The 222,428-nt window shown below is 71.1% G+C and carries 214 protein-coding genes and 11 pseudogenes (1 of these 225 only partly in view); 118 read left to right on the forward strand and 107 right to left on the reverse strand.

The features are described 5' to 3' along the window. Window positions 1-9 precede the first annotated feature (9 nt). On the forward strand, window positions 10-642 hold the full coding sequence (locus ACZ4E1_RS14045; protein WP_467539096.1) for an AMP-binding protein: 633 nt from the start codon (window positions 10-12) through the stop codon (window positions 640-642). 6 nt (window positions 643-648) lie between these two features. On the opposite strand, the gene ACZ4E1_RS14050 is transcribed toward ACZ4E1_RS14045, so the two are convergent. Together ACZ4E1_RS14050 and ACZ4E1_RS14055 are read right to left on the reverse strand one after the other, a co-directional pair. Beyond that, window positions 649-1,491 carry a lysozyme gene (locus ACZ4E1_RS14050; protein WP_467539100.1) on the reverse strand — a complete coding sequence of 281 codons (843 nt, stop codon included), beginning with the start codon at window positions 1,489-1,491 and terminating at the stop codon, window positions 649-651. 146 nt (window positions 1,492-1,637) lie between these two features. After that, window positions 1,638-2,393 carry a hypothetical protein gene (locus tag ACZ4E1_RS14055; RefSeq protein ID WP_467539102.1) on the reverse strand — a complete coding sequence of 252 codons (756 nt, stop codon included), beginning with the start codon at window positions 2,391-2,393 and terminating at the stop codon, window positions 1,638-1,640. Window positions 2,394-2,517: 124 nt separating this feature from the next. Here ACZ4E1_RS14055 and ACZ4E1_RS14060 point away from each other — a divergent pair. Further along, a pseudogene (locus ACZ4E1_RS14060) lies at window positions 2,518-2,655 on the forward strand (XRE family transcriptional regulator); the annotation flags it as partial. Between the two features lie 2 nt (window positions 2,656-2,657). Here ACZ4E1_RS14060 and ACZ4E1_RS14065 read toward each other — a convergent pair. Further along, window positions 2,658-3,587 (reverse strand): 4-hydroxy-tetrahydrodipicolinate synthase family protein, encoded by a 930-nt coding sequence (locus ACZ4E1_RS14065; RefSeq protein ID WP_467539104.1) that lies wholly within the window; start codon window positions 3,585-3,587, stop codon window positions 2,658-2,660. Between the two features lie 71 nt (window positions 3,588-3,658). On the opposite strand from ACZ4E1_RS14065, the gene ACZ4E1_RS14070 reads away from it, so the two are divergent. After that, window positions 3,659-4,573 carry a LysR family transcriptional regulator gene (locus ACZ4E1_RS14070; RefSeq protein ID WP_467539106.1) on the forward strand — a complete coding sequence of 305 codons (915 nt, stop codon included), beginning with the start codon at window positions 3,659-3,661 and terminating at the stop codon, window positions 4,571-4,573. 98 nt (window positions 4,574-4,671) lie between these two features. Beyond that, window positions 4,672-5,601, forward strand: a complete 930-nt coding sequence (locus ACZ4E1_RS14075; protein ID WP_467539109.1) for an SCO6745 family protein — start codon at window positions 4,672-4,674, stop codon at window positions 5,599-5,601. Here the strand turns inward: ACZ4E1_RS14075 and ACZ4E1_RS14080 are convergent. Then, window positions 5,567-6,352, reverse strand: coding sequence for a GNAT family N-acetyltransferase (locus ACZ4E1_RS14080; RefSeq protein ID WP_467539111.1), 786 nt, complete (start codon window positions 6,350-6,352; stop codon window positions 5,567-5,569). The genes ACZ4E1_RS14075 and ACZ4E1_RS14080 overlap by 35 nt on opposite strands. 258 nt (window positions 6,353-6,610) lie before the next feature. On the opposite strand from ACZ4E1_RS14080, the gene ACZ4E1_RS14085 reads away from it, so the two are divergent. Next, a complete protein-coding gene (locus ACZ4E1_RS14085; RefSeq protein WP_467539114.1) occupies window positions 6,611-7,054 on the forward strand; it encodes a hypothetical protein in 444 nt (147 codons plus the stop codon). 95 nt (window positions 7,055-7,149) lie between these two features. Here the strand turns inward: ACZ4E1_RS14085 and ACZ4E1_RS14090 are convergent, their stop codons facing one another. Next, window positions 7,150-7,356, reverse strand: coding sequence for a hypothetical protein (locus tag ACZ4E1_RS14090; RefSeq protein WP_467539116.1), 207 nt, complete (start codon window positions 7,354-7,356; stop codon window positions 7,150-7,152). Between the two features lie 75 nt (window positions 7,357-7,431). Next, the gene (locus ACZ4E1_RS14095; protein ID WP_467539118.1) at window positions 7,432-8,082 is read right to left on the reverse strand and encodes a TetR/AcrR family transcriptional regulator; all 651 of its coding nucleotides are present in this window, start codon (window positions 8,080-8,082) and stop codon (window positions 7,432-7,434) included. Window positions 8,083-8,185: 103 nt separating this feature from the next. Between ACZ4E1_RS14095 and ACZ4E1_RS14100 the strand changes: the two genes are divergently transcribed. The 4 genes from ACZ4E1_RS14100 to ACZ4E1_RS14115 all read left to right on the forward strand — a co-directional run bounded on the left by ACZ4E1_RS14100 (window position 8,186) and on the right by ACZ4E1_RS14115 (window position 12,706). Then, on the forward strand, window positions 8,186-9,391 hold the full coding sequence (locus ACZ4E1_RS14100; protein ID WP_467539120.1) for a cytochrome P450 family protein: 1,206 nt from the start codon (window positions 8,186-8,188) through the stop codon (window positions 9,389-9,391). Window positions 9,392-9,536: 145 nt separating this feature from the next. Continuing rightward, complete coding sequence (locus ACZ4E1_RS14105) at window positions 9,537-10,769, forward strand: PP2C family protein-serine/threonine phosphatase (RefSeq protein WP_467539123.1); 1,233 nt, start codon at window positions 9,537-9,539, stop codon at window positions 10,767-10,769. A gap of 106 nt (window positions 10,770-10,875) precedes the next feature. Next, window positions 10,876-11,133 carry a hypothetical protein gene (locus tag ACZ4E1_RS14110; RefSeq protein WP_467539126.1) on the forward strand — a complete coding sequence of 86 codons (258 nt, stop codon included), beginning with the start codon at window positions 10,876-10,878 and terminating at the stop codon, window positions 11,131-11,133. After that, entirely contained in the window at window positions 11,126-12,706 is a 1,581-nt protein-coding gene (locus ACZ4E1_RS14115; RefSeq protein WP_467539128.1) for a helix-turn-helix domain-containing protein, read from the forward strand. The genes ACZ4E1_RS14110 and ACZ4E1_RS14115 overlap by 8 nt, the downstream gene beginning before the upstream one ends. Here ACZ4E1_RS14115 and ACZ4E1_RS14120 read toward each other — a convergent pair. Then, the gene (locus ACZ4E1_RS14120; RefSeq protein WP_467539130.1) at window positions 12,703-13,062 is read right to left on the reverse strand and encodes a hypothetical protein; all 360 of its coding nucleotides are present in this window, start codon (window positions 13,060-13,062) and stop codon (window positions 12,703-12,705) included. The two genes, ACZ4E1_RS14115 and ACZ4E1_RS14120, sit on opposite strands and share 4 nt — an antisense overlap. 115 nt (window positions 13,063-13,177) lie before the next feature. Between ACZ4E1_RS14120 and ACZ4E1_RS14125 the strand changes: the two genes are divergently transcribed. Further along, window positions 13,178-13,687, forward strand: coding sequence for a MarR family winged helix-turn-helix transcriptional regulator (locus ACZ4E1_RS14125; RefSeq protein ID WP_467539133.1), 510 nt, complete (start codon window positions 13,178-13,180; stop codon window positions 13,685-13,687). 376 nt (window positions 13,688-14,063) lie between these two features. Here ACZ4E1_RS14125 and ACZ4E1_RS14130 read toward each other — a convergent pair whose 3' ends face one another. From ACZ4E1_RS14130 to ACZ4E1_RS14170, 9 genes are all read right to left on the reverse strand, one after another. After that, window positions 14,064-14,315: a hypothetical protein gene (locus tag ACZ4E1_RS14130; protein ID WP_467539135.1), complete on the reverse strand. Its 252-nt coding sequence runs from the start codon at window positions 14,313-14,315 to the stop codon at window positions 14,064-14,066. A 60-nt stretch (window positions 14,316-14,375) separates the two neighbouring features. After that, window positions 14,376-15,038 (reverse strand): GDSL-type esterase/lipase family protein, encoded by a 663-nt coding sequence (locus ACZ4E1_RS14135; protein ID WP_467539138.1) that lies wholly within the window; start codon window positions 15,036-15,038, stop codon window positions 14,376-14,378. A 34-nt stretch (window positions 15,039-15,072) separates the two neighbouring features. Next, window positions 15,073-15,915: a sugar phosphate isomerase/epimerase family protein gene (locus ACZ4E1_RS14140; protein WP_467539140.1), complete on the reverse strand. Its 843-nt coding sequence runs from the start codon at window positions 15,913-15,915 to the stop codon at window positions 15,073-15,075. A 112-nt stretch (window positions 15,916-16,027) separates the two neighbouring features. After that, window positions 16,028-17,458: a chondroitinase-B domain-containing protein gene (locus ACZ4E1_RS14145; protein WP_467539142.1), complete on the reverse strand. Its 1,431-nt coding sequence runs from the start codon at window positions 17,456-17,458 to the stop codon at window positions 16,028-16,030. 90 nt (window positions 17,459-17,548) lie between these two features. Then, window positions 17,549-18,976: a polysaccharide lyase 6 family protein gene (locus tag ACZ4E1_RS14150; RefSeq protein WP_467539144.1), complete on the reverse strand. Its 1,428-nt coding sequence runs from the start codon at window positions 18,974-18,976 to the stop codon at window positions 17,549-17,551. Window positions 18,977-19,022: 46 nt separating this feature from the next. Beyond that, window positions 19,023-20,351 carry an alpha-L-fucosidase gene (locus ACZ4E1_RS14155; RefSeq protein WP_467539147.1) on the reverse strand — a complete coding sequence of 443 codons (1,329 nt, stop codon included), beginning with the start codon at window positions 20,349-20,351 and terminating at the stop codon, window positions 19,023-19,025. Between the two features lie 52 nt (window positions 20,352-20,403). After that, window positions 20,404-21,270 carry a carbohydrate ABC transporter permease gene (locus tag ACZ4E1_RS14160; RefSeq protein WP_467539149.1) on the reverse strand — a complete coding sequence of 289 codons (867 nt, stop codon included), beginning with the start codon at window positions 21,268-21,270 and terminating at the stop codon, window positions 20,404-20,406. Next, the gene (locus ACZ4E1_RS14165) at window positions 21,267-22,247 is read right to left on the reverse strand and encodes a carbohydrate ABC transporter permease (RefSeq protein ID WP_467539152.1); all 981 of its coding nucleotides are present in this window, start codon (window positions 22,245-22,247) and stop codon (window positions 21,267-21,269) included. Before ACZ4E1_RS14165 ends, ACZ4E1_RS14160 begins: the two co-directional genes overlap by 4 nt. Next, on the reverse strand, window positions 22,244-23,572 hold the full coding sequence (locus ACZ4E1_RS14170) for a sugar ABC transporter substrate-binding protein (RefSeq protein ID WP_467539155.1): 1,329 nt from the start codon (window positions 23,570-23,572) through the stop codon (window positions 22,244-22,246). The genes ACZ4E1_RS14165 and ACZ4E1_RS14170 overlap by 4 nt, the downstream gene beginning before the upstream one ends. A 488-nt stretch (window positions 23,573-24,060) precedes the next feature. On the opposite strand from ACZ4E1_RS14170, the gene ACZ4E1_RS14175 reads away from it, so the two are divergent. After that, window positions 24,061-25,071 carry a hydroxyacid dehydrogenase gene (locus ACZ4E1_RS14175; protein ID WP_467539157.1) on the forward strand — a complete coding sequence of 337 codons (1,011 nt, stop codon included), beginning with the start codon at window positions 24,061-24,063 and terminating at the stop codon, window positions 25,069-25,071. Window positions 25,072-25,342: 271 nt separating this feature from the next. Here ACZ4E1_RS14175 and ACZ4E1_RS14180 read toward each other — a convergent pair whose 3' ends face one another. From ACZ4E1_RS14180 to ACZ4E1_RS14200, 5 genes and pseudogenes are all read right to left on the reverse strand, one after another. Continuing rightward, window positions 25,343-26,326, reverse strand: coding sequence for a TolB-like translocation protein (locus ACZ4E1_RS14180; RefSeq protein ID WP_467539160.1), 984 nt, complete (start codon window positions 26,324-26,326; stop codon window positions 25,343-25,345). Continuing rightward, window positions 26,323-27,585 carry an MFS transporter gene (locus ACZ4E1_RS14185; protein ID WP_467539162.1) on the reverse strand — a complete coding sequence of 421 codons (1,263 nt, stop codon included), beginning with the start codon at window positions 27,583-27,585 and terminating at the stop codon, window positions 26,323-26,325. The genes ACZ4E1_RS14180 and ACZ4E1_RS14185 overlap by 4 nt, the downstream gene beginning before the upstream one ends. Window positions 27,586-27,655: 70 nt before the next feature. Further along, window positions 27,656-28,897 carry a discoidin domain-containing protein gene (locus ACZ4E1_RS14190; RefSeq protein ID WP_467539596.1) on the reverse strand — a complete coding sequence of 414 codons (1,242 nt, stop codon included), beginning with the start codon at window positions 28,895-28,897 and terminating at the stop codon, window positions 27,656-27,658. An 81-nt stretch (window positions 28,898-28,978) separates the two neighbouring features. Further along, a pseudogene (locus ACZ4E1_RS14195) lies at window positions 28,979-29,833 on the reverse strand (chitosanase); the annotation flags it as partial. Between the two features lie 332 nt (window positions 29,834-30,165). Continuing rightward, entirely contained in the window at window positions 30,166-31,275 is a 1,110-nt protein-coding gene (locus ACZ4E1_RS14200) for an MFS transporter (protein ID WP_467539165.1), read from the reverse strand. A gap of 127 nt (window positions 31,276-31,402) precedes the next feature. Between ACZ4E1_RS14200 and pdxR the strand changes: the two genes are divergently transcribed. After that, window positions 31,403-32,809, forward strand: a complete 1,407-nt coding sequence (gene pdxR / locus ACZ4E1_RS14205; protein WP_467539166.1) for a MocR-like pyridoxine biosynthesis transcription factor PdxR — start codon at window positions 31,403-31,405, stop codon at window positions 32,807-32,809. A gap of 32 nt (window positions 32,810-32,841) precedes the next feature. On the opposite strand, the gene ACZ4E1_RS14210 is transcribed toward pdxR, so the two are convergent. The 3 genes from ACZ4E1_RS14210 to ACZ4E1_RS14220 all read right to left on the reverse strand — a co-directional run bounded on the left by ACZ4E1_RS14210 (window position 32,842) and on the right by ACZ4E1_RS14220 (window position 35,225). Beyond that, window positions 32,842-33,690, reverse strand: a complete 849-nt coding sequence (locus ACZ4E1_RS14210) for a hypothetical protein (RefSeq protein WP_467539168.1) — start codon at window positions 33,688-33,690, stop codon at window positions 32,842-32,844. Window positions 33,691-33,814: 124 nt separating this feature from the next. Beyond that, window positions 33,815-34,147 carry a lysine transporter LysE gene (locus ACZ4E1_RS14215; protein ID WP_467539170.1) on the reverse strand — a complete coding sequence of 111 codons (333 nt, stop codon included), beginning with the start codon at window positions 34,145-34,147 and terminating at the stop codon, window positions 33,815-33,817. A gap of 115 nt (window positions 34,148-34,262) precedes the next feature. Next, entirely contained in the window at window positions 34,263-35,225 is a 963-nt protein-coding gene (locus tag ACZ4E1_RS14220; RefSeq protein WP_467539172.1) for an ArsR family transcriptional regulator, read from the reverse strand. Between the two features lie 84 nt (window positions 35,226-35,309). Between ACZ4E1_RS14220 and ACZ4E1_RS14225 the strand changes: the two genes are divergently transcribed. After that, complete coding sequence (locus tag ACZ4E1_RS14225; protein WP_467539173.1) at window positions 35,310-36,386, forward strand: alpha/beta hydrolase family protein; 1,077 nt, start codon at window positions 35,310-35,312, stop codon at window positions 36,384-36,386. A gap of 163 nt (window positions 36,387-36,549) precedes the next feature. Beyond that, entirely contained in the window at window positions 36,550-37,209 is a 660-nt protein-coding gene (locus ACZ4E1_RS14230; RefSeq protein WP_467539174.1) for an MSMEG_1061 family FMN-dependent PPOX-type flavoprotein, read from the forward strand. 32 nt (window positions 37,210-37,241) lie between these two features. Here ACZ4E1_RS14230 and ACZ4E1_RS14235 read toward each other — a convergent pair whose 3' ends face one another. Next, a complete protein-coding gene (locus ACZ4E1_RS14235; protein ID WP_467539175.1) occupies window positions 37,242-38,843 on the reverse strand; it encodes a sulfite oxidase in 1,602 nt (533 codons plus the stop codon). A 194-nt stretch (window positions 38,844-39,037) separates the two neighbouring features. Between ACZ4E1_RS14235 and ACZ4E1_RS14240 the strand changes: the two genes are divergently transcribed. From ACZ4E1_RS14240 to ACZ4E1_RS14255, 4 genes and pseudogenes are all read left to right on the forward strand, one after another. Then, window positions 39,038-39,706: a dienelactone hydrolase family protein gene (locus ACZ4E1_RS14240; RefSeq protein ID WP_467539177.1), complete on the forward strand. Its 669-nt coding sequence runs from the start codon at window positions 39,038-39,040 to the stop codon at window positions 39,704-39,706. Window positions 39,707-39,732: 26 nt separating this feature from the next. Further along, a pseudogene (locus ACZ4E1_RS14245) lies at window positions 39,733-39,870 on the forward strand (MMPL family transporter); the annotation flags it as partial. A gap of 146 nt (window positions 39,871-40,016) precedes the next feature. Beyond that, window positions 40,017-41,633, forward strand: a complete 1,617-nt coding sequence (locus ACZ4E1_RS14250) for an SDR family oxidoreductase (protein ID WP_467539179.1) — start codon at window positions 40,017-40,019, stop codon at window positions 41,631-41,633. Between the two features lie 53 nt (window positions 41,634-41,686). Continuing rightward, window positions 41,687-43,069: a cryptochrome/photolyase family protein gene (locus ACZ4E1_RS14255; RefSeq protein WP_467539181.1), complete on the forward strand. Its 1,383-nt coding sequence runs from the start codon at window positions 41,687-41,689 to the stop codon at window positions 43,067-43,069. 21 nt (window positions 43,070-43,090) lie between these two features. Here ACZ4E1_RS14255 and ACZ4E1_RS14260 read toward each other — a convergent pair whose 3' ends face one another. Continuing rightward, complete coding sequence (locus ACZ4E1_RS14260; protein ID WP_467539183.1) at window positions 43,091-43,726, reverse strand: RNA polymerase sigma factor; 636 nt, start codon at window positions 43,724-43,726, stop codon at window positions 43,091-43,093. A gap of 168 nt (window positions 43,727-43,894) precedes the next feature. Between ACZ4E1_RS14260 and ACZ4E1_RS14265 the strand changes: the two genes are divergently transcribed. Continuing rightward, entirely contained in the window at window positions 43,895-44,881 is a 987-nt protein-coding gene (locus ACZ4E1_RS14265) for a MerR family transcriptional regulator (protein ID WP_467539185.1), read from the forward strand. A 24-nt stretch (window positions 44,882-44,905) separates the two neighbouring features. Here ACZ4E1_RS14265 and ACZ4E1_RS14270 read toward each other — a convergent pair whose 3' ends face one another. Continuing rightward, window positions 44,906-45,892, reverse strand: a complete 987-nt coding sequence (locus ACZ4E1_RS14270) for an alpha/beta fold hydrolase (RefSeq protein WP_467539187.1) — start codon at window positions 45,890-45,892, stop codon at window positions 44,906-44,908. Window positions 45,893-46,083: 191 nt separating this feature from the next. Between ACZ4E1_RS14270 and ACZ4E1_RS14275 the strand changes: the two genes are divergently transcribed. After that, window positions 46,084-46,503: a VOC family protein gene (locus tag ACZ4E1_RS14275; RefSeq protein ID WP_467539189.1), complete on the forward strand. Its 420-nt coding sequence runs from the start codon at window positions 46,084-46,086 to the stop codon at window positions 46,501-46,503. Window positions 46,504-46,535: 32 nt separating this feature from the next. Here ACZ4E1_RS14275 and ACZ4E1_RS14280 read toward each other — a convergent pair whose 3' ends face one another. Further along, window positions 46,536-48,020: a sensor histidine kinase gene (locus ACZ4E1_RS14280; protein ID WP_467539191.1), complete on the reverse strand. Its 1,485-nt coding sequence runs from the start codon at window positions 48,018-48,020 to the stop codon at window positions 46,536-46,538. Continuing rightward, window positions 48,017-48,748, reverse strand: coding sequence for a response regulator transcription factor (locus ACZ4E1_RS14285; RefSeq protein WP_467539193.1), 732 nt, complete (start codon window positions 48,746-48,748; stop codon window positions 48,017-48,019). Before ACZ4E1_RS14285 ends, ACZ4E1_RS14280 begins: the two co-directional genes overlap by 4 nt. Before the next feature lie 191 nt (window positions 48,749-48,939). On the opposite strand from ACZ4E1_RS14285, the gene ACZ4E1_RS14290 reads away from it, so the two are divergent. From ACZ4E1_RS14290 to ACZ4E1_RS14310, 5 genes are all read left to right on the forward strand, one after another. Then, on the forward strand, window positions 48,940-50,310 hold the full coding sequence (locus tag ACZ4E1_RS14290; RefSeq protein ID WP_467539195.1) for a ferredoxin reductase family protein: 1,371 nt from the start codon (window positions 48,940-48,942) through the stop codon (window positions 50,308-50,310). An 8-nt stretch (window positions 50,311-50,318) separates the two neighbouring features. Next, window positions 50,319-50,762 (forward strand): FMN-binding protein, encoded by a 444-nt coding sequence (locus ACZ4E1_RS14295; RefSeq protein ID WP_467539197.1) that lies wholly within the window; start codon window positions 50,319-50,321, stop codon window positions 50,760-50,762. A 40-nt stretch (window positions 50,763-50,802) separates the two neighbouring features. Continuing rightward, on the forward strand, window positions 50,803-51,525 hold the full coding sequence (locus ACZ4E1_RS14300; protein WP_467539597.1) for an FAD:protein FMN transferase: 723 nt from the start codon (window positions 50,803-50,805) through the stop codon (window positions 51,523-51,525). A gap of 71 nt (window positions 51,526-51,596) precedes the next feature. Next, complete coding sequence (locus ACZ4E1_RS14305) at window positions 51,597-52,427, forward strand: COG4705 family protein (protein WP_467539199.1); 831 nt, start codon at window positions 51,597-51,599, stop codon at window positions 52,425-52,427. After that, window positions 52,424-53,248 carry a COG4705 family protein gene (locus ACZ4E1_RS14310; protein WP_467539201.1) on the forward strand — a complete coding sequence of 275 codons (825 nt, stop codon included), beginning with the start codon at window positions 52,424-52,426 and terminating at the stop codon, window positions 53,246-53,248. Before ACZ4E1_RS14305 ends, ACZ4E1_RS14310 begins: the two co-directional genes overlap by 4 nt. On the opposite strand, the gene ACZ4E1_RS14315 is transcribed toward ACZ4E1_RS14310, so the two are convergent. From ACZ4E1_RS14315 to ACZ4E1_RS14335, 5 genes are read right to left on the reverse strand one after another with little or no spacing between them, the layout of a single operon-like run. Next, window positions 53,223-54,593: a sensor histidine kinase gene (locus tag ACZ4E1_RS14315; RefSeq protein ID WP_467539204.1), complete on the reverse strand. Its 1,371-nt coding sequence runs from the start codon at window positions 54,591-54,593 to the stop codon at window positions 53,223-53,225. The genes ACZ4E1_RS14310 and ACZ4E1_RS14315 overlap by 26 nt on opposite strands. Continuing rightward, window positions 54,590-55,252 carry a response regulator transcription factor gene (locus tag ACZ4E1_RS14320; protein WP_467539208.1) on the reverse strand — a complete coding sequence of 221 codons (663 nt, stop codon included), beginning with the start codon at window positions 55,250-55,252 and terminating at the stop codon, window positions 54,590-54,592. The genes ACZ4E1_RS14315 and ACZ4E1_RS14320 overlap by 4 nt, the downstream gene beginning before the upstream one ends. After that, window positions 55,206-55,961, reverse strand: a complete 756-nt coding sequence (locus ACZ4E1_RS14325; protein ID WP_467539210.1) for a phosphatase PAP2 family protein — start codon at window positions 55,959-55,961, stop codon at window positions 55,206-55,208. The genes ACZ4E1_RS14320 and ACZ4E1_RS14325 overlap by 47 nt, the downstream gene beginning before the upstream one ends. Then, on the reverse strand, window positions 55,958-56,566 hold the full coding sequence (locus ACZ4E1_RS14330) for a phosphatase PAP2 family protein (RefSeq protein WP_467539212.1): 609 nt from the start codon (window positions 56,564-56,566) through the stop codon (window positions 55,958-55,960). Before ACZ4E1_RS14330 ends, ACZ4E1_RS14325 begins: the two co-directional genes overlap by 4 nt. Then, complete coding sequence (locus ACZ4E1_RS14335) at window positions 56,563-57,231, reverse strand: DedA family protein (protein WP_467539214.1); 669 nt, start codon at window positions 57,229-57,231, stop codon at window positions 56,563-56,565. Before ACZ4E1_RS14335 ends, ACZ4E1_RS14330 begins: the two co-directional genes overlap by 4 nt. A gap of 174 nt (window positions 57,232-57,405) precedes the next feature. On the opposite strand from ACZ4E1_RS14335, the gene ACZ4E1_RS14340 reads away from it, so the two are divergent. Continuing rightward, entirely contained in the window at window positions 57,406-57,774 is a 369-nt protein-coding gene (locus tag ACZ4E1_RS14340; RefSeq protein ID WP_467539215.1) for a BlaI/MecI/CopY family transcriptional regulator, read from the forward strand. 166 nt (window positions 57,775-57,940) lie between these two features. Here ACZ4E1_RS14340 and ACZ4E1_RS14345 read toward each other — a convergent pair whose 3' ends face one another. Genes ACZ4E1_RS14345 through ACZ4E1_RS14355 form a run of 3 tightly spaced genes read right to left on the reverse strand, consistent with a single transcriptional unit; the run spans window position 57,941 to window position 59,960 of the window. Then, window positions 57,941-58,858: a haloalkane dehalogenase gene (locus tag ACZ4E1_RS14345; RefSeq protein ID WP_467539598.1), complete on the reverse strand. Its 918-nt coding sequence runs from the start codon at window positions 58,856-58,858 to the stop codon at window positions 57,941-57,943. Continuing rightward, on the reverse strand, window positions 58,855-59,268 hold the full coding sequence (locus tag ACZ4E1_RS14350; RefSeq protein ID WP_467539217.1) for a pyridoxamine 5'-phosphate oxidase family protein: 414 nt from the start codon (window positions 59,266-59,268) through the stop codon (window positions 58,855-58,857). The genes ACZ4E1_RS14345 and ACZ4E1_RS14350 overlap by 4 nt, the downstream gene beginning before the upstream one ends. Further along, window positions 59,265-59,960, reverse strand: a complete 696-nt coding sequence (locus ACZ4E1_RS14355) for an NAD(P)-dependent oxidoreductase (protein WP_467539219.1) — start codon at window positions 59,958-59,960, stop codon at window positions 59,265-59,267. The genes ACZ4E1_RS14350 and ACZ4E1_RS14355 overlap by 4 nt, the downstream gene beginning before the upstream one ends. A 76-nt stretch (window positions 59,961-60,036) precedes the next feature. On the opposite strand from ACZ4E1_RS14355, the gene ACZ4E1_RS14360 reads away from it, so the two are divergent. Then, window positions 60,037-60,681: a TetR/AcrR family transcriptional regulator gene (locus ACZ4E1_RS14360; protein ID WP_467539221.1), complete on the forward strand. Its 645-nt coding sequence runs from the start codon at window positions 60,037-60,039 to the stop codon at window positions 60,679-60,681. Here the strand turns inward: ACZ4E1_RS14360 and ACZ4E1_RS14365 are convergent. Further along, window positions 60,652-60,990: a thioredoxin family protein gene (locus tag ACZ4E1_RS14365; protein ID WP_467539223.1), complete on the reverse strand. Its 339-nt coding sequence runs from the start codon at window positions 60,988-60,990 to the stop codon at window positions 60,652-60,654. The genes ACZ4E1_RS14360 and ACZ4E1_RS14365 overlap by 30 nt on opposite strands. Before the next feature lie 38 nt (window positions 60,991-61,028). Next, a complete protein-coding gene (locus tag ACZ4E1_RS14370; RefSeq protein WP_467539224.1) occupies window positions 61,029-62,180 on the reverse strand; it encodes a PucR family transcriptional regulator in 1,152 nt (383 codons plus the stop codon). A gap of 86 nt (window positions 62,181-62,266) precedes the next feature. Between ACZ4E1_RS14370 and ACZ4E1_RS14375 the strand changes: the two genes are divergently transcribed. From ACZ4E1_RS14375 to ACZ4E1_RS14385, 3 genes are all read left to right on the forward strand, one after another. Continuing rightward, window positions 62,267-63,322: a ferredoxin reductase gene (locus ACZ4E1_RS14375; protein ID WP_467539227.1), complete on the forward strand. Its 1,056-nt coding sequence runs from the start codon at window positions 62,267-62,269 to the stop codon at window positions 63,320-63,322. A gap of 7 nt (window positions 63,323-63,329) precedes the next feature. Further along, window positions 63,330-64,448, forward strand: coding sequence for a fatty acid desaturase family protein (locus ACZ4E1_RS14380; protein ID WP_467539228.1), 1,119 nt, complete (start codon window positions 63,330-63,332; stop codon window positions 64,446-64,448). Window positions 64,449-64,544: 96 nt separating this feature from the next. Then, window positions 64,545-67,901 carry a hypothetical protein gene (locus ACZ4E1_RS14385; protein WP_467539232.1) on the forward strand — a complete coding sequence of 1,119 codons (3,357 nt, stop codon included), beginning with the start codon at window positions 64,545-64,547 and terminating at the stop codon, window positions 67,899-67,901. Window positions 67,902-67,908: 7 nt separating this feature from the next. On the opposite strand, the gene ACZ4E1_RS14390 is transcribed toward ACZ4E1_RS14385, so the two are convergent. Beyond that, window positions 67,909-68,289 (reverse strand): PPOX class F420-dependent oxidoreductase, encoded by a 381-nt coding sequence (locus ACZ4E1_RS14390; RefSeq protein ID WP_467539235.1) that lies wholly within the window; start codon window positions 68,287-68,289, stop codon window positions 67,909-67,911. 107 nt (window positions 68,290-68,396) lie between these two features. Between ACZ4E1_RS14390 and ACZ4E1_RS14395 the strand changes: the two genes are divergently transcribed. Then, window positions 68,397-69,950, forward strand: coding sequence for an isocitrate lyase/phosphoenolpyruvate mutase family protein (locus tag ACZ4E1_RS14395; protein ID WP_467539237.1), 1,554 nt, complete (start codon window positions 68,397-68,399; stop codon window positions 69,948-69,950). Window positions 69,951-69,966: 16 nt separating this feature from the next. Here ACZ4E1_RS14395 and ACZ4E1_RS14400 read toward each other — a convergent pair whose 3' ends face one another. After that, window positions 69,967-71,097 (reverse strand): ROK family transcriptional regulator, encoded by a 1,131-nt coding sequence (locus ACZ4E1_RS14400; RefSeq protein ID WP_467539239.1) that lies wholly within the window; start codon window positions 71,095-71,097, stop codon window positions 69,967-69,969. Window positions 71,098-71,220: 123 nt separating this feature from the next. Here ACZ4E1_RS14400 and ACZ4E1_RS14405 point away from each other — a divergent pair, with 123 nt between their 5' ends. The 5 genes from ACZ4E1_RS14405 to ACZ4E1_RS14425 all read left to right on the forward strand — a co-directional run bounded on the left by ACZ4E1_RS14405 (window position 71,221) and on the right by ACZ4E1_RS14425 (window position 77,828). Continuing rightward, a complete protein-coding gene (locus ACZ4E1_RS14405) occupies window positions 71,221-72,510 on the forward strand; it encodes a Gfo/Idh/MocA family protein (protein WP_467539241.1) in 1,290 nt (429 codons plus the stop codon). Further along, entirely contained in the window at window positions 72,510-73,805 is a 1,296-nt protein-coding gene (locus ACZ4E1_RS14410; protein ID WP_467539243.1) for an ABC transporter substrate-binding protein, read from the forward strand. Before ACZ4E1_RS14405 ends, ACZ4E1_RS14410 begins: the two co-directional genes overlap by 1 nt. Window positions 73,806-73,880: 75 nt before the next feature. After that, window positions 73,881-74,852 (forward strand): carbohydrate ABC transporter permease, encoded by a 972-nt coding sequence (locus tag ACZ4E1_RS14415; protein ID WP_467539246.1) that lies wholly within the window; start codon window positions 73,881-73,883, stop codon window positions 74,850-74,852. Beyond that, on the forward strand, window positions 74,849-75,742 hold the full coding sequence (locus tag ACZ4E1_RS14420) for a carbohydrate ABC transporter permease (protein ID WP_467539247.1): 894 nt from the start codon (window positions 74,849-74,851) through the stop codon (window positions 75,740-75,742). Before ACZ4E1_RS14415 ends, ACZ4E1_RS14420 begins: the two co-directional genes overlap by 4 nt. A 133-nt stretch (window positions 75,743-75,875) precedes the next feature. After that, on the forward strand, window positions 75,876-77,828 hold the full coding sequence (locus ACZ4E1_RS14425; RefSeq protein WP_467539249.1) for a discoidin domain-containing protein: 1,953 nt from the start codon (window positions 75,876-75,878) through the stop codon (window positions 77,826-77,828). A gap of 40 nt (window positions 77,829-77,868) precedes the next feature. On the opposite strand, the gene ACZ4E1_RS14430 is transcribed toward ACZ4E1_RS14425, so the two are convergent. Then, on the reverse strand, window positions 77,869-78,207 hold the full coding sequence (locus ACZ4E1_RS14430) for a YciI family protein (protein ID WP_467539252.1): 339 nt from the start codon (window positions 78,205-78,207) through the stop codon (window positions 77,869-77,871). A 168-nt stretch (window positions 78,208-78,375) separates the two neighbouring features. Between ACZ4E1_RS14430 and ACZ4E1_RS14435 the strand changes: the two genes are divergently transcribed. After that, entirely contained in the window at window positions 78,376-79,344 is a 969-nt protein-coding gene (locus ACZ4E1_RS14435; protein ID WP_467539254.1) for an esterase/lipase family protein, read from the forward strand. 30 nt (window positions 79,345-79,374) lie between these two features. On the opposite strand, the gene ACZ4E1_RS14440 is transcribed toward ACZ4E1_RS14435, so the two are convergent. Next, on the reverse strand, window positions 79,375-80,286 hold the full coding sequence (locus ACZ4E1_RS14440) for a LysR substrate-binding domain-containing protein (RefSeq protein WP_467539257.1): 912 nt from the start codon (window positions 80,284-80,286) through the stop codon (window positions 79,375-79,377). Window positions 80,287-80,398: 112 nt separating this feature from the next. Between ACZ4E1_RS14440 and ACZ4E1_RS14445 the strand changes: the two genes are divergently transcribed. From ACZ4E1_RS14445 to ACZ4E1_RS14455, 3 genes are read left to right on the forward strand one after another with little or no spacing between them, the layout of a single operon-like run. Further along, window positions 80,399-81,592 carry a four-carbon acid sugar kinase family protein gene (locus ACZ4E1_RS14445; RefSeq protein WP_467539260.1) on the forward strand — a complete coding sequence of 398 codons (1,194 nt, stop codon included), beginning with the start codon at window positions 80,399-80,401 and terminating at the stop codon, window positions 81,590-81,592. After that, window positions 81,589-82,578, forward strand: a complete 990-nt coding sequence (gene pdxA, locus ACZ4E1_RS14450) for a 4-hydroxythreonine-4-phosphate dehydrogenase PdxA (protein WP_467539264.1) — start codon at window positions 81,589-81,591, stop codon at window positions 82,576-82,578. The genes ACZ4E1_RS14445 and pdxA overlap by 4 nt, the downstream gene beginning before the upstream one ends. 44 nt (window positions 82,579-82,622) lie before the next feature. After that, window positions 82,623-83,282 (forward strand): hypothetical protein, encoded by a 660-nt coding sequence (locus tag ACZ4E1_RS14455; protein WP_467539266.1) that lies wholly within the window; start codon window positions 82,623-82,625, stop codon window positions 83,280-83,282. Between the two features lie 12 nt (window positions 83,283-83,294). Here ACZ4E1_RS14455 and ACZ4E1_RS14460 read toward each other — a convergent pair whose 3' ends face one another. Beyond that, on the reverse strand, window positions 83,295-84,797 hold the full coding sequence (locus ACZ4E1_RS14460) for a hypothetical protein (protein WP_467539269.1): 1,503 nt from the start codon (window positions 84,795-84,797) through the stop codon (window positions 83,295-83,297). A gap of 284 nt (window positions 84,798-85,081) precedes the next feature. On the opposite strand from ACZ4E1_RS14460, the gene ACZ4E1_RS14465 reads away from it, so the two are divergent. Together ACZ4E1_RS14465 and ACZ4E1_RS14470 are read left to right on the forward strand one after the other, a co-directional pair. Beyond that, window positions 85,082-85,747, forward strand: a complete 666-nt coding sequence (locus tag ACZ4E1_RS14465; RefSeq protein ID WP_467539272.1) for a nitroreductase — start codon at window positions 85,082-85,084, stop codon at window positions 85,745-85,747. 197 nt (window positions 85,748-85,944) lie between these two features. Next, window positions 85,945-86,817, forward strand: a pseudogene (locus ACZ4E1_RS14470) (MFS transporter); the annotation flags it as partial. 131 nt (window positions 86,818-86,948) lie between these two features. Here the strand turns inward: ACZ4E1_RS14470 and ACZ4E1_RS14475 are convergent. Continuing rightward, window positions 86,949-88,019 (reverse strand): helix-turn-helix transcriptional regulator, encoded by a 1,071-nt coding sequence (locus ACZ4E1_RS14475; RefSeq protein WP_467539274.1) that lies wholly within the window; start codon window positions 88,017-88,019, stop codon window positions 86,949-86,951. A gap of 144 nt (window positions 88,020-88,163) precedes the next feature. On the opposite strand from ACZ4E1_RS14475, the gene ACZ4E1_RS14480 reads away from it, so the two are divergent. Beyond that, the gene (locus ACZ4E1_RS14480; protein WP_467539276.1) at window positions 88,164-88,769 is read left to right on the forward strand and encodes a dihydrofolate reductase family protein; all 606 of its coding nucleotides are present in this window, start codon (window positions 88,164-88,166) and stop codon (window positions 88,767-88,769) included. A 48-nt stretch (window positions 88,770-88,817) separates the two neighbouring features. Here ACZ4E1_RS14480 and ACZ4E1_RS14485 read toward each other — a convergent pair whose 3' ends face one another. The 4 genes from ACZ4E1_RS14485 to ACZ4E1_RS14500 form a co-directional block, all read right to left on the reverse strand. Then, window positions 88,818-89,534, reverse strand: coding sequence for a flavodoxin family protein (locus ACZ4E1_RS14485; protein WP_467539279.1), 717 nt, complete (start codon window positions 89,532-89,534; stop codon window positions 88,818-88,820). A gap of 300 nt (window positions 89,535-89,834) precedes the next feature. Next, a complete protein-coding gene (locus ACZ4E1_RS14490; protein WP_467539281.1) occupies window positions 89,835-91,313 on the reverse strand; it encodes an FG-GAP-like repeat-containing protein in 1,479 nt (492 codons plus the stop codon). Window positions 91,314-91,382: 69 nt separating this feature from the next. Beyond that, window positions 91,383-92,819 carry an FG-GAP and VCBS repeat-containing protein gene (locus ACZ4E1_RS14495; RefSeq protein WP_467539284.1) on the reverse strand — a complete coding sequence of 479 codons (1,437 nt, stop codon included), beginning with the start codon at window positions 92,817-92,819 and terminating at the stop codon, window positions 91,383-91,385. A 266-nt stretch (window positions 92,820-93,085) separates the two neighbouring features. Beyond that, entirely contained in the window at window positions 93,086-93,349 is a 264-nt protein-coding gene (locus tag ACZ4E1_RS14500) for a hypothetical protein (RefSeq protein ID WP_467539287.1), read from the reverse strand. Window positions 93,350-93,439: 90 nt separating this feature from the next. On the opposite strand from ACZ4E1_RS14500, the gene ACZ4E1_RS14505 reads away from it, so the two are divergent. Further along, window positions 93,440-93,796 (forward strand): hypothetical protein, encoded by a 357-nt coding sequence (locus ACZ4E1_RS14505; protein WP_467539289.1) that lies wholly within the window; start codon window positions 93,440-93,442, stop codon window positions 93,794-93,796. Window positions 93,797-94,081: 285 nt separating this feature from the next. On the opposite strand, the gene ACZ4E1_RS14510 is transcribed toward ACZ4E1_RS14505, so the two are convergent. Both ACZ4E1_RS14510 and ACZ4E1_RS14515 read right to left on the reverse strand, forming a co-directional pair. Then, window positions 94,082-94,828 (reverse strand): hypothetical protein, encoded by a 747-nt coding sequence (locus ACZ4E1_RS14510; protein WP_467539292.1) that lies wholly within the window; start codon window positions 94,826-94,828, stop codon window positions 94,082-94,084. A 32-nt stretch (window positions 94,829-94,860) separates the two neighbouring features. After that, window positions 94,861-95,127: a hypothetical protein gene (locus ACZ4E1_RS14515; RefSeq protein WP_467539295.1), complete on the reverse strand. Its 267-nt coding sequence runs from the start codon at window positions 95,125-95,127 to the stop codon at window positions 94,861-94,863. Window positions 95,128-95,338: 211 nt separating this feature from the next. Here ACZ4E1_RS14515 and ACZ4E1_RS14520 point away from each other — a divergent pair, with 211 nt between their 5' ends. Then, window positions 95,339-95,872: a TerD family protein gene (locus tag ACZ4E1_RS14520; protein ID WP_467539297.1), complete on the forward strand. Its 534-nt coding sequence runs from the start codon at window positions 95,339-95,341 to the stop codon at window positions 95,870-95,872. 73 nt (window positions 95,873-95,945) lie between these two features. Here ACZ4E1_RS14520 and ACZ4E1_RS14525 read toward each other — a convergent pair whose 3' ends face one another. Beyond that, window positions 95,946-96,716: a hypothetical protein gene (locus ACZ4E1_RS14525; protein ID WP_467539298.1), complete on the reverse strand. Its 771-nt coding sequence runs from the start codon at window positions 96,714-96,716 to the stop codon at window positions 95,946-95,948. A gap of 216 nt (window positions 96,717-96,932) precedes the next feature. Here ACZ4E1_RS14525 and ACZ4E1_RS14530 point away from each other — a divergent pair, with 216 nt between their 5' ends. Then, window positions 96,933-97,568 carry a TetR/AcrR family transcriptional regulator gene (locus ACZ4E1_RS14530; protein ID WP_467539300.1) on the forward strand — a complete coding sequence of 212 codons (636 nt, stop codon included), beginning with the start codon at window positions 96,933-96,935 and terminating at the stop codon, window positions 97,566-97,568. 143 nt (window positions 97,569-97,711) lie between these two features. After that, entirely contained in the window at window positions 97,712-98,101 is a 390-nt protein-coding gene (locus ACZ4E1_RS14535) for a YrdB family protein (RefSeq protein WP_467539302.1), read from the forward strand. On the opposite strand, the pseudogene ACZ4E1_RS14540 reads toward ACZ4E1_RS14535, so the two are convergent. Continuing rightward, a pseudogene (locus tag ACZ4E1_RS14540) lies at window positions 98,091-98,644 on the reverse strand (MarR family winged helix-turn-helix transcriptional regulator). The gene ACZ4E1_RS14535 and the pseudogene ACZ4E1_RS14540 overlap by 11 nt on opposite strands. 103 nt (window positions 98,645-98,747) lie before the next feature. Between ACZ4E1_RS14540 and ACZ4E1_RS14545 the strand changes: the two are divergent. The 5 genes from ACZ4E1_RS14545 (at window position 98,748) to ACZ4E1_RS14565 (ending at window position 104,259) form a co-directional block, all read left to right on the forward strand. Continuing rightward, on the forward strand, window positions 98,748-99,629 hold the full coding sequence (locus ACZ4E1_RS14545; RefSeq protein ID WP_467539304.1) for an NmrA/HSCARG family protein: 882 nt from the start codon (window positions 98,748-98,750) through the stop codon (window positions 99,627-99,629). A gap of 68 nt (window positions 99,630-99,697) precedes the next feature. After that, complete coding sequence (locus ACZ4E1_RS14550; protein ID WP_467539306.1) at window positions 99,698-100,138, forward strand: MarR family winged helix-turn-helix transcriptional regulator; 441 nt, start codon at window positions 99,698-99,700, stop codon at window positions 100,136-100,138. A 170-nt stretch (window positions 100,139-100,308) separates the two neighbouring features. Continuing rightward, on the forward strand, window positions 100,309-102,411 hold the full coding sequence (locus ACZ4E1_RS14555; RefSeq protein WP_467539309.1) for a hypothetical protein: 2,103 nt from the start codon (window positions 100,309-100,311) through the stop codon (window positions 102,409-102,411). Continuing rightward, on the forward strand, window positions 102,401-103,714 hold the full coding sequence (locus ACZ4E1_RS14560; RefSeq protein WP_467539310.1) for a hypothetical protein: 1,314 nt from the start codon (window positions 102,401-102,403) through the stop codon (window positions 103,712-103,714). Before ACZ4E1_RS14555 ends, ACZ4E1_RS14560 begins: the two co-directional genes overlap by 11 nt. A gap of 131 nt (window positions 103,715-103,845) precedes the next feature. After that, window positions 103,846-104,259: a hypothetical protein gene (locus ACZ4E1_RS14565; protein ID WP_467539311.1), complete on the forward strand. Its 414-nt coding sequence runs from the start codon at window positions 103,846-103,848 to the stop codon at window positions 104,257-104,259. A 21-nt stretch (window positions 104,260-104,280) separates the two neighbouring features. On the opposite strand, the gene ACZ4E1_RS14570 is transcribed toward ACZ4E1_RS14565, so the two are convergent. Beyond that, window positions 104,281-104,847, reverse strand: a complete 567-nt coding sequence (locus tag ACZ4E1_RS14570) for a CGNR zinc finger domain-containing protein (RefSeq protein ID WP_467539313.1) — start codon at window positions 104,845-104,847, stop codon at window positions 104,281-104,283. Between the two features lie 101 nt (window positions 104,848-104,948). On the opposite strand from ACZ4E1_RS14570, the gene ACZ4E1_RS14575 reads away from it, so the two are divergent. The 9 genes from ACZ4E1_RS14575 (at window position 104,949) to ACZ4E1_RS14615 (ending at window position 114,412) form a co-directional block, all read left to right on the forward strand. Next, window positions 104,949-106,169 carry an epoxide hydrolase family protein gene (locus ACZ4E1_RS14575; protein WP_467539315.1) on the forward strand — a complete coding sequence of 407 codons (1,221 nt, stop codon included), beginning with the start codon at window positions 104,949-104,951 and terminating at the stop codon, window positions 106,167-106,169. A 52-nt stretch (window positions 106,170-106,221) separates the two neighbouring features. Beyond that, a complete protein-coding gene (locus ACZ4E1_RS14580) occupies window positions 106,222-106,866 on the forward strand; it encodes a dihydrofolate reductase family protein (protein ID WP_467539317.1) in 645 nt (214 codons plus the stop codon). A gap of 195 nt (window positions 106,867-107,061) precedes the next feature. Beyond that, window positions 107,062-108,354 carry a serine--tRNA ligase gene (gene serS / locus ACZ4E1_RS14585; RefSeq protein WP_467539319.1) on the forward strand — a complete coding sequence of 431 codons (1,293 nt, stop codon included), beginning with the start codon at window positions 107,062-107,064 and terminating at the stop codon, window positions 108,352-108,354. A gap of 74 nt (window positions 108,355-108,428) precedes the next feature. Further along, window positions 108,429-108,767 carry a hypothetical protein gene (locus ACZ4E1_RS14590; protein ID WP_467539321.1) on the forward strand — a complete coding sequence of 113 codons (339 nt, stop codon included), beginning with the start codon at window positions 108,429-108,431 and terminating at the stop codon, window positions 108,765-108,767. 77 nt (window positions 108,768-108,844) lie between these two features. Further along, window positions 108,845-109,183 carry a hypothetical protein gene (locus ACZ4E1_RS14595; RefSeq protein WP_467539323.1) on the forward strand — a complete coding sequence of 113 codons (339 nt, stop codon included), beginning with the start codon at window positions 108,845-108,847 and terminating at the stop codon, window positions 109,181-109,183. 217 nt (window positions 109,184-109,400) lie between these two features. Continuing rightward, on the forward strand, window positions 109,401-110,480 hold the full coding sequence (locus tag ACZ4E1_RS14600; protein ID WP_467539325.1) for a metallophosphoesterase: 1,080 nt from the start codon (window positions 109,401-109,403) through the stop codon (window positions 110,478-110,480). Between the two features lie 154 nt (window positions 110,481-110,634). Beyond that, on the forward strand, window positions 110,635-111,981 hold the full coding sequence (locus ACZ4E1_RS14605; protein ID WP_467539327.1) for a phosphoribosyltransferase family protein: 1,347 nt from the start codon (window positions 110,635-110,637) through the stop codon (window positions 111,979-111,981). Between the two features lie 194 nt (window positions 111,982-112,175). Continuing rightward, a complete protein-coding gene (locus ACZ4E1_RS14610) occupies window positions 112,176-112,472 on the forward strand; it encodes a hypothetical protein (protein WP_467539329.1) in 297 nt (98 codons plus the stop codon). Between the two features lie 146 nt (window positions 112,473-112,618). After that, window positions 112,619-114,412, forward strand: coding sequence for an ATP-binding cassette domain-containing protein (locus tag ACZ4E1_RS14615; RefSeq protein ID WP_467539332.1), 1,794 nt, complete (start codon window positions 112,619-112,621; stop codon window positions 114,410-114,412). Window positions 114,413-114,430: 18 nt separating this feature from the next. Here the strand turns inward: ACZ4E1_RS14615 and ACZ4E1_RS14620 are convergent, their stop codons facing one another. Then, entirely contained in the window at window positions 114,431-115,183 is a 753-nt protein-coding gene (locus ACZ4E1_RS14620) for a CBS domain-containing protein (RefSeq protein ID WP_467539334.1), read from the reverse strand. A gap of 122 nt (window positions 115,184-115,305) precedes the next feature. Here ACZ4E1_RS14620 and ACZ4E1_RS14625 point away from each other — a divergent pair, with 122 nt between their 5' ends. The 6 genes from ACZ4E1_RS14625 to ACZ4E1_RS14650 all read left to right on the forward strand — a co-directional run bounded on the left by ACZ4E1_RS14625 (window position 115,306) and on the right by ACZ4E1_RS14650 (window position 121,012). Next, window positions 115,306-116,157 carry a universal stress protein gene (locus ACZ4E1_RS14625; RefSeq protein WP_467539336.1) on the forward strand — a complete coding sequence of 284 codons (852 nt, stop codon included), beginning with the start codon at window positions 115,306-115,308 and terminating at the stop codon, window positions 116,155-116,157. Window positions 116,158-116,164: 7 nt separating this feature from the next. Continuing rightward, a complete protein-coding gene (locus ACZ4E1_RS14630; protein WP_467539338.1) occupies window positions 116,165-117,631 on the forward strand; it encodes a cation-translocating P-type ATPase in 1,467 nt (488 codons plus the stop codon). 5 nt (window positions 117,632-117,636) lie between these two features. Next, on the forward strand, window positions 117,637-118,398 hold the full coding sequence (locus tag ACZ4E1_RS14635; RefSeq protein WP_467539340.1) for a cation transporting ATPase C-terminal domain-containing protein: 762 nt from the start codon (window positions 117,637-117,639) through the stop codon (window positions 118,396-118,398). Between the two features lie 212 nt (window positions 118,399-118,610). Then, window positions 118,611-119,528: a universal stress protein gene (locus ACZ4E1_RS14640; protein ID WP_467539342.1), complete on the forward strand. Its 918-nt coding sequence runs from the start codon at window positions 118,611-118,613 to the stop codon at window positions 119,526-119,528. Next, on the forward strand, window positions 119,525-120,382 hold the full coding sequence (locus ACZ4E1_RS14645) for a universal stress protein (RefSeq protein WP_467539344.1): 858 nt from the start codon (window positions 119,525-119,527) through the stop codon (window positions 120,380-120,382). Before ACZ4E1_RS14640 ends, ACZ4E1_RS14645 begins: the two co-directional genes overlap by 4 nt. 21 nt (window positions 120,383-120,403) lie before the next feature. Next, window positions 120,404-121,012, forward strand: a complete 609-nt coding sequence (locus tag ACZ4E1_RS14650; protein ID WP_467539346.1) for an Rv1733c family protein — start codon at window positions 120,404-120,406, stop codon at window positions 121,010-121,012. Window positions 121,013-121,127: 115 nt separating this feature from the next. Here the strand turns inward: ACZ4E1_RS14650 and ACZ4E1_RS14655 are convergent, their stop codons facing one another. The 5 genes from ACZ4E1_RS14655 to ACZ4E1_RS14675 form a co-directional block, all read right to left on the reverse strand. Continuing rightward, window positions 121,128-121,223: a hypothetical protein gene (locus tag ACZ4E1_RS14655; RefSeq protein WP_467539599.1), complete on the reverse strand. Its 96-nt coding sequence runs from the start codon at window positions 121,221-121,223 to the stop codon at window positions 121,128-121,130. 212 nt (window positions 121,224-121,435) lie between these two features. Then, entirely contained in the window at window positions 121,436-121,567 is a 132-nt protein-coding gene (locus ACZ4E1_RS14660; RefSeq protein WP_467539348.1) for an SHOCT domain-containing protein, read from the reverse strand. A gap of 6 nt (window positions 121,568-121,573) precedes the next feature. Next, entirely contained in the window at window positions 121,574-121,870 is a 297-nt protein-coding gene (locus ACZ4E1_RS14665; RefSeq protein WP_467539351.1) for a dsRBD fold-containing protein, read from the reverse strand. 46 nt (window positions 121,871-121,916) lie between these two features. Next, a complete protein-coding gene (locus ACZ4E1_RS14670; protein WP_467539354.1) occupies window positions 121,917-122,636 on the reverse strand; it encodes a helix-turn-helix domain-containing protein in 720 nt (239 codons plus the stop codon). 140 nt (window positions 122,637-122,776) lie between these two features. Beyond that, complete coding sequence (locus ACZ4E1_RS14675) at window positions 122,777-123,262, reverse strand: Crp/Fnr family transcriptional regulator (protein WP_467539357.1); 486 nt, start codon at window positions 123,260-123,262, stop codon at window positions 122,777-122,779. A gap of 229 nt (window positions 123,263-123,491) precedes the next feature. Here ACZ4E1_RS14675 and ACZ4E1_RS14680 point away from each other — a divergent pair, with 229 nt between their 5' ends. After that, window positions 123,492-123,929, forward strand: a complete 438-nt coding sequence (locus ACZ4E1_RS14680; protein WP_467539361.1) for a cyclic nucleotide-binding domain-containing protein — start codon at window positions 123,492-123,494, stop codon at window positions 123,927-123,929. On the opposite strand, the gene ACZ4E1_RS14685 is transcribed toward ACZ4E1_RS14680, so the two are convergent. The 6 genes and pseudogenes from ACZ4E1_RS14685 to ACZ4E1_RS14710 all read right to left on the reverse strand — a co-directional run bounded on the left by ACZ4E1_RS14685 (window position 123,848) and on the right by ACZ4E1_RS14710 (window position 129,665). Next, window positions 123,848-125,152, reverse strand: a complete 1,305-nt coding sequence (locus tag ACZ4E1_RS14685) for a dihydrolipoamide acetyltransferase family protein (RefSeq protein ID WP_467539364.1) — start codon at window positions 125,150-125,152, stop codon at window positions 123,848-123,850. The genes ACZ4E1_RS14680 and ACZ4E1_RS14685 overlap by 82 nt on opposite strands. Window position 125,153: 1 nt before the next feature. Further along, window positions 125,154-126,158, reverse strand: coding sequence for an alpha-ketoacid dehydrogenase subunit beta (locus tag ACZ4E1_RS14690; RefSeq protein WP_467539367.1), 1,005 nt, complete (start codon window positions 126,156-126,158; stop codon window positions 125,154-125,156). Continuing rightward, complete coding sequence (pdhA, locus tag ACZ4E1_RS14695) at window positions 126,155-127,198, reverse strand: pyruvate dehydrogenase (acetyl-transferring) E1 component subunit alpha (protein WP_467539370.1); 1,044 nt, start codon at window positions 127,196-127,198, stop codon at window positions 126,155-126,157. The genes ACZ4E1_RS14690 and pdhA overlap by 4 nt, the downstream gene beginning before the upstream one ends. Window positions 127,199-127,201: 3 nt before the next feature. Next, window positions 127,202-127,708, reverse strand: coding sequence for an AMP-binding enzyme (locus tag ACZ4E1_RS14700; protein WP_467539600.1), 507 nt, complete (start codon window positions 127,706-127,708; stop codon window positions 127,202-127,204). Window positions 127,709-127,750: 42 nt separating this feature from the next. Then, window positions 127,751-128,991 (reverse strand): annotated as a pseudogene (locus ACZ4E1_RS14705) (AMP-binding protein); the annotation flags it as partial. Next, the gene (locus ACZ4E1_RS14710; protein ID WP_467539372.1) at window positions 128,991-129,665 is read right to left on the reverse strand and encodes a CBS domain-containing protein; all 675 of its coding nucleotides are present in this window, start codon (window positions 129,663-129,665) and stop codon (window positions 128,991-128,993) included. The pseudogene ACZ4E1_RS14705 and the gene ACZ4E1_RS14710, both read right to left, overlap by 1 nt. Window positions 129,666-129,872: 207 nt before the next feature. On the opposite strand from ACZ4E1_RS14710, the gene ACZ4E1_RS14715 reads away from it, so the two are divergent. From ACZ4E1_RS14715 to ppsA, 3 genes are all read left to right on the forward strand, one after another. Then, window positions 129,873-130,142: a DUF1918 domain-containing protein gene (locus tag ACZ4E1_RS14715; protein ID WP_467539375.1), complete on the forward strand. Its 270-nt coding sequence runs from the start codon at window positions 129,873-129,875 to the stop codon at window positions 130,140-130,142. Window positions 130,143-130,250: 108 nt separating this feature from the next. Continuing rightward, the gene (locus ACZ4E1_RS14720; RefSeq protein ID WP_467539377.1) at window positions 130,251-131,147 is read left to right on the forward strand and encodes a universal stress protein; all 897 of its coding nucleotides are present in this window, start codon (window positions 130,251-130,253) and stop codon (window positions 131,145-131,147) included. Window positions 131,148-131,440: 293 nt separating this feature from the next. Further along, window positions 131,441-133,840 carry a phosphoenolpyruvate synthase gene (gene ppsA, locus ACZ4E1_RS14725; protein WP_467539379.1) on the forward strand — a complete coding sequence of 800 codons (2,400 nt, stop codon included), beginning with the start codon at window positions 131,441-131,443 and terminating at the stop codon, window positions 133,838-133,840. A gap of 351 nt (window positions 133,841-134,191) precedes the next feature. On the opposite strand, the gene ACZ4E1_RS14730 is transcribed toward ppsA, so the two are convergent. Next, a complete protein-coding gene (locus ACZ4E1_RS14730) occupies window positions 134,192-135,163 on the reverse strand; it encodes a 1-phosphofructokinase family hexose kinase (RefSeq protein WP_467539381.1) in 972 nt (323 codons plus the stop codon). Between the two features lie 421 nt (window positions 135,164-135,584). Here ACZ4E1_RS14730 and ACZ4E1_RS14735 point away from each other — a divergent pair. The 3 genes and pseudogenes from ACZ4E1_RS14735 to ACZ4E1_RS14745 form a co-directional block, all read left to right on the forward strand. Further along, window positions 135,585-137,447, forward strand: a pseudogene (locus ACZ4E1_RS14735) (cation-translocating P-type ATPase); the annotation flags it as partial. Window positions 137,448-137,685: 238 nt separating this feature from the next. Further along, a complete protein-coding gene (locus ACZ4E1_RS14740; protein WP_467539601.1) occupies window positions 137,686-137,907 on the forward strand; it encodes a cation transporting ATPase C-terminal domain-containing protein in 222 nt (73 codons plus the stop codon). A 191-nt stretch (window positions 137,908-138,098) separates the two neighbouring features. Further along, window positions 138,099-138,263: a hypothetical protein gene (locus ACZ4E1_RS14745; RefSeq protein ID WP_467539383.1), complete on the forward strand. Its 165-nt coding sequence runs from the start codon at window positions 138,099-138,101 to the stop codon at window positions 138,261-138,263. Between the two features lie 48 nt (window positions 138,264-138,311). Here ACZ4E1_RS14745 and ACZ4E1_RS14750 read toward each other — a convergent pair whose 3' ends face one another. Further along, window positions 138,312-138,704 carry a MerR family transcriptional regulator gene (locus tag ACZ4E1_RS14750; RefSeq protein ID WP_467539385.1) on the reverse strand — a complete coding sequence of 131 codons (393 nt, stop codon included), beginning with the start codon at window positions 138,702-138,704 and terminating at the stop codon, window positions 138,312-138,314. A 62-nt stretch (window positions 138,705-138,766) separates the two neighbouring features. Here ACZ4E1_RS14750 and ACZ4E1_RS14755 point away from each other — a divergent pair, with 62 nt between their 5' ends. From ACZ4E1_RS14755 to ACZ4E1_RS14770, 4 genes are all read left to right on the forward strand, one after another. Next, a complete protein-coding gene (locus ACZ4E1_RS14755; protein WP_467539387.1) occupies window positions 138,767-140,095 on the forward strand; it encodes an MFS transporter in 1,329 nt (442 codons plus the stop codon). Between the two features lie 128 nt (window positions 140,096-140,223). Beyond that, window positions 140,224-140,718: a DUF3237 domain-containing protein gene (locus tag ACZ4E1_RS14760; protein ID WP_467539389.1), complete on the forward strand. Its 495-nt coding sequence runs from the start codon at window positions 140,224-140,226 to the stop codon at window positions 140,716-140,718. Between the two features lie 130 nt (window positions 140,719-140,848). After that, complete coding sequence (locus ACZ4E1_RS14765) at window positions 140,849-142,552, forward strand: amidohydrolase (RefSeq protein WP_467539391.1); 1,704 nt, start codon at window positions 140,849-140,851, stop codon at window positions 142,550-142,552. A gap of 31 nt (window positions 142,553-142,583) precedes the next feature. Then, on the forward strand, window positions 142,584-143,339 hold the full coding sequence (locus ACZ4E1_RS14770; RefSeq protein WP_467539394.1) for a helix-turn-helix transcriptional regulator: 756 nt from the start codon (window positions 142,584-142,586) through the stop codon (window positions 143,337-143,339). 27 nt (window positions 143,340-143,366) lie between these two features. Here ACZ4E1_RS14770 and ACZ4E1_RS14775 read toward each other — a convergent pair whose 3' ends face one another. Further along, window positions 143,367-144,365, reverse strand: a complete 999-nt coding sequence (locus tag ACZ4E1_RS14775) for a GlxA family transcriptional regulator (RefSeq protein ID WP_467539396.1) — start codon at window positions 144,363-144,365, stop codon at window positions 143,367-143,369. A 146-nt stretch (window positions 144,366-144,511) separates the two neighbouring features. On the opposite strand from ACZ4E1_RS14775, the gene ACZ4E1_RS14780 reads away from it, so the two are divergent. From ACZ4E1_RS14780 to ACZ4E1_RS14790, 3 genes are all read left to right on the forward strand, one after another. Beyond that, on the forward strand, window positions 144,512-145,096 hold the full coding sequence (locus ACZ4E1_RS14780; protein WP_467539398.1) for an isochorismatase family protein: 585 nt from the start codon (window positions 144,512-144,514) through the stop codon (window positions 145,094-145,096). After that, complete coding sequence (locus ACZ4E1_RS14785) at window positions 145,096-145,824, forward strand: cysteine hydrolase family protein (protein ID WP_467539401.1); 729 nt, start codon at window positions 145,096-145,098, stop codon at window positions 145,822-145,824. The genes ACZ4E1_RS14780 and ACZ4E1_RS14785 overlap by 1 nt, the downstream gene beginning before the upstream one ends. Before the next feature lie 202 nt (window positions 145,825-146,026). Next, complete coding sequence (locus tag ACZ4E1_RS14790; RefSeq protein ID WP_467539403.1) at window positions 146,027-147,157, forward strand: hypothetical protein; 1,131 nt, start codon at window positions 146,027-146,029, stop codon at window positions 147,155-147,157. A 100-nt stretch (window positions 147,158-147,257) separates the two neighbouring features. Here ACZ4E1_RS14790 and ACZ4E1_RS14795 read toward each other — a convergent pair whose 3' ends face one another. After that, on the reverse strand, window positions 147,258-147,632 hold the full coding sequence (locus ACZ4E1_RS14795; RefSeq protein WP_467539405.1) for a hypothetical protein: 375 nt from the start codon (window positions 147,630-147,632) through the stop codon (window positions 147,258-147,260). Between the two features lie 603 nt (window positions 147,633-148,235). On the opposite strand from ACZ4E1_RS14795, the gene ACZ4E1_RS14800 reads away from it, so the two are divergent. Continuing rightward, window positions 148,236-148,565: an FAD-dependent oxidoreductase gene (locus ACZ4E1_RS14800; protein ID WP_467539407.1), complete on the forward strand. Its 330-nt coding sequence runs from the start codon at window positions 148,236-148,238 to the stop codon at window positions 148,563-148,565. Between the two features lie 40 nt (window positions 148,566-148,605). Here the strand turns inward: ACZ4E1_RS14800 and ACZ4E1_RS14805 are convergent, their stop codons facing one another. The 4 genes from ACZ4E1_RS14805 to ACZ4E1_RS14820 form a co-directional block, all read right to left on the reverse strand. After that, window positions 148,606-149,631: an aldo/keto reductase gene (locus ACZ4E1_RS14805; protein WP_467539409.1), complete on the reverse strand. Its 1,026-nt coding sequence runs from the start codon at window positions 149,629-149,631 to the stop codon at window positions 148,606-148,608. 8 nt (window positions 149,632-149,639) lie between these two features. Further along, window positions 149,640-150,104, reverse strand: a complete 465-nt coding sequence (locus tag ACZ4E1_RS14810; protein WP_467539412.1) for a MerR family transcriptional regulator — start codon at window positions 150,102-150,104, stop codon at window positions 149,640-149,642. 412 nt (window positions 150,105-150,516) lie between these two features. After that, complete coding sequence (locus ACZ4E1_RS14815) at window positions 150,517-151,305, reverse strand: hypothetical protein (RefSeq protein WP_467539414.1); 789 nt, start codon at window positions 151,303-151,305, stop codon at window positions 150,517-150,519. 174 nt (window positions 151,306-151,479) lie between these two features. Next, a complete protein-coding gene (locus tag ACZ4E1_RS14820; protein WP_467539416.1) occupies window positions 151,480-151,854 on the reverse strand; it encodes a hypothetical protein in 375 nt (124 codons plus the stop codon). A 452-nt stretch (window positions 151,855-152,306) separates the two neighbouring features. Here ACZ4E1_RS14820 and ACZ4E1_RS14825 point away from each other — a divergent pair, with 452 nt between their 5' ends. Next, on the forward strand, window positions 152,307-153,287 hold the full coding sequence (locus ACZ4E1_RS14825; RefSeq protein WP_467539418.1) for an AraC-like ligand-binding domain-containing protein: 981 nt from the start codon (window positions 152,307-152,309) through the stop codon (window positions 153,285-153,287). 97 nt (window positions 153,288-153,384) lie between these two features. Here the strand turns inward: ACZ4E1_RS14825 and ACZ4E1_RS14830 are convergent, their stop codons facing one another. After that, the gene (locus ACZ4E1_RS14830; RefSeq protein ID WP_467539421.1) at window positions 153,385-154,008 is read right to left on the reverse strand and encodes a TMEM175 family protein; all 624 of its coding nucleotides are present in this window, start codon (window positions 154,006-154,008) and stop codon (window positions 153,385-153,387) included. A gap of 228 nt (window positions 154,009-154,236) precedes the next feature. Here ACZ4E1_RS14830 and ACZ4E1_RS14835 point away from each other — a divergent pair, with 228 nt between their 5' ends. Then, window positions 154,237-155,073 carry an alpha/beta fold hydrolase gene (locus ACZ4E1_RS14835; protein ID WP_467539423.1) on the forward strand — a complete coding sequence of 279 codons (837 nt, stop codon included), beginning with the start codon at window positions 154,237-154,239 and terminating at the stop codon, window positions 155,071-155,073. A gap of 104 nt (window positions 155,074-155,177) precedes the next feature. Beyond that, a pseudogene (locus ACZ4E1_RS14840) lies at window positions 155,178-156,051 on the forward strand (CE1758 family FMN-dependent luciferase-like monooxygenase); the annotation flags it as partial. Here ACZ4E1_RS14840 and ACZ4E1_RS14845 read toward each other — a convergent pair. Both ACZ4E1_RS14845 and ACZ4E1_RS14850 read right to left on the reverse strand, forming a co-directional pair. Continuing rightward, a pseudogene (locus ACZ4E1_RS14845) lies at window positions 156,042-157,163 on the reverse strand (ATP-binding protein); the annotation flags it as partial. The pseudogenes ACZ4E1_RS14840 and ACZ4E1_RS14845 sit on opposite strands and share 10 nt — an antisense overlap. Window positions 157,164-157,276: 113 nt before the next feature. Next, window positions 157,277-158,335, reverse strand: a complete 1,059-nt coding sequence (locus tag ACZ4E1_RS14850) for an AraC-like ligand-binding domain-containing protein (protein WP_467539425.1) — start codon at window positions 158,333-158,335, stop codon at window positions 157,277-157,279. Between the two features lie 297 nt (window positions 158,336-158,632). Between ACZ4E1_RS14850 and ACZ4E1_RS14855 the strand changes: the two genes are divergently transcribed. Next, a complete protein-coding gene (locus tag ACZ4E1_RS14855; protein ID WP_467539427.1) occupies window positions 158,633-159,100 on the forward strand; it encodes an RICIN domain-containing protein in 468 nt (155 codons plus the stop codon). A 254-nt stretch (window positions 159,101-159,354) separates the two neighbouring features. Here the strand turns inward: ACZ4E1_RS14855 and ACZ4E1_RS14860 are convergent, their stop codons facing one another. Next, a complete protein-coding gene (locus ACZ4E1_RS14860) occupies window positions 159,355-159,726 on the reverse strand; it encodes a hypothetical protein (protein WP_467539429.1) in 372 nt (123 codons plus the stop codon). Beyond that, window positions 159,723-160,325 carry an RNA polymerase sigma factor gene (locus ACZ4E1_RS14865; RefSeq protein WP_467539431.1) on the reverse strand — a complete coding sequence of 201 codons (603 nt, stop codon included), beginning with the start codon at window positions 160,323-160,325 and terminating at the stop codon, window positions 159,723-159,725. Before ACZ4E1_RS14865 ends, ACZ4E1_RS14860 begins: the two co-directional genes overlap by 4 nt. 292 nt (window positions 160,326-160,617) lie before the next feature. Between ACZ4E1_RS14865 and ACZ4E1_RS14870 the strand changes: the two genes are divergently transcribed. Next, window positions 160,618-161,073: a hypothetical protein gene (locus ACZ4E1_RS14870; RefSeq protein WP_467539433.1), complete on the forward strand. Its 456-nt coding sequence runs from the start codon at window positions 160,618-160,620 to the stop codon at window positions 161,071-161,073. Between the two features lie 144 nt (window positions 161,074-161,217). Here the strand turns inward: ACZ4E1_RS14870 and ACZ4E1_RS14875 are convergent, their stop codons facing one another. Next, window positions 161,218-161,649 (reverse strand): VOC family protein, encoded by a 432-nt coding sequence (locus ACZ4E1_RS14875; RefSeq protein ID WP_467539435.1) that lies wholly within the window; start codon window positions 161,647-161,649, stop codon window positions 161,218-161,220. A gap of 84 nt (window positions 161,650-161,733) precedes the next feature. After that, a complete protein-coding gene (locus tag ACZ4E1_RS14880; RefSeq protein WP_467539437.1) occupies window positions 161,734-163,062 on the reverse strand; it encodes an aspartate aminotransferase family protein in 1,329 nt (442 codons plus the stop codon). Between the two features lie 90 nt (window positions 163,063-163,152). Between ACZ4E1_RS14880 and ACZ4E1_RS14885 the strand changes: the two genes are divergently transcribed. Continuing rightward, complete coding sequence (locus ACZ4E1_RS14885) at window positions 163,153-164,091, forward strand: LysR substrate-binding domain-containing protein (RefSeq protein ID WP_467539602.1); 939 nt, start codon at window positions 163,153-163,155, stop codon at window positions 164,089-164,091. Between the two features lie 132 nt (window positions 164,092-164,223). Here ACZ4E1_RS14885 and ACZ4E1_RS14890 read toward each other — a convergent pair whose 3' ends face one another. Together ACZ4E1_RS14890 and ACZ4E1_RS14895 are read right to left on the reverse strand one after the other, a co-directional pair. Continuing rightward, window positions 164,224-165,063 carry an NmrA family NAD(P)-binding protein gene (locus tag ACZ4E1_RS14890; RefSeq protein ID WP_467539440.1) on the reverse strand — a complete coding sequence of 280 codons (840 nt, stop codon included), beginning with the start codon at window positions 165,061-165,063 and terminating at the stop codon, window positions 164,224-164,226. 204 nt (window positions 165,064-165,267) lie between these two features. Further along, entirely contained in the window at window positions 165,268-165,735 is a 468-nt protein-coding gene (locus ACZ4E1_RS14895; RefSeq protein WP_467539443.1) for a MarR family winged helix-turn-helix transcriptional regulator, read from the reverse strand. Window positions 165,736-165,765: 30 nt separating this feature from the next. On the opposite strand from ACZ4E1_RS14895, the gene ACZ4E1_RS14900 reads away from it, so the two are divergent. From ACZ4E1_RS14900 to ACZ4E1_RS14910, 3 genes are all read left to right on the forward strand, one after another. Further along, complete coding sequence (locus ACZ4E1_RS14900) at window positions 165,766-166,869, forward strand: GNAT family N-acetyltransferase (RefSeq protein WP_467539445.1); 1,104 nt, start codon at window positions 165,766-165,768, stop codon at window positions 166,867-166,869. Between the two features lie 591 nt (window positions 166,870-167,460). Continuing rightward, on the forward strand, window positions 167,461-168,390 hold the full coding sequence (locus ACZ4E1_RS14905) for a calcium-binding protein (RefSeq protein ID WP_467539448.1): 930 nt from the start codon (window positions 167,461-167,463) through the stop codon (window positions 168,388-168,390). 144 nt (window positions 168,391-168,534) lie between these two features. Next, window positions 168,535-169,023 (forward strand): hypothetical protein, encoded by a 489-nt coding sequence (locus tag ACZ4E1_RS14910; protein WP_467539450.1) that lies wholly within the window; start codon window positions 168,535-168,537, stop codon window positions 169,021-169,023. A 191-nt stretch (window positions 169,024-169,214) separates the two neighbouring features. On the opposite strand, the gene ACZ4E1_RS14915 is transcribed toward ACZ4E1_RS14910, so the two are convergent. Then, complete coding sequence (locus ACZ4E1_RS14915; RefSeq protein WP_467539452.1) at window positions 169,215-169,769, reverse strand: DUF4232 domain-containing protein; 555 nt, start codon at window positions 169,767-169,769, stop codon at window positions 169,215-169,217. Between the two features lie 621 nt (window positions 169,770-170,390). On the opposite strand from ACZ4E1_RS14915, the gene ACZ4E1_RS14920 reads away from it, so the two are divergent. Further along, window positions 170,391-171,326, forward strand: a complete 936-nt coding sequence (locus ACZ4E1_RS14920; protein ID WP_467539454.1) for an alpha/beta fold hydrolase — start codon at window positions 170,391-170,393, stop codon at window positions 171,324-171,326. 233 nt (window positions 171,327-171,559) lie between these two features. Here the strand turns inward: ACZ4E1_RS14920 and ACZ4E1_RS14925 are convergent, their stop codons facing one another. Then, entirely contained in the window at window positions 171,560-172,561 is a 1,002-nt protein-coding gene (locus tag ACZ4E1_RS14925) for a TIGR00341 family protein (protein ID WP_467539456.1), read from the reverse strand. Window positions 172,562-172,655: 94 nt separating this feature from the next. On the opposite strand from ACZ4E1_RS14925, the gene ACZ4E1_RS14930 reads away from it, so the two are divergent. Then, window positions 172,656-172,883, forward strand: a complete 228-nt coding sequence (locus ACZ4E1_RS14930) for a hypothetical protein (RefSeq protein ID WP_467539458.1) — start codon at window positions 172,656-172,658, stop codon at window positions 172,881-172,883. Between the two features lie 48 nt (window positions 172,884-172,931). Here the strand turns inward: ACZ4E1_RS14930 and ACZ4E1_RS14935 are convergent, their stop codons facing one another. The 6 genes from ACZ4E1_RS14935 to ACZ4E1_RS14960 form a co-directional block, all read right to left on the reverse strand. After that, a complete protein-coding gene (locus ACZ4E1_RS14935) occupies window positions 172,932-173,231 on the reverse strand; it encodes an SHOCT domain-containing protein (protein WP_467539461.1) in 300 nt (99 codons plus the stop codon). Window positions 173,232-173,265: 34 nt separating this feature from the next. Continuing rightward, window positions 173,266-173,718, reverse strand: coding sequence for a DUF6325 family protein (locus ACZ4E1_RS14940; protein WP_467539463.1), 453 nt, complete (start codon window positions 173,716-173,718; stop codon window positions 173,266-173,268). Between the two features lie 133 nt (window positions 173,719-173,851). Continuing rightward, entirely contained in the window at window positions 173,852-174,493 is a 642-nt protein-coding gene (locus ACZ4E1_RS14945) for a GAP family protein (RefSeq protein ID WP_467539466.1), read from the reverse strand. 523 nt (window positions 174,494-175,016) lie between these two features. Beyond that, window positions 175,017-175,571 carry a dihydrofolate reductase family protein gene (locus ACZ4E1_RS14950; RefSeq protein WP_467539468.1) on the reverse strand — a complete coding sequence of 185 codons (555 nt, stop codon included), beginning with the start codon at window positions 175,569-175,571 and terminating at the stop codon, window positions 175,017-175,019. Window positions 175,572-175,665: 94 nt separating this feature from the next. After that, entirely contained in the window at window positions 175,666-176,385 is a 720-nt protein-coding gene (locus tag ACZ4E1_RS14955; protein WP_467539603.1) for a helix-turn-helix domain-containing protein, read from the reverse strand. A 320-nt stretch (window positions 176,386-176,705) separates the two neighbouring features. After that, the gene (locus ACZ4E1_RS14960; RefSeq protein ID WP_467539471.1) at window positions 176,706-177,206 is read right to left on the reverse strand and encodes a hypothetical protein; all 501 of its coding nucleotides are present in this window, start codon (window positions 177,204-177,206) and stop codon (window positions 176,706-176,708) included. A 969-nt stretch (window positions 177,207-178,175) separates the two neighbouring features. Here ACZ4E1_RS14960 and ACZ4E1_RS14965 point away from each other — a divergent pair. The 4 genes and pseudogenes from ACZ4E1_RS14965 to ACZ4E1_RS14980 all read left to right on the forward strand — a co-directional run bounded on the left by ACZ4E1_RS14965 (window position 178,176) and on the right by ACZ4E1_RS14980 (window position 182,935). Then, window positions 178,176-181,757, forward strand: coding sequence for a CHAT domain-containing tetratricopeptide repeat protein (locus tag ACZ4E1_RS14965; protein ID WP_467539473.1), 3,582 nt, complete (start codon window positions 178,176-178,178; stop codon window positions 181,755-181,757). A 65-nt stretch (window positions 181,758-181,822) separates the two neighbouring features. After that, window positions 181,823-182,284 (forward strand): DUF2199 domain-containing protein, encoded by a 462-nt coding sequence (locus ACZ4E1_RS14970; protein ID WP_467539475.1) that lies wholly within the window; start codon window positions 181,823-181,825, stop codon window positions 182,282-182,284. A gap of 95 nt (window positions 182,285-182,379) precedes the next feature. Next, window positions 182,380-182,684 (forward strand): annotated as a pseudogene (locus ACZ4E1_RS14975) (IS5 family transposase); the annotation flags it as partial. A gap of 113 nt (window positions 182,685-182,797) precedes the next feature. Continuing rightward, window positions 182,798-182,935: a hypothetical protein gene (locus ACZ4E1_RS14980; RefSeq protein WP_467539478.1), complete on the forward strand. Its 138-nt coding sequence runs from the start codon at window positions 182,798-182,800 to the stop codon at window positions 182,933-182,935. Between the two features lie 21 nt (window positions 182,936-182,956). On the opposite strand, the gene ACZ4E1_RS14985 is transcribed toward ACZ4E1_RS14980, so the two are convergent. Next, entirely contained in the window at window positions 182,957-184,222 is a 1,266-nt protein-coding gene (locus ACZ4E1_RS14985; RefSeq protein WP_467539480.1) for an ROK family transcriptional regulator, read from the reverse strand. Between the two features lie 183 nt (window positions 184,223-184,405). Between ACZ4E1_RS14985 and ACZ4E1_RS14990 the strand changes: the two genes are divergently transcribed. The 6 genes from ACZ4E1_RS14990 to ACZ4E1_RS15015 all read left to right on the forward strand — a co-directional run bounded on the left by ACZ4E1_RS14990 (window position 184,406) and on the right by ACZ4E1_RS15015 (window position 191,383). Continuing rightward, window positions 184,406-186,478 carry a hypothetical protein gene (locus ACZ4E1_RS14990; RefSeq protein ID WP_467539481.1) on the forward strand — a complete coding sequence of 691 codons (2,073 nt, stop codon included), beginning with the start codon at window positions 184,406-184,408 and terminating at the stop codon, window positions 186,476-186,478. A gap of 70 nt (window positions 186,479-186,548) precedes the next feature. After that, window positions 186,549-188,336 carry an RICIN domain-containing protein gene (locus ACZ4E1_RS14995; RefSeq protein ID WP_467539483.1) on the forward strand — a complete coding sequence of 596 codons (1,788 nt, stop codon included), beginning with the start codon at window positions 186,549-186,551 and terminating at the stop codon, window positions 188,334-188,336. A 327-nt stretch (window positions 188,337-188,663) separates the two neighbouring features. Beyond that, a complete protein-coding gene (locus ACZ4E1_RS15000) occupies window positions 188,664-188,867 on the forward strand; it encodes a cold-shock protein (protein WP_004986771.1) in 204 nt (67 codons plus the stop codon). Window positions 188,868-189,195: 328 nt separating this feature from the next. Then, window positions 189,196-190,638, forward strand: coding sequence for a DEAD/DEAH box helicase (locus ACZ4E1_RS15005; RefSeq protein ID WP_467539485.1), 1,443 nt, complete (start codon window positions 189,196-189,198; stop codon window positions 190,636-190,638). A gap of 46 nt (window positions 190,639-190,684) precedes the next feature. Next, the gene (locus ACZ4E1_RS15010) at window positions 190,685-191,044 is read left to right on the forward strand and encodes a CBS domain-containing protein (RefSeq protein WP_467539488.1); all 360 of its coding nucleotides are present in this window, start codon (window positions 190,685-190,687) and stop codon (window positions 191,042-191,044) included. A 6-nt stretch (window positions 191,045-191,050) separates the two neighbouring features. After that, window positions 191,051-191,383: an SCO5918 family protein gene (locus tag ACZ4E1_RS15015; protein ID WP_467539491.1), complete on the forward strand. Its 333-nt coding sequence runs from the start codon at window positions 191,051-191,053 to the stop codon at window positions 191,381-191,383. Window positions 191,384-191,443: 60 nt separating this feature from the next. Here the strand turns inward: ACZ4E1_RS15015 and ACZ4E1_RS15020 are convergent, their stop codons facing one another. Continuing rightward, window positions 191,444-192,070 carry a hypothetical protein gene (locus ACZ4E1_RS15020; protein WP_467539494.1) on the reverse strand — a complete coding sequence of 209 codons (627 nt, stop codon included), beginning with the start codon at window positions 192,068-192,070 and terminating at the stop codon, window positions 191,444-191,446. A 218-nt stretch (window positions 192,071-192,288) separates the two neighbouring features. Here ACZ4E1_RS15020 and ACZ4E1_RS15025 point away from each other — a divergent pair, with 218 nt between their 5' ends. Beyond that, complete coding sequence (locus ACZ4E1_RS15025; RefSeq protein WP_467539496.1) at window positions 192,289-192,981, forward strand: VOC family protein; 693 nt, start codon at window positions 192,289-192,291, stop codon at window positions 192,979-192,981. A gap of 53 nt (window positions 192,982-193,034) precedes the next feature. Here ACZ4E1_RS15025 and ACZ4E1_RS15030 read toward each other — a convergent pair whose 3' ends face one another. Then, complete coding sequence (locus ACZ4E1_RS15030) at window positions 193,035-193,448, reverse strand: hypothetical protein (protein WP_467539500.1); 414 nt, start codon at window positions 193,446-193,448, stop codon at window positions 193,035-193,037. Window positions 193,449-193,642: 194 nt separating this feature from the next. Here ACZ4E1_RS15030 and ACZ4E1_RS15035 point away from each other — a divergent pair, with 194 nt between their 5' ends. Further along, the gene (locus ACZ4E1_RS15035; protein ID WP_467539503.1) at window positions 193,643-194,524 is read left to right on the forward strand and encodes a trypsin-like serine protease; all 882 of its coding nucleotides are present in this window, start codon (window positions 193,643-193,645) and stop codon (window positions 194,522-194,524) included. Window positions 194,525-194,804: 280 nt separating this feature from the next. Further along, window positions 194,805-195,644 carry a dienelactone hydrolase family protein gene (locus tag ACZ4E1_RS15040; protein WP_467539506.1) on the forward strand — a complete coding sequence of 280 codons (840 nt, stop codon included), beginning with the start codon at window positions 194,805-194,807 and terminating at the stop codon, window positions 195,642-195,644. A 270-nt stretch (window positions 195,645-195,914) separates the two neighbouring features. Here ACZ4E1_RS15040 and ACZ4E1_RS15045 read toward each other — a convergent pair whose 3' ends face one another. Next, window positions 195,915-197,075: an RICIN domain-containing protein gene (locus ACZ4E1_RS15045; RefSeq protein WP_467539508.1), complete on the reverse strand. Its 1,161-nt coding sequence runs from the start codon at window positions 197,073-197,075 to the stop codon at window positions 195,915-195,917. A 180-nt stretch (window positions 197,076-197,255) separates the two neighbouring features. Between ACZ4E1_RS15045 and ACZ4E1_RS15050 the strand changes: the two genes are divergently transcribed. Beyond that, on the forward strand, window positions 197,256-199,514 hold the full coding sequence (locus ACZ4E1_RS15050; protein WP_467539510.1) for an ATP-binding protein: 2,259 nt from the start codon (window positions 197,256-197,258) through the stop codon (window positions 199,512-199,514). A 135-nt stretch (window positions 199,515-199,649) separates the two neighbouring features. Here the strand turns inward: ACZ4E1_RS15050 and ACZ4E1_RS15055 are convergent, their stop codons facing one another. Both ACZ4E1_RS15055 and ACZ4E1_RS15060 read right to left on the reverse strand, forming a co-directional pair. Beyond that, window positions 199,650-201,014 (reverse strand): serine/threonine-protein kinase, encoded by a 1,365-nt coding sequence (locus ACZ4E1_RS15055; RefSeq protein WP_467539513.1) that lies wholly within the window; start codon window positions 201,012-201,014, stop codon window positions 199,650-199,652. A gap of 334 nt (window positions 201,015-201,348) precedes the next feature. Next, window positions 201,349-201,510, reverse strand: coding sequence for a hypothetical protein (locus ACZ4E1_RS15060; protein WP_467539515.1), 162 nt, complete (start codon window positions 201,508-201,510; stop codon window positions 201,349-201,351). Between the two features lie 374 nt (window positions 201,511-201,884). Here ACZ4E1_RS15060 and ACZ4E1_RS15065 point away from each other — a divergent pair, with 374 nt between their 5' ends. The 6 genes from ACZ4E1_RS15065 (at window position 201,885) to ACZ4E1_RS15090 (ending at window position 206,955) form a co-directional block, all read left to right on the forward strand. Beyond that, on the forward strand, window positions 201,885-202,847 hold the full coding sequence (locus tag ACZ4E1_RS15065) for a sensor histidine kinase (protein WP_467539517.1): 963 nt from the start codon (window positions 201,885-201,887) through the stop codon (window positions 202,845-202,847). Continuing rightward, entirely contained in the window at window positions 202,732-203,025 is a 294-nt protein-coding gene (locus tag ACZ4E1_RS15070; RefSeq protein WP_467539519.1) for an ATP-binding protein, read from the forward strand. Before ACZ4E1_RS15065 ends, ACZ4E1_RS15070 begins: the two co-directional genes overlap by 116 nt. A gap of 36 nt (window positions 203,026-203,061) precedes the next feature. Continuing rightward, window positions 203,062-203,721, forward strand: coding sequence for a response regulator (locus ACZ4E1_RS15075; protein WP_467539521.1), 660 nt, complete (start codon window positions 203,062-203,064; stop codon window positions 203,719-203,721). 188 nt (window positions 203,722-203,909) lie between these two features. Next, window positions 203,910-204,962: a DUF418 domain-containing protein gene (locus ACZ4E1_RS15080; RefSeq protein WP_467539523.1), complete on the forward strand. Its 1,053-nt coding sequence runs from the start codon at window positions 203,910-203,912 to the stop codon at window positions 204,960-204,962. 80 nt (window positions 204,963-205,042) lie between these two features. Next, a complete protein-coding gene (locus ACZ4E1_RS15085; protein ID WP_467539525.1) occupies window positions 205,043-206,230 on the forward strand; it encodes a sensor histidine kinase in 1,188 nt (395 codons plus the stop codon). 8 nt (window positions 206,231-206,238) lie between these two features. After that, entirely contained in the window at window positions 206,239-206,955 is a 717-nt protein-coding gene (locus ACZ4E1_RS15090) for a response regulator (RefSeq protein WP_467539527.1), read from the forward strand. Between the two features lie 68 nt (window positions 206,956-207,023). Here ACZ4E1_RS15090 and ACZ4E1_RS15095 read toward each other — a convergent pair whose 3' ends face one another. After that, the gene (locus ACZ4E1_RS15095; protein WP_467539529.1) at window positions 207,024-208,598 is read right to left on the reverse strand and encodes a serine/threonine-protein kinase; all 1,575 of its coding nucleotides are present in this window, start codon (window positions 208,596-208,598) and stop codon (window positions 207,024-207,026) included. After that, window positions 208,595-210,103, reverse strand: coding sequence for a serine/threonine-protein kinase (locus ACZ4E1_RS15100; RefSeq protein WP_467539531.1), 1,509 nt, complete (start codon window positions 210,101-210,103; stop codon window positions 208,595-208,597). Before ACZ4E1_RS15100 ends, ACZ4E1_RS15095 begins: the two co-directional genes overlap by 4 nt. A 272-nt stretch (window positions 210,104-210,375) precedes the next feature. Here ACZ4E1_RS15100 and ACZ4E1_RS15105 point away from each other — a divergent pair, with 272 nt between their 5' ends. After that, complete coding sequence (locus ACZ4E1_RS15105) at window positions 210,376-210,966, forward strand: hypothetical protein (protein ID WP_467539532.1); 591 nt, start codon at window positions 210,376-210,378, stop codon at window positions 210,964-210,966. A gap of 101 nt (window positions 210,967-211,067) precedes the next feature. On the opposite strand, the gene ACZ4E1_RS15110 is transcribed toward ACZ4E1_RS15105, so the two are convergent. Beyond that, on the reverse strand, window positions 211,068-211,622 hold the full coding sequence (locus ACZ4E1_RS15110) for a PadR family transcriptional regulator (protein WP_467539533.1): 555 nt from the start codon (window positions 211,620-211,622) through the stop codon (window positions 211,068-211,070). A 262-nt stretch (window positions 211,623-211,884) separates the two neighbouring features. Between ACZ4E1_RS15110 and ACZ4E1_RS15115 the strand changes: the two genes are divergently transcribed. After that, complete coding sequence (locus ACZ4E1_RS15115; RefSeq protein ID WP_467539534.1) at window positions 211,885-213,357, forward strand: carboxylesterase/lipase family protein; 1,473 nt, start codon at window positions 211,885-211,887, stop codon at window positions 213,355-213,357. A gap of 421 nt (window positions 213,358-213,778) precedes the next feature. Here the strand turns inward: ACZ4E1_RS15115 and ACZ4E1_RS15120 are convergent. The 3 genes and pseudogenes from ACZ4E1_RS15120 to ACZ4E1_RS15130 form a co-directional block, all read right to left on the reverse strand. Continuing rightward, window positions 213,779-214,351 (reverse strand): annotated as a pseudogene (locus ACZ4E1_RS15120) (SAM-dependent methyltransferase); the annotation flags it as partial. An 8-nt stretch (window positions 214,352-214,359) separates the two neighbouring features. Further along, window positions 214,360-215,370 carry an aldo/keto reductase gene (locus tag ACZ4E1_RS15125; RefSeq protein WP_467539535.1) on the reverse strand — a complete coding sequence of 337 codons (1,011 nt, stop codon included), beginning with the start codon at window positions 215,368-215,370 and terminating at the stop codon, window positions 214,360-214,362. A 511-nt stretch (window positions 215,371-215,881) separates the two neighbouring features. After that, window positions 215,882-216,781: an alpha/beta fold hydrolase gene (locus ACZ4E1_RS15130; RefSeq protein ID WP_467539536.1), complete on the reverse strand. Its 900-nt coding sequence runs from the start codon at window positions 216,779-216,781 to the stop codon at window positions 215,882-215,884. Between the two features lie 85 nt (window positions 216,782-216,866). Here ACZ4E1_RS15130 and ACZ4E1_RS15135 point away from each other — a divergent pair, with 85 nt between their 5' ends. Further along, a complete protein-coding gene (locus ACZ4E1_RS15135; protein WP_467539537.1) occupies window positions 216,867-217,499 on the forward strand; it encodes a TetR/AcrR family transcriptional regulator in 633 nt (210 codons plus the stop codon). A gap of 569 nt (window positions 217,500-218,068) precedes the next feature. Here ACZ4E1_RS15135 and ACZ4E1_RS15140 read toward each other — a convergent pair. Beyond that, a complete protein-coding gene (locus tag ACZ4E1_RS15140; protein ID WP_467539538.1) occupies window positions 218,069-218,377 on the reverse strand; it encodes a DUF1304 domain-containing protein in 309 nt (102 codons plus the stop codon). Between ACZ4E1_RS15140 and ACZ4E1_RS15145 the strand changes: the two genes are divergently transcribed. Then, window positions 218,262-218,903, forward strand: coding sequence for a beta/alpha barrel domain-containing protein (locus ACZ4E1_RS15145; protein WP_467539539.1), 642 nt, complete (start codon window positions 218,262-218,264; stop codon window positions 218,901-218,903). The genes ACZ4E1_RS15140 and ACZ4E1_RS15145 overlap by 116 nt on opposite strands. A 183-nt stretch (window positions 218,904-219,086) precedes the next feature. On the opposite strand, the gene ACZ4E1_RS15150 is transcribed toward ACZ4E1_RS15145, so the two are convergent. Genes ACZ4E1_RS15150 through ACZ4E1_RS15160 form a run of 3 tightly spaced genes read right to left on the reverse strand, consistent with a single transcriptional unit; the run spans window position 219,087 to window position 221,891 of the window. Beyond that, window positions 219,087-219,956, reverse strand: a complete 870-nt coding sequence (locus tag ACZ4E1_RS15150; RefSeq protein WP_467539540.1) for a 3-hydroxyacyl-CoA dehydrogenase family protein — start codon at window positions 219,954-219,956, stop codon at window positions 219,087-219,089. A gap of 56 nt (window positions 219,957-220,012) precedes the next feature. Continuing rightward, on the reverse strand, window positions 220,013-220,942 hold the full coding sequence (locus ACZ4E1_RS15155; RefSeq protein WP_467539541.1) for a hypothetical protein: 930 nt from the start codon (window positions 220,940-220,942) through the stop codon (window positions 220,013-220,015). A gap of 58 nt (window positions 220,943-221,000) precedes the next feature. After that, on the reverse strand, window positions 221,001-221,891 hold the full coding sequence (locus ACZ4E1_RS15160) for a 3-hydroxyacyl-CoA dehydrogenase NAD-binding domain-containing protein (protein ID WP_467539542.1): 891 nt from the start codon (window positions 221,889-221,891) through the stop codon (window positions 221,001-221,003). Window positions 221,892-222,106: 215 nt separating this feature from the next. Between ACZ4E1_RS15160 and ACZ4E1_RS15165 the strand changes: the two genes are divergently transcribed. Beyond that, on the forward strand, window positions 222,107-222,428 hold the 5' portion of the coding sequence (locus ACZ4E1_RS15165; RefSeq protein ID WP_467539604.1) for a LysR family transcriptional regulator. Its footprint extends 593 nt past the window's final position; the window shows 322 of its 915 coding nt (coding positions 1-322); the start codon lies at window positions 222,107-222,109; its stop codon lies beyond the right edge, outside the window.

Genomic DNA, 222,428 nt, shown 5'->3' on the forward strand with positions numbered 1-222,428 from the left:
TGATCCGACGTGAGCAACCTGGTCGTCGCCCTGGTGAAAGCAGCCGAACGGCACCCGCAGCGTGTGGCGGTGCGCGGTGACGGGAGCGCCCTCACCTACGCCGAACTGGACGAGTTCAGCGCCAGGGCGGCCGGCGGAATGCGGGCCCACGGCGTACACCCCGGCGACCGGGTCGGGCTGAGGCTGCCCTACTCCCCGGTCTACGCGGTGCTCTGCTTCGGCGCACTGCGCGCCGGTGCCGTCGTCGTGCCGATGTACCCGAGCGGGCCGCAGGCCACCGCACCGACTCGCACCGACACGTGTGGCGCCCGGCTCGTGTTCACCGCGCCCGACGAGGCGGCCGTGCGCGACGCCCGCGCGGGCGACACGACACTCGTGCAGGTCGGCCCCGACTTCCTCGACCAAGTCGGCTTCTGGCCCCGGCACTTCGACGCCGTCAGCCGCGCCGATCACGATCCCGCGGTGCTGATCGACGAGACCGTCACGCACGAGGCCCGCGGCTACGCGCGGGCCTCGTGCGGACCGCACGCGGTGATGCGTGGCGGCGCCTGCCTGCCCGCCGCCCCGCGGCCGTCGGTGAATCGCTGTCGCGCCGGACGCGGGGGACCGACCCCCGTGGGGGCCGCGCCCGGCTGCCGTTGAGGCGGGTCAGCCGTTGGCCAGGGCCTTGACGCGGTCGGGCGCCCCGTTGAACTTGTCGTGGTCCCCGACGGTCGGGCCGGAAGCGGTGTACTGCCACATCGTGTGGAACTTCCAGCCGGCCGGCAGCTGTCCCACGGTCGAGGCGTAGCGGGCGATCCACAGCGGGTTGGTGGCGGCGAAGCCGCTGTAGTTGCCGGTGCACGTCTTCCACCAGCTGGTGGAGGTGTAGATGACGGCGTCCCGGCCGGTCCGGCGCTCGTACTGCTTCAGGAAGTCCCGGATCCAGCTGACGAGTTGACGGGACGTCTTGCCGTAGCACGTCGAACCGTAGGGGTTGTACTCGATGTCGAGCACGCCCGGCAGCGTCTTGCCGTCCTTGGACCAGCCGCCGCCGTGGTTGACGAAGTAGTCGGCCTGCTTGGTGCCGCTGGACGTGTCCGGGGTGGCGAAGTGGTAGGCGCCGCGGATCATGCCGTTCCGGTACGAGCCGTTGTACTGCTGGGCGAAGTACGGGTTCTTGTAGGACTTGCCCTCGGTCGCCTTGACGTAGGCCCACTTCACGCCGCTCTTGCGCAGAGTGGACCAGGCGACGTTGCCCTGGTGGCTGGAGACGTCCACGCCCTTGGTCTGCACGACGCGGGTCTCGACGGGGACCCCTTCGATCCCCTCGTTGGCGAGGACGCCCTCGCCCATGAACGCGGTGCCGCGGTCGGGCGTCGGCTGACCTGTGTCGTCGGCCGACGCGGAAACCGCGGGCAGGGCCAGCAGGAGGAGCTGCGAGGCGACCAGTGCGCCGGAGGCGAGCCGGCGGCGACGGTTGCTGGGTGCTGCTGCAGATACGTTGCGCATGCGGCTCATCTGACCCCCTGTCACAGCGGGCCGCATCTCACAGTGGGCCAGACGGTGTTGGGCGCCAGGCCCCCTCATCGTCGACGGCAGCGATCGGACTTGCGTCCTCGCAGGTCAGCGCGCGCGGGCGGGTGGGAACGGGCGCATCACGCCGAGGGGTGCGCCCGTCGGAGCGTCGTCTCCACCCTGTCGAGCATCTGGCCGAGGAGATGCAGGGCGCGGGCGTGCGTGGGCGCGCCGCGTGCGGTGCCTTTCCAGTACACGTCCGTGAACGCCTCGACGGCAGGCAGGATCTGACGGTCGTCCCGGGTCGCGAGGACGAGCACGAAGCGGGCGTGGTCGCCGATGTCGGTGCCCCGCGGGTGCTGTTCGACCACCCCGCGCAGGCGTGCGGTGAGCGCGGGAAGAGTGCGGGCGGTAGGGAAGACCACGGCGAGCGAGGCCAGCGCCAGTCGTACCGCCGGGCACTCGACCGACCAGCGAGCCAGCAGGTCAGGGGTGCAGGACTGAACAGCCTTTCGAGCTCGGTGCTCACTGTCCGGATCTGCGTGCGGCGGAGTCACGGGCCAGCATCCGGCCGACTTCCGCTCCGCGACCGTCGCGGCGCAGAACAGGAGTTCCACCGCGTTGAAGCGCTGCCGGGCCGGCACCCGGTCGTCGCAGGCGAGGGCCGCGAGCAGCGGGACGCCGGCAGCGGTGTCGGGCCGGCAGGTGTCCTGGTGGAGGACGTCGTTGTAGAAGTCGCCGAGGAAGCCGCTGTCGTCCTTCCAGAACGGGTCGGCCTCCGGCGCGAAGAGTATCGCCGCCTGCGGTGGGTACGGGCCCGTCGCCCGGTCGGCTATGACGTCCCGGAAGATCCGGCGGATCGGCGGCCCGAACTCGGGAGCGGTGTGCGTGGTCATGGCCGTCGCAGAGTACTGCCGAGCGGGGGAGCGGTGGCGCTCAGGGGCCGCCAGTCTTCGGGTTCTCCAGGGCGTCGGGTGCGCCGAGCGGGGGTGCACTCCTCTCTGCCGTCCGCGGACCGGATCCGGTGAACAGGGCAGCGGGGCCCGGCTGATGTCGACGACCTCCGGACCCGCGCCGGTCGAGGTGTGGCGCCGGCGGCTGGAGTCCGGAGAGGAGTACCCGAGCCCGCCCCACCAGGGTGTGCGCGACTCGGTGGCGGGTCAGGCGGCGGTCATGCTGGGGGAGCGTTCGGCGGACAGGGCGACGGCTCGCCGCACCGACTCCTGGGCCGCGGTCAGCAGCGGCAGGCGCACGGCAGGGCTGGGGATGCGGCCCTGCGCGTGCAGCACTCCCTTGATGACGGTCGGGTTCGGCTCGGCGAAGAGCGCGGCGGAGAGCCGGGCCAGGTCGGCGCCGAGTCGACGCGCCGGTTCGGCCGCGCCGGCCCGCCACAGCGCGATCAGCTCGGCGTAGTCGGCGGTGCGGACGTTGGCGGAGGCCAGGATGCCGCCGTGCGCCCCTGCCGCGAGCAGCGGCGAGATGACCGCGTCGTCGCCGCCGAGCACCGCGAAACCGGCCGGCGGCGCGCCGAGCAGCTCCATCGCCGCCGCGTCGATCGCACCGGTCGCGTACTTGACCCCGACGACCTCCGGCAGCTCGCCCAGCGCGGTGAGCGCGCTCGTGCCCAGCGGCTGACCCGTGCGGTACGGGATGTCGTACACGACCAGCGGCAGACCCCCGTGCTCGGCGAGCGCCGTGAAGTGCGCCAGCGTCCCCGCGAGGCCCGGCCGCGTGTACGGCGGCGCGGGCACCAGCGCCGCGGCGACATCGCCCCGCGCGGCGAGTTCACGCAGGGACGTCACGGCGGAGGCGGTGTCGTTCGTGCCGACGCCCACGATCAGGGGCGCTCCGTGTGCCCGGCAGGCGGCGGCGCACACGCGCACGACGGTCCGCTTCTCCTCGGAGGTCAGCGTGGCCGCCTCCGCGGTGGTGCCCAGGGCGACGAGCCCGCGAGCCCCGCCCGTCGACAGCGCCTCGTCGGCGAGACGGGCGAGCGCGTCCGGGGCGAGGCGCAGATCGTCGGTGAACGGGGTGACCAGCGGGACGAACAGGCCGGAGAGGTCCGCTTCGGGGTGCATGCGCGTTTCCATGCACCCAGCCTGACCGACACCGACCCGGTAGATCCAGTTCATGTTTCTTCGCTCATGCGTAAGCTCACCTTATGCTCGATGTGAGACGACTCCACCTGCTGCGCGAACTGGACCGGCGCGGCACCATCGCGGCCGTGGCCGAGGCGCTGACCTTCACCGCGTCGGCCGTCTCCCAGCAGCTGAGCGTCCTGGAGCGCGAGGCCGGCGTGCCCCTGCTGGAGCGCAGCGGCCGGCGCGTGGTCCTCACCCCCGCGGGACGCACCCTCGTCGGTCACGCCGACGCCGTCCTGGAGCGCCTCGAACTCGCCGTGTCCGAGCTGGCCGGGGCCCGCGAGGGCATCGCCGGATCGCTGCGCATCGGCACGTTCCCGTCGGGCGGCCCCGCGATCGTGCCCGCGACCCTGGCCGAACTGGCCCGGCGCCATCCCGCGCTGGAGCCGATGGTGCAGGAGATCGACTCGGCGCGCGTCTCCGACGGCCTGCGGGCCGGCGAACTCGACGTGGCGCTCGTCCACGACTACGACTTCGTGCCCGCCTCGCCCGACACCACGATGGACCAGGTTCCCTTGCTGGAGGAGCCGATGTACCTGGCCACGGGCGGCGCCCCTGCCGACGCGGGCACCACCCGAGGCGGCGACTCGCTGGCGGACCTTCTCGGCCCGTGGGCGGAGGCGCCGTGGATCACCGCGAGGGACGGCACGACCGGTCACGCGATGGCCGTCCGCGCCTGCCAGGCCGCCGGCTTCCGCCCGCGCATCCGCCACCAGGTCAACGACTTCCGTACGGTCCTGGCGCTGGCCGCCATCGGCCAAGGCGCCGGATTCGTACCGGAGATGGCGACCGCGCAGGCCCCCGACGGCGTGCTCCTGACCCGACTGCCTCTCTTCCGCCGCTCGAAGGTCGCCTTCCGTGCCGGTGGCGGCACCCACCCGGCGATCGCGGCGTTCGTGGCCGCCGCGCGGACGGCAGTTGGCGGCAGTAGCTGAAAAGAGGGGCGTCACCGGGTGACCATGACGGGGCGGGGCCGTTCGCGCAGACGTGCGAGGCCGGGCCGAAGAAGGCGACGAGAGACAGGGGCGGCGGCATGGGCAGAGGCATGGACGGGGGCCTGGATGCGGGCGTGGCGCGGGCGATCTGGCAGGAGCTGGAACCCCTGCACGCTGTCACCTACTTCGCCCCGGAGTGTGTCACCGCGCATCGGGAGGCCGGACTGCGAGGCTTCTGGATGGGCTACTTCGGGGCGCGGGCGGCGCCCCTGGGCGCGGTGTCGGCGGGGGTCGTCGAGGCGGCCTTCTTCAACTTCCATCCCGCGATGGTGCGTCGCGCCGTCCCCGACGCCTGGGGTTTCGCCGCACCCGAAGCCGTCCTCCGGGCCCGCTCCACGGCCGCTGCCGCGGCGCTGCGCCGCGTGGCGCCGTCCGCGGCGGAGACGGCGGCGCGGATCACCCCCCTGCTGGAGCGGGTGGTCGCCGCGGCGGACGGCGCCGGACGCCCGCTGTTCGCCGCCAACCGGGACCTGGATGTCCCCGACGACCCGGTCGAGGCCCTGTGGCAGCACACCACGACCCTGCGCGAGCACCGCGGCGACGGACATGTCGCCGCCCTGACCGCGGAAGGCGTGGGCGGATGCGAGGCGCACGTCCTGTTCGCGGCCTGCGAGGGAACGGACGTGTCGATCCTGCGCGACAACCGAGGCTGGTCGAAGGACGACTGGCAGGCCGCCGCGGACCGCTTGTCCGCGCGCGGCCTCCTCGACGGCGACGGGCGCCCGACCGCCGAGGGCCGAGCCCTGCGCGACCACGTCGAGTCCCGCACCGACGCCCTCGCCGTCCGGCCCTACGAGGAACTCCGGCAGGGGGAGTTCGTACAACTCCAGGATCTGCTCGCCCCGTTGGCCGAGCAGGCACTCGCCTCGGACACCGTCCCGTTCCCCAACCCCATGGGACTTCCGGCACGGACGACGGCGAAGCCGGGCGGGGTCAGGGCGACCAGACGTACGGAGTCGTCGTCGTGACCGCGTGCAGGCCGAGCCGGGTGAGGATCGGCGCACTGTCGGCCGAGGCGTCGACGTAGAGGTAGCGGACACCGCGGGCGGCGGCGATCCGGGCCCGGTGGGCGACCATCGCCCGGTAGATGCCCCGCCCGCGCCACTCCTCGAGCGTCGATCCGCCCCAGAGCCCGCCGAAGTCGACACCCTCCTTGAACACCAGCCAGGCGGCGCACACGACGTCGTCCCCCGCCTCGGCGACCAGGACGACGATGTCCTCCGGCGCGCTCTCGATCCGTCCGGCGAGGTCCTCGGCCAGCCACCCCCAGTCCTCGCCCCACACCGTGCTCTCCATCGCGGCGATGCGCCGAAGATCCGCCGGGGCGGTGACCCGGCGGAGGGTCACGCCCTCGGGCAGGACCGGGTCGGCCGCGAGGTCCTCGGACTGCCCGATGAGCACGGTCTCGCTGTCCTCCGGCACGAACCCGGCCGCGGTGAGCCGCTCGGTGAGATCGGCGGGGAGATCGTGGCCGCGCGTCTTCCACTCGACCGCCTCGCCGCGGGCGGCGTAGAAGTCACGCTGCCGGGCGATGAGCGCGTCCAACGCGTCCCCGTCCACGCCGAGATCACGCGGGCCCGTGACGAACCCGCGGTGCCAGCCGACGACGCGGGTCAGCGGGCCGTCCTTCTCGATACGGGTGCTGCCGCCGGGCGGTGTGACGCCGCGGAGCTGGGTGTCGTACACGGCACGGAGTTCGTTGATCAAGGTGTCGTTCACTCGAACACCGTACGAACCGGGTCAAGTGATTAAACGCTGTCGCGGCCGGCGATCGACGGTTGTGACCGAGCGCGGTACCTGGCCTCGATGGACAACTCTGATGCTCAGAACCGCCCACGTAGCCGACCGATGCGCAGGTCCGGTGCAGTTCGTCGGCCACTCCATCCGCTGGAGCACCGGTCCCAGGAGATCGGGGTCGACGGAACGTTGCGTAGCGGCGAGTATGCGATGCGACCGCCTAAGCTCCCGGAGACGCACGTGGGTAACCGACAAGCAGACATCGACTTCACCTTCCAGCGCCCAATCACCGTGCGCGGCTTGCTGGAGGTGCTGACACCGGCAGGCTGGTCCGCTGAAGAACGCTCCGGCTGCATCTCGTACATGATCAATGACGCAGACGACATGCACGAGTGGCATGACAGCACCCCCGACTGCCTGAACGCCGTGCTCGCGGAGCTGGACTCCGCGGCGAATCTGCCCTTCACCGTGGCGCTGAACATTTACCATCCGCAGGGCGGAACTGGCGGCATGCTCATGTTCTCCGCGCAGCGCAGGGAAGTCTCGTTCCTTCCCATCATCGACCGCCGGAGTATCCCGGACGCGCCAAAGTTCACCGACCTCGCCTGGTACCTGGCGGCACTTGTCCCTTCCCTGCTCTGGGCCGGCCTCGAAGGGTACGAGGCCCGCGAGAACCCCAACTAGGCATCATCCGAGGCGAAGCGCTTCGTAAACACCGGTCGGGCGCGGCCAGACTTAGAGCAGCGAAGTTGTCTATCCGGGCCATCTATCGTGCTCAGTCACAGAAGCGTCCTCCAGGAGGGCGCCCGGGCAGAGCCCGTGCCCTGCGCGTACGCCGTGTCGAGGCGGGCGTCACCGAGCGCTGCCCGGGTGGCGGCCTCGACGTGGTGGATGTCCTCGCGCTCGCCCCTCTCGGGCAGCGGTGCGCCGACCGAGCGGCGCCGTGTGTCGGCAGCGACCAGGAGGCTGGAACGCCCCGCGGCCATCGGCCTGTTCGGCCGCTGCTATCTGCTCGGCCCGGCGTGCGCGGCCCTTCTGGCGATGGCCTGAAGTGCCCCGCGCTACCCCTGATCCCTCTCCGGGGAGTGGTGCGGTCGGTGGATGTGGTGGAGCACGGTGGTGAGTTGCTCGCCGGTGAGGGCCGGGGAGGGGAGGGCTCGGTCCGGCCGGGTGCGGAGGCTGTCGAGGAGGAGGGCGAGCGGGCGGCGCCACGAGCCGGGCACGGTGGCCTGGAGGGCGGGCGCGGTACGGCCGAGGGCGGCCAGGGCGAGGAGGAGGTCCTCGGTGACGATGTCGGTGCGGACGAGTCCCTGATCGCGGCAGCGTCCGAGGAGGCCGGTGAGCGTCTCCGCGTTGTGGACGTGCAGCTTCTCCAGGGTGGCGACGCCCTGGATGCCGGTGGTCATGAGGTCGCTGGCGCCGCGGTCGGTGGCCAGGACCGTGAAGACGTGGTCGAGGTAGCCGGTCAGGCCGTGCCAGGGGTCCTCGGCGCGGCGGGCTTCCTCGCCGGCGTCGACGACGGTGGCGAGGGTGTCGTGGAAGACGGCCTCGATGAGGGCGGCCCGGTCGGGGAAGCGGCGGTAGAGGGTCGCGTTGCCGACCCCGGCGCGGCGGGCGATCACGTCGAGTGCGGCCTCGACGCCCTGCTCGGCGTAGACCTGGCGGGCTGCGGCCAGGACCAGTTCACGGTTGCGCTGCGCGTCCTTCCTCACAGAGGGAACCGTACAGGATCTGTGGAGTGCTCCCCGGTTGCTGTTAGGGTCGCCCGAAGCAGAAACTGGGGAGTCATCCCCACTTTGTGGTTGGGAGTCCGTCATGCATGTACCGCAGACCGAGGAACTCGCGGCCTGGACCGCCGATTTCGCCACCGACCCCTACCCGGCGTTCGAGGCCCTGCGGGCGAAGGGGCCCGTGCACTTCGTCCGCTTCCTCACGGGCGAGACCGCGTGGATGATCCTCGGCTACGCAGAGGCGCGGGCCGCGCTCGCGGACCCGCGGCTGTGCCACGACGTGCGCGTCTCGGCGGAGTTCGACAGCGACGGCCTGTACGCGGTGGGCCGGAACATGTTGCAGACCGACCCGCCGGACCACACCCGGCTGCGGTCCCTGGTGGCACGCGAGTTCACCGCGCGGCGGGTACGGGCCCTGCGCACGCGGGTGCGCGAGGCGGCGGACGGACTCCTGGACGCGATGGAGCCGTCGGGCCGCGCGGACCTGATCGACGCGTTCGCGTTCCCACTGCCGCTGACGGTCATCTGCGAGCTGCTGGGTGTGCCGGGGGTCGATCACGAGCGGTTCCGGGCCTGGACGGCGAAGGTCCTCGCGGTGGGCGAGCCCGAGGCCTCGGGCCTCGCGTCCCAGGAGCTGGCCGGGTACCTGGCGGGCCTGATCGAGGAGAAGCGCGGCATCGGCCGGGACGCGGTGGCGGAAGGCGATCTGCTGCACGCGCTGGTGACCGCGCACGACGAGGACGGTGACCATCTCAGCGACGAGGAACTGATCGGGATGGCCTTCCTGCTCCTGGTCGCCGGCCACGAGACGACGGTCAACCTCATCGCCAACGCAGTACACCTGCTGCTGACCCGCCCGGACCAACTGGCCGCGCTGCGCGCGGACGACCGCCTGGTGGAGGGCTGGGTGGAGGAGACGCTCCGCTTCGAACCGCCGTCGCCGGCCGGCACGTACCGCTACACCTCGGAGCCGATGACGATCGGCGGCGTCCCGATCCCGAAGGGGGCGCGCGTGGTCGTCTCGCTGGCGTCCGCCAACCGCGATCCCGCCCGGTTCCCGGATCCGGAGCGTTTCGACATCCGCCGTGACCCGGCCCTGACCCGCTCCCACCTCGCCTTCGGACACGGCATCCACCACTGCCTCGGGGCGCCACTGGCCCGGCTGGAGGCGAACCTCGCGCTGCGCGCACTCCTGGAGCGCTTTCCCGCCCTGGCCCTCGACGGCGATCCCGCGCCGGACTGGCGTCCGAGCCTGCTGCGGGGCCTGAGCCGCCTTCCCGTGCGCTGGTGAGCTGACGGCGCCGCGAGCGCGACGGCCCGCGTCCGGCCCCGCCGGTCGGGCGCGTGGTGGGGTGCGGGCGCCGGGGCAGGGGTGCAAGGTGGGGGCACATACTCAGGGCCGCCGGTGACGGCCATGGACGTGGTGCAGGTGGATCGTGAACCGACCCGAGGTCGACTACGAGGCTGTCTTCCAGGCCCTCCCGGGCGCGGTCGCCCTGCTCACACCGGACCTCGTCTACGTGGACGTCAACGACGCCTTCCTCGCGGTCTCGGGACGCACCCGCGCCCAGCTCATCGGCCGCCACCTGTTCGACGTGTTCCCCGACAACCCCCATGACCCGGGAGCCTCGGGCATGCGCAACCTGCAGGCCTCGCTGCGACGCGTCGCCGAGACCGGCGAGCGGGACAGCATGGCGCTGCAACGCTACGACGTCGAGGACGCGGACCGCCCCGGCATCTGGCACGAGCGGTGGTGGAGCCCCGTCAACGCGCCGGTGCGGGCCGCCGACGGCTCGGTGGCGCTGCTGCTGCACCGGGTGGAGGAGGTCACCGAGCTGATCAGGGCGCGCGGCCGGGAGCGGGCGGGGGAGCGCACTCCGGTCCTGGAGGCGGAGATCTACACCCGCTCGCGGGAGCTGCAGGAGGTCAACGAGCGGCTGCGCGCGGCGCACGACCGGGAACGGGAGGTCGCGCTGCACCTGCAACGAGCGATGCTGCCCGCCGCGTGCGGACCGGAAAATCTGCGGGTGGCGGTGCGCTACCGGCCCGCGGTGAGCGCGCTCAACGTGTGCGGCGACTGGTACGACATCATCGACATGCCCGCCGGAGGGCGCGCGGCGGTGACGGTCGGCGACGTCGTCGGCCACGGGCTGATCGCGGCGGGCGTCATGGGACAACTGCGCAGCGCGCTGTCCGCCGCGTGCCGGGTGGCCGGCGGTCCCGGCCAGGCCCTGGAGGCCCTCGGCCTGTACGCCCGCTCCGTCGAGGGCGCGGAGTGCACCACCGCCGCCTGCGTGTTCATCGACTGGAACACCCGCACCCTCACCTACAGCTGCGCCGGTCATCCGCCACCCGCACTCGCCCGCCCGGACGGCACCGTCACCTTCCTCGCGGAAGCCACCGACCCGCCGCTCGGAGCCCGCCCCGAACACGCCGGCCGCGCCCAGGAACACCTCACCTTCCCCGAGGGCTCGGTCCTGCTCCTGTACACCGACGGGCTCGTGGAGCGCCGGGGCGAGGACATCGACACCGGCCTGGACCGGCTCGCCCGCTCCCTGGCCCGGCACCGCGACCGGACCCCGGAAGACCTCGCGGACGCGCTGCTCACGGACCTGATCCCGCCGTCCGGCCTGACGGACGACACGGCCCTGGTCGTCGTCGGCCTGTGACCCGCCATGCGCCGCCCGGGCGCGGCCCCGAACGCGTACGTCCGTCCAGGTACTGATGACCGTCAAGGTTTCCTGGACAGTCCGCACCTTCGATAATGTGGCGCACGTGTCAGACGTGAAGGGTGAGCGCGAGCTCGAAGAAGCGGTCCAGGCGCTGAGAAGCGCCGAGGACCGGGTGGCCGACGCACTGCGGGCCTACCTGGAGCGGGATCCGCTCACGGGCCGGCCCGTGTACGGACGGATCGGACGAGCCGCGCAGATCACGGGGTGGGGGGAGCAGCGGGTCAAGGAGACCGCGATCCCGGGACTGGCCGAACGCCGCCGCGCCAAGCGGGCCGGTAAGGAAGCGGGCCACGGTGAGTGACTTCGACGCGATCGACTCGCTGCTCGCCTCCGTCACCCCGGAGGCCGAGCTGCCCGAGCGCCCGGTACGGCGCGAACTGCGCGAACAGGCAGGCCTGTCGAAGGCGCAGGTGGCCCGCGCGCTCGCGGTGAGCCCCTCCACCGTCGCGGCCTGGGAGTCGGACCGCGACCCGGCCGGTGAGGTCCGTACGAAGTACGCCTACCTTCTGGACGGCCTGGCCGCGAAGCTGGCCCCGGCACCCGAGCCGGCCGAGCCGGAACCCGCCCCCGCGGCCCAGACCGTGGACGCGGACGTGAACGTGGGCGACGAGGACGACGACGTCGAGACGCTCACGGTCCCCGAGCCGTGCGTCCTGTGCGGAGGACCCGCCGGACAGCGGGTCGCCGGCTTCCCGCAGCACCTCGACCCGGCCGACTGCGCCACCGCCGCCCCCGCGGAACCCGCTCCACCGCAGACGCGCCCCGAGGCCCCCGCGGCTCGCACCCCCCGCGCGGCCGCCCGACCGACGGACCGCGCCACGGGACCGAAGAAGCCGTCGAGCGAGCCGTCGAACAAGTCGTCGAGCAAGCCGCCGACGAAGCGAGCCTTCCAGCCGCAGTCCGGACCGCCGGACCTGATCGCCGAGACCGTCCGATCCGCACTCGCCGCGCACGAAGGTGACGTGGAGGCGGCGACGGCCGCACTGGTGCGCAAGGCGATCCCGGACGCGATGGCTCTGCTCGACGAGACCCGCAAGGGCGGCCGCTACGACGTCATCGCGCACCCGTGGGTGCCCGACATCCTGCGCAAGCAGACCGCGCGCGGCGCCGACTCGATCTGGGAAGCCCGCCCGAAGTGGACCCGCCCCGAACTCCCGCCGGGCGAGCACGAGGTGACGGCCCTCGACATGAACGGGGCCTACCTCTCCGCCGTCAAGACCCACCTCCCGATCGGCCAGTTGGAACACTCCACCGGGTTCGACCACGACCGCCGCCGCGCCGGCGTCCACCTGATCACCCCGCCCCACTGGGCGCACGATGCGGTGCTGCCCAACCCGATCGGCCAGCGCGACGAACCCGGCCCCCTGTGGGTCACCGAGCCCACCCTGCGCCTCCTGCTGCGCCTGTCCGGCCCGAAATACGGCCTGTGCGAGCCGCCGGAGATCCACGAGTCCTACACCTCGGGCGCGACGGAGAACCTCCTGGAGAAGTTCCGCGCCGCGCTCGTCACCGCCCGTGAGAACGCGATCGCCGAGGACGACGACGTCACCCTCGAGTACGTGAAGGCCATGTACTCCAAGTTCGTCTCCACGATGGGGGAGTCGAACTACAATCGGGAGTTGTACCGCCCCGACTGGATGCACCTGATCCGCTCCCAGGCCTTCGCCAACCTGTGGATGAAGGCTCTGAAGGCACACGAGCAGGGTCTGAGCGTGGTCCGCGCGATGGGTACCGACGAACTCCACGTCATCGGTGACTGGCGGCGCGTCTTCGCCGAGGGCCGCGGCGTCACCGAGGTGAAGCTCAAGGACGTCTACACCGCCGGAACCCCGCTGTCGGACGAGGACCCCGCAGGGCCGGGGGCGGCGGACTAGGTACGGGCTTCGCGAAGGCGCAGGAGGACCACGGCGAGCGGCACGATGATCAGGTCGAGGGCGACGTGCCACACGCTGAACGGGTTCGTGTGGAGGAAGAAGAAGCGGTAGGTGCCGAGCAGGCCGCCGATCGCGGGAAGCACGGCCGCGAGCTGGAGTGCGCCGGGCCACCGCCTGAGGACCGCTGTTCCGATCACCAAGTAGACCGCACCGAATCCGGCGGCGCCCAGCACGTTCGCCTCGTGCCGGTAGACGGCGAGTTGCGACAGATGCGTGACGCCGGACAGCAGGAGCAGAACGGCCAGAACTCTGGCGGCCTGCGGAAGCGTCGAGCGCTCTCGGGGCGGTGCGTTCATCGCGGTGTTCCTTCCGGTGACGCCGGCGATTCCGGCGACGGATCCGCGCGGCCTGGGGTCAGAACAGAGACAGTACGGTCACCTGACTATTTAGGGAAGGTATGGTGACCTGACTATGTCGAGCAGCGCGCATCCCCCCGTAGATCCCGGCCAGCTCGCCGACAAGCGCCTGGCGCCGGACTCGCGACTCGGCGCGCTGGCGCGCCGGCTCGCCGCGATCGTCACCGACCGGGTCCAAGGAGATCTCGCCGGCCAGGGCATCACCGATCTGCGTCCGGTCCACCTGCGGATCTTCGCGGCGCTCGGTCATGGAGGTGGGGCCCGCGTCACCGAGATCGCCGAACGTCTGGGAAGCACCAAGCAGACCGTCGGCCCCCTGGTCGACGAACTGGTGGCGAAGGGATACCTCGACCGTCGGCGCGACCCCGCGGACGCGCGCGCCAAGATCGTCGACTTCACCCCCGCCGGCAACGCCGCCGCGGAGGCTGCCCGCCGCAGCGCGGAGAACATCGACCGCCAGTGGGCCGACCGCATCGGCGACCGGCGCCTGGCCGAATGCCGCGCCACGCTCTGGGAGTTGGTCGACGCGTCCGAGGATCCCGGGAGTGCGCTCAAGGGCTCATAGCGTGACGGCGTGCGCGAGAGCGGGTGCCGTGGGAACACGCGCAAAGGCCGCCGGATGCCGGCGGCCTCGAACAAAAAACAGTCCCCGGAGTCCTCAATCACTGCCATCTGCCTCAGTCGTCGCTGAGACTCCGGTACGAGGGGGCTTCGGGGGCCTGGCCAGAGCTTTGTTGAATCTCTTGCCAGTCGACGTCTCTTCTGGCGGTGCGATTCATCGGTTTTCTGGTGTGTTCTTCAGTTTCCTCTCTATATGTCCCATGTCAAGGGGTGCCGGGGAATTCCGGCGGGCGGGAGAGATCCTCGACGCACATCGACGTGGTGCCGACCGGATGTGATCCGGTCGGCACCGGGAGAGTGGGTGGGGCCATGGCGGAGGGCTAGCCCAGCGGGAGGCCACCGAGGGTCGATCCCTGGATGTTCTGCGTGACTCCCTGCCCGGCGGTCGCCTGGTCGAGCAGACCGCCGCCCAGGCTGGGCAGGTCGGCGTTGTTGTTCTCGCCCACCGGTCCGAGGGGAGTGGGGAGCGAGGCCGGGGCGATCTGGGGGGTGGCCGCCTGGGCGGTGCCGGCGGTGGCCAGGGCGGCACCGGCGACGGCGCAGGTGGCGAGGACGCGCATGATGTTCGACATGACTTGCCAACGATCACCGGCCGCGCGAGTCACCCACCGGCCCTGAGCGCCACGGTCGGGCTACCGCGCGGTGGGTGCCGAGGGGGTGCCGGCCGTGGACAGCCACGCGTCGGCGATCAGCCGGTGGCCCAGAGGCGTCGGGTGGACGCCGTCGCCGGCCAGCTCCGCCGCCGGGCGGTCCCGGGCGGCGCGTTGCAGGACGAGATCGGCGCGGACCACCTGCGCCCCGTGGTCGGCCGCGGCCTGGAGCACGGCGCCGATGCGCGGCTCCAGGTCCTCGAACCAGGCTTCCTGCCCCGGCTCCACCGGGAGGAGGAACGGGGTGATGACGACCAGTCGCGGCGCGAGCCGGCGTGCGGTGACGGCCAGCAGGCGGTCCAGGCAGGCATGGAACTCGGCGACGGGACTGAGCACGCCCCGGTCGTAGCGTCGCCAGGTGTCGTTGATGCCGATCTTGACGGTGACCACCGTGGGTTCCTCGTCGAGGACGTCCGTCGCCCAGCGGGCTTCGAGGTCGTACACGCGATGGCCGTTGATCCCCCGATTGACGATCCGGGGCCCTGGACCGCTCTCGCCGCCCTCCCTGCCCTCCCTCAGCGATCGGGCGATCTCGCTGACGTAGCCGTTTCCGAGGGAGGCGGCGTCCGCGTGGTCGCGGCCCGCGTCGGTGATGGAGTCGCCGATGAACAGGAGCGTGTCGTCGTTCGTGAGGTGCGTGTGCATGGCTGCCGTCCCGGGAGAGAGGAGAAGGAGTCGACTACGGATGCGGGGTAGGGGGTTGACCGGCCGACTGTCTCAGGACGGAAGCCTCGCGGGCCAGGACCTCGGGGTCGTCGCCGGGGACGAACTCCAGGAGCGCGTCCATGCCCCGGCCGTCCAGCAGTCCGAGCGCGGCGGTCCACAGGCCCGCGCGCTCCGCCAGGGGCCGCCGCGTATTGCCCGGCCACCACGAGAACGCGTGGACCGCGGCGACCCGGTCGCCGAGCCGGGCGAGCCCCGCCAGTGCCTCCTCGTCGGGCACGTCTTGGGGTGGCTGCCAGTACGTGTGGACGTTGTCCGCGTCCACCTCCTCCAGCAGCCGGAGGGTCGAGGCGACCGTGTCGGTGAGAGTGTTGCCGTGGAACTCGGTCGCGAGCGTGAGGCCGTGGTCCTCGGCGATCCGGGCCGCCTCCCGCAGACGGCGTACCGTCCCGTGCCGCTCGTCCGGCAGGACGTACCCGGATCCGGTGCCGCCCGCCCAGACGCGGATCCGCTCCGCTCCGAGCAGCACCGCGGCTCGGGCGACAGCGGGGAATCCGGCGGTTTCCCCGGGGGCGGCGCGGAAGTAGGACCCGTAGGAGCAGCAGGTCAGTCCGTAGCGGTCGGAGATCTCGCGGACCGCGCGGACCGTGGCCGGGTCCTCCGCGGGGGCGTGCACGTCCGCGCCCCACTCGACGACCGAGAGGCCCGCGTGGACGGCGTACCGCGCGATGTCGCGGGCGGGCAGGCGGCGGAAGGTGACGGAGCACAGGCCCAACCGGGTACGTCCCGCGTCCGGTGGGGCGGGCGGGTCGGCCGGGACGTGGCCTGCCCTGCTGACTCGGCTGTTCGTCCCGGTCATGGCGCTGCCTTCCTTCTGCGGTCACTCGGGCGGTGGTGGAGGGTGGGGGTGAAGCGGCCGCCCCCACAGACGGCCGCTTCAGGGTGATCGCAGGTGATCAACCCGGGGTCGGTCAGGGGGCGTTCGGCCCCACGTCCGATGCCGTGAGCGGGTGACGCAGCGCGGGCGCCGTGGCGTACTCGTCGGCGCCGATGTCCCGGACGCTGCCGCGCGGGTCGCCGTCGACGTCGTCGGTGACGGGAGTACCGGCGAGGGTGGCGGCGTCGATCGCGGGGCTGGCCGAGGTCAGGCGCATGACGCCGTCGGCGCCCTGCGCGAGGCGGGGGTCGGCCCGTGTGAAGCCGCCGGAGGGGATGTTGCCGTTCGAGGCCGCGCCCCACAGCAGGTTGCTCTGCCAGGTGAAGCCGGTGGTGGCGCCCATGGCGACGAGGCTGCCGACGTCACCGACGAGCAGGTTGTCCGCGACGACGACGTCCTGCGGCTCGTAGGTCCGGGTCTCGCCCTCGAGGGTCTTCGTGTTGCCGATCAGGGAGTTGTGCGCGATCAGCGCGCGGTCGCAGGCGTCGTTGCCCCGCCGCTCGGTCTCCGTCTCGCCCTCGTGATGGTCCCGGGTGGTGCCGCTGCCGATCACCAGGGCGCGGCCGGACAGCCCGCTGACGTAGTTGTTGACGACCTTGTGGTCGTTTCCGTAGAGGCGGATGCCTTCCTCGCCGTCGAGCACGTGGTTGCTCTCGACGGTGGAGCGGTTGCCGTGGCGCAGGACGATGCCGCCGCGGCTGGCGCGGACGGTGTTGTACCGGATGGTGTTGTCGGAGGACTTCACGGAGATGGCCTCGGGGTCGCCGTTGCAGCGCTCGAAGAGGTTGTACTCGACGACGGCGTGGGCGCTGGACAGGGCCCGGCCGCTGACGCCGAGCCGGATGGGCTCGCCGCCGTTGAGCCCGGTGAAGGTGTGGTCGGAGAAGTGGTTGCGGAACACGTGGACGTTCTGGGCCATCGCGTCCGAGGAGTCGGGGCCGTCGATGACGAGGAAGATGCCGGTGGTGGTCTTGTTGTGGAAGTGGTTCCGGTCGACCTTCGTGTCGTCCGCCCGCACGAAGAGCCAGTAGGCGGCCCCGGTGTCGGCAAACTGGAAGTCGTTGCGGGTGAGCCGGATCGACGAGCAGTCCGCGGGCAGTTCGAAGGTGGTGCTCTGCCGGAAGGCGAAGCCGCTGATGGTGATGTAGCTGGAGTCGCTCAGGACGAAGCCGCGCTCGCCCTTCAGCACGGCGCCGCCGCGGCTCTGGGACACGATGGTGATCGGCGCGCTGCTGGTGCCGTGCTTGCCGGAGATGGTGAGCGCGCCGCCGGACGGGACGGTGTAGGTGCCGTCGGCGACGACGATCCGGTCCCCGGGCTTGGCGTTGTTGATCGCGTTCTGCAACGCGGTCAGCGACGAGACCGGGATGTCGGCCGCCGACGCGCTGGTGGCCAGTGCGGTGCCGACGGGGACGGTGGCGAGTGCGGCCACGGTGGCGGCTCTGAGGAACGTGCGTCGTTGCATGGTGCCTCCTTCATGGGTGGGGGACAGGAGCTCAGGGGGGCGGGAATCGATGGACAGGACTTCAGGGGGCAGGAGTTCAGAGGGCGGACTTCAGGGGGCTTCGGGGCCGACGTCGGCCGGCGTCAGGGGGCCGCGCCCCGGCGCGCGGAGGGAGTACTCGTCCGCGCCCACGTCGCGGAGCCGGCCGCGCGGCTGACCGTCGATGTCGTGGGTGACAGGGGGCCATCTGAGGGTGCCGGCGTCGATCGCCGGGCTGTCGGCGGCCGGACGGGCGATCCCGTACGCGTCCGTCGCCAGGCGCGGGTCGGTCCGGACGCCGCCTGTCGCGGGCATGTTGCCGTCGGCGGCGGCGCCCCACAGGATGTTGCCCGACCAGGTGAAACGCACCGTGGTGGCCATCGCGACCAGCTGGCCGGTGTCCGAGACGAAGAGGTTGTCGGCGACGGTGACATCGCGCGGCTCGTGCGGGCGCTGGCTCTCGCCGGAGAGCGTGCCGGTGTTGTTCACCAGGGTGTTGTAGGCGATGAGGACGCGATCGGGGGCGTCGTTGCCCCGGCGTGCCTCCGGTGATTCGCCGGGCAGGTGGTCGCGCTCCGAACCGCTGCCGATCACCAGGGCGCGCCCGGACAGCCCGGCGAGGTAGTTGTTGACGATCACGTGGTCGTTGCCGTAGACCCGGATGCCTTCGGTGCCGTCGACGAAGTGGTTGGCGTCCACCCGGGTGCGGTTGCCGTGGCGCAGGACGATGCCGCCGAGGCTGTCGCGGATCGTGTTGTGTCGAATGACGTTGTCCGAGGACTTCACGGAGATGGCTTCGGGGTCGCCGTCACAGCGCTCGAAGAGGTTGTGCTCGACGAGGGCGTGGGCGCTGGACAGGGCGCGGGGGCTGAGGCCCAGGCGGATGGGCTCGCCGCCGTTGGACCCGGTGAAGGTGTGGTCGGAGAAGTGGTTGCGGTGGATGTGGACGCGCTCGGCCATCTCGTCCGTGCCCGCGCCCTCGACACCCAGGTAGATCCCGAGCGTGCTCTTGCCGTGGAAGTGGTTGTGGTCGACCGTGCTGTCGTCCGCGCGGACCATCACCCAGTGCAGGCCCTCGATGTCGGCCAACTGGAAGTCGTTGCGCGTGAGTCTGATGTGGGAGCAGTCGGGCGGGACGTCCAGGGTGGTGCTCTGCCGGAAGGCGAACCCGCTGAGGGTGATGTGGCTGGACGCCTCGAAGGTGAAGCTCTGTTCGCCCCGGAGGACGACACCGCCCCGGGTCTCGGCGGCGATGGTCACGGGCGCTCGCTCGGTGCCGCGCTTGTTCCGTACGAGGAGGGGGCTGCCGGCCGGGACGGTGTAGGTGCCGTCGGCGACGACGATCCGGTCGCCCGGCCGCGCCCGGTCGATCGCGGCCCGGAGCTCGTCCAGGGTGCGGACCGTCGTGCCGGCGGTGAGGGCGCTCGCGGTCGGCAGGGCGCCGGTGGCGGCGAGTGCCACCGCTGCCGCGGTGCTCATGAGGAAGGTGCGGCGCTGCATGGTGCCTCCGTGAGGGTGCGGTGGGTCGGACCGAGGGGGACGGGGGTCAGGCGTCGGCGGGGGTGTCCAGGAACAGTTCGATGACGGGGACGGGGGTGTCGGGGCGGCGTACCGGGAGCTGGAGCGTGAGCGTCCCGGCGGGCTGTCCGCCCATCTCGGTGTTGACGGCGGGCCGGTCCGGGTCGATGTGGACCGGGACGATCTCGGAGGCGTCGTTGAGCAGTTGGGCGTACCGCACCCGGCCGGCCAGGCCCGGCAGGTGCAGGTGGCGCAGCGGCCAGGCGAACAGGTGGACGTAGAGCCGGTCGCCGCGCTGGGTGTAGCGGCATTCGGTGGGAGCGGCGTACGCGGACGGGCCGCAGCCGCGGACCGCGCGCTCGTGCAGCTCCATCCACCGGCCGATCTCGCCCAGGACCTCGGTGTCGCGCGGATCGAGATCGCCCCGGCCGGTGGGGCCCACGTTGAGCAGCAGGTTGCCGCCCTTGGACACCCCGTCGACGAGCATGCGGATCAGCAGGTCCGCGCTCTTGCGGTCGAGGTTGTCGCGGTCGTAGCCCCAACTGCCGTTCACCGTCTGACAGGCCTCCCAGACCACGGGCCGCCCGTTCTCGGTCATCGGGCCGGACGGCTGGTACTGCTCGGGGGTGACGAAGTCGCCGGGCAGTCCGGTCCGGTCGTTGACGAGCACATGCGGCTGGAGTGCGCGGACCGTCTCCAGGAGCTTCGGGGAGTCCCAGTCGTCGGGCCCCTTGCCGCCCCACCAGGTGCGTCCGGCGTAGGAGAAGTCGAAGAACAGGTAGTCGACGCGCCCGAACGAGGTCAGCAGTTCGCGGACCTGCCCGTGGAGGTAGCGCTGGTAGTCACGGATGTCCCGGTCGGCGTGGGCGGCCTTGAACTCCGCGTCGTCGCGCTGCGGATGGGTGCCGTCGACGGGGAAGGACGGGTGGTGCCAGTCGATCAGCGAGTAGTACAGCCCGACCTTGAGGCCCTCGGCCCGGCACGCCTCGACGAACGGGCCGACGAGGTCGCGGCCGTGCGGGGTGTTGGTCACCTTGTAGTCGGTCAGGGCGCTGTCCCACAGGCAGAAGCCGTCGTGGTGCTTGGTAGTGAGGACGACGTAGCGCATGCCGGCGGCCTTGGCGGTGCGGGCCCACCGGACCGGGTCGTAGCGGTCGGGGTCGAAGTGGTCGAAGTAGACCTGGTACTGCTCGTCGGTCAGGCGCTCCCGGTTCTTGACCCACTCGTGGCGTGCGGCGAGGGAGTACAGGCCCCAGTGGACGAACATCCCGAAGCGGGCGGTGGTGAACCAGTCGGGATCCGGAGCCGCTCCGGGAGCCGGAGGAGCGGACAGGTGGGCTGGAGCGACAGACGACACGGGGCATCGTTCCTTTTCGTACACGGGCGGGGCGGGCGCGGAACCGGGGGAGTCAGCCCTTGAGCGCGCCGGAGGACAGGCCGCTCACGAAGGAGCGCTGGAAGAACAGGAAGACGATCACGGAGGGCAGCAGGGCCAGCAGCGACGCCGCCATGACGACTCCGGGCGTGACGGCGGGATCGATCCGCAGGGTCCGCAGCGCGAGCGGCAGCGTGTACGAGGAGGAGTCGGTGGAGACCAGCAGCGGGAGCAGGTACTGGTCCCAGATCATGGTGAAGCCGAACACCCCGATGACGCCCAGCGCGGGCTTGCACATCGGCAGGATGATCTGCGCGAAGATCCGCAGGTCGCCGGCGCCGTCGATGCGCGCGGCCTCCTCCAGTTCCCGCGGCACGTCCTTCATGAACTCGGTCATCACCAGGATGGAGAAGCCCCACGCGCCCAGCGGCACGATCATCCCGGCCAGCGTGCCGACGAGGTTGAAGTGGACGACCGGCAGGTCGGAGAGGATCAGGGACAGGGGCAGGGCGAGGATCTCCTCGGGCAGCATCAGCGTCGCCAGGACGGCGACGAGGACCAGCGCCATGCCGGGGAACTTCTTGCGGGCCAGCGCGTACCCGGCCAGGACGGAGACGGTGACCTGGAGCAGCAGGCCGAAGCCGACCACGAGGAACGAGTTCAGTAGGTAGGCGAGCACCCCCTGGTCGAAGGCGATCTTGAAGTTGTCGAGCGTGAGCCCGGAGGGGACGACGCTCAGCTGGGTCGGGTCCTTGACATGCCCGAAGGCGCTGACGAGCAGGGCGAGCAGCGGGCCCGCGAAGACGATCAGGACCAGGAGGTAGGTGACGGCCTTGAGGATCCGTCCGCCGGCGCTGCGGCTCTCGGTGAGGCCCAGCGCGGTCTCGGTGTGCGCACTCACTTGCTCTCCCTGCGCCGCAGCAGTTGGACGACGACGGTCAGGATCAGCGTCGCGACGAACAGCAGGACGGCGCCCGCCGCTCCGACGCCGAGCCGGTTCTGCTCGAGTCCGAGCTTGTAGATGAGGGTCATGACGACCTCGGTGGAGCCGTCCGGGCCACCGTTGGTGAGCAGGAACACCTCGGTGAACACCCGCAGTCCGCGGATCGCGGCGAGGATGAACAGGATCGAGAACACCGACCGCAGACCGGGCACCGTCACGTGCCACACCCGCTGCCACCGGGACGCGCCGTCGACCTTCGCGGCCTCGTACAGACCGCGGTCCACACTCGTCAGACCGGCGAGGAAGATCATCATGTCGTAGGGAGCGCCCCGCCAGATCCCGGTCAGCATGATCGAGGCCATCGAGGTGTCCGGGTCGTTGATGAACCCCGAAGGACCCCAACCCACCAGACCGAGCAGGGAGTTCAGCATGCCGTCGCCGGTCGGGTGGTACATGATCCGCCACAGCTCGGCGACGACCGCGATCGGCACCACCACCGGAAGGAACGCCGCGGAGCGCACGAAGCCGAGCCGGCGGCTCTGCCCCTCCATCAGCAAGGCGAGGACCAGGCCCAGCGCCATCGAGCCGGCCGTCTGTCCGGCGGCCAGGACGACCGTGTGCCAGGCGGCCTCACGGAAGCCGGCGGACTCCAGCACCGTGGCGTAGTTGTCGGTGCCGACCCACCTGTTCCCCAGATACGGCTGGACGTCCTGGAAGGACATGGTCAGCGCGTTCGCCATGGGGATGAACTTGAAGTACAGGAAGAGGATCAGCGCCGGGGCCAGGAACAGCCAGGGCGTCCACCACCGGCCGGACCTGCGGTCGCGCCCCCGGCGGCCGGCGGAAGCGCCGCTTCCGGGGCCTTCCTTGCGCGCACCCGGCACTCCGGGCGCGACGGCCGTGGAGGCCGCCGGCTCGGCCTGGTCGAGACTCATGACGCGGAGATCCCCTGCTCCTCGAGGATGCCGGCGAGCTGCTTGTCGAGCTCACGGAGCTTGGTCCCGGTGTTCAGCCCGCAGTCGGCTATGAGGGCGTTCAGGGTGTCGGCCGTCGCCTGGCGCACCGGAGTCCAGTTCGGGATGGACGGCGCGTACCGGCCGGAGTCCTGGTACGCCTGCGCGTACGTCTTCCAGCGGGGGTCGGGGCGCACCTGGGAGACGTCCACGGACTTGTTGACGGGAAGCTGCACCGTGTAGGCGGTGTCGCCCTCCATGCCCGTCTTCTGCCCCTCGGCCGAGACGGCGAAGGAGGCGAACGCGTCCTGACCGGCCCGGTTGTCGGAGCCCGCCATCAGGTAGACGGAGCCGCCCTCGGCCAGGACGGTGGAGTCCTTCGGCCCCTTGGGCATCGGCACCACCTCGTACTTGTCCTTGCCGAGGGTCTCGTCGAAGCGGGGCAGCAGATACGGACCGACGACGAACATGCCGGTCTTGCCGGACTCGAACGTCTCGTTCGTCGGCGGGGTGTCCATGGTCACGGCGCCGGGCTGGACGGCCTTGTCCTTGCAGCCCAGGTCGCGGAACCACTGCACCGCCTCGACGGACGCCTTGCTGGTCATCGCCGGCTTGTACCTGCCCTTGCCCGTCTCGGTGATGAAGTCACCGCCCGCGGCCCACAGGAAGTTGGAGAAGTACCAGGAGGCGTAGCCGCGCTTCGTGGACAGCGGGGCGGCGAGACCGGCCGTGTCCTTCTTGCCGTCGCCGTCGGGGTCCTGGGTGGTGAAGGCCTTGGCCATGGCGGCGAAGTCGTCCCAGGTCTCGGGGACGTCGAGCTTCAGCTTCTGCCGCCAGTCCTTGCGGATGAGCAGCGCGGACGCCTGCGCCGAGTACGGCAGCCCGTACTGCTTGCCGTCCACGCTCTTGCCGGAGTCCAGGCCCTGGGCGGTGATCTGCCCGCTGTCCTCGACCTTGTCGAGGTCGATCTCCCGCAGCAGCCCCTGACTGTGCATGGCGCCGAGCTGCGTCACGTCGTTCATCACGATGTCCGGGAGCTTCTTCTGGGCCGCCCGCTGCTGCAGCTTGGTCTCGAAGTCGTCGAAGATGGCCGTGACCTTGACCTTGTACCCCGTGGCCTTCTGGAAGGCGGAGGCGAGCTTGACCGCGCCCTGCTCGCCCGGCCCGCCCGGCGTCGTCCGGGTCCAGAGCTCCAGGGTCGCCTTCTCGTTCTGCTTGGCGTCCACTCCCGCAGGCCCGGACGAACAGCTGGTGAGCACCAGCGCCGAGGCGAGAACACCGGCACCGACCCATCGCGATCTCTGCATGACAACTCCCGTTTCGCCGCATCACAGTTGGCCTGGAAAGCGCTTGCTGGGAACGTAGCGGGGCCGGAAACAGCGGTCAATACTCCGATGAATCTCAAAGTGCTTTACGTGGCCGGCGCATCCTCGGTGGTGTCTGCCAGAGGGTGGCTGTCCCGGTGCGCAGGCATGCGAAAGGCGCTCTCCGCCCCACAAAGTACCTGCTCCGAGCGTGATATGAGACGTCAGAGGAGTTGATGACTCGGGTGCGGGAGGGTGGGGATGTGAGCGGCGCCGCCGTCGGACGGGGTGCGGCAAGATGTCCGATATTCTCGCTAGGACCCTCCAGTCATCCGATGTATGGTCCCTGGCAGCCGTAAGGGCTCTGCATCAAACAAGCCACGCCAAGGCGCATCAGCTGATCGCACGTTTTCGCACACACCCGAACCCGGGGGAGTGGCTGTCCCGCCGCCCGCCCGCCTTCCGGATCTGCCCGAGGAGACCCGCCCGGCATGAACGCACCGGCCACCGCCCCCACCGCCCTGCTGGTCATGGAGAAGGAACGCAGGGCGGACGTCTATCCGCCCGAGGTGCTGGCCGGGATCGGCCGGCTCGTCCACTGGCAGGCGCCGCCGTGCACGAGAGAGGAACTCGCCGCGGCCCCCGACCTCCTGAGGGACGTCGACCTCCTGCTCACCGGCTGGGGCGCACCCGTCCTCGACGCCGCCCTGCTCGCGCAGGCGCCCAGGCTGCGCGCCGTGTTCGTGGCGGCGGGATCCGTACGACACCTGACCACCCCCGACTTCTGGGCGCGCGGCGTCCCGATCGTCTCGGCCGCCGCGGCCAATGCCGTCCCGGTGGCGGAGTTCACCCTCGCCCACGTCCTGCTCGGCCTGAAGCAGGCACACCGCATCGCCCGGGACGTCGCGAGCGACCGCCGCTTCCCGAGTGACCCCGAGGTCCCGGGCGCGTACCGGACGCGGGTCGGCCTGTGGGGGCTCGGTCACATCGGCCGCCTCGTCGCCGGGCACCTCGCCCGTTTCGACGTGGAGGTGGTCGCCACCGATCCCGCGGCCTCCCCGGAGACCGCCCGGCAGGCCGGCGTCCGACTGGTCGACCTCGACGAACTCTTCGCCACCAGCCAGGTCGTCAGCCTGCACGCACCCCTGCTGCCCGCGACCCGGGGCACCGTCGGAGCACGGCTGCTGAACTCCCTGAGGCCGGGCGCGACCCTGATCAACAGCGCACGCGGCGCCCTGATCGACGAACCGGCCGTCGTACGGGTCCTGCGGGCCAGGCCCGATCTCACCGCGGTCCTCGACGTCACGCATCCCGAGCCCCCGGCCCCGGACTCGCCCCTGTTCACGCTGCCCAACGTCGTCCTGACCCCGCACATCGCGGGCGCCCTCGGCGCCGAACGGAACCGCCTCGGGGAGCTCGTGCTCGACGAACTCCGCCGCTTCACCCTCGCCGAGCCGCTCCGGCACGCCATCGACCCGGACCGTGCCGCGTCGCTCGCCTGACGTCCCCTTCGGCGCCTCGGCCGCCGGACGCCTGCGCGCGTCCGGCAGCCGAGGCGAGGCGTCCGCGGGGCCGTGCCGTCGCTCGATCGGGCCTGTCCCCATGGCGCACCTCAGGTTTCCGGTCCGGCCCGAGTCGGTGGACTCCTTGCGACCCTCACCCTGCCGTGAGCCGTCGCCGTGCCGTCGCCCCTTTGCTATCGCCCGGTCGCCGTTTGGCTCACGGGACTCCTGACCAGCACGTTCGCCCTTCACATCCGGGCGCGGGACAGCCTCAGCGGCCCGCGTTCATGCTCGGCGAGGAGGCGTTCCGGGCGACGCGTACCGGCGTGCCCGTGCCGTCCGCCGCGACGGACCAGACGTCCGAGGAGCCGCGCGCCCGCCCCGGCAGGGCGTAGGCCACGGTCCCGTCGTCCAGCCACGCGGCCTGGTCGTCGACGCTGCGCGTCTCCGCCAGCGGGGTGTCGCGCAGCGTCTTGAGATCGAGCACATGCAACCGCCAGGGATTCGAGCCCCCTTCCCGCACCCGCTTCTTGTACGCGATGCGGGTGCCGTCGGGCGAGAGCGACGGACACTCGACGTTCTCCCGCAGGGCACGCGCCGTCCAGGCCTTGAGGTCGCCCTCGACCAGGTACGTCCTGCCGCGCGTCGACACCGTGGCGTAGAAGCGGTTGTCGTCCCGGGCGAACGTGATGCCCCAGTAGTTCACGTCGGACGCGGCGTAGCGCTTGCCGTCGAGAGTGAGCTGAAGGGTCTCCACGTTCTTGATCAGGTAGCCGGTCCGCGCGTCGAGGATCCCGCTGCGGGTGGAGAAGGAACTGCCGGAGTACGAGTCGCCGCTGACGAACACGGTCCAGGAGACCATGCGCCCGGACGGCGAGACCCGGGCCCGGTTGGGTGTGCCGCCGAACGTGTCGGTGCGCCGCGGGCGCAGCGACCGGTCCAGGACGATCGCCTGGGTGCGGGGCGGGATTCCCGGCTTGGTCGTGAGGCACACGGCGCCGGCGCCGCTCGCGTAGAACCGGCGGCAGGACAGAGCCGTCTCCCGCCGCCCCTGTTTGCCGAGCGCCGCGACCTTCCCGTCGGCCGTACGGACGTACAGGCCGGGGGTGTTGTCGAGCGTGACGTGCGAGGACCCGCCGGCGGGCCCGTCACGATCGGCGGCCCGGACCGTGTAGACGACGGCGAACGCGGCCAGTACGACAGCGGCCAGGGAGACGGCGCCCACCCGGGCGCGCGGGGAAAGTGTGGGGGTCATCCGGACTCCGTGGGGTGCGCGGGCAACAGGAAACGGGCGAGGAGGAGAGTGGCCGTCAGTCCGGCGGCGGCGAGGGCCAGCGCGGCCTGCATGCTCCAGAGCGTCCATGCGGCGCCGAACAGCACCGACGCCAGCAGCCGCCCGACCGCCTGCCCCGACTGCAGCAGCGCCAGCCCCGCCGCCCGCTGTTCCTCGGGCACGACCGGGCCGCCCAGGGCCATGAGGACTCCGTCGGTGGCCGCGTAGAACGCGCCGAGCAGCACCAGCACGCAGACCGTGAGCGGCCATCCGGGTACGGAGGAGAAGAGGACCAGGTAGACGCCGAGCAGCCCCAAGTGGCCGCACAGATAAGGGGTGCGGCGCCCGACCCGGTCCGCCGCCCGGCCGATCGGCACGGCGAGAAGCAGGTAGACGGCGGCGCTGCCCAGCGGCAGCAGCGGGAAGTAGACCGTGTCGAGGTCGAGGCGCTTCTGGAGGACCAGATAGAGGAAGCCGTCGCCGACCGACACCAGACCGAGCAGGGACGCGGTGACCAGCACGCGGCGGAACGCGGGCACGGCGGGCAGCCGGAGGGCCGCACGCAGGGTGGACGGACGGGACGACGCGGAGACCGTGGGCGACGGCCGCTCCGGCACGAACGCGTACAGGAGCACGACACCGAACAGCCCGAAGCAGAAGCTGACGAGGAACACGACGTCGTACGCGTCCACCGCCAGCCACAGCAGCGCGAAGGCCGCCAGCGGGCCGAGCAGCGCACCAGTCGTGTCCATCGCACGGTGCACACCGAAGGCCCGGCCGAGGTCCCGCTCGGGACAGGAGAGCGAGATCATCGCGTCGCGCGGCGCCGTCCGCACGCCCTTGCCCACCCGGTCGGCGGCGAGCGTCGCCGACAGCGCCGCGGTGGAGCCGCCGGCGAACAGCAGCCCCAGTTTGCACACCGCGGACAGGGCGTAGCCGGTGCCCGCGACGAGCCGGTGGCGCTGCCGGCGGTCGGCGAGATGGCCGCCGGCCAGGCGGACGACGGCGGAGACGCCGTTGTACAGCCCGTCCAGAAATCCGAACTGCAGGGGATTGAGTCCCAGTTGGAGGACGAAGTAGAGAGGAAGAACCGCGGTGACCATCTCCGAGGAGATGTCGGTCACCAGACTGACCGCGCCGAGCGCGACGACCGTGGAGGCGACACGGGCACGGCGCGCGGGGCGTTCGGGGGCGGCGGGAGCGGTCGAGGACGGCCCGCTCCGGCCGGCGGCGAGATACATGAGAACTCCCGGGAGGCGCCCCGGACGCGCCCGCGCTCACGGACGCGCCCGGGGCGCTGGTGGCGGCCGGTCAGTGACAGGAGTAGGTCGGACTGGTGTCGAGCACCGTCCCGTCCGTGCCGACGAACTGCGACCGGAACCCGGTGTCGGTGAAGTCGAGCTTCAGCACCCCGAACTTGTCCCAGATGCGCTTCGCGCTGTTGGGCTGGACCGTGTCGCCCGCGCCGTACAGATCCTTGCCGCCGGCGCCGCCGATGATCTCGACGATGCCGTTCGGGTCGGCCTTCGCGTCCCGGGTCTGCGGGGCGAACCGCTCGTAGTGGTGGTCATGGCCGTTGAGCACCAGCTCGGCGCCGGCCGACTCGAGGAGCTCCCACACCGGCCGGCTCACGGGTACGTTCCCGTGGTCGCCGGAGCTGAACAGCGGCTCGTGCCAGTACGCCGCCACGCACTTCTTGTTGTTCGCGGCCAGGTCGGCCTTGAGCCAGTCCATCTGCTCCCGCTCGTCGAAGCGGTTGGAGTTGAGCGCGACGAAGTGCCAGTTCCCGCGGTCGTACGAGTACCACATCTTGCCCTGCGGGGTGGCGCGGGAGCCGAAGTACTCGCGGTAGGCCTTCTCGTCCCGGTTCTCGTAGTCGTCGTACGACTCGTGGTTGCCGGGCACCGGGTACGTGTTCGCCTTGAAGCGGCCCCAGGACTTGTCGTAGTAGTTCTTGAAGTCCGCGAGGTGGGCGTCGTCGTACTGGTTGTCGCCCAGCGTCAGGTAGAACGCCGGATTGATGGCCTCGGCCCGGTCGGCTGTCTTGAAGTGCTGGCAGCCCGCCGCGTCCTGGTCGCACCGGTCGGCGATGTCACCTGCGCCGACGACGGTGAACGCGCCGGTGGGCGGGTCGGTCGGCGGATCGGTCGGGCCGGGGCCCGAGCCGGTCGTCCCGTAGGCCTCCACCTCGAACAGCGAGTAGCCGTACGCGGTGCCCCGCGCCGTCCCGTACACCCGCAGGTAGCGGCCCTTGCCGCTCAGGCCGGTCCAGTCGTCCGTGCCCCCGTTGCCGTTCGCCTCGACGGCGAGCGGGGTCCAGGATGTGCCGTCCGGGGACATCTCGACCCGGTAGCCCTTGGCGTACGCGGCCTCCCACAGCAGTTTCACGCGGGAGACGGTGGAGTTCTCGCCGAGGTCGACACGGAGCCACTGCGGGTCCGCGCCTTCCTTGCTGGCCCACCGGGTGGCGGGGTCGCCGTCGACCGCGCGGCCGGGGGTGAGCGTCGAGTCCTCGTCGGAGGACGAGGTCGCGGGCTTGCCCCGGGAGATCAACTGCTCGTCCCCGCTGCCGGGTTCGGTGGGAGTGGTGGTGGGAGTGGTGGTCGGGGACGTGCCCGGCTCGGGATCCCGCGTGATCTCGAACGGTTCTCCGTAGACGTGCCAGGACAGGGGGGTGTCGAGACGCAGATTTCCGTCGTCGAGGAACACCCGCTGCGCCGTGTCCACCCGGCTCGTGTCCTCGTGCGCGGCCTCCTTCTTCATCTCCGTCACGCGGGCGTCGAGGAACGCGTTCAGGTACGCGGTCTCGTCACCGCCCTCGGCCGGAGTGTCGGCCTCGGCGCGCGCCGCGTCCCGGATGGAGTCGAAGCCCTCCTGACCGTGCATCACGATCGCGTCGTAGTAGGCGAACTGGCCCAGCTCCTGGAGGTGGTCGCCCTTGGCGCGGGAGACGGCGGGGTCGAAGTAGACACGGTCCCGCTCGTGCTCCTGCGCCGCCTGGAACTGCGGGGTCTGCGCGGCCTCCTTCCACGCGTCGGTGAAGCCGGGGTCGAGGCCCTCGTGCGAATCGGAGCCGTCGACCTCGCGCAGGGCCGGCAGATACTCGGCGAGCGGGTTGTCGGGCACCTGGCCGGTGTAGTACTCGACGAGGTCGAGCATGTCGTGGGTGCCGGAGCAGAACCCGACGATCCCGGCGGTGTACCCGCGGCCGTCGTCGATGTCCTCGATGTAGTCGAACTGGTCCTTCCAGTCCAGCGACGAGTTCTCGGCGCTGGAGACCAGCCGCATGGCGATCTCCTTCTTCACCGGGTCGTCGAGCCCGGTGGGGGCCGCCGCCTGACTGGTGTTCAGAAGAATCACCGCGGGGACGGCGGCGAGCACCATGGCGAGGGCGATCCGGAAGCCGGCCTTGCGCCGGCGTCGGTGAACGGGGGTGCGATGCCGCGATCCGGACGGCGTCCAGCGCCGTCGCGGAGTGGGGAGTGGCATGTGCTTCTCCGGTTTCTCGTCTGGCCGGGTGTTTCTCGCGCGCACGGCATGGCGTCGGCCGACGCGCGGGCCCGGCAGGGGAGTTCGGGGCTGCATGAAGGTGCGGAACCGTGCTGGACGAGCTGCGGAACTCTGAACTCTGCGCGTCCCTGTCCCTGGCCACTGCCGGGCAATGCCCGCACTGCCTGGCCACTGACTGATAGGAACCTTTCCTTTCTATTGGCAGAATCACCCGCTCCGCAAGACGTGTGCACGAGTTGGTGCGACGGGAGGGGCGGATCGGTGCGGCTCAGTGCGGAGGAAACGGGGCGTCCCGGGCGTGCGGGCCGCCGCTACCGGCGGGAGTCGCCGACCCGGCGGTCGCGCCAGGCCGGTGCGAGCGCGGTGAGCATCAGCGCGGCGGTCAGCGCGAAGGCCCAGGGATATCCCGTCCACCGCGCGAGCACTCCGAATCCGACCGCCCCGACGCCCATGCCGGCGTCGTAGGCGAAGTTCCACAGGGCGCTGACGGTGCCGTATCCGGACGCGGGGACCCGTGCGTACATCAGCGTCAGCGTGGCGTTCTGGGTGATGCCGAAGCCGACGCCGAACGCGGCCACCCCGACGACGACGGCGATCGGACGGTGCGTCAGCGCGACGAGGAGCGTTCCGGCAGCCGCCACGATCAGGCCGGGCAGCACCAGCGAGGCCGGTCCGTACCGGTCGCCGCGGCGGCCCGCGACCCAGCGGGCCGCGGTCGAGGCCGCGGACTGGACGAACAGGGCCGCCGCGACGAGGCCGGGGGAAGCCGACGGGACGGCGAGGGGCAGGAAGGTGACGATGATTCCGGCAGCGAGCGCGGTGGCCGCGAAGACGATCGCGGGCCGCAGGAGGTCAGTCGTCCGAAACCCGGTACGCACGCCGATCGACGGTCCCGACTCCGGCTCGCGGTCCGGAAGTCCCGGCACCGTGACAAGGGCGGCGAGCGCCGCCACGCCGCCGACGACGCAGACCGGTCCGTAACCCACGTGCGCCACCAGCCACACCCCCGACGGCAGGGCCACCAGCGACGGAACCCCCGACACGATGCCGACCAGGGCCAGTCCCTCGCCGCGGCGCTCCGGCGGGATCAGTGACGCCGTCAGAGCGCTGCCCGCGACGACCGTGCAGGCGAAGCCCAGACCGCGCACGACACACACCGCCGTGATCCACATCGTGCTCCCGGACACGGTCAGCACGAGCGCGGGCGCACCGAGGAGGACCAGTCCCGCCGCCAGCGTCAGGCGGTAGCCGAAGCGGGCGACGAACCAGGGAGTGGCCAGCTCGCCTCCGACCGTGGCCAGCATCAGCGCGCCCGTGGCAAGTCCCGCCGTGCTGGCGCCGCCCCCGCCGGACGCCTCCGCGTAGAGGGGGACGACCGACAACAGCAGGAAGAAGCCCGTCGAGGCACCGATGATCGACACGAAGCGCAGCAGTAGGGGCCGCGTCACCAGAGGTGGTCGCGAACCGGCGTGCGTAGGAAGGGAGTTGATGTTTCTGGTCACGTGACGAACCCAAGGAGCGGTCGGATCACCGGTAAGATCCGATTTCATGCCGCTGGAGTGGTCCGGTCTCTCTCCCGATCTGCTGATGGTCGTCGACCGGAACAGCGGCGAGCCCCTGCGGTCCCAGCTGGAACGCCAGTTGCGCGACGCGATCCGGACCGGGCGGCTTCAGGTGGGTGAACGGCTGCCGTCCTCGCGCGAACTCGCCCGGGCCCTCGGGCTCTCGCGCGGCCTGGTGCAGGAGGGCTACGCCCAGCTCCAGGCCGAGGGATACCTCGTGACCCGCGTCGGCTCCGCCACCCGTGTGGCAGCCGGAGCGGCCGTGCCGTCGGCGCCCACGCCGTCGCCGCAAGCGCCGCCGCACCTGCTGGCCGACTTCCGATGGGGCGTCCCCGACCTGAGCGGTTTCCCGCTCACCGACTGGCTGTCGGCGACGCGCGAGGCGGCCCGCACCATGCCGACGGCGGCGCTCGATTACGGCGACCCGCGCGGCAGCGCGGTGCTGCGCGAGGTCGTCGCCGGGTATCTGCGGCGGGTCCGCGCCGCGGCGGCCGATCCGGAACGGATCGTGATCTGCTCCGGGTACGCGCAGGGCCTCGGCCTCGCCCTGCGCGCCCTGGCCGGGTCAGGGGTGCGCACCGTGACGTACGAGGACCCCGGCTCACCGGCCACGATCTCCGCCTCGGCGGCCTCTGCGGGCCTGTCGGCCGTCCCGGTGCCGGTCGACGAGCGCGGCATCGACGTGGAGGCACTCGCCGCGACCGATGCCCGCGCCGTCGTCGTCACCCCCGCGCACCAGTGGCCCACCGGCGTCGCCCTGGCACCTGAGCGCCGCCTCGCCCTGATCGAGTGGGCCAGGAGCCGGGACGCCGTCGTCATCGAGGACGACTACGACGCCGAATTCCGGTACGACCGCGAGCCGGTGGGCGCGCTGCAGGGACTCGCCGCCGACCGCGTGATCTCCCTGGGAACCGTCAGCAAGTCCCTCGCGCCCGCGCTGCGCATCGGATGGATGCTCTGCCCGCCCGCGCTCACCGACGCGATCGTCGAGCACAAGCAGATCAACGACCGAGGGTCGCCCACACTCGACCAGTTGGCCCTCGCGAGAATGATCGAGTCCGGCCGCTTCGATCGGCACCTGCGCCGGATGCGGGCCACCTACGCGGCGCGGCGCACCGCACTCGTCTCAGCCCTCGCCGAACACGCCCCCGAAGTCAGGGTTTCCGGCCTCGCGGCAGGCTTCCACGCGGTGGCTCACCTGCCCGGACCGGCCGACGAGCAGGACCTCGTGGCCGCCGCCCGCTCCCGGTCGGTGGGCCTCTACGGAATGAGCCCCTGCCGTTCCTCGCACGCGACGTCGCCGGCGACGCTGGTCCTGGGCTTCGGCGACGTGGGCGAACGTGCCGTCAGGGAAGGCATCGCGGCGATTGGAGACCTTCTCAGAACGCGGTGATCCTCTTCAAGTAGGAAGAGATCGCGGTGAGTTCAGAGCGCCGGCGGTCGCAGGGCGATCGTCCAGGTGTGGATCGTGAAACGTGCGGGGTCGTCGGCGAGGGGTGCGCCGATCGTGACCGTCACCCGGTCCCCGGCTCGTCGCAGGGACCGCATGGCGTGCGTGCCGGACGGGGTGGCAGCGGGGTCGAGTTCGACGAGCGTACGACCGTGCAGGCCGCGGTCGACGGACTGGAGACGGGCACCGTCGAGGACCAGGATCGTGCCGTCGCGCAGGACGAGCGGCTCGGGCGGCTGCGGGTCGGTCAGCGGCGGTCCGGGCAGGATCACGCCGCCGGGCAGCAGGCGCACCACGCGGCCCCGGGTGGGGACGCTCCGGTCGGCCTCCACGACGCGCACCCCGGTGCCGACGACGTAATGACCGTACGAGCGCCAGGCGTCGGTGCGGTTGCCGTCCCGGTCGTACTCCCAGGTGTCGAAGAAGTCGTAGCCCTCCAGACCGAGCAGGAACCTGCCCCCGCCGCGCGCGGCACCGCGAGCGCCCCGCAGTTCGGCGACGAGACGGCCGTCGGCGAGATCGAGCAGCAGGGCCGGACCGAGCAGGCCCCAGGCGGTGTACTCCAGGGAGTCCGTGGTCACGAGTGCCCGGTCGCCGGAGAGATGGACGGCGTTCGGACGGCCGGTGCAGCGGTGGGTCCAGCGGGTGCGTCCGCTGTCGTCGACGCAGGTCACCGAACCGACCGCGGTCTCGATCCGCAGGCCGTCATGCCGCGCCGACACCTCCCGCGCCGAGGACCGCCACGGCTCGGCCGACTGTCGCCGCTCCACGACCTCGGCCCGCCACCCGCCCGTCTCCTCCGCGCCCACCCCAGATTCCGCCACGGCCGAGATCGTAACGGTGGCGGGGCGCGGGGGAGTGGTCCCGGCGCCTTCACCACGCACTGATGCCACTGAAGCCCCGCCAGGGCAGGCCCGGATCAGGCCGCTGCCCACCGCCGACCACCCTTCACAGGCAGCCGCATCCAGTGCCGTAGAACAGGAGGAACACACCTGTCGCGGCGGCCAGGGCGAAACCGGCCGCCGTCACGGCGGCGAGGCCCCGGCGGCCGCGCCCCTTCGCGGGATCGCGGAAGACGCTCCAGGCGCCGTGCGCGAGGAACAGGCTGAGCAGCCCCGCGCCCGCCACCGTCATGCGCGGGCTGACGGACCAGCTCAGGTAGGCGAGCAGACCCAGGCCGAGCAGCAGCGCGCAGGCGAGCAGGGTGAGGATCGCCTCGGCGACGGCTTCCCCGACCGTCTCCATCAGGAACTCGCCGATCCCCTTCGCTACTCGTCGCACTCTCACGGCGCTCCCCCTGCCCGCCCGCCCGCACGGCCCGGCTCATTCTGGCACCGGTTGCCTGGCCGCAGGCCCTCGTCGGTGGTCCCGCTGTGGGTGAGGGACGGGACTGCGGTCAGGTGCCCGCGACCAGCGTGCCGAGCGCCGTCCGCCGATGGGTCACCGAACGGCCGGTCCGGGTCGTTGTCGTCATGCCCGCCGATCGGAGCGCCGCCGCGTGGGCCGAGGCCGTCGCGTTGCTGACATCGAGGGCGCGGGCCAGGGACGTCGTGGTGTGGGGCTCGGCGAGGAGACGCAGGGCGTCGAGCCGGGTCCGGCCGAGGACGCCGGCGAGGGCGTCGGCGGTGACGTCCGGGTGTCCTGCGGCGGGCGGGAGCCCGGCCCCGGCCGGATACGTCAGGACCACCGGACGGCCGGGGGAGTCCTGGAGCAGTGGCCCCGCGGGGTGGTGGAAGCTGGGCAGCAGCACCAGCCCGCGCCCGTCGAGCCGTACGTCCCGGGCCGCCGTCGCCGCGCAGGGCCACACCCACACCCCTCCGTCGAGCCGACTGCCACCGGGAGCCAGGCCGGACAGTGCGCCGGCCACGCCGTGCTCGGCGACCGTGAGGGCGTAGCGCGTGAACTCCTCACGGTGCAGGTCCTGCACGACGGACCAGACCGGGGCGAGCACCGCCTCGAACGCGGCGTGCTGCGCGCGGTACAGCGTGCGCCAGGCGTCGTCGTCGTGCGTGTGCAGGGCGCGGATCCAGGCGGGGGCGGGCCCCTCCTCGTACACCCGCGCCAGCTCGGAACGCAGGAGGCCGGGGCTCGTCGCGCGGATCTGCTCGAAGCTGTCGGTCAGGCTCTCGCCGAGGACATCGAGGAAGGAGGGCGGGCGTCCCGCCGGTACCAGGTCGGCGAGCGGGGCGGCGGCGGCCGGAAGGGAACGCAGGACGCGGCCGCGCCACGGAGCGAAGTACGGCCCGCCCTGCCGGTTCACGGCCGTCGCCAGGGCCGCGTGCAACTCCTGGAGCGGCGCCGGACGGGGAGCGAATCGGATCCGCGCGACGTCCTGTGCCGTGAAGTGGATGCGCAGCACTCCACAACTCCTCGTCCCGGTCCAGCCTTTCGGCCAGGGCCTGATCCTTCGCGCCGTGACCTCCCCGCCTCAAGGATGTCGCGTATGACGTCTCGACGCACCCTTCTGAAGGGCACTCTATTCGGGAGCGCCGCCGCCCTGGTGCCCACGACCGCGTACGCCGGCGGTCCCGGGCGCCTCCGCCTCCGGCTGCCCGCACCGACGGGCCCCCACCCCGTGGGCCTGCGCACGGTCCATCTGACCGACCCCGCCCGCACCGATCCGTGGGTGGGCGGCGTACGCGAGGTGATGCTGACCGTTCTGTACCCGGCCCGATCGGTACGCGGCTTCCCTCGCGTTCCTCAACTCACCCCGAACGAGGCCACGGTGTTCGCCGAGTACGCGCCCTGGGTGCATCCCGGGCTGCCCCAGCAGGGAGCGGTGGACTGGGGCGCGGTCCTCACGCACGCGTACCAGGGGGCGCCCGCCCTGCCGGGCAGGCGCCCGGTACTGGTCTACTCGCCGGGCGGCGGTGACTCCCGCACACTCGGTACCAGCCTCGCCGAGGACCTCGCCAGCCACGGCCGGGTCGTCGTCCTCGTCGACCACCCGGGCGACGCCACCCAGGTGGAACTGCCCACCGGGATGCGCAGGACCGTCCTCGTCGGACCGCCGGACCCGACCGTCTTCCGCACGATGACCGACACCCGGATCGGCGACCTCCGACTGGTCCTCGACCGGCTCCCCGACCTGCCGCTCGCGCCGGTCATGGACCGCCGCCGGATCGGCATGTACGGACACTCGGCCGGCGGCACAGCGGCCGTGTACGCGGCCTGCCGCGACCGCCGGGTCGACGCGGTGGCGAACCTCGAGGGCTACCTCGACCTGTACGGGACGCCGACCGGCTTCGGACGACCGCTCCTGCTGTTCCGCACCGACGGATTCGAAGGCGCCGACCGCATCGAGTCCTCCTGGAAGGGCCTGCCCGCCCACCGCGCCCGGCTCACCGACGCCGACCACTGGGCCTTCACCGACTACGGCTCCCTCGTCCCCCAGCTCCAGACCGCCGGACTCGTGTCAGCGGCGACGCGCGACGCGCTCGTGGGCACCGGAGCCCCGACACCGACGCTCGCTGAACTCCGCCGTGAGGTGCGGTCCTTCTTCGCCCGCCACATGCTGTAACCGGCCACCGGGCGGGGCGCGGAGGGCCCGACACCTGTGAGCTTCGTCGGCATGTGACGATCAGGCGGTCAAGACGCGCAGGATCACCCGGCGCGTCCCCTTCCACGTCCATGTACGCGCCGACCGCATCGACCACAGGTCGGCCCTCTCGAGGTCCGGAGCCATGACCACACCCCTTGCCCACACCGCCTTCGACTCCCTCCGCCGCGACGCCGTGCCCGACCAGGAGACACTGCGCCGGGCCTACGCACTGCCCGGCGACGCGGCCGTGCGCAAGCAGATGACCGAACTCACCGACCAGACCCGGCGGTTGATCGAACTCTCGTCGCTGGTCCTGGTCGCCAGCGCGGACGCCGAGGGCAACTGTGACGTCTCCCCGCGCGGCGGTCCCGCCGGGTTCGTCTCCGTCCTGGACGCGCGGACGGTGGCGATACCGGACGCGACCGGCAACAAGCGTCTGGACACGCTGCAGAACGTCATCGCCACCGGCCGGGCCGGGCTGCTCTTCCTCATCCCGGGACGCACCACGACGCTCAGGGTGAACGGCCGGGCCTGCGTCTCCACGCGCCCGGAGCTGCTGTCGCAGCTGACCGCCGTGGGCAAGCCGCCGGCGAGCGCCCTGGTCGTGGGGATCGAGGAGGTCTATCCGCACTGCCCCAAGTCGCTCCTGCGCAGCGGTGCGTGGAAGCCGGAGCAGTGGCTGCCGGCGGACGCCCAGCCGACCTCGGCCGAGGTGACGCTGGCGCAACTGCGGAGGCCGGAGCTGACGATCGCCGACATCGAGCAGGCGGAGGCGGATTCGCTGAGGTACCGGTACGAGTGACCGGCTGGACCGGGACCGGATGCGGGCGGTGATCAGTCGACGGTGACGACCACGGTGTGCCAGCCGGTGGCACCGTCGGGAAGGGTCGGGGCGCGCCGGGCCGTCTGGGTCCGGCCCGTTCCGTCGGTGGCGCGCACCGAGAGGGTGTGCGAGCCCTTGGTCGCCTCCCACGGCCACGACCACTGGCGCCAGGTGTCGCGGGTGTCCTGGGCCGCCAGCCGTGCCCGTTCCCACGGACCGTCGTCGACGCGTACCTCGACCCGCTCGATTCCCCGGTGCTGGGCCCAGGCGACCCCGGCGATCATGACGGTGCCGGCTGCCGGCCTGGCGAACGGTCTGGGCGTGTCGATCCGGGACTGGGTCTTGACCGGTGCGCGCGGCGCCCAGTCACGCTCCACCCAGTAGGGGTCGTAGGCGTCGAAGGTGGTCAGTTCGACGTCCTTGATCCACTTGCAGGCCGACACGTACCCGTAGAGGCCGGGCACCACCATGCGGACCGGGAAACCGTGAGCGAAGGGCAGGGGCTCGCCGTTCATGCCGACGGCCAGCAGGGCGTCGCGGCCGTCCATCACGTCCTCGACCGGACTGCCGATCGTCATGCCGTCGACCGAGCGGGCGACCAACTGGTCGGCCTCGCCTCCCCGGGACGGCGGCCTGACTCCGCACTCCTTCAGGAGATCGGCCAGGCGGGCGCCGATCCACCGGGCGTTGCCGATGTAGGGGCCGCCGACCTCGTTCGAGACACAGGTGAGGGTGATGTCGCGTTCGATGAGCGGCAGCTTCAGCACATCGTCGAAGGAGAGGGTCAGTTCCCGTTCCACGCCTGCTCCGTGGATGCGCAGTCGCCAGGTGGCGGGGTCCACCTTCGGGACGATCAGGGCGGTGTCCACACGGTAGAAGTCGCTGGTGGGCGTCATGAACGGACTGATGCCCTTGACCCGCAGCGAGGCCGCCCGGGGGACCGGAGCCGCCGGGGACGCGGGGGCGGGGAGCACCACCCGGTCGCGGGCCGCGACCGCGTCCTGTCCCTGCGAGCCGTTCAGGGCGCGGCCTGCGATTCCGGCCGCCGTGGAGACCGCGGCTGTCGCCGCCGCCGTCAGGAGGAAGCCGCGGCGGTCCCAGCCGCTCTCGTCCCCGTCGGTCAGGTCCCTCGACGACGCATCAGGAGGAGTGTCCAGGCGGCCGACGAGCCAGTACAGGAGCGCGGCTCCGGCAAGAGAGCCGACGACGGAGGGAAGGGCGTCGGAAGCGCCGGTCGCGTCGGGCCTGCCGGTGGCGGCCAGCGCGCCGACCACACCGAAGGCCAGCACTCCCAAGGGGCCGATCACCCGCACGCGGGTGGCGAGTGCGCCGAGGAGTACCGCCAGCAGGGTCAGGACCGCCAGGATGCCCAGCCGCAGCACCAGCTTGTCGTCCGTGCCGAACTGCCGGATCGCCCAGTCCTTCACCGCGGTCGGCGTCCGGTCGATCGCCGCTCCGCCCACCGCGACGACAGGCCCCGACTCGGGCCGCACCGCAGCGGCGACCAGTTCGGCGAGCGTGACCGCCGCACTCCCGGCGAGCACACCGCTCAGAGCCCCCAGGGACAGGCGCTTGACGCCCGTGGGGGTCGGCTTCGTCGTGGCGTGGTCCATGGCGGGGAATCCGTCCTCGGGCGACTCGCGGAATGGTCCTCAGGTCTCCATCTTCACGCGAGGCGCACCCCGTTCCGCCCCCGGTGCGGGCCCGGTGAGGTAATGGGTTGGTCCTTTTCGCCGAAGCGTCCGACCATCGGTGACGGATCGAGGGCACCCACGCCCCGTCAGGGCCGAGCAGGTCAGGAGCATTCATGATCGACCATGGGCGTCCACCCGAGGGATCGGCGGCGGAGCACGGGGCGCTGGCCCTGCGTGCCCTACCCGCGCGCGCCGGCGCGGCCGTGTTGTTCCTGCACGGCGGGCGTGCCGAGGACCGCACCGCGTCGCGACCGTGGCATCTCGCCGCCCTGCGGATGCGGCCCTTCGTCAGGGCCACCGCCGCGGCGCTGCACGGCGCTCCGGTTCTGCTCGCAGAGGTCCGTTACCGCGTGCGCGGCTGGAACGGGGACGACGCGGACGCCCTCCTGGACGCTCGACGGGCCCTCGCCGAGCTGAGCCGGGTCGCCGGTGACGTCCCCGTGGTGCTCGTAGGACATTCCATGGGGGGCCGCGCCGCGCTCCAGGCCGCCACCGCCCCGAACGTGAAGGGAGTGCTGGCACTGGCACCGTGGTGCCCGCCGGCCGATCCGGTGAGCCATCTGCGCGGGAAGCGGATCACCGTGCTGCACGGCGACCGGGACCGTGTCACCGATCCGCAGGCCTCGGTGGCGTTCACACACCGCGCACGGGCGGCCGGCGCGAGCGTGCGGACGCGGCTCGTGCCGGGCGGTGATCACGCGATGCTCCGCGGCCGTCCCGGCTGGCACCGCTCAGCGGCCTCGGAGGTGATCGCTCTGCTGGGTGAGGCGGACCAGCCGTAGCGCGGCAGGGGCGTCGCCCGGCTCAGCGGGAGCGGGAGGAGGCCCTCGTCCCGGGCACCCGGCGGGCCGTGCTGCGCGGGCCGACGACGACCGGCGGCGTGATCACCTCGACGGGTGTCGTGCTCGCTGCGACGTTCGCCGCGCTCATGGTCGTTCCGCTGTCCCGGAAGGACGGTTCCGATCGCCCGTCCGGTGCATCCGGGGCCGCCGCTCGCCCCGAAGCAGTCGTGCAGATGGTCGGGTCGGCACCGGCCCGATGCTCATCGGCCGGGCCGATGAGCACCACTCTCGGAGCGCGGAGGAGACAACCATGAGCGCGACCGCGGACGGCGGGCCCCGTCACCAGGAGGCGCTGCACTGCCTCGTCACCGGAGCCTCCGGGTACATCGGCGGGCGGCTCGTCCCCGAGCTCCTCGACGCGGGCCACCGCGTCAGGTGCCTGGTCCGCACGCCCGGCAAGCTCCGCGACCATCCGTGGGCGCGGCAGGTGGAGTCCGTACGCGGGGACGTCACCGACGCCGAGTCCGTAGGGGCCGCGCTGCGGGGCATCGACGTCGCGTACTACCTGGTGCACGCCCTGGGCACCGGCCCGGACTTCGAGGAGACCGACCGGCGCGCGGCCCGGATCTTCGCCGAACAGGCGCACGCCGCCGGGGTGCGCCGGATCGTCTACCTCGGCGGGCTCACCCCGCACGGTGTCCCCGAGCGGTCCCTCTCGCCGCACCTGCGCTCGCGCGCGGAGGTCGGCCGGATCTTCCTCGACGCCCCCGTGCCCGCCGCCGTGCTGCGGGCGGCCGTGGTCATCGGATCCGGCTCGGCCTCCTTCGAGATGCTCCGCCACCTGACCGAACGCCTGCCCGTGATGGTCACCCCGAGCTGGGTGCGCACCCGCACTCAGCCCATCGGGGTCCGTGACGTCCTGCGCTACCTCGTCGGCGTGGCCGGCCTGCCCGCCGACGTCGACCGGGCCTTCGACATCGGCGGGCCCGACGTGCTCACGTACCGGGACATGATGCTCCGCTACGCCGCCGCCGCCGGGCTGCCGCGACGCGTCATCGTCCCGGTCCCGGTCCTCACGCCCGGGCTGTCCAGCCACTGGGTCGGGCTCGTCACCCCCGTACCGGCCTCCATCGCCAGGCCGCTCACCGAGTCGCTGCGGCACGAGGTGGTCTGCCACGAGCACGACATCGCCCGCCACGTCCCCGACCTGCCGGGGCGGCCGTTGCCCTTCGACGAGGCGCTCGCCCTCGCGCTCCGCCGGGTCGGGGAGGCCCAGGTCGCCACCCGCTGGTCTTCGGCCGCGGTGCCGGGCGCGCCCAGTGACCCGCTGCCGACCGACCCGGACTGGGCGGGCGGCAGCCTCTACGAGGACGTGCGCGAACTCCCCGTCCCCGCAAGCCCGGAGGCGCTGTGGCGGGTGATCGAGGGGATCGGCGGCGACAACGGCTGGTACTCCTTCCCGCTCGCCTGGGCCGTGCGCGGCCGGCTCGACCGATTCGCCGGCGGGGTCGGCCTGCGCCGCGGCCGACGCGACGCCCAGCGGCTGCGGGCCGGCGACTCCCTGGACTTCTGGCGCGTCGAGGAGATCGAACCCGTGCGGCTGCTGCGGCTCCGCGCCGAGATGCGGCTGCCCGGCCTGGCCTGGCTCGAACTGCGCGTCGACACCGACGACCGGGGGCGCACCCGGTACCGGCAGCGCGCCCTGTTCCATCCGCGCGGGCTCCTCGGTCACGCGTACTGGTGGTCGGTCTCGCCGTTCCACGCCGTCGTGTTCGGGGGCATGGCGCGGAACATCGCCCGCGCCGCGGCAGCCGCTGCGGACGGCGACCCGCGGCCCCCGTCGGCACGGGCCTCGTCCCGCTCGCCGATCCAGCGCATCCGGCGGGCAGCCGCACGCGGAAAGAAGAGGCGGGGAGCCCGGCACTGACCTGACCGCGGGCCAGGCCTCGCCCCGCACCGTCACTTTCCCAGGAGGGCCACATGACCGTCGCAGTCGTCCTGTTCACCGCGGACCTGCGTCTGCACGACCACCCCCCGCTGCACGCCGCCGTGCGCGCCGCGGACCAGGTCGTCCCGCTGTTCGTACGCGATCCGGGGGTGCACGCGGCAGGCTTCGACGCGCCCAACCGCCGGGCGTTCCTCGCCGAGTGCCTCGCCGACCTCGACGAGCGGCTCCGGCACCGTGGAGGCCGCCTGGTGATCCGCAGTGGACCGGTCGCCCGGGAGGTCCGTGCGGTCGCCGCCGAGTGCGGGGCCGTCGAGGTGCACATGGCGGCCGACGTCACCGCCTACGCCCACCGGCGCGAGCGGCGGCTGCGCGAGGCGCTGGCCGCGGTCGGGGTGGCGCTGCACGTCCACGACTCGGTGACCACCGCGGTCGCCCCCGGCGCCGTGACGCCCGCCGGGAGCGGCACCGACCACTACGCCGTGTTCACCCCGTACTTCCGCCGCTGGTCGGGGGTGACGCTGCGCGAGCCGCTGCCGCCGCCGCGCACCGTGCGTGTCCCCGAGACCGCGCGCGGCGAGGCCCCGCCGTCGGCGCAGGACGTCGACGGAACCTCGCCCGGACTCCCCGAGGGCGGCGAGACGGCCGGCCGCGCCCGCTGCGCCCGGTGGTGGGACTCCGGCGACCTGTCCCGGTACGAGGAACGGCACGACGACCTGGCGGGCGACGCCACCTCCCGCCTTTCGCCCTACCTCCACTTCGGGGCCCTCTCACCGGTCGAGGCCGTCACGCGCTCCCGCGCGCACGGCGGCCCGGGTGCCGAGGCGTTCGTCCGGCAGTTGTGCTGGCGCGACTTCCACCGCCAGGTCCTCGCCTCCCGTCCCGAGACGGCCGCCGCGGACTACCGCACCCGCGGCGACCGGTGGCGTGGCGAGGAGGACGCGGCCGAGGACATCGCCGCGTGGCGGGACGGCCGCACCGGCTACCCGGTCGTGGACGCGGGCATGCGCCAGTTGCGCGAGGAGGGCTGGATGCACAACCGCGCCCGCCTCCTGACGGCCAGCTTCCTCACCAAAACGCTCTACGTGGACTGGCGCGTCGGCGCCCGGCACTTCCTCGACCTGCTCGTCGACGGGGACGTGGCCAGCAACCAGCTCAACTGGCAATGGGTGGCCGGCACCGGCACGGACACCCGCCCGCACCGCGTCCTCAACCCGGTCGTCCAGGGCAAGCGCTTCGACCCGCGCGGCACGTACGTCCGCCGCTGGGTGCCCGAACTCGCCGCCGTGGAGGACCGCTCGGTGCACGAGCCCTGGCGACTGCCCCGCGAGACCCGGGCCGGGCTCGACTACCCGGAACCGCTGATCGACCTCGACGACGGCCTGGCCCGCTTCCGGCAGGCCCGCGGCCGGGACTGAGGGGCCGGGGTGCGCGCGGGTTCACCGGCGACCGGCGTGGCCCGCACTCTCCTGCGGGGCGACGGGCCGGTCCGCGGGCTGCTCCAGGCGCAGCCGCAGCGCGTGCATCCCCCGGCGGGCGTGGCTCTTCACCGTGCCCAGCGGAAGCCCGGTGCGGGCGGCGATCTGCGACTGGGGGAGGTCCGCGTAGAAGGTGAGCCACAGGACCTGTCGCTGGGCGGGCGGCAGCCGGCTCAGCTCGTGCCGGACCACGACGCGGTCCACGGTCCGCTGCGCGAGCCGTTCCTCCGACGGCGGCACGTCCTTGTCCCGCTCGGACCGCGCCGCGGCGGCGAGGCGGGCCTGGCGGGCCCGGGCCGCGTGCGCGTCCGCGATCTTGTGCCGGGTGATGCCGACCAGCCAGGAGGCGGCGCTGCCCCGCTCCGGACGGAACCCGCGGCGGCCCTGCCAGGCGGCGAGGAAGACCTGCTGCGTGACGTCCTCGGCATCGGGGGAGTCGCCGAGCGCACGGCGCGCGAGGTGGTGCACCAGGCCCGCCCACCGCTCGTACGCCTGTCTGCAGCCGTCCTCGTCGCCCCGCAGAAACGCCTCGGTGATCAGTGGATCGGTGCTGTGCGCTGTGTGCGTCTGTGCCGTGGTCCTCTGTGGCGTGGCCATCGTGAACACTCCTCGGACCGCCTCACCGGGTGGTCCTGACGTGCCGGCGGTGCGCGCCTCGTCGCGCCTGCCGCCAGAGTGATCGCGGTGGAACCGGTGCACAAGATGCATCGTTCATGCGTCGTTTAATCTGGAGACGGGGCGAACGCCCGTGACCGAGGAGGGCGCATGAGCGGCGAGCAAGAGGCCCCCGGCGCCGGAGCACCGGCCGCCCTGACCACCGGCGCGCTCGCCCGCAGGCTCGGCGTCGCCCAGACGACGCTGCGCACCTGGGAGCGGCGCTACGGCATCGGTCCGAGCGTCCGCGAGGCGGGCCGCCACCGCCGCTGGGCGCCCGACGACGTGGCCAGGATGGAGCACATGTGCCAGCTGACCGCGCAAGGCGTCACGCCTGCCCAGGCGGCACGGCTGGCGATGGCGGAGGACGGCCGGGCGACCGAACTCCCCACTGCTGCGGAGCCGCAGTCGCGCACCTCGGCCCGTGCTCCGGGCGGTTCCCGCGATCTGCCGCCGGGTCAGGTCTGGCCGGAGAGCCGAGGCCTGGCACGCGCCGCCGTGCGACTCGACGCCCCGGCCGTGCAGGACCGACTGCGCGCCGCGATCGACGCGTACGGGGTGGTGGTGGCCTGGGAGCAGATCATCGCTCCGACCCTGCACGCCGTGGGCCGCAAGTGGGCGACGTCCGACGCGTCGTACGTCGAGGTGGAGCACCTGCTCTCGTGGCACGTGTCGGCCGCGCTCCGCTCGGCGGGCGCCCCGGCCCCGGACCGGCGCCCGCCGGTCCTGCTCGCCTGTATGCCGGACGAGCAGCACAGTCTCCCGATCGAGGCGCTGTGGGCGGCCCTCACCGAGCGGGGGCTGCCCGCGAGGATCTTCGGGGCCGCCCTGCCGAAGGAGGCCCTGGAGTCGGCGGCCCGGCGGATCGGCCCGGCCGCCGTCGTCCTCTGGTCGCAGTCCCGCGAGACCGCCGACGTGCACGCGATCCGCTCGCTCCTCGCCCTCGAATGGGGTGTACGCGGCGCCCGCGGCGGTCCCGTGGTCCTCCTCGCGGGCCCCGGCTGGGGCGGCACGCCTCCGGAGCCGCCGGCGAGCCGCCTCACGGGTCTCGCCTCCGCCCTCACGCTCGTCGAGTCGCTGTTCCGCACGCGCGCGTAGCCGGCGCCCCGGCACGCTGCGGGTTCAGTCCTGGAGGGTGGCCAGCCAGTCGATCAGCAGACGGTTGACCTCGTCGGGGCGCTCCTGCTGGATCCAGTGACCGCAGCCGCCCAGGAGGTGGGACGCGGACAGTGCGGGGAGCGTGGTGGGGAAGGCGTCGATGGCGTCGGACATCCAGGTGGTGGAGGCGTCCAGCGCACCGCCGATGAACAGGGACGGCTGCGTGACCGGCGCTCCGCGGTGGGGTGTGAGGTCTTCCCAGTCCCGGTCCATGGCGCGGTAGCGGTTGAGCGCGCCGGTGATCCCCGTGCGTTCGAACTCCCCGGCGTAGACGTCGAGATCCTCCTCGCCCAGCCACGCCGGGAGCGGGCCGTCGGGGAAGCGGTCGCGCAGCCGCCGTCCCGGGGCGACGAAGTGCGGGTCGGGCTCGCCCTCGCCCGGCATGGTCCCGGCGGACAGGGCCGCGTAGAAGCCCGCGAGCCAGCCCCGGACATCGGGCTCGATCTCCGCCTCGGCGCGGCCGGGCTCCTGGAAGTACGAGACGTAGAACTCCTGGTCGGGGCCGCCGACCTGGCCGAAGACGTCGGTGGGGCGGGGGCCGCCGGGCGGCGCGTACGGGACGCTCAGCAGGCCGACCGCGCGGAACATCTCGGGGTGGACGAGGGCGGAGGTCGCGGCGATGTTGGACCCCCAGTCGTGGCCGACGACCACCGCGCGCTCCTCGCCCAGGGCGCGTACGACGGCGACGTTGTCCTCCACGTGGTCGAGCAGGCGGTAGGCGTCGGTCGCGGCGGGCTTGGAGGAGCGGCCGTAGCCGCGCACGTCGATCGCCACGGCCCGGAAGCCGGCCGCGGCGAGGGCCGGGAGCTGGTGGCGCCAGGAGTACCAGGACTCGGGGAAACCGTGCACCAGCAGGACCAGCGGGCCGGTGCCCTGCTCGGCCAGATGCAGACGGCCGGCAGGGGCTTCGACGATGCGGTGGCGGAGTGCGGCGGTCGGCTCGGTTCGCATGGGTGACTTCTCTCCTCGGTTCGCGGGCGGCCGGAGGGCACCTGTCGATCATGCGGCGCCCCGGCCACGAGGCGCGATCGACGTTGCCGTTCCGGCAAGTTCGCGGGACACCGGGGTAGGGTCACCGCCGGTCCGTTCCGGCGCCTGGCGCGAGAACGGCGTCCTGGTCGAGCGAGAGGAGAAACAGCCGCGTGAATCGGCCGACTCACGGCGCACTGCACCACGTCGAGATCTGGGTTCCCGATCTGGACCGCGCCCTCGCCTCACTGGGCTGGTTGCTCCGGACGCTGGGTTACACCGTCTCGCAGAGCTGGGACTCCGGCCGCAGTTGGCTCCTGGGGCCGACCTACCTCGTCCTGGAACAGTCCCCGGACCTCACCGACGACCGGTACGACCGCCGTCGGCCCGGCCTGAACCACCTGGCCTTCCACGTCGAGGACGCCGCCACCGTCGAGGAGCTGGCCGTGGACGCGGCCCGGAACGGCTGGAGCCTGATGTTCCCCGAACTCCACCCTCACGCCGGCGGAGCGCAGCACTACGCGGCCTACCTGCAGGACGGCGACGGCTTCCAGGTCGAGCTGGTCGCCCTCGACACCGCTCGGAGCGGGTGAGCACTCCACCCCCACGTCGCGGACGGGGGCTGCTACGGGTCTCCGGGGGCCGGTGGCAGGCGGACGGTGAAGGTCGTCGCACCCGGCTCGCTGCGCACACCGGCCGAGCCGCCGTGGGCCTCCGCCACCGCCGCGACGATGGACAGGCCGAGCCCCGTGCCGCCTCCGTCGGCGCCGCGCGGACCGCCGCCGTGCACGAACCGTTCGAAAAGGTGGTCCTGGAGGTCCTGGGGGATGCCGGGGCCGTCGTCGGTGACGGTCAGGACGGTCGTGCCGTCCGCGTCCCGGTCGAGGCCCACCGTGACGGACGTCCCGGCCGGCGTGTGGTGACGGGCGTTGGCGAGGAGGTTCGCGAGCAGCTGCTGGAGCCGGTGGGCGTCTCCGCCGACGCTCACCGGTTCCTCGGGGAGCCGCAGGGCCCAGCGGTGTTCCGTTCCCACGGCGCGTGCGTCGGAAACGGCGTCGAGGACGAGCCGGGTGAGATCCACCGGCTCCCGTTCTAGCGGCCGGCCCGCGTCGAGCCGCGCGAGCAGGAGCAGGTCGTCGACCATCGCGCCCATCCGGCCGGACTCCGCGGCGATCCGTTCCAGCGCGCGCGTCACCTCGGGCGGTACGGGCCCGGGGTGCAGCAGGGCGAGCTCGGCGTGCCCGCGGACCGACGCGACCGGGGTACGCAGTTCGTGACTGGCGTCGGCGGAGAAACTGCGCAGCCGCTCCTCGCTGCGCTGGCGCTGGGTGAGCGCGTTCTCCACGTGCCCGAGCATGCGGTTGAAGGCGAGGGTGACCTGGTCGACCTCGGCGCTGCGCGGCCGGGTGCCGGGCACCCGGGCCGGGAGGGCGACCTCCCCGCTGGCGAGCGGCAGTTCGCTGACCCGCCTCGCGGTGCCCGCGATCCGGCTGAGCGGTCGCAGCGACCACCGCACCCAGAGCGCCCCCGCGATCCCCGCGCCGACGAGCGCGATGCCGAACACCCCGCCGGCGACGAGTTCGAGCCGGTGCACCGCGTCCTCGACGCCCCGCAGCGGCAGCCCGGTCATGAGCGTGTCGCCGTCCCGGCCGGGCCAGGCCATGACCCGGTAGTCGCCGAGCACGGACAGATCGACGCGGTGCCCCCGGCCGTCCACGGGCACCGCGGCCAGCGCGAGCCGGTCGGCGGCGGAGAGATCGGCGGTGAGCCCGGCGGGGTCGTCGCCGCCGCGCACCACCGCCGCGTCGACGACCCGCCCGTCACGCTCGTAGACCCCGAGCGTCCCGGCGGCCTGCCGCCGTGTGTCGGCATGCTCGTCGCCGTCGTGGTCGTTGCCCGTGCCACCGGAGTCGGGTGCGCCGCCGGGATGCTCGATGCTCGCCGGAAACGCGCTGCCCGCCGCCGAGAGCTGCTGGTCCAGCCGCTCGGTCAGGAACCCGTTCAGCTCGAAGACCGCCGCGCCGCCCACCGCGGCGCACCCGACGGCCAGCAGCACGAGGAGTCCCGCGGTGAGCCGGGCACGCAGCGTGCGCAGCCGGGGCCATGTCACCGGCTCACCGGCTTCAGGACGTAGCCCGCGCCGCGCACGGTGTGGATCATCGGCTCGCGGCCCGCGTCGATCTTCTTGCGGAGGTACGAGATGTACAGCTCGACCACGTGGGCCTGGCCGCCGAAGTCGTACGACCAGACCATGTCGAGCAGTTGCGCCTTGCTGAGCACTTGGCGGGCGTTGCGCATCAGGCAGCGCAGCAGCTGGAACTCGGTGGGGGACAGATCGACCGGCTCGCCGCCCCGGGTGACCTCGTGCGCGTCCTCGTCCAGCTCCAGATCCCCCACGACGACCAGCGAGCCGGCCGCCCGTTCCCGGGTCATCCCGGCGCGGCGCAGCAGCCCGCGCAGCCGGGCGACGAGCTCGCCGAGGCTGAACGGCTTCGTCACGTAGTCGTCCCCGCCCGCCGTGATCCCCGCGATCCGGTCCTCGACGGTGTCGCGCGCGGTCAGGAACAGCACGCACACGTGCGGCTGGGCGGCACGCAGCTCGCGCAGCACGGCCAGCCCGTCGCGGTCCGGCAGCATGATGTCGAGCACGACGGCGTCGGGCCGGAAGTCGCGTGCCGCGCGAACGGCGTCACGGGCCGTGCCCGCAGCGCGCACCTCCCAGCCCTCGTACCGCAGCGCGCCGGTGACGACCTCGGCGAGATCGGGCTCGTCGTCGACGACCAGGACGCGCACCGGGGCGCCGTCGGGGCGGGTCATGCCCGCGGGGCGTGAATTCATGGCGTCCTCAGCATCTCGCGCCCGCCTCTGAGTTTCCTCTGAGAACACGCAGAGCGCCGGGGACCCGATCGGCCCGGCGAAGCGCCAGGTCATGGGCCGAACCAGCGCCTCCGGTCCGGAGTGCGCTGAGAGCTCACTCAGAGGTTGGCGGACGACAGTGAGAGCAGTCCACCGCCACCGAGGAGACCGCCATGGCCACCGCGACCCATCGTCCGCCGCCGGTGACGCACCGCGCCCCCGGCCCGCCGAGCCACCGGGCGACGGCCGCGCTGCTGCTCGCCGCCGCCTGGGCCGGCGGCTTCGCCGTGCTCGCCCTATGGTGGCGGGACACGGACGCCGTCGTCGGCGCGGCCGGCTGGCTCACCGGCGTCGGCCGGATCACCGGCCTGCTCTGCGGCTACATGTGCGCCCTGCTCGTCGCCCTGATGGCACGGGTGCCCTGGTTGGAGACCGGAGTGGGCAGTGATCGCAGCGCCCGCTGGCACGCGTCGGCCGGCCGCTGGACGATCGGCCTGCTGCTCGCCCACATCGTCTTCATCACCCTCGGCTACGCCGCACAGGCCCACACCGGCCCGCTGACCCAGCTCGGCACGATCGTCCTCGACCTGCCCGACCTGCTCAAGGCCACCGCCGGCAGCGTCATCCTGCTCGCCGTCGGCTACACGTCCGTACGGGCCGTGCGCCGCAGGCTGCGCTACGAGACCTGGTACCACCTGCATCTGCTCACCTACGCGGCCGTGTTCCTGGCCTTCTTCCACCAGCTGTCGACCGGCGCGGACTTCGTCGCGAACGCGGGCGCGCGGGCGGCCTGGTACGCCCTTTACGTCGGTGTGGCCTGCCTCGTCCTCTGGTTCCGCGTGCTCACCCCGGTGCGGCTCAACCTGCGCCACCGCATACGCGTCGACGCGGTCGTGCCGGAAGCGCCGGGCGTGTACTCGGTCTGGCTGCGCGGCCGGCACCTCGAACACATCGGCGCCAGGCCGGGGCAGTTCCTGCGCTGGCGCTTCCTCACCCCCGGCATGTGGCTCGCGAGTCACCCGTACTCCCTGTCCGCCGTCCCGCGCGGCGACCTGATGCGGATCACCGTCAAGGCGCTGGGCGACCACAGCGCCGCCGTCGCGAACCTGCGGCCCGGCACGCGCGTCTGGGCGGAGGGGCCCTACGGCGCGCTCACCGCCGGGCGGCGCAGCCGCGACAAGGTGCTGATGATCGCGGGCGGCACCGGCATCACGCCCCTGCGCACCCTGTTCGAGACCCTGCCCGCCCGGCCCGGCGACCTGACCCTGCTCTACCGCGCCCGCACCACCGGCGAACTGGCGCTGCGCGGTGAGCTGGAGGCCATCGCAGCGCGGCGCCAGGCCCGCCTGGTGTACGCGCTCAACACCCCCGACGGCCGCCGCGCCCCGATCACGGCGGACGGGCTGCGCGCCCTGCTGCCCGACATCGAGCGCCACGACGTCTACCTGTGCGGGCCGCCCGGGCTCGCCCAGGCCGCGTACGACGCCCTGCGGGCCGCCGGAGTCCCGGCCTCCCGCATCCACCACGAGTCCTTCGAACTGTGAGCCCCGCCATGCGCGCCCACTCGCTCCGCCGCACCGTGCTGACCTGCGTCGCGACCGTCACCGTGACCGTGCTCGCACTGTCCCTGAAACCGCACCACACGTCCTCCGTCGCCGCCCCGGTCACCAAGGCGCCGTCGTCGTCGAGTGCGAGCGGCGGCGCGAGCCCGAGCTCCGGGACGCGTACCGTCACCGGCTCGACCGTCCAGACCCGCTACGGGCCGGTCCAGGTCGAACTGACCCTGGACGGTTCGAGGATCACGTCCGCGCGCGCCCTCCAGCAGCCCGACGGCGACGGCCGCAGCAGGGAGATCAACGCGACCACGATACCCGTCCTCGTCCAGGAGACCGTCACGGCACAGAGCGCCCAGGTCGACACGGTCTCCGGAGCGACGTACACGAGCGAGGGCTACATCACCTCGCTCCAGAGCGCGTTGGACCAGGCCCGTGCCTGAGCCGGGCGGTTCCGCCGGCCTGCGGCGCGTGGTGCGCACGATGGGCACCGTGTTCTCCTGCACGGTGCGCGACACTCCGACTCCGGGGCTGCGCCGGGCTCTGGACGAGGCCGAGGCACTGCTGCACCACGTCGACGAGGTCTTCTCGCCGTACCGGCCCGACAGCGCGGTCTCGCTGGAGCGGACGGGCGCGCCGGTGCCGCAGGCCTGGCGCGCGGAGGCCGAGGAGGTCCGCGCCCTGTGCGAGGCCGCCCGGCACGACACCGAGGGCCGGTTCGACGCCCGGTACGCCGGCCCGTACGACCCCAGCGGGCTGGTCAAGGGATGGGCGGTCGAGCGGGCGGCCCGGCTGCTCCAGGAGGCGGGCGCCGAACACGTGTGCCTCAACGGCGGCGGCGACATCCAGCTGCACGGCGGCCCCTGGCGGGTCGGCATCGCCCATCCGCTGCGGCCGGACAGTTACGCGGCCGTCGTCGAGTCCGCCGAGGGCCCGCTCGCCCTCGCCACGTCCGGTCCCGCCGAGCGCGGCTGCCACATCCTCGACCCGGACACCCAGACCCCGCCCGCGCACGCCCTGGCCTCCCTGACCGTCGTGACCTCCGGTCTCACCCGGGCCGACGTGCTGGCCACCGCCGCGTACGCGGTCGGAGCGGCGAACGCGCGGGCCTGGCTGGAGCGGCGGACGGACGTGCTCGCGCTGGGCGTGGAGCGGGACGGCACCACGTGGACGGTGCGCGGCACGCAGGGCCCCCGGTTCGCCTAGTTCAGGCGGGCCGGGCGTCACGCCTCGGCAGTCAGGAAACGTTCAGGTGACCGGTGGCACGGTCGTCGACCATGACCTACGAAACCTCCGAGACAGCGGAACTCCCCGGTGCCGGCGGGCCCGCCGCGCCCATCCGGCACCGCCTGCGGCTGAACAAGGTGCCGGAAGTCACCGTCTACTTCTGGATCATCAAAGTGCTCTGCACGACGGTCGGTGAGACCGCGGCCGACCTTCTGAACGAGAAGGCGGGGCTCGGGCTCACCGGCGTCTCGCTGCTGATGAGCGGGCTCCTGGCGGTCGTGCTCGTGGTGCAGTTCCGCACCGCGGCGTACCGGGCTGGCGTGTACTGGCTCGCCGTGGCGCTGATCAGCGTCGTCGGCACGCTGATCAGCGACAACCTCACCGACAACATGGGGGTGCCGCTGGAGGTCAGCACGGCCGTCTTCGCGGTGGCCCTCGCGGTCGTGTTCCTCGTCTGGTTCCGGCGGGAGCGGACCCTGTCGATCCACAGCATCGACACCACCGGCCGCGAGACCTTCTACTGGCTCGCCGTGCTGTTCACGTTCGCGCTCGGCACCGCCGCCGGTGACCTCGTCTCCGAGCGGATGGCTCTCGGATACCCGCTCGCCGCAGGCCTGTTCGCCCTCGCCATCGCCGCCGTCGCCGTCGCCCACTTCGCGCTGGGCCTCGACGCCGTGTGGAGCTTCTGGATCGCGTACATCCTCACCCGGCCGCTGGGCGCGTCCATCGGGGACTACCTCTCCCAGCCCGCCGGGGACGGCGGCCTCGGCCTCGGCGTCGTGGTGACCAGCGTGCTGTTCCTCGCCGTCATCCTCGCTCTCGTCGTGTACCTGGCCGTCACGCGCAGGGACGTCGCCGAGCCGGAGCGGAGCGGCGCGTGAAGAAGCTGCCCGAGGTGACGCTCGCGTTCTGGATCATGAAGATCGCGGCGACGACCCTGGGAGAGACGGCGGGAGACCTCTTCTCCCAGACCCTGAAGCTGGGGTACTTCCTCACGACGATCGCGCTGTTCCTGGTCTTCGTCGTGACGCTGGTGGCGCAGGTGCGGTCCCGCCGCTACAACCCGTTCTTCTACTGGACCGTGATCCTGTCCACCAGCACGGCGGGCACCACCCTGTCCGACTTCATGAACCGCGACGCCGGCGCCGAGTACCTGCCCGGGGGCGCGAGTTCCCTGGGATGGGGGCCGCAGGGCCTCGGACTCGGCTACCCGGTCGGCGCGGCCATCCTGGTCTCGATCCTGCTGGCGATCTTCCTCGGCTGGAAGCTCAGCGGCATGACGTTCGAGATCCGCGACATCGTCACGTTCAAGGGCGAGGCGCTGTTCTGGGCCGCCATCCTCGTGTCGAACACGCTGGGCACCTCGATGGGCGACTTCCTGTCCGACAGCTCCGGCCTCGGATACGCGGGTGGCGCCCTGCTGGTCGCGGGCGCGCTCGCCGTGCTCGTGGTGCTGATGAAGGCGCCCGGAGTGCCGAACGTGCTGCTGTTCTGGATCGCGTTCGTCCTCACCCGGCCGCTCGGCGCCACGGCCGGGGACTTCCTGACCAAACCCGTGGAGAAGGGCGGCCTGGATCTCGGCACGGCCGGCTCGTCCGCCGTGCTGCTCGCCGTCCTCGTCGGCCTGATGATCCACGCGCAGGTGAACGAGCGCCGGGCCACCGCCGCCGACCAGATCACCCTGCCGGCAGGGCGACGGTGAATCCGGCCCCGGGCGTGTGCCCGGGGTCGTGCACCACATCGCCACCGACCGAGCGGGCCAGGCGCCGCGCGAGCGGCAGCCCGAGGCCCGCCCCGTCGTGCCCGTCATCGGGGTCCGCCCGCCGGCCGGGCTGGAAGAGCGCGGCGGCGAAGTCCCCGGGCACTCCGGGGCCGTCGTCCCGCACATCGATCCGTATCCCGGAGGCGGTCGGGCCCGCCGACACCGTCACACCGCTCCGCGCGTGCCGGACCGCGTTGTCGAGCAGCGGGCTGATGATCCGCTCCAGCAGTTCGGGCGCCGCACCCGCCTTCAGTACGGGAGTGGGGACCTCCAGCACGGTTGTCACATGGTCCGGAGTGTCGAGATCGCGCAGCAGACGGGCGAGGACCGCGGGGACGTCGGCGGTGCCCGGGGCCCTGGTGGTGTCGAGGGCTCTTTCGCGGGCGTCGTCGAGGACCGTGTCGCAGATGACGCGCATGGAGCGTGCTGCTTCGGCGACGACGTCCACGGTCGCCCGGGTCTCGGCGTCCGTCCGGGGCCGCGCGCGCCACCAGTCCAGTTCGACGACGATCCGGCTGAGCGGAGTACGGAGTTCGTGGGAGAGCTCCCCGGTCAGCTGCTGTTCGTGGCGGAGCACGGTACGGATCCGGTCGAGCAGCGCGTCCAGTGACGCGCCGAGACGGGCGAGTTCGGCCGGGTGTTCCCCGGCGTCGAAGCGCCGGTCGGAGGCCACCGCGCTCCACTGGGTCGCCTGGTCCGTCATGGTCGCCACGGGGCGCAGCGCCCGCCCGACCGCGAGCCGCGTCAGCGCGTAGGTGCAGCCGAGCATCAGCACGTCCAGGGTCAGCGAGCCCAGGAGCAGAGTCCCGGCCGAGCTGCGGTACGGGGTCAGGTCCAGTGCCGTGACGACGGACGCGACGGCCCGGGGGCCCCGGACCGGGAACGCGCAGAGGCGGACGGTGCCGACCGTGGCGCAGGACCGTGCGGCCCCTGCGGCGAGACGGCTCGCCACCGGAGTGAGGGCACGATCGGCCGTGGTGGGCGGTGTCCGCTCCACCAGGCGCGGCCCGCTGTAGATCCACACGCCGGCGTCGAGCAGGCCGTCGTTGGCCGTCTCCAGCACGCGCACCCGCGGGCCACTGGTGTCGACGGTCGTGGCCACCGCCGCCGCCCGGTCCCGCAGCGCGGAGTCCGCCTGATGCCGGAGGTGCTCGTCGGTCACGGCGTTGAACACCACCGTCAGGACGGTCATCAGCAGGGCCGCGACGGCCAGCGCGACGAGCGAGAGACGGCCGCGCAGCGTGCGCGGGGCGAGCGCGGCCAGGCCGGACTTCGGACCGTTCACGACAGCCGGTGTCCGATCCCGCGCACGGTGTGCACCGTCAGGGCGCTGCCCGCCTCCCGCAGCTTGCGGCGCAGCCGGCTCAGGTACTGGTCCAGGGTGTTGTCGCTGACGTACGCGCCTTCGGGCCAGCCGGCCCGGATCAGCTCGCGGCGGCGTACGAGGTCACCGCGCGCCGCGACGAGCGGTGCCAGGAGCCGGAACTCGGTGGGGGACAACGGCACCGCGACACCGCCTGCGGTGACGTGATGGCCGACGGCGTTCAGGACCAGGTCCCCCGACGCGTGCGGGGGACGGGGACCGGCCCGGTGGAGGGCGGCCCGCAGCCGCGCGGCGAGCTCGGCCAGATGGAAGGGCTTGGGCAGATAGTCGTCCCCGCCGGCGGAGAAGCCGGCCAGCCGGTCGTGCAACTGGTGCCGGGCCGTCAGGAAGAGGACCGGGGCGAGGAACCCGTTGGCGCGCAACGCCTGGCACACGTCCCGACCGTCCGCGTCCGGCAGCCCGACATCGAGGACGAGCGCGGCGACATCGTGGGACGCCAGCCGCAGACCGGTGGCCCCGTCGGCGGCGGGCACGGGATCGAACTCCTCCTCCCGCAGGCCGCGCACCAGCACGTCACGCAGCGCGTGATCGTCCTCCACCACAAGGATCTTCGGACGCATGGGTCTCCCTCGGCTGCCTCGGCCCCTCGGCGGGCGCCGTCGTCAGAGGCGGTTTCGGATCGGCGAAGAAGGCGTCCGGCAGCAGGCGGGCGGCCAGGCACAGGCAGGCGCCCAGCCAGCCCGTCGCGAACAGCCAGCCACCGAGGACATCGGTCAACCAGTGCACGCCGAGAAACACCCGGGACAGCCCCACGGCCGCGCCCCAGCAGGCGACCGCGACACGCAGCACCGTGCCGCCGCACGGGGCCCGCACCCGGAGGGCGGTGATGAGCAGCCCCGCGGCGAGGGCCGATGTCGTGGCATGCCCGGACGGAAACGACCAGCCGCTCGCATGGGTTGCCCAGAACGAGTGGGGCGGGCGCGGCCGGTGTATGAGCTCCATCGCGCCGTACCGCAGGGCCTGTCCGACGCCCAGGATCGCGACACACAGCGCGGCGGCACACAGCCGCCGGCGTCCGGTCCGTGCGGCCACGACACCGGCCAGGACGGCGAGCAGGTACGGGACCACTCCGGTGCCGGTGGCGGTCACGCCCCGGGCCAACGCGGTGACGGCCTCCTGGCGATGGCCTGCCGCCCGGAGCAGAGACCCGTCGTCCAGCCACAGCGGCGAACGGCCCTGCCCGACCACCGCCATGGCCAGCACGCCGAACGCCGCCCACGCGCCGAGCGCGACACTGCCGAGCAGGTCGGCCACGTCCTTGCGGTTCATGAGCGGGCCAGCAGGGGACGCAGCCGCGCGGCCCTCGACAGCCGACGGGCCAGCGCCGGCGACAGACGCCGCACGACCAGCATGGCCCCGAACGCGACGAGGCCGCCGACCACGACCCCCGCCAGGACGTCGTGCGGATAGTGCGCGCCGACCCACACTCGGGACGCCGCCATGGTGAGCGCCACCACGGCGGCCGGCGCGCCGAGGCGACGCGAGACGAACAGGAGGGCCACCGCCGCGGCGGCGGCGATCGCCGCGTGGTTGCTGGGGAACGACCAGTCGCCGGGTGCCGCGCACGCCTCCAGCGTCCGCACGTGCAGGCTCTGGCACGGCCGGTCCTCGCGGACCAGCGACTTGACCACCATGTCGACACCGAAGGCCAGGACCACGACGGCCGGCACCGCCAGAGCCGCCACGGCCAGCGTGGAACTCGTCCCGCGCGCCCGCCACCAGGCGAGCAGCATCAGCACCGCGCACACCCCGAGCCCGTACGCCGACCAGGCCGTCACGGCACCGTCCAGCCAGCCCGGCGAGCGCTGCGCGAGGCCCGTCACATCGAGATAGGCGGACCCGTCGACCGAGGAACCGTCGTACGCGAGGATCACCGGCGGACCTCCTTCGCCGCCGCGGCCTTGCGGGAGCGGAGGAGCTCGGCCGCCAGCGGCAGCAGGGACACCACGACGATCAGGGCGACGATCGGAAGCAGATAGCGATCGACGTTCGGGATCGAGGATCCCAGCGCGTAGCCGGCCAGGGTCAGGCCGACGCTCCACACGAGACCGCCCACCGCCTGCCACAGCGTGAACACCCGCACCGGGACCCCCAGGGCGCCCGCGAGCGGATTCAGTACCGTGCGCACCACCGGCACGAAGCGCGCGAGCACGATCGCCTTCGCGTGCCCGTACCGTGCGAGCAGGTCCTCGGCTCTTTCAGCGCCGTCGTGCAGTCGCCGCGACCGGCTGCGGGCGAGCAGCGAGCCCCCGGCTCTGCGCCCGATCAGATAGCCGCACTGCGCCCCGGCCAGCGCGCCGACGACCGCGGCGGCCAGGAGGGGGACCAACGAGAGATGGACCCCGCTCCGTCCGCTGCCCGTGCAGAGCAGCCCCGCGGTGAACAGCAGGGAGTCGCCCGGCAGGAAGAAGCCGATGAGCAGGCCGGTCTCGGCGAACAGCACCGCGCCGACCCCGACCACGCCGAAGGCGGCCAGGAGGGACTGCGCGTCGAGCGGGTTCACCGCGAGCTGCGACGATAGGGCCACGAGTGTGGTCATCTGCGGGTCCTTGTCTCGGTCGGTCTCAGTCGGTCTCAGTCGGTCTAAGTCGGTCTCTGCCGGCAGCCGGGGAGTGCTGGAGGCACCGCACATGGCAGGCACGGCACCTGACTGACTACAATCCTGTAGACGGTCTACATCACTGTAGACGACGCGGGGGTGAGGATCGTTCCCATGAGCACCGAGAAGGACGACCGCCGGCCGGCCGGTGAGCTGGAGGCCGCGGTGATGGCCGCGCTGTGGGCGGCAGAAACCGCGCTGACACCGACCGAGGTCCAGGCCGAGCTCGCCTCCGGCCTGGCCCGGACCACGGTGACCACGATCCTGTCGCGGCTGTACGAGAAGGGGACGCTGGAGCGCCATCGCCGGGGCCGCGGCTTCGCCTACCGCCCGATACAGGACCCGCACGGCCTGACCGCCCTGCGCATGCACGGCGAACTCGACCGCGACAGCGACCGCGCGACCGTGCTCGCCCGGTTCGTCGACCAACTCGGCCCGGACGACGAGGAGATCCTGCGCCGGCTGCTGGAAGAAGGCGGCTGACCCGTCATCGAGCCGTTCGGCGATACCGCGTGAGGACGGCGGCGCCGACCTGTTCGCAGGAGAGGCAGTCCAGCTCGGCGCCCGAGCGGCAGTACCCCCTCGTCCAGCGTGCGGCCGAGCCGGAACTTGTCCCCGGCCACCGTACTGCTCCCATTCCACGGCCCCGTCATGCTGCACCGGCGGTCAGCCCGTGGCGGTCGGCCCACGCGCTGATCGCCTCGGCCAGTTCCTCGGGGCGGTCCTCGGGGGAGTGGTGGCCGGCCGGGCCGAGGCGCGCGACGTCCAGGCCCGCGATGTTCTCCTCGCACCAGGCCACGGCGCCCCGGTCGGTCATGGCGCCGCGCCCCGGCTCGAACGCGGCGAGCAGTTTGGGGACGTCGGGGCTGGCGGCCAGCCAGGCGTCGTAGCGCTCGACGCGGGCCACGACATCGGCGGGCTCGGCGTCCAGCGGCATCATGCGGGCCCAGGCCAGCACCGGCCGACGGCTGCGCGGAGTCGGGAACGGGCTGCGGTAGACCTCCAGGTCGGCCGGGTCGAGCGGCGTGTCCATCGTGTCCGGGAGCCCTTCGACGAAGAGCGACTTCTCCAGGATCATCTCCTCGCCCACCCCGGGGGTGCGCAGCAGAGTGAACAACTCCCGCCCCGCGGCCGGGAACTCGTCGCCGACCAGGGGCTTGACGATCGTCTCGGTGAAGGCGAGACCGCGGACGCGGCCCGGGAGACGTGCGGCCCGGTCGAAGGCGAGCGCACCGCCCCAGTCGTGACCGATCAGAACCGCCTCGGTCAGGCCCAGAGCGTCGAACCAGGCGTCGAGGTAGCGGGCGTGGTCGTCGAAGGAGTAGGCGATGTCGGGTTTCCCGGACGCGCCCATGCCGATGAGGTCGGGGGCCAGGAGCCGGCGGCCCGGCGCGGCCACACCCGGCAGGACGTTCCGCCACAGGTGGGAGGAGGTGGGGTTGCCGTGGAGGAAGACGAACGGCAGCCCGTCGGGATCGCCGGACTCGCGGTGGTGGAGGGTGGAGTCGAGGACGGGGAGAGTGGGCATCTTGGTGTCACTTCGCTTTCCGTGCGGCGGATCGGTCAGAGATTGAGGCTCAGGACGCGGTCGACGGTGATCTCGACGACGACCAGGTCCGGCGGGGTGGGCGGGGCCGCGTGATAGCGGGCGGTGTACCGGCGGACCGCCTCGGCCACGCGCGCGGGATCGTCCGTGACGCGGCCCCGGCCTTCGAGGGTCACCCAGCGGAAGCCGTCCGCCTGGCAGAGCGCGACACGGGCCGCCGGGCCGCCCGCCAGCACGTTCCGCGCCTTGCGGGCCCGAGCCCGGGTGGTGACCCGGACCAGGCCGGCGGGCGCGTCGAAGGTGAAGCGGACCGGCGTGACGTGCGGGGTGCCGTCCGGGCGGAGGGTGGTGAAGGCGGCGGTGCGGGGGCCGCTGAGGAACGCCCTTGTCGCGTCCGGGAGTTCCACGGTCGCGGCCGACTCCCGGCTCACTTCTTCTTCACTCCTTCGTTCCAGATGAGCTTGGCGATGTTCGGCTTCGCGGCCGTGGTGATGACGCCCATCGCGGTGCGGACGTAGCGTCGTTCCTCCAGCTCGCGCAGCATGCTCGCGGCGAGGTCCGCGCGGGCGGTGAAGACACCATCAGCGCTGGTCTCGGCGGTGTGGAAGTCCGTGACGACGGGGTGCTCGAAGAGACCCGAGGGCCAGACGAGCGTCCAGTCGAGCTCGGTGGCACGGATCACGTCCTCCATGCGGCGCATGTCCTCGTGGAGGGTCCGGCCGAGGCGCCGGTTCACCAACGGGTCGAGGACGTGGTTGAAGAAGTGCGCGCCGGTGGGACGCCAGTTCGGGTCGGCGATGCTCGAGCTGACGGCGAGGAGCCGCTTGATGCCGTGGCGGGTCATGGCCCCGGTGATGGCCGTGGCACTCGCCGAGTACGTGGTGATGGTCTCCTTGCTGAAGCGCGCGCCCAGCGCGGACAGGACCGCGTCCGCCCCGGCGAGCGCGGCGTCGACAGCGGCCGGATCGGTGGCGTCGGCGACGGCCACGGCGAGACCGGGCCGCGCGGAGGACAGGGAGCCGGGACGGCGGGTCACGGCGACGACCTCGTGGCCGGCGGCGAGGGCCTGGTCGGTGAGGCGGCGTCCGGTCGGCCCGTTGGCGCCGAAGACTGCGATGCGCATGATGTCGGGTCATCCCCTCGTGCGGTGGTCGGAACGGCCTTGACTGTGCCGACCGCGCCCCGCAGGCTCAACGCTGATGAATAACGCCGCGCCTGTCTCCGCCCGCCCCCGAGGCCGCCCCCGTGGCAACCCGCGCACCCGCGAGTCGATCGTCCCCGCCGCCCGCGACCTGTTCCTGGAGCGCGGCTACAGACGCACCACGGTGCGTGCCGTGGCCGCGGCGGCCGGTGTCGACCCGGCGCTGATCGCGTACCACTTCGGTTCGAAGAAGGGCCTGTTCGCGGACGTGATGCAGTTCCAGTGCGCGAACGCGCTGGCGGTGGACGACGTCCTCGGCGGCGACCCCGCCACGCTCCCGGACCGCCTGATCGACGCGGTGACGGACCTGTGGGAGGACGCCGACTTCCGGCAGCTCACCGCCCAGGGCGACGAGGCCGCCGAGGTGATCCGCGAGTATCTGGAACAGGAGCTGCTGGCCCGGCTTGTTGAATTTCTCGGCGGCCGGGACGCGACCGCCCGTGCCACGGCCGTGGTGACGATCCTCGGCGGCCTCATCTACACCCGCTACCTCAACCCGCTCCCCACCCCGGCGGCCCTCACCCCGTCCGAGACCCGCCACATCCTCACCCCGGCGCTGCGCACGGCCCTGGCCCCGAGGCCGCGCGCCGCGACCAAAGGCCGCGGTGGCCGCTCAGAGGTGGGCGTCCAGCAGCTTTCGTAGATCGGCGCCGGTCAGGGGCCCCGTGGTGTGCGCTACCACCTCTCCGTCCTTCAGCAGGACGCAGGACGGGGCTCCGGTGATCTCATAGCGCCCGGTCGCGGTCGGGCAGCGCGTGATGTCGGCGCGGACGACGGTCAGGCGGCCCGCGTACTCGTCCGCGACGCCGCCCACGACGAGGTCCATCTCCCGGCAGGGCTCGATCGCCTTGGGCCAGGTCCCGGTGAAATAGGCGAGGACCGGGACTCCGCTCATCCCGAGGATGAAATCGAACTCCGCGTCCTCACGAGGCCGGTGCACCCGCTTCGCCATGCGATCTCCTGACCTCACGTTCCGTCGTTCCTGCCCCGTCATCCTGTGCGCGGTGCGCCGCGAAGGCCGAGAGCCAGCGTCAGTTCCAGGACCCGGTGCGGCAAGGCGAGTTCGGGAAACAGATCCCGCAGCTGCGACATCCGGTACCGGACGGTCTGGGGATGGACGAACAACGCCGCCGCCACCTCGTCCCGCCTGCCCTGGTGCAGCAACCACGCCTGCAACGTCTCCTCCAGACGCCGAGCGGTCGCGGCAGGCAGGGCCCGCAACGGTGCGAGCGCCCGGGCCCGCAGATCCGCGAACGCGTCCACGTCGGCGCTCAGCACCAGCTCGGGCAGATGCTCCTCGGTGTCGCGGATGTCGCAGGACAGGGAGCGCGCGCGGACAGCCCGTGCGTACGAGGCGGACACGCGAGCCCACGGCCGGGCCGGGCCGACCACGGCGGCACGCTCGCTCAGCTGCCGCAGGAGACGTGACCGGTCGGCATCGGGGACGAGCAGCACACCGGTGGCGTCCGGAAGATCGTCGAGGACGAGGGTGCTCGGATCGAGCGTGCGGTAGGCCGGGCGGGCCTGGGCGGCGGGCAGCAGGACCGCCGTCAGCGAGACGGGAGGCTGCCACCCGGCCTGTTGCACCGAGGCCAGCAGCACATCCGGGTTCGCCCCAGCGAGGAGGTCGCGGGCCAGGTGTTCGAGATGGCGCTCACGGTCCCGGCCCCGGGCGGCCAGCTCGTCGGCGTGTCCCGCCGCGCTCGCGGCGGAGAGCTCGTCGATGTAGGCGAAGGTCAGCTCGGCGAACTTGGCGACCTCGCCGGCGGGCAGACCCGCGGGTACGGCACCCGCCGCCAGGCATCGCCAGGCCACGCGGGCGCCGACGCGGTAGGCGCTGAGCAGGGCGTCCATCGACCGGCCGTCGCGCACCTCGCCGCGGCCCAGCTCGTAGGCGGCTTCACCGGCGTCACCACCCGTGGCGTTCCCGCTCGCGAGGTCCAGGTAGTGCCCCAGGGCGGTGCGGACGGCCCGGCGGATGGTCGCGCCCATGCGGCCCGAAAGGGCGTTGGCGTAGGACGGGACCTCGTCGATGATCGCCTGGACGATCTCGTCGGCGGTGGTCCTCAGCTCCGCCCGCAGTGCGGTGACCGTCGTCTCGTCCAGGGCCAGCTCGCTGGCCTTCCGGAATGCATGGCTCACGTTTTGTTCCCTGCGAACAATTCTGTCGACCAGATTTACGTCTTTCGGTCAGGACTTTACGCCTCGCGGCGCAGCAAGCTGGAGCCATGACGAGTGCAGCCCTCCGCAGCAGGGCGTGGAAACTGCTCGAGATGGTCACGACGCCGCTGCTGCCGTCGGACTACCTCGACCTGGTCAGCCCGCTGCGCGCGGGCGCCGACCTGCGCGGGCGCATCGAGGCCGTGCACCCCGAGACGGACGACGCCGCGACCATCGTGATCAGGCCCGGACGGGGCTGGCGCGGCCACACGGCAGGCCAGTACGTGCGGATCGGCGTCGACGTCGACGGCGTACGCCTGTGGCGCGCCTACTCCCTCACCTCGCCGACGAACCGCCCGGACGGTCGCGTCACGATCACCGTGAAGGCGATCCCCGACGGCAAGGTCAGCAACCACCTGGTCCGCAGGGCGACACCGGGCACGCTGATCCAGCTCGACCAGCCGACCGGTGACTTCGTCCTGCCGGAGGCCAAGCCCGCCAAGGTGCTCTACCTGACGGCCGGCAGCGGCATCACGCCCGTCATGGGCATGCTGCGCGACACCGCGTTCGACGACGTCGTCATGGTCCACTGCGCCCCCCGGCCGCAGGACGTGATCTTCCGCGAGGAACTGCACGACCTGGTCGCGGACAAGAAGCTGCGCCTCACCGAGGTGCACACCGACACGGACGGCATGCTCGACATCGCCCGCCTCGACGAACTCGTCCCCGACTGGGCCGAGCGCGAGACCTGGGCGTGCGGCCCCGCGGGCCTGCTCGACGCCGCCGAGCTGCACTGGATCGAGCACGGGGTGCAGGAACGCCTGCACACCGAACGCTTCCGCCCCGGGATCGTCGTCACGGGCGACGGCGGCGCGGTCACGTTCAGCGCCACCGGCAAGACCGTCGACGCGGACGGCGCCACGCCCTTGCTGGACGTCGGCGAGGAGGCCGGCGTGCTCATGCCCTCCGGGTGCCGCATGGGCATCTGCTTCGGCTGCGTGGCGCCACTGAAGGCGGGCGCCGTCCGCGACCTGCGCACCGGCGAGATCACCGAGGGCGAACCGGGCGTCCTCATCCAGACCTGCGTGTCCGCCGCCGCGGGCCCCTGTGACATCGAACGGTAGGAGCACCTTGACCGCCATCGACCCCACCGCCCACCTGACCGCGGAGCAGATCGAGGAGCTCGGCCGCGAGCTGGACGCGATCCGCGACGAGGTGATCGCCGGTCGCGGCGAGAAGGACGCCGCCTACATCCGCAAGGTCATCTCGGCGCAGCGCAAGCTCGAGCTGGCCAGCCGGGGCGTGCTGCTGTTCTCGTTCTTCCCGCCCGCGTGGCTGATCGGCACCGCCGGGCTGTCCGTGGCGAAGATCATGGACAACATGGAGATCGGCCACAACATCCTCCACGGCCAGTGGGACTGGATGCGGGACCCGAAGATCCACTCCACGACCTGGGAGTGGGACCACGTCTCGCCGGCCGACCAGTGGAAGCACTCGCACAACGAGCTGCACCACACGTACACCAACGTGATCGGCAAGGACAACGACCTCGGCTACGGCATCATGCGCGTCGACGAGGACCAGAAGTGGCACCCGTTCCACCTCGGCCAGCCGCTGTGGAACTTCATCAACGCCTGCTTCTTCGAGTACGGCATCGCCGCCTACGACCTGGAGCTCGGCAAGAACCTCAGCAAGCGCCGCCGCAAGAACCCGGAGTTCCGCGCGCGGGCCAAGGCCGTGGGCCGCAAGATCCGCAAGCAGGTGCTCAAGGACTACGTGATCCACCCCCTGCTGTCCGGCCCGTCCTTCCTCCCCACCCTCGCCGCCACGTTCACCGCGAACCTGGTCCGCAACATCTGGTCCCACTCGGTGATCATGTGCGGGCACTTCCCCGAGGGCGTGCAGGTCTTCGAGCGCCGGTCGATCAAGGGCGAGACGCGCGGCCAGTGGTACCTGCGCCAGATGATGGGGTCGGCGAACATCAGCGGCAGCAAGGCCATGCACTTCATGACCGGCAACCTGTCGCACCAGATCGAGCACCACCTGTTCCCGGACCTGCCGAGCAACCGGTACGCCGAGGTCGCGGTCAAGGTGCGCGCGCTGTTCGAGAAGTACGAGCTGGAGTACGTCAGCGGGCCGCTGCCCATGCAGGTGTTCTCCGCGTGGCGCAAGGTCTTCCGCCTCTCGCTGCCGAACAAGCAGCCCAAGATCAAGACGCCGGACCGCGAGAAGGAACTCGTCGCGGCCTGACCCCTGGTCCCCGGTGAGCACGCGTCTGCGGCCCCGCCGACGACCCGGTCCGGATAATCGATGGGCCTGCCCGGTGCGGGCAGGCACACTCGTCGCATGATCGACGCACGCACGACAGCCGACCGTCTCCTCGACGCCCTCGAGCCGCTTCCGTACCCGCAGCGGGTCCGCGAGACAGCACGCCGGGCGGCGGAGCTGGCGGCGAGCCGTGAACTGACCGGGGTGATCGCGGAGTTGGACCGCCGCGGCTCCTACGAGCGCGGCATCGGCGCCCTGCTCGCCTGCGTCGGGCGTGACGCCGACTGGGTCGCCGCGCACCTGGCCGACCCCGACGCGTTCGTGCGCGGGCACGCGATGCGCGCCGCCCAGGGGCTCGCCGTGCCCGACGCCGCGTTCGAGACGGCGCTGCACGACGCCCCCGCCGCGGTCCGCGCCGGGATCCTGCACCAGCTCGCGGGCGGGCGCCGCCCCGCCCTCGCCGACCGCCTCGTCGACGAGGTGCGCGAACAGTGGGGCGACATCGACGCCGCGAAGCTGTTGCCCGGCTGCTCGCGGGACGTCGTGGAGCGTCTGCTTCCTCAGGTGTTCCACGCCGTGCGCGGCTGGTCGGCACTCGTCAGGCGGCACCCCGGTGTCCTGCTGGACGTCACGGAGCGCGAGCTCGCCGCACTGCCGGAGAGCGCCCGCACGCGATGGTTCGAGGGCCATGTACGGATGCTCGCCGCGGTCGCCCCGGTGGACCCGCGGCGCCTGCTCGACCTCTTCGACACGTACCCGCCCGACCGTGTGCCGTCCCGGTTCGCCCCTCTCCTGGACGTCCTCGCGAAGGCCGACCCCGCGCGGGTGCTGCGCTGGTACACCGGTCCGTGGCGCACGTCCCTGCCCGGCCCGCGGCAGCTGAGCCCCGCCACGCTGCGGGCCCTCGCCCGCTCGGGCGCACCGGAACTCGCCGACTGGGCACGCGCCCTGGCCGCGCACTCGGACGACCTCGCCGCCCTGCTGAACGCCCAGGCGCCGGCCGACCGCTGGGCCACGTACGAGGCGGCCAGGGCCGGGCGCGGAACGAAGCACGACGGCGTGCACACCGGACTGCTGACCGCTCTGCCCCGCCGCCACGTCGCCGCCGTGGCCCGGCAGGCGGCCCGCACGGCACGCGAGCAGGGCGACGACTGGCTCACGGTCCTCACCGCGCAGTCCTTCCTGCCGCCCGCAGAGGCGCAGGAGGCCCTGGACGCCGCCACGCGCAGGCCGCGCGCCGAGGATCGCGGCGCGGCCTGGCCGCTGTACGTACGCCATGTCGCCCGTACCGGGGACCCGGCAGCCGTGGCCTCACTGGCCGAAGAGCTCGCCGCGCGGCTGCGCAACGAACAGGACCCGGTCCGCGGAGCCGCCCTGCGCGCCCTCGCCGACGACGTGCACCCGCGCCTGTGGGCACCGGCCGCGCTGCCCCACCTCAGCCGCCTCGTCACCGACGCCCTCCAGGCGCGCGACCGCTCCTACCCCACGAGTGCGGCCGTGTCCCGCCTCGCTCTCGGCATCCTGCGCGAACACGCCTCCACCTCCGGACGCGAGCACGCCGAATGGGCCCTGGACACCCTCACCGCGCTGAACGGACACAGCGGCGGGCTCGACCTCGGCCGCCTCGACCACAGTCTGCGACGCGGCCAGGAGCACGCGGTGTACGCGGCGCTCCGGCCGCGGATCGAGACCGAGGCGGCGAAGAAGGAGTACCGCCTCGTCCTCGCCCTGGCCCGCGCCACGGGACGCCGTGCCGCCGGGATGCCCGAACTCCAGGACTGGCTGCGCCACGCGATCGAGCACGGCAACAACACGACCGTCCGCACCGCGATCCAGCTCTGGCTGGAGCCGAGCGCGACCCGCGACGCACGCGTCGCCCACATCCTCGACCTCGAACCGTCCGCCGTCGAACTCGGCTGCGTGGCCAGGGTCGTGGCCCACCGGCGCACCGATCTCCTCGACCGCTTCCTCGTCGACCGGCCACCCCTGGGGCGGTTCCTCACGGCACGGGGCCCCTGGGTGTTCACGGCGGACCGGGCGGCGGTGCACCGCTGGCTGCCGCGTCAGCAGCAGGCGTACCTGCGCCAGTTGCGGCGCGTCGCCGACGACGCGGGGAGTCTTCCCTGGCGCCGTGGTCTCGCCGTCCACCGCGCCGCGCACGTACCCGACCGCGGGTACGCCTTCGTACGGACCTGGGCCGCGTCCCCCGACGTCGTCATCGCCGAAGCCGCCCTCAGCGCCCTCGGCCGCAGCGCTGACGACCTGCCCCTGCTGCTCGACCACGCCGGCGGAGACCGCGCCCGCGTGGCCGTGTACGCGGCAGCCCAGGCCGCCCGACACGTCAGTCCCTCCCGACTCGCCGTACTCCTCGACGAGTTGCTCACCGGCCCCGGCAAGAAGGTCACCAGCCGGAAGGAAGGCGCCCGCCTCGCCGCGACCTGCCTGCCCGCACCCGAGGCGGCTCGGCTGCTCGCGCGCGCCTACGCGGCCCCCGACGCCCACCGCGACGTGCGGGCCACCTGCGTCGACTTCGCCGCGCGCTGTCTGCTCGGCCAGGAGCCCGCCTGGGAGATCGTCACCGACGCCGTACGCGAGGGCCGCCCGGCCGTGCTGCGCGACGCCGCCCTGCGCCCGGCCCCCCTCGACATCGCCGAAGCCCACCGCGAGCGCTACGCGGACCTCGTCGCCGCCGTCGCGGACACCGACCACGACGAACTCGCGGCCACGGCGCTGGCCGCACTCACCCGCTGGGCACCCTGGTCGCCGAAGGCGCCCGCGCTGTTCGCCGGGGTACTCGTCGACGTGCAGCGGCGTGCCCGCGGCCTGTGGCGCACGGCAGCCGCGGGCCTCGTCGACGAGGCCGGCCGTACCCCGGACCGGGCCGCCGCACTGGAGGCCGCCGTGGCCGCCCTCATCGACCACGGCAGTGAGCCGGACGCGGGGGAGGAGCGCGACCGCCCCGCACACCGCCGCATCGAACACGTGGCGGAGCTCCTCGCCGGCCGGGCGCCCCGGACCACCGCCCTCCGGCCGGCCGCCCGCGCCGTCGCCCTGCTCCTAGCCCAGCACGACGCCTTCACCGAGCCGGCGACGCAGGTCCTCCTGGCGACCGTCGACCTCGGGGCCCCGGAGCCCGGCCTGCGGGAACTGGCGCGGCTGCACGCCGACCGTCCCGTCCTCGCCGCCCGTACCGCCGATGCCCTGCGCCACCGGCTCCGACACGAGGACCCGCCGGCGCACGAACTCGACCGGGCGGCGCAGTTGCTGGCCGCTTCGGGCACCCCTGCGGAGGGCCTGTTCGCCTGGGCGATCACCAAAGCGTCCGGCGACCGCACCGCCTGGCCCGCCGTCTGGCGCGCCCACCTGGTGGCCCTGCGCAGTCACCCGTGCCCGGACGTCCGCGACGCGGCGGTTCGCGTCTGCACGGCCCCCTGACGGCTGCTCAGAACTTCACCGCGATCGCGATGTGGGGCCGCTTGCCGAGCCGGGCGACGGTGGCGGGCCAGTCGGTCAGCCACCACTGCCAGGTGTACTTACGGGCGAGCCGCTTCCGTACGGCCTTGAGTCCTTCCGCGTCCAGGAGGCGGCCCGTGCCGTGCAGGCGTGTCGCGTCGGCCGCGATCCGGCCGCGCAGGTCGCACGCGGCGACGACCACGCGCGGGTCGCGGCGCAGTCGCTTCACCTTCCAGGAGTCGATCCGGGTCCACACGTACAACTCGTCGCCCTCGGCCGCGAACCAGACGGGTGTGGCGACCGGAGTCCCGTCCTTGCGGAAGGTGGTCAGGCTGACGTATCGGCCTCGGCTCAGTTCGGCGGGAATCACGCGCTGTGCTCCTTGATCCAGTCGGGCGGCGGCCCGGGGCATGGGGTCATGATGGCGCAGGGACGGTTCGGGGGAGGCCGAACTGTTCCGGTCCTAGCGTCAGGGCCATGACGTACACGATGCATGAGTTCGACCGCCACGCGGACATCGAGGCCGCGCTCGCCGACCCGGCGCTCGTCCCTGAACCGCCCGCCGAGGATGGTGGTCCGGCCGAGGCGGGCGTCGCGTGGCTGCGCGCCACCGTGGCCCGGTTCAGCTCCGGTGACGCGCACCGGCGACGGCGGGCTCTGGTGGAGGCTGAACTGGCCCGGCTGGAGCCCGCTGTACTGCGTCGGGCGATCGCGGCAGGGCCCGAGGGGGAGGTCCGTGCACGGGTGGTGCGGGTCCTTGCCGAGGCGCTGGGGATGCCGGACCCCGGGGCCGCTGCGGAGGACGTGATCGTGATCGCCGGGGCCTACTTCGGGGGCGCGGAAGCGGACCTGGCCGAGGACGAGGCGGTGGCCCGCCTGGTGGGACAGCTCGTGCCGGTGCCGGCGGACGACGCCGTCCTGGAGGCTGCCGCCAACCGGATCGGGATTCTGGTGCAGGCCTGCGCGGCGACGGCCGCGCTGGTGGAGGCGGCGGCCGGCAGCGACGCACCGCTCGCTCGGGTGCTCCGTGAGGATCCGCCGGTCACGGCCGTGCGCCGGGTCGCTGCTCGTGCCACCCGGGTCGCCGGTCGGGACATCGCCGAGGGTGACAAGGTGCTGCTCGACGTAGAGGCGGCCCAGCGAGACCACCCCGTGCCCCTCGCCTTCGGCGCCCCGCCGCGTGTCTGCCCCGGCCGTGCCCACGCGCTGGCCCTGGCCGACGGCCTGCTCCGGCGCCCGCGGACCGCGTTCGCCCGCCTGCACGACCAGGTGACCCCACTGCTGCTGCCCAACGCATGGGACTACGCGTCCGCGGCCCTTCTGGCGGGGCAGGGCTTCCGGGCCATCGGCACCACGAGTCTCGGCGTGGCCGCGGCGGCGGGTCTCCCCGACGGTGCGGCGGTGACGGTGGAGGAGACCCTGGCGCTGGCCCGCCGACTCGGCCAGGGCTCATTTCTGTTCACCGTCGACATCGAAGGGGGATTCAGCGATGACCCTGAGGAAGTGGCCGAGTTGGCCGGCAAGTTGTACGACGCGGGCGCCGCTGGCATCAACCTGGAGGACGGGCGTTCGGACGGCACCCTCGCCCCCGTGGAACTCCACGCCGCGAAGATCGCGGCCGTCAAGGCCGCCGTGCCCGCGCTGTTCGTGAACGCGCGCACCGACACGCACTGGCTCGGACGCCAGGAGGAAGAGACCGGGACACGTCTCGCGGTGTACGAACAGGCCGGCGCGGACGGGGCGTTCGGGCCGGGGCTCTCGGATCCGGACAGGATCGCCACCCTGACGGCGACCCTCGTCGTCCCGCTGAACATCCTGTACACGCCGACCGGCCCCACCGTCTCCGAGCTGGCCGCGCTGGGCGTACGCAGGATCAGCCTCGGATCCCTGCTCTACCGCAACGCCTTGGCGGCGGCGCTGGCCACGGCGAGCACCGTCCGCGACGGCCTGCCGGGGGAGCCCCCGACCCTCTCCTACGCGGAAGTGCAGGCGCTGGGAGCACCTGCCGGGTCGCCGCGGAGCACCAGGTGACGTACCTGCTCGATGGTCACGCGGGCTTCTGCCCGGGAGCGGACACCGGCGCGTCGATGTCGTAGATGCGCGCGTCGACATGGTCCAGGGCGTGCCGGACGGCTCCGAGGATGACGGCCTGATCGCCGAGGTCCGAGATGGCCAGGGCGGGCGGCTCCAGGCACAGCGGGTCCAGGTGGCGGCGCAGGGGCTCCATCAGCACGTCCGCCGAGCGCGACACACCGCCGCCCAGGACCACCAGCTCAGGGTCGATGCTGAGCACGAGGGCCGCGATGCCCTCGGCCAGGCACTGGGTGAACCGGTCCACGGCCTCGAGCGCCGCCGGGTCGCCGGCCCGGGCCGCCGTGAGGACCAGGGCGCCCACCTGCTCGCGCGGGGTTCCTTCGGGCAGATGGGGATACGCCGTCAGATGGGCGGGGGCCCGGTGCCAGCCGACCAGCGGAAGGGCCCCGATCTCGCCCGCCGCGCCGCGTCGCCCGCGGTGCAGTTCGCCCCGGATCAGGATGCCGCAGCCGGTGCGCATGCCGGACAGGACGAAGACCACGTCCTCGACCTGTTGTGCCACGCCGGTCCAGCGTTCCGCCAGGGCCGCCAGGTTGCAGTCGTTCTCCACCAGGACCGGGGCGTCGAAGTCCCGGCCGACCTCGGCGGCGAGGTCGAGACCGGTCCACTCGGGCAGGCTGTCGGAGAGCCGCACCGTCCCCGATGAACTCACCACGCCCGTCGTCCCCACACACACGGCCATCACGTCGGCCCGGGTGAGCTCCGCCGCCGCGAGTGCCTGGTCCGCGGCATCGCGCAGGGCGGCGAGTCTCCCGGCGCGGCCGGTCGAGGCGTCCACCGCGGCGGAGTGCCGGCCGGCCGGAACCCCGTCCAGGTCGCAGACGGCCGCCCGGATGGTGGAGGCTCCCACATCGAGGCCGAGGACATGTCCGGCCTCGGCGCGGAAGCGGAAGAGGCGCCGGGGGCGGCCCATGTGGCCCGCCTGCGGCGGCACTTCGCTCAGCCATCCCATGCCGGTCAGCTCTTCGACGAGTCCTTCGACCGTGGGCCGGGAGAGCTCCGCACGCGCCGCCAACTCCGTGAGCCCGATGGGTGGTTCGCCCCGCAGTGCCCGCATGGTGGCGATCATGTTGATCCGCCGCATGCGCGATCCGTCGCTCCCGCGAATCTTCAACTACACACACCTCGACATGTATTGACAGAACTCAACGGTACTAATAAAAACATCCTTCATTAGTAAGTCGCAAGCAGTCAGCGGAGGTTGTCGATGCACGGTCCGGACGTCGAGCTCGCGGTCATCGGCGCAGGCCTGAGGGGCACGGGATACGCCCGCCGGGCCCGCGAAACCGGCCGGGCGCGCATCACGGCCGTGGCCGAACCGGACCAGGAACGCCGCACCCGCTTCGCCGAGGAACACGGCATCGACGAGCGGAACGTGTTCGAGGACTGGCGCGACCTCCTGGACCGCGACCGTCTCGCCGACGCGGTGATCATCTCGACGCAGGACAGCATGCACGTCGAACCGGCCGTCCGCGCCGCCGAACTGGGCTACCACCTCCTGGTGGAGAAGCCGATGGCGCCGACCGAGAAGGAAGCCGCGCAGATCACCGAGGCGGCCGAACGCCACGGCGTTCTCCTCGCCGTCTGCCACGTCATGCGCTACACCCGCTACACCGAGACGCTCAAGGAGATCCTCGACGCCGGGCGCATCGGCGACATCATGAACATCCAGCACCTCGAACAGGTCGGCTGGTGGCACCAGGCCCACTCCTTCGTCCGCGGCAACTGGAGCAACGAGGCCGCCTCCGCACCCATGCTCCTCGCGAAGGCCTGCCACGACCTGGACTGGATCGTGCACATCAAGGGAGCCCTGCCCGAACGGGTCTCCTCCTTCGGGAACCTCGTGCACTTCCGCCCGGAGAAGCGGCCCGAGAACGCCGCCGACAACTGCCTCGACTGCCCGGTGGAGACCACCTGCCCCTACTCCGCCAAGCGGATCTACCTGGACTGTCTCGGTGATCCGGCCAAGGAGTGGTGGCCCCTGTCCGCCGTCACCGACGACCACACCGAAGACGGCGTACTGGCCGCCCTGCGCGAAGGACCGTACGGACGCTGCGTGTACGCCGCGGGCAACGACGTCGTCGACAGCCAGGTGGTGGACATGGAGTTCGGCGACGGCACCACCGCCAGCTTCATGATGACCGCCTTCGCCGCGCTGGAGCATCGCAAGACCCGCATCTTCGGCACCCACGGCTCCATCGAGGGCGACGGCGTGAACCTGCGCGTCCACGACTTCCTCACCGACACCTACTCCACCGTCGTCACCGACACGAGCCCCGGAGCCTCGGCGGCCGAAGGCCATGGCGGCGGCGACGAGGTCCTCCTGGACGCCTTCGTCGAAGCCGTACGGGACAAGGACCCGACCCCCATCCGCTCCACCGGCCGCGAAAGCCTCGACACCCACCGGGTGGTCTGGGCCGCCGAGGCCGCCCGCCGTACCCGCACGGTCAGCACCCTCGTCCCGCAGGACAGACCCTTCACCGGAAAGACGATGTGATGAAGCAGCCCCTGACCCGCACCACCGCGCTCGCCCTGCTGTGCACCCTGGCCCTCGGCACCAGCGCATGCGGCAAGAAGAACAGCGGTGACTCCGCCGAAGGAAAGGCGGAGAAGTCCTTCTCCTACACCTCCACCTGGGGCAGGGACGAACCGCAGGCGAAGATCTTCCGCGCGGCGATCGCCGACTTCACCGCGAGCACCGGCATCAAGGTCGACGTGAAGTGGATGGGCCGCAACGGAACCGACACCCTCGCCACCGAGATGGCCGCCGGACGGGGCCCCGACCTCTTCGACACCGGCACCGACACCATGGGCAAGCTCCGCGCCCAGAACCTGCTCGCCCCCCTCGAAGACGTCCTGAGCGAGAAGATCCCGGGCGAGGGCAAGACCGTCGGCGACGTCCTGCCGGCCGCCGCCGAGGCAGCGTCCAGCGACGAGAAGGGCCTCGGCCTGATACCCCACACCGTCATCTCCACCGGCGTGTGGTTCGACGCGAAGCAGCACCCCGACCTGGCCAAGACCCCGCCGCGGACCTGGTCCGAGTTCACTGCCTACCTCGACAAGGCCAAGAAGGCCGGCCGCACCCCCCTCGGTCAGGACGGCACCGTCCCCTTCTACAACGCCTACTGGTTCTACTCCGCGCTGGTGCGCGCCAACGGAGCCGGCAGCCTGCACGCGCTCGGCACCGACGCCGCGGCCTGGGACAAGCCCGAGGTCCTGGCAGCGGCGAAGCAGGTCCAGCAGCTCGCCGGGGGCGGCTACTTCCAGAAGGACTTCATCGCCACCAAGTACCCGGCCGCACAGGACAAGTTCGCCACCGGCGGCTACGACCTGAACATCAACGGAACCTGGCTGACGAGCGAGATCAAGCCGAAGCTGCCCGCCGACGCCAAGATCGAGTCTTTCCAGTACCCGGCCGGCGGAAAGAACTCCGTCGAAGCCGGAACGCTCGGCTGGGGCGTCAACGCCAAGGGCAAGCACCCCGACGCGGCGAAGAAGTTCCTCGCCTTCTTCCAGCAGAAGAAGTACGCCTCCCGCATCGGGACCGAGGCACTGAACATCCCCGCCCGATCCGGTGTGCCCGCCCCCGAGAACCTCACCGGCATGCAGAAGACCATCACCGACGCCACCGCGGTCCACAAGCCGTACGACGGAGCCCCCGCCCTGAACGCCTGGTGGACCGACGTCTTCATGCCGCTCGACGACAAGCTGCTCAGCGGCAAGATCACCGCGCGGGAGTTCGTGGACCAGGGCAAGGAGAAGAGCGCCGCCTTCATCAAGGCCAACAGCTGACCCTGCCCGGCAGCACCACGGCACAGCCACCCACCACCCACGCCCCGGCCCCCCGACGCCCTGAAGCAGGTGACCATGAGCGCGACAGCCACCCGGACCCCGCGCGACACCAGGCCGACCAGCACGCCGCCCGATCAAGCGACCAGCAGGCGACGCAAGGTCAAGCCCGCACGGGAGAGAGCGTTCTGGCGCTTTCTGACCCCGGCTCTCGCGCTCTACACCGCGCTGTTCGTGGTGCCCTCGCTCTACGGCGTCTGGGTCAGCCTGTACCGCTGGCCCGGCCCCGGCTCCGAGATGACCTGGCGCGGGCTGAAGAACTACACGTCCCTCCTCGACAACGAAGCGTTCCTGTCCTCCTTCTGGAACACCCTCGTTCTGGCCGTCGGCGGGGGAGGGGCCGTCTTCGCGGTCACGTTCCTCGCCATGACCGTGCTGCGCCAGCTCAAGGGCCGGGCGTTCATCCGGGCCGTGGTGTTCCTGCCCATGATCATCTCGGCGATCGCCGTCGGCGCCGCCATCGGGTTCCTCCTCAACCCCGACGGCGCCGTCAACGACGTCCTCGCCGTGTTCGGGATCGACGGACTGCCCTGGCTCGGCCCCGACCTCGTCTTACGCTGCATCATCGCCGGCCTCGTCTGGTCCTCCACCGGCTTCTACATCGCCCTGATGATGTCCGCCGTCGACGCCATCCCCCCACACCTCTACGAGGACGCACACCTCAGCGGCGCCACCAAGTGGGAGCAATTCCGGTACATCACCCTCCCGTTGACCTGGGACGTCTTCTCCGTGGCCGCCGTGCTGTGGGTCGTCAACAGCCTCAAGGTCTTCGAGATCGTCCTCGCCTTCACCACCGGCGGCACACCGGGCAACCCGCCGCTGGAAGCACGCACGGTCGCCGTGCAGCAGTACATCTCCATCGCCGGCGGCACCACGGTCCCCGACCTGGGCCAGGGCGCGGCCATGGGCGTGGTCGTGGTCCTGATCACCGCGGTCCTGATCCTGCTGATCCGCCGCCTCACCCGCCGCGACCGAGTGGAGCTCTCGTGAACCCCGTCAGAAACAACCGTGCGCCCGCCCGGATCGTCGGCGACATCCTGCTCCCGAGGCTCACCGCGATCGCCCTGTGGCTCTGGGTCGCGTTCAACCTCCTGCTCGTCGCCTGGGTCGGGCTCCAGTCCCTCAAGTCCTCGCGCGACGTCTGGATCCACCCGTTCTCCCTGCCGACCGCACCGCAGTGGGCGAACTACTCCTCCGCGTGGCAGGCCGCCCAGTTCTCGAAAGCGGCCCTCAACAGCGTGCTGCTGACCGCCGTGGGCGCGTTCCTCATCGTCGCTGTCGCGGCCCCCGCCGCGTATGCCCTCGCCCGTTCGTCACGCCGTGCGGCGGGCGCCCTGACCAGCTACTTCGCGATGGGCATGAGTATCCCGCTCCAGACCCTGATCATTCCGATCGTCGTGGTCAAACTGTCCGTCAGCACCTTCATGGTGGACTGGGTCACCGGCTGGTGGGACGACCGCATCACCCTGCTCGTCTTCGAGGTCGCGCTCTCCCTGCCCTTCGCCGTCTTCGTCCTGACCGGCTACTTCCGTTCCCTGCCCGGCGAAGTCGAGGAGGCCGCCGAACTCGACGGGGCCGGCCCGCTGCGCACCTTCGTCCAGGTCATGGTCCCGCTGGCCCGCCCGGGCATCGTCACCGTCCTGGTCCTCAACGTGATCGGCCTGTGGAACTCCACCCTGCTGGTCATGATCATCGCCCCCGGCGAGGACGAACGCACCCTGCCCGTCGCCCTGCTCAACCTCTACGGCACCATGCAGTACTCCTCCGACTGGGGCGGCATGTTCGCCGGCATCGCGATCCTCGTGTACCCGATGGTCGTCCTCTACCTGTGGTGCGGCCGCCGCATCGTCGACGGCATGACCGCGGGCATCGGCAAGTAGCACCCACCACGACGCACGACGCACCACTCACGACGCACCACTCACGACGCACCGCGCACGACGCACCACGCACGACGCACGACGAAGCCAGGAACCACCTCATGTGACGCAGACCTTTCCCCCAGGAGGCTCCATGCACAGCAGGCGCGCCCTACTCACCGCCGCGCTCGGCACAGCCCTGACCGTCACCCTGCCGGCCGGCAGCGCGAGAGCGGCCACGGGCACGACGTACTACGTGGACTCCACCGCCGGAGACGACTCCGCTCCCGGCACGTCCACCGCCACACCCTGGCGCACCCTGACCCGGGTGAACCAGCAGGTCTTCCAGCCCGGCGACACGGTCCGCTTCCTCGCCGGAGGCACCTGGACCGGCCAGTTCGCCCCCAAGGGCTCGGGTGCCGAGGGCGCCCCGGTCACGGCGACCTCGTACGGCACCGGAGCCAAGCCGCACATCGCCGGCAACAACACCGTCCCTTCGGCCGTCCTCCTGGAGAACCTCAAGCACTGGACGCTCGACGGCCTGGAGATCACCAACGGCACCGGATCCACGACCTGGCGCGTCGGCGTCGAGGTCCGTGCCAAGGACATCGGCGCCGTCCCCGGCATCACCCTGCGCAATCTGTACATCCACAAGATCGACGGCGTGGCCCAGGTCGGTTCGGGCAACATCGGCTCGGCCGGCATCCTCGTGAACGTACGCGGCAACAGCGTCGCGACGTACTACACCGGCATGCTGATCGAGAAGAACGAGATCGCCGACACCAAGGCGTACGGCATCACGACCTGGTCCACCTGGATGCAGCGCGAAGGCTGGACCTCGCTGTGGGGTGAACTCAACATCCCGGCAGGGGAGTACGGACCCTTCAAGCCCAGCACCGGACTCGTCATCCGCGGCAACTACGTCCACGACGTCGGCTCCGGCGGCATCAACCCCAACCAGGTCGCCGACACCCTCATCGAGTACAACACCGTGGCCCGCCCCACCTCCACCACCACGAACGTCGGCATCTGGTGGTCGGGCGCGGACCGCACCACGGTCCAGTTCAACGAGGTGTACGGAGCACGGTTCGGCGGCCGGGGACTGGACTGCACGGCCTTCGACGCGGACGCCTCCACCCACGACAGCCTCGTGCAGTACAACTACAGCCACGACAACGGCGGCGGCTTCTTCATCTCCGTCTCCCTCGGCACGGCACCCGCCAGCGCGATCGTCCGCTACAACATCAGCCAGAACGACGGCAACGAGATCTTCACCTTCTCGACCAACACCGACGGCGTCGACGTCTACAACAACACCATCTACGTTGCGTCCTCACCCAGCCGCCCGCTGTACAAGATCGCGCAGGTCTACCACAACCCGAAGAACGTGACCTTCCGCAACAACCTCTTCGTCAACCAGGCGAACCTGGCCTACGACACCGCCGGGATCACCTACCGCAACAACCTCTACAGCGGCGGCCCCGTCCCGCCGGACACCGCGGCGATCACCGGGGACCCCAAGCTCACCGCCCCCGGCACGGCCACCTCACGCACCGACCTCACCGGCTACCGCCCCCTCACCGGATCGGCCGCGATCGGCGCGGGCCTCGCCATCACCGGCAACGGAGGCCGGGACATCCTGGGCGCCGCCCTGCCCGGTGTCGTCGCGGTCGGCGCCGTGGAGGGCCTGCCGGGCAGCTACGGAGCACCCGTCGCGACCACCACCATGGGCACCGGCCAGGGATCCATCGCCGCGGTGGTCGACGGCAAGGAGTCGACGAGCTGGGCGAGTCCGGTCGACGTGACGCTGCCCGGCAGCATCACGGTCGACTACAAGACCACCCGCCGCGTCTCCTCACTCACCCTGGCCACCCACTTCGGCCAGGGTCAGGGGTTCACCCGCGTCGACGTCCAGACATGGAACGGATCGACCTGGACCACTCAACTGGCCGACGCCGCCGTCACCTGGGCCAGTAACACGTCCACCGTGGAACGCCGCACCCTCACCCTCCCGACCCCCGTCGACACGTCCCAACTCCGCCTCGTGGTCAAGGCCGCCAACCGCCAGTGGGGCAACATCGCCCTCAACGAGCTCACCGTCGCCTGACGCGGCCGGGCCGGCCGCTCCTCGGAGCGGCCGGCGTCGCTCACGCGGGGAGCGTGTCGCCGGGGAAACCGTGGCAGGGGTGGACCTCGCAGCGCATCATCCCGGCGCGCACGCAGGGGTCCCCGGCCATGATCTCCGTGGCTTCCTCGGCCGACACGGTCATGATCGCGACGCCCGCCAGAGTGTCGGAGCCGACCGGACACAGGACCGCGATCACTCCCTCGTTGCGCAGCGACACCATGCGCCGCTGGTGTTCGAGCTCGATGGCGTCCGCGCCGTCCATGGTCCGCTCCGGCCCCCACTGAAGGAGCGCCAGGCTGTACGGCTTCGCGGTTTCGGCCAGAGCCCGAATCTGTTCGTCCGTCACGGTCGCGCTCACGGTGTCTCCTTCTGCTTCTCGATACGCCGGGTCGGCACGGCCTCCTCAGTATGGAGTCAGGGGGTGGTGCCCTTGACGGCTTTCTCGCTCGAACCGGTGTCGAACTGTTCACCCCTGTTGGATACTGCCACTATCCAATCGACGGAGAAGCTTCTCCAAGGGGGACCCATGAGGCGAGCCGTGATGCGCATACCCGGATACGTCAGCGCCGTCTGTGCCGCCGCCGCGGCGACGGTCTTGGCCACCTCCACCTCCGCGGCGGCGGTGACCGGCCCCGAGCAGGACAACTTCCTTCCCGCGATGGTCCATTCCATCCTCCACCTCGACATCGATCCGCCCGGTGCCAACGACTGGAACTGCCGACCCGACGCCGCTCACCCGCGTCCGGTCGTCCTGGTCCACGGCACGTACGAGAACCGCTACAACAACTGGGCCCGGATGTCCCCCGAGTTGAAGGCCCAGGGGTACTGCGTCTACGCCCTCGACTTCGGCGACACCGACGACGCCGCTGTGGCTCTCGCCCCCACCGTCAAGGGATACGGAGACATCAAGGCGTCCTCGAAGGAGCTGGCCGCCTTCGTGGACAAGGTGCTCACTGCCACCGGCTCCGCACAGGTCGACCTGGTCGGACACTCCCAGGGCGGGACCCTGGCCCGCTGGTATCTCAAGGCCGACGGCGGCGCGAACGCGGCCGACCCCTCGAAGAACAAGGTCAAGAAGGTCATCCAGCTCGGCGCGACCAACCACGGCACGACCATGAGCGGCATCTCGACGCTCGCCGACAAGCTCGGAATTCTGGAACCCGGGCAGGTGACCGTGGGCGAGGCGGGCGTCCAGCAGTACGAGAAGTCCGACTTCATCAAGGAACTCAACGCCGACGGCGACACCGTCCCCGGGGTCGACTACACCGTGATCGCCACCCGGTACGACGAGATCACCACTCCCTGGCAGAGCACGTTCATGACGGCGGGCCCCGGAGCGACGGTGCGGAACATCACCTTGCAGGAGGGCTGCCCGATCGACCTCTCCGCCCACCTGAGCATGTCGTACAGCCCGCGCGCGATCGGCCTGGTCGAACGAGCCCTGGACCCCTCGGCCCCGGCGGCCCCCTGCGTGCTGAGGGCACCGGCCTTCTGATTCCGGCTCTCCTCACTGACCGGACGGAACTCAGGCCGGCGCGGTGGTATCCCCTGCCATGCGGAACCGACCGGTCCTGGTGAGGAGCCATGCCGTCAGTTGGCGGACGCGGTCGTCCTGTTCGGGAGATCGGCGGCTGAGGAGGTGGTAACTCGTGCCGTCGGGGACGAATCCGAACGGGGCGACGAGTTGCCCTCGTTCCAGGTCGTCGTGGGCTACGGCGTACGGGGCGATGGCGACCCCGACGCCGGCTGTGGCGGCCTGGAGGGTCAGGTAGAAGTGCTCCAGGGTCTGCTCGGAGGCGGGCTCTGTCCTCGTGCCGGTGATCCGCTGCCAGTCGTCCCATGCCTGCGGCCGTGTCGCGGTGTGCAGGAGGGGCACCTGTGACGCTCCGCCGGAGCCGGTCAGGAGAGCTGCGAGGTCGGGCCGGCACACGGGTCCGATCCGTTCCGCGAACAGGCGGGTCCGGCACGTGTTCTCGGGGAAGGGGAAGTCGTCCCGGCGGATCGCGAGGTCGATGTCGTCCCGCTCGAAGTGGACGGGGCCGCCGCCCGCGGACAGGTGGACGGCGACGTCCGGCACGGTCACGGCCAGGTCGGGGAGCCGGGGGATGAGCCATCGCATCAGCAGGGTGGGCTCGCAGGAGAGGGTGAGCGGCCCCGCGGGCGCGCGGTGCGCGAGCTGCCGGGCCGCCGCATCGATCTGATCGAGTGCGTCCCGGACGACGGCCGCCAACTGGCGGGCCTGAGGGGTCGGGCGCAGAGCGCGGGTCTTCCGTTCGAACAGCGAGGTTCCGAGGGCCCGTTCGAGATTCTGGATCTGTCGGCTCACCGCGCCGTGCGTGACGTGCAACTCCTGCGCCGCCGCCGTCATGCTCGCGTGCCGGACGGTCGCCTCGAAGGGGAGCAGCGTGTTCAAAGGAGGAAGGGCCGACCATCGCATGCGTGAACCCTACTCACAGGTCCTGTGAGAAGGAATCGTTTGTCCTGCCCATTCGGCCTGAACGACTATTGATCCGTTCACAGAGAAGAGCTGATGAGGAAGAGGGCGGGGCATGACATTCCGCAACGCCGCGCGGCAGGGCATCGCCATCCTGGCGGACGACCTCACGAGCGCCGGGGACGGCGCGGCGCCGTTCCGTCAGGCCGGTCACGACGCCCGGATCCTGCTCGCCGCCCCGGCGGACGTGCCGCCGCACACCGGGGGCGTGAGCGCGGTCGATCTGGGGACCCGGGTGCTGGACGAGGAGGCCGCCGCTTCGCGCACCGAGCGGGCGGCCCGTCTGTTCGCCGGCTCCGCGTTGCTCTTCAAGACGGTGGATTCCACCCTGCGCGGTCATGTCACGGCAGAGGTCCGGGCCGCGTGGGCGGGGTCGCGCCGGCGGGCCGTCGTCCTCGCACCGGCCTTCCCCGCAGAGGGCCGCGTGACCGTGAAGGGCGTCCAGTACGTGCGCGGCGTACCGGTCCATGACAGCGACTACGCCCGCGACCCCGTACATCCCGTGCGGTGCTCGGACCTCGCCACGCTCTTCCCGGAGGCCGTGCTCGTGCAGCCCGAGCAGGCGACCGAACTGCCCGAACTGATCGGGAACGGCGGCCTGATCGTCTGCTCCGCCGCCGAGGACCGCGACCTCGACCGTGTCGTGGCGGCGGTGCCGCGACCTGACGACGTGCTGTGGGTCGGCTCCCCAGGTCTGGCGGCCGCCCTGGCCCGAAGGGCTGCCCGCACCACGGGCACCCCCGCACCGGCGCCGCCCCGGTCCCGACGCCCGCTGATCGTGGTCGGCAGCACCAATCCGGCGACCCGCCGGCAGTTGGCCGAGCTGCGCACCCGGCACGACGTCCAGGGCGTCACCGTCGGTGTCGATCCGGCCCCGGCCGTGGAGACGCTGCGAGGCCTGACAGCCCCCGTCCTCACCCTGCAGACACCCGATGAACGCCACACCCCGCAGACCGCACGGCAACTCGCCCGCTCCCAGGCGGCAGTCGTCCGGGCGCTGGCCGCAGACCACACGGTCGACGCCCTCGTCGTCACCGGGGGAGAAACGGCCACCACCGTCCTCCAACCCCTGGGCGCCACCGGCATCGACCTGATCGACGAACCCGAACCCGGCGTCGTCCGCGGCCTGTTGACCGGCCGACTCCCTCTGCCCGTGCTGATCAAGGCGGGCGGATTCGGCGACGACGCCCTGCTCCTTCGGCTGTCCCACCTCGTCCGACACCCCCTCGCCCCAGGAGAGGACGCATGATCCCGATCGCCATCACCATGGGCGACCCCTGCGGAATCGGCCCCGAGATCACCCTCAAGGCGTGCGCCGATCCCCGTAACACCCTGCCCGTCGTCGTCATCGGCGACCTGGACGTCCTCGCCCGCGCCGACCGGCTCGCCGACACCCGCCTCACCCTGCGCCCCATCTCCTCCGTCGACCAGGCACGGTGCGCACCCGGCACCGTGGACGTCCTCGCCGACGACGGCCTTCCGGCCGACCTGCCCTGGGGCACACTCGACGCCCGGGCCGGAGCGGCGTCCTTCCGGTACGTCCGCCGCGGAATCCAGCTCGCGACGGCCCACGAGGTACGGGCACTGGTCACCGCGCCGATCCACAAGGAAGCCCTGCGCCTGTCCGGCGTCCCCTACCCCGGACACACCGAGATCCTCGCCGACCTGTCCGGCACCACGGACTACGCGATGATGATGGCCACCGACGAACTGCGGATCGTCCTGGTCACCGTGCACCAGTCACTGCGCACCGCGATCGACGCGATCACCACGGACCGCGTACTCGACATCATCCGCCTCACCCACCGCACACTTCTGCGCAGCGGCACACCCGCGCCGCGCATCGCCGTCGCCGGCCTCAACCCCCACGCGGGGGAGAACGGCCTCTTCGGCCGCGAGGACCTGGACATCATCGCGCCGGCCGTCCGGACCGCGCAGAACGAAGGCATCCGGGCCAGCGGCCCCTGGCCCGCCGACACCGTCTTCATGCGAGCCCGCGCAGGAGACTTCGACGCCGTGGTCGCCCAGTACCACGACCAGGGACTCATACCCGTCAAGTACCTCGGGATCGAGCACGGCGTCAACATCACCATCGGCCTGCCCTTCGTCCGCACCAGCGTCGACCACGGCACCGCCTTCGACATCGCCGGTCTCGGCACGGCCGACCACACCAGCCTCCTGGCCGCCCTGACCCACGCCGACCGCCTGTCTGCCGAGGCGCCGGCCCGTCCCTGACCCACCGCTTCGCATCAGCCCGGAACAGAGGACCGAAGGACCCCATGGACTTCATCTTCATGCTCACCCGCGACGACCGCACCGTCTCCGACTGCCTCGACGTCCTCGACACCATCCAGGACCTCGGCATCACCCACATCGGCTTCAAGGACATCGGCGCCGACCCCGACACGCTCGCCCAACTCCACACCCGCATCAAGGACATGGGCGCCACCACCTACCTCGAAGTCGTCAGCACCCACCGGGACCAGGCACTCGCCTCCGTACGCACGGCCGTCGAACTCGGCGTGGATCGGCTGATGGGCGGCACCTGGATCGAGGAGACCCTCCACCTGCTGCACGGCACATCCATCGGCTACCTGCCCTTCGCCGGAGAACCCCTCGGGCACCCCACCCGCCTGGCCGGCGACGCGGACCGCATCGCCGACGACTGCCGACGCGCCGAAGCCGCCGGCTGCGCGGGCGTCGACCTCCTCGCGTACCGCGCCACCGATGCCGCACCGCTCGACCTCGTCCGTGCCGCCCGCGCCGCCACCACCGGCCGCCTGGTCATCGCGGGCTCCATCACCGGCACCGACCAGATCCAGGCACTGGCAGCAGCCGGCGCCGACGCCTTCACCATCGGCTCTGCCGCCTTCGACGGCTCCCTCCAGCCCCACGCCGGCACCCTCCGGTCCCAACTGGCGTCAGTGGTCGGTCTGTAGAGCACTCCGCTCTCAGCCGGTGGCCGCGTCGAGGCAGTGGTCGAGGAGTGCGTGCATCCGGGGCACGGGGAGGGCGGGGTTGGAAGCCGCGCCTTCGGCGGTGTCCGGAGCGGTGAGGAGGGCTTCCAGGGTTTCCGGTGCCAGGTTCGGGTTGGCGGCGGCTGCTCGGCGCACCGGCGCGGCGGGGTCCTGGACCGGGGGGTGGGCCAGGGCGGGGTCGGCTGCTGCCTGGGCCCGCACTTCGGGATCGGGGTGGTCGACGAGGTGGGCCCAGCCGGTGCGGGGGAGTGCGGGCAGGGTCCGCAGGTGCGGACGGTGGGCCGGGCGGGTGGCGAAGACCTCCACGAGAAGGTGCGGCGGAGCGAGCGGGTGGTGGCAGGCCAACCGGATTCTCACTTCCTCGTCGTCGTCCTGTGCGAGGGTGTCGACGTGTTCCGCCGGCAGGCCCGGCCAACTCGCGGCAACCCGGCGGAGTACGGGTTCCTCGGACACCGCACAGGCCGCAAACCAGTCCGGGGACGGCCCGATCGCCGGATCGGTGCTCGTCCCGGTGAACGGTTCACCGATCGGGCAGGTGCAGTCCGGGCCGTGTCCGAAGCCCCACTCGACCGCCCCATACTCGGCCCAGGTGCTGAGGAAGGGGCGCAGGCGGGCACGGGTCCGCACCTCGCCGTCCGGGTCCTGTGCCAACTCCGCGACCAGGTCGGGCCCCAGATTGGGCCGCGTGGCGACCAGCGCACGGACCCGGGCCTCGGGGTGGCGGGCGAGCCGGGCGACGGCGAAAGCCGGAATGTGCGGGTTTCGGGTCAGCGGGTCCACCGTGCCGTCAGCGAAGCACTGCTCGACGAGCGCGGGGGGCAGGGCACAGGTGGCGAACACCCAGGCATTGCGCGCATCGAGGGACGGCAGCACGGCCTCCACCCGCGCCGGGTCCAGCGCCCAGTTCCTGTCCCGCGCCGCTTCCCGGACCGCGGGGTCCGGATCGTCGAGCAGCGCCGCCCGCTGAGCCGGGGTGAGCGACTGCCACCTCCAGGTGGCCAGTGTCCGCAGTTCGGGGCGCTCGCGGCCGGCCATGGAGCGGAAGAAGGACAGCGGGATCTGCCGGGACGCATCGAGCTCGCCGATGATCTCTTTCGCGGTGACCTTGCCGTCCTCGCCCCCGTCCTGAGCGGTCAGGATCTCGATGAGGACGTCGTCCGGCAGCGGTCGCACCCTGCGGGGCCACCCGCGGGGGCCGCCTGCGAGCCATCCGCGCACGATCCCCGACGGGTCCGTCGCCAACGGGGCGAGCCGCGCCGGATCGACGTACGGGTTGCGGGCCAGTGCGCGGCGGATGACGCCGTCCGGATGGCGCAGGGCGGCGTCGATGACGGTGTCCGGGAGGTCACGTCCCTCGCACAGCAGCGGGCCGGTCGCTCCGGCCGCTCGGTCCAGCAGGCGGAGCAGTACGTCGGAGGGCGCCGCCCGATTGAAGGCGATGCCGCGCAGCCAGGGTTCGCGCAGGGAGTCGGACACCGCGTCATCCTGCCACCTCGCCCTTGAAGCGTGCCGACTGGTTCATGCCGTCAGTCGGTCCCCGAGCGGGCTGCGCAGGTACAGCACCAGGTGCCCCTGCCGGGCCCGGGTGACCAGTCCCGCCCGGCGCAGAACACTCACCGATCGGGCCGTGACCTGTCGACCGAGGTCGACCTCCACCGGCTCTGCTGGTCGGGCAATACGCCGGCGACGAAGGACACGGTGCCCGCGAGCTGACCTGTCGAGCCGGTCTGAAGGCCGTCGAGCGAGGGGAAGAGAACCACGTGGATGTGTACGAAGCCGTGGACGGTCGCCGGGCCGTGCGGGCGTTCAGTGACGAGCCGGTGCCCCGAGACGTTCTCGAACGCGTGCTGACCGCGGCCACGCGCGCTCCGTCGAGCGGGAACCTCCAGCCGTGGCAGGTGTACGTCGTGTCCGGCGAGCCGCTGGCCGAGTTGAAGAGGCGCGCGACGGCCCGGGCCCTGGCGGGAGACCCGGGGGACGAGCGGGAGTATCCGATGTACCCGGCCGACCTGGGCTCACCGTACGCGGACCGCTTCTCCGCCGCGGCCGCCCAGCGGTACGAAGCCCTCGGCATCGAACGCGACGACCCCGCCCGCCCCACCAAGATCGCCGCCCTGAACTCAGGGGCGCTCGGGGCGCCGGTCGTGCTGTTCTGCTACCTCGACCGGACGATGGGACCCGGACAGTGGGCCGACGCCGGCATGTATCTGCAGACGGTCATGCTGCTGCTGAGGGCGGAAGGGTTGCACAGCTGCCCCCAGGTGATGTGGACGATGTACCGCAGGACCGTCGGCCAGGTGGTCGGGGCCGACGACGAACTCGTGCTGCTCTGCGGCGTCGCGGTGGGATTCGAGAAGGACGGCGCGCCACGTCTGCGCACCGGGCGGGCCGAACTGGCGGAAACGGTGCGCTTCATCGGAACGTGACGGCAAGGCGGCCAGGAGCTCAGCCGGCGTGACGTACACGGGGCCGACGTTCACTGACAGGAGATGTCAGTGAACCTCCGGAGACTGGTGCGATGCTCCTCAGTCACCCCTCGCGCCGGGCCGAACGGCTGCTCGTGCCCGCTGCCTTCGCCACCGCACTCGGCAACAACGTCCAGCTCATCGCGGGCGCCCTGCTCATGATCAGGGAGCAGCGGACCATGATGGCCGTCGGCTGGCTCTTCATCGCCGTCGCCGGGCCGCAAGCACTGCTCTCGCCCCTCTTCGGACGGCTGGCCGACCGCTTCGACCGGCGGGCCCTGTGGATCGGCTGCGATGCCACCAGTGCCGCGCTGGCCCTCGGGCTGCCGCTGTGGCTGGTCTGCGGCGGCTCCCCGGGGCCCGGCATCTACGGCGCCAATCTGATGCTGGCAGTGGTCGGCGCCCTGTTCTTCCCGGCGAGTTCCGCGCTGATCAAGGAACGGGTCGCGGCCGACCGGCTGCGGCGGTTCAACGCCCGCTACGAGATGGCGACCCAGGCGGGAATGCTGCTGTCCGCGACGGTCGGCGGCCTGGCCGTGCAGGCGTTCGGTGCCGTACCGCTGCTGGTGTTCAACGCCGGGACCTTCGTCGTCTCGGCGCTCTGCGTCGCCGCGGTGGGGCGTCGTCGCCCGCACCGGATGCCGACGGCCACCCCCGACGGGCCCCCGGCACCGGCCCCGCCGGCTCCCCGCGTCCCGCTGCGGATGCGTCGGTTCATCCTGCTCTATGCCCAGGGCAGCGTGGTCGTCACGGTCTTCAACGCTCTGCTGCCCACCGCCGTCATCGGTGAACTCCACCTGGGGCCCGGGACGTTCGGCACCGTGGACGCCCTCGGGAGCCTCGGCTTCCTGGCAGCGACCGGCGCCTACCGCTTCGTCGGCCGGCACTGGCCCGACCTGCGCGTCGCCGTCGTGGGCTTCCTGCTCTGCGATGCCGGCCTGCTGCTGCAGAGCCAGTTCGGGATCGCCGGCTATCTCCTCGGCGTGCCGCTGGGCGCCTTCTTCTTCGGACAGGCCCGGATCGCATCGAGGACCATGCTGATGACCTCGGCCGACGACGCCTCGGTCGGCAGAGTCTTCGGGCTGGCGAACGGCGGCGGACTGGCGGCCACGGTCGGTGTGATGCTCCTGGTCGCGACGGTCACCGACCACACGGACACCCGCTACGGCTTCGGGGTCCTCGCCGCCCTCTCGCTGCCGGCGACGCTGTCCGCCGCACTGCTGCTGAGGTCACCGGCCTCCGCCCGGTCCGATGAGTCCGCCGGCCGGTACCGGTCGAGCACCGCCGCCGCTGTCGCCGCGATCGCGCGACGCAGCTCCTCGGGAGCCAGCACCTCGATGTCCGGCCCCAGCGACAGCAGCGCGGGCACCGCCAGCTCGACCGACTCCAGCGGCACCGTCGCGGTCACCCACCCCTCCGCATCCGGCGGCCCTGCCGACGCTTCGACGGCGCGGACCAGCGCCGCGTCCAGACGGTCCGGCAGCGCGGACAGCAGCGCCGGAGCGATCCGGACGGACGCCTGAAGGCGCAGTCGGCGTGCGTCGTAGGCGGCCAGGTAGTCCTGCCAGTGCGCGGCCAGATCGAAGGCGTCCGGCCGCTCGAAGCCGTCATCGCCGACCTCCAGGCGCAGGATCGACGACACCCGGTACGTGCGCACCGTGCCGTCCGCCGCCGCGACGAGGTACCAGACGCCCGCCTTGAGAACCAGGCCGTAGGGGTCGAGCTCGCGCTCGACCTCCTGCGGTTCGGCCCAGCGGCGGTAGCGCACCCGGATGCGCCGCTGGTTCCACACGGCCTGGGCGAGCGCCATGAGAGCGGGCGGGGAGTCCTGCTCCCGGTACCAGCCCAGCGCGTCGAGGTGGAACCGCTCACGGACCCGGCCGGCCCGGTCCCGGAGCGGGGCCGGCAGCGCCGCGGTCAGCTTCAGCTGCGCCGCCGCCAGAACCTCACCCAGCCCCAGATCGTCCGCCGCGCCCGGCAGCCCGGCCAGGAACAGCGACTCGGCCTCGTCGGCATGCAGCCCGGTGAGCCGGGTCCGGTAACCGCCGAGCAGCTCGTAGCCGCCGCGGTGCCCGGAGTCCCCGTAGACCGGGATGCCCGCGCCGCTCAGCGAGTCGATGTCCCGGTAGACGGTCCGGACCGAGACCCCCAGCTCCTCGGCGAGCTCGCCGGCCGTCAGCCGGCCCCGATTCTGCAACAGCAGAAGGAGCGAAAGAAGCCGGGCCGCGCGCATGAGCCCATCATTCCAGGCCCGGCCCGGCCGGAGTCAGGTCCCTGGCCCTTGCTTCCGGCCGCCGCGCCCGCTCCACGGCGCGACCGATGAGTTTCTGCCGCGGGGCCGGTCCAAGCTCATGACACCTCAGGAAGGAACACCGCCATGTCCGAGCTTCTCGTCGACTTCATCACCTCCCTGGACGGCTGTGCCTCGGGGGAGGGATGGCCCGGGTTCTGGGGCATGGAGGGGCCGGAGTACCTCGCGTGGCTCGGCGAGCAGCCCAAGGCCACCTACCTGATGGGAGCGAACACCTACCGTCTGATGTCGGGGTTCGCCGCGGGGGAGGTACCCCAGGGGCAGGACGAGTTCCGGCCCGAGGAAGAGGCGTCCGTCGATGAGCTCACGCAAGCGCCCAAGGTGGTGTTCTCCTCCTCACTCGACGAGCCGCTGAAGTGGGCCAACTGCACGCTGGTCCGGGACGATGCCGTCGAGGCGGTGCGCGCCATGAAGTCGGGCGGCTCGGGGCTCCTCAGCACGATCGGCAGCCTCAGCCTGTGCCGGTCCCTGCTCCGTGCCGGGCTGGTCGACCGCTTCCGCGTCGTGATGTTCCCGGTGATCACCGGGGCCACGGGTGAGGAACGCATCTACGACGGCTATCCCGACGTCGCCCTCGACATGATCGATCACCGCACCTTCGACGGCCGCATCCAGCTGGTCGAGTACACGCCCCGCGTGCTCGAGCACCCTCCGCTCGACGCCCCGGCCTGACCCGGCCCGTCCGCCGGTCCGGACGCCCTGGGCATGTCGGCTGTCGGCTCAGCGGTGCTCGGGGTTCTCGAAGTCGAAGCGGCAGCCGGCGTCCCACTCGGAGCGCTGGTTCCCGTGTGCCGGGATGCCGCCGGCGTCCTTGAGCATGCGGGCCAGGTGGAGCTGGTTCCAGGTCATGAAGGTGGTGTTGCGGTTGGTGAAGTCGTTCTCCGGCCCGCCGGAACCGGGGTCGAGGTAGGAGGGCCCGGGGCCGGCCGGGCCGACCCAGCCCGCGTCGGCCTGCGGCGGGATCACGTAGCCGAGGTGCTGGAGGCTGTACAGGACGTTCATCGCGCAGTGCTTGGCGCCGTCCTCGTTGCCGGTGATCAGGCAGCCACCGACCCGCCCGTAATACGCGTACTGGCCACGGTCGTTGAGGATCGACGAGCAGGCGTACAGCCGCTCGATGACCTGCTTCATGACCGAGGAGTTGTCTCCCAGCCACACGGGTCCGGCGAGGGTGAGGATGTCGGCGGCCATCACCTTCGAGTAGACGGCGGGCCACGCATCGGCCTCCCACCCGTGCTCGGTCATGTCGGGCCACACACCGGTCGCGATGTCGAGATCCACCGCCCGCAGCACCTCGACCTCGACGCCCTGGCGCTCCATGATGCCGGTGCTGACGTCGATCAGGCCCTGAGTGTGGCTGCGTTCCGGGGAGCGCTTGAGCGTGCAATTGATCACCAGCGCGCGGAGATCACGGTAGGACGTGGCGGTGTCGGTCATCGATGCGGCCCCTTGCGGACGAGAGCGTGGGCCGGCGGCGGAACACGCCCGGCTGCCGATGCCGAGCCGGCTCCGGGGTCGTCCGGCCGAAAATCCCGCCCACTGTCTCGCCTCCTGGAGCGAAAAGCCCGAGCGCCGCACCCGGGCCGGCGAAGTCGGCCACCCGATCACCCGGGCGGCCCCGCTCCGACGGCCTGTGTCCCGAACTCACGAGGTGCTCGCCTACGAGCCGCCGCGCCGCTGCGCGGACGGGTGGTGCGGGCAGACCGGCGTCGCCGTGCCGCGCGCACCACCGGAGTCTCACCGCCCGAGCACCTGCCCGTAGTACAGCGCTCCCCGCAGCCCGAACAGCCGAGGCGTCAGCGCCTTCGAGCCCGTTCCCGCACCGTTCGGCAGGGTCCAGACGCCGCCTGTGCTCAGGGTCTGTTCGTACTCCGTGCTGTTCTCGTTGTAGGCGCCGACCGTGACGTCCCCGTCGCCGTCACCGTCGTAGTCCGCGACCGCCAGCGCCGAGCCGAACTCGTCGTTGACCTCCGGCGTCCCCGGGACCCCGCCGGAGCCCTGGCGCCAGGCCGCCGAGGTCGCGGTGCCCGAGGCGTCGAGCAGGCCGTCCGGGCCCGAGGTCAGGACCGTCGCCGAACCGGCGCGGCTCGTCGTGCCGATCGCCTCGGCGGGGGTGCCCGCCACCAAGTCGTCCCGACCGTCTCCGGTGAGATCGCCCGCGGCCAGCCTGATGCCGAAGTTGTCCTCTTCCTCCGCCGTACCCGCGACGCCCGGGGTGTCCTGGCTGAACGTGTGGGTGCGGGTGCCGAAGTCGGAGCCCGTGCCGCCTCCGTAGAACACCCGCACCTTGCCGCCCTTGGCCAGCTCGTCGGGGCCGCAGGCTCCGGAGGGCCGGTCGGCCTCGGCGATGATCAGGCAGTGTCCGAGCGCGAGGTCGTCCACGCCGTCGCCGTCGAAGTCGCCCGCGGCCACGTCGTAGCCGGTGGCCGGGGACCTCCAGTACTCCTGCAGGGCCGCGCCGTTCCAGCGCCACAGGGTGGTGCGCGAGTAGTCGTTGGAGTACGAGGAGATGGCGAGCTCGGTGGCGCCGTCGCCGTCGAAGTCCCCGGCCGCCAGCCTGCCCGAAGTGCCGCCGAAGCCGGTGTCGAGCAGGTGCGTCAGCGGCTTGTCCACGGTGAACGGACCCGGCCGCAGGGTCACTTCGCCGAACTCCCCGTGGGTCAGACCCACCGCCACGTCCACGGCGCCGTCCCGGGTGAAGTCGCCCACGGCGAGCGAGGCGCCCGCGCCGCCGCCCGCCGGGCCCTGAGCGATGGTCCGGCCGCGCTCGAAGTGGCCGCTGGACGAGCCGTACAGAACGACCACGGAGCCGTGGTCCTTCGCCGTGTCGCCCACGTCCTCGCCGGGTGCCCCGACGACGACGTCGGTGAGGCCGTCGCCGTCCACGTCGGCGGTCGCCACGGAACTGCCGAACCGGTCGTTGTCCTCGCTGGTGCCGGGGACCCCCGGGCTGTCCTGGCTGACAGTGGCGGTGGACGTACCGGCGCCGCCCGGGCCGCCGTAGAGCACGTGCAGGTAGCCCGCGGACTTCTTGCCGTCCAGGTCCCCCCGGTACACGCCGACCACGGCGTCCGCGTACCCGTCACCGTTGAAGTCGGGGCCCTGGACGGCCGTCGCGGACGCCGCGCCTGCCGGGGTGGCGAGCCCCGCCGACGCGAGGACGGTGGCGGCGCCGAGCAGGACGGCGGAGAGTCTCTTACTGCGTACGGGGCGCACTGGTACTCCAAATCGTGTGGATGGAAAGGCAGTTCACGTGCTCGGGGCGAATGGGGGGTGGGCGGATGCCTAGAGCCCCAGTACCTGGCCGTACTTGATGGCTCCGTCGGGCAGCGCGAAGCCGAACGGAGTCAGCGACTTGCCCAGCGGGTACGTCTCCTGCGTGCTGCTCGGCGCGAACCAGACACCACCGGACCTGCGCTCACCGGCGTTCTCGCCGGGCGCGCTCACCGCGGTGTCCCGCAGCCCGTCGCGGTTGTAGTCGCCGACGGCCACCTGGGCGCCGAAACGGTCGCCGGCCTCGGCCGTGCCCGGCATGTTCGGGGTGCTCTGGCTGCGCGCCAGACCGCCGTTCAGGCCCTGGTCCGTGCCGTTCAGGGTGACGTAGCCGCCCGCGTCCTTGACCGTGCCCACGTCCTCGCCGGGCACGCCGACCACCAGTTCCGGACGGCCGTCGCCGGTCAGGTCGCCCGCGGCCAGCGAGGCGCCGAAGTCGTCGCCCGCCTCGGCGGCACCGCCGACCCCCGGGCTGTCCTGGTTGACGCACTGGAACTTGGTGCCGAACTCGCCGGCCTTCGAACCGTGGAGAAGGAGCACCGCCCCGCCGGCCAGGTCCTCGCAGTAGGTGTGGTCCGCCTCGAAGTTGGGCTGGATGGAGCCGACCGCGAGGTCGTCCGTGCCGTCCTGGTCGAAGTCCGCGACGGCGAGCGACTTTCCGTGGTCGATGTCGGACCACCACTGGGCGGGGCCGGACTGGCCGTCCCAGCGGGTGATGAAGGTGCCGTACTGCTCCATCCCCCTCCAGGTGGTGGCGAGGTCGTCCCGGCCGTCGCCGTCGAAGTCGCCGGTGGCCAGGTCGTCGGTGCGCCCGCCCATGCTGTAGGTGCGCAGGGTCGTGGTGGTCACCGGGTCGGCGGTGAGCGGGCCCGGGCGGAACCGCAGTGACCCGTGCTCCTCGCCGTTCTCGCCGTACGCGAGGTCGATGTCGCCGTCGCCGTCGTAGTCGCCCGTGGCGATGGTGCTGCCGATCCCGCTGAACCCGGACGTGCCCCTCGCCACGGTGGTGCCCTTGAGGTTCCACTCCGAGTTGTCCAGGACGGTGATGGTGCCCTCGTCCTGGAGCTGGTCGGAGGTGAGCGACTCGCCGCTCGCGCCGACGACCAGTTCGGAGCGACCGTCGCCGTCCACGTCCACGACCGCCAGGGAAGAGCCGAAGCGGTCGCCCGCCTCGGGCGTCCCGGGTATCCCGGCCTCGGCCTGGCTGATGACACCGGTGGACTGGCTCGGGCTCTGCGGACCACCGAAGATCACGCTGACATAGCCGGCCTTGGCCTTGCCGTTCACCGTGGCGTCCGGCATGCCGACCGCGATGTCCGCGTAGCCGTCGCCGTTGAAGTCGAACCGCGGAGCAGCGACGGCCGCGGCGCTCCCGGCGAGCGGCAGGGTCACACCGGCGGCGGTGAGTGCCGCGACGGCGGCGATGGCGGCGAGGGTACGTACACGCACGGAGGAACTCCTGTAGTAGCCGGGGGAACTGAGATGGAAGAGCTTCCGGGGATGTGACTCACGTGGCGTACGAAGGGTTGCGTGGAAGTGGCGGCCTGATGAACACGACTTCGTGGACGTCGCGCAGGGAGACGTGCGTCGCCGCCGTGCGTGGGGCAGGCGCGTGCCGGGCTTCTCGACGGGCGTGAGTATCGGGCAGCTCTTGGGTGGGAGTTCCTGTGATGTGCCAGTCTCCGGCGCGAGTTGGCGTGGTGGCGTCGGGCGCGTCAGTCCCACCAGAGCACGACCAGAAGCTGGCGCCGGGATGCGGCACGGTAGAAATCGCGCAGCGCATTGAAGTGGCCCAGCACGGTCGAGAGAAGTCTCGCCGTCGAGAGCCAGTCGCAGTGCACTCCGGTGAACGTCATCGAGCCCGCCCAGCTCACCGACCCTTGCGAGCAGGGACGGCGCCCAGACTTGTCGCCCTGCCCCGCGAGGCGGAAGGCCGCTGGGCCGTCGCCGACCTCCAGGACCGTAGTCGCGACGATCACCGATTCGGCCCACCTGAAGGGCCAGGCGGCGACCGGTCGACTTGACTGGGTACCACTGCCGTCGTGGCGGGAGGCGGCATGCTCCGGCGCATGCCCCGCTCATGGTGCGACTTCGACAACGCCGACCGAGGCCTGATCGACCGCCTCAGCCCCCGAGTGATCAAGGACGCCGCCGGCAAGGTGGTCTGGGGCATCGACGCGTACGCCTTCCTCGATGCCGACTGCCCGCCCACCGTCAACCCGAGCCTGTGGCGGCAGGCCCAACTCTGCGCCAAGCAGGGCCTGTTCGAGGTGACCGACCGGGTCTACCGGGTGTGTGGGCTCGATATCTCCTGCAACAGCTCCTCGAAGTCACATTCAGGGACGGCCCGGTGGCCGGTCGCCCGGAGCGCTTCCAGGATCGTTGCCGTGTCCGACACGACAGCCGTGCGCGCAGCGCCCTGGTGAGGTTGACACATGAGGAGCGAGTGCCAGTTCAGGAAGTCGTCCCGTGCACCCGTGCCCTCATAGTCGTTGTGCGTCCACTCCACGTCGACACATCCGAAGGTCATCACGTGATCCGCGTCGAGTGAGACATGCAGAGCGGCAGCCACCCGCTCCATCAACCGATCACGGCTGGGAGCAGCGACGTATATCCGGCACTCGAAGTCTTCCATGTCGTCACTGGCCAGATGTTCTTCCGCCTTCACGGTGGAGTTCCTCGATGCCGTGCCTCGACTGGCACCGTTGCCGTCACAGGGCCATACCCCACGCCTGCGCCATGTCCTCCAGCATGCTCACCGGCAGTTCGCTGTGGCTCCAGGCGATCTTCAGGCGGATGCGGGAGCGGATCGAGGACAGCCGCTCCCAGATGATCAGCCCTTCCGGCCGGCCCACGAGTATGTACCGGCCGTGCGGGGCGGCTTGAGCGCTGCCGGGTCCGTAGTCGGCGTAGGCGCGCTCCAGACGCTCACGGAACTTCTCCGCGAATGCCTCCAACTGCTCGCCGTACGTGGCGGGGTCGTCGATGGCCTGCGCGAGCACCTCGACGACCTGGCGGGACAGGTCCGTGGTGTGGGCGTGGCCATGGCCGTGGCCGGTGAACGTGGCGAAGACCCGTTCCGCCGTCCCGAGGAGCAGAGCGCTGCGATCGGCCGCCGAGCCGTCGCCCGGCTCGTCCCGCTGGGCGAGTCCGGCGTCGTCCGTCCCGCTCCTGGACGGCTCCGTGGGGTCGGAGGCGGTCATCGAGATGCACTGCATGTCGATCTGGTCAGCCTGCCGGGCGAGCACCTGGGCCAGCACCTGCACGGTCGGTCCGTCGAGCGTGACCGGGGCCTGCCCGGGCGAATCCCACACCGGGTCGCCATCGGCGGACGAGGAGGACCAGGCGCCGGCGATGTTGCGCAGCATGGCGCTCACCTCGTGCGCCTGGAAGTACACCTGACCGTCCCGGGCTCCCTGCAGAGGCGTCAGCTGGCTGGTGACGGGCTGTTCATCCATGAAGATCCTCCTGCTGCCGGAACATCGACGTGTCACTGTGCCGGGGTGTTGTCCTCGGTCGCGGGAAGCTTGATGTCCTCCCACTCGTCGGTCCAGTTGTAGAGCCACTCCTTGCGGACCGAGACCCTGTCGGCCCAGGGGAAGAGGCTCTCGGCGAGTCCGACGACGCGGCCGGCCAGCGTGTCCAGGGCGGTGTTGATCCTGGAGCCGTGGATGTTCTTCCGCAGGGCGCGCGGGACGTGGAACTCGAAGCTGATCCGCAGGACGCGCGGCGTGCCGGTATCGGCGCTCTCGGCCATGACTTCCCCTCTCGTCGACCCCGTCAACCTAGGGCAACTTCGTGAAGTTGTCCCAGGTTCAGGAAGTCTCGCCTGTGGTGTGAGGTCGACGGTCGGCGGGCAAGAGCTGGCAAAAGGCCGTGAAGGAAGCGTCAAGTCCCAGGTCACGGGCGATACTTGAACGTGGCGGAGAGGTACCGCCGTGGCGTCGACGTGGGGGAGGAGCCAGTTCGTGACCGTGATCAGGACGGGAGTGCACAAGCCGGAGGTTCGGCTGCGCTGGGACCCCAGCCCTTGGGGTGAGCCGCCACGTCACCTCGACATCGTCGCTACCACCTATTCCGTGGAGGACCCGTACGGGGCGCCGGTGTACGTGGTGCATACGGAGAGCAGGTCCCCTGACGGCACTATCAACATGACCCGGCACAGCGAGACCGGGCAGGGGTTCGGCTTCGTCGAGGTGATGGTCCTGGAACTGGACCGGCTGGCACCGTCCTACGGACGGGTCGTGGTCGGTGTGGTGATTCACCAGGACGGCGGTCGGCGCACCTTCGGGGACCTCACGCACGCGGGCGCGGTGATCGTGGAGAAGTACTCCGAGCTCATGGCCGACGACTTCTCCACGGTGCCCACCGCTACCGCGGTGACCTTGGGCGAGTTCAGGCGTGACAGGGCAGGGGAGTGGGAACTGCACGGGCGCATCCAGGGATTCGACAGTGGTCCCGTCGAGTTTCCCCGTCAGATGGGTGCACCCGGAGAGGGGTGAGGGCCCGGGCCGCGAAGACCGTGCCGAGGGGGCCGGACGCCGGTCAGGACGAGAGGAGGCCGGCCCCGGGAGGCTACTGCACGATGACGTTGTCACCGGCCGAAGTCGACGGCCCGGTCGTGGTGTTGCCGTAGTACACCCAGCGCCACGTACCCGTCTCGGGGGCCTTCACGGTCGTCCTGAGGTCGCCCGAGTCGTTCGCGTACACCTTCTTGACCGTGGTGTAGGAGGTGCTTCCGGCGGGCTTGAACTGCAGGCTCACCAGTCGGCCTCCGTAGGACGCGTACTTCCTGGTCTCCCAGTTGGCTCGCGTCACCTTCCCGGTCACGGTGATGGTCCCGCCCGCGGACACCGGCTCGGGCGAGGCGTTCACGGTCAGGCGGGAGTTGCGCTTGACGGAGACCGTCAGACCCTCGTCGTCGGTGTCACCACCGTCCCCCTTGAAGAACACCCGGGCCCCGACCTTCCAGGCTCCGGCCTCGCTGTTGTGCATGTCATATTCGCCCGGGTCGAAGTACATCGTCTCTTTGAAGTCGCAGACGCCCGAGCTCACTTTGATGCAGTCGCTCGTGTCGATGGAGTGCCACAGCTGATCACCACCGTTCGCGGCACCGCGGTACAGGAACACCATCGGGTACTCCCATGCCTCGGTGGTGGCCATCCGGAAGGAGGCGGGTGCCCGGACCTCGTTCGACACCCCGATCACGATCGGCTTGCCGCCGTTCACCTGGACACGGGTGAACGAGACCCCGCCCTCGGCCGCCCCGGCCGGCGCCGTGGCCACGCCGGTGAACACCGCTGCCACGCCGACCGTCACGGCCGCTCTCCAGAGCTTCTTCTCCACCTGATCCCCGATTCTCTGTACCGGAAGGCGCCGGAGACCTTTCTCCGGCGCCCTTCAGATCGCCGGGAACTCCACGGGGTTGTGCGCCCGTGGATCACGATCGGGTGTCAGGAGCCTGTTGTGGATTGGGACGGCCCTGCCTACTCTGAATATCGAAACAGTCGTATCGAAAGGTGCGGTGCGGTCAGCCCGCCCCCGACTGCGAGGAGCAGACCCGTGACCACCCCGGCTCGCAGAGGCCGTCCCCGTAGTGAGGACGCCGACGGGCGGATCCTGCGGGCCGCTCATGACCTGCTGACCGAGCGGGGCTACGACAGGTTCGCCATCGACGAGGTGGCCGCCCGCGCCGCCGTGGCCAAGACGACGCTCTACCGCCGGTGGCCCTCCAAGGACCACCTGCTCGTCGCGCTCGTCGCCCGTATCCAGGACGAGGTGGAGGTCGCCGACACCGGCGACCTCCGGCGCGACCTGACCGTCTACCTCACCGCCGTCGCGACCGGCCTCGACCGGATGCGCCGCGTCGGCCGGGACGCCGCAGGGGAGGCCGACCGGTCCGCCGGCGTCGTCGCCGAACTGGTGGCGGCCGCCGCCCGGCATCCGGACGTGGGCGAAGCCGTACGCACCCTCTTCGCCCGGCGCAACGCCCTGCCGCTCCGCCTGCTCGACCACGCCCGCGAACGTGGCGCACTGCCCCCCGGGGCGTCGTCCGAGGTGCTCTTCGACCAACTGGCCGGCGCCCTCTACTACCGGCTCCTGATCACCGGGGCACCGATCGGCACCGACTACGTCGAGAAGCTGGTCGACCAGGTACTGGCAGGGGCCGTGACCATCACCCGCCCAGAGACGGCCTGACCCCGTCCGTCGGCACGTCGGCCGTACTGGTCGGATCGTTGCCTGCGCTCGGGGGCGCCGGCTGGAAGTTCACGTGCCTACACGCCCACACACCCACGTGCCCACACGCCCACGCCTGAGGCTGCTGAGACGAAGGATCCCCAGTGAGTCACGCAACGCTGGCGCTCGCCAACAACGACGTCATGCTCGGCATCCGCTTCCTGCTCGAAATAGCCTCACTGGTCTGCTTCGGCATCTGGGCCTGGCGTACGGTCCCGTCCCCGTGGCGTTGGCTCGCGGTGGTCCTGCTGCCCATAGCCGTCGGCTGGATATGGGGCACCTTTGCTGTGCCGGACGACCCGTCGCGCTCGGGCGAGAGTGACGTCCACACGCCCGGCCCGCTGCGGCTGCTCCTCGAACTCGCGGTGTTCTTCGGTGCGGTGGCGGCTCTGTACGGCGCCCATCTGCGCCGGGCCGCGCGCTGGATGCTGGGGATCATGGTCTGCTACCAGGTCCTCGCCTACGACCGGATCGGCTGGCTGCTCAGCCACTGAAGGCCGGGCGGCGCTCGGGGAGTTGGCGGGCGGCGGTCGCCCGCGGCTGTTCGCGTAGTCGTACTCGGTCCCGCTCGGGCTGGGAGCGCAGGCGTTGCATCTGGGTGTGGCTGAGGTCGTGCCCCTGTCGCATGTGGCGGGTGTCGCCTCCAGTTCACCCTCGGTGTGGCCGTCGAGAAGCGCCTGCCAAGCCCGGCCGAGGTCGTCCCATACCGCAGTGACGCGGGCGACGCGCTTCGCCACCGGGGAGACCAGTACGCGGCGGCGGTCCTGCCGGTCGGGGGAGCGGACCACGTAGCCCTCTCGTTCGAGGCGGTCGACCAGTCGTGTGGCAGAGCCTGTGGTCAGGCCCGTCATGTCGGCGATCTGCCGGACGGTGAGCGGTCCGGGCTCGGCCGTCAGCAGGCTGAGGCATTGCACATCGGTCGGGTGCAGACCGAGATGGTCGGCGACGGCCTGGTTGAACAGGACGTACGCCGCCAGGTAGCGGCGGGACTCCCTCGACAACGCGTCGTACAGCCGGGTCCGCCGCGACTCTGTCATCTGGATCACGCTCCTTATTTTGCTGCGCGGCGCAGGAGTCTCGGATAATCTACTGTGTAACGCAGTCAATGCGTCACGCAGCTACTTTATCCCTGGAGGAACCATGCTCAACGTCGCCGTCACCGGAGCAACCGGAGCCCAGGGCGGGGCCACCGCCCGCGCCCTGCTCGCGGCCGGTCACCAGGTGCGCGCTCTCACCCGCAGTCCCGATGCGCCCGCCGCCGACGACCTGCGAGCCCTCGGAGCCGATGTCCGCCGTGCCGACTTCGATGACCGCGTCTCCCTCGACGCGGCCCTCGCCGGGGCGGACGCGCTCTTCATGGTCACCACCCCGTTCGGCGCCGACACCGACACCGAGGCGCGGCAGGGCAAGGCCCTCGTCGACGCCGCGGCAGCCGCCGGCCTCAGGCATGTCGTCTTCACCTCCGCCGCCCACGCCGACCGCGGCACCGGTGTCCCGCACTACGAGAGCAAGCACCTGGTCGAGCGGCACCTGCGCGAGGCCGGAGTGCCCTGGACGGTGATCGCCCCCGCCGCGTTCATGGACAACTACGCGAGCGGATGGACCCTGGAGGGGCTGCGCGAGGGCACGTTCGCCTGGCCCATGCCCGCCGACACGCCTCTCACTCTCATCCCCGCCACCGACATCGGCGCGTTCGCGGCACTGACCCTTCAGCGCCGCGACGAGTTCGCGCACCGCCGCATCGACATCGCTTCCGATGAGCGCACCCCCGCCGAGATGGCGGAGATCCTCGCGGTGGCGACCGGCCGCCCGATCGGTCACCAGGAGGTGCCTCTGGACTTTGTGCGGACCCGGTCCGCCGACCTGGCCGCCATGTTCGGGTACTTCACCACCTCGGGCCTCGATGTCGACGTCACCGGTCTGCGCCGTGACTACCCCGAAGTCGGCTGGCACAGCTTCACCGACTGGGCCGCCGGCCAGGACTGGACCGACCTCCTCGCGTCCGCGCCCGCGCACCACTGAACTCACTTGCGGCCCCGGCCGATCGATGCCGCACACCTACCCGGCCCCACCGCTGAAGGCCCACCTTCATGAAGCCCATCGGCTACTGGCTCAACCGCACCGACAAAGCCCTCACCCACTCCATGAACGGCATGATGGAGGAATTCGGCCTCACCCGGACCGCCTGGCAGGTCCTCAACGTCATCCACGACACCCCGCAGGCCACCGACGCCGAAGTCCGGTCGGTCCTCGCCGCGAACGCCGACCTCCCCGCGCTGATCGCAGCCGTCGACTCGGTGATCGCCGACGGCTGGGCGACCCGCCCCGCACCGGGCCGGCTCGCCCTCACCCCCGGTGGCCGACAGCGCCTGGCCCACGTCGCCGAACGCGTCGACGCGTTCCGCGAGCTGTCCACCACCGGCATCTCCCCGGACGAGTACCGCACGGCCGTCCTCGTCCTGGAACGCATGACGCGGAACCTCGAAACGGCAGAAGGTGCCGACCACGAGGCAGCACGCCCCAGCATGTAGATGCGCTCCGTCCCCGCGAACATCGTGTCGGACCCCGTGCATGCCGCGCCGGCGGTACGAAGCCGTATCCGCACAGGTGCGCACGCTCGGGCGGGATTCCCGTCCCGGCCCGTGCCGCCGGGTGCAGACCCGCAGGTAGAGTGGCCGACCGAACGGCGGGGGAGGCGCGGATGCGGACACGGACGATGGCGGGCAGAGCGCTCCGTCCCCTTGCCGGACTCCTGGTCGCGTCAGCGGCCTTGGTCGGCGTGGGCACGGGCCCGGCGGCTGCGGCCGGACGGCCCGCGGACGGCCCGGCGACGACCCAGGCCGAACGGCTGGCCGTCGAACTGCGCAGGGACCCCGTGTACGTGGCGGCCGACCGGCCCCGGGAGCTCCCGCGCTCGCTCGCCCCGCAGATCGCCCGCATCGCCCACCGCACCGGCGTCCCCACCTACGTACTCGCCCTCCCGGCCGGCGACGAGACACTGCTCGCGCGCGTGCACGACCGGCTCGGCAAGGACGGCCTGTACGTGCTGATCGGCGACCACGGTTCGATCGACGCCGCCGCGTTCGGCGTCGCCGCCCCCGCCGAGGAGGGCGCCCGCGCGGCGCTCTACGGGACGCCGACCGGCGCGGGCCCGCTCGTCTCCTTCAAGACCTTCGCCGACACCGTGGCGCTGAGCCCCGGGCGCGCCCGGGCCCGGGCCGACGCGCTGTACGCCCGGTACCGCGCGGACGGCCGGCCGGAGGCGTACATCGGCCCCGTCGACCGGCAGAACCAGAACCTGCTCCTCGGCACGGCCACGGTCCTCGTCCCCGGTCTCGTGCTCGCGCTGGGCATCCGGCTGTCCCGCCGCCGGGGCCCGGGCACCGGCCGCCCGAAGACGACCGTCTCCCTGGCCAAGTCCTCCGGCGGGGCCACCCGGGGGCGCCCCGGAGCGGAGCCCGGGCCGCCGCGGCGCCGCGGCGTGCTGCCCGTCACCGCCGTGGCCACCGCCGGTGCGCTCGCCGCCGTCGTGCTCGCCGCCCCCGCCGTCTTCCCGCAGACCGTCGACGGCCCCGACGTGCACATCACCCGCGCCGACCTCGACGCGCGCGTGCGTGAGGCCAGCGCGGCCCTCACCGACGGTCCCCTCTACCAGGCCCCTTGGACCGCGGACGTACTGACGGGCGCCGACCGGACCGCGATCCTGCACCGGATGGCCGGCCTGAAGCAGAACGGCCCGGTCCATCTCCTCATCGCCGTCAGCGACACCGACGACGAGACGGAGGGCGACGCGGACCTGCTGCTCGCAGGGATCCACCGGAGTACCGGGCACGACGGCGTCTACGTCCTGTTCGACCCCGTCACCAGCCAGATCTCCCTGGCGACCTTCGGTACGGGCCGGGACGCCGCGAGCCGCTTCAGGGCGCTGCCCGACTCCGTGCGCTACGGGGACTACCGCAGCGATGGCGACCGCCAGGTCCGGCAGCGCCTCGACCGGACCCTCGACGCCGTCGCCGACGCCCGGCCGGTCTCCGGCTACGACGACGCGGAGCCCGAGACCGCGCTGCCCCCGGTGCACGACACCCGCCTTCCGGCCCTGTTCACCGGCGACTTCGCGCCCGGCCTGTTCCTCGGCGCGCTCGCCCTCGGTCTGCTGCTGCCGCTCCTGTGGCTGCTCCTCGCCGCCACCCGGGCGGTCCGGCGCCGGACCACCGACCGCCCGGCCCCGACGGCGACAGGCGACGTCGGCCCGGAACCCTGGCACATCTCCGCACGGCCCACCGCCCGGCAGCTGCGCAACTGGGCCGTCACCGACGTCCGCGAACTGACCCGCCGGCTCGCCGACGCCGCCCAGGACGCGCCCGGCCGGGTCCACGCCTGGGACTGCCTCGATGCCGCCGGACTCCTGACCGGCGGCGAACGCCCGGACGAGAACGCCGAGCCGGGCGATCTCGCCGCCGTCGTGATCCTCGCCGGAGCAGGCCTCGCCGCCCTCGACGGCCGGACCGGGCCGACGCTGTGCCGGCTCAACCCGCTGCACGGCGAGGCCACCGGGGGCCGCGTCCCCGCCTGGCTCGTCGACGCGGGCACCGGCCCCCGCTCCGCGCGGCTCTGCCGGGCCTGCCGGGAGGAACTGCGCGGCGACGACAAACACGGCGCCGCCACCCGGCGACTGCTGCGTCTGCCCGTGCGCGGGCAGGACGCCCCCGAGGCGTGGGACCGGGCGGGCGATGTGCTGCCCGCCGCCCGGGACGGCATCGAAAAGCTCATCTCCAGGGCCAGGGAGTCCGCCAGTGTCCAGTGACCGAACGGCACGGCCGCGCGCCCTGCTCGCCCCTCTGATCCTGGCCTGTGCGCTCCTGCTCGGGGGCGGCACGGCAGCGTCCGCCCAGCCCGCCGCGCCCCGGTCCACCGACGCACCATCGGCGCGCACGATCGCCGACGCCCTGGAGAGGGACCCGGTCTACGTCGACCGGGCCTACGCCGCGGCTGTCACCCCGGCCCAGCAGAAGGACCTGGCCGACCGGATCGCCGCGACGGGCCTGCCGATCAAGGTCGCCCTGGTCCCACTGAAGAAAGGCGACTCCTTCGGCGGCAGCTCCGACTCCCTCGCCTCGGTGCTCAGGGAACGGCTCGGCGACTCCGACCTGATCCTCATCACGAACGACGACTACGGCTCCTGGCTCAAGGGCACCGAGTGGCCCGCCGGCGTCCACCAGGCCCGGGACGCAGCCGCGGCGGTCGGCTTCATGGAGGAGCTCAAGGAGGCGGGCCTCGCCGCACGGATCGGCAAGGCCGTCCAGCTCATCGACGACGGCACCGGCACGCAGGCCTACAAGCGCGAGACAGCACGCATCGACCGGGAGGCCTCGGCGCGACCCGCCCCGGACGCACAGGCCGACGGCTCCTCCTCCGGCGCGACCACGCCCGTGCTCGTGGCCGGGGCGGCGGCCGTCACGGTCGCGGGGGCGGCCGGGTTCGTCCTGGTCCGCCGCCGGAGGCCGCGCCGCACGGCGTTCAGCTTCCCCGACGCGGTGTTCGCCGCCGAGCGCAGCGCCGACGAGGCGGCCGTGCGGCGCCGGGCAGCCGCCGAACTGCTCGCACTCGGCGAGGCAGTGGAGCGGAGCGACGGGACCCGCACACCCGGTCTGACCCGGGCGCTGGACGCGTACGACGCGGCGGGACGGGTCCTGGACGCCGCCGACGGCCTGCCGGACCTGGTGGGTGTGCTGGCCCTCGTCGCGGAGGGCCGGTCCGCCCTGGCGGGCGGCGCCGCGCTGCCGCTCTGCTTCTTCGACCCGCTGCACGGCACCGCGGTCCGCCGCACGGTCTGGCGTCCCGTCGGCCGCCGTGAGCGCGCCGACGTGGCGGTCTGCCGGGACTGCGACCAGGCTCTGCGCGGGCGCCGCTCCCCGCAGGTCCTCGCCGTCACCGACCGGGGCCGCACCGTCCCCTACTTCGAAGTCCCGGCCGCCCGCAGCCTCTGGGCCGCGACCGGCTACGGCTCCCTGCTCGCGGGCCCCGACGACACCCTCGCCTCCCGGGTGACGACGGGCGAGTTCAGCCGTGCGCGCAGCGCTGCCGCCGCGGCCGACCAGGACGACTGACCCGGGCGGGGGTTCCTGCCGCGACGAGAGAGGACTCGACTCGAGGGTGACGTGCTGTGCGAACTCGGCTTGTTGCAGTCGGAGTTGACACATGAGGCGACGTTCGCCCGGCCGATCGCTACTCTGACGATGTGGCCGATGACGAGGACGGTGGGAGCGGCTCGGTCCGGCGTTCCGCATGGGGCCCGGTCGTGTCCACCATCGGTCTGGAGCTGGCCGCCCTCGCTGTCTCCGGGGTGGTCGCTCTGGTGGGGTGGCCGTTCGGGTGGCTGCCCGACACTGACTTCGTGGTCCTCGTGACGGGCGTGTTCGTGGTCGAGCCTGCGGCGGAGCTGTACCGCGGAGCGGGCCCGCCGCGTCGCCTCGCTGCTGTCGCCGCTCTCGTGGCCCTGGTAGCCGTATTGCTGCTCGTGGCCGCAGCAGTCAACTGGACCTTTCATGCGGTGATTGATCCGGACGTTGGATTCCTGGTCGGCTACCTTGTCGCGCTGCCCACCGGTGTGGCTGTGTTGGCTCGGTTCCTCACCAGGGCGAACCCTGGCTGACGGAAAGAGCCGCGCCGCCTCCTACGCGAGTTCCTTGCCTCGATTGGCGTTGAAGCGCGCCTTCTTGTGGCGGTTTCCGCAGGTGTTCATGTCGCACCATCTTCGGGTGCGGCTTCGGCTGGTGTCGAAGAAGGCGGCTCGGCAGGTCGGTGACGCGCACAAGGCCAGCCTTCCGTCGCGTTCGCCGGCGATGATGCTGATCGCGTCGGCGGCGATCACGCTCAGGGCGTCCTCCACGCGGGAAGCCGAGCGCAGCAGCCATTGCCGCCGGCCCTCGGGCGTCAGGGTGGCCGCTGCCCGCCCCTGAGCGCTGCGGTCATTGATGACGTGGACGGCAGCCGCAGGGAGAGGCTCCTGGACAGCGGCCGCTGTCGCGGCGGCGTGGATCGACTCCCGCAGTTCCCGGGCCAGTTCGAGCTGAGTGGTGGTGCAGGAGTCCACGGCCAAGCCGTACACCGCCAGCCAGTCGACGAGTCGCTGCGGTGTGGGGATGCGCTCCAACGCGTCGCCATGACGCTCCGAGAGGGTCCCCGTGAAGCTCGTCGCCAGCACGGTACCGAGGCGGAAGTCAGGCAATCCCGAACGCATGGAACCACCATAGCTGGTTGCGTGCTGACCTGAAGACAGATAGAACCGTCATAGCCGGTTCACGATCGGTCGCAGCCGGCTCGCGACGGCCAGGAGGTCCCATGCCCCGTCCCACCAGCACCGTGCAGGCATTTGAAGCGCACGCGACTGACGCCGACCTCGACGATCTGCGCGCGCGACTGGCCGCGGCGCGACTACCGGAGCCCGAGACCGTTCATGACGCCCCACCCGGCCCCCGGCGATGGGAGCAGGGCGTGCCGCTCGCGGACCTCGTCGACGTCGTGGACTACTGGCGCACCGGGTACGACTGGCGGGCGTTCGAGGAACGCCTCCACCGGATCGGCCAGTTCCGTACGACCATCGACGGCCTGGGAATCCACTTCCTGCATCGCCGATCAGCGCGGGCGGACGCCACTCCGCTGCTCCTCACACACGGCTGGCCGGACAGCATCGCCCGGTTCAGCCACATCGTGGACGAGCTGGCGGATCCGAAGGACGAGGACGCGTCGGCGTTCCACGTCGTGGTCCCGTCGCTGCCGGGCTTCGGCTACAGCGACAAACCGGCCACCGTCGGCTGGGGAACCGAAAAGATCGCTGCCGCCTGGGTGGAACTGATGGGCCGGCTCGGCTACCGCAGGTTCGCCGCCCACGGCGGCGACTGGGGAGGCAACATCACCACGGTCCTCGCCGGCAGGTTCCCGGAGAACGTCCTCGGCATCCACACCACCTTCGCGGAGGGACCGCCCGGACTGACGACGGACGGGCTGACGGAGACCGAGCGTCAATGGGCCGAGGATACCCGCGACTTCTGGCGCCACCGTGCGGCCTACGCGAAGCAGCAGGCGACCCGACCGCAGACCATCGGCTACTCGCTCGTCGACTCACCCGTCGGACTGCTCGCCTGGATCCTCGACAAGTTCGCCGAGTGGTCGGACACCGAAGACAGCCCGTTCGAGACCATGTCCCGCGACCGCATCCTCGACAACGTCACCCTGTACTGGCTGACCCGAACCGGCGCGTCCGCCGCCCGCATCTACTACGAGAGCCACAACTCGCTGGACCCCGAACTGAGGGTCGACGTCCCGTCAGCCATCACCGCGTACCCCCGCGACGTCGAGAAGTGCCCGCGCCCCTGGGCGCAGGAACGCTACCGGCAGATCGTCAGGTGGAGCCTGCCCGACAGCGGGGGACACTTTCCGTCACTGGAGGTTCCCGAGTTCTTCGTGAAGGACCTGCGCGAAGGCCTCACAGCCGTTCTCGGCACGGTTCGGAAAAAGATTGCGGGCGGTGTCGATCCGGGCTCGTCCCGTTCGACGTCATGATGTGCGGCGCCTCGCCGCACAGTGATTGCGACTGGACCGGATGAGGAAACACGTGGATCAACTGCTGAGAGTCATGAACTTCAACGTCTCGAGTGACGGGATCGGTGCCGGCGAGCACCAGAGCCTCGAGAGTCCGTTCGGCCACGACCGTCCCGAGAGACTGTTCGCCTGGGCCGGAGCCACGGCGAGCTGGCCCATGCGCACGGATTCCGGCGGGAGCCGGGGCCTCGACGACTACCTGACGCGCGACTTCGCCCGCAACATCGGCGCCGAGATCATGGGGCGCAACAAGTTCGGGCCCCAGCGCGGGCCCTGGACGGACCACGAGTGGCGCGGCTGGTGGGGGGAGGAGCCCCCCTTCCGCACCCCGGTGTTCGTCATGACCCACCACACGCGTCCGTCGTTCACGCTCTCCGACACGACGTTCCACTTCGTCGACGGTGACCCGGCTGCGGTCCTCGAACAGGCGCGGGACGCGGCCCAGGGGCAGGACGTCCGGCTCGGCGGCGGAGTCACCACCATCCGGCAGTTCCTCGACGCCGACCTCGTCGACACCCTGCACGTGGCGGTCTCGCCGGTGAAGCTCGGGTCCGGACTCCGGCTGTGGGAGTCCCCCGACGACCTGCTCGACCGGTTCCACCTGGAGGTCGTCCCCAGCCCGAGCGGCGTGACGCACCACCTCTTCTGGCGAAGGTGACGTAAGGGACCGCTCGGGACCGGCTGAGAAAAGGCCCGCCGCCCTCATGGGCGGCGGGCCGTCCCGCGCCGTGACGCGACGTGGCCAGGGTGTCTCGCCGTGACGTGCCGATATTGAGGAGGGGCGAGGGTCCGGTCGTTGCTACCGTCTGTGCGGTATCACCAGCCCACTCGCCGGACAAGAAGGAACCTCCTCATGCATGATGCCCGCGCCCTGATCGACATGGGTGCCGAAGCGGTACGTCGGCTCGCTCGTCGCGGTTACTCCCTGGACCTGTCCCGGCTGGAAGACCTCCAGTCCCGGCGCAACCGGAGCATCCGCTCGGCCGACGAGCTGCGGGCGGAGTCCAAGCGGGTGGCGAGCGAGGTCCAGCAGACGGCCAAGCAGGGCGGGGACATCTCCAAGCTGAAGGAGCGCGCCCGCGAGCTGAAGGACCAGATCCGCGACATCGAGGCGGACCAGGAGACGGTCCAGGAAGAGCTCCGCGAGCTGCTCCTGACCATCCCGAACCTTCCCGACGACTCGGCCCCCGACGGCGACTCCGAGGAGTTCGCGATCGAGATCCGGCGCGTGGGGACTCCGCCGGCGTTCTCGTTCGAGCCGAAGGACCACGTCGACCTGGGCGAGGCCACCGGCATCCTCGACTTCGCCCGCGCGACGAAGCTCTCCGGATCGCGCTTCGCGGTCTCCCGCGGTGCCGGCGCCGCGCTGGAGCGCGCCCTGGCCACGCTCTTCCTCGACATCCACACGCGCCGCCACGGCTACGTCGAGCACGGTGTCCCGTACCTGGTGACCCGCAAGACGATGACCGGCACGGGCCAGCTGCCGAAGTTCGAGGAGGACCTGTTCAAGACGGGTGCCGCCGACCGCGACCTGTTCCTCATCCCGACGGCCGAGGTCCCGCTGACCAACCTCTACGCCGACGAGATCATCCCGCCGGCCGAGCTGCCCCTGGCGCTCACGGCCCACACGCCGTGCTTCCGCTCGGAGGCCGGCTCGTACGGCCGCGACACCCGCGGTCTGATCCGCCAGCACCAGTTCTCCAAGGTGGAGATGGTCAAGATCGTCGACCCGGAGACCGCCGACGCGGAGCTGGAGACGATGGTCGGCCACGCCGAGGCGTGCCTGAAGGAGCTCGGTCTCGCGTACCGGGTCATCAAGCTGCCCGCCGGCGACACGGGGTTCTCCGCCCAGCTCACGTACGACATCGAGGTCTGGATCCCCAGCCAGAACACGTACCGGGAGATCTCCTCGGTCTCGAACTTCGGCACCTTCCAGGCCCGCCGAGCCAACATCCGCACCCGCGGCGCGGACGGCAAGCCCAAACTGGTCGCCACGCTCAACGGCTCGGGCCTGCCCGTCGGCCGCACCCTGGCCGCGCTCCTGGAGCAGTGCCAGCAGGAGGACGGCTCGATCGTGCTGCCCGAGTCCCTGGTCCCGTTCCTCGGCTTCCGGCGGATCGCGGCGGACGGAACCCCGGAGGCGTAACGCTCGCCGGCGTCTGCGACGTGCCGGACACGTCGGTATCGAGGCTGCTTGTTCGCACAGAGAAAGGGGGGGACATGGCACTGGTCAAGAAGGGATCGCGGCTCATCACCGTGGACGGCACCACCTACCGGTGGCGACTGCGCGGACGGCCGACGTACTGCCAGGGTCTGGCCCTGTCCCCCCTCACCTATGCGGTCGAACACGCTCAGCATCCCGGCACCACCCTGGTGATCACCACCAAGCAGCCGCACCCGAGCAACTGGTGGGGAACAACCGGGAGCCCGGTCCTCCCCGGCGAGGTGGCGCACATCATCCGCAGCGCGCTCTCCACCGGCTGGACACCCGAGGCTCCCGGCTCCCCCTTCCACCTCGACCAGTCAGCTGCCGGTTTCGATTCGCCCGGCGACACGTGAGGCGACGGTCCGGACCGCTGGGGTGCTGAGTACCTCTACTCATGCGCGGCCGGCGCTCGGGAGCGGACACTGCGCGTATGGCGGGTGCGCGGCAACACATGTGGGCCGACGCGGTGCTGGCGATCACCAGCACGCTCGGAACCTGGACCCTGGGGTGGCTGGCGTTCTACGCGGCCCTGCACGGAATGATGCGGGGCTTCGGCGAGCAGCGCCCCGTGCCGTCATGGCAGCGCACGATCGCCCTGCTCCTGGTCCTCCTCGCCACCGGCACGACATTGGCCGGCCCCGCCCTGTTGGTCTGGTGGGGATGGCAGTACGGCTTCTGGCTCACCTGCGCCGTCCAACTGTCACTGCCACCCTGCACGGCACTGTGGTTGCGCGGGAGGCACAACTGGCGGCCGGGCCATAGAAGCTGAGAGCGCCTGGCGGTGACGAAGGACCTCGGTGCCTCTGGGCCTCAGGACTGCCTCCAGCCGGCCGGAGACGAAGCTGGTCACGAGTAGTGTGACCGAAGTAACCGGTCGGTAACCTGGCCCTCGTCGTGCCGTCGGGATTCACTGCCTCTCCTCAGCCCGTCCGCGCCCCGTTCGCCTGCCCAGGATGGCGTGGCATCCGACGACGAGGAGACACAGGATGCAGTCGCAGGGAATCAGCAGGCGGGCGATGCTCGCGGGGGCCGGCGGAGTCGGCGCGGCCGTCGCCCTCGGCACGTTCGGCCGGCAGGCGATGGCGGCCGGGGACGGTACGGCCAAGCTTCCGTTGCCGGACAAGACCGAGTTGAACGTGCTGATCACGGGGGACGCCGGCACCGGCACGCCCGAACAGTTCGCCGTCGCTGCCGCCGCCCGCAAGCTGTGCGAGAAGCGCGGCGTCGACCTCGCGATCGGACTCGGCGACAACATCTACGAGAACGGCCCCGAGGACGTCCTCGACGACGAGTTCACCACGAAGTTCGAGGCGCCGAACCAGGGCATCGACGTCCCCTGGCTGATGGTGCTCGGCAACCACGACACCAGCGGCATCATCCCCGGCAGCGGCGGCCGGCCGTCCCGCGGCGACCACGAGGTCGCCTACCACCAGCACTCCGCGCGCTGGTACATGCCAGACCGGCACTACTCCGTCGCCGTCCCCCAGCGGCGGGCTCCCGTGGCCGAGTTCTTCGCCCTCGACACCACCCCCTTGTCCTCCTACGTCCTGCAGACCGACCCCGAGTACTACTGGAACGGCCCCTTCGCCCAGAAGCAGCGCGCCTGGCTGGCCGATTCCCTCGCCGCCTCCCGCGCCCGCTGGAAGTTCGTCTTCGCCCACCACCCGCTGCGCAACAACGGCACACACGGCAACGCCGGCGCGTACGAGGGCATCACGTGCGGCGACTACATGAGCGGCAAGCACGTCAAGAAGCTGTACGAGGAAGTGGTGTGCGGCAAGGCCGAGTTCATCCTCTCCGGCCACGACCACACGCTCCAGATCCTGGACACCGGCGCCGACCACCACGGCACCCAGCAGATCGTCTGCGGCGCCTCCGCGAAGACCAAGGGACGGGCCGACCGCCCCGAGAACAAGGAGTTCTGGGCGGCCTACGACACCCTCGGCTTCATGATGCTCTCGATCGATGCCGACCGCGTCGTCACGGACGCGTACACCGTCGACCCCGAGACGTCCGACTACCGGCACGCGTACCGCCACACGCGGACGGACCGCATCGGAGCCTGACATCGCTCCGCTCGGGCCCGCGACGGTGCACGCGAGATCGCAGGTGCATGCGCGAGCTGACCAGTGGGGCGCTCCGGCGCCCTGCCGGCGGAGCGAACATGGATGCAGGGACATATCCCTTCGCCGTGCTCCGCTCACGCGAGGAGGTCGGATCGTGTTCTTCATGGATCGTCGTGACGCCGGCCGGCAGCTGGCCGCCCGGCTGGGACATCTCCAAGGCGCCGACGTGCTGGTGCTGGGACTGCCGCGCGGCGGGGTTCCGGTCGCCGCCGAGGTCGCCCGTGCACTGGGTGCACCGCTCGACGTCTGCCTGGTCCGGAAACTGGGGGCGCCGTTCCAGCCCGAGCTGGGCATGGGTGCGATCGGCGAGGGTGGCGTGCGCGTGATCAACGAAGAGCTGGTGCGCACCGCGCGGGTCACGGCCGATGACCTGGACCGGGCCGAGGCACGCGAACGGCAGGTGCTGGAGCGCCGGGCCCGGCGCTACCGGGGCGGGCGCCCGCCCGTGACCGTGGACGGCCGTACCGTCCTGGTGGTCGACGACGGGGTGGCCACGGGATCGACGGCGCGTGCGGCGTGTCGGATCGCCCGCGCGCGAGGGGCCGCGCGGATCGTGCTGGCGGTTCCCGTGGCACCGCACGGCTGGACGGCTCGGCTGAGTGCGGACGCCGACGACTACGTATGCCTGTACGCCCCGCGGGACTTCGATGCCGTCGGGCAGTTCTATGCCGACTTCTCCCAGACAGAGGACGAGGAGGTGGTCGCCTGTCTGGAAGAAGCGAACGCGCACAGGCCCGACGCCGCAGCGAGCGAACCGCGCCAAGCCGTCACGGCGGACCGGGAGGCGGACGTGCACGCCGGGTCCGTACTGCTGCACGGGCGGTTGACGGTGCCCGCGGGCGCGAGCGGGATCGTCGTTTTCGCGCACGGGAGCGGCAGCGGCCGGCACAGTCCGCGCAATCGTCTCGTCGCGGCCGGACTCCATGCCGCGGGGTTGGGCACGCTGCTCTTCGACCTCCTGACCGATGAGGAGGAGGCCGACCGGGCCAACGTCTTCGACACCGCTCTGCTCGGCCGGCGTCTGGCGGGAGCGACCGACTGGCTGCGCCGGCAACCCGAGGCCGAAGGGCTCCCCGTCGGGTACTTCGGCGCCAGCACCGGGGCGTCCGCCGCGCTGTGGGCGGCCGCCGAGCCGGGCGCCCGGGTGGCCGCGGTCGTCTCGCGGGGCGGCAGGCCCGACCTGGCCGGGCCGCGGCTGCCGGAAGTGAAGGCACCCACGCTGCTGATCGTCGGGGGACACGACCGGCACGTGCTCGCCCTCAACCGGGAGGCGCAGGCACGGCTGCGCTGTGAGAGCCGGCTCGCGGTCGTCCCCGGCGCGACGCACCTCTTCGAGGAACCCGGTGCTCTGGACCAGGTCACCGATCTGGCCCGTGACTGGTTCACCGACCACATGGCAGCCGCCCGCCCTCCCGCCGCCCGGGGCTCCGAGCCCTCATGAGGGCTTGCCTCCACCGGGCCTCGTCCGACATCCGACAGGGGCCGTCCGGCCTGTCGACCGTGGGCCGGACGGCACGCGCCCCGCAGCAGGTGCCCAGGCCACGATGAGGGCAGGAGCAGCGAGAAGGCGGGTTCCGCGGCGCCACAGGAGCGGACCTGCCGGTACGGCATTCAGGAAGCGAGGCCGAGGGCGTCATGGACCAGACATCTTGGACGACGCGAGGCGTTTTCACCGGGCAGGGAGGCGCCCGCACCGAGGAGGCCGGGATCGTGAGCGGCGACCTGAGTGTGCGTACCACCTGGGACGGCACCCAGGCCGAGGTCAAGATCCAGTACACGGGTACGTCCGAGTGGCACAGGCTGGCCGGTAGCCCGGTGCCGTGCCCCTCTCAAGAGGACAGCCGGAATCTGCACCAGGCGGTGGTGGAGGCCGTGCGGGCCGGCGGCGGCGCCACGGTGCCGCGACACGCGCGGCCGTGGGCCCACTCCTGAGCACGGGGGGACAGGGGGAGCCAGGACGGGGCCCGGCCGGGTGCCTTCGCCGGTGATCCGGCACGTGGCTCCTCATGGGCCGATCGTCCCCAGCGATGGCCCGGGCAGCCGTTGTCCTCGGCCCGCTCCGGGGTTCGGATGGAAGCATGAACAGGCACACGCCCCTTCTGGTCGCCTCGGGAGTCCGCAAGATCTATCGGGCGGGCTCGGTGGCGGTCACGGCATTGGACGGCCTCGACCTGACCGTGCGCCACGGCGAACTCGTGGGTGTCATGGGCCCGTCCGGGTCCGGCAAGACCACCTTGCTGAACTGCCTGTCGGGCCTGGACGACATCGACGCCGGCCGGGTCGAGATCGACGGGCACGACCTCTTCGCGATGTCGGACGCGGCGCGCACCGAGCACCGCGCCCGCACGATGGGCTTCGTCTTCCAGTCGTTCAACCTCATCCCGGTCTTCTCGGCGGCCGAGAACGTCGAGCTGCCGTTGCTGCTCGTGGGCACCCGGGCCCGCGAGGCGCGTCGCAGAGCGCTCGCCACACTGGACCGGGTCGGCCTCGCCCACCGTGTCGAGCACCGGCCCAGCGAACTGTCCGGCGGTGAACAGCAGCGGGTGACCATCGCCCGCGCGCTGGTCGGCCGGCCGGCGATCGTGTGGGCGTACCGTCACCGCCGCCTCCCGGCCGCTCGCGCGTCAGCCCGCGAGGTCGGACGCAAGGGCGCCATGTTTCCTTGGCAGAGCGCGAGTTCGGGCCGGGAGGAGACACAGGAACTGCACCTCAACCCGCGGTCCGGGCGCTGGCTGCCCGACCGCTCCAGGCTGCAGCGGCACGTCGGTTCGGCCGTCGCCCACAACGTGTGGCACCACGCGCGGGCGACGGGCGATCGAGGCTTCCTGCACGGCCCGGGCGCCGAGATCCTCCTGGAGGTCGCCCGGTACTGGGCGGGCGCCACCGAACTCGACCCGGCGGCGGAGCGCTACCACCTGCGTGGAGTCGTGGGCCCCGACGAGTACCACGACGCGTATCCCGGCGCCACGGCCCCGGGCATCGACGACAACGCCTACACGAACGTGACCGCGGCCTGGGTGCTGGCGCGCGGACTGGACCTGCTGGACGGACTCCCTGCCGCACGGCGCGCGGAGCTCTGCGAGCGGCTCGCGCTCGACGCCGGGGAACTCGAGCGCTGGGACGACGTCTCCCGCCGCCTCCATGTGCCCTTCCATCACGGCGTCGTGAGTCAGTTCGAGGGATACGGGCAGCTGGCGGAGCTGGAATGGCAGGCGTACCGCGACCGGTACGGGGACATCCGCCGCCTGGACCGGATCCTGGAGGCCGAGGGCGACAGCGTCAACCGCTACCAGGCGTCGAAGCAGGCCGACACCCTCATGCTGGGCTACCTGTTCCGGCCCGTGGAACTCGCCGAGCTGTTCGGCCGGCTCGGGTACCGCGTGGACGACGACATCTGGCGCTCCACGGTCACCTACCACCTGCGGCGCACCAGCCACGGCTCCACCCTCAGCAGCCTCGTGCACGGCTGGGTCCTCGCCCGTCAGAAGGGGGACGACGCCTGGCGGTACTGCGAGGAGGCGCTGCTCGCCGATGTGGCCGACGTCCAGGGCGGCACGACCGGAGAGGGCATTCACCTGGGGGCGATGGCCGGCACGATCGATCTGGTCGAGCGCGGGATCACCGGCCTCGAGACGGGGCCCGGGGGACTGCGGATCGAGCCGGTGGCGCTGCGTGAGCTTCCGCGGTTCGTCTTCACCGTCTGCTGCGGCGGTCACCGCGGTGTGCGTCTGAGGGTGCTTCCCGGACGGGTGGGCGTGCGCGTGCCGGTCTCGTCACCCGTGCCCCTCCCGGTCACGCTGCCGGGGGAGCGGCGGTTCAGCGTCGCACCGGGGGAGGAGCGCTGGTTCCTCATGCGCGCGCGGAGCGGGTGACGCGAGAGCGTCGGCCGGTCACGTGGACCGCGGAGCCGTACGGCCGGATGATGTGAGCTTCTCACCGTGCTCGCCGACGGTCAGCCGGTCCACGGCGGAGACGACGCCTGCCACTCCTTCGGTGAGCCGCACGAGAATCTCGGCTTCTCGCCGGTCGGTGATCCGGCCGGTGAGTACCACCACGCCGTTCAGAACATGTACGTCGACGACACCCGGCGGCAAGTCCAGGGTTCCCCCCAGCAGTTCGTTCTGCACGCGGTGCTGGATCTCGGAGTCGGGGCGAAGAAACACAGACAGCAGATCGAGACTCGTCACCATGCCGACCAGCCGCGCCTCCTCGTCGACCACCGGCAGGCGCGCGACGCCGCGTCGCACCATCAGCCGGGCCGCGTCGGCGGCCCGTGCCTGCGCGTGCACCGTCACGGCGGGCACGGTCATCAGATCCCGCACGGTGCCTGCCGGCCGGGCGGTGAGATCGCTCCTGGAGATGACACCGACGACGTGATCGTCCTCGTCCACGACCGGCAGACCACTGGTGTCGCGGTCCGTGAACAGACGCGCCGCGTCACCCGGCGATGTCCCCGGACGGGTGCCGGCCACGTCGCTGTTCATCAGATCGCCGACTTTCAGGTGCTTCATCGTGGCCTCCCATGCGCGGCGTCGGCAGGCGGGCTTTCCTCTGTTCCCACCGTCCTCCGGATGACGGCGGGAACGTGAGGGCCGAACGGTCCAGCCTCGGGCCCGACCGGGCCGCAGGACGGTGCGGCGCACCCCCCCGAGGGACCTTTGGCCCCGCCTCTGCCCCCAGCGGCCCTCAACCTCGCGCGCACCGGATGCCAGGGTGAGAGAAGTGGCAGCCGAAACCGACATCGGGAGCGACACCATGACCGGAAATGACGGGGCGTCACGAGATCGTGGTCTGCGTCGACCCCGCCCGCACGGGGCCACTTGCGATGACCTGGGCCGCGGACGAGGCCCGCCGGCGACGGCTGGCGCTTCGTCTCGTCGTCGCCGTGGAGCCGGCGCACGACAGCCGGCACGCCCTCGACGCCGCCCGGCACCGGGCACGGGCCGACGCGGCGACGGAGGCGCTGCACCGTGCAGCGGAAGGAGCCCGGACGCGCCATCCCGACCTGAGCGTGAGCGCGGCGGTCATGGAGGGAGCCCCGGCGGTCGTGCTCGTCGGCCTGGCGCAGGAGGCCGCCATGATGGTTCTCGGCTCGCGGCATCTGAGCCGCACCGAGGAGTTCCTCAGCGCCGGCTCGCTCGTGCTCCCCGTCACCGCCCAGGCACGCTGCCCGGTCGTCGTCGTGGGCGACGCGGAGCACAGCACCCAGGAACCGCCGTACCTCGTCGTGGGCATCGACGGGAGCCCGTCCTCGCAGGCCGCGCTGGCTCTCGCCTGCGAGGAGGCGGACCTGAGGGACTGCCCGCTGCGTGCCGTCGCCGTTCGGCAGCCGCCCCTCTTCACGGCGCGACAGGACAGCGCAGGGCTGGACAGTGAGCGTCGACTGCTCGCGGAGACCACCGCCGGCTGGGCCGAGAAGTACCCCGACATCACGATCACCCACGAGGTCCTGGTCGGTTCGCCCGTCGAACGGCTTGCGGAGGCGGGCGAACACGCCCTCGCCGTCGTCGTCGGCCGCCGGGGCCGCGGCGGTTACACGGGCATGCGCGTCGGGTCCGTGGTCCACGGACTGCTGCACCGCGCCCACTGCCCGGTCATCACCGTGCCCGCCGAGTGAGCGCCGCATGACACCGGCGCCGACCGCGCGGGAGTCCACGCACGCCCCCGCGGCAGCGGGACTCACCGAGACGGAAGCCGCCGGACGCCTCGTCGCATCGGGCCCCAACGAGGTGGTCACCGGACGACGGGTGCGACTCCACACCCGCGTGCTCGGCCAGCTGCGCGATCCGCTGATCATGGTGTTGCTCGGGGCCGTGGCGCTCACCTTGGCCATAGGGGATCACCCGGACGCCATCGTCATCGGGCTGGTCGTCGTCGCGAACACGACGGTCGGTGTCGCCCAGGAGGTCCGCGCGGACAACGCGGTCGCCGCCCTGTCGGCCATGAGCGCCCCACACGCGCGCGTGCGACGCGGTGGAACCGTACGCGCCGTCAGGGCCGTGGAGATCGTCCCCGGCGACGTCCTCGTCCTCGGCGAGGGCGACATCGTCGCGGCCGACGCGGAGCTCGCCGAGGCGTCCGCGCTTTTGCTGGACGAGTCCATGCTCACCGGCGAGTCCGTCCCCGTGGACAAGGACGCGGGCGCCGTGCTCGGCGCGGGAACGGTCGTCGTGCGCGGCCGGGGCGTCGCCACCGTCACGGCGACCGGCGCGTCCAGCGCCCTCGGCCGCATCGCCGCCCTCCTCGACGACCGGCACGAGCAGACCCCGCTGCAGCGCCGGCTCGCAGGCCTCGGACGCACCCTCGCCGCGGTGACCCTGTCCCTGTGCCTGCTGGTCCTCGGACTGGGGCTGCTCCGCGGGGTCCCACCGGGGACGATGGCGGTCACCGCGATCAGCCTCGCGGTCGCGGCGGTCCCCGAGTCGCTGCCGGCCGTCGTCACCCTCGCACTCGCCCTGGGCGCCCGGCGCATGGCGGCCCGGCACGCCCTGGTACGCCGTCTCCCGGCAGTGGAGACCCTGGGCTCCGTCTCCGTCCTGGCGACCGACAAGACCGGCACCCTCACCCAGGGGCGCATGAGGGTCGACTCGGTGTGGACACCGCGGGTGAGCACGGAACTCACCGGCGTCGGCTATGAGCCCGCGGGCGAGGCCCGAGTCGGAGGGAGAGCAGCGAGGGAGAGCGAACTCGCGCCGGTGAGAGAGCTGCTGACGGTCACGGCCCTGTGCAACGACGCTACCCTGCGGCCACCTGATCCGACGAGCCCGGACAGCCGCTGGACGGCACTCGGAGACCCCATGGAAGCCGCACTCCTCGTGGCCGCAGCCAAGACCGGCTGTCCCGGACAGGAGGAACTCGACACCGCCTGCCCACGGATCGGCGAAGTCCCCTTCGACAGCCTCCGCAAGCGGATGACGACCCTGCACCGGACGGCCGGGGGCCAGACACTGGTCTGCCTGAAAGGCGCCCCCGAGGCGGTGCTCGTCCCCAGCGTGCTCGATGCCCGCACGGACCTCGTCGTACGAGCGCGGGACGAGGCCGTTCGCAGAAGCTGGACATCGTCGAGGCCTGGCGTGCGGCCGGCGCCGTGACGGCCATGACCGGTGACGGAGTCAACGACGGACCGGCGCCGCGACGGGCCGACATCGGCGTCGCCATGGGAGCACGCGGAACGGAGGTGGCGCGGCAGGCGGCCGACCTGGTTCTCACGGACGACGACCTCTCCACCGTCGTCGCGGCCGTGGAGGAGGGCCGCCGCGTCTACGACAACGTCCGCCGGTTCCTCGTCTACGGGATGGCGGGCGGTGCCGCGGAGATCCTCGTGATGCTCGCCGGCCCCTTGCTCGGACTGCCCCTTCCGCTGCGGGCGGGGCAGATCCTCTGGATCAATCTCCTCACCCATGGCCTGACCGGCGTCGCCATGGGCGCCGAACCCACAGCCCCCGGGACGATGCGCAGACCTCCGAGGCCGCCGGACCAGCACATCCTCGGCGACGGCGCGTGGCAGCGGCTGATCCTTCTCGCGGCCGTCGTCACCGTCGCCTCACTCGGTGCCGGACTGACCGCCCACGCGCTCGGCCTCGCCTGGCAGAGCGTCCTCTTCCTCGCGCTGCTGGCCGCGCAGCTCGGGGTCGTCCTCGGGCTGCGGGACCGCCTGTTCACCCGGCAGAACCTGCTGCTGCCCCTCGCGGTCCTGGCTTCCGCCCTCCTCGCCGCGGCGGCGCTGTACGTGCCGTTCTTGCGGACGGTCCTCGACACCAGTGCGCTCGGGTGGACCGGCGTGGCCCTGGCCACGGCCTGCGTCCCCGTCGCCCTGTTCGCGGCACGACTGCTCCGACGCGCTTTTCGGGGGCGCTGACCCCGGACGCGGTCAGCTGTCGCCGGGGTGCGCGTCACGGGCCTGCGTGGCGATCACCGCGGCCTGGGGCACCTCCTGAGGGGACTACCTCCAGCGTCTGTCCGTGCCGCCTCTCGCATCAGGGCCGGGCAGGCCTCTTTCTGGACCGAACGGCCCATGTCTGCGGGGTCCGCAGAGGTGCGAGCGTGAGAGGTGTCGTTCCAGGAGGAGCCATGGAGAGCAAGGTCCCGGAGAGAGCGGAACTCGGCAGCGTCGTGGTGGGTGTCGACGGATCGCCCTCGGCTCGCGCGGCGGCGCTGTGGGCGGCCACGGAGGCCGAGCGGCGTGGGTGCCCGCTGCACCTCGTCCATGCCACGGACACGGACCGGCGCATGCTGTACACGGACGCCGACACCATCCAGGACGTACGAGAGGCCGGCCGCGACCTGCTCATCGACATCGCGGAGGCGGTCGGCGCCGAACACCCCGACCTCACGGTCACGCGGGAACTGAGCCGACGGGAACCCGTCGCTGCGCTCCGCGCCGCGGCCGGCCGGCAGGGAACGGTGGTGGTCGGCAACCGTGGCCTGGGCGGCTTCGCGGCCCTGATGCTGGGCTCCGTCGGCCTCGGCGTGGCGGCCCGCGCCCAGGGGCCCGTCATCGTCGTACGAGGAGACGCGGATCGCCCGCACCACGCCTCCGTGACCGCGGCGGTGCACGATGCGGAGGATCTGGACTGGCTGCTCCTCGCCGCGGCGGAGGCTGAGGCGCGCAAGGCCGTGCTGCGGCTCGTGAGCGTGTGGAACGTGTTCACCCATGTGGGAGACGTCGCCACGATGCTCGACGACCTCGACGGCATGGCGCAGAAGCGGGTGCGGGCGCTGAAGGACCTGGCCGACCGGGTCCGTGAGGTCTGTCCGGATCTCGTGGTCGGCCATCACGTGGAGCCCGGAACGAGCACTCCGGGCATCCTGATCCAGGCGAGCGAGCACACGGATCTGATCGTGATGGGCAGGGGAGGCCGCCCGCTCGGTGTCGGACCCGCCCTGGGCCGCGTGGCACACGCCCTGATCCACCACGCCCACTGCCCCGTGCAGATCGTGCCGCACTCCACGGCTCCGGCCGAGCCGACCGGTGGCGAGGGCACATGAACGAGGTCGTGGTCGGTGTCGATCCCCGGGAAGTGTCCGTCCCGGCCTTGCTCTGGGCCGCCGACGAAGCCATGTGCCGGGGCCTGCGGCTGCGTCTCGTCTACGCGGTGCCGCCCGTCCACGACCACCTCGCGTACGACGCGCTCAACCACGGTGCCGCCCTGCGCGTCCGGGCGGGCTCCGCGCTCGCCGATGCCGACGGCCTGGTGCACGACCTGCACCCGGGTCTTTCGCCGGTGACGGAACTCGTCGACGGACCGCCGGCCGCCGTCCTGTGCGAACGCGCCGCCCGCGCGGCGCTCACCGTCGTGGGCTCCCGCCGTCTCGGCCGGGTCGCGGAGGTCCTGGCCGAGAGCTCGGTCGTCCTCCCGCTCACGGCCCGGGCCGACGGTGCCGTCGCCGTCGTGCGGTCCCCGGAGCACGCCGTGAACCAGCCCACCGTGGTCGTCGGCGTCGACGGCAGCGAGTCCTGCCGGGCCGCCGTCGCCTTCGCAGCCGACCAGGCGAGTCTGCGCGGGGCGCGACTGCGCGCCGTATGGGTCTGGCCCCGGCCGCTCTTCGAGGACGACGACCTGGCGGGAGGCCGCGCCGGGCAGCGGGCGCTGGCCGAGGCGATGGCCGGAACTGCGGAGCGCCATCCGGATGTGAAGATCACCGAGGAGATTCTCAAGGGCCGGCCGGTGCAACAACTGGCGGTGGCGGCGCACGAGGCGCTCGCGCTGGTCGTCGGGCGCCGGGGGCACGGGGGCTTCACGGGCCTGGGGCTCGGCTCGACCGCGTACGGACTGCTGCACCAGGCCGACTGCCCGGTGATCGTCGTCCCCGAGTCCGGTCCACCGGCGTCCGCCACCTGACGCCACATCGGGAGGCGCGGCATGTCACGACGTGAGGACCCGGGCACCGAGCCCGTACTGCCCACGAAGGAAACACCGGGACGCGCTCTCCGCCTCCGGGTGCTGATGGTCGCGCTGGTGTGCGGAGTCGTGGCCGCGGTCGCGCTGTGGCGGGCCGACGGACAGGCCCAGAACCAACGTGCCGCTCATCTGCATCACGTCACCGCCGTCACGACCGCGTCGGCCAAGACCCTGCCCGACGCCGGTTCCCGCTACGGAGTGCAACCGCGCACGGTCGCCTCCGCACGTTGGGAGCAGCCCGCGGGGGTGCCCCGTACAGGGAGAATCGATGTCCCGCTCGGAGCGGACAGAGGCACGACAGTGCGTCTCTGGGTCGACGACACCGGGGCACCCGCCCAGCCTCCGGGAACGGTCGCGGGCCGTGTGCTGGGAGCCCTCTCCAGCGGGGCGTTCGTGACAGCGACGGCCGGGCTGGCCCTGTTCGGCTGTCTGCGTCTGGCGCGTTGGCGCACGGAGCGGCACCTGCTCGCCGCCTGGGAACGGGAGTGGAGCGAGGTGGAACCCGTCTGGTCCGGCAGGCCTCGGCACGACTGCGGTCCGGAGGCGGACGACGGAGGGCAGGGTACGTGACGCCCCACGCGCCGGAGCGAACTCTGTCGGTGCCGGCCGAGCACCGGGTCATGGCCCCGCCGGGACGAGGACACGCTCATGACCGGGCTGCGACGGCCATCACCGTCCGCCTGCCTCAGTGCTTCCCGTCGGGGCCTTCGCGCAGCGTGTTCAGCCGGCTCCGGTAGTCCTCCTCGTCCAGCTCCCCGCGGGCCAGCCGCTCGCGGAGGATGTCCTCCGCCGAGGGAGCGGCCGGCGCGTGAGTGTGCTAGGGCGTGTGTCGAAAGTCCCGCCTGCCCCGCGGCGCCCGGCACGCACGCTCGCGGCGTTGCCGAAACGACCTAATAGCTCCGCTATGAGGACGCTCCGGCGCCTTGCGATCGCACGCACCGGACACCGCGGGGCCCGCCCTTCGGGCGAACGACGGGACTTTCGACACACGCCCTAGTGCGGCCGGTCGAGGGCACGGAAGAGCAGCACCGCGACGGTGATGATCAGCACCCAGAAGAGGATCATGCCGGCCGACATCGCGAACCAGCCCCAGCCGTTCACGTCGTGGTCGTACCAGAACATCATCGCCACTCACCTGCCCAGGTCGGGCCAGCCGTCTTCCGCCTCGGGGTCGGGCGCGCGGTCGTTCCCGGCGGCTTTCATGTCCTCGTAGGCGATGCCCTTCAGCCGGCCGGCCAGCTTCTCCAGAGCGCGGGCGGCGGCGAGTTCGTCGCCGATCTCGGAGACATCGGTGTCGATCGGGTTGCAGCGGGCGGTGCCGCGCTCCGTGAGCTGCGTGGTGCCGGTGTCGAGGTCGACCCGCGCCGTCGTGGAGCGGTCCTCCTCGAAGAGGTGGACACGGGCCGTCCATTCGGTGGTGTGCGACATGAGGTACCTCCAGGGATGTCCTGACCGTCCGCCCGCGTGGCGCGCCTCAGCGGTGCACCACGCGACGGCCGGTGAGCCGTACGGGGTCGAGCTTCATCCAGAGCGTGCGAGGGCCTCCGGCCCAGGGCCGGGAGCGGGCGAGCGCGCTCAGGTGCCGCTGCTCCCCGTCCGTGGTGGCCCCGAGTTCGCCGACGGCCAGGACGCTCCACCCTTCGGCCGTGACGTCGTCGATGCGATCGATCTCGAAGGCGACCTCGGTCTCCGTCGCGCTCGCGATGACGGCTTCGGCCGCCGTGCGGAACGCGATCGTGTGTCCCGTGACCAGGTAGTTGACGGGAAAGACCGCGGGCCCCTCGACGGTGAAGACGGCGACGCGGCCGATCCCGTGGGTGCCGAGCAGCCGGAGACACTCTGCCGTGTCCAGCGTTTCGAGAGCGGCGTCGCGCCGCTCGGAGGAGCGGCCCTCCACGTGGCCGGAGCTCGCACCGGTCAGGTCGTCGACGGTGACTCCGAGGGCGTCGGCGATCCGCACCAGGGTGCCGATGGACGGTGAGGCCGCGTGCTCCTCCAGGTAACCGATGTAGTTCCCGTCCACGCCGCAGCGGCGGCCGAGATCCTCGCGGCCCAGCCCGAGCGCCTCACGACGGGCGACCAGGCGCCGCCCGAGATCCGACTGCCCACCCACACCGGTCGCCCGGGACTCCGGGGCGGACGTCTTCGTTCCTTCGGCGGCCGGCTGCGGCCCGGTGTGCTGGGTCCTGGTCATGGTGCTCACGCTTCTCTGTCGGGTACGGGGAACGCCTCGCGTACGGGCCCTGCCCTCGGGAGGGACACCATCAGGCTGCGCCCCGGCCGTGCCGCCCCGCGTGGGCCGGTCGGCACCCACCGCGGGCCGACCGGGGTACGTCAGCGGGCGTAGGCGAGCGAGTCCAGACCAGCCCGCTGCACACGGTCGTCGAGGTCGACCATGCGGCTCCGGGTCGACAGGAGGCGTCGTGCCATCGCCGCGGCGACGCAGGCGAAGACCGCCTCGCCGACAGCCAGGTCCCGGGCGCAGAGCTCCCGCACGGCCTGCGCGTCGAACTCGAGAGCCTCCACCCGGGTGACCGCGGTGGCGCCGAGATGCCAGTGGTAGGGCTGCATGAGCCAGGAACAGCCGAGCAGCGCGCCGCCGACGAGAGTGTCCACCGTGGCGTTGCGACGGCCGGGGACATGGACGTCGAGCTCGACCCGGCCGGTCTCGATGATCCAGAAGCGGTCGGCGTGCTGCCGCTCGCGGAAGATGCGTGTTCCGGCGGGGAAGTGGACGCGGCGGGAGTGCTCCAGGAGCCGGTCGCGGGAGTCCCGGGGCAGCTCGTCCAGCAGCGTCCTCATCGCGGTCACGGTGGTCATGGTGCCCTCCAGCCCTTCCCTCACAGGGTCTCGCCCCGGGTGCGCGTGCGGGCAGGGCCGCGCAGGGCATGCCCGGGGGCCACAGGGCCCAGAGGCGGCGGACCACCTGCCCGCGTCCGACCGCGGCCCGTGCTTGGGCCGGTCGGCCCCGCGGAGGGGCCCACGGGGCTCATGTCCGGGACGGACCGGGCCGCCGAGACTGGAGGTGGCACGGACCGAGGAGGCCACCATGAGCACACCGTCGCCCACCCGGATCTCGGCGGGGATGCCCGCCGACTGCCGCGCGCAGCTGATGGAGCTGGCGCGCGAGGTCCGTTTCGACGCGGGGGAGCGACTCTTCAACGAGGGTGGCCGCGCCGACCGGTTCTGGGTCGTGAGGTCGGGAACCGTGACGCTCGACGCCCACGTCCCGGGCAGGCGCCCGGCCGTCATCGAGCGGCTGCGCCTCGACGAACTCGAGGAAGTCCAGGGAGTCCAGTTCGAAGGCGTCCTGCAGGGACATGTCCGGCGCGAGCGAGTCGAAGTCCGCGTCGGGGACGATGCGTTGTACGGCCTGGCGGACGAACGTCCGCGCCTCGTCGTGGTTCACAGCTCCTCCGGGCGTTGCAGGAAGCGGTCCACCGCGGTCAGCAGGCGGGCGCCGGTGGCGCCGTCGGCCGCGCGGTGATCCGCGGACAGGGTCGCCGTCACCGTGGGGTGCACCCCGAGCAGCCCGTCGACCGCCACCGGCCGGTGCACGATCCGGCCGAGACCCACGAGCGCCACCTGCGGCGGGTGGACGACCCCGAAGACGGCTTCGACGCCCTGATCACCGAGGTTGGTCACAGTGATGCTCGGCATGTCCGTGTCGGAGGACCGGAGACGGCCGCTGCGGGCTCGCGCCACCACGTCCTTGATCCGGGCCATGAGCTCGGCCACGGGGAGAGCGTCGGCGTGAGCCACGGACGGGGCGACCAGACCACCGCCGCGCAGGGAGACGGCCATCCCGAGGCGGACCTCGTCCGCGGGCGCGAACGCGTCGTCGATCCAGTGACCGTTGAGCTCCGGCACCTGGTGTGCCGCGAGGGCGATCGCCTTGAACATGAGGGCGGCAGGTACGAGGCGTGCGGACAACGGCAGTTCACGATTGCGGTCGTGCATCCAGTCGAGGGCGGCAGCCATGTCCACGGTCGTGGAGAGGTAGAAGTGGGGGATCTCCCGCTTGGCCCGGGACATCAGGTGGGCGATCGCCGTCCGGGCGGTGGCCGGGGAGCGGGGCCGGGCGGGCTCGGTCCCGTCCGGGGCGGTTCTCACGTCATGGGCGCGTACGATCCCGCCTCGACCGGTGCCCGTCACCTCGGAGAGGTCGACACCGAGTTCACGGGCGAGCTTCCTCGCGAGCGGTGACGCCTTCACCCGGGTCGCGGGGCGGTGCGGTGCTCGCGCGTCTCCCGGCCGCCCACCGTCGTGGTGTCCGGCGGACCCGTTGTCGACGGGCTCTCCGGGCTTCGAGTGTTCGGTGACCGGCGCGCCCGCAGCGGGCTCTCCCGCGCTCGACACGTCCGCCCGGGTGACCCTCCCACCGGGACCTGAGCCGTGGACCGTCGCGAGGTCGATGTGCCGCTCCTCGGCGATGCGGCGCACCAACGGCGTTGTCGGGCGGGGACGTTCGCCGACGGAGGGGGCGATCCGCGCGAGCGGCGCGCCCACCGGGACGGTCGTGCCCTCGTCGACGAGGAGGGCGTCCACCGTGCCGGTGTCGAAGCACTCGACCTCGATCGCGGACTTGGCCGTCTCCACCACCGCGACGACGTCGCCCCGCGTGACCCGGTCGCCCGGCCGCACCAGCCACTGGGACAGGGTCCCCTCCTCCATGTCGGCGCCGAGGGACGGCATCGTGAACTCGGCCATCTCAGTCCACCACCCGGTGCGCCGCCGCGACGATGTCCTCGGGCTGGGGGAGCGCTGCCTGTTCCAGCCGACGGGCGTACGGGACGGGGACCTCCGCGCTGCACACCCTCTCCACCGGAGCGTCCAGGTCGTAGAAGGCCTGTTCGCAGATGCGTGACTCGACCTCGGCGGACAGGCTGCCGCTGCGCCAGCCCTCGTCGACGACGACGGCGCGGTGGGTGCGCCGCACCGAGTCGAGGATCGTGGTGTCGTCGAGGGGGCGCAGGCTGCGCAGGTCCACGACCTCGGCGTCGATCTTCTCGTCCGCGAGTCCTTGTGCGGCCTCCAGGGCCTTGGGCACACAGCCGCCGTAGGCGATGACGGTGACGTCGGTGCCCGGCCTGCGGACCGCGGCGCTGGTGAGATCGACTCCGTGGACCGCGGGATCGAGTGTGCCCGTGGCGTTGTAGAGGCTGCTGTGTTCGAAGAGGAGCACCGGGTCCGGGTCGGCCAGCGCGGCGGCCAGGAGGTGCCGTGCGTCGTCGAGGGTGGCCGGTGCCAGCACGTGCAGGCCGGGGATGTGGGCGTACCAGCCTTCCAGGCTGTGGGAGTGCTGGGCGGCCAGTTGCCGGCCGGCGCCCGTCGTCATCCGGATCACCAACGGAACGGCGAGCTGACCGCCCGACATGTGCCGCAGCGTCGCGGCGTTGTTGAGGATCTGATCGAGGGCCAGGAGACTGAAGTTGACCGTCATGATCTCCACGACGGGCCGCATCCCGGCGAGGGCGGCGCCGATTCCGGCTCCGACGAACGCGGACTCCGAGAGCGGGGTGTCCCGCACCCGTTCCGCGCCGAACTCCTCCAGGAGTCCCAGGCTCACCCCGAAGCATCCGCCGTACTGCCCGACGTCCTCGCCCATCAGGAAGACCCGGTCGTCGGAGGCGAGCGCCTCGCGCAGTCCTTCGCGCAGCGCCTCCCGGTAGGTGGTGGTGCCGTTCTCCGGGTGGGTGCCGGGGCGGCTGCTCATGACGCCGCCTCCTCCCGGTCACCGGTCACGTGGTCGAGCAGCGTCTCGACCGGCTCCTCGGGTGCTCGTTCGGCGGACGTGACCGCCCGGTCGATCTCCTCGCCGATCGCGTGCTCCAGCGCGTCCAGGGCGGCGGAGTCGACCAGTCGGGCGGTGCGCAGGCTCTCGCCCAGTCCTGAGACCGGATCGCGCCGCTTCCACTCCTCGACCTCCTCCTTGGGCCGGTACCGGTCCGGGTCGTACATCGAGTGGGCACGGAATCGGTAGGTACGGGCCTCGATGAAGTGCGGGCCGCCGCCGGCCCGTACGGCCTCGACGGCGCCGCGTGCCGCCTTCTCGACGGCGTGCACGTCCATGCCGTCGACGGCCCAGGCGGCCATCCCGTACGACGCGGCACGCATCGCCAGGTCGGTCTGGGCGTGCTCGCGGCGCAGCGCGGTGCCCATCGCGTACCGGTTGTTCTCGCACACGAAGAGGACGGGCAGCCCCCAGAGAGCGGCCAGGTTCGCGGTCTCGTGGAACTCGCCCTCGGCGAAGGCCCCGTCACCGAAGAAGCAGCACGTCACGCGGGGTTCCCCGCGCAGGCGGTCGGCAAGGGCCAGACCGGCCGCGAGCGGGAGGCCGCCGCCGACGGTCGCGTTGCCGCCGTAGAAGCGGCGCGCGGCGTCGAAGAGGTGCATGGAGCCGCCCCGGCCATGGCTGCATCCCGTGGTCCTGCCGTACATCTCCGCCATGACGGCCTCGGGCGGCACACCGCGGGCGAGGGCGTGCCCGTGTTCGCGATACGTCGAGACCACCGCGTCCCGGTCGTCGAGCGCCTGGTGAACGCCGACGGCGACGGCCTCCTCACCGATGTACAGATGGACGAAGCCCCGGATCGCGCCGGCGCTGTACAGCTCGACGCACCGTTCCTCGAAGCGGCGGATCAGCAGCATCTGCCGCAACAGGTCCAGCTCATGGGCTGTTTGTGGCGAAGGGGTGGGGGCGCCACGAGCGGTGGTGCGGCGGGTGCGCTTCGCGCTGCCGCGTGTGGTGGCCATCTTCTACGGCTCCTTGTGCGCGGTGCCGGACGCCGACGGCGGCTCCAGGGTGGACAGGTCTCCTTCGGGCAGGCCGAGTTCGCGGGCTCGCAGCAGACGGCGCATGACCTTGCCGCTGCGGGTGTGCGGGAGATCGTCGGCGAACTCGATCTCACGGGGCGCCGCGGCCGGCCCGAGGCGCCGACGGCCGAACGCGACCAGATCGCGCTGCAGTTCGGTGCTGGGCGGATACTCCTGGCGGAGCAGCACGAAGGCTTTGACGACGGCTCCCACCAGCGGGTCGGGGCGCCCGATGACACCCGCCTCGGCAACCGCCGGGTGCTCCATGAGCGCGCTCTCGACCTCGAAGGGCCCGATCAGGTGTCCGGCCGACTTGATGACGTCGTCCGCGCGGCCCACGAACCGGAACCGGCCGTCGGCGTCGCGGGTGACCAGGTCTCCCGTCAGGTACCAGCCGTCGGCGAAGCAGGACTCGTAGCGACGGGGCTCGTGCAGGTAGCCGCGGAACATCGACGGCCAACCCGCGCGGAGGGCCAGTTCACCCTCCGTGCGAGGCTGCTGTACGAGGCGTACCTGCCCGCCGTGGACCGTGGCACGTCCGTCCTCACCGCATGCGAGGACGGCCGCCTCGATGCCCGGCGCCGGCCGCCCCATGGATCCGGGGTGCACGGGATCGGCAGGGAAGTTGGCGATCATGATGGCTCCGGTCTCGGTCTGCCACCAGGTGTCGTGCACGGCCAGGCCCAGGGTCTGCCGTCCCCGGCGCACGGTCTCGGGGTCGAGCGGTTCGCCGACGCAGGCGATGAAGCGGAGGGCGGACAGATCGTGCCGGGCCGTCGGCGGGGTGCCGTCGCGAGGCGCGGCCCGCATGAGCAGCCGCAGGGCCGTGGGTGCTGTGTACCAGACGGTGACGTGCTGGTCGGCGAGGATGCCGTACCAGCGGGCGGGGGCGAAGTTGCCCTCGTCGACCACGGTCGTCACGCCGAGGCCAGAGGGGCGATGATGCCGTAGGACATGCCGGTGACCCAGCCGGGGTCGGCGGTGCACCAGAAGACATCGCCCTCGCGCAGGTCGAGCGCGTCGGCCGCGGTCACCCGGTGCGCCAGTACCGCCTCGTGTACGTGCATCGCGCCTTTCGGGGTGCCCGTGGTGCCGCTGGTGAAGTGCAGGAGGGCCAGGTCGCCCGGCGCGGTCGGCCCCACCGTGTACGCCTCGGGCTCCGCGTCCGTGAGCGCGGGGAGGGAGAGTGTGCCCGGAGGGGGTGTCTCGCCGGGGTCGACCAGCAGGACGTGGCGAAGGTGCGGCAGCCGGCGCCGGACGGGTGCGACCTTGGACTCGTAGAGATGCCGTGTCGTCACCAGGACCCGCGCGTCGCCCAGCTTCATCCGCAGTGCGATGGGCTCGGGCCCGAAGGCGGTGAAGAGCGGGCACACGACACGGCGTGCGCGCAGCGCTCCCAGCACGGTCGTGTACAGCTCGTGACGGCGACCGAGGAGGGTGAAGACGTGCTCGCCCAGGCTCACCCCGAGCGTGTCGAGGGCGTGGGCGAACCGGGAGCTGTCGCGGGCCAACTGGTCGTAGCTGACTGTCTGCACGCAACCGTCGGGGGCGACGCAGCGCAGGGCGGTTCGTGCGCCGTGGCCGTCCCGCAGGTGGCGGTCGACGGCTTCGTAGCCGATGTTGACCCCGCCGCCGGGCAGGCCGGCCAGGCTGGAGCGTTCGGCCTGCCAGGAGAACGAGGCGCGGGCGCTGTCGTAGTCAGGCATGACCGGTGCGACGGCGAGCCTGCCCATCACGGTGACTCCGCTCCGGCAGCGGCTTCGGCGTGATCGCGCTCGATGGTTTCGTGCAGGGCGACCACGCCGTCGACGGAGCGGCAGAGCCGCACGATCACCGGGACGTCGGCCTGGTCCTCGACACGGCCGGTCAGTGTCACGACTCCGTCCCGCACGCTGATGCGCAGGGCGCCCGGTGTCAGACGCAGGGTGTCGCCGAGGACGTCGTGCTCGATCTCGTCGTGGATGGCGGAATCACTGCGCAGGAAGGGACGCAGGAGGTCGCTGCGGCTGACGAGGCCGACGAGCCGGCCGGTCTCGTCGGTCACGGGCAGCCGCTTCAGGTGTTTGCGGTGCAGGACGCGGGCGGTCTCGACGAGATTCCAGGCCGGGTGGGCCGTGATCGCGGGGGCGCTCATCAGGTCGGCGGCCGTCTCCGCGTCGGGAAGGCCACGCTCCTGGGACAACAGCCGGACACCCGCCGCGCGGCCCTCCAGGTCCGGGAGCTCGGCGGGGGTCCGCAGCAGATCGGCTTCCGAGACCACACCGAGCACGTGCCGGGAGCCGTCGACCACCGGAACGGCGGAGATGTCGTGATCGGCGAAGAGGCGGGCGACCTCCTTGAACGGGGTGGTGGGAGCGGCGGTGACCACGTCGTGCGTCATCACCTCGAAGACGGTGCGGTGCTGCATGACGCTCCTCCTTCCCGCGACCGGCGCCCCCGTGCTTCCCACCCTGAGCCGTGGACCGTGCCGACAGGAGTGCCGAACGGTCCCCTTGTGGGACCGATCGCCCCTATGGGCCCGGTGACGCGGGCGCCAGTCTGGAGGCGGAGGCCGCCGCGGCGTGGAGACGTCGTGTCTTCCCGCTCGTTCCGCGTGCCGGAGGAGGACAGCGCCATGACCGCAGCCGGAACTCGACAGGACCGCGACCAGGACCGCGCCGGTCTCTGGGCCCACCTCGGCGACCGGCTGATCGTCGGCGGTTCCACCGTCGGTGACCACGGGCGCGACGGGGAGATCGTCGGACTGCACCACGGCGACGGCACGCCGCCCTTCGACGTCCGCTGGTCGGACACGGGCCGGATCTCCATCGTGTTCCCCGGCCCGGACGCGCGGGTCCAGCACTTCACGCACGCCGACGCGAAGCCGACGGCCGCACGGCGGTGAACGAGGTCCGTGAGGGCCGGGACGGGGACCGACCGGCCCTACCCGCACCGCGCCGACCCGGGGGAGTGTGGAAACGATCCACTTCGCCAACGGGAGGCGGTGAGGACGATGCGATCGTCCGTGGTGGTGGGCGTCGACGGATCCGACGCCAGTCTCACAGCCCTGGACTGGGCGGTCGACGAAGCGACACGGCACGGGCACCCGCTGCGTATCGTGAACGCCTCGCTGTGGGAACGGTACGAGGGCGTCGTCCCCAAGTGGGCGACGGACCGGCCCTCGGGACAGGTGCTGGCGGAGAACATCGTCGGCATGGCCGAGGACCGGGCCCGGATCCGTGCCCCCGGCCTCACCCTGTCCGGGGTGGTGCTCGCCGAGGACGCGGCCGGCGCCCTGCTCCAGGAGGGGCAGGAGGCCCTGATGGTGGTCGTCGGCTCCCAAGGGCGCGGCGAGGTCCGCGACCTGCTGCTCGGATCGGTGGGACTGATCGTCGCCGCACGATGCCACGGCCCCGTCGTGGTCGTCCGGGGGGACCAGCACGCTCTCGAGGCACACCACCAGCGCGTCCTCCTGGCCGTCGGCGAACACGACGTCGACTCGTCCGCCGTACGTTTCGCCTTTCGCGAGGCCGCCGTCCGCGACGTCGACCTCGACGTCGTGCACACCTGGCGCGAACCCGCCCATGAGCAGGTCGACCACCCCCTCCTCGCCGGAACACCCCGGTCCTACAGCGCCCACCAGGCCTCGGACCTCCTCGACAAAGCACTGGAACCGGTGGTGCGCGCCTACCCCGAAGTCCGGTTCCACCGGACCACCGTCGAGGGTCCTGCGCACCGGGTGCTGGTCCAGCGTTCCGCCGCGGCCGACCTGCTGGTCGTCGGAGCGCGCCGGCAACGGCACGCCGTCGGCCTGGAACTGGGCCGAGTCGCTCACCGTGCTCTGCACCACGCGTCCTGTCCGGTCGCCGTCGTACCCCAGGAACGCCGCTCCGCCCCGTCGGACACGTGACAGGACACGGTGCTCCCACCCGATTCCGGGGCCCTCCGGCCCCGGCCCCCGATGGGCCGACCGGTCCCGCCGCCTGCCCCCTCGGCACTGGGAGCGGCTCTCCGCGGCAGGCACCGTAGGAGGACAAGGGCGACACCGAAGAGCCATCCGGTTTCCAGAGGTGAGCACGATGGAACAGACGCGGATCATCCGCCGGCCGACGCCACCGCGCCGGCCCCGCCCCCTCGACCTGAGGACGCCCTCCGGTCGCCCGCTCCCGTACTGAGACGACGGTGGGAACCGTGGAGGAAGCGATGCGATCGCCGAGCCGAGTCGTCCCGTTCACCGAGTTGAGCCGCCACGACGTCGGGCGGGTGGGCGGCAAGAACGCCTCGCTCGGCGAACTGACCAATCAGCTCGGCGCCGCCGGCGTCCGTGTGCCGCCGGGCTTCGCCACCACGGCCGAAGCGTACGACGAACTGCTCGACAGCGGAGAACTGCGCGAGCGGGTACGGGCTCTGATCGACCGTCTGCACCAGGGGGCGCCCCTGGACGAGGTCGGCGCGGCCGTCCGCGCTCTCGTCCTCGCCCAACCCTTGCCGGCCGCGCTGCGGGACGCGGTGCTCACCGCGTACACGCGCCTGGGCCAACAGATCGGCCGGAAGGATCCGGACGTGGCCGTGCGCAGCAGCGCGACGGCTGAGGATCTGCCGGAGGCCAGTTTCGCCGGGCAGCAGGAGACCTACCTCAACGTACGCGGCGCGGACGCGCTGTTGGAGGCGTGCCGCCGGTGCTACGCGTCCCTGTTCACGGACCGGGTGATCGACTACCGGGAACGCATGGGCTACGACCACCTGGCCGTCGCCCTGTCGATCGGCGTGCAGGCGATGGTCCGCTCCGATCTCGCGGGCGCGGGCGTCGCCTTCACGCTCGACCCGGAGACCGGCTTTCCCGACGTGATCGTGGTGAGCGCCGCCTGGGGCCTGGGGGAGACCGTCGTCAGCGGCCGGGTCGACCCCGACGAGTACACCGTGTTCAAGCCGAGCCTGAAGGACCCCGCCCTCGACCCGGTGATCGACGTACGCATCGGCACGAAGCGGCTGCGCACCGTGTACGCGGACCCGGGACCGACCCGCACCGTCGAGACGCCCGCAGGTGAACGCCACCAGAGAGTGCCGGACGACAGCGAGATCCGGTTGCTGGCCGGGTGGGCCGTGGCGATCGAGGACCACTACGGCTGCCCCATGGACCTCGAATGGGCCAAGGACGGGCTGACGGGCGATCTCTGGATGGTGCAGGCACGCCCGGAGACCGTCCAGTCCCGGCGCCGGACGACGACACTGGTCCGCCGCCGGCTCACCGTCACCGCGCCCCGGCCATTGGTCACGGGCAGCGCGGTCGGCGAGTCGATGGGCCAGGGTCCCGTCGTCCTGCTGGACGCACCGGTCGACCTCGACCGCTTCCCCCAGGGCGGCGTTCTCGTCACGGGCATCACCGACCCCGACTGGGAGCCGGTCATGAAAAGGGCTGCGGCCATCGTCACCGACCACGGTGGCCGCACTTCGCACGCCGCCATCGTCAGCCGTGAACTCGGCGTGCCCGCAGTCGTCGGCACAGGCGACGGCACACGGTGCCTGCGTGACGCACAGCCTGTGACCGTCTCCTGCGCCGAGGGCGAGAACGGTCGTGTCTACGAAGGGCTGCTTCCGTACGAGGAGACGCAGACCGACCTCACGGAACTGCCGGCCACCCGCACCCGCGTGATGCTGAACCTGGCCGACCCGTCGGCCGCGTTCCGCTGGTGGCGGCTGCCCGCCGACGGCGTGGGACTCGCCCGGCTGGAATTCATCGTCGCCCACCAGGTCAAGGTCCACCCCATGGCGCTGCTCCACCCGGAGCGGCTGAACCGCCACGACCGGCACGTCATCGACCGGCTCACCGAGGGCTACCTCGACCGGGGCGAGTACTTCGTCGACCACCTCGCGCGCGGCATCGCCCGGATCGCCGCCTCCCGCCGGCCCGCCCCCGTCGTCGTCCGCACCAGCGACTTCAAGACGAACGAATACGCCAAACTGCTCGGCGGCCGGCCGTTCGAACCGGACGAGGCCAACCCCATGATCGGCTGGCGCGGGGCGAGCCGTTACTACAGCGAGGGGTACCGGGAGGGCTTCGCCCTCGAATGCCGCGCGCTGAACCGGGTACGCGGAGCCATGGGACTGACGAACGTGATCGTGATGATCCCCTTCTGCCGCACGCTCGGCGAGGCCGACCAGGTCCTCGCCGTGATGGCCGAGCACGGGCTCGTGCGCGGCGAGAACGGGCTGCGCGTCTACGTGATGGCGGAGATCCCGGCCAACATCGTGCTCGCGACGGAGTTCGCCGAGCGGTTCGACGGCTTCTCCATCGGCAGCAACGACCTCACCCAGCTGACCCTCGGCGTGGACCGCGACTCCGAGGCGCTCGCCCACGTCTTCGACGAGAGCGACCCGGCCGTCGTCCGCAGCATCGAGCGGCTCACCGACCTCGCCCACCGGGCAGGCCGCCCCGTCGGCCTGTGCGGCCAACGGCCCAGCGACGACCCCGCCTTCACGGCGGTCCTCGTCGCGGCGGGCCTCGACTCGATCTCCGTGGCACCCGACAGTTTCGCGGAGGTCAGACGCCAGGTGGCGCGGGCCGAGAAGGAGCTTCGCAGCCCTTCGGCCGGAAAGGAGTGACCATGCCTCGCAGGACACGCGGCCGCGCGGTCCGGCAGCCGATGCCGCCGCACCGCCGATCTCACACGCCGGCCGCAGGCACGGTGCGGGCCCACCGGACCAGAACCGACTCGCGTCCCGAGACGATCACCCCCGCGGGGCAGCGCCCCGTACACACCATCCAGGTCCCCGCGTCCTGGCTGTGAACGCGGTGAACCCGCGTGGTCATGAAACAGGGGGACGGAAGGAGCTGCGGGCCGGACGACCGGCTCCACGGAATGGTCACGGACCGGGACATCGTCGTGAAGTGCCTGGCCAAGGGCAACGACCCGGCCCGTATGACGGCCGGATCGCCCGCCCGGGGCAGGCCGGTCACGGAGGATCGCTGTGGAAGGTGAGGCTCACACCGGGGAGGAGAGACTCCGCGACGGCCACGTCGAACGGCTGCGTACCCGGAGTGAGCACGCTCGCGGCGGCCACGGCCACGCCCAGCGCGCAGGCATGGACCGGATCGTCACCCGCGGCCATGCGCGTGACGATCGCGGCGACCATGCTGTCCCCGGCTCCGGCATCGCTGAGCGGGACCGCCGGCAACGGTGGTACGCGCATCTCGGTGTGACCTTCGCGGGTGGAACAGAGCGCACCGAGCTCACCGATCGTGGTGATCGCGACCTCGGCGGAGCCCGCGGAGAGCAGCTGGGTGTTGACCGCTCGGGCGTCGTCGAAGGTGCGCACCTCACGGCCGAGCAGGTAGGAGGCTTCCTTGCGGCTGCAGCGGAAGAGGAAGACTCCCTCGGCCAGGCCGTGGCGCATCGCCGGTCCTGATGTGTCCAGTACCAGCCGGGCTCCGGCCTCCTCGACTCTGCGGGCCACGGCTCCGTAGAAGGCGTCGGACAGTCCGCCCGGGAGGCTGCCGCTGGCCACCACGAATCGGCCAGGGGCCAGCGATTCCGTCAGTGTGTCCAGGCACGTCAGGCCCTCGGACTCGTCGAGTACCGGACCCGGCGGCACGATGTGGTGACTACGGCGCGTCTCGGTCTCGAGGAGGACGAGCGCCTCGCGGGTCTCCCCGTCGATGGGAAGGGGAACGTGGTCGATGCCCTCCTCGTCCAGCAACCGGTCCAGGCGGCGGCCGAGTTCGCGGCCCGAGGTGTGCAGGGCAGTGGCTGTGCCGCCGAGTCGGGTGATGCCGCGGGCGACGTTGATGCCCCCGCCTCCGGCGGAGACGGATCTGACCCGGGCGCGGTTCTTTCCCATGTCAGTGAGGTGGCGGACGTCCCAGCACATGTCGATCGTCGGGTTCATGGTCAGCGTGAGCACGCGCTCGGCCGAGGCGGGATTCATGGTGGGCTCCCCACATGCACGACAGCAGGGCAGTGGTGTCATTTCGACGCTAACGCCGGCGGAAGACGGCCGCACACCCTTGCGGGGCAGGGCTCTCGCCGGTCGACATCGCGAGCCGGGGTACCCGCCGGCGCAAGGGCATGGGGCCTGTGGGGCACGCATGGGGACTGTGTGGCCCATGCCGGATCGGGCGGTGCTGTGCGGAGATGGGAGGTGGGGCGCGGGACTCGGATACCGGCCGGTGAGGATGGTGAGCGTCAACATGTGGGCGTTCGGACCGTGGGAGACCTGCCCTGCGAGGGTGCGGGAGAGACGAGATCGGCGCGCGCCGGACCATCGGCGGGATCTGGGGTGAGGGATCGTGCCCGATGAGCTCGGGACGTCGGAGCCCGTCGTGGGCGAGCTGGACCCAGAGGAGCGGGTGGAGCTGCTGCTGCGTGACCTGCGCACTACGCGTGACGGGCTCACCGCCCGGGAGGCCTCCCGACGGCTGGTGCATTACGGGCCCAACGCGCTGCACCGCCGGGGTGGGCGGCGCTGGCCGGGGGAGCTGGCACGCCAGGTCACTCATCCGCTCGCTCTGCTGCTGTGGGCGGCGGCGCTGCTGGCGTGGTGGGCGGGGATCTTCCCGGTGGCGCTGGCCGTCGTGGTGGTGATCGTGGTCAACGCCGCGTTCGCGTTCGTGCAGGAGAGACAGGCCGAGCGCGCGGTGGAGGCGCTTGCGGCGTACCTGCCGGAGCGGGCGAAGGTTCTGCGGGACGGGCGGGAGCAGGTGGTGGACGCGGTCGACCTGGTGCCCGGGGATGTGCTGGTGATCGCGGAGGGGGACCGGATCTCGGCCGACGCACGGCTGATCGCGGGCGGGGTCGAGGTCGCTCTGTCGGCGTTGACCGGTGAGTCGATGCCCGCTTACCGGGCAGCGGATCTGGCAGATGTGCGAGTGCCGTGGTTGCAGGCTCGCGACCTGGTGTTCAGCGGAACGGCATGTACGGAGGGCGAGGGTCGGGCGCTGATCTTCGCCACCGGCATGCACACCGAACTGGGGCGGATCGCCGCGTTGTCCGAGCGGGTCGAACGTGAGGTCAGCCCACTGGAGAGCCAGGTCAGGCGCGTGGCGTGGCTGATCGCGCTGATCGCGGTGGTCACCGGCCTGGCGTTCCTGCCGATAGCCGTGTTCGGGGCCAAGCTGGCCTTCCACGACGCGGTGGTGTTCGCCGTCGGACTTCTGGTGGGCAATGTGCCGGAAGGGCTGCTGCCGGTGATCACCCTGGCGCTGGCGCTCGGGGTGCGTGAGCTGGTGCGGCGCGGGGCTGTCGTCAAGCGGCTCAGCGCGGTGGAGACGCTCGGCTCTGCGGACGTGATCTGTACCGACAAGACGGGCACCCTGACGGAGAACCGCATGCACGTCGACAGGGTGTGGACGGCAACCGGCGGCGAGCAGCGCCTGCGCACCGGCACACCGGGGGACGGGCCGGACGATCCGGTGCTGCCTTCCCTCGCGGCAGTCATGTCCCGATGCAACAACGCACGGTCCGATGTCGACGACCCTCCCATCGGCGACCCCACCGAGCTCGCCCTGCTCGAGGCCGCCGACCATCTCGGACACGGCATCACCGCGTCCGAGCGCGAGCAGGGCCGTCGCAGGCAGTTCCACTTCGATCCGGTGCTCAAGCTGATGTCCACCGTGGACGAGCGTGATCGTGCGACATGGGTCGACACCAAAGGCGCACCCGAGGCAGTGCTGCCACGGTGCAGCCGAGTCCTGGGGACGGACGGGCGCCCCCAGCCGCTCACCGATCAGGTGCGTCGTCAGGTGGAGGAGCGAGTGAACGACCTCGCCCGTCAGGGACTGAGGGTCCTGGCCATGGCCGAACGCCGCCTGGAGCCCTCCGCGCTGCCCGCGACCCGGGCCGAAGCCGAACGGGATCTGACGCTGATCGGCCTGGCGGCCATGGCCGACCCTCCACGCCCCGAGGTGGCCGAGGCCGTGGCGCACTGCCACAGCGCCGGCGTACGCGTCGTCATCGTGACCGGCGACCACGCCCTGACCGCCGCCGCGATCGCCCGGCAGGTCGGTATCGGAGGCGAGCACCCGCCAGTCGTCACCGGCGAGGAGCTCGACCGGATGAGCGAGGGCGACCTCGACCGGCTTCTGCGGCACAGCGGTGAGCTGATCTTCGCCCGCACCTCGCCCGAGGCGAAGCTGCGCATCGCCGACGCGCTGCGGGCCGAAGGGCACACGGTCGCCATGACCGGCGACGGAGTCAATGACGCGCCCGCCCTGCGCCGCGCCGACATCGGCGATGGGGCGCTCCGGAACCGACGTCGCCCGCGAGGCAGCCACCATGGTGCTCACCGACGACAACTTCGCGACCATCGTCGCGGCCGTGCGTGCCGGACGGCAGATCTACGACAACATCCGCAAGTTCATCTGCTACATCTTCGCCCACACCACCCCCGAGGTCACGCCGTTCCTCGTGTTCGCCCTGGGCGGCGGGACGGTCCCGCTGCCTCTGACCGTGATGCAGCTGCTCGCCTTCGACGTCGGCACCGAAACCCTCCCCGCCCTGGCTCTGGGCCGCGAGCGGGCCGAACCCGGCCTGATGGACCGCCCGCCCCGTCCTCGCTCCGAAGGAGTCATCCGCGGCCCGATGCTGCTGCGCGCCTGGCTCTTCCTCGGCGTCATCTGTGCGGTGCTGGAGATGTTCGGGTTTTTCGCCGTCCTGATCCATGCCGGCTGGTAGCCGGGTGATGCCACGGGCCCCGCTTCTTGCGCGCCGGCAGTTCGAGCCCCCGACCCCGGCCCCGATCGCCCGAAAGTCGGGTTCGCGGGCGTTCCCCGTGCGGCAGGTCTGCGCAGCGGCCAAGGCCTGCCGGTCGCAAGACCCGGTGCCCTCGAGAGCGCGCACGCCGACGCGCCGACCTGCTGTCCCTGGTGGCAGAGTCGGGGTCGAAGCTGGACGAGATCGCGACGATGCTGCGTGAGCTGGCCGCGGCCCAGGACCGGCTCCAGGACTTGCTGGACGCCGTGCCGGCCATGAGCCGCGAGGAGGACCTGCCCTCCCTGTCGCGGCGATTCGTCACCGACTCCACAGGGTGAGCCGTACGCGTCGCCGACCTGGCTTTCCCCCCCGTCGAGCGTTTGCGGTCAGGGCGCTACGTCCGTGGCGTCGAGGAGTACGCACTGATCGAACTTCATGCAGCCGCACTCCAGACAGTCCGCAACTGCCTGCCGCAGGGCCTGAGTCTGCGCGATGTGCCGATCGAGTTCGGGCAGTTTGCGCGTGGCCATGTCCCGCCACTGACGGGTGGCGGACGGCGTGGTGCCCTCGGCCAGCAGCTGTGTGATCTCGGCGAGGGTGAAGCCCGCCCGCTGAGCCATCTTGATCAGGGCGACCCGTCGGACTGTGGTGGCGGGCCAAACACGACGCCCGCCTTCGCGACGCGCGCCGGGCAGCAGGCCGCGCTCCTCCCAGTAGCGCAGGGCCGAAGCACGCACGTGGACTGTCTCCGCGAGCTCGCCAATGGGGAGATACCGCATGCCCGGCCCCTCCTCGGTCCGTCCTTGACTTCAAGCATGCTTGAAGCGCGACTGTGACCTGCATGTTCTCAGTCGCACCGGGACGCCTGCTGCCCGGCCCCTATCGTTCGCTGCTCGCCGACGGCGCCTTTCGTCGGCTGATGCCGGTCTTCGCGTTGTCCGACCTGGGCGATGGCATGACCGTCGTCGCGGTCGCGTGGCTCGCACTCGCCCTGGGCCCTGACGGCGGTCAAGGCGCGCTGGCCGGTATCGCTGTCGCCGCCTACGTCCTGCCCGGCGCGCTGGGCGCCCTGGTTCTCGGCAGGTGGATGCGCCGACTGCCCGCGCGACGGCTCCTGGTCACCGACGCCACGCTGCGGGCCGCACTGCTGGGGGCGGTCCCGCTCGCACACATCGCGGGGCTGCTCACCCCGGTCCTGTACGTCGGACTCCTGGCCGCCTCCTCGCTGCTGCACGCCTGGGGCAAGGCGGGAAAGCACGCCCTCTTCGCCCCCCTGCTCCCCGAGGACCGCCGCCTGGCGGCCAACAGTGTGCTCAGCACCAGCCTGTGGACCGCGACCATTGTGGGCCCCGCCCTGGCGGGGCTTCTCGTGGGAGTGATCTCCCCGGCATGGATCATCGGCCTGGACGCCGCCACGTTCGCCGTCCTCGCCCTCCAGGCCGGCCGCACCACCCTGCCCCGGACAGCGGCGCCCCCAGTCACAGGCGGCACACAGCGCGGGCTGAGCATTCTGCGCCGCAGGCCGGAACTGTTGGGCCTGCTCCTCGTGACCTGGGTGTTCAACCTCGCGTTCGGTCCCGTCGAAGTCGCCCTTCCTCTGTTCGTCTCCGATGACCTCGATGCCGGCGCCGGGCTGCTCGGCGCCTACTGGGCCGCCTTCGGTGTCGGAGCAGTCATCGGCGCCCTCGCACTGGGCGCGGCCATACGGCTTCCCCTCTGGCCGGCCATCCTCGGCATCATCGCGGGCCACGGCATCGGGATGCTCCCGTTCGCTCTCACGGACACCGCCGTCCCCTCCTTGATCGGCTTCGCTTTCGCCGGACTCGTCTACGGCCCCTACTCCGCGCTCTCCTTCACCCTGATCCAGGACCGCACCCCCGCCGACTCCCTCACCACGGTTCTGGCCGCGCGCGGCGCCGTACTCCTGACCGCCTCTCCCACAGGAGCCGCGCTCGGAGGCTTCGTCCTCGACCGGACCAGTGCCCCCGCTGTCCTCGTCGGCTGCGGTGCGCTGATGATCCTCACCGCCCCGACCAGCATCGTCGTACTGAAGGTCAGCGAGAGCCGCCGACAAGAGGTTCAGCCCGCGCATGCGCCGGCGGAGGAGGCGCGACGTACCGTCCGAGACGCGTCGGCGGCACAGCACTCACGTCCCTTCGACCTCGGGTGAGGGGCCGCGACGTGGGCGGGGCCGCAACGGCGCAAGGCCGCGTTATGTCAACACCGTTGACCATGTCTGCCGAGGCTTGCCTATGATCTGCCGTCCGCCACGCCAGCCCCGCAGCCTTACGGAGTGCCGTGCCTGCCCCAGAGTCGCATCCCGTCGTCGGGCCGGGTTTCAGCCCCGCCCTCAGCTTCGCCTTCGAGGTCCGAGCCTTCCTCGCTCCCTCCCTGCACATCGGGCACGGAGCCGGCGAAGTCACCGAGTACGTCCCCATCACCGGCGGCACTGTCGATGGCCCCCGCCTGCGCGGCACCGTCCTGGCCGGCGGCGGCGACTGGTGCGACACACGCGGCGGGGTCTATCAGCTCGATGCCCGATACCTCCTTCAAGCCGATGACGGCGCGGTCATCGACATCACCAACCGCGGCTACTACCACGAGGACGACCCCGCCGCCCCCGCCCAGTACGACGGCGCCCTGCAGGTGTCCGAGACAGGTGTGTACTACCGAACCTGCCCCGTCTTCCGCACCGATGCCCCCGCCCACCTCTGGCTCGCTCGGACCGTCTTCATCGGCCTGGCCCGCGGCGACGACTCCGAAGTCGCCATCCGCTTCTACTCCGTGGTCTGACGCCGACCCGAAACACCTGACGCGCGCATCGGTGGGATGACCGATGTGCGAGGTGCGTGGGCGCGGCCATAGTCCTCGGGAGATCGTTCCCGGGTGGCCGCGGTGCGCCCGGTCGGTGAAAGGACCTTCGGTGGACACGTATGCGGACCTGGTGTTTCTCGGCGGAAAGGTGGTCACGGTCGACGCGGAGTTCTCCGTCGCCTCGGCGCTCGCGGTGACCGACGGGATCATCAGTGCCGTCGGCGGGCCCGGCGACGTCGAACCGCTCGTCGGACCCGGCACGCGCGTCGTCGATCTGCGGGGAGCGACCCTGCTTCCTGGCATCAACGACTCCCATCTGCACGGCTGCGCCCTCGGCATGTCGACGCCGCCGCTCTCCCTCGACCTCGGCCATGCCGCCGTGTCGTCCCTCGCGGACGTCACCGAGGCGGTACGGGAGGCCGCCGGGCGGGTTCCGGAGGGGCAGTGGATCACGGGGCACGGCTGGGACACCGGCTACCTCGACGAGTGCCTCGCCGACCCCGCGCGTCAGCCCTCGCGGAGCGACCTGGACGCCGTGAGCCCGGACCACCCCGTCGCCCTCTACTGCTTCTCCGGGCACGCCACCTGGGTCAACTCCCGGGCGCTCGCACTCATCGGGATCGACCGGGACACGGTGGCGCCGCCCGGCGGGGTCATCGTCGCGGACCCGGCCGGCGAACCGACCGGGCTGCTCCACGAGGGGGCCCAGGCCCTGATCCAGAACGCGCTGCCACCGCTGAGCCGCCAGGAGCGGGCCGACGCGATCAGGTCGAACCTCGCCACGCTCGCCCGGCTCGGCATCACCAGCTACACCGAACCCGGGCTCGGCCCCGGCGGCGACGGCATCATGCGCGGCGCTCTCGGCGCGCAGACCCTGGACGTCTACCGCGAGCTGCTCGCCGCCGGCGAACTGACCGCCCGCCTCGGCGTCCTCCTCCTGCCCACCGGAATGGCGAGCAGCGCCGAGGAGTTCGCCCGCACCCTCGACGCCCTCGGCGACCGCCGCGACGCCGACCCGCGCCGCCTCGCGATCCACGGCGTCAAGATCTTCGCCGACGGCATCGTCCCCAACAAGACGTCCTGGATGCACGAGCCGTACGTGGACGGCGGCTGCGGCGCGCTGTGCGTGGGCGGCGCGAACGACGCCGAGCGGACCGCCGAGATCGACGCCATCATCCGGCACGCCCACGCCGCCGGGCACCAGGTGGGCGTCCACGTCACCGGCGACCGGGCCTGCGACACCGTCGCGGACGCTTTCGCCGCCGCCGCGGCCGAACACCCGAGGGAAGACGCGCGGCACTACGTCATCCACGGCGACTTCCTCACCGCGCACAGCATGAAGGTCCTCGCCGCGCACGGCTTCGGCGTCAACATGAACCCGACCATCAAGTGGACCGTCGCCGACATGGAGGCGGAACTCGTCGGCACCGAACGGGCCGCCTACGCCTGGCCCTACCGGGACGCCATCGACGCCGGGGTGCGGGTCGCGAGCGGCTCCGACGCTCCTGTCACCCACCCGGACTGGCGCCAGGGAGTGGCCACCATGATGCTGCGCGAGTCGAAGGCCACCGGCCGGATCAGCGGCCCCGAGCAGCGCATCGGCCTGGCCGAGGCGCTCCGTACGTACACGATCGACGCGGCCTGGCAGGACTTCGCCGACGACTGGAAGGGCTCCCTGGAGCCGGGCAAGGTCGCCGACCTCTGCGTCCTCGACGGGGACCTGCTCGCTGCCGACCCCCACGACATCCCGCGGATGCCCGTCGTCCTCACCGTCATGGACGGGCAGGTCGTGCACGACATCCTGCGAGATTGACCTGTCCCGGACGCGTGATCATCATGGGGGCGTGGCAGCGGGGCGGAGCACGGCGGACATCCTGGACGCGGCCGTCCACGTCCGCGAGGCCGCCAGGAACGCCGCGAGCGGGGCGGCCGGCGTCGGCACCGTCCTGGCGGCGCTGGCCGAGGTGATGGCGTACGACCACGCCTCGCTGTCCCGGTGGGATCCGCTGCGCCGGCGCCACACGACGCTCGCCGGGAGCTACCCGGACGACGCCACCGCCTACATCGAGAACCGCCTCCACCGCGATCCCGTGTTCGCCGTGCTCCGCAGCCCGGCCCGGGGCGGCCTCTGGCTCAGGGACGTCCCCCGGCACCTCCTGGCGGCGTCCCCGGGCTTCCAGGAAGTGCTGTCCCCGCTCGGCATCGAGGACGGTGTGGCCCAGTGCCTGTTCGCCACCGACGGCCGGTACGTCGGCATGCTGAACGTCAGCACCCGCCGTCCGCGGCGCGCGCCCGATCCGGCGCGCGCCGCGGTCACCCTGCTCACCGAGGCCCTCGCCGCGGCCGTCGACCCCGGCGCGGGCCCGCCGCCCGAGCCGGCCGTACGAGGGCGGAGGCCCGGCGGACTCTCGCCCCGGGAACTGGAGGTGCTCGGCGAGCTGACCACCGGCCGGACGAACCGGGAGATCGCCGAGCGGCTGCACATCACACCGCGGACCGTGGGCACCCACATCGAGCACATCCTCGCCAAGCTCGACCTCCCCAACCGTGCGGCCGCCGCCGCCCGAGCCGCGGCCTGGGGCGTCGAACCCTCCCGATGAACAGCCCTCCCTGAACTCCCTTGTCCGTCAAGGAACTTGCGGAACCCGGAACCGGCGCCGGTACTCCGTCGGTGTCGTGTTCAGGCGTCGGCGGAAGGCCCGCACGAGCGTGTCCGTCGTACCGAACCCGCACAGCGTCGCGACACGCTCCAGCGTGTTGTCCGACGACTCCAGCTCGTGGCGGGCCTTCTCCACCCGGACGGACTCGATGTACGCGTGCGGGGTCGTCCCGAGCTCGGTCTTGAACAGGCGGGTCAGGTGCCGGTCGCTGACGTGCGCGTACGCGGCGAGATCGACCACCGTGAGCGGCTCGTCGATGTGCCGCAGGATGTGATGGCGCAGATCCTCGATGCGCCGCGTCGTCGACACCTGCTCGAGCGGCACGCTGAACTGGCTCTGACCGCTGGGCCGCTTCAGGTACATCACCAACTGGCGCGCCACGCGCAGGGCCACCGCCTCGCCGAGGTCGTCGGCGATCAGCGCGAGCGACAGATCGAGGCAGGCGCTGATCCCGGCGCCCGTCCACACATTGCCCTCGCGGATGAAGATGGGGTCGGCGTCGACCTGTACGGCCGGGTGGTCGGCGGCCAGTTGCTGCGCGGTGGACCAGTGCGTGGTGGCCCGCTTGCCGTCGAGGAGTCCCGCGGCCGCGAGCAGGTGCGCGCCCACGCACACCGAGGTGATCCGGTGCGTACGCGCGGCCAACACCCGTACCCACTCGACGAGTTCGGGGTCGACGAGCGGATGGGCGCGGCGCTCCTCGTCGAGCTCCACCGCCCCGGGCACCAGGAGCGTGTCGATGGTGCCCGCGGCGGCCTGCGCGAAGGTGATGTCCGGAAGGATGCGCACCCCCGCGCCGGTGGTGACCGGATCCAGGGTCTCGGCGGCCAGCAGCACCCGGTAGCCCGCCGCCTCCTCGGTCTCGCGCAGCGCCAGCGAGAACACCTCGGGCGGCCCGGTCACGTCGAGCAGGTCGACGCCCTCGAAGAGCACGATCACGATGAGTCGTCTGACGGTGTCCGGCACGGACCCTCCCACTCTCGGCATGGCATGTCGGTATCTGCATGTTAGACGTCATTGCCGACGCAAGCGCCGGGTCATAGCGTTGCAGACGTGGCCCGGTGAACACTCCGGGTCGCGCCTCCCATCTGTGATCCGAAGGCGGTACACCCATGTCCCGAACCACGCTGCGCGAGCTCAACGGCTTCGACGAGACGCCCGCGAAGCTGGACGGCTCGACGCTGATCCTCATCGACTTCCAGAACACCTACACCCAGGGCGTGATGGAGCTCGACGGATGGGAGGCGTCCCTCGACGCCGCCGCGCAGCTCCTCGCGCGGGCCCGTGCGGCGGGCACCAAGGTCGTCCACGTCATCAACGACGGCGGCGAGGGCACCCCGTACGACATCCGGGCCGAGATCGGCCAGATCCACCCCAAGGTCGCGCCCGTCGACGGCGAGCCCGTCGTGGTCAAGCAGGTCCCGAACGCGTTCGTCGGTACGGACCTCGCCACGCACCTCACCGAGGGCCAGGACGTCGTCATCGCCGGCTGGATGACACACATGTGCGTCGCGTTCACGGCGCAGGGCGCGTTCCTGGGCGGCCACCGCCCCACGGTCGTCGCCGAGGCCACCGCCACCCGTTCGCTCCCGGTCGCGGGCGCCGATGTCCCCGCCGAGCAGGTGCACCAGGGAGCTCTCGCCACCATCGCCGACCTGTACGGGGTCGTCGTCGTGTCCCAGAAGGAGATCGTCTGATGAAGCTGCTCCGTTCCGCCGCCGCGCTCGGCGCCGCCGCCGTCCTCGCGGCCACCGTCTCCGCCTGCGTCGGCGGCTCAGCGGCCGCCACCCTGACCGACAGCCGTGACCAGCGCAACGAGAAGAGCCACGAGAAGAACTACGCCAAGGACACGACGACGCTGCGTCAGCTGATGAAGCTGGACGAGACTCCGGCGAAGCTGTCGAACGCCACGCTGATCCTCGTGGACTACCAGAACGTCTACACCGACGGCACGATGGAGCTCACCGGCTGGCGCGAGGCCGTCAAGAACACCAAGGCCCTTCTGGAGCGCGCCCGCAAGGCCCACACGCCGGTCGTCCACATCGTGGAGAAGGGCTACGACCTCAAGTCGAAGGCCGGGCAGATCATCCCCGACCTCAAGCCCGCCAAGGGCGAGGCCGTCGTCGAGAAGGCCGTCCCCAACGGCTTCCACGACACGAACCTCGACGAAGAGCTCAAGAAGACCGGCCGCAAGAACGTCATCATCTCCGGCTTCATGACGCACATGTGCACCCTCTTCACCACCGAGGGCGCCGTCTACGCCGGCTACAACCCGACCGTCGTCGGCGACGCCTCCGCCACCCGGCCGCTGCCCGTAAACGGCAACCCCCGCGGCATCCCGGCGAAGCAGGTGCACGAGGCCGCGCTCGCCACCATCCAGGACCGCTTCGGCGTGGTGGTGCCCAAGCAGCGCGACATCAAGTAGCCACACAGCACGACCGGCACCACCAGCACCACCGACATCACCGAGGGAAGGCGCCCAGGGCCCGGGCGCCTGTTCCCGCATCTCTTGCCCCCCAACTGCCCCCATCCCCCCGCAATCCCCCCAGACAAAGGTTTCCCCCCATGAACGAGAACCCCCCCATGCACAAGCAACCCACACCCAGATCCACATGGAGAAAACGAAGATGGCTACGCGCAGAGGATTTATAGGCGGCGCTACCGGCATCAGCACCGCTGCCCTGCTCGGCTACTCGGCGACCCCGAGCGCCGCGGACACGGAAGCGCCGGCCCCGGCCGTCACCCAGGCGCAGGCGCGGGAGTCGCTCTTCGCGGTCAACGCGGGCATGCGCGCCAACTACGCCACCCTCAAAGCAGAGTTGATCAAACACCTCGCCCCGGTCGTCGTGGTCCAGAACGACGCCAAGGGCGGCCGGTTCACCCTCGTGACCAAGGACGGCCAGGAGTCCAGCAACCCCGTACCGCAGACGTTCGAGCTGGCGAAGTCCATCGCTCACGTCCCGCTCGGGATCTTCTCGGTGATCGCCTCCTACCTCGCGGACAAGATCCCGAACCTGCCCAACGCGGACCGCATCGACCCGCACGATCTGGTGATGGTGGCGTTCAATGACGACACGTCCACCGCGTGGATCGAGCCCCTCAAGGCGTACGCGGCCAAGCTCACCACCGCACGCAACAACCTCTCCGCGGCCGGCCTGCCCGCCGCGCTGACCACGTCCTGCCGCAACATCATCGACGGCGGCCTGAAGTTCATCAACGCGTCGATCACCGCCAAGTACTTCGACATGAAGTCCTTCGAGGACTTCTCCGGCAGCGTCTACCCCGACATCCGCACCAACATGGAGCATGCCTCGGACGCCCAGATCAGCGGCGTACGGGAGATCATGAAGACCTGGCGTGCGAAGGTCGGCGAGGAGGACTGGGCCGATCTGTACTGCGTGGTGATCTCCCAGTGGACGACCAGTGTCCTCAACCAGAACACGATCATCATCAAGGACTGCATGAACGCGGCGAAGGTCGCCACGCACCTCATCGACCTGCCCGGCCTCGAGCCGCCGGCCGACCCGATCTTCACCGCGCTCGACAACCTCGCCCGCATCGTGCAGGACAACATCGCCGCCGAGATGGTGTTCCCGAAGGACACCGTGGTCGCCGACGCCCTCAAGGGCCAGCAGGACCTGCTCTCCGACGAGATCCTCAAGCAGATCGGCAGCAACACGGTGACGACCCTGTCCGCCCCGTCGTACAACACGGTCACCACCGCGACCGCGTCCGGCGTGTGCCCCGTCCCGCACTAGTCACCGGCGACGCGCGGCGGCTCCCCGCACCGTTTCACGGGGAGCCGCCACGGCGGCCGGTGCTCACGCATGACGGGGCCCGGTGTCGCTGCCGGCTCGGCTACCGGCGGGTGGCCGACGGGGTGGCGGAGTGCGAGGTGGTGCCGGCCGGCTTCGTGCCCGCGTCGCTGCCGCTGCCGGCCAGTGCCAGCAGGATCAGCACGAGTACGACGATCCCCGCGCCGCTCGTGCCGGCTGCGACCGTGATCGTGCGCTGGCTGATGGTCCGGTGATGTCCGCGAACACGGGTTCCGTCGGAGCGGTGGTAGGGGCGGACGTAGGTGGTCGGGGCGTGCTGCACGGGCTGGGGCGTCGGAACGGTGGGACGCGGACGGCGGTGCGTGCTGGTGCGCACCGCCGTCAGCGGGCGGGATGCGCGGTAGTGGCCCTTGACGAAGGTGCCGTCTCGACGAACGTGGGGGCGAACGTAGGTCACGGGAGTCCTCACTGACAGAAGGGGGCGGTGCGGTCCCCGGGGTGGAGCCGGGTTGTCCTCGGCACGACATACGACGGTAGCGACGCCCACTGACAGTCAGTTCCTCCCAACTCTGTACTTCTGCATGCCTGTTGGGTGACCTGCGGCGGTTTTCGGCCTGATGATCACGACTACGGCTCTGATGTCAGCGGTGGGGAATTCGCAGATGAGGGGGCACCGTGCCGTACCGGAGCGTGGTCAGGGGCCGGAGCGGCGTCGCGCGGCAGCGACAGATTCACGTCGAGTTCCCGGAGGGTGCCGGTGAGCCCTCGGGGTGGTGGATCACGCTGACGCCCCAGAGTGCGGCGTACACCTTCTGGCCGGGGCCGCGCGGGGCCCGTCACCGTGCACGTCTCGGAGGGGCGGCCGGGCTCGCGGAAGCGGGTCCGGTGCTGGCTCCGGTCGATGCGTTCGGCGCGGGGATGTTCCGCGATCAGCTTCCGCATGCGGGCGTCGGCCCGGGTGAAGGCGTCCTCGCGGCGGTCGTACTCCTGCTGCGGCCGGTTGCGTTGGGGCCAGCCTTGTCCCGGCGGAGCGCACGCGACCGACTTCTCGCCGACGTGCGTGTTCACCACCGCATCCGACCTGCACACCCGCGGATACGCCAGGGACGTCCTCGCCCAGTTCGACACCGTCTTCCCGGGCCTGACCACGCGGTGGGACGGCCGCGCGACGCTCGCCGCATGGCACCTCAACCGAACTCCCACGGTTCGTACGCGGGCCTGCCGACCGGCTACTACCCGGAGTACGGGGGCTACGAGGCGGTCCGGCAGGGCAACCCACTTCGCGGGCGAACACACCTCCGTGGGCGCGGGCGGCTATATGGAAGGCGGCGCGGACTCCGGCCTCGCCGCGGCCGACGAGCTGCTCACCGACCTGGGGATCACGCCCTGACGCATGGGCCCCGCAGGGCCCATGGCCGCACGCGGTCGGCCTAGACCTCCCGGGCCGTGGCGGTGACGGACATGTCCGCGTAGCGGTCGCCCGCCACCTGGCCGGCGATCGGCTCCAGCAGCGCCAGTTCCTCGGCGGTCAGCGTGATCCGGGTGGCTGCGGCGTTCTCGAGGAGGCGGCTGCGCCGACGCGTTCCGGGGATCGGCACGACGGTCAGGCCGTGCACCTGCGCCCGCTGCTGCAACCAGGCCAGGGCGATCTGCGCCGTGGTGGCGCCATGGTCGGCCGCGATGGTGTGCAGGGGTTCCAGGAGCGCGGCGTTCGCCTTGGCGTTGTCGCCGCTGAAGCGCGGCATCTGCTGCCGGAAGTCGTTGCTGGAGAGGTCTTTGCTCGCGTCGGTGAAGGCACCGGTCAGAAAACCCCTGCCGAGCGGCGAGTACGGCACGAAGGCGACCCCGAGCTCGGCCGCCGCGCCCACCGCGCTGCGCTCGACGTCCCGGCTGAAGACCGACCACTCCGACTGCAGGGCGCTGATCGGGTGCACTGCGTGCGCCTCGCGCAGCTCGGCACCGGTGACCTCGCTCAGGCCGAGGTGCTTGACCTTGCCCTCCCGCACCAGTTCGCCCATGGCGCCGACGGCCTCGGCGAGCGGGACGGCGGGATCGCGGCGGTGCATGTAGTAGAGGTCGATGACCTCGACGTCCAGGCGGCGCAGGCTCGCCTCGACGGCCTTCTTGATGTACGCGGGTTCGTTGCGGATGGCCCGGTGGCTCGGGTCGTCGGCGCGGTACTCGATGCCGAACTTGGTGGCCAGAGTGATCTCGTCGCGGTGCGCGGCGACGAACGGCGCGAGGAACTCCTCGTTGGCGCCGACGCCGTACATGTCGGCGGTGTCGATGAGGGTGACGCCCGCCTCGACGGTGGCCTCCAGGGTGTCGCGGGCCGCCGCGGTGTCCGTGTGTCCGTAGGCGACGCTGATGCCCATGGCACCGAAGCCCTGGACGCCGACGAGGGGGCCGCCGGTGCCCAGTTCGACCTTGCGGATCTGTTCGATGGTGTTGCTCATGAAGGCGCTCAGGCCCTTTCCGGCGCCCGGCGGGCGCCCGCATAGAAGTCGATCTTGGCGTCGAGTGCGGCGACGGTGTCCTGCAGCTCCGCGATGCGCGCCACGACCTCGCGCCGCGTTTCTTCCAGAATGTCCCGCCGTTCGTCGAAGGTGACCTGGCCCTGGCGGACCAGCCCCGCGAAGCGGACCATGTCGGCGATCGGCATCCCGGTCAGCCGCAGTTTGCCCACGAAGGCGAGCCAGTCCAGATCCCTGTTGTCGAAACGGCGCTGGCCGCTGTGCGACCGCTCCACCTGCGGCATCAGACCGATCTGCTCGTACCAACGCAGGGTGGGCGCGCTGAGCCCGGTGTATGCCGCGACCTCGCTGATCGTGTAGCGGTCCTGGCCGTCGGGGCGCGGATGGGCCGGCCCCACGGGCACGCAGGCATCCAGGGGCGGGGACTTCACGGAAGTGCTGTCGGTCACCGTCATGCCGACCACGCTAGAACCCTAAAGTGCACTTGAAGCAAGCCTCGGTGGTCGCCTCGTGTTCGTCGTTCCTGTTGGAGCGGATCCGGCCCCGGCGCTCGCCGGCGTTGGCCATCGGTGTGGTGATCGTGATGTATCGTTCGGGCCCTTGATCATGACGCTGGTGTGCTGTCGGTCTGAACACCAGGTGGGCCCGGCGAGAGCGCCCCTCACAGTTCAGCAGCGAAAACATGAACATGTCCCGCCGCGCGGCCCACGGTTGCCGCCGGCTCTGCAGCAGCTCCTCACGCTGGAACCCTACGCGCCCGGGCGTGCGCACGGACCCCGTGTTCCACCTGCCTGCCCCGGCCTCAAGTCCTGCTGCCAGCCCCACGTTCCCGACCGGCGCTCTCGATCACACAGTGGACGCCCAGAGCTATCCGCCGGTGCCGCCACCCCCCGGGGCGATGAAGACGGTGCGCAGTCGGATGCTGTGACGGGCGCGCAGTCGGCGGAGCTCGATGAGGGCGATGACCGTCGCCGCGACGGCTCCGCCGGCCGACAGCAGCGTGGCCTGCACGGGCCAGTCGGCGACAGGGAAGAAGAGGTCCTGCAGGACGAGCGCCCAGACGAACACGACGGTGATCACCGCAGGCAGAGCGGGGTGAAGTTCCACGGTCCGGAACATGTGACGTGACAGCGCGGGGATCGCGAACAGTACGAAACCGAAGCCGCGTGCGCAGGCGTAGGTGGCCACCACGAGGATCGGGACGACCACCGCACCGTGCAGGCTGTGATCGGAGCGCGCGTACGACGCCCACAGGATCGCCGCGACGCTCGCGACCGTCAGCAGCACATGCCCGAAGAACGCCCCCAGGGCGACGGCGGGCCCCCGCAGGCGGGGCCAGAGCCGGTCTCCGAGCCCGCGGCGGGCCGCGAAGGCGTACACCACCACGACCACGAGCGAGGTGCCGGCGAGGGCCGCGGGCGCGATGAGCAGCCGCAGACCACTGTCCACCGCCCACGCTCCCAGTGTCACCTGCCCCGACGAGAGCAACGGCGCCTTGACCACCGTCCCGATCAGCAGGCCGCCGTAGAAGCGGGTGATCTGAAGCCCGCCGATCAGCCGGTCGGGAGGCAGCGGCGGCCGCTCCGTCTCCATCCAACGCCGCACCAGGAGACGATCCTTGTGCTCGACGTCAGCCCCGTCCACCCGAGAAGCCATGGGGTGATCCTGGCAGGACGGATCAGCGGAGGACAGGGTTCCTGAGGCGCTGCTCGACCGCGCGGGTGGGCGGCCCGCCGGCGTCGAGCCGCGCAGGGAGCCCGGCCGATAGCGGGTGAAGGGCGTCGGGGCAGTCGGACCCGGCGCCCTTCCTTTCATCCGTCGGCGCCGCGGTCAGAGGTCGCCGGCCTCGTCGCACCAGGTCCAGTCATCCGCCTGGGACGGGGGCACGTAGCAGTAGGAGTACCGGTGCGTTTCGTAGCCGCCGGGTGCGTCGTACTGAATCCCCCAGAATTCGACCTCGCCCTTCCACCACCATCCGTTGATCTTGGTCCAGTAGTCGGGGGTCGGGATCCATCCGGTGCAGACGCGCACGTCGTTCTGGTTGTTGCCACACATCTGGACCACGTCGGAGTAGCGCGTGGATATGGCTATCTGCTGGCCGCTGGTGCCGGCCGTGGCCGGTGCGGCCGCTGTGATCAGGGCGGCCGTGGCCAGAGCCGAACCGGCGATGAGGGAACCGATTCGGGAGGTGATGTGCTTCAGCACGGGCAAGTTGCCTTTCGTCCGGTCGAGTTGGGCGGGGATTCTGCAGAGGCTTGAGGGCGAGCTTGGAGCGGCTGCCGCCGGATCCGCGGCAAGTGCTCCGCCCAACCGTCCCTCGTCGGCACCGCGTCGCGACCGCCCGACGCCGACGAGACGGACGCTGCCCGTTGTGTCGCGCTGCTCCAAGAGGTCGTTCAAGGCGGTACGAACAGGATTCAGGAGGGAGCGTAGATCGCGCGGAACGGACGAGCTGTGCAGCCCGTGCAGGCTTTCTGTCCGTTCCGTGCAGCCCGGGCCGGCACACCTCGCAGGCGGCCGGGGCCCGCGGCGGGCCTCCCGGTGCGGCGCGCCGAGCAGAAGGTGGCGCGATCCTGCCCGGTCGATGACACTGCTGACGGCCGGCCGGGGACGGGGACCCCGCGCCGGGAGTGCCGTGAATCGGGGGAGTGCGGACGGTGTGGGAGCAGATGACGGCGGCCGACGTGCCGCCGGAGAGCAGATTCGAGTGGTTCGCGCAGACGGTGTCCGAGGTGCTGCTGCCCACGGCCTTCGACACCCCGAACCCGCACGGCTTCTACGCGCACGGCGGACAGCTCGCCTTGGGTGAGGCCCGCCTCGCCCGCTTCAGCTACGCCCCGCTGTACTCGCGGCGCACCCCGGCCCTGATCCGGCAGGGGGACCCGGAGCAGTACCAACTCGCCCTGGTCACCAGCGGATCGGCTTGGTTCGCCCAGCAGGACGGGGAGGCCGAACTGTCGGTCGGCGACATGGCCCTGTGGGACACCTCGCGCCCCTACCGTTCCGGCTCGGGAACCGACGGCCGCGGCGTGGATGTCCTCGTCCTGCAGATCCCCAAGGACCGTATGCCGCTGCGCTCGCAGCACATGGATCAGCTTCTGGCCCGGCGGATCCGCGGAGGCGCGGGCCTGCCCGGGATCCTGGCCGGATTCCTGAGTGACCTCGCGCGCAAAGGTCCCGACTGCCGGCCCGGTGAGCTGGAGGTGCTGCAAACGATGGCGGTGGATCTGGCCGCCTCCTGCCTGGCAGGACACCTCGGTTCCACCGCGCAGCAGCCCGCCGAACTACGATCCCACCTGCTGTTGCGACAGATCCGTTCCTTCATCGATCACCATGCGGCAGACCCGGACCTGACCCCGCGCCTCATCGCCGAACGACACCACCTCTCCCTGCGCAGCCTGTATGCCCTCTTCCGCGATGAGCCGGAAAGTGTCGCCGCCGCGATCCGCCGACGCCGCCTCGAACACTGCCGCGCCGATCTGGCCCGCCCCGAACTGGCCCGTGACCCCGTCCAGTCGATCGCCGCGCGCTGGGGCTTCACCAGCGCCACCGCCTTCGGCCGCACCTTCCGCGCTGTGTACGGCATCACCCCCGGCGACTATCGCGCCCGCGCCCTGCAGTACACCCACGGAACGTAACTGCTGGTGCGCACGCAGGTCTTGGGCCTTGTAGCCCTCGCCGAGTTGAACGCCCTGCCGGCCGAATCGGCCATCCTCACTCACACCTCGACTGTGGCTACAGTGCCTCGGAGTCGTGGTGGGAGTGGTGGAAGGCCCGGTCGAGGCGGCGGTCCGGGATCACCCAGATCACGGCCACAGCGACGAAGGTGCCGAGCCCGATCCACACCCCTATGCGTGCGGTGCTCCCGTCGATCGCGGCGGCCAGGATCCCCACCAGGTAGAGGGCCACGGAAGCCTTGCCCTTCCTGTCGCGCCCGACTGCCTGACGCAGCGGAGAACGTTCCCCCTGGAGCCTGACGATCGCAGCCTGCAGCACGAAGTACGCAAGGGCGATCAGGAGGAGATCTATGCCGTAGACGACGACGGGCGTCTGAGCGAAGTCGGTTTCGTCCATCCACGCTGTCGTGAACGGCAGGAAGGATAGGAAGAAGAGGAGGCCGAGATTGGCCCAGAGAACACTGCCGTCGATGCGGGTCACCAGTTGCAGCGTGTGGTGATGATTGTTCCAGTAGATACCCACGTAGACGAACGACACCAGGTAGCTGAGCAGCGCGTTACCGGTGGTGTGCCGCAGCGCTGACAGGCTGTCACCGTCCGGCACCTTCAGGCTCAGCACCATGATGGTGATGATGATGGCCAGGACACCATCGCTGAAGGCCTCCAGCCTGTTCTTGTTCATCGCACAGTCCCCTTCTGCCACCACGCCCGGGTGGCATGTGGTGGTCGGCGCCATTTTGACGGGTGCGGCGCCTGTGTCAGCCCGGAGCACAACGATGCACTCGTGGACAAGACGTAGTGCGTGACGCGGCAACCGGCGGTTCCTCCTCGGCCGTAGCTTCACTCTCATCCCCGCCGAACAGTGCGCGGACCTGCTATTTCGTATCGATTCACATCGAGGAGACGTTCCATGCCGTACATCACCGTGGGCCAGGAGAACACCAGTCCCATCGAGCTGTACTACGAGGACCAGGGCGCCGGACAGCCGGTCGTCCTCATTCATGGCTTTCCGCTCGACGGCCACTCCTGGGAGCGGCAGACCGCCGCGCTGCTCGACGCCGGCCACCGCGTGATCACGTACGACCGCCGCGGATTCGGGCTGTCCTCGCAGCCGGCCACCGGCTACGACTACGACACCTTCGCCGGCGACCTGAACACCATGATGGAGACCCTCGACCTGCACGACGCGGTCCTCGTGGGCTTCTCGATGGGCACGGGCGAGGTGGCTCGCTACGTCTCCACGTACGGCACGGACCGCGTCGCCAAGGTCGCCTTCCTGGCCTCGCTCGAGCCCTGCCTCCTCAAGAGCGACGACAACCCGGACGGTGTCGCTCCGCAGGAGTTCTTCGACGGAGTCGTCGCCGCGGTCAAGGCCGACCGCTACGCCTACTACACGGCCTTCTTCAACGACTTCTACAACCTCGACGAGAACCTGGGCACCCGCATCAGCGAGGAGGCCGTCCGCAACAGCTGGGACACCGCCGCCCGCGGCGGCTCCTTCGCCGCGTCCGCCGCGCCCGCGACCTGGTACACCGACTTCCGCGCCGACATCCCCACCGTCGACGTGCCGGCCCTGATCCTGCACGGAACCGCCGACCGCATCCTGCCGGCCGAGGGCACGGCACGCCCCTTCCACAAGGCGCTGCCGGCGGCCGACTACGTCGAGATCGAGGGTGCTCCGCACGGTCTGCTGTGGACCCACGCCGAGGAGGTCAACAGCGCCCTGCTCGCCTTCCTGGCGAAGTAGCGCCGCGCGTTCGACCCGCCGGGGTGACGCCTGTGTCCAGGCGTCACCCCGGCATCATCGTTCCCAGGCATGGGAACCGGACGAGTTCAGGAGAACCACACCCCATGCAGTTCGGCATCTTCACCGTCGGGGACGTGACCCCCGACCCCACCGACGGCCGTACTCCGACAGAACGCGAACGCATCAAGGCGATGGTCGCCATCGCGCTCAAGGCCGAGGAAGTCGGACTCGACGTCTTCGCGACCGGCGAGCACCACAACCCCCCCGTTCGTCCCGTCGTCGCCTACGACCATGCTCGGCCACATCGCGGCACGCACAGAGAAACTGATCCTGTCCACCGCCACCACGCTGATCACCACCAACGACCCGGTGAAGATCGCCGAGGACTACGCGATGCTCCAGCATCTGGCCGACGGCCGCGTCGACCTCATGCTGGGGCGCGGCAACACCGGCCCGGTCTACCCGTGGTTCGGCCAGGACATCCGCCAGGGCATCGACCTGGCCAAGGAGAACTACGCTCTGCTGCGCAGACTCTGGCGGGAGGACGTCGTGGACTGGGAGGGCACGTTCCGAACGCCGCTCCAGGCCTTCACCTCCACGCCGCGGCCCCTGGACGGCCTCCCGCCCTTCGTGTGGCACGGATCCATCAGAACCCCCGAGATCGCGGAGCAGGCCGCGTATTACGGCGACGGCTTCTTCCACAACAACATCTTCTGGCCGGCCCACCACACCCGGCGCATGGTGCAGCTGTACCGCCGCCGATTCGCGCACCACGGTCACGGTCGGCCGGAGGACGCCATCGTCGGCCTCGGCGGACAGGTCTTCATGCGGAAGAACTCCCAGGACGCCATGAGGGAGTTCCGTCCCTACTTCGACAACGCACCCGTGTACGGCCACGGGCCGTCTCTCGAGGAGTTCACCGAGCAGACGCCGCTGACGGTGGGGTCTCCCCAGCCGGTCATCGACGCTCGGTGCAGCGCGTTGCGCGCCGACGGCGGAATGTCGCTGTAGACAGCCCGGCGCAGCAGGTCGTGCCGGAAGGAAAGGAGTTTGCCGTCGTCCTCGAGCAGCCCCGTCCGCACCGCTTCGTCGAGCGCCGTGATGAGCGCGGCCGGCGGCCGCCCGCAGAGCGCCGCCGCGTCGGCGAAGGCGAACTGGCGGCCGAGAACGGCCCCCATCCGCAGGAAGTCACGCGTATCCGGGCCGAGCGAGTCGATCCTGCCGCGTACCCCCGCCACGAGCCCGGTCGGCACCGACCCCGCTGTGTCATGGAGCGACAGGCCGCCCCCCTGCACCTCGATCTTCGGGTCCCGGTCGCGGAGCCGTTCCTGTTCCGCGGTCCGGTCGGAAGCCCCTTCCGAGCCACCTTCGAAACGCAGTCCCTGAAGCAACTCCACCGCGAGGAAGGGATTTCCACCGGCACCCTCGAGGAGAATCCGGGTCGGCTCGTCGACGTCCGTGCCGAGGGTGTCCCCGGCGAGCCGACTCATGGCCGCGGAAGACAGCGGCCCCAGCTGGAAGCTGCTCACCGGCAGCCGGCCACGCGCGGCGGTGAGGATCTCCTCGCCGGAGGCCGTGGGACCTGAACGACCTGTCAGCAGCCACAGGACAGGGGAGCTCCGGAGCCGTGCGGGCAGCTGCCGCAGCGCGAAGCGACTCAGCTGGTCGGCCCATTGCACGTCGTCGAGTGCGATGAGCACCGGCGTGTGGCCGGCCCGCGCCTCGATCACTTCGGCGAGTCGCTCCACGAGCCGGATCCGCTGGTCGTGATGGCGGGCGAGGTCGGCGAAGGCGTCACCGGACAGCAAAGGCCGGGCACCACCCAGAAGGCAGCCTGCCAGCGAGGACAGTGGCACGAGGTGATGCAGCTCGTCGGCCTTGCCGAGACCGGTGGAGTACCCGGCGCCCTCCGCCAGCGCGATGGCCTCCGCGAGCAGCGTGCTCTTTCCGATGCCCGCCTCGCCACGCAGCAGGGCGACAGCGCCGCAGCCGTCACGGGCTACGGAGGCGATGAGGGTACGCAGTTCCGCGAGCTCCGACTCCCGGCCCCGCAACCCGCTGCGGGACAGAGGTCCGCCCGACCCCGCCACCTTGCCCTCCCCTGATACAAGTGGACCGCTCCCCGCCACCGCCAACGGTGATGGAGCGACCTCAGGGGGTCACTATGACAAGAACTGCAGCTCATCGCACAATTGACAGATGATCACAAGGCCTCGCGGTGCGCCGCCTCGTTCCCCTCGGCCGGCCGGGTGGCTGGTGCGCCGAGCGCTGCTGCCGCGGAGTCCCTCCAGTCGACGGGGGACTGTCCGTACGCGGCCCGGAACACCCGGCTGAAATGTGAGGCGCTCGTGAATCCCCACCGGTGGGCGACCGCGGCGACCGTGGTACGCGTCGCGTCCCTGCGCGCCAGCGTCCGCCGGCACTCCTCGAGACGCCGGCGCTGGATCCACCGGCTGACCGTGACGCCCTCGCCCTCGAACAGCTTGTGCAGGTAGCGCACGGAGATGTGGTGGGCGCGGGCCACGACCTCAGGAGTCAGGTCCGGATCACTCAGATTGCCGTCGATGAACGCGCGGATCCGCGTGAGCAGCACCCGGGAACCGCTGGGTGACTCCATGGTTTCCGCGCCCCGGCGCTCGTCGGCCAGGACCGTGAGCAGATCGACCACGTTCCGGGCCACGAGCTCACCGGCCGGCTCCGGGCACGACTCGGCCGTGTCCACCAACTGCGACAGGAACGGCGAGAGAAGACCGCCGATCGCCGACTCGGTGCCGAGCGGGGTGGCCGTGATCCGGGCCACGTCCGCCTCTCCCAGACCGAGGACTGTGCGCGGCAGCACCAGGGACTTCGTCTGGAACGGTTCCGGGAGTGCCAGGCTGATGGGGCGCGCCATGTCGTAGACGAAGAGCTGCCCTGCTCTCACCACGCTGTCCCGCGCATCCTGCTCGATGCGGGCACCGCCCCGGCTCAACAGCTTCACGACCACGTAGTTCTCATTGTCAGCACACGCGATGAGCCTTCGGGTCCGGCGTGCCATCTGCGGCTCGCTCTCCACCGTGACCGCCTGCACGCGTCCCAGCGCCGCGGTGCGGATGGTGCCGAACCGCACCTCCTCGGGCACGGCGATGTCCACGCCGCCGAACGTCCGGGCCAGGGCCTCACGCCAGAAGGTCCGGCGCCGCGCGGCGGGAACGGTGTCCGCGGCGTAATGAGTGCAGGAAACGGGTGCTGCTGCCTCTGATCTCGGTGGATCCATCTGCATGTGCTGTGTCCTTCAGGGGGGTGCGGGACACCAGACTTTCAACCACGCCCGCGCGGCACATCACGCGAATCCGCTAGATCACGTGACTACTTCGCGCGTCGTCGCTACCGAGCGCCGCAACTCAGGGATCGCGGCCTCATCACCGGCGAGGCACCCGATGCCCGGCCATGCCGTGAGTCAACGGCACGCCCACGGACGATGGTCCTGAGTTCCGGCAGAGGGCCAACGGGCGACTGGCTTCCCCTGTTTACTGTTCGGTGACGCTCGTCACACCGGGACGCTTCGAGGGAGACCACCTTGTTGAAGAAAGTTGCCGCTGTGGTTGCGGCCGCTGCTCTGGGATGGGGACTGAGCACCACGCCGGCCGGCGCGGCATCGGCCTACATGCACTTCAAGAACGTGGCCACAGGCCACTGTCTGGACTACCGATCCGACTACGGGCCCTACGCGACGGGGTGCAACGAGGGCGCGTACCAGACCTGGCTGATCAACAACACGGCCTTCGAGCTCTCGGAGCTGAGGCAGAACGTGGGGGACAGGTTGTGCATGGTCGCCCGCAACGGTGAGGCCGTGATGAGGCCTTGCCTGTCCGGCGACAAAGCAGCCCTATGGGCTTTCGCCCCCACAGCCGTGGGCTTCGAGCTGCAGAACAGCGTGACCGGGACGTGTCTTGGCGAGCAACTCCCGGACGCCAACGGCGTTAGCCACGTCAACCTCACCAGGTGCACCGGCGGCAACTCACAGCTATGGGCCATGTATCGCTGACCGCTCGATGCCTCGTGAGCGTGGTTGACGGCCACGGGCGCCGCAGGCCTCACGAGGCATCTCGAGCTCGACGACATCCTCTTCAACCACCCTCGGCGCCGTCCCCGAGAGCCTTCCGCGCGTCCTGCCAAGGCGGGAGGAGGTGGGTGCCGAGACCTCGTTCGACACGCCGATGACGATTGGCTCGCCGCCGTTCCCTTGGACACGGCGTCCGCCGGCCGGTGTGCGGCCGACGGTCTTCGCTGGACGGGTGGTCACTGCGGCGTGGCCGGGACGGTGATGTCGGGTGTCGGCGCGTCCGTGGTCCCCTTCGGTTCCGCCTTGGAGAGGGTGCAGACGCCGTCCACGCAGTTGCGTTCGAGGCGACCGCGGGAGATGGTCTGCGCCAGGCCGACCATCCAGCAGGTGGGGCAGCCGCGGAAGGCGATCAGAGCCAGCGGGGCTGCCAGCAGGGTGGCTGGGCCGGCGACGGGCACCAGGGCGATCGAGCCGGCGATCAGCCCGAAGCCGATGGCGCCGCGCGCCAAGTGGCGCGGGACGGACTTGCTGGCGAAGTTCGGCTGGGGCGCTGCGGGATGTACGTCGGCCGGGGTGTTCGTGCGCTTCGCGGTTTGCGCAGTGTTCATGTCCGTGCCTCTCCTTCGGCTGCTTGGTCGGCTGTTCGGTCGGCTGATGGGTCGGTCAGTGCGAGTGCGTGACGCAGTGCTGCGCGGGCTCGGTGCAGCCGTGACTTCATCGCGGCGTTACTGAGACCGAGTGACCGGGCGACGGCGTTGCCGGGCAGGCCCTGGATGTCCCGCATGATCAGGACCTGCCGCTGGTCACGAGGAAGAGCACTCACCGCGGCCGCGATCCGCTCCGCTTCCATCCGGCGCAGCACCGCTTCCTCGGCGGACTGCTCCGCGCACGGCTCCGGCTCGGCCGCTGCCTCCTGGTCACCGCGCGAGACGAGCAGCCGTACCTGCCGGAGGCATTCGTTGCGCACGATCCGGAACATCCATGAGGCGAGCGCGCCGGTGGCCCGCAGCGTGCCGATCTTCCGGTACAGAATGATCAACGCCTCCTGCGCCGCGTCCTCCGCGTCCTGCGGTGAGGCGCACAGCGACAGGGCGAACTTGCGCACATGAGGCTGCGATTCGATGACGACAGCGGTGAGCGAAGTGACGTCGCCGTCCTGGGCGGCCTTGATCAGCCGATCGTCCGGCCAGGGTGAGCGTCGTGTCATGTGTACTGCTCCTACACGGAAGGCGCTGGGCGCGAAGGCATGGGTCAGCTACGGCTCTTCTTCCAGCGCCTCATGAGGTGCACGCTGCACGCGGACACCAGCAGCGCGCCGATCACTACGATGCCAACGACCATGGTTTCCTCCTGATTTCCGTCGGCCCACGCGGCCGGTACACGGATAAGAGGCGGGGAAGCCCGAAAAGGATTCACCTAGTCGTAGAAGATCCTCGAGACGGTTCGGAGTGCTGTCCCGGCCGATGCCGACCATGTACACGGACGGACACAATGTGGCTGTGGACCTGAGACCGGAGTTGTTGCCGCCGCCCGTGAGTCGGCAGCGGCTGGACGAGCTGTGTGCCGAGGTGGAGCGGATCGCCGGCCTGCTGGAAGCCCACTGGGACGCCGCGGACGAGGCAATCACGGCCTTCAACGCGATGACCGGTCACGACTACGGGGCCCTCGACTTTGCCGAGTACGACGGAAGCCGCAGCCTGGAGGGGTTCGCGCGGGAGGCGGCGCGGCCAGCTCGCCCCGTGGTTGCGGACGTCACCCGGGACGAGCTCGTTGAGATCGTTCGCAGACTCCTGCTGGCTGCCCCGGAGAGCGACTACTACCTGCGGCTCCTGGAGGCGAACGTGCCGCACCCCCGGGTGAGCGACCTGGTCTTCCACCCCTCAGCCAACCTTCGGGGCGCACCTGCGGAGCAGGTCGTCGACGAAGCTCTGAAGTACCGACCGATCGAGCTCTGAGCCCTGCGGGAAGTCAGCTGGCCGTGGCCAGGAAGAGGCCTGGCGGGGGGCCGGCCTTGGGCAGCGTCGGGGCAGCCGCTATCGGCCGCCCCGACGCTGCCCAAGGCCGGAGACAGCAATCCGCCTGGGAGTGTCAGAGGGCAATCAGGCGAGGCAGAACTCGTTGCCTTCGATGTCCTGCATGGTGATGCACGACTCGTTGATGCCGTCGGCGCGCTGCGTCAGCACGTGCTTCCCGCCGAGCGCCGTCAGCCGTGCGCATTCGGCCTCGAGCGTGGCCAGGCGTTCCTCGCCCACGAGGCCGGCGCCGGCCCGCACGTCCAGATGTACGCGGTTCTTGGTGACCTTGGTTTCGGGAACGCGCTGGAAGAGCAGGCGCGGGCCCACGCCCGAGGGATCAGTGCACGCGAAGTAGATTTCGTCCTCGGGTGGCAGCGTGCGGTGGTACTCCTCCCACGTGGCAAAGCCCTCCGGGACCGCCGGTAGGACGTACCCCAGTACCTCACACCAGAAGGCGGCGAGGCGCGCGGGCTCCGCGCAGTCGAAGGTCACCTGGATCTGTTTGATCGTTGACATCGGCGCACGATAACAGGGGCTCTGCTGATATCCCCAGGTCGGGAGGCCCGAATGAGCCCCGCCGGCCGGGCACCACCAGCATGATCAGAGGGCCGCGCAGGCGTCGCCGATCGCCTCGTCGAGAATGGCCAGGCCGAGCGAGAGCTCGTCCTCGGTGGCTGTCAGCGGCGGTGCGATCCGGAAGACTCCGCCCATGCCGGGAAGCTGGACGATGTTCATGTGCAGGCCGAGCTCGAGGCAGCGCCGGGTGACCCGCGCGCCCAGCTCGTCCGAGCTCCGCTTCGTCTCGCGGTCGACGACGAGTGCGAGCCCGGCGAGCAGGCCCCGGCCGCGAATGTCGCCGACGACCTCGTGGCGACCGGCGATGTCCTCCAGCCCCTGGCGCAGGAACAGGCCGAGCGTCCGCGCCCGCTCGTCGAGTTTGTCGCCGGTCAGGACGTCGAGGACGGTGTTGCCGACCGCGGCCACGAGCGGGTCGGCGACGTGCGTGGTGAAGAACAGGAACCCGCGCTCGTACGCCTCCTGCTCGATCTCGGCGCTCGTGACCACGGCCGCGAGGGGCAGTCCCGCACCGAGCGTCTTGGACAGGGTGAGGAGGTCGGGAACGACCCCATCGCGTTCGAACGCGTACCAGGTCCCCGTGCGGCACAGGCCGGTCTGGGCCTCGTCGAGGATCAGCAGCATGCCGCGTTCCCGGCATTTGTTCTGCAGGGCCGCGAAGTACCCGGGCGGCGGCTCGATGATGCCGCCTGAGCTGAGAATCGGTTCGACGAGGCACGCGGCCAGACTGCCGGTCGACTGGGCGTCGATCAGATCGAAGGCGAAGTCCAGTTGGCGGCGCCAGTCGAGGGAGCCGGTGGCCGTGGTGAAGTCGGGTCGGTACGCGTTCGGCACGGGGATGGCGAAGTTGCCGGGCGCGGCAGGTCCGTAGCCCTTGCGGCCTGCGCTGTAGGTGGCGGACGCGGCGGCCTGGGTCATGCCGTGCCAGGATCGCGCGAAAGAGACGATCTCGTGCTTGCCGGTGACGAGCTTGGCCATCCGGATCGCGGCTTCGTTGGACTCGGCGCCGGTGGTCAGGAGCAGTGCCTTCTCCAGCGGCGCGGGCAACGTGTCGGCGAGACGTCGGGCGAGATCGACGACCGGGCGGCTGAGCATGCCGCTGTAGAGGTGATCGAGGGTCGCGACCTGACGCCGGACGGTCGCGACGATCTCGGGGTGCGAGTGGCCGAGGATCACGCTCATCTGGCCGGAGGTGAAGTCGAGGATCTTCCGGCCGTCCGCGGTGAACACGAAACTGCCGGCGGCGCGTTCGATGATCTCGTGGGTGAATTGGCCGCCGTAGCGTACGAGGTGCCTCTCGGCGTCGGCCCAGAAGGTTTCGGTGGACAGGGGAGCGGTGGTCGAAGCAGCCATGTCCGCGACAGTAGGGGCCGCGTGAGCGGCAGGTCCATCTCACGATTCCAGCTGTTCTGTTCGGAAGAACCGCACACAATGGGGAGCGTGATGAATCCCTGGAGGCTGCGGCTGCTGAGCCAGTTGGACACGCTGGGCACCGTCCGGGCGGTCGCCCAGGCCGCCAACCTGAGCCCGTCGAGTGTGTCTCAGCAGCTCGCCGTGCTCGAGGCCGAGACACGCACCCAGCTCCTTGAACGAACGGGACGCCGGGTGCGGCTGACCTCGGCCGGGCTGATCCTCGCGCGGCGGGCGCGGGCCATTCTCGATCACATGGACAGCGTCGAGACGGAGCTGAGGGGGTTCGGCGATGAACCGGCCGGGCTGGTGCGGCTGGGGGCGTTCCAGAGCGCGATCCACTCCATTGCCGTGCCGACGGTGACCCGGCTGGTGCACGAGCATCCGCACCTCGAGATCGAGCTGCTGGAGCTGGAGCCGCACGCGAGCGTACCCGCGCTGCGGATCGGCGACGCGGACATCGTCATCACGACCACGGACTTCGACGAGCTGCCGTTGGGGCCGGACCTCGACCTCGTACCGCTGGGCAAGGACCCGATCCTGCTCGTGGTCCCGCCCGAGCATCCCGCGGCCGGGCGCGGCGCCGCCGACCTCGCAGCCTGTGCGGACGAGCCATGGGCGTTCGACATGCCACAGTCGTACATGGCGAACCTCGCCCAACGGCTGTGCCGTCAAGCGGGGTTCGAGCCGCGGGTGGTGTGCCGGTTCAGCAACTACATGATGACCTTGCAGCACGTAGAGGCAGGCCTGTCGATCGCGCTGCTGCCCGGCTTGGCCGTCGACCACAGCCGCTATCGCGTGGCCACCAGGGAACTGGCAACTCCGGTGACACGCAGAATCACGGCGGCGATCCGCCGCGGCTCACCACCCCGCGCGGCAGTCCGCGCCGTGCTGGACGCGCTGCGCCACAACCCGGACCCGACCCGCCACTTCCGGGGCATGAGTGACAGAGCGAGTCACTCGCCATCCTGATGGCACCTCACCGCCCGCACTGCCCCCCCCGGCTGCCCGTCGCACAGCGCAAGGAGTGCCCTCAATCCGCAGTGAGTACGGCGTCCGTCGGGGACGGACGCCGGCTCAAGACCGCAGGCCGACGCGTCGGCGTCAGCGGAAGTCCGCCACGTGATCTGCGACCCACTGCGCGTAGGGGCGTGCCGGGTGGCCGGTCAGCTGCTCGACGGTGTCGTTCAACGTCGCCGGCTTGCCGACCGTGGCCGCCATCAGGTCCAGCAGGGCCCGTACGAAGTCGGTGTCCATGAACTGACTGAGCTGCTGGTGCACAGCCTGTTCCGCCACCTCCTCGAAGCGCAGTTCCCGGCCCAGGGCGAGGCCGAGTTCCGCCACCTGCTCGGTCTGGGTGAGCGACTGAGGGCCCGTCAGCTCGTAGACGTGGCCGGCATGTTCGGGGGAGCCGAGCACCGCGGCGGCCGCCTCCGCGACGTCACGCTCGTGCACCACCGACGCGGCCGCCGCCGCGTACGGGCCGTTGACCACATCGCGGCCCTGCAACTGCATCGCCCAGGCAAGCGAGTTGATCGCCGGGAAGAACAGCCGCAGGAACGTCCAATCGAGGCCGGTCGACCGAATCTGCCGTTCCACCTGTGCGTGGTAGGCGGCGATCACGTCCGGCTGCCGGTCCGCGCCGTCGACGACGGCCCCGGAGGACAGGAACACCACGTGCCGCACGCCCGCCTGACGCGCCCGCTCCAACAGTGGCTGCGCGTCCAGGCCGTAGGGCAGCACCAGGAGAAGCTCCGTCACGCCGTGCAGGGCGGGTTCGAGTGTCGACGGATCGGTCAGGTCCCCCCGCACCACCTCGACACCCTCCGGCAGCCCGGCCCGCTCCGGGGTGCGGGACAAGGCCCGCACCTGCCTCCCGGCGCCCGCCAGCGTCTCCACCGTCTGCCGCCCGAAGTGCGCGGTCGCGCCGATCACGAGGATCATGATGATTCCCTCCGACTCATGGGTTTGTCCCTACGTCCTGATGTGCACGCTAGGCGTCATGTAGGACAGATCCTGTCCTTCATGACGCCGGGCGGTGCCTGACCAACTGACGAGCTGGTGCATGGCCGGCGGTGGAACGCCGGCACTTTGATGGGAAAGCGTGGCGCCGGTCGCCGTCGTGGGTGTGCCGACCGGCGTTCGCCGTCAGCCTTCGATGCCCTCCAGCTTCCGGGCGATGCGTTCGAGGGCGCTGAGGTCCTCGGGCGGGAGCCGATCGATGAAGTGGCGCCGCACCGAGTCGACATGGGCGGGCGCGGCATCCTTCAGCGTGTCCAGACCGTGCTCGGTGAGCACCAGAAAACACCCTCTGCCGTCCGCCGGGTCGGGTGCCCGCCGCAGGAGACCGCGCGCCTCCATCCTGGTGGCGTGCCGGGAGAGCCGGCTGCGGGACCACTGCATCTTGGCGGCCTGTTCTCGCAGGGTGCTGGTGTGCTCGGGCCGCTCGGACAGCGTGCTGAGCACCTCGTAGTCCGGCTCGGACAGCCCCAGTGCGGTCAGGTCGCGTGCCGTGGCGGCCTGCACGGCGACCACCATGCGCCGGTAGGCCCGCCAGGCCCGTTCCTCGTCCGCGTCCAGCCAGCGCACATTCTCGGCGGAAGAACTCTTTGACATGTAATCAATCTATCGCTACTTTTCCTTTCCATGTCAACGAAAACGGTGCGTGTCCTCGTCCTGGTATGCAGCACCCGACCCGGTGCCCTCGGCCCAGCGATCGGCACCTGGCTCATCGACACCATCACGCCCCGCGCGAGAGAACTCGGCGCCGAACTCGTCCCCACACCCCTCGGCGACCTCAACCTCCCCTTCCTGGATGAAGAGGAACACCCCTCCTCAGGCCTCTACGCCCACGAACACACCAGACGATGGAGCACCCTCGTGGACGCGGCCGACGGCTTCCTGGTGGTGACGCCCGAGTACAACTACGGAATGCCCGCGACCCTGAAGAACGCGCTCGACTACCTCGGACGCGAGTGGGCATGGAAGCCGATGGGCTTCATCAGCTACGGGAACACCTCTGCCGGCACGCGCTCCGTCCAGCACGCCAAGCAGGTAGTCACCACCCTGCGCCTGGTGCCGTTGGGACGCACGGTCGCCCTACGCATCACCGACACCGTCGAGAACGGACAGATCCGTCCGACCCCAGCCCTGACCGGAGCCGCCGTCGGCGTCCTGGACGAACTGGTACGCGTGGCCCACGCCCTACGCCCGATGCGCGAAGCGACACGCCCCGGCCTCCCTATTGGCCCCCTGCCCGGCTCATACCTCAGGCAACTGACCCCCGATGACGCTCCCGAAGTCACCGTGCTGCAGCGGTGCTGCTGGGCGGACGAGGCCCTCGCCAACGACACTTTGGCCATCCCCGCCCTGCACGAGTCACCGGAACAGACAGCCGAGTGGCTGGCAACCTGGCACACCATGGGTCTGTGGCGCGACGGCCGACTCCTGGGCATGGTGCGCACCCGACGCGTCGACACCGACTGGCACGTGGGCCGGCTCGGCGTCGTACCCGACCTACGCGGCCAAGGACTGGGCCGCTGGCTGCTGCGCACCGCCGAAGCCACAGCAGAACCGAACTGCCACCGCATCGTGCTGCACACCGGCGCGCGCAGCCGACACAACATCGCCCTCTACCAGAGCGAGGGCTTCCGGCCCGAGTCACTCACCGGAGAGAACGGAACCGTACGTCTCACCAAGGACAACTCCGTAGAAGCGCGGCTTGGCCGTCCGGTCGCGCGAGCGGATTGATGAGCCAGCCGGCACCGGGTGAATGAACCGCACTCGCATGGCCGGCGAACGGACCCGTTCGTCCGCGACAGGTTCACCGACGAAGGGCAGGTCGTGGGACGGGAGTTCACTGCCGTCACCCGCGGCGCCACCCACGCCCAATGGGTCCTCATGGCCGCCGGAGCCCTTCTCATCGGCCTTGCCGCATTCCGGTCATCCCGGGGGTCCTGTTCCCGTTGCCGGACTGAGCGCAATGGGCTGGGACGGGGAGTTTCTCGGAACCGCGATCCTCACGGTGTTCTCGTGCTGCGTCCGCCTGATCGTAGAAGCATCCGGCACACTCGAAGAACGGAGGGCACGTCGCCGGAAGCGTCGCGGCGCGCCCCGCGTTTGACCTTCGCTTCGTCGTTCCCGCCGCGTGGATGACGGAACTGACTTGACGTCAGGGGAGTGGTGGGTGATGCACCTCACGCGACCCAACTGCCGCGCGCGTACAACCCTTCCGGCTCGTTGCCGATCAAGAATGTGCGGCCGCGTTGGCCGTACGTGATGCAGGGCCGCCCGTCCCGTGACCTGCATCCGTCTTTGGATCGTCGATACCGGAGCCTCTTCATGTCCCAGCACTCCCGCAAAAAGCTGACGTCCGGCAAGAAGGTGACCCTCGGCGTCAGCGCGCTGGCCGCCTCAGGGCTCACTGTCGGCCTGCTCGTCACCCCGTCCGCGATGGCGGGCGGGACCGGCGCGGGGGAGGCCTTGGAGCAGAGCAAGGCCGCAGCCGCCGACGCCTCGGCGGCGGAGGATGCCGCGCCCAAGGCCAGGTCCCTGGCCGATCCCACCGCCGACGTCACCGTCGTCTCCGGCATCACCGTCAACGGCGGAAACAGCGCGAGCGTCGGGACGACGAACACGCAGACGATCACCGTGAAGTGGACGGTCAGCGGCGGGGCGACGCTCTACGGCAGCAACGCGTCGCTGTGGCGCGGCACCGACCTCGACAGCGGACTGGAGCAGTTCATCAACTCCGAGCAGCTCGAGGCGGACACCGACCCCTGCGTCCCGTCCGGCGACGCCACGTTCAAGTGCACGGCCACCTTCAAGATCGACCCCCAGAGCGACCTGACGAACGAGGACGCCGGAGCCTGGAAGATCTCTCTCTGGGCGATCACCGAAGCGACCACCGACGTGGACACCGACAACGCCAAGACCTGGTACCTCAAGCGCTGGTCCCGCCTGAGCAACAACGCGGCCCCCGAGCCCGTCGCCAAGGGCAAGACGATCACGATCACCGGCAAGCTGGAGCGCGCCAACTGGGACACCCACAAGTACGCGGGCTACACCCAGCAGACCGTCCGCCTCCAGGAGCGCTCGCTGACCGGCTCGTACGCCACGACCAGCAGCCACAAGACCGGCACCGGCAGCCTGGCGGGCGTCGAGAAGCAGACCCGCACCGCCACCACCGACCGCTGCTACCGCTACAAGTTCGAGGGAACCTCCACCACCCCGCCGGTCACCGCGACCGGTGACTGCGTCGACGTGCGCTGAGCCCACTGCCGGGCTGACCCCACAGGGCCGGCCCGGCGGCGGGCCCATGCTCACCCCCGTGCCGGCCGGCGGATCTCTCGGACCGGTGCGGGCTGCCCCCGCTCGCGCCCGGACCGAGTGGGGGCACCTGAGAGTGGGAGGGACATGCGTGTGACTGATCAATATGACGGCTCGGGCCGCGATCTCGTACTCGTGGGTGGATCGAGCTCTGACGATGTCGCCTTTGTTCACCGTGAGGCGCTGCGTGTCCTGCGTTCCGGCATCGACGCCGCTCACCTGGACGCCTACAGCGACGACGCCTGGCCTCCCGGAGTTCTGCGTTCCTATGAACGCGCGCTGTCCCTGGCCGGCCAGGCGGTGACGCACGGAACGCGCAGCCGACGCGATGACCCTGGCATGGGCATCGACATCGACGTCCGTGACGACGCGCAGTTCGAACTGCTGCTGGACCTGGTTCCCCATACGATCCACGCCGAGGGCTGGCGAGGGGACCAGTTGGTCTTCAACACCAGCGATTCGGGAACCGCACTGTGGATGACCGTCACGCATACACAGGAGGCAGCACTCCGGTTCCGACTGGAAGCGCAGGGAATCCTGTGGAGCGTACTGGCCGTCCAGCCTCCCGGCCGTTGAGAAGCACGCACGGTGGGTCGAACTGGGCCCGTGCGTGGACGAGGAGCAGGACGTGATCGACGTCCGGGCCGCCGGCGCGGGGTGGGGATGGGGTTAGCCGGCGGGTGAGTCGCTGGCCTTGCTCACCGGGCTGACCTCCATCTTCCCGCCGTCCTCGCCGTCGGTGACGGGGAGGCTGCCGGCCGGCCACTTCAGGGTGAAGGGCTCGGTCTCGTTCGGGGCGTGACCACCATGTCGGTCAGCCGCACGCCGGAGCCGCCGGTGTTGTTGACCGGGTACGTGATGTTGAAGGCGGCGGTGTCGCCCTCCTTGAGGGTCTGCGGTGTGGCCTGTTCGCCGTTGCGGTCCACGGAAATGGTGTCGCCCAGGGACGTCTTGATGTCGACACCCGGGAAACCGCTGATGCGGCAGTCGGCGCCGGCGACGTTCTTGAAGGTGACCGTGACAACGCCGTTCGTCTCGTCCGTGGTGTTGTTGGCGGCGGTGGCGTCAAGCACACCGGAGCGACACATGTCGACCTTGCCCTCGCTGGTGGCACCGTTGCTGGTGTCGGCGCCCTGCTCGCTCCCGCCGGTGCCGGCGCTCTGGCCCGCCTGGTCCGCCCCGCCGGTGCTGTCTGCCGACGCGGTGGGGCTGGTCTGCGTGCTGTCCGACGCGTTGTCCTCGCCGTTGCAGGCGGTCAGGGTGATGCTCAGGACCGCGGCCGCAGCGGCAAGGACGCTCGTGCGAGCGAGGGTGCGGGTCATGATGATGTTCTCCAGATTCCGGTGCAGCCCCCCGCGTCGGCGGGCTACTTGTAATCACCACCTTGCCCGGCGTCGTCGCCGTTTCGTCGCCTTCCCGCTGCTGCGTGGTCGTTGTCCGGATGCCTCGCATGATCCGGATGGTGTGGCGAGGGCGCGTTTTCGTCATGCACCTCGAAGGAACGGGGCCACCGTGCTGTCTTCGATGTTCGGTGCCGGCGAGGAGACGGCGACCGTCCACCTCGGCCGACTCCACGTCGCCGACGTCTTCCTGTGGTGCGCCTGCTCATCCAAATGAAAGCCGGTTGCCCACTCGCTGAAGCGAACAGGGCGCGAGGCACATCTGCGGCTCCCCTTCCGGGCCCGCCGATGGTTGTGGGGCCGGGCGACACTGCGCACCGTCAAGCCTTCACCCACGCCCACGCCATCGAGACCGGCAAACCCTGAAGCGACGGGGGAGGGGAGCCTAGTACTCGCCCGTCCGGGGCGGGCGTGCTGTTCGCGCGGCAGCGGATGCGGCCGGAGAATCCGGTGGACCCGTGCCCTGGGGCCGCTCCGGATCCGATGGTGTGTGCCGCGTGCGTCCCGTCCAAGCGATGCGCTTTGGTACAGGAGGGCGCGGCGATGTCACCGAACGCACCCGGCTACAGCCTGGCGGGCTCCGGTCCGGGCCATGCCGCCCGGTGGTCCCGAAATATTCCGGACGATAACCTTAAATACATACATAACCGTCATTCGTGTACGGCAGAAAGCGGATCGGAGCGCGTTGCGGAGGTGGCAATGCGGGCACCTTGGGAGACCTTGGTCGCGGGGCCGGCCGATGCGGAGCGATCGGTTCTGCTCCTGCCGGGCGGGGCCTGCGCGGCCCGGTCGTACGACCTGGTGATGGCCGAGCCGGCACTGTCCGGCGTCCGCCTCGTGGCCACGACGCTTCCCGGCAACGCTGGCGCGCCGCTGTCGGAGGACGTGACCATCCCCGCGCTGGCTCGTCGCGCCGGTGAGCTGGCGCGGGAACACGACTGCGACGTGGTCGCGGGATTCTCGCTCGGGGCGACGGTGGCTTTGGAGATGGTGCTGTCAGGGCGGTTCCAGGGCCCGGTCGTACTGCTCGGGATCAGCTTGACGACTCCGGACGAGTCCAGGTTCTTCCGGACTGTCGTACGGGCATCGCAGAGGGTCGGCAGCTGGCCGACGGCGCTGATGATGGGACTCATGCCGCTCATGGCGAGGTCCGCCAAGACGCCTCAGGCGCACAAGGACGAGCTGATCGAGGACTTCAAGCAGAACAGGGCCGCCGATGTGGTCCGTGTGACCGGCGATTATCTCGACTACCTCGCCGCGGGCCGGGACCCGGCCACCGAACTCGCCGCGCTGGACACCCTTGTGTGGATCGTCCACGCCGAGAAGGGGGACGGCGGGCTTACCAGTGCGGAGCGCGCCACCCTTGAGTCCGCTCCCCACGTATCCGTGGTGACGATCCCTGGCGCGGTGTTCCTCCTGCCGGACGTGGCGCCGCGGGAGACCGCCGAGGTCATTGCCGCGGCCCTCGCACGTGGCTGAACAACTCCCAGGTATCGGTCACGTTCCGTGAGGTGCCCGGGCTGAACCGCTACATGTCCTACATGGCCGACGCCTCCCACCCCGCGCCTTCCTCGCCGGCCCGTCCCGGATCGCCGTTCTCGCGCTCACCCGAAGCCGGAGGAGTGTCCGTACCCTCCGCGACGTGACTACATCGGCAAGGCTTCCCCTCGGGGCAGTCGGACGGTTCGAGTGTCAGGACGCGGACGCGACGTTCAGCCGCCGACCTTTCCGGCGTCGATGCGCCGACCACGCGAAGTGTCCACCACGACGGGGATGCCGTCCGGGATCCGTCCTTCGAGCCGGTCGAGCAGGGACTTCACCGGCGGGAGTTCGCCCGGGGTGCGAACGTGGATGTACATCGTCCGGGAGGCGGCGTCGACACTCGTGACGGACGCGTCCGGCTCCTCGGCGAGCCACTGTTCCGCGGCGTCCTTGGTGCTGCCGGTCCAGGCGTTGAGCAGCAGCGTCGTCGCGGTGTTGGCCGTCAGTGGAACGAGCACGACGACGAACAGCAGAGTCATGGCGGCAGATGCCCTGCCGGCTGGGCGTCCGGCCGCCTTGTCCGCCTCCGCGGCGTAACCGAGCGATGCGAAGACCACCATGCCGGCGAAGACCAGGGCGAAGAGGTTCGACACGAACAGCGCCAGCGCGCCCAGGGCCAGCCATCCCGACAGCTGCCCCAGACACACCCCGGTCACGACGAGCGGCGGGACGAGGGAGATGGCGATCGCGACGCCGGGCAGCACGGCGGCGACGTCCCGGCGGGCCAGCGCCACCGCTCCGGCGAAGCCGGTTGCCAGGGCGGCGATCAGGTCCATCAGGCCCGGCGAAGTCCTCGAGGAGATCTGACTGTTCGACAGCAGGTCGTAGTTGCTGGGCAGAAACACCGACATGACCATCCCGAGCGCGACCACCAGCAGGCCCGCGAGGAGGACGACCGTGGCCGATCCGGTGCGACGGCGCAGCACCGATCCGAGGGCGATGCCCATGATGGGTGTGGAGAGCGGGGCGATGATCATGGCGCCGATCACGGTCGCCGTCGAGTCCGTGAGCACCCCGCCGGCCGCGATGATCGAGGACAGCGTCAGCATCGTCCAGAAAGCAGAACGCTTGGACGCGGTGTCCCCGGTCGACAGGACGAGATCCTGTGTCAGTTCGTCCAGCGAGCGGCGCTGAGCGGCCGGAAGAACACGGGCGCGAACCTTGCTCGTCATGCGTCCAAACAACCACGACGAGGAGGGCTTCGGCGGGCAGGACACGAGCAGATGATTCCGGCTTCAGCCTGGGGCTCAGCGGAGCATCTCCTCCTTGGCCTACTGGGTACTCCGTCTCGCGCTGGCCCATGCCCTTGCCCTGGGCCAGGACGTGGACGATCACAACGAGGAAGGGGGCCGGGATCACGAAGACGAGCCATCCCGTCTTGGCTCCGCCGCCGAGGTCGTCGTCCTTGAAGATGTCGCCGATGACCCGGAAGAGCAGAAGGATCCACAGGAAGTCGTGACGTGCTTCGTCGTCACCGAGCTCCCACCGGAGTGAGTGACTGAGGGCGACCGAGGTCCGTGGACGGACGGCGCGAAGGCTGGTTCAGCGGCCGAGAATGCGGCTCTTCTGGGCCTCGAACTCGGCCTCGGACAGCACTCCTTGTTCCTTGAGCTGCGCGAGCTCCTTCAACTGGGCGATCGTGGCGTCCATCGTCTCCCCGGCCTGCGGCTCGGGTGCGGCCTGCGGCGCGCTGTAGACCTGCTGGGGAGCCGACGTGGCGGCGCGCTCGTAGTCCTGCTGCGCCCAGCGGCCGGCTTGTCGGCGCGACACCCGGTTGGACACGGCGGTGGCGGTACCGGAGATGATCGCGGTGCGCGCGACACCGCGGAGAAGACCAGGCATGACGGATTCCTTGTCGTCGGTCGGCGTGCTGCCGTCAGGAGGCGGACCGGGACTCGGCGGCCTCCAGGCTCGCCAGGAGGTCCTCGGCCGGGATCCTGCCGTTGGCCACCATGCGCGCTCCGCTGCGGCGCAGGGCAGCCGCGAGGGGCGCGGCCCACAGGTTCTCGTACACGAGGACGCCCGCGGAGCTGCCGGGTTCGAGGACGGCGGCGGCCTCCTGAAGGTCGTCCTCGCCGAGCAGCCCCGATGAGGCTCCCTCGAACACGGTCAGGTCGAGTTCCCCGTCGCCGTCCAGGTCCTTGACCTCGACGGCGATGACCGAACCGTCCTCGTCCTTGCGTACGAAGGCCAGGTCGAGGACGCGGATGATGCTCCGGTCGACGAGATCGAGCAGCAGGGGCAGGCCTTCTCCCGTCATGCGATTGCCCGGGAACTCCAGGATCAGGTAATCGACGGGTCCCATCTCGGAGAGTTCGTCGTCACTCATTGCGACTCCTCGCTGGCGGCTCTCCGCCTCCGACGGTACGGCGAAACGGCCCCCCGCCGGCACTCATGGCCGCTCTCATTCCAACACCGCAGGCCTCCACACGCACCTTCGTGGCGGCCGGGGATGGCCTCCGTCAGGTGAGCTCGTAGAGGCTTCTGCCGACCAGCCAGAAGCCCACCGTCAGGGACAGCACGACGACGGCCTGGTCCTGGTGTGTCGTGATCGCACGCATCAGAGCTTGCAACCGGGCCTGGGCCAGAGCGGGCCGGAACGCCGCGTGCAGCTCCATCGCCAGAAGGCTGGAGGTGGACAGCAGGCAGTAGAACATCAGCGTCAGCCAGGTGACCGCCTGCGACAGGTCGGCGTTCACCACGGTCGCCGCGCCCGCCGCGACCATGCCCCAGGGCTGGAGCAGAACGGCCATGCCGGCGGCCGACCACGCCGAGGCGTTACGCAGCTTTCCGAGCCAGGCCGGCTCCTGCCTCGGACGGCGCTCCTTGCGCTGTTTGTAGGCGCCGAACAGGACGAGACCGGCCCCGATGGCGAGCTTGAGGGCGAGGGCGGCGGTTGACGGAGCACTGTGTTTCTTGGGCGGTGACCCGTCGGTGAGGAGCAGCATTCCGGCGATCACCAGCACCAGGCACGCCAGCCAGGCGAGGACGAAGACCAGCCCTTTGAGCAGCCCTCTGTCGCCGGACAGCAGAAGGATCAGGGCCATGGCCGGCAACGGGTGGAGCGTGATCGCCAGGCCGATGAGGATCATGTCGAGTGTCATCTGCGGGCGCTCTCGTCATCGGGGCCGCGGACGTGTCGGCCGAACCCACCCAGCCACGAATCGGCGGTGGGCGCGAAAGGTGGATGCCCATTGGAGCGAGCGGCCCCCGAGTCCACGCCACCCGTTCAGCGGACGCGCCGCCCGAGGGCCGGGCGGCGCTCGTAGCGTCCAAAACGGGGCCTCCACAGCAACAACGGCACCCCGGCACCCGGGAGCCACGACAGCCCCGGCCCGGACCGCGAGATCAACTGGCTCCCCGCACCCGAGGGCAGCTTCAACGTGTTCCTCCGCCCGTGCCGGCCCCGGCAGTCCGCCCTCACCGGCTACGCCGACAGAGGCAAACCCTCCAAGGCCGGCCGCCGACACGACACCTGGGACACCGCACCGTGAGCGAACGCGTCATCACGGCCCAAGAGCCGTGCATTCCTGTTCCTCGACTCCCACCCCGGCGGCTGCGAGCAGCTGGCGGACGAGATGCGGCAAGGCCGTCCCGGCCGCCGGTCCGCGCGCCGCCGGCCAGCGCTCAGCGCACAGGCCGGTAGGTCGCGATGATCACGCCGCTGCTGGTGGGTTCGGCGCTCACCAGTTCCAGCTTCTTCAGAGAGGCGTCGTCCTCGAACAGCTTCTTTCGGCCCTCGCCGGCCACCACCGGGTGGATCAGCAGTACCAGCTCGTCCAGCAGATCCAGTTCCAGTAGGGAACGCACCAGCGTGGGGCTGCCCGCGACGGTGATGTCCTTGCCCTCGCCGGCCTTGAGCTTCTCAATCGCGGCCGTCAGATCGCCGTTGACGAGGGTGCTGTTGGCCCAGTCCTCCACGCTGTCCAGCGTGGACGAGACGACGTACTTGGGCGAATCGTTGATCCACTTGGCGAAACCGGCGTCCTCGCCGCTGGTCACCGTCGGCCAGTACCCGGCCCACTCGGTGAAGGTCACCCGGCCCATCAAAATCGTGTCCGCGGTCGCCAGCGCCTTTCCCAGCGCCGCGCCCATCTCCTCGTCGAAGGCGAACTGCCACTCGTTCGGCGACTGGACGACACCGTCGAGCGAGATGAACGGACTCGAAACGACCTTGCGCATGATTCCTCCGTGATGAGTTCCGGGCCCTCTGCCCGGTTACTGCCCGGGGCCCTGCCACCGGGACGAGCCGACCCCGTCGGCTACGCCAGGAAACCTACGCGGGCACCGAGGACGAGGGCTTGTACAGAAGCGACAGGGGCTCGGTCACATCCGGACTGCTCAGTCGAGTGGCGGTTCGGCCGATGTACCGGGTCAAGGACCGCGCCAGATGCGGCTGGTCGAAGTAGCCCAGCCGGTGCACGACGTCCAGGGCCCGCGCACCCTCCTGGATCAGTACCGCCGCCTCACGGGCGCGATGGATCTGCCGGATGGCGCCTTGGGTGAGACCCGTCGCCGCGACAAAGCGGCGCTGCAGGGTGCGCTCGGAGACATCGGCGGCAGCGCCGTCGAGCACGGCGGGCACGATCGGGTCGCAGTCCACGATGCCCTCACGCACCATGCGCCGTACGAACGCCTCCGCATTGTCGTAATCGGGCGGGTGCCAGCTCGAGCCCTTCAGCCAGACGGAGCGCCGTGTCACATCCGGGATCTCCGCGCCACCCCCCACGAGCCGGCCGACCGGGATGTGCGGCATCGAGGTACCCAGCGCAAAGCTGATACCGAAGAACGTGGCGTCCTTGGGGACATCCGCCAGACATGCGCTGGGTTCCGGTCCCATGACGGCCGCCTGGACCTGACCGTCGTGCTCCCAGAAGACGAGCTCCCAGTGCGATGCCGCGATCGACATCATCCGGCCCACTTCGTCACTACGGCTGCGCCACACCCGCTCGATGTACGGCAGCTCCGACGGCCTGCTCTCGATCTCCAGACCCAACCGGATCCCCCCCCGTTCAACGCAGCCGGAGCCGCCAGTGTGCCACGCCGTCATGACGGTCAGGCGGCCCGCGATGGACCGGCGCGGATCGGTCCGACCGAACATTTCGCAATTCTTGTTGCAGTCGCGGGAGGATGTCCGGCTGGCAAGAATGGCGCTGGGTGCGGTTCCATTGAAGGGGTGAGCGATTCGATCTCGCGAGCCGCTGTGCTCAGTGGCTGTTACGAGGGTTCGGCGTAGGCGATGTGGATGCCGCAGACGGTGCAGCGGAAGAGCATCGCGGTGGCGCTTTCGCCGAGGTGGGCGAGGAGTACGGCAGGTCAGCGGGGCAAGGTGCCGTCGGGGGCGGGCGGTATAGGGGTTCGAGTACTGAGCTGATGGGTGAGGGCGTCTCCGAGAGCGGAGTCGAGCGGGCCGGCGTGGTCGATACCGAGTTGGGTGGCCAGGTCCGTGGCGTGGAGACGAACGGCGGCCTCCAGGAGTCGGGCGTACGCGTCAGCGGCGCTACGTAGGCGGTGTCTAGCGGACAGGGCGAGCACAGCGGCGAGCGGAGCGGCCGGCCACCACCATGCACTCAACGGTGCGTAGAGCAGGGCCCAGCCACCCAGAGTGGTCGCGCGGTTGAGAGCCTGTTCGGCGGTGGTGATCTCGTCGCGAGTGATCTCGGGCAGTGTCAGCCACAAGTGGGGCCAGAGCACGGGCAGGTCCAAGTGGTGGTCGCGCTCTAGGCGCACCGCGACGGCATGAATGCGGTCGCCGCTCCATGTGGGCCGGTTCGGCTCCTCGGACGCTATGCGCTGCAGCGCCCGGTGTGCGGCCATCCGCGGCGAGGGATCGGTTCGGCTTCCGCTCCTGGCCAAGCTGGCGGCATCAGCGTTGAGTTGTTCCCAGTAGTGGTGCGTGGCGATGGTCCATTGGGCATGGCGCCGAGCGACGCGGGCACGGGGCCACAGCCGCAGAGGGCGTGGCCAGGCGTGCCAGTCCGCGGCGAGAGTGATGCGCTGAATCAGTGTTCCCAGTCCTTGGGCGGCGAGACCGGCTACAGCGGCAGCGGCGAGGACGCCGGTGAACAGTACGACTTGGCCGCCGAGTGTGCCGGCGGAGGTCCGGGCACATTGAGTGAGCCAGTCGGTGAGTCGACGGTGGTCCAGGGCGTGAGCCTGGCCGAGGACATGGGCGGTGGTCGCGGCTGCCAGGTACAGAACTCCTGGGAGAACCAGAAGCGTCATCCAGCGTTCGGCGAGCTTCTGCCCCAGGGCGTTGAGGAACCCTGGCACAGCTACAGCTGCTCTTTGTGCAGGGGCTGGCCGCTTATCCGACAGTGAGGCGTGTCCGAGTCGCTGGGCCAGCTGAAGCGGGAGCATCGTCCCGTGGGGCACAGCAGCACCCACCTGTCGGGCGGAACGGAGTTGACCCCGAGTGGGCTCAAGCCGCGCGTGCCACCATGGATGCCCACGGCGTCGCCCGCGGCGAGGAGGGCGTGGTGGAGTGCGCTCAGGTGTTCCGAGGGATCATCCCCGTTGCTGAGCGCCGTCAGCACGTACTCCAACGGAACGGCGCCTTCGGGACAATGTGTCTCGAGAGCGCGACGAATTTGGTCCAACTGTCCACACACGTACGCCACGTCCTCACGTGTGCCCGCACCCTCTGTGCGCCGACCAGACACTCAACACCTCCACAAGTCCTGGGACAACATGACGTTGTGGTTCGAAAGCTTGCTGGACGGGGCAGCTAGCCGTCTACGCTCGGAAGGGACGAGTCACTCTCCTCGGGGGAATCAAGGGGGATTCATGGGGGAGTCAGAGAGGTTGCTGGCCGCGGTCCGGGCCAGAGTGGAGCAGGCTCGACAGGGAAACCTGGCGGCGGTCTCGGATCCGGCGGCGCTCGGCGAGGCGCACAGTTTGGCCGCGTCTCTTCCCGATGATCCGCAAGCCGAGCACACTCTCGGCTGGTTCTACTGCTTCCGGATGGCCGCGATTCACCCCGCTCCGGTCGAGGACGACCTCGCAGCCGCGATCAGATACTTCAGCAGGCTTTTCCTCGCGGGACTTGACGACATCCCACAGTCGTTGTTGTCGCCCATCGCCGAGTTAGTGGCTCCCACCGCGCTGGATGCGATTCAGCGCCTTCGGGCCCAACGGAGACCGGCGGATCTAACACTCGCGGCGGACTGGTCGAGACGCGTAGCTGGCCACCTGCCCGAGGGACACCGCCTTCGCGGCTCCTACTTGATGATTCTCGGGGACGTACTGGACCGCCGGTTCGAGCTCACGGGAGACCTGCGGGACACGGAGGAGGCGGTGGAGGCATACCGCGGTGCCGCCCGCGCGACCTCCGACGACCATCCCCATGCAGATGTGCCGCTCCTGACCCTCGCCGGCTCGTTGAGAAAGCGGTTTCAGCGCACAGGGGATTTCGCAGATCTGGACCACGTGCTGGAGGCATATCGCGATGCCGCGGCAGTCATGCCTGACGACCACCCCAGTCTCATGGCTCACCTGGCGCAACTCGGCAGCCTCCTGGAGATCCGTGCCGAGCGCACAGGAGATCTGACGGACTTGGACGAGGCGGTGGAGGCTTACCGCGGTGCCGTCCGCGTGACTCCCGAACACCATCCCCACCGAGATGCGCCGCAGTGCGCGCTCTGCACCACATTGATGCGGAGGTTCGAACGCACAGGGGATTTCGCAGACCTGGACGACGTGGTGAAGGCATATCGCGATGCCGCGGCAGTCATGCCTGACTCCCACCCGGCTCGCGGGGCTTTCCTGGCCGATCTCGCCACAGCCCTGCAGATCCGTGCAGAACGCACCGGAGACCTGGAGGACCTGAACGAGGCCGTGGACGTGGGCCGCTTCGCCGTGCAAGTCACCCCCGAGGGTCATCCCAGCCGCGCCATGTATCTGTCCGGGCTCAGTGCCGGGCTGAGTCAGCGGTTTCGGCGTGCCGGGGACATGAGAGACCTGGACGAGGCGGTCGACGTGGCACGAGCCGCGATCCAGTCCGCTTCCGACGATCACCCCCGCCAGGATGCCCCTTGGGCCAACCTCGGTTCCGCACTGCAGGCCCGGTACGAGCGAACCAGGAGTTTGGAAGACTTGAACGAGGCCGTGGACGCGATCCGTCGCGCGGCCCGTGCCACCCACCACTCCGACTCCGATCGGGGCATGAACTGGTCTGCCCTGGGCGTCGCCCTGCAAGCCCGGCATGAGCGCAGCGGGAACGTGGCCGACTTGGAGGAGGCCGTGGAGGTGGGCCGAATCGCCGTGCAGCTCACCGCTGACAATCATCCCAACCGTGGCATGTATCTAGATACTCTCGGCTCCGCTTTGCGAGCCTGGTCCGAACAGACCGGCGACACCGGGGCACTGGATGATGCGGTGACGGCATATCGCTCCTCCGTGAGTGCCACCCCACGAGATCACATCAATCGATCCTCGGCCCTCTCCAACCTCGGCGCCGCCCTGTTGACCCGCTACAAGCACACCTCAGATCCGGCGGACTTGGATGAGGCCGTGGACGTGGGCCGAGCTGCTGCACAGGCCATCCCGGACGACCACCCCGATTGCGCCACATACCTGGCCAACCTTGGGACTGCCCTGCGGTTCCGCTTCTCGCTCACGGGCAGTTCGAAGGACCGGGACGAGTCGCTGGCCGTATGGGGGCGCATTGTCGGTCTGCGGGAGGCCGCGCCGTGGCTACGGATCCGTGCAGCGCGGGCAGGTGCGGATTTGGCGGCCTCCTCGGATCCCGGTCTGGCCGCAGATCTTCTGGAGAGGGCAGTGTTGACACTGCCGGAAGTGGCCCCGCGCCGATTGCAGCGCGGAGACCAGCAGTACGTCCTCGGCCGCGACGCCGACGGGCTTGCCGCGGACGCGATCGCCCTGGCCCTCGCAGATGACGGCGTCGATGCGCAGACACGGGCCGTTCGCGCCCTGCGCTTGGCCGAAGCCGGGCGCGCCGTGCTCAATTCCCAGATGCTGGACACGCGCAGTGACTTGACCGGCCTGCGCGGGCAACACCCGGCTCTGGCCGAACGGTTCTCCAAGCTTCGCGAGCTGCTTGACCAGGACCTCACGGACACCACTGCCTTTGCCGGAGCCGGCGGGCCCGGCGGACCGGTTCTCGATCGTCATCGTCTGGCGGCGGAGCTGGAGGAGTTGCTGGCACGCATCCGAGGCTGCGAAGGGTTCACCGATTTCGGCCTGCCGCCCAGCTTCGATGATCTCCTGGCCCAGACCGCCTACGGCCCCGTGGTGACGTTCAACGTCAGTGGTTACCGCAGCGACGCGCTCATACTCACCCGCGACGGTGTCACCTCGTGCGCGCTTCCGCAGCTCACCATGAACGCGGTCCGCGAGCAGATCAATGCGTTCTACCAGGCGCTGGGCCAGGCGACAGCGCACGAGGGCGACCGGATCGCTGCCCAGCAGACGTTGCGTCAGGTCCTCGAATGGCTCTGGGAGGCTGCAGCCGAACCGGTTCTCTCAGCCCTGACGGATCTCGGTGTGGGGGCCCCACCGCCTCAGCGCAGGGAACCTCTGCCGAGAGTGTGGTGGGCCCCCGGCGGGCTCCTCGGGCTGCTGCCCCTGCACGCTGCCGGTTTCCACACCGACCCCGAGCGCGGGCTCCACCGCCGCACCGTCCTGGACCGGGTGATCTCCTCGTACACCCCCACCATCCGCGCCCTGCGCCATGCCCGTCGGCATCAGCGCCGACCTGCCGACGCCGCCCGGTCCCTGATCGTCACCATGCCAACCACCCCGGGCCTCAATCCACTGCCGCACGCCCCTGAGGAGGCCCGCCGCATTCGGTCCCTGCTCCCCGGCCCGATACAGCTCACCGAACCCGCACCCGGCAACGGCGGTCTCCCGCCGAGCGCCGAAACCCCCACGACAGCTGCAGTCCTCGCCCATCTCCCCCAATGCGCCATCGTCCACTTCGCATGTCATGGCACCAGCGACCGCGCCGACCCCTCTCGGAGCCGACTGCTCCTGCACGACCACTCCACCACGGCGCTGACCGTCTCTGCGCTTGCTCAGGTCAAGCTTGAATGCGCGCAGTTGGCCTACCTCTCCGCATGCAGCACCGCTGACCCCGGCAGTGCCGACCTGCTCGACGAAGCGATTCACCTCACCAGCGCGTTTCAGCTCGCCGGCTATCCCCATGTCGTGGGCACCCTGTGGCCCATCGACGACGCCACAGCCGTCGAAATCGCCGAATCCTTCTACACGCAGTTGAATACGGATCCGTCCGGCACACTCGACACCGATCAGGCTGCGTCAGCCCTGCACCGCACCGTCTGTGCGGCACGCGACCGCTACCCGGCGACCCCTTCGCTCTGGGCGGCCTACCTCCACTCCGGCGCCTGACCGGCGAGTACGCCATGTCCGCTACCCTCCGCTCGTGCTGCGGGGCCCGCCACCCGGAGCTTCCGATGAACTACACGGCCGAGGCTCCGGCCGTGTGGGACCCGGCCTTCGCCGACGCCGACGACTGCCTGCTGTCCGCAGCCCAGTGCGTGCTTCGCGGACAGCACTTCTTCGTCAAGGGCATGATCGAGATACCGGTCATCGGCAGTGACGAGGTGTTCTCCTGGGGCGTCTGGGTCTCGCTCAGCCGCGAGAGCTTCTCCAGGGCTTTGGACCTGCGGGATACCCCCGGCCGCGAGGCTGAGGAGCCGTACTTCGGCTGGCTCACCACCGAACTGCCGGCCTACCCGACCACCCTCAGTCTGAAGACGCACGTGCACACCCGTCCGGTCGGTGAGCGCCCCTTCGTCGAGCTGGAGCCCACCGACCACCCCCTCGCCGTCGAACAGCGCACAGGGATCACCCTGGACCGCGTGCGGGAGATCGCGATGGCCGTGCTCCACCCCAGCGCGGACCAGCAGCAGTGACCGGCCGGCGCGACGAGCGGGGACTCCACGGCGGCTGAGTCGCGGGCACGGATCGCACTCCTGTTGGCGCCGTGAGCGCTTGAGATGGCAGCGCAGGGTACGCGTGTGGACGCGCCGACTCGCGGTCGACCTTGAGCTGCCGCGTCGACCTCGAAATCGTCCAACGAGCCCCAGGGACAGGGGATTCACCCCGATCCCGAAACGCTGGACGGTCGAGCGAACCTACGGCCGGCTCATGTTTTGTCGCCGCCCTGCCCGCGACTACGAAACCCACCCGCACCGCTCCGAAACCATGATCCACCACGCCCCGACCGATCTCATGGCTCACCGCCTCACCAGTGAGAACGTCATCTCCTGGCGCGACCCGACACCAACGCGCCAAAGCTGCATCCCGGGATGAAACAGCAAGATGAAACGACCTCTCAGTCGATGACCGATCAGCTGTGGGCGGGTCGGGTCTCGTGAGGGGACCGAGCCGTCACGGACACCCTCCAGCAAGCCGTCGCCCGGTTCGTGCACCAGGGCGAACCGGGCTGGACCCCGTACACGACAACCCAGCGCACCACCTACCTGTTCGACGAGCAGTCCCGCGACGTGTCCGACCCGAGCCGGCCCCGCCGCCTCGCCTGGGACGGGCTTCCGGACTGCTGAAGCGCGGTGGAGCCGGGCCCGCTACACCAGCGTCCCGCCCGGATCCCGGTACACGGTGTCGAGCGCGAGCGACGCGCCGCCGCGCGCCGCCGCGCTGAACCCGAGCGTCGAGGTGAGCACGGTGCAGCCGCCGGCGCCGGGGGCCATCACGCGCTCGGTGAGTTCCTGCTGCACGCGCGCCGTCAGGTGGTCGGCGAAGTAGGTGAACCAGCCGCCGAGGACGATCGCGCGCGGGTTGAGGATGTCGGCGAGCGCCGCGAGGCCGAGCGCCAGGCCGTCGACGATGCTGTCGAGCGCCGCCGTGGTGGCCGGATCGCCCGCGTCGGCGCGGCGGCGGAGTCCCGTGAGGCGTGCCTCCAGGTCGACCGTGGCGTCGCGCACCGGATCGTCGGGTGCGGCGGCGAGTTCGAGCAGTGCCCGCAGGCCGACCAGGGTCTCCCAGCAGCCGCGCCGCCCGCACGCGCACAGTTTCCCGTCGGGCGTCAGACGCATGTGGCCGATCTCGCCCGCGAAACCGGCCGAGCCCCGCAGCAGCCGCCCGTCCGAGATGATGGCGCCGCCGATCCCGGTCTCGCCGGTCACGTAGATCAGATCGTGGATGTCGGCGGCGGCCGCGACCAAGTACTCGGCGACGGCGCCGAGTTTGGCGTCGTTCTCCAACGTGACCGGAGGGCCCTTCGGACCGAGGCGTGAGGTCAGGCCGCCGACCACGTCGACGTTGCGCCACCCGATGTTGGGCGCGTACGACACCACTCCGCTGTCGCGCTCGATCACGCCGGGCGCCGCGACCGTCACCGCCACCGGGCGCATTCCGCGGCCGCGCAGCGTCCGGCAGGTGGCACGGATCACGTCCGCGGTGCGGTCGAGCGCGTCCTCGGCGGCGATTCCCCGGACATCCAGGGCGATGTGGCGTTCGGCGGTCACCTCGCCGCGCAGGTCGAGCGCGATGAGCAGCAGGTAGTCGGCGCTGATCTCCAGGCCGATGCCGCAGATGGTCCGTCCGTCGATCTCCACGGTGCGGCTCGGCCGCCCCACCGAGCCGTCCCTGGCCGTGTCGCCCTCGCGCACCAGACCCCGCTCGACCAGCTCGGCCACCAGATTGGTGATCGTGGCCTTGGGCAGCCCCGTGTCGGCCGCGAGCTGTGTGCGCGGCCGGGGTCCCGCATCGCGCAACAGCCGCAGCACCAGGCCGAGATTGGCGCGGCGCAGCGAGGCGCGGTCGCCCGGCCGGTGCGCCGGGTCGCCTCCCGGATTGCGTACGCCCGGTCCCCGCAGATCTGCCGTCACTCGCGCTCTCCTCGCGTGCTCACTCGTGCTGCCCGTCAACGTACGTGAGTGATCGGCCGTGCGGTGAGGGGCCCACCTGGACGACGGAAGTTTCTCGCCTCACCCCGTTGACGAGGAAGTATTAATTTTGGATCCTAGCCGAACTAATGGCGGGTGCGGTCCTGGAGCCCGGCGACGGAGGCGATGACGAAGGTGCGCAGCACGAAGACGGCCGGTGCGACGTCCGCCCCGGCGCACGCAGAGCCCCGCGACGGCACACGAGCCCGCCTGCACGTGCGGCACCAACTGCGGCCCGGCCACGATCTCGCGGAGCGGGCCCGGGCCCTGGCGAAGGTGTGCCAGGAGAACGAGGTCGACGAGGTCGTCCTGCTGCTCGGCGCCGAGGAGGCGTACACCGGCCACCTCTTCGGCGCCGAGGAGGAGACCTGGTTCGCGGCGGCGGCCGAGGCCCGTACGGTGCTGGCCGCAGCCGGCCTCGACGTCAGCCTCAACCCGTGGGTGACGGTCGGGCACGCGGACCGGGGCCGGACGGACCGGCTCGGCTTCGCCCCCATGGTCTCGCCGAGCGGCCGGCCGGCCGCCGCCCAGGCCTCGTTCGCCTGCCCGGTCTGGCGCTCCTGGCTGTACGCGCACTACGGGCGCTTCGCCACGCTCGGCTTCCGGGTGCTGTGGGTGGAGGACGACTTCCGCTTCCACAACCACGCGCCGCTGGACTGGGGCGGCGGCTTCGAGCCACTGATGCTGGACCGCCTCGCACGGCTCGTACACCGCGAGGTGACGCGGGAAGAGGTGGTGGCGGCCGTCACCCGGCCCGGACCCCCGCACCCCTGGCGGGCCCTGCTCCAGCAGGTGTGGCGCACGGCCCAGCTCGAAGTCGGCGCAGGCCTCGCGCAGACGGTCGCGGACAATTCGCAAGGGACCACCGCGCTGGGTCTGATGAGCTCGCTGCCGGCCATGCACTCGGTCGAAGGCCGCGACTGGGACGCCCTGTTCGGCGCCCTCTCGGTCGGCGGCCGCGTCACGCACCGGCCCCACTTCGCCCCCTACTCCGACACCCCGGCCCGCGCCCTGACCTCCGCCGTGTGGTCCCTGGAGGCCCAGCGCACCCTGCGGCCCACGCACGTGGCCTGCGAACCCGAGATCGAGAACTGGCCCCACACGGCCTGGTCGAAATCGGACACCCAGACCTGGTCCGAGATGGTGACGGCGCAGCTCGCCGGGGCTGACGCGCTGCTCCTCAACGTGCACCCCAGCACGGCCGGCCACCCGGACCGCCACCCCCGGATCGACTCCCTCCTGCGCCGCTCACGCCCGGCCCTCGACTGGCTCGCGCACCGCCGTACGGGAGAAGCGGAACCGCTCGGCGTCGGTCTGCCCTGGCGCCCGGACACCGCCGCGCACCTGGGCACGGACCGCGGCACCCTGCATGAGCTCGCCGCGGACCCCGGGCCGGCGGCGGACTTCCTGCTCGGATACGGCGTGCCCGTCACATCCGGACCGGCACCGGTGCAGGCCCTGTTCGGGCGCTGCCCCGCCGCCTTCGACGACGACCAACTGCGGGCGATGCTGCGCGGCGGACTGCTCCTGGACGGCGTGGCCGCGCAACGCCTCACACAGCGCGGGTTCGCCGGACTGATCGGCGTACGGGCCCGCGTGCACGGCCGCGAAGAGCAGGTCCAACCCGGACCGTACGCCGTCGAGCAGGTGACCGGAGACGCGGAAGCCGTGCTGAGCGTGGACGTGCAGCCGGCGCTCGCCCGCCTCGACGCACTGCCCGGCGCCGAAGCCGTCACCGAGGTCTGGACACCGGACGGCGCGTACTGGGGTGTGGGCCGCTCGCACTTCGTGAACGCGCTCGGCGGCCGGGTCGCCGTGCTCGCCGCGACAGCCCCCGCCGACCTGGCCCGCCGCGACCTCGGGCAGCGACTGCTCCACGCGACCGTGCGCTTCCTTGAGGGCGCGGAACCGAAACTGCCGCTGGTGCACGGCAGTCCGCACCTGATCCCGCACGCCGCCCGCAGCGGCGACCTCGTCCGGCTCGCGGTCGCGAACGGCAGCGCCGATCCCGGCCGGGTACGCGTCGACCTGCCCCCCTCCGGAGCCCTGCCCGACCTGGTGCGGGCCACCGTGCTCGCCCCGCTGGCCGCAACCGCCCCGGTCCCCGCCGCCGCGTCCGGCGGCCACCTCGAACTCGGGTCCGCACTGCCGCACCGCGGCTGGGCGGTACTCGAATGGCGGCCCGCCGCGAGCCGATAGCGGGCCGCCGAACCCCCACCCTCCCCTGAAGCGAGGAGTACCTGTGCCATCCCGTTCCAGAGCACGAGCCGTGAGCGCCATCGCCGCGGTCGCCGCCCTGCTGGCAGGTGCGGCGCTGTCATCCCCGGCAGCGGCGGACAGCGCGGAGCCGACCTACTCCGTGCGCGTCGGGGCGCTGGGAAAGTGGAACAACCCCGACGACACCCCCGCCGCGACGTACATCGACAAGGACGGCACCTTCCACTACCAGTCCGCGCACGCCCTGTACGCCGCGAACGACCCGCGCAAGTGGTCCTTCTACACAGGGACGGACTTCGACTCCGCCAAGCTCGACACCGCACTGAGCGGGGCCGTGAACCCGGCCGACTCCCGCGACCGCAACGACGACACGACCTGGCGCTGCAACAACAGCCCCACCGGCCGCGCGGCGACGTACGCACCGGACACCTCGCACTACTCCCAGAAGAACTACTGCGACCTGGTGGGCGTCTGGGTCGATCCCGACACCGGCGACTGGTACGGCCTCGTGCACAACGAGTTCACCCCCAGCCCCTTCGCTGACGGACTGCACTACGACGCGATCGACTACGCGGTCTCCAAGGACCAGGGCCGGACCTGGGACATCAAGGACCACGTCCTGACCTCGCCGTACAGCACGAAGCGCGGCGACACCGAGGCCTTCCCCAACGACCTCTACTACTACGGCAACGGAGACCCGCGGCTGTTCGTCGACACCGCTTCGGGCTACTTCTACGTCTATTACAACTCCCGTGCCATCCCCAAGGGCGGGGTCTCGGGCGGCTGGACCGACGGAAGCCGCGGGCACGTGGCGCGGGCGCCGATGTCGGCGAAGATGGCGCCCGGTTCGTGGAAGAAGTGGTACGACGGCGCCTGGTCCCAGCCCGGTGTCGGCGGCAAGGAATCCAACATGGAACCGGTCGACGCCGACCACCCGAGCGGCTACACCCCCGTCGAGCACGACTACGACCCGTCGAACGACGGCACCGTCGCCGAACAGGTCGCGGCAGGCGAACTCCCCGCCAAGTCCGACCTGTTGACGATGAACATCGTCTACAACGCCTACCTCGGCCTGTACATCGGCCAGCCCGAGGCGGTCGTCCAGGACAGCAGCGAACCACAGCGCTTCTACGCCACCGACGACCTCGCCACACAGAAGTGGAAGCTGATCGGGGACACCGGCTCGTACAAGACCGGCTCCTGGTACCGCTGGATGCTGGACTCGGTCAACAAGACGGGCTCCACCGTCGTCGGCAAGAACTTCCGCAGCTACTGCTCCTGGCAGTGCTCGGGCGGCGGCAGTGGCGAGTACTACGAGACCTCGATCGGGACGGATTCCCCTGCCACGCCGGTCACCTCGGGCGCCACCTACACCATCACGAACGCCGACGGCCGCGCACTGGCGCAGTCCACCGGCGACGACACGACCTCGCTGCCCGCCGCGAACGGCTCCGCCCGCAGCAAGTGGACCTTCACCGCCGACGGCGACGGCTCGTACCGCATCGCCAACGCGGACAGCGGGAGGCTCCTCGGGGTCGACTCCACCAGGAAGTCGGGCCGGGCCTGGGCGGCGAAGCCGACCGTGACCGCCGCGCCCAAGGGCGGCCCGTCCGTCGGCCAGCAGTGGTTCGTGATCCAGGGCCGGGACGCCTCGGGCCGGCCCACAGGCACGTACAAGCTGGTCAACCGCTACAGCGGCCTGGTCATCGGGATGTCGGCCGACGCCCGCCGCGCGGCCGAGACGACCCCGACCCGCGCCTGGACCGACACCAGCGGCTCGGCGGTGGGCGGCGGCCGGACCCCGGCCGAACAGACCCTCACCCTCGACCGCGTCGGCTGAGCCCGCGCACGACTTCACCCCGCAATATCTGTGCTGGTTCACCCCGCAATATCTGTACTGGCGAATTTAGGATTCAGGTCGACGCACATACAGAATTACTGCCGCCTCAGGCAGAGCCGGAAATTTCGGTGAGCCTGAGGCGGTGGGCGCGTGCTACTGTCGTTCTCAGTTGCAGTTGTGGTTCCCAAAATTCACGGCCTCCCGACGGGATTTATTCCGCCGGGATGAATCTGAAAATGCCGGCTCATTTGCCGGTCGGGGCAATCATCGCGGCGACACGGCTCCGCACGGTGCGGATGCCGATGCACTGCCCCGAAGGAGAATGACATGGCTACAGGTACCGTGAAGTGGTTCAACGCTGAAAAGGGCTTCGGCTTCATCGAGCAGGACGGTGGCGGCGCTGACGTGTTCGCCCACTACTCGAACATCGCCGCCCAGGGCTTCCGCGAGCTGCTCGAGGGCCAGAAGGTCAGCTTCGACATCGCTCAGGGCCAGAAGGGCCCGACGGCCGAGAACATCGTTCCGGCCTGACGCGACTGAAGCACTCACTTGCAGCTGGGGCCCGCATCCTTCGGGGTGCGGGCCCCAGCTGCATGCACTTTGGGGCCGTGGCATCGAAGCAGGACCCTCCGGGTCTGTTCGATTTACGTGTCCCGCCCGGCGTATGCGCGCCGAATTTCTGTGGAGCGAGTCACAGAAGAAATCGGCCGGCGCGGGCTCCTCATGATTTGGGAGTCTCGCGCAGGCCTCACGCGATCGTCTTTTTCGTCGCGTCTCAATCGGCCCCTTCTTGTGACCTTCCGCACTGCTCGACGCCGCGGGGATTCCTTGATGAGTGCCGGATCAAGGAAGGTTCCGCATGAACCGCACACGTACGACCACCGGCTTCTCCCGAACGCGTGACACCGGCCGAACCGGCCCGAAGAACTCCGGCGCGCCCCGCACCGGTCACCCGGCCGGCCGCCCCGCCCGGACACCGGGAGAGTTCGCCCTCCCCGTGACGATCACCCCCGCCCTGCCCGCTGTGGAGCGCTTCGCGGATCTCGACCTGCCCGGGGAGCTCCTGTCCGCGCTAGGCGCGCAGGGCCTGACCGCGCCGTTCGCGATCCAGGCCGCGACGCTGCCGAACTCACTCGCGGGCCGGGACGTCCTGGGCCGGGGCCGCACCGGCTCGGGCAAGACCCTCGCCTTCGGCCTGGCCCTGCTCGCCCGCACCGCCGGACGCCGTGCCGAACCCCGGCAACCGCTCGCCCTCGTCCTCGTACCGACCCGTGAACTCGCGCAGCAGGTCACCGAAGCGCTGACCCCGTTCGCCCGCGCGGTGCGACTCCGGCTGACCATGGTGGTGGGCGGCATGCCGATCCGGCGCCAGGCGACCGCGCTGCGCGGCGGAGCCGAGATCGTCATCGCCACGCCCGGGCGGCTGGCAGACCTCGTCGACCGCGGATTCTGCCGCCTGGACCAGGTGGCGATCACGGTCCTCGACGAGGCGGACCAGATGACCGACTTGGGCTTCATGCCCCAGGTCACGGCGCTGCTCGACCAGGTGCGCCCCGGCGGGCAGCGCATGCTGTTCTCGGCCACGCTCGACCGCAACGTCGACCTGCTCGTGCGCCGCTACCTCAGCGACGCCGTGGTGCACTCCGTCGATCCCTCCGCGGGAGCGGTCAGCACCATGGAGCATCACGTGCTCCATGTCCGGAGCACCGACAAGCACGCGACCACCACCGAGATCGCCGCGCGCGACGGGCGCGTGATCCTCTTCCTCGACACCAAGCACGCCGTCGACCGCCTCACCGAGCACCTCCTGGGCAGCGGAGTGCGGGCCGCGGCCCTGCACGGCGGCAAGACGCAGCCACAGCGCACCCGCACCCTGAACCAGTTCAAGACGGGGCACATCAGCGTGCTGGTGGCCACCAATGTCGCCGCGCGCGGCATCCACGTCGACAACCTGGATCTCGTCGTCAACGTGGACCCGCCCAGCGACCACAAGGACTACCTCCACCGCGGCGGCCGCACGGCCCGCGCCGGCGCGTCCGGAAGCGTCGTCACCCTGCTGACCCCCAACCAGCGCCGCAGCATGACCCGTCTCATGGCGACAGCCGGGATCGTCCCGCAGATCACCCAGGTCGGCGCCGGCACGCCCGATCTGCACCGCATCACCGGCGCGCAGGCTCCCTCCGGGGTCCCCGTCGTCATCACCGCACCGCTGACCGAGACCCGCCCGGGCGGCAGGAGGCGCGGGGGCGCGGCATCCCGCCGGCGCCGCCCCGCCGCGGCCACCCCGAGAGCGGCCGCGTAACAGCTTCATGATCAGGAAACTGGCACGTCACTCCAGGAGGCACCTATTGACCCTCGTCCAGATGCACCCCCGCCCGGCCCGCAGCACGGCGCTCGAGACCGCCGACCCCCTCGACCAGGCCGGGCCGCAGGTCTGGGACGCGATGACCGTCGAGGTCGCGCTCTCCCTCATGGCCGCCGCCGGCACCGGACACCTGGTCATCTGCGACGAGGACGGCTCGTACACCGGGCACGTTACCCTCGCGGGGCTCACCGCGGTGCGGGAGAGCCCTCGGTACACCGACCGGACCCGCCTGCGCGACATCGCCGCCGGCTCGGGACTCTTCCCGCCGGTACAGCACACGGTGTCGGGCCCCGGCCGCCTTGCGAGTCACCGGAGCGTCCTCGCCCTTCCCGCCCACCTGTGAGGCATCATGCGCTGCGTCATCGCCCGTTTCCCGTTCGACCTGACGAAGAGCGGTGTGCTCGAGTCGATGAAGGGCGTCAAGCCCGAACCGGCCACCGGTGACCTCGTCGTCATCGGCCGGCGCCATTACCCCGCCAAACAGGTCGGCCAGATCATCACCCGCCAGGACCGCCGCGACTTCAGCTCCGGCGAGGTCGTCAGGGCCATGGTGCAGCTCGGCTTCACCTGCCGTACCGCCCCCACGGCCCCGCCCGGGCCTACCCCCGGACTCGACCCGTACCAGCGGGCCTCCGCACTGCTCGGTTCTCCGCCGGCCCGTCTCCGGTACGGCCAGGTGTGATCCGAACGAAGCGGTGAACTCCGTTCGGCACACACCGGCAGGGCCTCTCCGACCGAGCACTCAGGCCCGGGGCTTCACTTCTGCGCCCCCTGCGGGCTTGCCGGAGGTACGCGTGGTCGCGGCGCGCAGCCACTGGAACGTCCAGGCCGAGGCCTCCTCGCCCGGGCTGGGGCGGGTCGAGACGAGCAGCGTCGAGGTGTCGTTGTGCACCAGGGCAGTGAGGGCGAGGCTGCCGCGGGTGGTGGTGACGGTGCCGCGCAGTTCGGCGTCGTACGGGTCGAGGGTCCAGTCGACGCCCGTGACGTCGCCGGCGAGAGTGAGGGTGAAGTAGCCGATGGGCAGGCGCGAGAAGCCGATCCCGCCGCGCCATTGGCCGCGCTGGTCCTCGACCTCGGTGTGGCTGAGCATGAGCTTCAGCGTGTTCGGCGTACCGCCCTGATAGAGCTGGACACCGAGACGGCCGTTGGCGAGGAACGGGGCGTCCTGCCAACCGGTCGGCAGGCGACGCCAGTTCATGGCCGCGGCGCGCGCGGTCCGCTCGTACGGATCGGAGCCCGGTTGTTCCGGGGCGCCGGCCCACGCGGTGGGGGAGGCCACGCTCCAGGTCGCGGCCGTGGCCGTCGCCGTGGTGGCGGCGATGAAGTGTCTGCGGGTGAGTCGGGGCAGGCGAACTATGGTCAGATACATGATGGTTGTTCCGATCCATGAACTCGTGCTCCCCGCATGGTGCCCGCACCCGCCGCGCACCGGAAGGCCCCGCGCGTGACTTTCGGCGTCACAAATGCCGCAGACATCAGAGGGCTCGGGTCACGGCAGGGTGCCGGCCGTCAGGGGGAGCAACTGCCAGGGCCGATATCGGAAGTGCCGGCAGGCGGGGTCGACGGTGGGGCTGCAAGGATGCGGTCATGGCGCAGGTTCTGAGTCGGCAGGAAGCGTCGGAGGCGGTCCAGGATCACGGGTGGCGCTACATGCTGGGCGCCTTGCAGACGTCGGTCCCGGTCAGCACGTTGGCTCAAGCGATCAGCTTTGCGGCGGACGCTGTCGCAGTGTGCGGCGACGAGGCCGATCGTCATCTCCAGGTCGATGCCCGCCCCGATCGGGCCGTCTTCACACTGCAGTCGCTGGTCCACGCGGCCGTCACTGCGCGGGACATCGAACTCGCGCATCGGATCTCTGCCACCGCTCGCAAGTCCGGGTTTCTGCCGGGGCCCGGCCTCGGCGCGGGGGCACCTCGGTCCGTCCAGGTTCTGGAGATTGCGATCGACGCCCTGAACATCGCCGGGATTCGACCGTTCTGGAAGGCGGTGTTGGGCTATGCCGATGAGGCCGGTGCCGAGGGGCCGCAGGATCCGCTCGTCGACCCGGTCCGGCAGGGCCCGGCCGTCTGGTTCCAGCAAATGGACCGCGCGCGACCGCAGTGCAATCGCATCCATATCGACATCAGCGTTCCGCATGACGAGGCACGCCGGTGGATCGAAGCCGCGCTGGCGGCTGGGGGCCGACTCGTGTCCTCGACCCGCGCCCCTGCCTTCTGGGTGCTTGCCGACCTGGAAGGGAACGAAGCCTGCGTCACCACGTGGCAGGGCCGAGACGGCTGACACAACGGGCCGGCCGCAGCCACTCGCCGCGCTTGTCGCGGTGCCGCGTCAGCTCAGTCGGCGTCCGCCCTGCCGATGAACCAAGCCAGCACGGCCACCCCGACGGGCAGCGCGACAAGGTAGCCGGCGAGGACACCGATGCCCTGATCGGCCGACGCGGGAAAGGCCCAGTTCGCCACTGCGGCCACGAGCAGTCTCGCCGTCACCAGGGCGAGGAGAGCGGTGACGGCGGCAAGCCGGCGGGGAGGGCTCGCCTCGTGGTACAGCTCGATCGCGGGGCTGATCGCCAGGACGCATGTCACGAAGCCGACGAATTCGGTGTCGGGCAGCCATCCGAACGGCCACCCCACCAGAGCGACCAATCCGGAGATCGCGAGGCCGGCCAGCTCCAGCCCGACGGTCGACGACACCGGATCCCACACGGAGCGTCGGACCGAGCCGCTCCCACTGCCCTCTTCATCGGCCACATCGTCAGAGTAGCCATCGGCAGGGCGCACGTCGCCTGTCGTGCAGGTCGCAGCGGACGCGGCGGGTGACGTCGGCCGGGACGTCCGGCAGAACCCAAGTCGCAGCTCCGCGCTCTTGTCACAAACGATCACAGGCGCTTCAATGCCCCCACCCCCACAGGTGGAACGCCCGACTATCGGACGAAGGGTTCCTCTTGACCGCCAAACGCGCCATCCATGCCGTCGCCCTCACCGCGGCCGCCTGCGCCACCGTGCTCGCCGCCGCTGTGCCCTCGCCCGCCATCAATTCCTACAACGCGAGCCCTGCTCCGGAACGCACCGAGGTCGGTGCGCTCATAGCCACCTGGGACGACGATGGCGATCCGGTCACGCCCGACCGCGTCGACTGGGTGTGCTCCGGCACGATGATCGATGCCGACACTTTCCTGACAGCGTCCCACTGCACGACGGACTGGCCGGACAACGTGCGGTTCTACGTCTCGCTTGACCAGGACGTGCAGGCCGGGCTGGACGCCGCCGCGAAGAAGTACCCCGGTGACCCCGCCGCGCAGGCCGCTGCCGTCGCCGTCCCGGGTACGGCCCACAGTCACCCCGATTACCCGGGCCCCGCCTCCGACCCGCACGACATCGCGGTCGTCGAGGTGCCCGCGACCAAGATGTCGGCCCGGTGGTCCTTCACTCCGGCCACGCTGCCGAGCGCCGGTCAACTCGACGCGCTGGGACCGCGGAAGCTCGACGCCACCGACTGGACCGTCGCCGGCTACGGCACCCGGGAAGCGGTGAACGGGCCAGGCGGCCAGACCCACCCCGGCGGCGGAGTCCGCATGAAGGCGCCGGTCAGCTTCGACGCCCTCAACAACGCGTGGGTCCGTCTCGCCATGACCGCGCCCCAGGGCAACGGCGGTGCCTGCTACGGGGATTCGGGCGGCCCCAACTTCGCCACCATCGGCGGCAAGCGCGTCCTCGCGGCGACGACCATCACCGGCGACGGCCCGTGCTACGCCACCAACGTCACCTACCGGCTGGACACGCCAGGAGCCCGCGCCTTCCTGTCGCCCTTCGTGCAACTGCCGTGACGGCACCCCGGCCCCGGAGAGAGCCCGGGACGCGATCATCGCTGTCCCGGACTCGACGCCCGGGGCCGGGGCACCGCGCAGGTCAGTGTGTTGCGGCGGGCTGGCAGCCGGTGATGCCGCGCCAGGAGCGCGTGGCTGTGCTGCAGTTGCGATCCGGCTTTTGAGGAGAGGGCCCGCCGAGGAGCCCTACCTCTGGGTAACATGACTTGGTTGATGTGATCATTCCGTGCTGCGCTCAGATGCCGGGGCTATGGGTCCGCCCCCCGGGCCAGGAGGACACATGCTCGATGACGCTCTGACAGATTTCCAACGCGAGCCGTTCACGTACGGGGATCGCACCCACACTGTGCTGCGCTCGGGGACGGGACCGGCCGTGATCGTCATGGCGGAGATCCCGGGAATCACTCCGAAGGTCGTCCAGTTCGCCCGCCGGGTCCGGGATATCGGCTGCACTGTCGTGATGCCCCACCTGTTCGGTGTCGCCGGACGCGGCCCGGACCCGCAGGCGCACGGCTGGACAGGCGCCGCCTGGACCGGTCTGCGAGTCGCCGTCCAGATCTGTGTCAGCCGCGAATTCACCACCCTGGCCGCCGGCCGGAGCTCCCCTGTCGTCACCTGGCTGCGTGCCCTGGCTGCGCGCGAGCACGAGCGGTGTGGCGGACCGGGCGTGGGAGCCGTCGGCATGTGCTTGACCGGCGGCTTCGCCTTGGCCATGGCCACGGACGACCGCCTCCTCGCACCGGTGTTGTGTCAGCCGTCGCTTCCACTGGCCGTCACCGGCCGCAACCGTCGCTCGATCGACATATCCCCGGACGACATGCGCACGGTCCAGCAACGCTGCGCGTCCGGCCTGACCGTCCTCGGCACGCGCTTTCGCGGTGACAGGCTCGTCCCCGACGCCCGGTTCGCCTTCCTGCGTGAAAAGCTCGGCGACTCGTTCATCGCGGTCGAACTCGACGACAGCGCGGCGAACCCGGACGGCCTCATCCCTCCGCACTCCGTCCTCACCGAGCACCTCATCGACGAACCGGGTCAACCCACCCGTCGCGCACTCGACCAGGTTCTCGATCATTTCCGCCAACGCCTCCTCGCCGCCGACGGCACGCCCGCCGGGACTTGATGGCGCGCCGGTGTTCCATCACGGTGCCCTGGTTGCGGCTGTCTGTCTCGCCGCTCCTCTGGCAACTACACCAGCTCGGCCCTGCTTGTGCGCTTCGCAGCAGCAGGCGGCTGAACCAGAGGACCGGAGATCTGGTCGACCTGTCACCAGGCACATTCGGTCATCGGGCGCTTGGTCGCCAGGACGCGCCGGACCCGGTGACCGGCCATCGCCCTCCGTGTTGTCGGCGCTCCAGACGGGCGGTGACGCACCGGGTCGCAGCCTGGGTCTCTACTGGGTGATGGCGAACTGCTGGGCCGGCGAGCCGTCACAGGTCCAGACTCCCAGGGGCTTGTAGTCCTCGTCGAACGTGAGGCAGTCGTCGCTGGAGGTCCGGATCTGGAACATTCCCGATCCGGCGGGGACGATCTGCCACTGCTGGGTCGAACTCGCCTTCCAGGGCCGCAGGTTGGCGAGCCAGGTCGTCGTGTTCTCCGTCAGCGAGAGGCCGAGACCGTTGTCGATCCGGTAGCGGCCGTTGGACAGCGGCGTCACCGACCACAGGGCGCCCGGGGTGCCGAACTTGCCGGCCACCACCTTCGCGTCACTCTTGCCGGCCGTCGGCACCGCTCCGAGGCCGTGCGCTGTGCGCACGTAGACGGGCACGATCGTCGGTGGTGCCGTCGCCGAGGTGTCCGTCGAGGCCGTGGTGGTGTCGGGAGACACGGGCTGGATCGGCGACCATTCGCCGGTGGGGTCGAGCCGCGGTACGTCCGGGCCGACGGGGACCTGCGGCGAGCGTTTCGGCACCTGGGTCTCGCCACTGGGAACGCCGGGAACGTACGTCGGGGAGAAGTCCACGTACTGCGACTGCCCGGTCGAGCTCGCGATCGTACCGGTGCGGGTCGCGCGCGTGTAGTTGCCGGAGAAGCCCCAGTTGATCCAGCCGCCGTCCCCGGGGTTCTCGAAGGTGCCGCCACCGGAGAAGATCCAGATCCGGAAGGTCTGGTCCTCCAGCGACGTCGGGTCGTCCCAGCGGACGTCCATCTGGAAAGCGACGTCCTGGAAGTTCTGGGCGTACTTGTGCGTGAACCAGGGATTACCGAAGACGTTGTCGCCCGCGACGTCGAAGATCATGACGTTGTACCAGTTGCCGACCTCGCCGTCGATCATCGTGAGCAGCGCCTGGACGAATTGGCCGCGCGTCGCCTTGGTCAGCGCCTCGTCCTCCTGGGAGGCGAGGATGCACGAGATGAGCCCGGATCCGATTCCGCCGCCCCCGGGGGCCACGATGCTCGCGGCATCGCAGTCCTGGTGCACCTGGTCTCCCTCGCCCGAGGCAGGAGTCCCGATGTCGGGCAGCTGGTACGAGGACGCGGGGGAGGCCGCTCCGAGGACAGGCAGGAGGGCGAACACGGCGACCAGCGCCGCACGGGCGGTTCTTCCCAGCATGATCAGCTCCAGGAGTGAGGACGGGTGCGAGCAGTCGATCACCGGACTGAGGCCAGAACGAGGCAGTCGCACCGGCGGAATTACGTCCTGCATACTTCTGCCGGACCACGAGAGAAGGGCTTCCACCGGTTCCGCAACGCCTGCGGTCCTGTTCCCGCACCCAGCACCGGAGAGCGCACGATGAACACCCCTGCAGGCTTCGGAGCGCTGCTGCATGGCCTGCGCACACGTGCCGGTCTCAGCCAGGAGGGACTCGCCCACCGGGCGGGGGTGAGTGTGCGGGCGCTGGCCGACCTGGAGCGCGGCCGCACCCGGGGCCCCCAGCGGCACACCGTCGCCGCGCTGACAGCGGCGCTGGCGGCCGACGACGCAGAGGCCGAGGCGCTGGAGCGGGCCGCCGCTCTCGGGCGCCCCCGCCCCCGGTCGGTGACCGCGGCACCGACCCCGCTCCGGCTGCCGCGCGACCTACGGGACTTCACCGCCCGTGAGGCAGATCTGGCGCGGCTGCGCACGTTGACGGAGGTGGCCGATCCGGCGCACCCGGCGGTGGTGCTGGTCACCGGGCAGCCGGGGCTGGGCAAGACGGCCTTCGCGATACGGGCGGCGCACACCCTCGCCGATGGCTTTCCACACGGGCAGTTCGCCATCGACCTGCACGGCACGCAGGCTGAGCCGGCCCAGCCGCACGAGACTCTGGGGCGGCTGCTGAGGGCGTTCGGTGTCGCAGAGTCCGGTGTTCCGCAGGACACCGAGAGCCGCGCCACCCTGTTCCAGTCCGTCGTCGAGAAACGGCAGGTGCTGATCGTCCTGGACAATGCCGCCGACGAGGAACAGGTCAGGCCGCTGCTCCCCGTCTACGGGCCGGCACTGACCCTGGTGACGAGTCGCTACGCGCTCACCGGCCTCGAGAGTGCAGATCGGATCACCCTCGAAGTGCTGCGCCGCGAGGAGTCCGTCGCGCTGCTCAGCCAAGTCGTCGGTGCCGACCGAATCGCGGCGGAACCGCAGGCGGCGCGCGACCTCGGCGACCTGTGCGGACACCTTCCCCTCGCGGTGCGCATCGCCGCGCAACGGCTGGCCGCCCGGCCCGCCGAGCGACTCGAGAAGCTAGTGGCCCAACTCGCCGACGAGGAAAGCCGACTGGACACACTCCAAGCCGGAGACCTCCGGATCCGGGCCGCCTTCGCCCTGTCGTACCAGCAACTTGAGCCCTCCGCGCGGCGGTTGCTGCGGCGCGCCACCCTGGCCGACGGCACGGACTTCTCCCCGCAGACCGCGGCGCTGCTGTCAGGAAGCACCCTGAGACAGGCACGGCTGCTCACCCAGGACCTCACCGATCGCAATCTGCTGCAGCCCGATCCCGCCACTGAGCGCTACCGTTTCCACGACCTGCTGCGGCTCTTCGCCGCCGAGCAGTTGACCGAGGACGACCCCGCGGACCTGGTGCGCGTCCGGCAGCGAGCGGCTCTGTGGACACTGGCGCGTGCCCGCGCGGCTGCACTCCACTTCGACGCCGAACGTTCTCCCCATGGCGACCCGCATCCTCCTACGGCGCCGGACGGCGCCGAGGAGGCGCGCGGCTGGCTCGAGGCGGAGCGAGCCCAGTGGCTGGGTGCCTTGCGGCAGGCCCTCGCGGACGGACACCATCAAGAGGTGCTGGACACGGCGCAGGCCATGCACTGGTTCTCCGACCGAACCCAGCACTGGGAGCAGTGGGCGCAGGTCTTCCGCTGCTCGATGGCCGCCGCACGGGCGCTGGGCAGCCGCCGCGACGAGGCCGTGCACCTCAACTATCTGGCCTGGGCCTACAACCTGTGCGTCCACGACTACCCGGCCGGCCTCGACGCGGCCCGCCAGGCGCTGGCCGCCGCCCGTGAGGCCGGGGACCTCCTCCAGGCCGGCTGGGCCCACGGCTACGGGGCGGGAGCCCTGCACCGCCTCGGACGAGCCGAGGAGGCACTGGCATGGTTGAAGGAGTCCGCAGCCTGCCATCGAGCGAGCGCCACGCCGCAGAGCCGGCTGGCGGAGCTGACGACGCTCAACGCGTGGGGAGCGCATCTGCGTTCCATGGGCCGGCCGGAGGAGGCGCTGACGATCCACCGGCAGAGCGAGCGACTGTGCCGCACCGGGATCCCCGGCCAGTCCACGGACCTCCTCGCGCTGTACCGGGTGCACACGCTGTATCACCTCGGGTGCGACTACTGCGCTCTGGAGCGCTGGGAGCAGGCCGAGCCGCTGCTGCGCCAGGCCCTCGACGGCTTCGAGGCCGCCGGCATGGCCGCATGGAGCGAGCCGGCGCGTCTGGACCTGGCCATCGCACTCCGCCGGCTCGGCCGCATCGCCGAGGCACGCACGACACTGGAAGCCGCCCACCATGGGCTCACTCAGCAAAGTCACCCGCGCCAGGCGGAGGCCGAGGCGGAACTTGCGCGTGCGTGAACCGTCGGTCGACAGGAGCCCCCGGTCACCACGGAGCCTCAACCCTGCCTTCGTCACCGCACGGCTCGCGGCAAGCGAGACATTCCGGTGTCAATCCGGCCGCTGTGCTGATCGTGGCCTGGGGGCGGGGGAAGTTCACAGCTTGCGGATCGGGAGGGTTGCGCGCGCCTTGGACAGCAGGTCGTCGGCTGTCTTTTTCGCGGTCTTCCCGGCCGGAAGGTCCACTTCCACGGTGATGCGTTCCTGGCGTGAGGTCGTGACGATGAGGATCTTGCTGAGGCGCCTGGGGGTTCCTTCGCTGTTTTCGCTGTAGGTCTCGGTGATGATGGCTGCGTCGCGGCCTTGTTGGCTGGTCGACTCCACGGTGGCGACGCTCTTCGAGCCGCCGGTGGGCGGGATCGCCGCCTCGCTCTCCTGCTTCCAGCGCTCGGCGATGGCGCGTGGCGTCTCGGTGACAGTCTCCTTACGGTCGATCAGCAGGGACGTGTCCTTCTTGGGTGAGGTGTAGCGGGTGCCTCGGTAGGGTCCGCTGTCATTGGCCAGGTCGTCCTCGGTGGTTATGGCCCAGTCCGAGGGAGCGGCCACGCTCAGGTTCATCCGGTATTCGTCGTACGACGTCCAGCCGTCCGGGATGTCGTCCTGGTTCGCCCACACGAGGGTGGCGCACAGCACGAGGACGGCTGCCGCCGCGGCGATGAACAGGCGAGAGCGAGCGCGCCAGAGTGGCTGTCTGGCGGGGGCGGCGGGCCCGGTGGCTTCGCCGAGCAGCCGCGTCGGCGGTGCGGGCGTGGGTGGTGTGGGCAGGGTGAGGGTGCGCAACAGTGGCTGGGCAGTGGGCGCGGTCAGCCGTTCTTCCGGCTCCTTGCGCAGCAGGCCAGTGATCAGAGGGGTGAGTTCTCCGGCGTTCTGCGGCGGGGGCAGCTCGGACAGGAGAATGGCCTGGAGCGTGGAGGGGGTGGTCTGGCGGCGGAACGGAGACACCCCTTCGACGGCCTGGTAGAGCATGACGCCGAGCGACCACAGGTCGGACTCGGGGCCGGGTCTGCGGCCCAGGACGCGTTCGGGAGCGATGTATTCGGGGGAGCCGATGAAGGCACCGGTCTCGGTGAGCTTCTGCTCCCCTTCCACCTGGGCGATGCCGAAATCGGTGAGGACCACCCGCTCGTGCCGGCCGACCATCACGTTGCCCGGCTTGACGTCGCGATGGAGCCCACCCGCCTCGTGCGCGGCGTGAAGGGCACCGAGGACAGCCAACCCGATGCGGGCGGCCTCCGCAGGCGGCAGGGTCCCTTCATCGAGGAGCTCGGACAGGGACTTGCCGCGCAGCAGCTCCATCACGATCCAGGGGCGCCCGTCCTCACTGACGACGTCGTAGATGGTCACGACCGACGGGTGGTCGATCCGCGCCGCAGCGCGTGCCTCGCGCTCGATCCGGAGAAAGGCCGTCCGGCGCTCGGCGGCACCGAGATTCTCCGGAAGCTGAGGCTCCTTGATCGCCACATCCCGGTCGACGACCTCGTCCCGGGCCCGCCATACCGTTCCCATGCCCCCCGGCTCCGAGACGTTCCAGCAGCCGATAGCGGCCGCCGATGAGCCGGCCCGCACCCGCCTGTGGAGAAGCCGCCGTCTCGGCCGGCGCGTGCGCGAGCTCATGGACGGGCCGCCCGCTCTCCTTCGGGCCGGGGACGCGGACAGCGGGCAAGGGCGCCACCGCCGGTGGTTGAAGCCCGTAACTCGTGGGCTCTTCGCTCTTGTCGCGGCTGCTCACTGTGCTCCCATCGTCGTATCTGGTCTGTTCACCGCTGAAGGAGTGGCCGCCATCTGCCGGGGCCGGTCAGAACATTGCGGAACCGCCGCCGCCCGTGAAGCCGCCACCGGGCCCGTGCCCACCCCCGCCCCGGTGGCCCGACCTCCACAACAGCACGGCCACCACCACGATCAGCGCGCCGAAGGCGAGGACCGGGAGGAAGAACAGCAGCACGATGAGAAGGTCCATGACTCGTGCTCCCTCCAACGGGATCGTGCCGACACCCACCGGCGTTCGGCCGGTCCTGCCGAGGCTAGAAGCCACCTGGGTGCGACGTCGTCCAACCAGGGTTGGGGCTCGTTCCTGCAACCGGAACGGCAGGACCGCCGCCGGCCTCATACCTACGCTGTAGGCACGCCGGCCGTGCCGGCCGGGCCGTCCGCCAACGGGCAGGCTCCGACGGGCGCCGGACAGGGCTTTCGCCCCTGCGCCCGGAGCGGATCGGGCTCAACCCGAGGGTGGACGACGCCGTGATGTCGCGCCTCTACGCTGCGGGAATGCATGGAGGCAGACGGCGGATGCGGGTCAGTCCGCTCGTGATCGACGCTGCTTTGGCGTGTGTCATGACGACCCTGACGATCGTCTACGCACGACAGGGCTACACAGCCCGGTACCACGCCGAAGGCTGGCCCCCCTTCGGCTTCACGGCCATCGCGCTCAGCCTGGCTGCCAACCTCTCCCTGGCGGCGCGGCACCTGGCCCCAGGGACTGCATTCACCGTCTCCTGCGGGGCGCTCGTGGCCTACACCGCCGCCGGTTTCCAGCCGTCGACGAACCTGTGGGCGCCGCTGTTCGCCTGCCACACGGTCATCGTCCGCCACCCGGTACGCCGGGCCGTGGGGGCGACGGCCGCGACCGCGGTGGCATGGGTGGCCAGTGGCCTCGAAGCCCGTCTGTCGGCCGAACTGGCGGTGGGACAGGCCGTGATCGGTGTCGGGGTGGTGTGGTTGTGGGCCACCGGGAGCCGCCGCCTGGCCCAGCGCAACGCCCAACTCGCCCAGCTGACCGAACAACTACGCCGCGAACAGGAGCTGCGCGCCAGGCACGCCACCATGGAAGAACGCCTGCGCATCGCCCGCGAGCTCCACGATGTCGTCGCTCATCACCTCTCCGCGCTCGCCGTTCAGGCGGGACTGGCGGAATTCGTGTTCGCCTCCGACCCTGCGGCCGCCCGGCAGGCAGTGGCATCCGTCGGCACCAGCAGCAGGCAGGCACTGGAGGAAATGCGCGGCCTGCTCGGCGTCCTGCGTACCGGAACGGACACCACCGACCCGGACGGCCTGTATCGCTCCGTGCCCGGTCTGGCCGCTCTGGGGGGAACTGGTGGAACGGACCCGCAGGACCGGCCTCGACGTCGACTGGTCGGTTTCCGGGCATCAGCGACCGCTGCCGTCGGGCCTCGACGCGGGTGTGTACCGCATCGTCCAAGAGGCGCTGACCAACACGGTCAAGCACGCGGGACGCGGCGCGCGTGTCACGGTCCGCCTGGAATTCGAGGCCGGCCGCCTGATCGGAGAGATATGTGATCAGGGGGGCGACGCCGCAGTGACCGTGTTGCCCTCGACCGGGCTCGGCTTGCTCGGTATGCGTGAACGGGCGAAACTCTACGGCGGGCTGCTGCGGGCCGGTCCTCGAGCCGAGGGAGGGTTCGAGGTCGTTTTCACCATTCCGCTGGCCCCGATCGACACAGCCGGGGGCGCATGACACCTGCCCCCGCACACATGGGGGGAGACGGCAGCGATGACACGGCTGCTGATCGTGGACGACCAGGTCCTCATCCGGGCCGGGCTGGCAGCCCTGGCCACCGCCGCACCCGGATTCGAAGTCGCCGGCCAGGCATCCACCGGCGAAGAAGCAGTCGAACTCGCTGCTCGGCTGCGCCCGGACGTCATCCTCATGGACATCCGCCTGCCCGGCATGAGCGGTATCGCCGCCCTGGAAACCATCCTTCGCGAGGCGCCCGAGCCGCAGCCGAAGGTCGTCATGCTGACCGTCTTCGACCTGGACGAATACGTGTACGCGGCCCTCCGGGCCGGTGCCAGCGGCTTCCTGCTCAAAGACACCCCACCCGAGAGGCTCCTGGCAGCGGTCGGTCTGATCGCCGAGGGCGAGATGCTCTTCGCCCCCACGGTCACCCGCCGCCTGGTGGAAGCCTTCGCCCATCGCCCCGGGGCGGTTGACGAGCAGCCTGTCTCCCTCGCGGACATCACCGAACGGGAGACCGATGTCCTGAGGCTGGTCGGACGGGGCCTGACCAACGAACAGATCGCGCAACGCCTCGTCGTCAGCATCGCCACCGTCAAGACCCACCTCAACCGCGTCATGTCCAAGCTCCAGTTGAGTAGCCGCGCGCAGGCTGTCGTCGTCGCCTATGAGACCGGTCTCGTCTCGCCCGGTTAGACAGGCACGGGCAGCGCGGCGAGCGTCACGATCGGAGAGTAGGGCGCCGGCGACGAGGAACGGCGGTCGAGGCGGCCAGGTGGGTCATCGGGCGAAGCGCGGCCATCGGCCCACAGGCCGATGTGGTCCCGGCGGATCCGGCCCGGAGGCCGATCCAGAACGACGTACGGGTGCTGCATCGTCGTGCCATGTCCATGAACATCATCCGCCCCGCCGCCGAGTGCCCAGCGGCTCCGCGAGACAGCGGCCCCCAGCAGGCCGGCGACGTCCGCCGCATCACCGTGCTCGACGCGCTGCGGGGCTTCGCCCTGTGCGGCATCCTCCTGGTGAACATCAACCAGATCACGCCGATGGACGTGGTGTCCTCGGCACCGTCAGGACCTCCGCGGTGGTACGCCGTGCCAGAGCTCCTGGAGCTGTTCGTCCAGCATCGCTTCTTCCCGGTCTTCTCCTTCCTCTTCGGCCTCAGTTTCGCGGTGTTCCTGGACAGCGCCGCCCAGCGATCGGCGCGTCCCCGGCTCCTCCTGGTGCGCCGTCTGATCGCCCTCGGCCTGCTCGGCGTGGCTCACCAGTTCCTCCACCCCGGTGAGGCGCTGCTGCCGTACGCGATCGTCGGACTCGTCGTCCTGCTCCCCGCCTCCTGGCTGCCGACCTGGCTCGTGCTGACCGGCGGACTGCTGGGAACCGTTGCGTCGGTCACCCTGGTCGGCGGTGGCCTGGCCAGCATCCCCGGCCTGTTCCTGCTGGGCCTCGCACTCGCGCGCCTCGGGATCGCCCGCACTCTGGACCGCCGCACCGGCCAACTGGCTGTCGTCCTGGCCCTCGCGGTCCCAGCGGCGGCCGCCGCGCTGTGGTGGCAGCACAGCTATCCGCTGGCCGGGCCGTACGCCACCCGTGTCGCTGCCGGAGCGGGGCTCCTCGGCGCCCTCGCCTACTCCACGGCCCTCGTGCTGGTCTTGCAGAGCACCCCGTTGGGCCGCCCGCTGTCGGCGCTGCTCGAACCACTCGGCAGGATGGCGCTGACGAACTACCTCACGGCCACGCTCGCCGTCGTCGCCGCGACCCCGGCACTCGGCCTGGCGGACTCCGCGCACTGGGGCAGGGCCATGCTGCTGGCGGTGACGATCCTCGCGGTCCAGACCGTCCTCAGCCGCTGGTGGCTGAGCCGTTTCCGCTACGGGCCGCTGGAATGGGTCCTTCGCTGCGTCACGTGGTGGAAGGTCATGCCACTTGTCCGCTGACGGCGACGGTAGCCGCGGAGCAGCCGAGATCGGCCCCCAGGCGGACCCCATCTCGGCCGTAGCTCTCTAGGCTGCAGGATGTGGACCCCGACACTCACCTCTCCCCGGCCGTCCGGCGGCTGCTGACCTGCCTGCTCACCGCCGGACTGGCCCTGCTGTGGCTGTTCGACCTCGTGGCCTTGAGTAACACCCCGGACATGGCCTGGCCGAGTTGGCTGTTCCTGTTGTCCTTCGGCACGCTCACCGCTCTGGCGCTGTTCCTGCCCGACCGGCGCCCGGGCCTCGGGATCCGGGCCGGCGCCGCGGCCGTGGGGTCGCTGGTGCTTACCGTGGTGCACCTGCGCCTTGCTCCGGTGGAACAGACCTGGGGGCTGCTGGAGACAGTGGCGCTGCTGGGCCTGCTCGCGCGCACCACGCGCCGGATGCGGGGGCCGGCCGCCGCCGTGGTGCTGCCGGCCGCGCTGGGTCTCGCGGTGATCTCCCTACCACTGCGCGTGGGCACGGACTACGACGTTGTCACGTTCTCCTTCCTCCTGACCTTCGCCGTGGGCGGGGCCGTGGGCCTGGGCTGCTACCTGCGCCTGCTGGACGCGCGCCGGGTCCGGGCCATGGACGCCGTACGCCAGAACGAGCGCACGGAACTCGCCCGCGACCTGCACGACTTCGTCGCTCACCACGTCACCGGGATCATCGTGCACGCCAACGCCGCGCTGATGATCCACGAGACCTCACCGGAGCAGATCAAGCCACTGCTGGAGGGCATTTCGCGAGCCGGGTCCGAGACCCTGGACTCCATGCGCCGACTGGTGCGGGTACTGCGCGAGGAAGACCACCACGGTGCCCGCCCGGCGGAGATGCTCACCGAACTCGACCGTCTGGTCTCGGCCTTCTCCGAGAACGGAACCCAGGCGCGGCTGGACGTCACGGACCTGGTGCGCGCGGTTCGGCTCGCTCCCGAGGTGGAGACCTCCGTCCACCGTGTGGTGCAGGAGGCGCTCACCAACGTACGCCGCCATGCCCCCGGAGCGGACGTGGCCGTCCGCATAGACCTCGACCGGTGCACGGGCCGAGACCTGCTGCGGGTGGAGGTGCCCAACACGGCCCCGACGGCACGCCCCACCCTCCCCACGGGCGGCCGGGGCGGCTTCGGGCTGGTCGGACTGCGCGAGCGGGTGGAGGCCGTGGAAGGAGCCCTCACCAGCGGCCGGACTCCGGACGGCGGATGGTGCGTGACCGCCACCTTCCCGGTCCTGGACGCTGTGGCATGATCCCCCGCATGAGTGGCACGAACGGGGCGAGCGTCACAGCCGGCGGACCGAGCGGTGCGGCCCGGACACGGGTGTTGATCGCGGACGACCAGGAGATGGTCCGCACCGGCTTTCGGCTGATCCTGGGCACCCAGCCCGACCTGGAGGTCATCGGCGAGGCCGCGGACGGCGCCGACTGCGTCGAACTCGCCCGCCGGCTGCGCCCGGACGTGTGCCTCGTCGACATTCGCATGCCCCGACTGGACGGTCTGGAGGTCACCCGGACCCTGGCCGGGCCGGGCGTCACCGACCCGCTGCGCGTCGTCGTGGTGACCACCTTCGACCAGGACGACTACGCCTACACCGCTCTGCGCAACGGCGCCTGCGGCTTCCTCCTCAAGGACGCCGCCTCCAACCTGCTGATCGAGGCCGTGCGCTCCGCGGCCCGCGGCGACGCTCTGGTCTCGCCCGCCGTCACCGTCCGGCTGCTCGAGCACATCGCGCGACAGCAGCCGATCGCCACCGCCCCCAGCCCGCTGTCCGAACGGGAACTCGACGTCGTACGCCTGCTGGCGGTCGGCCGCACCAACCAGGAGATCTGCGACGGGCTGTACCTGTCCCTGGGCACCGTCAAGACCCACTTGGCCAACATCAAGGACAAGCTCGGTGTCCGCAACCGCGTGGAGATCGCCGCCTGGGCCTGGGACACCGGCACCGTACGCGACCGGGGAAGCCTGCCCGCCTGACACCCAGGCACGCTGCCCCCGATCGTCCTCTTCTCTGGTTCTCTGGCTGTCGGGGGACGGCCGAGGCCTCACGGCTGCGCCGCGGGAACCAGTTCTACGGCCGTCTTCGCGATCTCGATCGCTCGGTCCTCGCACGTCGTCTCCGGGTGCCGGGAGCCTCCGAGGCTGACCTGGAAGAGCAGGTTCCCGGTGCGGACCGACAGGGCGCACGTTCTCTCGGCGCCGGGCGATGACTCCCACGTGGCTTCGTCGGCGAAGGCCGAACCGGTCGCGCGACGTTCCCCCTCGGCGGCGTCGGCGAATTCTTCGCGCAGCACCTCTGTGCCGTTCTGGGAGCCCATCGAGCGGCGCAGGTACCAGCGGACGTCGGCGTAGGAGGCGGGATCCCAGCCGCCTTGCAGGTTCTCGTTCCTGTCGTACCAGTAGCAGCGTGTCTCAGCTGACGAGGCGGTGTCGCTGGTGTTGTCCATGTCCTTGCGCCGCTCCGGCAGGGGGAGTTTCGTGGCTGCCTCGGCACACGTCGGCATCACCAGGTAGCGGTCCGCCGGTCCCGCAGATGCGCCGTCGTCCCGCAGGTACCACCAGGTGCCCGCGCCCACCAGGCACAGCGCTGTCGCGGCCGCGACCCACCTCAAGGGCCGACGAGGGGTGGAGCGGGTGACGGGGCGGGCGGGGGACGACAGTTGGGTGACGACAGCGGTGGCGGCGCCCGGCGGCGGCAGGTTCACCGTCAGCTCGGGGTCGGGTCCGGTGGCCAGGAGCTTTTCGACCGCCGTGCGCTGTTCGTCGATGGCAGCGTGAACGGCGGGTGGCCAGGGCCGGGCGGACGGTGTGGCGGGGGGCAGGGTCGCGAGGATCTGTGCGGGGGAGGGGCGGGTGGCCGGGTCCTTGGCCAGGCAGGCGGCGACCAGCGGCCGCAGCGAGTCCGGCACGGCGTCGAGCGCGGGTTCGGTGTGCACGACGGCGTAGAGCTCCTGGAGCGGCGAAGGGCCGGCGAACGGGCTCGTACCCGTGGTGGCCAGGACCAGGACCGCGCCGAGTGAGAACACGTCGCTCGCCGGCGTGAGTTCTCTGCCCTCTGCCTGCTCGGGCGACATGAAGGCGGGGGAGCCGACGATCAGTCCGGTTCCGGTCAGCTCGGTGCGCGCGCCGCCTTCGACGGCGCGCGCGATGCCGAGGTCGATGACCCGCACGCCGTCCTGCGACAGCAACACGTTCTCCGGCTTCAGGTCGCGGTGGATCAGCCCGACCCGGTGGATCTCGTCCAGCGCGGTCGCCAGGCCGATGGCCAGCCGCCGCGCGCTGTCGACGGAGAGCGTGCCCGAGCGGCGCACGGCCGCGCCGAGCGAGGGACCGGTCACGAACACCGAGGCGAGCCACGGGGTGGTCGCCTCGGTGTCGGCGTCCAGGACCGCCGCCGTGCATGCCCCCGAGACCTGCCTCGATGCCTGGACCTCGCGTCGGAACCGGTCACGAAAGCCCGCGTCGGCGGCGAAACGCGCGTGCACCTGCTTGACGGCCGCCAAGCGCCCGTCCGGTGCGACACCGAGGAAGACGCGCCCCATTCCGCCCCGCCCGAGCTCGGCAAGGAGCCGGAAGGGGCCGGCCCGATACGGGTCGCCGGGGCCCAGCGGGCGGGTCACCTGGACTTCACCGCCGTCATGGTCTGCCGGGTCATGTCGGTGACGATGCTGTCGCAGCGGCCCGTGCGGTAGGCCGGACCTTCCACCACGACAACGGAGACGAGGTTCACATCACGGCTGTACAGCACGCAGGACGCGTCTTTCTGCTGGAGTCTGAGCGTTTCCTCGGCGAAGCCCGGATCGAGATCGCGCCGGGCGACGCCGCGCTGGTAGAAAGCCTCGAGCCGCTCCTTGGCCCGCTCGGCGCCGGTCCGGCCGTCGGCGCTGTCGAACTGGTCCCACGTGACGGAGATGCTGTCGCCGGAGCGCGTGCGCCAGTGGCACGCCTGGTCCCGCCGTCCGTTGTCGTACGGCCTGACGCGGTTCGGGGAATCCTGGACAGGTGCCACGGTGAACCCCCGCGGTGGCTTCACCTGCGGGGTCACGCGCTTACATGCGGGCAATGCCCCCGTAAAGCGGTCGGTGACCTGGCTGAGCGGCGTGTCCCCCGGCGTGGGGACGGATTCCGGAACGACCAGATAGTAGGCGTCGGCGGCCCAGCCGGTCGCCACGCCGACCGCTGCGGCGGTGACGAGGACTCCGGCGGCGATGCCTGCCGAGATGAGCCGACGTCGACGCCGGGGAGAGGGAGCGGGGTCGTGCACGGGCGGGGCGGCGGAGGGCGGCGCGTTCCGCACGAGTGGTTCGACCGCGGCCTGCTGGGCCGCGATCCGGGCGTGCACCGCCTCCGGCCAGGGCCGCGCGACGGCGGGAACGGCGCCGAGGAACGTGGCAACGCCCTGTGGGGAGGGACGTAGGGCCGGGTCCTTGGACAGGCAGGCTCCGATCAGGCCGCGCAGTCCCGCCGGTACGGCTGACAGATCGGGCTCCTCGTGGACGACGGCGTGCAGTACCGCGGGTACCGAACCACCGTCGAAAGGCGGCCTGCCCGTACATGCCACCGCCAGGGTGGCGCCGAGCGCGAACACATCGGCGGCGGGCCCTGGGGCGCGGCCCTCGACCTGCTCGGGAGCCATGAACGCGGGGGAGCCGACGAGGCCTCCGGTGTGCGTGATCCGCGTCGCGTGCTCGGTCGCCCGCGCGATACCGAAGTCGATCACGCGGACGCCGTCCTCCGTCAGGAGGACGTTCGAGGGTTTGAGGTCCCGGTGGACGAGCCCGGCCCGGTGGACATCGGTGAGGGCACGGGCGAGTCCTGCGGCGATCCGGCGCACGGTCTCCTCGGACAGCACGCCGACCGTCTCGAGTGCCTCGTTCAGGGTGGGCCCGGGCAGGAACTGGGAGGCCAGCCAGGGGGTGGGGGCGTCCGGGTCGGCATCGATGACCGGCGCTGTGTAGGCCCCCGAGACGCGCCGGGAGGCGTCGACCTCACGCCGGAACCGGGCGCGGAAGCCCTCGTCGTCGGCGAGGTCGGCATGGACACGTTTGACGGCCACGAGCCGCCCGTCCGCTGCCGCTCCGAGCAGAACGCGGCCCATGCCACCCTGCCCGAGCACGGCAACCATCCTGAACGGGCCGAGATGTGACGGGTCATCAGGTCCAACCGGCTGCATTCTGCTGTCTCCCCCCGGGCAGCTTTCCTGAACTGCGACGCGATCTTAGCCTGCCGCCTGTTGCCGGCGGGCTCGATGCCAGAGGTGATCGGCCCACCGTGTGGCCCGGGCAGCTCACCTCTGAACCAGAAGCGCTCTCAGGTGCCGTGCCCGGTTGGGGAAACCGCAGCCCTGGAACGGGCGTCCATGGGGTGGGGGTGGTATCCATGCCGGGAGTGGAGCCAGTGGGAGACGCCGAGGGCGGGGCTGCGTCGCCGGCGAAGCGGGTGGGCGCCCTGGCCGTGCCCGCACTGGCGGCCGTGCTGTTGTACGGCTGGGCGGCCTGGTCGTTCGGGAGCCTGTCGGGCCTCTCCGCGCCGCCCGGTGCGGTCGCCGTGGCCGGCGGGGCGCTTCTGCTGGGTGGTGCTCTGGTGGTCTACCTCCGCCTCGTGGGCGGCGCCACGGGTTGTTTCGGGGCGCTCGCGCTGGCCGCGGCCCTGCTGCTGTGCGTGGCCGTCGCGGACCAATCGGCTTCCCGGGACAAGGCTGTCACCTGCGTCATCGGCAAGGTCACCGAAGAGCAGCAGAAGGGATTCGGCGACGGTGACGTGGAGATCACCGTCTACCATCACGCGCTGCGGTGTCCGGGCGGCTACCCGGATTCGCTGACGAAGCGCGAGCGCCTCGGCGCCAAGGGCGCGACGATTCGGGTGACCTTCGATTCCGCGCGGCGAGCGGCCCCGGATGTGAACGGCGAGTCATCGCCGTGGCCGTTCGCCTTGCTGGCGGTGCTCTTCCTGGCCGCCGCGACGGCAGGCGCCCGCCGGGCCGCGTGAGGGGGTCCGCGCCTGGGCTCGGCGGCGCGGCGGCGCATGCCTGAGGCGGGTGCTTTCCTGGACACCTGCGCGCCGCAGCGAGCCTGCCGGACGGAGGGAGGTCAGGACGAGGTCAGTTCGGCGAGCATCCGCTCCAGCCACTCCACGTGCGCGCGCAGCGTCTGTTCTTTGTAGTCGTGGACGTGGTCGAGGATGCGCGTCACGCGCTGCCGGTCGACGCCGGGCACCCAGGGCTCGTCCCGGATCTCGCGGCTGCGGAAGCGCTCCATCTGGGCCGCGCGGGCAGCGAGTTCGGTACGGATGAGCTCGATGTGCTGCGCGCGGTCGAGGAAGATCGCGAACAGGTAGCGCATCAGGAACTCGGGGTCGCCGAAGTCGGCCGCGGGCGTGTAGGGCTCTGCGAGGCGGTCCCGCAGGACCTGCTGTCCTTCGGGTGTGACGGTGTAGATCTTCGCGTCGGGGCGGCCCTCGTTGCGTTCCACGGTGTAGGTGACCCAGCCGTCGGCGGTCATCCGGGCCAGCGTCCGGTAGATCTGGCTCTGCTGCCGCGGCAGTCGGGTCATCCGGCCCATCTCGCTGTCCAGCCACCGCTTCAGGTCGTAGCCCGTGCACGGTCGCATCGCCACGAATCCCAGCAGCACGTGCTCGAACTTCATTGCTGTCCCACCTCTACTCGATCCGCCTGCCGCTTCCCGGTCTACCAGGGCATGCCACTAGTCACCTATGTCACTAGTCACCTATGCTCGCCTCGCGCGGTTTCCTTCCGGCTCTCCCTGTCACCAGGAGTCCCCCATGATTGTCCCCGTAAGACTGGTGCGTCCTGTACGGCGCGTCCTGGCGCCGCTCGCCGTCGCTGCCGTGGTGCTCTCCCCGCTCCCGGCAATGGCAGCGGCACCGTCCGGGGCCGGTGCCCCACTCGTGCGTACGACCGACGGCTGGGTCCGCGGCGAGCGGACCGCCGAGGGGCGGCAGTTTCTCGGCATCCCCTACGCCCAAGCCCCGAGCGGTGACCTGCGGTGGCGCGCGCCACGGCCCGCGGCACGGTGGTCCGGGGTGAAGGACGCCACCTCGTACGGGAACGACTGCGCCCAGAACACCTACTGGTCGCCCGGCCACGAGAAGCAGCAGACCGCCGAGGACTGTCTCGACGTCAACATCTACACCCCGCCCGCAGCATCCCGTCGGGGCAAGCTGCCGGTCATGGTGTGGATCCACGGCGGCGCGAACATCGGCGGTGCCGCACGGGACATCGTGCCCGACACGTTCGCGCGGGCCACGAACACCGTCGTGGTCTCGCTCAACTACCGCCTGGGCGCGGCCGGTTTCCTCACCCTGCCCGGCACCACGGGCAACTTCGCCCTGCTGGACCAGCAGCAGGCGCTGCGCTGGGTGCAGGCCAACATCGGCCGCTTCGGCGGCGACCGGCACCGGGTGACACTCGCCGGCGAGTCCGCCGGCGGCGGCGCCGTGTGCGCTCAGCTCGCCTCGCCCGGCAGCCAGGGCATGTACCGGGCGGCCGTCATCCAGAGCGGGACGTACGGCGACTGCGTCGGCCGAACCCGTGAGGAGGCCGAGAAGGCAGGGCTCGCCTTCGCGGCGAAGCTCGGTTGCGCGCAGCCCGCCTCGGCCGCCACGTGTCTTCGCGGCAAGTCCACCAAGGAGATCCTCGACGCCCAGAAGGGCACCGGCGCCGCCGACTGGACGTACACCGTCGGCGGAGCGTCGCTGCCGCAGCAGCCCACCGAGGCGTTCGCGTCGGGGCGGGCGGCCCCGGTGCCGGTCATGAACGGGGCCAACAGCAACGAGGGCCTCGTCTTCGCCTACGACTCATTCGACCGGTGGGGCACCCCCCTGACCGCGGACGGCTACGCCGAGGCGCTGACCTCGGCGTTCGGAGCCAGGACCGGGACCGAGGCGCTGGCGAGGTACCCCCTGTCGTCGTACGAGCGTCCCGGATACGCCTATGCAGCCGCCTTCGGGGACCGGCTCTTCGCCTGCCCGGCGCTGCGCGTGGACCAGGGGCTCGCCGCGCGGGGGCCCGTGTACACGTATGAGTTCGCCGACCGCACCTCGCCACTGTTCGCCTCGCTCCCGCAGAACGCCGACTTCGACTTCGGCGCCACGCACGCCGCCGAGCTGAACTACCTCTTCAAGCCCTACGGCATCGCGCCGCGCCTCACCGCCGAACAGCGGGCGCTGGCCGACCAGATGACGCAGTACTGGGGATCGTTCGTGCACGGATCGGCGCCGCGCTCGGCCGCTCAGCCCGCGATGCCGCGCCAGGAGAGCGGGACCGTGCTGCAGTTGCGGACCTCGGCCGCGGGCGGCAACGCCGTCACATCAGGGCTGCACGCGGCCCACCACTGCGATCTGTGGGACTCGGCCCTCTAGGAGGGCGTCAGCGGTCGGATTTCGACCACCTGCTTTTCCTGAGCGCAACGCCGCCGGAACACCGTCTTCCCACCGTCACCTGCACACCGGTCATGGCTGCAACGGCCGGTGTGTGTCCGGGTGCGGGGCTCGCCCGGGCGCTGACCAGCCGTCTTCCGCCGAGCTGTGAGGAGGAACGATGGCTGTTGTCGAGCATGCCGTCGCGCCGAGGTTCGGACGCTGTCTCCATCTGTTTCCGCCGCTGGTCACCGGGACGGTCATCGCCGTCACCGGGTTCTCGCTGGGCCACCGCTGCCGCCGGTCCCCTCTCCGGCGATGAGACCGGCCGCCGATGTTGCGGGACCCAGGGGAAAGGCGCCTGGCAGGCTTAATGCCTGCTCAGGCGCCTGTTGGGGCCCCTGCCTCGGCCCTTGGCCGCGGGTCAGACCCGGTCGGCGGCGATCAGGACGTACTGGAAGGAGCCGTCCTTGTACGAGTTGATGAACGCGTCCTCGATCCCCGTGACGAGCGAGGACGTCGCCCGCAGCTCCCAGTAGGGCAGGGTGGCCGGGGTGAGGTCGATGACGGCCTGCGGCACCAGGCGGTTGTCGGCCATCGCGCGCAGGTACTCCCGGCGCGAGTGGATGTTGCACTCGAAGTGCGCGTTGATCTGCGAGACCCACTTCGAAGGCTGCCCGTACCGGGGGTTCCAGCAGCCCGTGATGGTCACGTAGCGGCCACCGACCTCGAGGACGCGGGAGTGCTCCGCCATGAGGTCCTGGAGGTCGACGTACATGCTCGACTCGTTGTTCCAGGAAGCAGCGGCCTGCCCGGTCTCGAACGGCATGTCGAGCATGTTGCAGACGCGGGCGCGCACGTGGTCCTGGATGCGGAGCTCCTGGGCGCGCTGGTTGGCGAAGTCGGCCTGCTTGGCCGACAGCGTGACGCCCTCGACCTTGCAGCCGAAGCGCTGGTGCGCCATCACCAGGGACCCGCCGCGCCCGCAGCCGGCGTCAGCCCGGCCTATCGGGAGCCCGCCACAGGGCGCGACTTGTAGAAGGACTCCTCCAGGTAGGCGGTGGCGTGCGGCTGGTACGACTCCTCCAGGTAAGCGGCCTCGTCCTCGTCGAGTTCGACGTCCACCGCGGCGACCGCGTCAGCCAGCTGGGCCGGCTTGGTGACCCCGACGATGGGAGAGGTTACCGCCGGGTTGCGCATGACCCAGGCCAGGGCGACCTGGGCAGGCGACAGACCCCGCTTGGCCGCGATCTCGTGGACACGCTCAGCCACTTCCTGGTCCCCGTCGCGGTACAGGATCTTGCCGCCCTCGTCGGTCTCGGCACGCGCCGTGGCGGCGTCCCGAGCCCGCGTCAGCCTGCCCCGTGCCAGCGGGCTCCACGGGATCACGCCGACGCCCTGGTCGGCGCAGAGCGGGAGCATCTCCCGCTCTGCTTCCCGATGGATGAGGTTGTAGTGGTCCTGCATCGACACGAACCGGGTCCAGCCGTTCAGGTCAGCCAGGTACAGGGCCTTGGCGAACTGCCAGGCGTACATGGAAGAGGCACCGATGTAGCGGACCTTCCCGGACTTGACCGCGTCGTGCAGCGCCTCGAGGGTTTCCTCGATCGGGGTGTCGTAGTCCCAGCGGTGGATCTGGTACAGGTCGATGTAGTCCGTCCCCAGTCGCTTCAGGGAGGCGTCGAGCTCGGCGAAGATCGCCTTGCGGGACAGCCCGGCGCCGTTCGGTCCGGGGCGCATCCGCATCCAGACCTTGGTGGAGAGAACGACCTCCTCGCGCCGGGTGAAGTCCTTGACCGCCTGGCCGACGATCTCCTCGCTGCTTCCGGCGCTGTACCCGTTGGCCGTGTCGAGGAAGTTGACGCCGCTCTCGATGGCCTGCTTGATGATGGCCCGGCTGGCGTCCGCGCCCAGTGACCAGGACTCGCCGCCGCGGTCCGGCTCGCCGAAGCTCATGCAGCCGAGGGCGATGGCGGAGACTTCCAGCCCGGTTCTCCCGAGTTTGATGTATCGCATGCTTCGGAACCTAGGAGTTGGAGTGCGCTCTAACGCAAACACGTCTTGGTCCGGGATTCGGAGGCGTGAGGCATGTGCGCCCTGTATGCCCCCCGACGGCGAACCGCCCTCGTGGGTCCGCCGCCACGACCGTTCATCGCTCGATCGCTGAGAGATCCCCTGTGGGTTGAACCCGGCACTGCTGCCGGGGGTGCCCCATGATCGATCTTCTTGTCGTAGTAGGTGCGTGAGGCGGGGTCGGCCAGAGCGGCGGACGCGGAGAGGAAGAAGGGCCGTTTGAGCTGCTTGTTCCCGCGCCTGGACTGCTGTTCGCCGCGGACCGAGGCCGGTGTAGGCGGCGAGGCTGGGGACGATCAGCGCGGCCGTGACCGCGTCCGTGCCCGCGGCCACGGCGGTCTGCTCGTCGAGTGCGGTGAAGACTTGAGAGGAGCTACGCCCATCGGCAACTGCCCCCTTCAAGAGCAGCAACACCCTACTCAACGACATGATCGGCCGAACAACTCCTGGAGCACTAACGACCGCTGAAAAAGTCAGTGAGGGCGGCGGCGACGGCCTCTGGCTGTTCGTCGGGGATGTAGTGACCGGCATCGGGCACGATGACCCCGGTCACGTTCTCGACCCATGGGCTGATGGAAGCCGCCATGTCCGGGATCGAGCCGTGGCTGCTGGAGATCCCGAGGACGGGCACGGTCAGTCGCCGTTGCTCGAGCGCCTCGTGGTTCTTGCGCGCGGACTCGGCGGCGTCGCGGTAGTAGGCGAGGCCGGCGCGCAGGCCGCCATCGACGGCGAGGGCCGCGCCGTAGTGGTCGAGTTCTGACTCCTCGAACGCGTCGGGAGCGAGGGACTTGGTTTGCAGGAACCAGCTGACGTACTCCCGCTCGCGGCCGGCTATCAGTGTCTCGGGAAGGTCGGGCACCACGTGGAACGCGAAGTGCCAGGTCTTGAACGCCAGAGCCGGGGCGAGAGGGATTGCTTCCGGCATGGTGATGCCTGGAATCCCGGCGTCGAGCAGCGCGACCCCGTGCAGTCGGCTCTCGCACTTCAGGGCGAGGGAGAAGGCGACCCAGGCGCCGATGTCGTGCCCGGCGAGCCAGTAGTCCCGCACGCCGAGAGCGTTCACGGCGGCCTGGATGTGCGCGGCAACCGTGTGCGTGTCGTAGCTGAGTTCCGGATGCTCGGAATTGCCTTGACCCGGCCGGTCGATCGCTATGACCCGGAATCGTTCGGCGAGAGCAGGCATGACCTTTCGCCAGGCCCACCACGTCTGCGGGAATCCGGTCAGCAGGACGACGGCCGGTCCGTCCGGCCGACCCCCTTCGACTGCGTGCAGGCGGACGCCGTCGGCGTCGACCCAGCGGTGTGTGAATCCGGCCAGGTCGTGCAGGGGCAGGGCGGGGACGGGGTTGGTCATCGAAATCCTCCATCGAGGCGGGTGGACCGTGATGCGACGCTAACACGTCTTGGACTGATCAGTCCAAGATGAGAGAATGGGCTGTATGGCAGGCAAGAAACAGTTCGACATGGACACGGTGCTCGACGCCGCGATGATCCAGTTCTGGCGCTCCGGTTACGCCGACACCTCGCTCGACGACCTGTCCCGGGCGACCGGCCTGAACCGCAGCTCGATCTATTCCTCGCTCGGCGACAAGGACGCACTCTTCCTTCGCTGCCTGGATCGGTACGCCACGCGCTACGGCGACAAGTTCGACGCCGCCCTCTCGTGCGCGGCGGAGGACCCCGTTTCCGCCGTCCGCGCATTCTTCGATGTCACCTTGGGGCGCATCGCCGACCCCGCCGTGCCCGACGGATGCCTGATGGCCCAGTCGGTCATGGCGAGCCCGGCGCTGAGCCCGAGGGTCGCCGAGCATGTCAAGGAGCTGTTCGGCCGGCAGCGCCCGCGCCTGCGCACCGCGCTGAAGGCAGGCGGCATGTCCGACGAGAGCGCCGAGGACTTCGCCGTACACGTGGCGGCCGTGAACCAGTCGCTCGCGGTGATGGGCAGGGCCGGGTCGAGCCCGGAGCAACTCCGGGCGATCGTCGGCGTGACCGTCGACGCGCTCGCGCGGGCGCTGAGACCGGCGGATAGTGCGCAGCACGGGGCCCTGCATGGTGGAGACCTTCGCCGGTGATCGGGTCCGGATCAGGGCAGACGCACCCTTATGCCGTGGCCTGGCCGTCGATGGCCAGACTGAGCGTGGATCCCGCGCCGACGGCATGGCCGTCCATCTGCGCACCGCCGCGCTGCCCGCCAGACCGTGACTGAGAACGAATGAACTTGGGTGTGGCTCTCCCACAGTGAGATCACTCGGGCAGTCAGACGATAATTGGCCTGTTCAGGGCGGGGATGCAGGCGCGTGGTCTTCGTGTGTGTGGTAGCGCCAGTACGCAGCGAAGTCGCCGTTGCTGATGATCGCGCGGAGTCGAAGGAGGGCTTCGGCGCCAGGGACGCTCCAGCGGCTGCCGGTGATCGCGAGTCTGTCCGCGACCAGGTGCCGGGCTGCTCCCTCGATGGCGCCGCCGCCGATCGGCCGGCCCTGGCGAGGGCTTGGTCGTAGTGGAGGAAACCTTCGACGCGACCGGTAACCGCGAGGCGGAGAGCAACCACGGCCCGCGTCCTGAACGGAGACACCCAGACCCTCACCTGGGACAGGAACAAAGACCTGACCAAGGTCGTCAACGCCGGCGGCAGTGAGTCCTCTCAGCGGGCGGCAAGCACCAGTGCCAGGCCGATCAGGGCTGGAACGGTCTGTAGGAAGAGGATCTTCCGGCTCGCCGTCGCGGCACCGTACGCACCGGCCACGGCAACGCACACCAGGAAGAACACCTTCGCCTGGAAGCCCACGGGGTCGGACGCCACCGCGCCCCACACGAGCCCGGCGGCGAGGAAGCCGTTGTACAGCCCCGACCGCACCGTCACCGACTGCCTCGACGTCCTCGACACCATCGAGGACCTCGGCATCACCCACATCGGCTTCAAAGACGTCGGCACCGACCCCGGCACCCTCACCCAACTCCACACCCGCATCAAGGACATGGGTGCCACCACCTACCTCGAAGTCGTCAGCACCCACCGCGACCAGGCGCTCGCCTCCGTACGCACGGCCACCGAACTCGGCGTCGACTGGCTGATGGGCGGCACCTGGATCGACGACACCCTCGACCTCCTGCACGGCACGTCCATCGGCTACCTGCCCTTCGCCGGCCAACCCCTCGGGCACCCCAACCGCCTCGCCGACGCCCCGGACCGCATCGCCGACGACTGCCGACGCGCGGAAGCAGCCGGCTGCGCGGGCGTCGACCTCCTCGCATACCGCGCCACCGACGCCGACCCACTCGACCTGGTCCGCGCCGCCCGCGCCGCCACCACCGGCCGCCTGGTCATCGCCGGCTCCATCACCGGCACCGACCAGATACAGGCACTCGAACAGGCCGGAGCCGACGCCTTCACCATCGGATCCGCCGCCTTCGACGGCTCCCTCCAGCCCCACGCCGGCACTCTCCGATCCCAACTGGCACCAGTGGTCGGTCTGTAGCCCGGACCGCGGTTCGACGCGCAGACATCATCCTCCTGCTGGTGGGGCAGATGCCGGCCGAGTGGCGCGGGAGGCAAGGCCGAGAGAGGGGGATCCGAGCGTCGAGGGCACCGCTCAGCCCGTTCGTCGCACTGCACGGCGGTCAACTCCCGCACTCGCGCGGCCGCCGGGAAAAGGCGGCCGTCAGTGCCCGGAGTCGTAGGTGTAGAACCCTTGCCCCGACTTGACGCCGAGGTGCCCGGCGTCGACGTACTTCTGCAGCAACTCCCGGGGCCCGGAGGGCAGGTACGGGCGTTCCTTCGCGTAGTGGTTCTCGATGTCCAGAACGACGTCGAGGCCGACCTGGTCCATCATCCGGAAGGGGCCGGCGGCGAGCCCCATGTTGATCTTCCACATTTCGTCCACGTCCTCCGGTGTGGAGACGCCTTCGGCGACGACCTCGAGTGCTTCGCGCTTGATGGCGGCCCAGACGCGGTTGAAGATGAAGCCGGTGGACTCCTTGTGCGCCACGAACGGGAAGACGCCGAAGCGGGGGAGCTCCTGCTGGAGCAGGCCGATGATCCCGGGGTCGGTGTGCCCGTCGGACATGAGGTCGACGGCGTTCTGCTGCGGCGGCATGTAGAAGTGCATGTTCAGCACGCGCTCCGGGTGTTCGACCTCGTCGATGAACTCGCTGGTGGCGTACGAGGAGGAGTTGCTGGCCAGAATGGTGTCGGGGCGGGCCGCCCGGTCCAGCTCCCCGAAGATCTTCTTCTTGAGATCGAGACGCTCGGGTACCGCCTCAACGACCAGCCAGGCGTCCAGCACCGCAGCGGTGAGGTCGTCGGTGAGCTCGACACGACCCGGCTTGCCGCCGTCGAGGCCCGCCGCGATCTCGGACACGTGCTCCTCGACGTAGGAACGTGCCGCCTCGCTCGATGCCCGGGACGGGTCGTAGATCCGCACCAGGCCGCCGCGGGTGGCGAACATGAGGGCGATGCGACGGCCGAGTGTGCCGGCGCCCACGACAGCGACCGGCCGGTTCTGGAGGTCCTGGGGGAGGGTGAAGTTCATGTCTGATCCTGTGCTCTCTCGAACGGACGGAGAATGTGGTGGGGAGGGGCCGTTCCTCAGCCGGTGGGCTGTGCCTGGTGTTCCACCAGGCACAGCCCCGTGAGGGGGTACGGCCGGTGGACGATTTCGCGCGGTTCCTGCCCGGCGGCCGGGCCGTCGGGCAGAGGAACGGCACGAATGTGGCCGCGGAGGTCGGAGACGTACGCGATGCCCGCCTCGGCGTCGACGGCGAGGCCGATCGCCTCCTCGAAGCCGTCGGCCAGTACCTCGGGGGGCTGCCCAGCCTTTCCGGCGAGCGGCAGAGGCGCGCGGTTGAGTGTGTTCCCGGCGGGCGGGGCGCCTCGGTCGGTCCAGTACAGCCAGTCGCCCTCCAGGTGCAGATCGATGGGCTCGGGCAGGTCGCTCCAGAGCACTTCGACGTCCGTCCGGTCGGCGGCGGTCTGCCCGGTGGGGATCTCCAGGCCGGCCCGCAGGATGCGGCCCCTGCCGCCCTTCGCCGGGCCCTTCTGCGACCAGTACAGATGACCGTGGGCGGGATCGACCGCCACGCCGACGCACTCGCCCATGATCCCCTCCTCCGGAGGGTTGACCACGAGATGGGTCAGGCCGGTGCCGTCGACGCGCACGCGGCTGACGCGATGTCCTTCGCGGTCGCTCCAGTACAGGGCGCCGGCGCCGTCGGAGGTCAGCTGTTTGCCCGTGGTTACGGCCGCGAGCGGCACCACGTCCCGCGGCGGTCCGCCGGACAGGCTCACGGCGTGGACGCCGCCGTTGGGCCGGGAGAAGTTCTGTCCCGCTTCACCAGGGGTCTCGGGATCGGACACGGGTGCGCCCATCGTCGTCCAGAAGGCGGTGGCCGAGTCCACGACGATGCCGTCCGGCGCGGGGCCGGTGTCCTCGAGGAATGTGTCCACTTGCCCGTCCGGAAGACTGATCCGCAGTATCTTCCCCGGCAGGACCTGCAGTGCGAACAGTTCTTTCGCCATGGTCATCGTCCTTGTCGCGTTGATCGTGTTCGGGCCCCACTTGGCGAGTCGGTGCCGGTCACTCCTGCGAGCCCTCGTTCACAGCGGGCGCCTGCCAGCCGAGCGGTTCGAGGACGGCACGGGTGCGCTCGTCCCGCCGCTTCGCGAGGTGTTCGTAAGCCGTCTCACCGGTGCCATAGACCTGTTCGACTGCGCCCAGGACCTCGCCCATGCGCGCCGGGTCAGGACTACCCATCTCGAAGGTCATCTGAGAGCCGACGTGCTCGACCAGGTGACGCATGCCGGCCGGCCCACCGCCCAACGAGCCGCTCTCGAACGGCCCGGTCACGGCCCAGCGCAGACCGAGGGAGGCGCGCACGAGGTCGTCGAGGTCCCGGACGTCGACCACGCCCTGCTGGACAAGAAAGGTCGCTTGGTCGTTGAAGACCTTCTGCAGCCGGTTGCCGACGAAGCCGGGAATCTCCTTCTTGAGGCGGATCGGCAGCTTGCCGAGTCCGCGGTAGACCTCGACCGCTCCGTCGACGGTCGTCCAGGCCGTCTGCGGACCGGGCACCACCTCCACCAGTGGCATCAGCTCCGGAGGATTGAACGGGTGGCCGATCACGATCCGCTCGGCCGCCGGGTTTCCCCTGGCGATGACCGAGGGCAGCAGTGACGAGGAGGAAGAAGCCAGCACGACGTCGTCACGCGTGTGCGCGGCCAGCGTCGCGAACACCTCCTCCTTGACGTCGATCCGCTCCGGACCGGACTCCTGCACGAAGTCCGTGCCGGTCACCGCGGCGGCCAGGTCGGCGGACGCCATGACGGCCCTTCCCGGCAGCTCTCGCTCCACCAGCTCGGCCAGATCAGGCCGCGGATCGCTGATCCGCACGTCCCAGCCGGCCCCGTCGAACAGGCGGGCCCAGGAGATGCCGATGACACCGGCACCGACGATCGTCACGACCGACATTTAGATCACTCCAAGGAAATGGCAGGTAGAGCCGTGGACAGGGCCCGTGACGTGCGGCCATCCCTCCCCCAGGAGAAGGGACAGCGGCCCGGTGCGGTAGTTCCACTGGGCCAAATGGGCAAGAGGCGTGCTCCACGCGCGGCGGGCGGATTCCGATGTCCAGTGGACATCCGCCCGAGCCATTCTGTCCAATATATGATTGGCTAGTGTCTAATATGCTTGGCGATATCAATCTGTCGCGCCGCCTCCTCGAGCAGTTCCTCGTCGTCGCCCAGGAGAAGCACTTCGGCAGGGCTGCTGAGCGGCTCGGCATGAGCCAGCCACCGCTCAGCCAGTCCATCCAGCGACTGGAACGCGCTGTGGGAGTGCGCCTGCTGGACCGCGGCCCTGGCGGCGTTCGGCTGACCGCGGCAGGCAAGGGCTTCGCCGCCGACGCACAGCGCCTGGTCGACCTGCAGTCCGCCGCGGTCTCCCGGGCCCGGCGTGTGGCCTCGGGCCTCAGGGGTGAGGTGCGAGTGGGCTATGTGAGCCTCCTGA

The sequence above is a fragment of the Streptomyces sp. NPDC025806 genome (genome assembly GCF_055558275.1).

Excerpts from the sequence above, each read along its gene's own strand:
- ACZ4E1_RS14050 (WP_467539100.1), bottom strand. The coding sequence starts at position 1,491 with ATGCGCAACGTATCTGCAGCAGCACCCAGCAACCGTCGCCGCCGGCTC.
- ACZ4E1_RS14055 (WP_467539102.1), bottom strand. The coding sequence starts at position 2,393 with ATGACCACGCACACCGCTCCCGAGTTCGGGCCGCCGATCCGCCGGATC.
- ACZ4E1_RS14065 (WP_467539104.1), bottom strand. The coding sequence starts at position 3,587 with ATGGAAACGCGCATGCACCCCGAAGCGGACCTCTCCGGCCTGTTCGTC.
- ACZ4E1_RS14070 (WP_467539106.1), top strand. The coding sequence starts at position 3,659 with ATGCTCGATGTGAGACGACTCCACCTGCTGCGCGAACTGGACCGGCGC.
- ACZ4E1_RS14075 (WP_467539109.1), top strand. The coding sequence starts at position 4,672 with ATGGGCAGAGGCATGGACGGGGGCCTGGATGCGGGCGTGGCGCGGGCG.
- ACZ4E1_RS14090 (WP_467539116.1), bottom strand. The coding sequence starts at position 7,356 with ATGGCCGCGGGGCGTTCCAGCCTCCTGGTCGCTGCCGACACACGGCGC.
- ACZ4E1_RS14100 (WP_467539120.1), top strand. The coding sequence starts at position 8,186 with ATGCATGTACCGCAGACCGAGGAACTCGCGGCCTGGACCGCCGATTTC.
- ACZ4E1_RS14120 (WP_467539130.1), bottom strand. The coding sequence starts at position 13,062 with ATGAACGCACCGCCCCGAGAGCGCTCGACGCTTCCGCAGGCCGCCAGA.
- ACZ4E1_RS14125 (WP_467539133.1), top strand. The coding sequence starts at position 13,178 with ATGTCGAGCAGCGCGCATCCCCCCGTAGATCCCGGCCAGCTCGCCGAC.
- ACZ4E1_RS14130 (WP_467539135.1), bottom strand. The coding sequence starts at position 14,315 with ATGTCGAACATCATGCGCGTCCTCGCCACCTGCGCCGTCGCCGGTGCC.
- ACZ4E1_RS14135 (WP_467539138.1), bottom strand. The coding sequence starts at position 15,038 with ATGCACACGCACCTCACGAACGACGACACGCTCCTGTTCATCGGCGAC.
- ACZ4E1_RS14140 (WP_467539140.1), bottom strand. The coding sequence starts at position 15,915 with ATGACCGGGACGAACAGCCGAGTCAGCAGGGCAGGCCACGTCCCGGCC.
- ACZ4E1_RS14145 (WP_467539142.1), bottom strand. The coding sequence starts at position 17,458 with ATGCAACGACGCACGTTCCTCAGAGCCGCCACCGTGGCCGCACTCGCC.
- ACZ4E1_RS14150 (WP_467539144.1), bottom strand. The coding sequence starts at position 18,976 with ATGCAGCGCCGCACCTTCCTCATGAGCACCGCGGCAGCGGTGGCACTC.
- ACZ4E1_RS14165 (WP_467539152.1), bottom strand. The coding sequence starts at position 22,247 with ATGAGTCTCGACCAGGCCGAGCCGGCGGCCTCCACGGCCGTCGCGCCC.
- ACZ4E1_RS14170 (WP_467539155.1), bottom strand. The coding sequence starts at position 23,572 with ATGCAGAGATCGCGATGGGTCGGTGCCGGTGTTCTCGCCTCGGCGCTG.
- ACZ4E1_RS14175 (WP_467539157.1), top strand. The coding sequence starts at position 24,061 with ATGAACGCACCGGCCACCGCCCCCACCGCCCTGCTGGTCATGGAGAAG.
- ACZ4E1_RS14180 (WP_467539160.1), bottom strand. The coding sequence starts at position 26,326 with ATGACCCCCACACTTTCCCCGCGCGCCCGGGTGGGCGCCGTCTCCCTG.
- ACZ4E1_RS14185 (WP_467539162.1), bottom strand. The coding sequence starts at position 27,585 with ATGTATCTCGCCGCCGGCCGGAGCGGGCCGTCCTCGACCGCTCCCGCC.
- pdxR (WP_467539166.1), top strand. The coding sequence starts at position 31,403 with ATGCCGCTGGAGTGGTCCGGTCTCTCTCCCGATCTGCTGATGGTCGTC.
- ACZ4E1_RS14225 (WP_467539173.1), top strand. The coding sequence starts at position 35,310 with ATGACGTCTCGACGCACCCTTCTGAAGGGCACTCTATTCGGGAGCGCC.
- ACZ4E1_RS14230 (WP_467539174.1), top strand. The coding sequence starts at position 36,550 with ATGACCACACCCCTTGCCCACACCGCCTTCGACTCCCTCCGCCGCGAC.
- ACZ4E1_RS14235 (WP_467539175.1), bottom strand. The coding sequence starts at position 38,843 with ATGGACCACGCCACGACGAAGCCGACCCCCACGGGCGTCAAGCGCCTG.
- ACZ4E1_RS14240 (WP_467539177.1), top strand. The coding sequence starts at position 39,038 with ATGATCGACCATGGGCGTCCACCCGAGGGATCGGCGGCGGAGCACGGG.
- ACZ4E1_RS14250 (WP_467539179.1), top strand. The coding sequence starts at position 40,017 with ATGAGCGCGACCGCGGACGGCGGGCCCCGTCACCAGGAGGCGCTGCAC.
- ACZ4E1_RS14255 (WP_467539181.1), top strand. The coding sequence starts at position 41,687 with ATGACCGTCGCAGTCGTCCTGTTCACCGCGGACCTGCGTCTGCACGAC.
- ACZ4E1_RS14260 (WP_467539183.1), bottom strand. The coding sequence starts at position 43,726 with ATGGCCACGCCACAGAGGACCACGGCACAGACGCACACAGCGCACAGC.
- ACZ4E1_RS14265 (WP_467539185.1), top strand. The coding sequence starts at position 43,895 with ATGAGCGGCGAGCAAGAGGCCCCCGGCGCCGGAGCACCGGCCGCCCTG.
- ACZ4E1_RS14270 (WP_467539187.1), bottom strand. The coding sequence starts at position 45,892 with ATGCGAACCGAGCCGACCGCCGCACTCCGCCACCGCATCGTCGAAGCC.
- ACZ4E1_RS14285 (WP_467539193.1), bottom strand. The coding sequence starts at position 48,748 with ATGAATTCACGCCCCGCGGGCATGACCCGCCCCGACGGCGCCCCGGTG.
- ACZ4E1_RS14290 (WP_467539195.1), top strand. The coding sequence starts at position 48,940 with ATGGCCACCGCGACCCATCGTCCGCCGCCGGTGACGCACCGCGCCCCC.
- ACZ4E1_RS14295 (WP_467539197.1), top strand. The coding sequence starts at position 50,319 with ATGCGCGCCCACTCGCTCCGCCGCACCGTGCTGACCTGCGTCGCGACC.
- ACZ4E1_RS14300 (WP_467539597.1), top strand. The coding sequence starts at position 50,803 with ATGGGCACCGTGTTCTCCTGCACGGTGCGCGACACTCCGACTCCGGGG.
- ACZ4E1_RS14305 (WP_467539199.1), top strand. The coding sequence starts at position 51,597 with ATGACCTACGAAACCTCCGAGACAGCGGAACTCCCCGGTGCCGGCGGG.
- ACZ4E1_RS14320 (WP_467539208.1), bottom strand. The coding sequence starts at position 55,252 with ATGCGTCCGAAGATCCTTGTGGTGGAGGACGATCACGCGCTGCGTGAC.
- ACZ4E1_RS14325 (WP_467539210.1), bottom strand. The coding sequence starts at position 55,961 with ATGAACCGCAAGGACGTGGCCGACCTGCTCGGCAGTGTCGCGCTCGGC.
- ACZ4E1_RS14335 (WP_467539214.1), bottom strand. The coding sequence starts at position 57,231 with ATGACCACACTCGTGGCCCTATCGTCGCAGCTCGCGGTGAACCCGCTC.
- ACZ4E1_RS14340 (WP_467539215.1), top strand. The coding sequence starts at position 57,406 with ATGAGCACCGAGAAGGACGACCGCCGGCCGGCCGGTGAGCTGGAGGCC.
- ACZ4E1_RS14355 (WP_467539219.1), bottom strand. The coding sequence starts at position 59,960 with ATGCGCATCGCAGTCTTCGGCGCCAACGGGCCGACCGGACGCCGCCTC.
- ACZ4E1_RS14360 (WP_467539221.1), top strand. The coding sequence starts at position 60,037 with ATGAATAACGCCGCGCCTGTCTCCGCCCGCCCCCGAGGCCGCCCCCGT.
- ACZ4E1_RS14365 (WP_467539223.1), bottom strand. The coding sequence starts at position 60,990 with ATGGCGAAGCGGGTGCACCGGCCTCGTGAGGACGCGGAGTTCGATTTC.
- ACZ4E1_RS14375 (WP_467539227.1), top strand. The coding sequence starts at position 62,267 with ATGACGAGTGCAGCCCTCCGCAGCAGGGCGTGGAAACTGCTCGAGATG.
- ACZ4E1_RS14385 (WP_467539232.1), top strand. The coding sequence starts at position 64,545 with ATGATCGACGCACGCACGACAGCCGACCGTCTCCTCGACGCCCTCGAG.
- ACZ4E1_RS14395 (WP_467539237.1), top strand. The coding sequence starts at position 68,397 with ATGACGTACACGATGCATGAGTTCGACCGCCACGCGGACATCGAGGCC.
- ACZ4E1_RS14400 (WP_467539239.1), bottom strand. The coding sequence starts at position 71,097 with ATGCGGCGGATCAACATGATCGCCACCATGCGGGCACTGCGGGGCGAA.
- ACZ4E1_RS14405 (WP_467539241.1), top strand. The coding sequence starts at position 71,221 with ATGCACGGTCCGGACGTCGAGCTCGCGGTCATCGGCGCAGGCCTGAGG.
- ACZ4E1_RS14410 (WP_467539243.1), top strand. The coding sequence starts at position 72,510 with ATGAAGCAGCCCCTGACCCGCACCACCGCGCTCGCCCTGCTGTGCACC.
- ACZ4E1_RS14415 (WP_467539246.1), top strand. The coding sequence starts at position 73,881 with ATGAGCGCGACAGCCACCCGGACCCCGCGCGACACCAGGCCGACCAGC.
- ACZ4E1_RS14425 (WP_467539249.1), top strand. The coding sequence starts at position 75,876 with ATGCACAGCAGGCGCGCCCTACTCACCGCCGCGCTCGGCACAGCCCTG.
- ACZ4E1_RS14435 (WP_467539254.1), top strand. The coding sequence starts at position 78,376 with ATGAGGCGAGCCGTGATGCGCATACCCGGATACGTCAGCGCCGTCTGT.
- ACZ4E1_RS14440 (WP_467539257.1), bottom strand. The coding sequence starts at position 80,286 with ATGCGATGGTCGGCCCTTCCTCCTTTGAACACGCTGCTCCCCTTCGAG.
- ACZ4E1_RS14445 (WP_467539260.1), top strand. The coding sequence starts at position 80,399 with ATGACATTCCGCAACGCCGCGCGGCAGGGCATCGCCATCCTGGCGGAC.
- pdxA (WP_467539264.1), top strand. The coding sequence starts at position 81,589 with ATGATCCCGATCGCCATCACCATGGGCGACCCCTGCGGAATCGGCCCC.
- ACZ4E1_RS14455 (WP_467539266.1), top strand. The coding sequence starts at position 82,623 with ATGGACTTCATCTTCATGCTCACCCGCGACGACCGCACCGTCTCCGAC.
- ACZ4E1_RS14475 (WP_467539274.1), bottom strand. The coding sequence starts at position 88,019 with ATGCGCGCGGCCCGGCTTCTTTCGCTCCTTCTGCTGTTGCAGAATCGG.
- ACZ4E1_RS14480 (WP_467539276.1), top strand. The coding sequence starts at position 88,164 with ATGTCCGAGCTTCTCGTCGACTTCATCACCTCCCTGGACGGCTGTGCC.
- ACZ4E1_RS14485 (WP_467539279.1), bottom strand. The coding sequence starts at position 89,534 with ATGACCGACACCGCCACGTCCTACCGTGATCTCCGCGCGCTGGTGATC.
- ACZ4E1_RS14505 (WP_467539289.1), top strand. The coding sequence starts at position 93,440 with ATGCCCCGCTCATGGTGCGACTTCGACAACGCCGACCGAGGCCTGATC.
- ACZ4E1_RS14510 (WP_467539292.1), bottom strand. The coding sequence starts at position 94,828 with ATGGATGAACAGCCCGTCACCAGCCAGCTGACGCCTCTGCAGGGAGCC.
- ACZ4E1_RS14515 (WP_467539295.1), bottom strand. The coding sequence starts at position 95,127 with ATGGCCGAGAGCGCCGATACCGGCACGCCGCGCGTCCTGCGGATCAGC.
- ACZ4E1_RS14545 (WP_467539304.1), top strand. The coding sequence starts at position 98,748 with ATGCTCAACGTCGCCGTCACCGGAGCAACCGGAGCCCAGGGCGGGGCC.
- ACZ4E1_RS14550 (WP_467539306.1), top strand. The coding sequence starts at position 99,698 with ATGAAGCCCATCGGCTACTGGCTCAACCGCACCGACAAAGCCCTCACC.
- ACZ4E1_RS14555 (WP_467539309.1), top strand. The coding sequence starts at position 100,309 with ATGCGGACACGGACGATGGCGGGCAGAGCGCTCCGTCCCCTTGCCGGA.
- ACZ4E1_RS14570 (WP_467539313.1), bottom strand. The coding sequence starts at position 104,847 with ATGCGTTCGGGATTGCCTGACTTCCGCCTCGGTACCGTGCTGGCGACG.
- ACZ4E1_RS14575 (WP_467539315.1), top strand. The coding sequence starts at position 104,949 with ATGCCCCGTCCCACCAGCACCGTGCAGGCATTTGAAGCGCACGCGACT.
- serS (WP_467539319.1), top strand. The coding sequence starts at position 107,062 with ATGCATGATGCCCGCGCCCTGATCGACATGGGTGCCGAAGCGGTACGT.
- ACZ4E1_RS14590 (WP_467539321.1), top strand. The coding sequence starts at position 108,429 with ATGGCACTGGTCAAGAAGGGATCGCGGCTCATCACCGTGGACGGCACC.
- ACZ4E1_RS14595 (WP_467539323.1), top strand. The coding sequence starts at position 108,845 with ATGGCGGGTGCGCGGCAACACATGTGGGCCGACGCGGTGCTGGCGATC.
- ACZ4E1_RS14600 (WP_467539325.1), top strand. The coding sequence starts at position 109,401 with ATGCAGTCGCAGGGAATCAGCAGGCGGGCGATGCTCGCGGGGGCCGGC.
- ACZ4E1_RS14610 (WP_467539329.1), top strand. The coding sequence starts at position 112,176 with ATGGACCAGACATCTTGGACGACGCGAGGCGTTTTCACCGGGCAGGGA.
- ACZ4E1_RS14615 (WP_467539332.1), top strand. The coding sequence starts at position 112,619 with ATGAACAGGCACACGCCCCTTCTGGTCGCCTCGGGAGTCCGCAAGATC.
- ACZ4E1_RS14625 (WP_467539336.1), top strand. The coding sequence starts at position 115,306 with ATGACGGGGCGTCACGAGATCGTGGTCTGCGTCGACCCCGCCCGCACG.
- ACZ4E1_RS14630 (WP_467539338.1), top strand. The coding sequence starts at position 116,165 with ATGACACCGGCGCCGACCGCGCGGGAGTCCACGCACGCCCCCGCGGCA.
- ACZ4E1_RS14635 (WP_467539340.1), top strand. The coding sequence starts at position 117,637 with ATGACCGGTGACGGAGTCAACGACGGACCGGCGCCGCGACGGGCCGAC.
- ACZ4E1_RS14640 (WP_467539342.1), top strand. The coding sequence starts at position 118,611 with ATGGAGAGCAAGGTCCCGGAGAGAGCGGAACTCGGCAGCGTCGTGGTG.
- ACZ4E1_RS14645 (WP_467539344.1), top strand. The coding sequence starts at position 119,525 with ATGAACGAGGTCGTGGTCGGTGTCGATCCCCGGGAAGTGTCCGTCCCG.
- ACZ4E1_RS14650 (WP_467539346.1), top strand. The coding sequence starts at position 120,404 with ATGTCACGACGTGAGGACCCGGGCACCGAGCCCGTACTGCCCACGAAG.
- ACZ4E1_RS14660 (WP_467539348.1), bottom strand. The coding sequence starts at position 121,567 with ATGATGTTCTGGTACGACCACGACGTGAACGGCTGGGGCTGGTTCGCG.
- ACZ4E1_RS14665 (WP_467539351.1), bottom strand. The coding sequence starts at position 121,870 with ATGTCGCACACCACCGAATGGACGGCCCGTGTCCACCTCTTCGAGGAG.
- ACZ4E1_RS14670 (WP_467539354.1), bottom strand. The coding sequence starts at position 122,636 with ATGACCAGGACCCAGCACACCGGGCCGCAGCCGGCCGCCGAAGGAACG.
- ACZ4E1_RS14675 (WP_467539357.1), bottom strand. The coding sequence starts at position 123,262 with ATGACCACCGTGACCGCGATGAGGACGCTGCTGGACGAGCTGCCCCGG.
- ACZ4E1_RS14680 (WP_467539361.1), top strand. The coding sequence starts at position 123,492 with ATGAGCACACCGTCGCCCACCCGGATCTCGGCGGGGATGCCCGCCGAC.
- ACZ4E1_RS14685 (WP_467539364.1), bottom strand. The coding sequence starts at position 125,152 with ATGGCCGAGTTCACGATGCCGTCCCTCGGCGCCGACATGGAGGAGGGG.
- ACZ4E1_RS14690 (WP_467539367.1), bottom strand. The coding sequence starts at position 126,158 with ATGAGCAGCCGCCCCGGCACCCACCCGGAGAACGGCACCACCACCTAC.
- pdhA (WP_467539370.1), bottom strand. The coding sequence starts at position 127,198 with ATGGCCACCACACGCGGCAGCGCGAAGCGCACCCGCCGCACCACCGCT.
- ACZ4E1_RS14700 (WP_467539600.1), bottom strand. The coding sequence starts at position 127,708 with ATGTTCCGCGGCTACCTGCACGAGCCCCGTCGCTACGAGTCCTGCTTC.
- ACZ4E1_RS14710 (WP_467539372.1), bottom strand. The coding sequence starts at position 129,665 with ATGCAGCACCGCACCGTCTTCGAGGTGATGACGCACGACGTGGTCACC.
- ACZ4E1_RS14715 (WP_467539375.1), top strand. The coding sequence starts at position 129,873 with ATGACCGCAGCCGGAACTCGACAGGACCGCGACCAGGACCGCGCCGGT.
- ACZ4E1_RS14720 (WP_467539377.1), top strand. The coding sequence starts at position 130,251 with ATGCGATCGTCCGTGGTGGTGGGCGTCGACGGATCCGACGCCAGTCTC.
- ppsA (WP_467539379.1), top strand. The coding sequence starts at position 131,441 with ATGCGATCGCCGAGCCGAGTCGTCCCGTTCACCGAGTTGAGCCGCCAC.
- ACZ4E1_RS14730 (WP_467539381.1), bottom strand. The coding sequence starts at position 135,163 with ATGAATCCCGCCTCGGCCGAGCGCGTGCTCACGCTGACCATGAACCCG.
- ACZ4E1_RS14740 (WP_467539601.1), top strand. The coding sequence starts at position 137,686 with ATGCAGCTGCTCGCCTTCGACGTCGGCACCGAAACCCTCCCCGCCCTG.
- ACZ4E1_RS14750 (WP_467539385.1), bottom strand. The coding sequence starts at position 138,704 with ATGCGGTATCTCCCCATTGGCGAGCTCGCGGAGACAGTCCACGTGCGT.
- ACZ4E1_RS14755 (WP_467539387.1), top strand. The coding sequence starts at position 138,767 with ATGTTCTCAGTCGCACCGGGACGCCTGCTGCCCGGCCCCTATCGTTCG.
- ACZ4E1_RS14780 (WP_467539398.1), top strand. The coding sequence starts at position 144,512 with ATGTCCCGAACCACGCTGCGCGAGCTCAACGGCTTCGACGAGACGCCC.
- ACZ4E1_RS14785 (WP_467539401.1), top strand. The coding sequence starts at position 145,096 with ATGAAGCTGCTCCGTTCCGCCGCCGCGCTCGGCGCCGCCGCCGTCCTC.
- ACZ4E1_RS14790 (WP_467539403.1), top strand. The coding sequence starts at position 146,027 with ATGGCTACGCGCAGAGGATTTATAGGCGGCGCTACCGGCATCAGCACC.
- ACZ4E1_RS14805 (WP_467539409.1), bottom strand. The coding sequence starts at position 149,631 with ATGAGCAACACCATCGAACAGATCCGCAAGGTCGAACTGGGCACCGGC.
- ACZ4E1_RS14810 (WP_467539412.1), bottom strand. The coding sequence starts at position 150,104 with ATGACGGTGACCGACAGCACTTCCGTGAAGTCCCCGCCCCTGGATGCC.
- ACZ4E1_RS14815 (WP_467539414.1), bottom strand. The coding sequence starts at position 151,305 with ATGGCTTCTCGGGTGGACGGGGCTGACGTCGAGCACAAGGATCGTCTC.
- ACZ4E1_RS14830 (WP_467539421.1), bottom strand. The coding sequence starts at position 154,008 with ATGAACAAGAACAGGCTGGAGGCCTTCAGCGATGGTGTCCTGGCCATC.
- ACZ4E1_RS14835 (WP_467539423.1), top strand. The coding sequence starts at position 154,237 with ATGCCGTACATCACCGTGGGCCAGGAGAACACCAGTCCCATCGAGCTG.
- ACZ4E1_RS14850 (WP_467539425.1), bottom strand. The coding sequence starts at position 158,335 with ATGCAGATGGATCCACCGAGATCAGAGGCAGCAGCACCCGTTTCCTGC.
- ACZ4E1_RS14860 (WP_467539429.1), bottom strand. The coding sequence starts at position 159,726 with ATGAACACTGCGCAAACCGCGAAGCGCACGAACACCCCGGCCGACGTA.
- ACZ4E1_RS14865 (WP_467539431.1), bottom strand. The coding sequence starts at position 160,325 with ATGACACGACGCTCACCCTGGCCGGACGATCGGCTGATCAAGGCCGCC.
- ACZ4E1_RS14875 (WP_467539435.1), bottom strand. The coding sequence starts at position 161,649 with ATGTCAACGATCAAACAGATCCAGGTGACCTTCGACTGCGCGGAGCCC.
- ACZ4E1_RS14880 (WP_467539437.1), bottom strand. The coding sequence starts at position 163,062 with ATGGCTGCTTCGACCACCGCTCCCCTGTCCACCGAAACCTTCTGGGCC.
- ACZ4E1_RS14885 (WP_467539602.1), top strand. The coding sequence starts at position 163,153 with ATGAATCCCTGGAGGCTGCGGCTGCTGAGCCAGTTGGACACGCTGGGC.
- ACZ4E1_RS14890 (WP_467539440.1), bottom strand. The coding sequence starts at position 165,063 with ATGATCCTCGTGATCGGCGCGACCGCGCACTTCGGGCGGCAGACGGTG.
- ACZ4E1_RS14895 (WP_467539443.1), bottom strand. The coding sequence starts at position 165,735 with ATGTCAAAGAGTTCTTCCGCCGAGAATGTGCGCTGGCTGGACGCGGAC.
- ACZ4E1_RS14900 (WP_467539445.1), top strand. The coding sequence starts at position 165,766 with ATGTCAACGAAAACGGTGCGTGTCCTCGTCCTGGTATGCAGCACCCGA.
- ACZ4E1_RS14905 (WP_467539448.1), top strand. The coding sequence starts at position 167,461 with ATGTCCCAGCACTCCCGCAAAAAGCTGACGTCCGGCAAGAAGGTGACC.
- ACZ4E1_RS14910 (WP_467539450.1), top strand. The coding sequence starts at position 168,535 with ATGCGTGTGACTGATCAATATGACGGCTCGGGCCGCGATCTCGTACTC.
- ACZ4E1_RS14915 (WP_467539452.1), bottom strand. The coding sequence starts at position 169,769 with ATGACCCGCACCCTCGCTCGCACGAGCGTCCTTGCCGCTGCGGCCGCG.
- ACZ4E1_RS14920 (WP_467539454.1), top strand. The coding sequence starts at position 170,391 with ATGTCACCGAACGCACCCGGCTACAGCCTGGCGGGCTCCGGTCCGGGC.
- ACZ4E1_RS14925 (WP_467539456.1), bottom strand. The coding sequence starts at position 172,561 with ATGACGAGCAAGGTTCGCGCCCGTGTTCTTCCGGCCGCTCAGCGCCGC.
- ACZ4E1_RS14935 (WP_467539461.1), bottom strand. The coding sequence starts at position 173,231 with ATGCCTGGTCTTCTCCGCGGTGTCGCGCGCACCGCGATCATCTCCGGT.
- ACZ4E1_RS14940 (WP_467539463.1), bottom strand. The coding sequence starts at position 173,718 with ATGAGTGACGACGAACTCTCCGAGATGGGACCCGTCGATTACCTGATC.
- ACZ4E1_RS14945 (WP_467539466.1), bottom strand. The coding sequence starts at position 174,493 with ATGACACTCGACATGATCCTCATCGGCCTGGCGATCACGCTCCACCCG.
- ACZ4E1_RS14950 (WP_467539468.1), bottom strand. The coding sequence starts at position 175,571 with ATGCGCAAGGTCGTTTCGAGTCCGTTCATCTCGCTCGACGGTGTCGTC.
- ACZ4E1_RS14960 (WP_467539471.1), bottom strand. The coding sequence starts at position 177,206 with ATGGCCGCACACCGGGCGCTGCAGCGCATAGCGTCCGAGGAGCCGAAC.
- ACZ4E1_RS14965 (WP_467539473.1), top strand. The coding sequence starts at position 178,176 with ATGGGGGAGTCAGAGAGGTTGCTGGCCGCGGTCCGGGCCAGAGTGGAG.
- ACZ4E1_RS14970 (WP_467539475.1), top strand. The coding sequence starts at position 181,823 with ATGAACTACACGGCCGAGGCTCCGGCCGTGTGGGACCCGGCCTTCGCC.
- ACZ4E1_RS14990 (WP_467539481.1), top strand. The coding sequence starts at position 184,406 with ATGACGAAGGTGCGCAGCACGAAGACGGCCGGTGCGACGTCCGCCCCG.
- ACZ4E1_RS15000 (WP_004986771.1), top strand. The coding sequence starts at position 188,664 with ATGGCTACAGGTACCGTGAAGTGGTTCAACGCTGAAAAGGGCTTCGGC.
- ACZ4E1_RS15005 (WP_467539485.1), top strand. The coding sequence starts at position 189,196 with ATGAACCGCACACGTACGACCACCGGCTTCTCCCGAACGCGTGACACC.
- ACZ4E1_RS15015 (WP_467539491.1), top strand. The coding sequence starts at position 191,051 with ATGCGCTGCGTCATCGCCCGTTTCCCGTTCGACCTGACGAAGAGCGGT.
- ACZ4E1_RS15020 (WP_467539494.1), bottom strand. The coding sequence starts at position 192,070 with ATGTATCTGACCATAGTTCGCCTGCCCCGACTCACCCGCAGACACTTC.
- ACZ4E1_RS15025 (WP_467539496.1), top strand. The coding sequence starts at position 192,289 with ATGGCGCAGGTTCTGAGTCGGCAGGAAGCGTCGGAGGCGGTCCAGGAT.
- ACZ4E1_RS15040 (WP_467539506.1), top strand. The coding sequence starts at position 194,805 with ATGCTCGATGACGCTCTGACAGATTTCCAACGCGAGCCGTTCACGTAC.
- ACZ4E1_RS15045 (WP_467539508.1), bottom strand. The coding sequence starts at position 197,075 with ATGCTGGGAAGAACCGCCCGTGCGGCGCTGGTCGCCGTGTTCGCCCTC.
- ACZ4E1_RS15050 (WP_467539510.1), top strand. The coding sequence starts at position 197,256 with ATGAACACCCCTGCAGGCTTCGGAGCGCTGCTGCATGGCCTGCGCACA.
- ACZ4E1_RS15060 (WP_467539515.1), bottom strand. The coding sequence starts at position 201,510 with ATGGACCTTCTCATCGTGCTGCTGTTCTTCCTCCCGGTCCTCGCCTTC.
- ACZ4E1_RS15065 (WP_467539517.1), top strand. The coding sequence starts at position 201,885 with ATGACGACCCTGACGATCGTCTACGCACGACAGGGCTACACAGCCCGG.
- ACZ4E1_RS15075 (WP_467539521.1), top strand. The coding sequence starts at position 203,062 with ATGACACGGCTGCTGATCGTGGACGACCAGGTCCTCATCCGGGCCGGG.
- ACZ4E1_RS15080 (WP_467539523.1), top strand. The coding sequence starts at position 203,910 with ATGTCCATGAACATCATCCGCCCCGCCGCCGAGTGCCCAGCGGCTCCG.
- ACZ4E1_RS15090 (WP_467539527.1), top strand. The coding sequence starts at position 206,239 with ATGAGTGGCACGAACGGGGCGAGCGTCACAGCCGGCGGACCGAGCGGT.
- ACZ4E1_RS15100 (WP_467539531.1), bottom strand. The coding sequence starts at position 210,103 with ATGGTTGCCGTGCTCGGGCAGGGTGGCATGGGCCGCGTTCTGCTCGGA.
- ACZ4E1_RS15110 (WP_467539533.1), bottom strand. The coding sequence starts at position 211,622 with ATGAAGTTCGAGCACGTGCTGCTGGGATTCGTGGCGATGCGACCGTGC.
- ACZ4E1_RS15125 (WP_467539535.1), bottom strand. The coding sequence starts at position 215,370 with ATGCGATACATCAAACTCGGGAGAACCGGGCTGGAAGTCTCCGCCATC.
- ACZ4E1_RS15130 (WP_467539536.1), bottom strand. The coding sequence starts at position 216,781 with ATGACCAACCCCGTCCCCGCCCTGCCCCTGCACGACCTGGCCGGATTC.
- ACZ4E1_RS15135 (WP_467539537.1), top strand. The coding sequence starts at position 216,867 with ATGGCAGGCAAGAAACAGTTCGACATGGACACGGTGCTCGACGCCGCG.
- ACZ4E1_RS15150 (WP_467539540.1), bottom strand. The coding sequence starts at position 219,956 with ATGAACTTCACCCTCCCCCAGGACCTCCAGAACCGGCCGGTCGCTGTC.
- ACZ4E1_RS15155 (WP_467539541.1), bottom strand. The coding sequence starts at position 220,942 with ATGGCGAAAGAACTGTTCGCACTGCAGGTCCTGCCGGGGAAGATACTG.
- ACZ4E1_RS15160 (WP_467539542.1), bottom strand. The coding sequence starts at position 221,891 with ATGTCGGTCGTGACGATCGTCGGTGCCGGTGTCATCGGCATCTCCTGG.